Genomic DNA, 226,455 nt, shown 5'->3' on the forward strand with positions numbered 1-226,455 from the left:
GAGGACTACCTCAAGTTCATCGCTAACCGTCGCCTGTCGCAGATTGGCTTGAAGGAAGAGTATCCAGGGACCACGAATCCATTCCCATGGATGAGCGAGATCATGGACTTGAAGAAAGAGAAGAATTTCTTTGAGACTCGGGTTATTGAGTATCAGACAGGTGGTGCGCTTAGCTGGGATTGATTCCTAAGCCAATTAGCACTTGCCGGATTTGAGCTAATAGCTATCACGATCTAAAGAAGCCCTGACTAGCTCAGGGCTTTTTTGTATTCGCTGAACGCAAAAAATCCTACAAGGACGTAGGAAATTTCGTAGACGTGATAATGGCCGCTCAGTATCGTCCGAGGGTTTTCTACCCTCGGCGACTGTATGGATACGCAAAAAGGTAATGCAGGCTGGAGTGACGCGGAGCTTGAAGCTTCGGTCGATGCCTATTTGAAAATGTTGAAGCTTGAGCAGAGTGGCCAGGCGTTCAAAAAACCGGTGGAGAACCGTTTGTTACGCGAAGGGCCGTTGAGCCTGCGTAGCGCTTCGTCTATTGAGTACCGCATGCAGAATATTTCTGCGGTGATTCAGCTGTTGGGTTGGCAACCCATCAAAGGTTACGTGCCAGCTAAAAACGTTGGCGTCGGTGTGAGTGCTCGTATTCGCGCGGTGCTGGAAGCTAAAGCTGTTTTGGATGCAGAGACTTATGTCGCTACAGCCGATGAAGCGGAGCTTGAGGCGCGTGCCGCCACGTTGCAGAAACTGGCGATTACCGCAGAGCCACAAGGGATAGTGAACCCGCAGCAGGTCAGTACTACCAGCACTTCTTATGTGCGGGCCCCTCAGGTGCGAGCTTGGGTTCGACAAAAAGCAAAGGGCATTTGCGAAGGCTGTGGTGAACCGGCGCCGTTCACAGGACATGACGGCACGCCGTTTCTTGAAGTGCACCATGTTAAGTTTCTAGCTCAGGACGGTTCGGACCGGACCAGTAACGCAGTGGCACTGTGCCCGAACTGCCATCAACGTTGCCACCGGTCGAGTGATCGACACGTTTTTACAGCAGAGTTGTATTTGAAAATCGCGAGATTGCGGGAAGAGTAAACTCCGGCAGTTATAGAACATGTATTTCGAAAACCCGCTCCACAAAATCGAGACCATCCCGTGAACCCAGACATGCTCGAATCCGGTCCATTAGGCGCCAAGGTGCTGTCGGTCTTTGACTTCGACGGCACCCTGACCCACCACGACAGTTTTGTGCCCTTCCTGAAGTTTGCTTTTGGCAAGTGGGAGTTCAGCCGGAGAATGCTGAAACTGGCCGTGCCTGGTGTGCGGTTCCTGCTGCGCCAGATCAGTCGTGATGAGCTCAAGGCGCAACTGATCCGCACGTTTATGACCGGAGTGGAGAAAGCGTGGGTACAGCAGAAGGCCGAGGAGTACTGCCAGGCGAACTGGGCGCGATTGATGCGTCCGGCGGGCGTGCAATCGGTTGAGGATGAGATTGGGTCTGGGGCGGTGGTGACGTTGTGTTCCGCTTCGCCGGCGTTGGTGTTGCAGCCTTTTGCAGATCGGCTTGGGATCAAGTTGATTGGGACGGAGCTTGAAGTGGTGGATGGCGTGCTGACGGGGCGGCTCACGGGTAATAACTGTCGGTGTGAGAATAAGGTGCTTCGACTTGAGGCCGTTTATGGGGATCTGGGTGAGTATCGGCTCAGGGCTTGGGGCGATACTCGCGGGGATCGGGAGTTATTGGCGGCGGCGCAGGATGCGCATTTTCGGCACTTTCATTCGGCCAGGCGGCGGGGGCGGCAGCGCTGATGCCATCGCAGCCTCGCTAAAGCTCGACCCACATTGAATTTCCTTCGCGGCTGATATTTGGGCAATATCCCGCTATTAATAGCGAAATATCTCACGGACCCGAGCCCATGAAATTCGATACGGCCTACTGCCTGAGTCTCGACGAAAAGGTGTCGATCTACGACGTTCGGGATCTGAATTTCGATGAAACCGCCGCCTTTGATTCGGACAAGGACAGTTTCCTCTGCCCTAACGATGAATGCCGGGCGGCGTTTGCGGCGGGCAACGCGCTGGGCACATTCAACGCGAAGAACGTCAACTACCTGCGCACGCCCCACTTCAAAAACATCCCCAGCACCCGTCACATTGACGGCTGTCGCTACGCCAGTCACAGGGCAGCAACCGGCGAAGCCGAGGATGCACGCGAGGAAAACTTCCCGTCAGAGTTTGTCCTGGCCCGCCGTCAGTACGAGCGCAAAACGCCAGTGGTCGGAACCGAGGGCGCTGCTCTGCAGGCCCCAGTGGAAACACCCTTAAACCGCAACACCGAATCCCACAGTTCCAGCGACACCACGCCAGAAAAGACCAGCGTCTTCGCCCACCCGGTGGAATGCTACGTCTCCAACATCGACGACAAGGACAAGCTCAAGGGCATGCCGCTGAAGATCGGCGAGCACAGCGCGACTTACTGGACGTTTTTCAAGAAGATCGAATACCTGCAGGACAACAAGGGGCTGATCTACTGGGGACGAATCAAGGAGATCAAGGATTACCAACGCAGCTTTCGCATCGACTTCGAAAAGAAGGTCTGGCTCGACAAGAAGCCCTACTCAGTCAACGTCTACCTGAACAAGGCGCTCATCGAAAACTACCGCAAGCGCAAGGCGTTCCTGGAGCAGATCAAGGCGGCGGTGGACAGTGAGCGGGCGTTGTATTGCTTCTTCTATGGGGTTACGCCGGAGTTGAAACAGGTCCCGAGCAAGAAAGACCCCGAGCAGACGTTCGGGGTGTTCAGTGCCGATATTCAGAACCTGGATCACCTGATTATTCGGGAAGCGCTGGGACTGGAAGAAAAATAAAAAAATCGCACGCAGCTTTAGAACAGTTGAAGGCTAACATCGCAGTAGTCATGAAAAGGTTTGTATTGAAAACCTGGAAGTGGCGGAATAGAGCAGCGCAGACCCAGAGAAAAATCCAGTTGATGAGCGGTCAAAACAACTGTACAAAAACACAGTATAGTTTGTCCTCCCCCGTCGGACTCCTGGAGAAAGCCCATGTCCTCTCTGGCAATGAGCAGCACCGTAGATCAACAAATCGTCCTCCATCAATTCACCCCACGGCACAGCGTCCAGGCCCGCGCGATGCTGGGCTGGAGCCGGGAAGACTTCTCCCGTGAAGCCTTGGTGGAGGTAGACGCGATTCAACACTTTGAAAGCCATGGCGAGGTCGATGACAAGACCCGCCTCACCCTGGGGTTTCGCCTGGAGGCTGAGGGGCTCGTGTTTTTCCCGGGGTTCGCGCCGGGCTGGGGAATGAGTGTGCGGCGCCCCACTGCCGTGATGGCTACTGCCGAGACTGCCCCAAGAGGCATCATCTCGCGGATTCTGGGCTCAGCACCTGCATCAACTGCCCCAGCAACGCCTCAACCGAATGGTGCGTAGAGTCCAGTCGAATCAGCGGGCAACCGAGTTCCTTCATCCAGGCTCCATGCCGGCGCAGGCTGTGGAGGCTATAGCTATGATGGCCGTCGTCGTAACGGGCGGCCAAGGCCGGGAAGGCGGTGCTTTTTTCGTAACGACTCAAGCATCCGGAAGGGTACTTTGCCGTAACGCCTGCTGATAACCCCGTACCAGTGCCTACAAAAAGCCCTTTTGCCAAAGCGGCCCTCAAGCCAGCCCGCGCCTCAACCCAAGGCGTGTTCTTCAACCCCATCAGGCTCGACATCCAGCCACCAGGCTCGTCCCCGATCAGGTTGCGTCAGCATGAATGCCTGGCCCATGGGCGGCGTGGCAATCGACACATTACGCTCCCAGGCCAGCACCATGATGCGATCAAAGGGTTCGTGCCAAGCGTGAAATGCCAGGTCGAAGGTGCCGTTGTGGATCGGCAGCAACCAGCGACCCTTGAGGTCAATGTGAGCCTGCAAGGTTTGCTCTGGTTGCATATGAACATGGGGCCAGTCGACGTTGTAGGCACCGGTTTCCATCAGGGTCAGGTCAAACGGCCCGTACTGCTCGCCGATGTGCTTGAAACCGTCGAAATAGCCGGTATCGCCACTGAAGAAGATCCGCCGCGCATCATCGATGATCACCCACGAGGCCCACAGTGTTTGGTTGCCATCGAACAGGCTGCGGCCGGAAAAATGCTGGGCCGGGGTGGCGACAAAACGAATGCCGTCGACCTCGGTGCCTTGCCACCAATCCAGTTGCCGGACTTTACTGGCGTCCACGCCCCACTTGATCAGAGTGTCGCCAACACCCAGCGGCGCCAGAAAGTAGCGAGTCTTGTCCGCTAGTTGCACCACGGCCTGGCGGTCCAGATGGTCGTAATGATTGTGGGAAAGAATTACTGCTTCAATCGGCGGCAGCTCATCAAGGCTGATGGGCGGTTGGTGGAAACGCTTGGGGCCGGCCCAGCTGAAGGGCGAGGCGCGCTCGGCGAACACGGGGTCGGTAAGCCAGAACTTGCCGCGCATTTTCAACAGGACCGTGGAGTGACCCAGGCGAAACACGCTATGGTCGGGGGCGGCGAATAGCTGCTCGCGGGTCAGGCGTTGCACCGCAATCCCGCCCACAGGGCGGGTACTGCGGGGTTTGTGGAAGAGCATTTTCCAGAAAATCCGTAAAGTCTTGCCAAAACCCGCGTGCTGCACGCAAGCGTGATTGCTGAAGTGACCTTCCTGCTGTTTGGAAGATTTCAGCGTAGAAGATGAAATAAGACGGGGCGATATCGTGGCCATTACGAGGTGACTCCGAAGCGTGCCAGTAACTACACTGCACAGTGTAGTTTCAAGGTTGCTACAAAACCCGGAACAAGTAAACTACCGAGTGTAATTTTCTCCACAGAGCCGAAATCCCCTCATGACTGCACCCCAGCGCCTCACCGACCGTAAACGCGAAGCCATCGTGGCGGCTGCCATCGCCGAGTTTCGCGACAACGGTTTCGAGGTCACCAGCATGGACAAGATCGCCGCCACGGCCGGTGTGTCCAAGCGTACGGTGTACAACCATTTCCCCAGCAAGGAAGAATTGTTCACCGAGATCCTGCATCAACTGTGGGCCAGCAGCGTGGCGCAACTGGACGTCAGCTACAGCAGCGAACACCCCTTGCGCGACCAATTGCGGGTGTTGCTGCAAGCCAAGATGAAGATGATGTCGGACGCCAATTTCCTCGACCTGGCGCGGGTGGCAATTGCCGCCACTATCCACTCACCGGAGCGAGCCCAAGATATTGTCAACCGCCTGAGCGAGCGGGAAGAAGGTTTCACCCTGTGGGTCCGAGCCGCACAAGAGGATGGCCGGCTCAAGGCAGTCGACTCGTGCTTCGCCGCTCATCAGGTGCAAAGCCTGCTCAAGGCTTTCGCCTTCTGGCCGCAAATCACCCTCGGCCAGCCCACCCTGGATGCAGCCACTCAGGCCAGCGTCATCGAGTCGGCCATGGATCTGTTTCTGGCTGGCTACGAGATCACCGACCGCCGTTAAGCCGCTTCCTCGCAAACGGCCCCAGCCGATCCTGTCGCCTGCGCGACATCAGCAGGTCGTTTTTGCCTAACCCCCCCGGTTTGTGCGCAAATGGCCTAGAAGGACACTGATTATTCCTGCGCGAATCGCTGACAATATTCGCCTATCATCTGGCATATATGGCCTTTCGATAATGTGCGCCTTCGTGTTCGCCAAAAAAAAAGAAAACCCTGACGCAGGAATCTATGGAAAACCTACGAGGCAAAGGGCTGTCATTTGCCAGACGCATTTATCGGCCAAGGATTATCGGGCTGGGCATTGGCAGCATCTGTGTGCTTGCCGCCCTGTACCCGCTGCCGATGCCGAGTTGGGTCTGGGGCTTGTGGCTGTTCAACGCCTTTATCTGGCCGCACCTGGCGTATCAGCTGTCGAGCCATTCGCCGTTTCCCTACCAGGCAGAGCGGCGCAACCTGCTCTATGACTCGCTGTCGGGCGGATTTTGGGCGGCGGCAACCCAATTCACACCACTGACCGCGGTGACCATCCTCGCGATGATGACCATGCACAACGTCGCGGCGGGCGGCAAGCAACTGATGATTCGGGGTGCCCTCGCGCAATTGGTGGGTATCGCGCTGGCCTGGCTGGTGTTCGGGCCTTCGTTCAACCCCAATGTAAGCCTGATCCAGGTGTATGCCTGCCTGCCGATGTTGACCCTCTACCCGGTAGCCATCGGCATGGCCAGTTACCGTCTGGCCATCAAGCTGTCCGAACACAAGCGAGCCTTGAGCGCCCTCGGCCGTACCGACAGCCTGACCGGCCTGCTCAATCACGGCTCCTGGAAGGACCTGCTGCAACTGAAGTTTCACAAGTGTCAGCAGCAACAAACCCAAGCTACCATCGCCCTGATCGACATCGATCACTTCAAGAAAATTAACGACGCCTACGGCCACATCGTCGGCGACCGGGTGCTGCGGCAACTGAGTAAGGAACTGCGGCGCAGCGTGCGGGAAAACGACCTGACGGGGCGTTATGGAGGAGATGAGTTCTGTGTGATTCTTCCAGACGTGTCCCAGGAGCAGGCTAGCTATGTGATGGAGCGTTTGCGGGAAATGTTCAGCCGTTACCGCGACCCGCAAGCCCCTGAGCTACGGGTCAGCCTGAGCATCGGCCTGGCCTCCTACCAACCGCAATTCACCCAGGCCCACATGTGGCTCAATGCTGCTGACAAAGCGCTGTATGCCGCTAAAGGCACGGGGCGCAACCGCGTTGCTGTCGCAGAAAGCGTGATTGCCCGTTCTGCCTGAACATACGCTGATAACAGGTGCGAGCGGCGGGCCTGTAACACCCTTCGCCCCTGTCACGGCCTTCGAGGGCAACAGCGGGGATTTTCACGTGTTCGACAGGGTCATCGGTCTATAGTGGATCACTGTCTTATGCCGATGATCCGAGCCCGCCATGACCCCAGATAAACCTCAAGCCAAAGTCGATCACCTGCGTTTCCATCGCGCCCACGCTCACCTGGAGCCGACCTTTGGTAACGACACCTTCGCCCTGAAAGCCGAAGCCTTTGCGCGCTTCTTTGGCACGCCGACCTTCCTCGGTGCGCAAACGGCGATTGTGGTGCTGTGGGTGGTACTCAACGGGACAGGCGTCACCCACTTTGACGTCTACCCATTCATCCTTCTCAACCTAGCGTTCAGCCTGCAATCGGCCTATGCCGCTCCGCTGATTCTACTGGCCCAAACGCGCCAGGCCGCCCGGGACAAAGCCCAGTCCGACGCCGATGCGCAACACCGCGAAGCCCTGGCCGTAGCCAATACCGAGCGCCAAGCCCAGGCCGCCCAGAACACCGCGCAACTTCTGGAGTTGCTGGAGCAGAACACCCGGCTGACGGAGATGACCAAACAGCTGACCGAACGCATCGAAAGCCTGACCAGCGAGATGCATCAGCAGTTTGTGCGCAAACCTTAGCCCCCAGGCAACCGCACATGCTGGCCCAACTCATCGAATAAGGTCACCACTGAGCGCAGTGCTCGGCAGTCAGGCCGGGTCAGCAACCACAGGGCCGTGTCATGTCCGACGAGCGCCGGCCCCAGGGGTTGTAAGCCGTGATGCTCACCCAAGAGAAAATCCGGCAACGCCGCTACGCCCAACCCGGCGCGCACCAACTCAGTGACTGAAAGCATGCTGTTGCAGCGGTAGCTTGGCAGCACTCCCGGCAAGTGCTGGCGGCGCCAGGCCACCGTCGGGTGATCGGGCAAAAAGTCATCCGGCGCGATCCAGGCCAGGACCGCCAGGTCATGCCCGTCATGCTGCTGCCCGTAACTGGCGCTGGCACAGACCCGATAAGCGACCGTCCCCAGGCAACGGCCCACCAAATGCTCCGGTGGGGCCTTGGTCAACCGCAGGGCAATGTCAGCGTCGCGGCGGCTGAGGTTGGCGAAGTCATTGGATGTGCTCAACTCCAGGGTCAACGCCGGGTACCGGGGCATGAATTGCGCCAGGGCCGGCAGCAACAAGCCTTGCAACACCGAGTCGGTGCAGGTCAGGCGCACCGTACCGCTGATCACCTCACCGCCCTGCTCCACGCCGATGCGCGCGGCTTCCAGAGCCTGCTCCGCGCGTTCGGCCTGCTCGGCGAGAGCGGTGGCCAAGGTGGTGGGCAAGTAGCCAGCGCGGCTTTTTTCAAACAAGGCCTGGCCCAGCGCCGCTTCCAGGCGCCGCACCGCCCGGAACACCGTGGATACATCGACTCGCAGCAACGCCGCCGCCCGCGCCAGGGTGCCGCCGCGCACCAGGGCGAGAATCAACGAGAGGTCGGGGTAGTCGATTCGATAGTGCGCAGCTGCATTGAGCATGTGTAATAACGCCAATATTGATTGCGTGAACGCCAATCTATAGTGGCCACTAGGACTCAACAAGCCAAGGAATACAACCGATGACTAAAACCTCCGTGCACCTGGCCCTGATCGGTGACTACGACCCGCAGGTCACTGCGCACCAGGCCATCCCCGTGGCCCTGCAACTGGCTGGCGATGCTTTGGGGCTGACCGTGGATTTCGACTGGTTGGCTACCGACACCATCAACTCCATTGAACAGTTACAGCACTTCGACGGATTCTGGTGTGTCCCCGCCAGCCCCTATCGGGACTTGGATGGCGCGCTCCTGGCGATCCGTTATGCCCGCGAACAGCAGCGCCCCTTCCTCGGCACCTGCGGCGGTTTTCAACATGGCGTGCTGGAATACGCCCGCAATGTGTTGGGCTGGGCCGATGCCGAACATGGTGAACTAGCGCCGGATTCGCCTCGCGCGGTGCTATCGCCACTGAGTTGCACACTGGTGGAGACGACCGACAGCATCCATCTACTGGAAGGCTCGCGTACTGCCAACGCCTATGGCAGCCAAGACATCAGCGAAGGCTACCGCTGCCGCTACGGCGTCAATCCCGACTTCGCTAACGCCCTACTGAGCGGTGCCCTGCGTGCCACCGGCCATGACTCTACTGGCGATTTACGAGTGGTGGAACTCGATGATCATCCGTTTTATGTCGCGACGCTGTTCCAGCCGGAACGGGCTGCCTTGAAAGGCATCGTCCCACCGTTGGTCAAGGCATTGCTCAGGGCCTCGGCATGATCGCCCAAACACCGGCCCCGCCCTACTACGCGGTGATTTTCAGCTCACTGCGCACCGAGGTGGATCAAGGCTACAGTGAAGCCGCCGAGCGCATGCTGGAACTAGCCCACGAACAGCCAGGCTTTCTCGGCGTTGAGTCGGCCCGAGGTGAGGATGGCTTGGGGATTACCGTGTCCTACTGGAGCAGCGAGGCAGCAATCCTCGCCTGGAAGCAGCATGGCGAACACCGTGAAGTGCGTGAACAAGGCCGGTCCACCTGGTACTCGGCGTTTCATACGCGGGTATGCAAGGTGGAGCGCGCCTATGCGTTCGCTTAACTGACCAGACTGCGCACCGCACTGATCTGCGCGATTTCCACCCGGCGCATGTACACATGCAGCGGTTCGGTGATGTTGATGCGGTCGTCGATGTTCTGGTCCAGCAGCAACTGAATGTGCTCACGGGACAGGGTCATGGTCTGCTCATCAACAGGCAGCCAGACAAACTCACTGGTGGGGATGATGCCGTCGTCGGCGACGTCCATGCCGAAGGAATCTTCGCTGAAACGCACGATGTAATGGCCGGTCTTGCGGTTCAGGCCAACAAAGCCGTTGAGTTGGTCGGCTGCCTGGCAGATAAGCTCGGACGTGATGCGCATGGTAAACCTCACTGAAAAGTCCCACAGGGGAAGTGAACGATGGTTTACACACGAGGCAAGAAAAGAAGGCAATGCAGGTTTCCCTCTAGTGGGGAAACTCGGGCCAAGAGTACTGCAAAGCACGGCACAAAAGCGCAGAAAAATGGCCCATGCGCACGTTAATGTCGGTTTGGTGATAGCGCGTTTTGCATTCAATTGTTAAAAAGGAAGCCTTCTTGAAGCTACCTCCACGAAAGGACCTCGCATATGCCTGTCACGTTTACCAAGAGTGCCCTGCTGCTCGCTCTGATGCTGGGCCTTGGCCACGCACAGGCTGCCAGCCCGATCAGCTCGACTGAACTGGCAACCAAGGAAGGCATTCCCCATCCTGCGGTCATTGCTCATCGAGGCGCGTCCTTTGATGCTCCGGAGTCCACCGCCGCGGCCTATAAAGTGGCCCGTGACCTGGGTGCCGACTACCTGGAACTGGACCTGCAACGTAGCAAGGACGGCGTGCTGTTCGCCCTGCACGACAACAACCTGCAACGCACCACCGACGTCGCCACCCAATTCCCTGAGCGCAAGGACAGCCCGGCCAACGAGTTCACCATGGCCGAGCTGAAAACCCTGGACGCCGGCAGTTGGTTCAACACCGTTTACCCGGATCGCGCACGGCCAGGGTTCGTCGGGCTGAAAATTCTTACCCTTGATGAAATCATCAAAATTGCAGAAAGCAACCCGCAACATAAACCAGGCTTGTACATCGAAACCAAAGAGCCGAAGCAGTTTCCGGGGATCGAGGGTGACCTGAAAAACAAGCTATTGGACAAAGGTTGGCTGAGTTCTACCGGTTCCAACCAAGCCCAGAAGGTCATTGGGGTCGGCCAAGGCAAGGGCCGCGTGGTGCTGCAAACCTTCGAGAAGGACAGCCTCAAGGAGCTGCAGAAGGAAATGCCTAACACGCCAAAAATCCTTCTGCTGTGGGTGGGTGAAGGCAGCATTGAACCCAAGTCCAAAGTGACCTTCGCCGAATCCGGCGAGACCACTAAAGCCGCCTACTACGCCAAGCAGGAACCCAAGGACAACGCCGAGTTCGAAAAATGGATCGACGAGGCCAAGAGCCTTGGCGCCATCGGCACCGGCCCATCGGCCCTGCTGACCAACAGTGGTGACCAAAGCTATTCGGATCTGGTCCAGCCATGGATGAACCAGATGACCCACGACAAGGGCCTTCTGGTGCACGTCTACACTGTCGACGAGCCGGTGGACTTCAAGAAAGTGATGGACGCCGGTGTCGATGGCATCTTCACTAACCGCGCCGCCGAACTGCTCAAGTACTACAATCGCGCGCCAGCTTCGAGCGTGTCGAACCTGCTGGAGGACAATGGTTACTGAGTGGCCCGCCCCAAAAAAACGAGTGGTCAGGTCACCTGTGGCTGGGCCGTTTTAGGCCCAGAAGCTGCAGCAAGTCCTGACCACTGCCGAACCCTCCCTTGAAACCCTGGACAACGCGCGAGTCGAGCGCGCCCCACAGGATAAAGGGCGCCAACCCCGCCGTTGCCTCCAGCATCTGGTGCAACGGATGTAAGGGCCCCTCGCTTTTGCAAAATCGCTTCAAACAAGATGAAAAAAAGCGCGGTCGTAGGAGCTGAGCGCAACCAGGTTGTTGGCTTGAAGTGCGTGCATGGTGCCGCATAATTTGGCGCCTTTTGAGTAATCTCCTCATTTCAATTGGGCATTGAAGTCTGAGTGTTTACGGATCGCGTATTTAGTTAAACGGCAATGGCATCCGACTGTTATTGGCTGCGTCCCGACAGGTCAGCCCCCTTGGGTAGTAATGACTGATCAAACTGTTGATGTTTTCGTTACTGCCGCGCTGCGGGTTGTGCGGATCGCAGAAGTAGGTCGTTATGCCGGTTTTCTGGGTGATCTCGGCGTGTCGCGCCATCTCCCTACCCTGGTCGTAGGTCGCGCTCTTGCGCATTGCCAGCAGCATGCCGTTAAGCGCTGCACGGAAGCCCTCCGTCGACGAAGTTGCCGTCGCGTCAATCATTTTTACCAGCATAAGGTGGCCACTGGTCCGCCCAGTAACGTGCCTATAGAAGAGGCGTTGCCTTAATCAGGTCGCACACTCCCAGTGATCAGGCATCAGCCGGCCTTCGATCTCCGGTGGGCGCACGTGGGTGCTGACCATATCGGGGATACGGCGACGCCAATCCATGCCGCCAGAGCGCGGCTATCGCGTCGTCTTGCTTTGGCGGAGGCAGATAATCAGCACCTTACCCAGTTCGCCGACCGGCAAGGCGTGTCTGCCGGACTCTTACGCTTAACCAAAGTTAGATTTTTTATCCCGGATTTTTATTCGTAATTCAGAAACAACGAGCCCGCATCCTCATGAAAGTGAGGTGCGGGCTCTTCACTGGCCAGATCTGTAATCAGAAACGCATGCCTTGAAACGGATTCCAGCTTTGTTCGCCTTTCACTTCTTTTAGATAGTAGGAGTAATTGGCCGTGAGCGCATAAGTCAGGGAAACCGCGATATTCAGACCTGTGTTCAACGGCCGAGGAAAGTCCATACTAAAGATCGAAAAAATCACACTGAGCACGACGTTAATTGCAAGAATGATACCCAACATGGCAAGATTTTTCTTCCAGAGGCCCAAGACGAATAGGTAGATAGGGCCGAAGAAAAATGCAATCAAGTTGGCGTTAATACGCATTTTTTTCTTGACGCCAGACTGCATTTTGATTGCCTCCTTGTATCGTGGATCGCTCGGCGAACCATAACTGTCAAAAAAATTAAAGCGTTCCTACCATTTTGCGTTGTATTTACCGGTGCTTTGCACTTGTTCATTTGTATTCATTTTTGCGGCTCCTGATGATAATCAATTTTTTACAGGCCATCACTTAAATAGATATAGGAAATACTCTGAATAAATGATGAGACTTTCCCAAAGTTAAAAGCCTGGCGATGCTGACGCCTCATCAAACACCTTAACTTCGTCAAGTATTGATTTTCTTCGGCAACATTTAACTTTCAGCCTCTCCTCTGGGACTGCTAGCGATCAGACTGGCACCACAGGCGGTTTTCATTCCGTGCAGCGCCACGGGAATACCGCCAACATCCAGCAAGGTGCTGCCCTGCGAAATCGGAAACACGCCTTTGCATAAAGGGCATACAACCTTATGCCCTACACCCGCCATGGGCTTGCCGTTCAAGTCGGTTTGAGGAAATGCTTCAATCACTATTCCACCGTGGGTGGTGGAGTCGCCAAGCCGAATGATGTCCATGGCTGTGTCAGTCCTGTGTGTTCCAAAAGGTCGGACGCGTGCCGCCCGGGTGATGTCGGGTTTGGGCCGAGGTTTACAGATCATCCATCCAGTCGACCTTGGGTTTCAGGCTGGCGACGAACTCTTCGATGGCGTAATCGCCGTTTTCGAATTTCGCCAACGAAGGTGCTGGCCGCGGGCTTGTAGTTGCGGGCGCGGGGGGCACTTCATTGCTGCTGGCGGTTTGCGGCATCAGGCTAACGCCGAACTTATTACCTACAGGTTTCTTGCCTGGTGTGGGTGAGGTGATAGTGATGATCGTGGCCTGGTCCTGGCGGCGTAGAGGGATGACTACGCTAGTATCGGCGTTCTGGTAACTGGCCATGGTAGCCAGGGCAATGCCGACAAAGGGTGACGCGGCGCCGGTATCGCCCAGGCGCTGGGTCAGATCATAGCTTTCGCGGGAGTCGAGCAGGTCGAGTGAGCTGTGGGCTGCGGCGAGAGCCGGGACCAATTCGGCCAGTGGCGTGCTATTCAAGCCTGCGTCGTAGAACACGCGTGCCGGTGTGGGGGCAATTCCGTCAGTGGCTTTTTTCCAGCCGCTGGCCAGTTGTGCGCTCAGGGCGTCACGTTTTAGACGCTCGCCATTGTCTGGACGTTGCAGGGATACGGTGACGGGCCGATGGATCTTGGCCAGCACCGGTAGCGCATCCCATTGTTCAAACGCTCGTTGCGTCCAGGGCTGCGGGATGAACTCGGATGGCTGGAACTCCACGGGTGGTTTGCGCCAACCCCAGCCGGTAAATTCGGGGTCGATTTTGTTGTCGTTGACCTTGGCGTACTGTGCGTAATAACGCAGCCATTCGACACGTTCGGGGCGGGCGACGACTAGAGCGACCATGGTGTCGGTGAGTTTGTCGGGTTGGCGTGGGCCGGCGACAGCACCGAGTGACTTAAGAGAAGTATCTCTACTCGATAAAGCGCCTGCCATATTGATGCCTTCGACGTTGTAAATCAGGACGGCAGGCAGGTCTGGGTTGTGCTCGAACAGTTGGAAGATGTTTTCAATGAGGCCTTCGGGTGTGTCGTTACAAACAACACCATCTTTTACATTACTTATGCGATGCCAGTGAAGACCAGCATCAGTACGAAAGCTATTGACCATACTCGTCAACATTTCGCGTGTTTGTTCAGGCGCGAAACGCAAGTTCGGTGTATTGGCGTTCCAGTCACGGACCACGGTAATAGTGGGGATCGGCCACTTTTCTATGAAGTCTCGCAACCCTAATTCTAATGCGTCAGCTTTTCGCTTGGAATAAGCCATATTTTTGTCATCGGCGGTGATCGGATACTTCTTCGTATCCACGGGCAGGATGCTGCCCACATGTAGGGTCTCCAGTTGCTTAGCATTTTGTTCGTGCAGCGCTTGCCAAATTTGTCCCTGACGAAATACATCTAGGCTAACACCAATACTGAGCACGTCCAAAGTTTCCAGGTGAGGTGAAGAGGACGGTGCACGAAAACGAGTGTCAGCGGACATAATAGAGGCCTTTGGGGTCGAGGTGTAAGCAGTCACCGAAGTGGCTGGAGTGGCAAAGCAACGGGCGGATGCCAGAGAGGACTCTGCCGCCAGAACTAAGTGGCTGTTTAGCAGCAAGCCGGTAATAGACAAGTAAGGGAGTATGCAGCGCATTAGGCTTCCCCCCCGAAGCGCACGGGTTTACCGAGTTTCTGGCCTTCCAACGTCTGTGTTGCGACTAACAAGGGCATGGTGCTCTTTACGGTATCTGGCAGCGTCCCGGTTTGACGGTACCTCACTGTGGAGTCGATCAAAATCCTATGTTCATCTTGAAGGTAGAGCTGCTGAACCTCTTCCTCTGGGCGTTCGAAGTCATCTTCATTTTGACCGATTATGTCGCCGTCGGTCCTTTTCCAATCCAACCGCCAATCTGCCACCCGGCACAAATACGCATAAAAAGTCGTGTCATCCACACTCTCCCCAGCGCCAATAGCCAAGTCATACGCCAATACTCGCCGGCTATGTTCCGGGTTGTTCGGAATGGCTGAGTGAAAGGACAACGGTTCCCGATACTCTTCCTGCAAACGCAGCCGTGCCTCATATGGGGTCTCCGAACGCGTGATTAACACTTGACCATCACCTTTGGCACGGGCAGCGAAAACGGAAGTGGAGTGCGCCTTGTCTTTACCTTCATTGAGAGCTCTTTCTACGCTGAGCGGGTCGCGTCCATATTTAAATGCATCGGGTTCACTCATCAGTTCGCTTCTTGCGTGTCGAGTGTCTTCGGCCGTCCAGCCTTTGTTGCTCACCGCTATCGCCGCGTCTACAGGGTCAAGCGTATCGGTGGACTGGTAGATCCCGCTTTTGGAATCATCTCCAGGGGCTGTCACCGTTCCATCCGCCGAAAAGTCGGTGTAGACAGGCACCGGCAGCAATGGCGCGGTGAGCATGACCTGACTTCCAGGCTCAAGCTCGCCACGCACAAAGGAAAGCCTCTGTTTAAAAGGCAGCCCCGTGTCATCCCAAATACCTTCGCCCTTAATTCGCAGGGGATACACATAGGGCGGTGTGTGCAGGCCGATCAGCTCCTTTTCGCCGCCACGTTTTCGCAAGGTAAAAACGCGTTGGTGAAAGCGATTAGGCAACAGCGTACGTGCCGGTTTGCCATGCACCTCGTCACCCCCCCCTTGCCAACCAATACCCTTTACGTTAGCCAGCCCCACGGTCTGGTCATGGGGCGTGAAATACAGGTAGGTACAACCGCGGTTGTCCCGCTCATTGAACGGGACTTTTTCTCCATCGATGTTGGCTGCGCTTCCTGCACTACCCATCCAGTCCGGACCGCCAATGGCCCCATAGCCCTGGCAGTTTTTAAGGGCAATCTTCGATAGCGCCGGGGACTGATTAGGAGCGCCTGCAATGAACTGCAAGATGCCATTGAGGGTCGCCATACGCGCCTCGGCGGTTTGTTGGCTGCGGCCCGTCTGAAACTTTTCGGTAACGGGTTCAAACAGGCTATAGGGGGAGTTGATCATCACCACGCCGTCCGCAGGACGCACGCCCTCATCTTTGAGGAACGCATGTGCAACCAGATTGATCAGCGTCCCCTGGCTATGACCCACCACATTGACGGTGTCGTTGGGGTAACGCTTGCGGATGATCTTGATCAACATCGCCAAGCGCATAGCGGCCAGTATCATGTAGCGGCGCCCTGCGGCGGTGTACAACGGGTGGGTCAAATCGCCGCCAAGTGCATCCAGGGAAATGAAACCAAACAACTTGCCGTTAAACCCCTTACCCCACATATCCGGCAAGTTGGTGGTGGCATTGGCGAACTGGCCACCTTCCTTGGTACCTGCCTTGTCCAGACGGTTGTTATTACGGTCCAACCATTCACCGTGAGGTTCATTCTTTTTGATGAATTCCTCTTCTTCGCGAAAGCCCCAATAGAATGGGACGACGACGCTGCGATTCGTACCACCGTTGCTGGAAGCACCGAACTTACGTCGGTAATACATGGCATCGGGATTGGTCGCTTTGCCGTTGTCATCTTTAGGCTCGCTGTATCCGGCCGACGTCAGGTACCCGGGGTTGCTCGCGCCATTGGGCAGTGTCGGCGACAGGTCCAGGCGCTCATTGAGGCCTTTACACAAGCCGCGTTCGATACGCTCATAGCAACCGGCCAGATCATTGACACCATGCACGACAATGGTTACGCAGGGTTTTGGCGGCGGCGGGATCAGGTGTACGTCACCGCCACCCGGCATGGTGATCGATTGCGCAGAGCAGATTTTTTTCGTCTGGACAGCGTCATTCATCGTGCATCTGCTCCATGTGGTATTACTCCGTTTTCATCAACTGCCTGGATCATGTTCGACCTAAAACCAAACTTACGGCCGTTGATCGCCCCGTTGAGGTGGCCTCTGAAATTAACGTGCTGCGCCGATCGCTTTTACATTCTTCTTAGTAGCGAATCGACATCCGATTTACTCGCCGACGGATTTGATGAGCTTGTTCAAGGCCGCGTTTACGATGCTCACGGTGTCTTGTGAATAGCCACATTGACGATGTTCATCGCATCTTTTTGCAACAACTGCGTGGCGCCCTGTGCATCGGTAGTACCTGTGAGGATGTCCCCATTGCCCATGGTTATTTCGTACGGCATGTTGGGCATCGCTGAGTGCCCATCGATCTGCTTGAGCATGAAGCGTCGCTGGGTGTCACCAACCTTGAACTTCGGCAGCTCTGCCGCAAGACTGGCACCACCCAGCATGCTGTGTTTGGCTGCCTTGACCGTGAAGTTGCCCGGCATGCCCAGCTCAATATTGCCGCCCTTGAGGGTGAGGTAAGCACCGCCGCACATCAGAGTGATGTGCTCACTGGCTGAGATCAGCACGTGCTTGTTTGTCGCGCTGACTTCCACACTCTGATCCGCCTCCAGGCGGATATTGTTCTTCTGGGCCTGCAGCAGCATCAACCCTTGGTGGGTGATCTGGCGCATCTCGCCGCTGTGGGCAAATAACCCCAGATCCGTACCCGCATTGACTACGAACTTCTGTCCGGAGGTCAGATGCTGGTTCTCTTGGGCCACGCTGTCGATATGCTCGCCGGCCGCCAGCGTAAGACTGTTGGGAGACGTCACCGCCACACCCGCTTCGCCACTCAGGGCGATGGCGGGTTTGCCGCCGTTGCCTTTGTCAGGTTCATTGTTTGCACCGTAGCCCAGATCACGCACTGCCTCGCTGAGGTTTTTCTGATGGGTGGTGTCATGGCCAACGCCTTGGTTATCGGCAGCATAGTCACCCAAGCCCTTCGCCAGTTGCAGCGCGGCTTCCAGCACCTGCACCACCGTGCCACGGTCGAGATGTCCCCCTCCAGCATTGAGTTGTGCCTCTGTACTCAGTAGCAACCCTTTAGCAGCTCTCAACGCACCCTGTTCGTCTGTGCGTAGCTCAAAACCTTCGCCACGGGGCTCACCGCCACTCGGGCGAGGATGAGTCAGGTAGCCCAGGTGCAAGGCCGTGCTGCCGTGATCACTCATCAAGGCAGCACTGATCTGCTTGGTGGTGTCGTCAATGCGCAATTCGTTGGCCCGACCTCCCTTGTACTCTTTGCTTTTGATGGTGCTGAGCGTTTTGAGGTTCGGGAGTTGGTAAGACGGCATGCTGGTCGCACGATAAGTGCGGCCGGTGATTATTGGTTGGTCACAATCTCCGTCGAGGTAATCAACGATGACTTCCTGGCCAATACGGGGGATCGCTATGTGGCCCCAGTCAGCCCCGGCCCAGTTCTGCGACACCCGAATCCAGCAGGAACTGAAGTCATTGTTTTTGCCTTCTCGGTCCCATGAAAATTGAACCTTTACCCGGCCAAATTCATCGGTGTAGATCTCTTCTCCTTCGGGCCCCACCACACTGGCAATCTGCGGTCCGTCCATACGAGGTTTAGGCAGAGGGGCAGGACGCCATTCCATTTGCTCAGGAATGATCTCGGCAGTGAAGTCGTAACTTACGCCCATTTCGGAGTCGGCAGACTCTTCTTGTTGGCTGGTGTGCTGCACGCCTTTATGTGTGATTCGTACCGTTCGCCACCAGCGGTTGAAGTCTGCCCTAGGATGACCCGTGAGTTGAAAAGACAGACCCGGAATCAGCCGCGGGCGTCACCTTCCACGATGGCAACTTGAGCATCACGACGGTGGCCGCGCAGGCGATTTTGCGTAAAGGGTTTGCCAACCGTACTAACCTTATAGCGGCCCGGATAATCGTAGCGCTCATAGTGCGGGGCTTGGCGCTCCAGATCTTCGCCGACGGTATGCTGTTGCTGGTCGAAAGTGGGACGTTTGAAGGTGTAATCACGCTGGGTTTGCTCGACCGTTCTCACGTTCTCCGTATAACTGAACGCATAAAGCACCGGCTGCATAGCATCTGCGGCAGGCTGCGTGGTGTACAGCACCGGTCCACCCTGGATGCGCTCTTGAACATAGAGCTTGTCGCTCTGGATCAACGTATGGGTGGTTGCGTCATGTTTGAAGAAATAGAACAGACCTTCTTCGGTGGACAGCCGATCAAACAGGTAGAGATCAGTGTCCCCTGCTTGAGCGCAATATTCGCGGGGCAAGTGCTCGGTATTTATGCGTTGTTCGTAATCGAGTACGCCGTGCTCGGACAGCACCGATTTGAGTATGTCGGGCACGTTTTTCTGTTGGAAGATGCGCCAGTCGGAACTCAGCGAAAGGCGGGCCAAATGCGGTTCAACCAAGACACGGTAACGTGTACGCCGGAACCCTGTCTTGCCTTGGGTGAAGCTTGAGATCATCCCATGAACATGGCGAACAGCTGTGGCGCCTTGCCAGATTGTGAGCAGTGCTGGTTGATCGAGTACTTGGCTAAAATCGATATTGGCGTTGAAACTGGCCAGCTCTAGCGACAGCCGATATGGCTCGGAAATAGCTTCCTCCAACCGAAACTCAACGACCTCAAACTCTGTCCGACCGGACGGCACAGAAAAGGTGAACCTCAAATCCCTTTGACGCATATGACCGTTCCCTATTCCAAATAACGAGCGTTGAGCAAGGAGGAAAAAACCTTCGTATAAGGCGCTGATTCTTGAGCTGAAGAGATAAGCAAAACCCGATACTCAAACCACAGCCTGAGCACCGCACGCTAGCAAGACGGCAAAGGGATTGATGTAAGAAGAGTCCTAAAGTTCGCGCGAATTTTCGTTTTTTCAGAGCGCTATGATTCGTTCAACTAAACTTATGACTCCCCACCAAGTTCACGCCATGCTGCTCTTAAGTAGCGAACATCCAGGACCTGTCCTGTACATCAACCCGTTAAAACCGTAGAGCCGCTGCACACTGTGATGCACCGCGTGCAAACGCCGCGGGCAACGATCCCGTTGCGGCGCTGTCTACCAACCACAGCGCCCATCCGATAAACACCGCGCAGAATAAAGGCGCGCACACCCTGGCCATCAACTGTTTCATCTGTGTCTCCCATGATTGAGACAGCAGCATGAAATCGCGCTGCGGTAGCCGCTTGAACAAACGACGCAATCGACCGGCCAAATTAAGGATAAGTTAAGTTGCGCTGGTTAACCTGATCCCACTTAAACAGCTCACCCAGAAGGATCCACACCATGAAAAAGCTGACTGCTCTGTTCGCCGCTACCGCCCTGACCCTGACCGCAGGTCTTGCCCAGGCCGATGTCCGTCCTGATCAGATTCCAGGCCTGCTCAAGTCCGGCGCCGTCATGGATTTCGAGAAGCTCAACGCAGCAGCCCTGGCTAAACACCCTGGTGCGACCATTGTCGACACCGAACTGGAAGATAAAGCCGGCCGCCTGATCTATCAGACCGAACTGCGTGACACCAGCAACGTGAAATGGGACGTGGACCTGGACGCCAAAACCGGCGAAGTCCTGACCAACAAACAAGACACCTGAGTTAAACCCTGAAAACGCCGCGCCACCCTCGGGTCGCGCGGCGTTTTTTATGGGCGTTAATCCTACCTGTCACCCAATTCTAAAACCGTCACAAAACCGTCAAATCGACTTGCCATGATGCGCTCAAGCGAACCTGTGAAATCTCCTTCAGGCGCTTCCTCTGTGAGCCTCCATGAACCACAGCATCGACCACGGCCATCAGGATTCAGATCTATTTGGCCTGCTTTACGGTTTCCGTTTCAGGCCGGGTGAAAAAGCCGAGCAGATTGATTCGGCTGCTGCTCTGAAAGCCTTGCAGCAGCCCGCTGATCCCGACGAATTTCTTTGGCTGCACCTGAACCTGGCCCACGCGGCGTGCGAACGCTGGATGCAGGCGCATCTGGAATTGCCGGAAGAGTTTTTCGAGGCCTTGCACGAAGGCTCGCGCTCCACTCGCATTGAGCATGTGGACTCGGCCTTACTGGCGGTGGTCAACGATGTGGTGTTCAACTTCAGCAGCATGATGTCTTCGGACATCTCCACCCTGTGGGTCTGCGCCCGTAGCCGATTGCTGATCAGCGCTCGCCTGCAACCGCTGCACTCGGTGGACAAGCTGCGCTCCTCGGTCAAGGCCGGCGAACGCTTTCGCTCGCCCCTGGAATTGCTCGTGCATTTACTGCGGGACCAGGGCGAAGTGCTGACGCAGATCGTGCGCAAGACCAGTATCAGTGTCGACCAGATCGAGGATCAGTTGCTGTCCTCACGCCTGTCCACCAACCGCTCGGAACTGGGAGCCATGCGCCGAGTACTGGTGCGCCTGCAACGCCTGCTGGCGCTGGAGCCGGGTTCGTTGCTGCGCTTGCTCAACCGCCCGCCGCAATGGCTACAGAAAGAAGACGTGAAGGAGCTGCGCAAGTCCACCGAGGAATTTGCGCTGATCATCAACGACCTGATGGCCCTGGGGGAGCGGATCAAACTGTTGCAGGAAGAGATCGCCGCCAACCTCAACGAACAGAGCAACCGCACCCTGTTCACCCTGACCGTGGTCACGGTACTGGCGCTACCGATCAATATCATTGCCGGTTTTTTTGGCATGAACGTCGGTGGCGTACCGCTTTCCCAGGACCCCGAGGGCTTCTGGGTTCTGGTGGCGCTGGTGGCAACGTTTACCTTGATTGCCGGGCGCTGGGCGTTTCGCAAGCGCAAGGATTATTGAGCCCCTCTTGCCTTGAGAATAAGGGTGCAATGCTCCTCGTAGCAGTCGAGCCCCAGCGAGGCTCGACAATTGCTACGGCCGGTCATGCCAGAGACTGATTTATGGACCAGCGGCACACTCAATCCTCTAAACACTGACTTACCGCAGTATCCCTGTAATATTCTGCAATGATCATGGACGGCATCCTTCCTCACTGGATGCCCCTGCATGGCCACCTCTTCCCTGACCGCTTCCACACGGGCTCACGCAGCCGATTCAAAACCCCAGTTGGACCAGAAGCCCAGCCTGTTGACGGTGATCACTTTCTTCACCGTCCTCGCCATGGGCCTGCTGTTCACCGCCTACAGCCTAATGCGCGACATGCACGAACTGGGCACGGTGGTGACTACCTGGACGCCATTCCTGCTGCTGGGTGTGGCGCTGCTGATCGCCCTGGGCTTCGAGTTCGTCAATGGTTTCCATGACACCGCCAACGCCGTGGCGACGGTGATCTACACCAACTCGTTGCCGCCACATTTTGCCGTCGTGTGGTCTGGATTCTTCAATTTTCTCGGGGTGCTGATGTCCAGTGGCGCAGTGGCGTTCGCCATCATTGCCTTGCTGCCGGTGGAGTTGATTTTGCAGGTCGGTTCATCCGCCGGCTTCGCCATGATCTTCGCCCTGCTGATCGCGGCGATCCTGTGGAACCTCGGCACCTGGTGGCTGGGCCTGCCGGCGTCTTCGTCCCATACCTTGATCGGTTCGATTATCGGCGTCGGCGTGGCCAATGCCCTGATGCACGGGCGTGACGGCACCAGCGGCGTGGATTGGAGCCAGGCATTCAAGATCGGCTATGCGTTGCTGCTGTCACCGCTGATCGGCTTCGTCTTCGCGGCACTGCTATTGCTGGCACTGCGCGCGTTTGTGAAAAACCGCTCGCTGTACAAGGCACCCAAGGGCAACACCCCGCCGCCGTGGTGGATTCGCAGCATGCTGATCGCCACCTGCACCGGCGTCTCTTTCGCCCATGGCTCCAACGACGGACAGAAAGGCATGGGCCTGATCATGCTGATCCTGGTGGGTACGTTGCCGATGGCCTACGCGCTGAACCGCACCATGCCGGCCGACCAGTCGCTGCAATTTGCCGCAGTAGCCCAAGTCACCCAGCAAGCCTTGGTGAAAAGCGCACCGCAACCGGCCCCGGCCGACCCGCGTCCGACCCTGTCGACCTACGTACGCACCAAGGAAGCAACGCCGCAATTGATCCCCGCCCTCGCCGCCCTGACCGGGCATATCGGTGAAGAAGTGAAAGGCTATGGCTCGTTGGCCAAGGTGCCCGCCGAGGCCATGGGCAACGTGCGCAATGACATGTACCTGACCAGCGAAACCATTCGCCTGATAGACAAGGGCAAGGTCGGCAATTTCGACGCCGACACCCAAGGCAAGCTGCAACTGTTCAAGCAACAGATCGACAACGCCACCCGTTTTATTCCGCTGTGGGTGAAAATTTCCGTGGCCATCGCCCTAGGGCTTGGGACTATGGTCGGTTGGAGGCGCATCGTGGTAACGGTAGGAGAGAAGATCGGCAAGACCCACATGACGTACGCCCAGGGCGCTTCGGCGGAGATGGTAGCGATGCTGACCATTGGCGCGGCGGACATGTTTGGCTTGCCGGTGTCCACCACCCACGTGCTGTCCTCGGGCGTGGCCGGGACCATGGTCGCCAATGGCGGCGGCTTGCAGATGAAGACCATCCGCAACCTGCTGATGGCCTGGGTGCTGACCTTGCCAGCCGCGATTGTGTTGTCGGGGAGTTTGTACTGGTTATTCACCCAATTGTTCTGAGTTGTGGCGAGGGGGCTTGCCCTAATTGCTCGCTGACGGCAGCAACTGGATCACCGGCCAGCGGATCGAAGCTTCGGGCGGGATGTTCCTGTAATACCAGCGGTGCAAACGTCGGAGCCGTCTTACACCGTGAGCGCCCGACGTTGCATCAGTTTCTCGCGCAGTACGTCGTACCCCCAGTGGTACACGTAGGTGTACGGCAGGAAGAACAGCAGCACGCCGATGTCGAGGATAAACGCCTGCAACAGGCTGATATTCAGCCACCAGGCAATCAGCGGGACACAGCCAATCACCAGGCCGCCTTCAAACAGCAAGGCGTGCAGCACACGGGTCCAACCGCCGTTGGCCAGTTGCAGGCGCGCCTTGAGGCGGTCGAACAGGCTGTTGAAAATGATGTTCCAGCTCAGCGCCATCAGGCTGATCGCCAGGGTCACCATGCCCATTTCCAGGGCCGGTTTATCCATGATCCATGCCAGCAGCGGCGTGCAGATCGACAAGGCCATGACCTCGAAACCGATGGCCTGGAAAACGCGTTCAGTAATTGACTTGGTAGGGTTCATGACCCAGCTCCATGAGTGACGACGGTTGCCATAATTACCCCTCAGACCGATACTTCATAACTAATAACCATCGGCCAAGGCGATAGATCGTGGCCTCTCATGAAGTGTTGCAGGCGTTTGTCCAGGCGGCGACCCAAGGTTCGTTTTCAGCTGCGGCGCGCAAGCTTGGCAAGAGCCAGTCCACCGTCAGCGCGGCGGTGGCGAGCCTGGAAATTGACCTGAACGTGGTGCTGTTTGATCGCAGCAGCCGCAAACCCACCCTCACCCCGGCCGGCCATGTCTTGCTGCAACGGGCCGAACAGGTGCTGGAGGCCAGCAGCCGCCTGGAACTGGCGGCCAGTCAACTGTCCCAGGGGCTGGAGCCCAGGCTCAGTATCGCCATGTCCGATACTTACCAGTCGCAGCGCTTTGAAACCGCCATCATCGCTTTTGCAGAACGTTACCCCGACCTGGAGCTGGAATGGCTGATCGCCGAATGCGATGACCTGATCGATCTGGTGCAAAGCGGCCGGGCGCAGATTGCCTTTATCGAACAGCAGGAGGTTTATCCGCCGGACCTGACCAGTTCCCCGGTGGAAGAACGCACGGAAATCGCCTTGTTCGTTTCGCCCCAACATGTGCTGGCCAGCCTTGAGGTCGTCGATCAGCAGACCTTGCAGCAACACCGCGAGCTACGCCTGGCGAGCATCGTCAACCCTTATGACAACCGCGCCACAGGCCGGGTGTGGTCGGCGGCCAGTTACCTGATGCTGATGGAAATGGCACAGCTGGGTTTCGGCTGGGCGCCGCTGCCGCGCTGGCTGGTGGAGCGTTTCGGCAACGATAACCTGCAGGAACTCAACGTGCGCGGCTGGCCGCGTTCGGTGGCGGTGGATGCGCTGTGGTCACGCCAACGTCCGCCTGGGCCAGCCGGGAGTTGGATGTTGGGGAAGATACTGGAGTAATCCCGGATAGCGACGCGCCAGCCAGCGTGGAGCGCGCTGGCTCGTGTCTACAGGCGATCATCCATGTTCAGTTGCATCAGACGCCGCTCGATAAATCGCCGCTCCGGTGTTTGCTGGGTCAGTTCCAGAGCCCGCTCAAAGGCCACCCTTGCCTCCTCCACCCGCCCCAACTGCCGACAAAACTCCCCCCGTGCCGAATGCGCCAGGTGGTAGTCCAGCAATTTCCCACGCGCCAAAACCCCATCGACTTGCCGCAACCCCGCCAACGGCCCGTCGCGCATGGCCAGCGCCACCGCGCGGTTGAGTTCGATCACCGGCGACGGCATAGCCCTGAGCAGTACGTCGTAAAGCCCGACAATCTGCGGCCAATCGGTCACGGCGGCGCTCAAGGCTTCAGCGTGCACGGCGGCAATTGCCGCTTGCAGGCAGTAAGGCCCGAAACGCCGGGTGGTCAGCGCCTTCTCCACCAGGAGACAGCCTTCGGCAATCAAGGACGCGTCCCACAATGAACGGTCCTGTTCGTCCAGCAGCACCAACTCACCGCTTGCCGAGGTACGCGCCGGGCGCCGGGATTCGTGGAGCAACATCAGCGCCAGCAAGCCCATGACTTCCGGTTCCGGCAGCAACTCCATCAACAACCGCCCTAGGCGAATGGCTTCGCGGGTCAGGTCATCACGGGTCAAGTCCGCGCCCATGGATGCCGAATAACCTTCGTTGAACACCAGGTAAATCACCCGCAATACACTGTCCAGGCGTTCGGATAATTCGGTCAGGGACGGCACTTGATAGGGAATCCTGGCCTCACGAATCTTGCCCTTGGCCCGCACGATACGCTGGGCGATGGTGGCCGGCGAAACGAGAAAGGCTCGGGCGATTTCCTCGGTGGTGAGGTCGCAGATTTCACGCAAGGTCAGCGGCACCTGAGCATCCGCCGCCAGCGCCGGGTGGCAGCAGGTGAAGATCAGGCGCAGGCGATCGTCTTCCACGTCTTCAGCGCTCCAGTCGGCCTCTTCCAGCGCTTCGGCCTGGGCCAGCAGCAGCGTCTGGGACGCGGCTAACCGTGCCTGTCGACGCAAGCGGTCAATCGCCTTGAAGCGCCCGGTAGACACCAGCCAGGCGCGAGGATTTTCTGGTACGCCGTCCTGCTGCCAGCGCTCGACGGCGACGAAGAACGCCTCGTGCAAGGCTTCTTCGGCGAGGTCGAAATCGCCCAGCAAGCGAATCAGCGTGGCGAGGATGCGCCGCGACTCGCTGCGGTAAACCGCTTCAACCTGGGCCTGGACTGTCAATCGAGCATGCCTTCAGTGACCAATGTCACCAGCCGATCCAGGCTCTGGCCCCAGCCCTCATGAAAGCCCATGGCTTCGTGGGCCTGCTTGTCGGCCTCGGTCCAGTGCATGGCCCGAGCGGTGTAGAGGGTTTTACCGGCGACTTCTTCGAGGGTCACTTCGGCGGTCATGAACGGCTTGCCCGACGGAATCCAGCCTGGAGTGAAGGCGTCGGTGAACACCAGCCGCCGTGGCGCAACGATCTCCAGGAATACGCCCTGGGTCGGGTACTCGGTGCCATCCGGGGCGTGCATCAGGGTGCGAAACAGCCCACCGACCCACAGGTTCATTTCGCACTCGGGGGTGGTCATGCCATGGGGCCCCCACCATTCTTGCAACAACGCAGGTTCCGTCCAGGCGCGAAACACCCGGCGGCGTGGCGCGTCGATCAAGCGGCTGATGGATAACTCGAATTGGGCGGGCTGTACGCCCGTCTGGGGTTGAGTGCTCATGGGTAAACCTCCTGAGTTTTATGATTGTTTTGTTCAGAGATTCAATTCACGCACAGGGCGTACCTCCACGCTGCCGACACGCGCCGCCGGAATACCCCCGGCGAGCTGGATCGCTTCATTCAGGTCCCTGGCGTCGATAAGGTAAAAACCCGCCAGTTGCTCCTTGGTTTCGGCAAACGGCCCATCGGTGATCGACAACTTGCCGTTGCGCATACGCACGGTGGTGGCCGTCGTGACCGACTCCAGCGCCTCGGCGGCAAGCATCCGCCCACTGCCTTGCACCGATTCGGCATAGGCCTGGCATTCGGGATCATTCGGGCTTTCAGGCAAGCTGTGAAGCAACTGCTCGTCGCTGTAGACCAGGCATAGGTACTTCATAAGATTCTCCGTTTTCGGACTATCAACTATGGCTGCAGATGAGCGGGTCGGCTGAATTCCCGACGATCAGGGTTTGAGCTCAAACAAGCCCGCACCGGTTGCCATGTCAAAGGGTGTCGGCCAGTGTTCATGGCGATGCTCCTTTTATGGAAAAAATCACGGAAGACACCCTTAGTCGAGTGGGCATTCGGCAAATCGACAAGTCGGTGAAAAATAATTGCGCTCACGGCAAACCCGCTAGAATCCGCGCTTCTTTGTAGGATTTCGGATGCCCTGCCGATGGAAACCCGCCTTGTCGCCTATGAGACGCTGAACGCTGTGCAGCAACAGCAACTGAGCGCCCTTGAAGTCCATCCCGAGCAACTACCGTATTCCGGCGACATCTACTGCGCGCTGAACACGCTGCTGGTCAACCCCAGCCCCGGTATCAAAGGCTTCGCGCTGTTGGCCGACGAGATTCCCGTCGCCTTCCTGCTGCTCAAACGCCCGCCCTGCCTGCCCCATTGGGCCGACGAACACAGCGCCACCCTGCATGCCCTGCAAGTCGACCGCAGCCAGCAAGGCCAGGGGTTTGGCAAAGCCTGCCTGCAGGCGTTGCCCGCCGCAGCGCAATTGGCGTGGCCGCAGATCAAGGCCCTGGAGTTGTCGGTGGACAATGACAATGTGGTGGCGATGGGGCTGTATTTGCAGCAGGGTTGGGTAGATAGCGGTGAGGCTTACAAAGGACGAATTGGCTATGAGCGCCGGCTGGCGTGGGTGTTTGCTCAGGAGTAAAAGCCCGACTACTCCGACTCGGGCGCCCCCAAAGGCTTCAAGAAGTAAACCACTCGTTCGGTTTCAGCGAAGCCCAGAGATTGATGCATGGCGTGGCTCCCCTGGTTATCCAGCAGCGCATCCGAGGCCAGTTCCGTGCAGCCCATTTCCCTGGCCCACTGTTCGACAGCCGCCACCAATTGCCGGGCCACCCCGTTACCACGACTGGCTGGCACTACGTACAAACCTTCGAGAAAGGCCACCGGAGAGGTACTGGTACCGTTGACGTAATCACACCGGATCGACGCCTCGGCAAAACCGAGGGCGTTGCCGCTGTCATCGTTGAAAGTCAGCACAAGATAGCGGTCTGGAGCGCTCAACAGAGTGTGCATTTCATGCTCATTGCCCGGTTCCGAATCCGAACCCGGCCACAGGGCAACGCGCAGAGCCTGCCAGCCAGTGAGGTCGAGCAAAGTACAGTGCCTGATCATCAAAGGGTCACTCGAGAGAAAACGACCAAAGAGCATAAATCATCTTTGGCCACGGTTTCAGGCCTTTGCTTCAACCGGCAACCAAATCTCCACGGTGCCAGTGCCTTTATCTGCATTGAAGTCGGCGCTATAGCGCTCAAAATCAGGCCCTACGACCTTGTATCCAGAACTTGGCAGCCATTCATATATAACCCGCTCATAGGTCTGTTTAAGTGCCTGCACCGGGCCGTAGTGGGGGAAGACCGCATAGCGGTGGGCCGGGATTTCAATCGACTGGAAGTTGCTCGGCACATCGCTCTTGGCAGGCACTTCGACCCCAGCGATGTAATCAAACTCATCGTGCCTAGAGTTGTAGCAGACGCCGTAGCTCATGCCGCCAACGCGTTTACGAATACCCTTGATGCAGCTATCGAACAACTCCCACAACCTGGGAATATCCCCCATCGTGGCCTTGCCGTAACGGCCGCCAACACCCGCGATCACCAGGGCCTTGCCCTCTTCCATGCGCGGTTCCAGTGATAGCTTTGCCTGTTGATTCATCTGAACAGTCTCCATCAATGAGTGAATAAAGCCTTACCGAGTATAGGGTCATACAGGCGTTTCACTCAAAGCACAAAATATTCATCGCGCCATCTGGACAACTGGCCATCATCGCCCGTATCGTCTGCCCGCAGGCCACCGCAGTGGCCGACGTCGCTCGGACGGTTCCGGGCGCTTACGTACTTCGAGGCAACACATGGCAGACCAAGGTTCGCCGCGCCGCTTTGCGCGCATAGATCGACTCCCCCCTTACGTATTCAATATCACTGCCGAGCTGAAGATGGCCGCCCGTCGTCGTGGCGAAGACATCATCGACTTGAGCATGGGCAATCCCGACGGCCCCACTCCACCGCATATCGTGGAAAAAATGGTGACCGTCGCCCAGCGTGAAGACACCCACGGTTACTCCACTTCCAAAGGCATACCGCGTTTGCGCCGGGCGATTTCGCGCTGGTACAAGGACCGCTATGAAGTGGACATCGACCCGGAAACCGAGGCCATCGTCACCATCGGTTCCAAGGAAGGCCTGGCGCACTTGATGCTCGCCACCCTCGACCAGGGCGACACCGTATTGGTGCCCAACCCCAGCTACCCGATTCACATCTACGGTGCCGTGATTGCCGGTGCCCAGGTACGTTCGGTGCCGCTGATTCCCGGCGTGGATTTTTTCGCCGAGCTGGAACGGGCAATTCGCGGTTCGATCCCCAAGCCGAAGATGATGATCCTGGGCTTTCCGTCCAACCCCACCGCACAGTGCGTGGAGCTGGACTTCTTTGAACGGGTGATCGCCCTCGCCAAGCAGTACGACGTGCTGGTGGTGCATGACCTGGCCTACGCCGACATCGTCTACGATGGCTGGAAAGCCCCCTCGATCATGCAGGTGCCCGGCGCCAAGGACATCGCGGTGGAGTTTTTCACCCTGTCCAAGAGTTACAACATGGCCGGCTGGCGCATTGGTTTCATGGTCGGTAACCCGGAGCTGGTCAACGCCCTGGCACGGATCAAGAGTTACCACGACTACGGCACCTTTACCCCGCTGCAAGTAGCCGCGATTGCTGCATTGGAAGGCGATCAGCAGTGTGTGAAAGACATTGCCGATCAGTACCGCCAACGCCGCAACGTACTGGTCAAGGGCCTGCATGAGTTGGGCTGGATGGTGGAAAACCCCAAGGCATCGATGTACGTCTGGGCGAAGATTCCCGAAGCTTATGCGGTGATGGGTTCGCTGGAGTTTGCCAAGAAGTTACTGCTGGAAGCGAAGGTTTGCGTATCACCGGGGATCGGCTTTGGCGAGTATGGGGATGATCATGTGCGCTTTGCGCTGATCGAGAACCAGGACCGGATTCGCCAGGCGATACGAGGGATTCGCGGGATGTTCCGGGCGGATGGGCTCGTGCAAAAAACCGGCGCCTGACACACATGTAGGAGCGAGCTTGCTCGCTCCTACAGTGGTTCGCTGATGTGGCCTACACCACCAACGACAGCAACATGATGAACCCCAACGCCACGATGGACAGAATCGTCTCCATCGCCGTCCAGGTCTTGAAGGTCTCGGCCACGGTCATGTTGAAGTACTGCTTGACCAGCCAGAACCCAGCATCGTTGACGTGAGACAGAATCAACGACCCTGCACCCGTCGCCAGCACCAGCAACTCCAGGTTCACCCCCGGCACCATCCCCACCACCGGCACCACGATGCCTGCACCAGTAATGGTCGCCACCGTCGCCGAACCGGTCGCCACGCGAATCACCGCCGCCACCAGCCACGCCAGCAGAATCGGATTGATCTGCGCTGTCACCGCCATATGGCCAATTACGTCACCCACGCCACTGGTCACCAGCATCTGCTTGAAGCCGCCGCCTGCACCGATGATCAGGATGATGGCTGCGGTCGGCGCCAGGCTGGCGTCGAGCAACTTGAGAATCTGTTTGGAACCGATGCCCTGGCGATGGCCAAAGGTGTACAGCGACAGCAGCAACGCCAGGAGCAAGGCGCTGATGGGGTGGCCGATCATGTCCATCCAGTTGCGCACGATATGGCCGTCCGGCAGGGCGATGTCGGCGAAGGTTTTCAGCAGCATCAGGAAGACGGGCAGCAACACGGTGATCAGGGTCACGCTAAAGCTCGGCAGCGTTTTGGAGTCTGATTCGCGAGCCAGTTGATCCACCAGTTCCTGGGACGGGTTGCCGGGGATGTACTTGGCAATGAACGTGCCGTAGAGCGGGCCGGCAATGATCGCCGTAGGCAGCGCGACAATCAGGCCGTAGAGAATGGTCTTGCCGATATCGGCACCAAACACGCCAATGGCCAGCAGCGGGCCCGGGTGCGGTGGCACCAGCCCGTGGACCGCCGACAGGCCGGCCAGCAGCGGGATACCGATCTTGATCAGCGACACGCCGGTGCGGCGGGCGACGATAAACACCAGCGGGATCAACAGCACAAAGCCGATCTCGAAGAACAGCGGGATGCCCACTAGGAACGCCGCAAACATCATCGCCCACTGCACCCGCTCCTTACCGAAGGCGCGGATCAGGGTCTGGGCGATCTGATCAGCACCTCCCGATTCGGCCATCATCTTGCCAAGCATCGTACCCAGCGCCAGGATAATCCCGACAAAGCCAAGCACCCCGCCGAAGCCGTCCTGAAACGCCTTGATGATCTTGTCCACAGGCATGCCCGAGGTCAGACCAAGGAAGCCTGCCGCGATGATCAGCGCAATGAACGGATGGAACTTGAACCGAGTGATCAAGACGATCAACCCGATAATGGTGACCACTGCATCAAGCAGCAGGTAGGAATCGTGGGACATGCCAAACATGGGGGGTGTCTCCTGTTTGTTGTTGTTATTAAAGCGGGTATTGAATTTCCTGCGTCAGGACAGCGCTACCTTGTCCGGCAAAAAATTATTTGATTGGTTCAAAGCCGTGTTGGCGCCACCAGGCATCGGTTTGCTCGGCCAATTGCTCGACGCTGTCTTTGCTGGCATTCAGCGCCAGGGTCAACGGCTCGCCCACCGGGGATTCGAGGGTGGCAAACTGGCTGTCGATCAGGCTCGCTGGCATGAAATGGCCGGGGCGATGGGAGACGCGGTCGGCGGCGACCTCACGAGTCAGCTCCAGGAAGACAAAACCCAGGCCCGGCGCAGCCTCGCGCAGGTGGTCGCGGTATTTCTTCTTCAGGGCAGAACAGGTCAGCACCGGATGCTCGCCAGCTTTAAGCGAACGGCGCAGCTCCTCACAGAGGATGTCGAGCCAGCCGGCACGGTCGTCGTCGTTGAGGGGGTGACCAGCGCTCATTTTTTCGATGTTGGCGGCAGGATGAAAGCTATCGCCTTCGATGGCCGTGGCGCCGTTCAACAGGCACAAAGCCTCGCTGACGCTGGACTTGCCACAGCCAGAAACACCCATGATCACCAGGGCAGTAACAGGTTGACTCATGAAACACCTCAGGACGCAGACAGCGCTACCTTTGCCAGCCGTAAGACTAATGCAAAAATAGGCTTTCCCGCGCCTTCTTGTCATTTTTATGGAGTGACGCGTGCATCCTCGCCAGGGACTCAAACAGGATCAGGCAACCCGACGCTCAAGTATTTGCAGGCTTCTGGAGACAGCGCTACCTTAGTGCCTCGATTTTTGTTTGGCAAGCCGCCTGATGACCTCCAAGAACGATAAGAATACCCGCACGACGGGACGCCCCACCCTCAACGAAGTTGCACGCCTGGCCGGTGTCAGTCCGATTACCGCCTCCAGGGCCTTGCGCGGTATCAGCACCGTGGCCACCGAACTGGTGGAAAAAGTGCAGAAGGCCGCCGCCGAGCTGAGCTACGTGGTCAACCCCGCCGCCCGCGCCCTGGCTTCGGCCCAGAGCCAGTCGGTGGTGGTGCTGGTACCGTCGTTGTCCAACCTGTTGTTCATCGAAACCCTGGAAGCCATTCATCAGGTGCTGCGGCCCAAAGGCTTTGAGGTGCTGATTGGCAACACCCATTACTCCCGTGACGAAGAAGAAAACCTGCTGCGCAACTACATGGCCTATCAGCCGCGTGGCTTGCTGCTGACCGGATTTGATCGCACCGAAAGCTCCCGCCGCATGGTCGAGTCGAGCAATGTGCCATGTGTATACATGATGGATCTGGACCCTGGCGCTGGCTTGAACTGCGTTGGCTTCTCGCAAACCAGCGCCGGCGAAACCGCTGCCAAGCACCTGATCTCGCGGGGCCGCAAGCGCTTGGCCTACATCGGCGCGCAACTGGACCAGCGCACCCTGCTGCGAGGCGAAGGCTTTCGCCGGGCATTGCAACAGGCCAGGCTGTATGACCCAGACCTGGAGCTGCTGACACCGCGTCCGTCATCCGTTGGCCTGGGCGGTGAACTGTTCCTGCAAATGCTGGCCAGCCATCCCGATGTGGATGCGATCTTTTTCGGCAACGACGACCTGGCCCAAGGCGCCCTGCTGGAAGCCCTGCGCCACTCAATCAAGGTGCCGGAACAAGTGGCAGTATTGGGTTTCAACGACCTGCCCGCGTCCTCATTCATGGTGCCGCGCCTGAGCAGTATCAGTACGCCTCGGGAGGCCATTGGCCGACGGGCAGCTGAGCATTTATTGACGCTGTTGGCGGGTAACAAAATTGCCAAGCCGGTGGTGGATATGGGGTTTGAGTTGATGGTGCGCGAGAGTACCTAAACCGATCGCGCATGGCTCAACCCCTGCGCACTGGTGACGCAGAGCGTCACGAGAGGTATTCCCACGCAGAACGTGGGAACGACCTTAAACAACCTCGTCGCCACCCCACGTCCCTGCTAAATTGCCTGCTGCCAATTCACCATTGTCAGGGAAGCACCATGGGACACACGCTGAAAATCTTGGGTCGCACTTCGTCCATCAACGTACGAAAAGTCCTGTGGACCTGCCAGGAACTGGACATCGCCTACGAGCGTGAGGACTGGGGCATCGGTTTCTCCCCGACCCAGTCGCCCGAATTCCTGGCCCTGAACCCCAATGCCCAGGTCCCGGTGATCCTCGATGAAAACGGCGTGCTGTGGGAATCCAACACCATCTGCCGCTACCTGGTGGGCCTGCACCAACGCCATGACCTGCTGGCGACCGAACCTGCTGCGCGGGCACGCGTCGAGCAGTGGATGGACTGGCAAGCCACCGAACTCAACCCCTCCTGGGGCTATGCCTTCCACGCCCTGGCGCGCAACAACCCCGACTTCCAGGACCCGCAACGCATCACCGCCGGCGTACGTGGCTGGAACGACAAGATGGGCTTGTTGGAACAACAGCTGATTCGAACCGGGGCTTACGTGGCCGGTGAAGATTTCACCCTCGCTGACATCCTGATCGGACTATCAGTGCATCGCTGGCGGATGACGCTCATGGCGCGTCCGTCCTACCCTGCTGTCAGCGCTTACTACGAAAAGCTCAGCCAACGCCCTGGCTTCAAGACCTTCGCCCTCGACGGTCACAACTAAGCACAAGGACTACACGATGAAAGGACTCAACGCCTTGTGCATCGACGCCAAGCGCCTTGCCTGTCACCGGCAATGTTTGACCGTCTACAGGACAAACGTTGCCTCAACCACCGCACCGCACCCCGTAAAACCGGGCATTTGCCCCTCGGCACGCTAATTGCTCCACCTGACGCACCGCCCACATTCACAGGTGCCCGATCATGTTGGTCAATACCCAAGCTGCTTCAGTGATTCAGCAATCCAAGCGTTCCGACATGGACCCCGCCAACGCCGCCGCCAGCGCGCTGTACAGCGGCGTCATGCAAAACGTGCAGAACGCCGTCACCGCCACACAGGTACAGGCTACGCAAAAGGCCAAGGACACCACCGCCGACAACGTCGAGGCAGCCTTTGCCAAGACCCGCGTACAACTGCAAACCACGCCAGAGACCACCGCCACGCCAAAAACCGAGGCCAGCACCCAGGCTCGGGCGGACTTCAACGAGTACATGACCAAAACCCCGGCCGAGCGTATTCGCGATCAGATCCTCAAGGAAAAGGGCCTGACCGAAGAGGATGTTAAATCCATGCCGATTGAGCAACAGACCTCGATTGCCAATGAAGTGGCCGACCGCTTGAAGGCACAGACTGCGGAACAGATCGCGGCTAAAACCGCCGACCCGCAAGTGCAGGCAGTGAAAGAGACCCTGGCGGCGATTTGATCGCAGCTGAACATGCGCTGTCTCCCGTAGAGACTCTGTCGAGCCCCAGCGAGGCTGCGTTGGGGGCAACTTGGTGCTGGGGGCTGATCTGATAGCCTCGCTTGGGCTCGACAACTGCAGGGGGTTATTGCAACTGCAACGTCGAGTTGAACTGACTGATAGCATCCACCACATGCCGTGAGCCTTCCTGAATTTCCAGAATCACTTGCCCCGCCTCATTGGCCAATTCCACGCCAAGCCCGGTGCGACTCAAGCTCGACTGCATGCTCGACACCGCGCTCAACGACAGGTCGTGGTTCTTGCGCACCACATCGACAATCTCCAGGGTCGCCTGACTGGTGCGAGCCGCCAGGCTGCGCACTTCATCGGCCACCACCGCAAAGCCTCTGCCATGCTCGCCGGCGCGAGCTGCTTCAATGGCGGCATTGAGTGCCAGCAAGTTGGTTTGATCGGCAATGCCGCGAATGGTCTGGACGATGCTGCCAATGATGTCCGACTGCTTACTCACCGCATCGATGCTCAGCGCCGCCTCGTTGAGGTCGCGGGAAATTTCTTCGATGATCTGCACCGTTTGCTGGACCACTTCCGAGCCTTTTCGGGCGCAGACGTCGTTTTGTACCGAGGTGCTGTGGGCCGACTCGGCGGCGGTGCGCAGGGTGGTGACTTGATCGGTAATATCACTGGCGAACTTCACCACTTTGTACAGCCGCCCGCTAGCATCGAAGATCGGGTTATAAGAGGCTTCCAGGAATAACGTCTGCCCGTATTTGTCCTTACGTTCAAACCGATGAGAGTGGTATTCGCCGCGATTGAGAGAGGCCCAAAACGCCTTGTATGCCGGCGAATCGGTTTCGTTGCGATGACAGAATATGCTGTGGTGCTGACCTACGATTTCGTTGAGGGAGTACTTCACCGTCTTCAGAAAATTTTCGTTGGCATTGATGATCTGGCCCTGCGGGGTGAACTCGATCACCGCCATGGAGCGACCGATGGCGTCCATCAGGCTTTGGTTCTCATGTTCGTGATGGACCCGTGCCGAGATGTCCGACGCCACCTTGATTACGCTCTGCACCTTGTTGTCGGCGCCGATCACCGGCATATAACTGGCTTCCAGCCACACTTCCTGACCGCTTTTATTCAAGCGCATAAAGGTGCCACTGATCGGTTCGCCTCGGGCGAGGTCTCGCCACAACTTGGCGTAGGCGTCGCTGCGGTAGAACGACTCTTCACAAAAAATCCGGTGATGCTTGCCACGGAGTTCTTCAGTGCTGTAGCCCATGGCCTTGCAGAAATTCTCATTGGCATCAAGCACCATGCCGTTGCAATCGAACTCGATCATCGCCATGGATCGGCTAATGGCCGCCAGCTTGGCTTTGGCCTCGGTCAGCGCGCAGGAAAAACGCTCGATTTCCAGCAGGGCGGATTTGTGTTGGCGGTTAAACATGATCGGATCACCTTCAGCGCTGTCTTTGATTGACGGTTAGTTTTTGTATTTGACCCACTACCACTTTCCACAAAACAGGCAAACGCAGTCGTCCAGAGACAGGACAAGTGTCAGGCGATCGATAAGTGATGGTTAATCGGAGAGTCCATGAGGCAACACTCTTATCAAGTCATCCTTTTCTTGATGGCCCCGTCTGGGGCCTGCTTCAACCGACACACGCAAATCCATTTAAACCACCACTCCCTTTTTCCCGGCGCCTTGGCATGCGCACTCGTTTCATTCATATTTTCAATAGTGATAGTTGATCACTATTGAAATCCACTCAAAACGCTTGATATGGCAAGCGACATAAATGGTTATGGGTGAGCATAGACAGGGCTTGGCGCTATGCAAGGCCATTAATCGGCCAGCATCTGTAATAACGCATTGATAGTTGTTGACCAGGACGACGTCGCGGGGGGATTGGCCAAGGCATGACCTGAAATGCCATTACCAGAGGAGTGCGCCGCTGCCTATAAACGCAGCCAAGGCCAGCACATCCACTGATCCCGAGCGATCCTGATCCAGGTGGGCCACCTGACTGCGAACGGCCCGATGGATATGCTCGGCGCCCTCCCCTAATCGAACCGTGCCACGCAGGTCCACCGCCTGCGCCGCCACGATCAATTCGATACTGGCCAGCCACAACACACGCTGAGTAAGCTGGCGCGTCTTCTCAATAACCGCCAAGGCCTGCCCGGCATAATCCTCAACGCGATCCGCCACCGGCACGCTCACCGCCGGCAGCGGGTTGGCCAAGTGCCCTATCTCGGCCAGCAACGCTGCGCTGGTACGTTGCAACGCCGCCATGCCGACATGGCCGGGTTGGCTGACCAGAAAGCGTGGTAACTCACTGGAGGTCGGTGACAACAACTTGGCAACCCGTTCAGCCGAACAAGCCGCCACGCGACTCAGCGCCAACCCCAATCCCTCTCCCGCCAACGCCAGATGGGTGCTGTCGAAATTAGCCGTCGCCAGCACTTGCTGTTCTTCGCTGATCAACGCCGGGTTGTCAGCACCGCTGGCCAGTTCCAGCTCAATCTGTTCACGCAACTGCTGCAACGTTTGCTGCGCCGCGCCTTGAACCACCATGGCACAACGAAAGCTCAACGGGTCTTGCAGACGACGCGGGTTGGCGGCCAACTCACCACCCTCCAGCAGCCGCAACAACGCCGCCGACTGCTCGGTTTGCCCGGCCGCCGGACGCAACCGCGAGGCCCAGGGCTGGAACGGACTGAGGTTGGCGCGATAGCCCTCACAGGACAGTGCGATGCCTGCCAACAACGCCTGCAACGCCCGATCGGTCTCGGCAACAAGTAACGCGCCAAGGCCGACACTGGCCGAATTCGCCGACACCAGCGCCAGGCCATCCTTGCCTATCAGTCGCGCCGGTTGCAGCCCATAGCGTTGCAGCGCCTGGTCGGCAGGCATTCGCTCCCCATCACATCGCACCCAACCCTCGCCCAACAGCGCCAGACTCAAGTGCGCCAGCGGTGCCAGATCGCTCTCACCGAGGGAACCCAGCAACGGCACCTCAGGCTCGATCCCGGCATTGAGCAAAGCCAGCAGACTGTCAGCCGCTGCCGGGGAAATCCCCGAACGGCCCTGAGCCAGCCCCGCCAAGCGTGCGGTGATGATTGCCCGCAACTCCTGACGATTGGCCAAACGCCCAACGCCCACGGCACGTCCCAACGGGATGCGCGCTTGCAACAGCGGATCGTCCAGAGGCACCTGCACATCCACCGCCGCGCCGAGGCCGGTGGTCACGCCGTAGATCGGCTGGCCCTCGGCAGCAAGTTTGAGCAGCAGTTGGTGCCCGGCATCGATACGCTGGCGGGCTTCATGGCTGAGGGCTGCCGGCGTATCCCGCAAGGCGATATCGAGCAGATCCGCCAGCGCCAGCCCACTTGGATCAACGTGAATCATGCAAACCGCAACCGCTGGCCGATGCCCAGACGCTTGGCCTTTTCCAGCAGCGCATGGCCGAGGGCGATGTCGCTGAGGCTCAAACCTCGATGCCAGAACAGGATGGTTTCTTCGGCGTTTTCCCGGCCGTTTTTCAAGCCAGCGACAATCTGCCCCAACTCGGCGTGCAAGGTCTCGGCGCTGAGTTTCCCGGCATCAACATGCGCCCGCAACGAACCGAACAAACCGCCCTTGCACTGGCCCCAATCGTCCACCACCTGCTTGCTCATGATGTCGGTCAGCGACAACTCCACCGCGCTCATGGTGCCGTAGGGCACCACAAAAGCGCCAGGTTTGATCCACTCGGTGCGCAACAATGGTTCGGGCTGTTCGAGGCGCGAAGCCTCGACCACGATGTCGGCGCCACGCACCGTTGACTCCCAATCGTCGGTGACAATTACCGGCTTGCCAAGGTCGCGGCGCAGGCGTTCGGCGAAGGCTTCGCGGCTCTCGCTGCGCCGCGAATGCACGCGGATCTCCTCGAAATCGAACAGGTGATCCAGCAGCCGCACGTTCCAGTACGCCGTGCCTCGCGCGCCGATATGGGCGAGGACTTTGCTGTCCGGCCGGGCCAGGTATTTGGCGCCGATGGCGGTGACTGCGCCGGTGCGCATGTCGGTAATGGCCGAGGCGTCGAGAATTGCTTTGGGCACGCCAGTAGCCGGGTCCAGCAGGTTGAGAATCGCCAGCTCCGACGGCAGGCCCTTGCGGTAGTTGTCGACAAAATCCCCCACCACTTTGACGCCGGCATAGCCGATATCACCGCCCAATACGCCGCGCAGCACATTGAAGTGACCGTTAACCTCGCCACCGGGAATCAGGTGCGTGCGCGGTTCGATCACCGCCTCGCCACGGCCCTGGATCGCCAGGCTGGTTTCAATGGCGGTGAGAATTTCGTCGTTGCTCAGTTCCAGGGCATCAATGTCCAGGCCGTTGAGAAAATCGATGTAGATCGGTTGCATGGTCTGCTCACAGATAAGTTACGGGGCCTTGAAGACGATCTGTTGCACGTCGACCTTTTTCGGGATCAGGCCATTGGCGAAAAACAGGTCGGCGGTGCGCTGCTGGTTGGCGATATCAGTCGGCCCCAGCGAATGGATCGGCTGGCTGGCGCGGTGATTGAAGTAGCTTTCCACCACCGCCCGTTGCAGGCCGAGGACCTGGGTCATGCGGTCGATGCTGTCGTCACGCTGGGTCAGCGACAGTTGCTGGGCCTGGCCGAACACCTTGAGAATCGGCGCGATGGCCGTCGGGTGCTGTTTGGCGAACTTGCCGTTGGCGATGAAGAACGTACCGCTGGGATTCAAGTCCTGGCCGTCACTGAGCAACCGCGCCGAACCGTCCAGCAACACCGCCGAGTAGTACGGGTCCCAGATCACCCAAGCGTCGACCTTGCCCTGTTCAAAGGCGGCACGACCGTCAGCTGCCGACAGGTAGACGAGGTTCACCTCCGTCAGTTTCAGCCCGGCCTTTACCAGGCTTTTGAGGAACAGGTTATGAGCGCTGGACCCCTTGAGCAGGGCCACGCGTTTGCCCTTGAGGTCGGCCAGGGACTGCACGGTGCTGGCCTTGGGCACGATGATCGCCTCGGTCTTGCCGTAGCTGGGCTCGACGCCGATGTACTGCACATCAATACCGGCGACCTGGGCGAAGATCGGCGGGATGTCACCGATGTTGCCGATGTCCAGGCTGCCGCCGTTCAAGGCCTCGATCAGTTGCGGGCCGCCGGGAAATTCGATCCATTGCACCTGGGTGCCGGGCAGCGCCTGTTCCAGCAACTTGTGCTCGCGGGCGAGGACCATGCTGACGGAGCTTTTCTGGTAGCCGATGCGCAGTTGAGCGGGTTCGGCGGCCAGCAGTTGGCCGGCGAACAATGACAACAGGGTTGCAGCAAAAACCTTCAACATCAGAGACTCCCTTTAACCTTCGTCGCCACATCCGCTGGCACCCACTGCTGCCACACCTGTGGTTGCTCCTTCAAAAATGCCAGAGCCACTTGCCGGGGCTGCTGACGTTTTTCGCTCATCTGCCCAAGGATGCCGTTGAGTAGGTCAATCGGCAGGTCGACTTTTTCAAAGAACGTCACCAGTTCCGGGTACTTGGCCTTGAACGGCGCCGAGACACCAATCGCCAAACGCGCCGGCATTGAGCGGGTGCCTTGTGGGTTAGGGTTGTTGGCGTCGGCCAGAGTTTTCCAGGCTTGGGCGTTGAACTCAGGCTCTTCGAGCTTGATCAACTTGAAACGCCCCAGCAGCGGCGTCGGCGACCAGTAGTAGAACAGCACCGGTTTGCCACGGCGGATCGACGAGGCGACCTCGGCATCCAACGCCGCGCCAGAGCCGGTGCGAAAGTTGACGAAGCTGTCAGTCAGGCCGTAAGCCTTGAGTTTCTGACTGTTGACGATCTCCGAGGTCCAGCCAGTGGGGCTGTTGAGGAAGCGCCCGCGCGTCGGGTCTTCGGGGTCGCGGAACACGTCTTTGTAGCGTGCCAGGTCGGCGACGGATTTCAGCTCGGGCGCCAAGGGCTTGATGCCGCGCTCGGCGTCGCCCTTGATCACGTATTCCGGCACCCACCAGCCTTCGGTGGCGCCCTTGACCGTGTCGCCGAGGCCAAACACCTTGCCTTCGCTTTCGGCCTTGACCCAAGCCGGACTGCGCCCGGCCCACTCTTCGCCGATCACCTGAATATCGTCCTTGGCTAGGGCGGCTTCCAGGCTCACGGTGCTGCCAGGCAAGGTATCGGTGGGATAGCCGTAGCCTTTTTCGACGATCAGCCGCAGGACTTCGGTGATCAGGCTGCCACTTTCCCAAGTGATGTCGCCGAAGTGGATGGGGTTGGCAGGCTCGGCGGCGGGGGTTTGTTGGGACAGCAGGCTCAAGGCCAGGAGGCTGCCGCTCAGGAGCTTTTTCAGGTGGGTCATCGTCAACCTCGTCGTTGTTCGGTGATTTACAGACGCCTTGTGGCGAGGGGCAAGCCCGCTCGCCACAAGTGCTCTATGGGTTAAAAGTCATAACTGAGCCGCGAGTAGTAAAACGCCCCTTCCGGCGCCGACGGCGACAGGTAGCTGTACTGCTGGCCCGGGGTCTGGCGCAGGCGGGTATTGAAGTCGTCGGGTTTGCTGTCGAACAGGTTGTTGGCGCCCACCGACAGACGCAGTTGCTTGGTGAAGGCGTAGTTCACGTCCAGGTCGGTGTTCCATTGCGCGCCAAAGGTCTGGTCGTACTGGGCGTTGGCTTCGGAGGCGGCGTATTTGCGGTATTTGCCGTAGCGGGTTTCGCTGAGGGCGATGGTCCACTGGCCGATCTTGTGGGTCGCGCCAAGTACCAGTTTGTCTTCGGGGTAACCGTGTTCCAGGAAGCCGCGGGCCTCGCGGGTAAGCACGTCAAAACCGTTGGGGTTCTCGTGGACCTTCTCGATAGTCGTCTTGGCCCTGGTGTAACCCGCCGACAGGCTAAGGCCGCCGTACTGCGCCAGATCGAGGTTGTATTTGCCGACGATATCGACGCCACGGGTGCGAGTGTTGGCCGCGTTGGTCATGAACTGCGCCCAGGTGTACTGGCCAAAACCTGCGTCCTTGAGGATCTGTTCGGCACGCGGTCCGGAAATACCACCGCTGTAGAGCAGGCGATCACGAATGGCGATCTGGTAGGCGTCGATGGTCAGCGAGGTTTGTTCGGTGGGGCGCAGCACCAGGCCCAACGAGTAGTTGGTGGACTTCTCGGGCTTGAGCGGTTGCGCACCAAGGGCTCGGGCGGCCGGGTTGTCGGCCGGTAGCATGCGGGTCAGCACCGGGTTGCCGTTGATATCGACGTTGGTGGTGGTGGTCCACGACGTGCCGATCTGGCCCAGTGTCGGTGCGCGGAAGGAATTGTTCACCGTGGCCCGCAGGCCAACTTGCGGGGTGAAGTCATACCGCGCCGAGAGTTTGCCGGTGGTGGCCGAGCCAAAGTCCGAGTAGTGCTCGGTACGGCCGGCAATACCCACCTGAAACTTGTCGGTGATCTGGTTTTCCAGGCCAAAGTACACGCCGCCCACATCACGGGTGTAGGTCCCGGCATCGTCCGGGGTCAGGCCGGACGCCTGCACCGCACCGACTTGCACGCCATCGATACCGCCGTAGGAGTATGAATCGTAGTCGCCCGCCTCCAGCCGATACTTTTCATTGCGGTAGGCAATGCCCGCCGAAACGGTCAGTGGGTGGCTGGACCAGTTGACGTCCAGGTCCTTGGCGTAATCCAGGCCGATGTTGGTCTGTTCGTTGATCAGCGTGGCGACGTCAAATTTGGTCGGACTGTTCAGGCCATAGCTGGGGTTGACGGTGTTGAAGGCCAGTTCATCGTGTTTGTCGCGGCCATAGGTGGCGCTCAGGTCGAAGCGGCCCAGGCTGTCGTCTTCGTAGCGGCTGCCGATGGTGAAGGCGCCGTCTTCATAGCGGTAACGGTATTTGGGGATGGTGCCGTTGGGGTAGATCCCCGGCACGTTGTTCGGGTTACTGGCCAGCAGCGGTGGCGTGTTGTTCACCGATTTGTCCTGGCCGAAGGTGGCAAAGCTGTAGAGCCGCCACTGGTCGCTCAGGCCAATCTCGGCGTTGGCTGCCAGGTTGTATTTGTCGCGCCCGGCGCCGCCCCAGCGCGGGTCCTGCAACTGGCCGTCGGCGACGTATTTATCACCGATATCGGTGGGTTTGTTGTTGAGGCTGTTGAAGCTCAGGGTCAGGAAACCGTCACCCGGCAGGCCCAAGCCGTACCAGCCATCGGTGGTCTTGCTGAAGCCGTCGCCCTGGGCGTATTGGCCCAGCTGGGTATTGAGCTGGCCGCCGCTGTCTCGCTCCTTGAGAACGATGTTGACCACACCCGCTACCGCATCGGAACCGTACTGGGCCGAGGCGCCGTCACGCAGCACTTCGACGTGGTCGATGGCGCTGATGGGGATCATGTCCAGGTCCACCGGCTGCGCGCCAATGAACGGCACGCCACCGGAGATATTGACCACCGCCGAGGCGTGGCGACGCTTACCGTTGATCAGCACCAGGGTCTGGTCCGGCGACAGGCCGCGCAGGGAGGCACCCTTGGGATTCTGGCCACGGGTGGCGCTCTGGTTCTGTGGAAAGTTGAACGAGGGCAGCAGTTGGAACAGCGCCTGGTTGAGGCTGGTGGCACCGGTTTGCTTGAGTTCTTCGGCATTGATCACGTCCACCGGCGCGCTGCTGGTCAGAGCCGTGGCATCGCTGCGACGGGTGCCGATGGCGACCACGCGGTCCAGGGTTGGCGCCTGTGCAGCAGTGGTTTGTGCCTGGACATTGCTGGTGGCTTGGACGCTTTTCGCGGCGCCTTCCTTGATGATGAAAGCGCCGTCCGGGCTGACTTGAACTTGCAGGCCGGTGCCCTTCAAGGCCGCGTCCACCGCTTGTTGCGCAGACAACGAACCGTCGACGCTGGCCGAGGAATAGCTGCCCAGTTGCGGGGTGAAGGAAATCACCTGGCCACTTTGCCGGCTGATATTGAGCAGCACTTCATCCAGCGGGCCGGGCGCGATGTGATAGACCTGACGCGCATCTTCGGCGCTGGCGGCAAAGGATAAAAACAGACTGGCCAACGGCACCAGGGCAAAGGTTCGAAGCGGCACACGGATAAACTGGCTCACATTGGCTCCCCCCAAGGAAACTCCATAACGCTGCTCCCCGCAGCGCTTATGGGAGTGATGTGGGATGGCGCGGGAAAAACTTGCAGATCGTTTGGTTATGTTCTTAGAACTGACCTTTGGACCCGACACATTCCAATGCGAGAGCCCCATTTTCTGTAGGCGCTCGTGCTCATTGGGTTTGTAGTGGTCTTCAGGTCGCACCGACAGTCACCCACAACCCCGTCCGGCGGGTAATGTGAATCGGTAAAGTGCGCGCCAGGGTGTCGAGAATTTGCTGGGGATTGTCCAGCCGGTACAGGCCGCTGACCCGCAACCCGGCCACAGCGGGATCGAGGCGCAGCACGCCGTTGTGATAGGGGCGCAAGGCGTCGATGACCTCAGCCAGCGGCCGGTCGCGCACTTGCAGGAAGCCGTCGATCCAGGCCGTTGCGCCCTTCGAACTGGGCTGCACCTGACCAAACCCATAACGGTCGTAACTGACCTCGTGCCCGGCCATCAACTGCAGGCGTTCGCCATTCTGGCCGTAGATTTCCAGGGAGCCATTGAGCGCCACGACATGGCCCTGCCCTTCCCGCTCACGCAGCAACAGGCGATTACCATAGGCCCGCAGTCGCGCTTGATCGGTCTGGATCAAAAACGGCCTGCTCGTGTCATTGGCGATTTTCACCAGCAACTCCCCGTCTCGCAGACGCACCAACCGGCGTTGCGGGTCGAACTGGATGTCTGCCGCGCTGCGGGCATTGAGCAACAACTCGCTGCCGTCGGCCAACGCCACCGTGCGCCGTTCGCCGGTGCCAGTGCGCACATCGGCCGTCAACTCTGTAAGGGGCACGCCCAAGGGCTTTGCCAGCAGGCTGGCGCCTAGCACCACGCCAGCACCGATCAAGGCGCCGCGTAACAACGTGCGTCGGCTGGCGGGTGCGTCCAGCGCCCGCTGCAACACCTTGCCGCTGACGCCCTGGGCCAGCGGTATCTGAAATACGTCGAGGCGAGTTTCGAGCTGTTGGCACAGGATTTCATGACGGGGATCTTCAGCACGCCATTGGTGATAGCGCTGCCAGTCGGCGGCACTGGCCTGACCCGAGCGCAGCAGGACGATCCAGCGGGTAGCGCTGTCGATCAGTTCGTCATTCATTCCAGGCACAGCCGCAGGCAACGATTGACGGCGCGGGTCATGTAGTCGCTGACCGAGCGCTGGGAAATCCCCAGTTCTGCGGCAATTTGCGGGTAGGTCAGGCCATTGAGTTGCGACAGCAGAAAGGTTGCCTTGACCTTGGCCGGCAGGCCGTCGAGCAACTGATCGATGGCCTGCAAGGCTTCGAGCATTTGCGCCAGGTCTTCGGGCGAAGGCGCCGACGATTGTTCGTCGTGCTCCAGGGCGTCGAGATAGGCGCGTTCCAGGTCGCGGCGGCGCCAAAGCTGATACATCAAGCGTTGGGCAATGGTGGTCAGCAAGGCGCGGGGCTGGCGGATCGGCACCACGCCGGGGGAACTCAGGAGTTGGACAAAGGTGTCGGCGGCAATGTCTTCGGCGTGGGCGCGGGAATCCAGGTGCCGATGCAAACGGCTGCACAGCCAATCGTAATGACTGCGGAACAATCCGCCCACGTAGTCGCTGTGAGAAGTGTCGGCGCCGGACATAGTGGCTCCATTTGAGAAGGTTGCACGGTATGTCCGGTGTTCCGGTGAAGCGATCCTAGCAAGGCTGCTTATTCTTTAATAATATTTAAAAGGTATTTTTATATAACTTTATTGAAGTTTCGCAAAACCCGCCGACCGGGCCTGCTGCTGGTAATCCAATAGAGTCTGGTAATCCGCTTCGCTGGCAGGAAGCACTTCCTGCACACCAAGGACTTCAACCATTTGGGGCAAGTCCTGCAACGCCAGGTTCATCGCCTGACGAACCCTTGCGACTTGCTCATCATTCAAGCCCAACGCGCCGATGTAGGGCAGCGTCGGACTGATCGCGCTGCGAGTGACGATGCGCAGCCCGGCGACTTCCTCTGGAGCAAACCGCGCCAGGTAGGCGAAGGTCACGCTGTCGATGGCAGCCAGGTCCGCACGGTCCTCGCGCAACCAGCGCAGGCTGTCGCGATGCCCGCCGCTGATGGCGACGCTGGCGAAGAACCGACCCTGGCGATGCAGGGGCGCCAGGCGCTCGCGCAACAGGTTCATGCCGCTGTTGGAGTCTTCGCCATTGATCACGCCGCGACTGGCGTAGAAGTCCGCCAAGGTTATCCGGGGATTGTCGTTGCGAGTCAGCAGCAAGCTGCAATGATTGCCCGCGCTGCTGTCGGGCAGTTCATAGCGGGGCCGACCGATAACGCGCACTTGGCCGCGCAACTGGGTCATCAGCGGATAGCCGCAGGTTTGCGTCAACAGCAGCTTGGGAGCACACCACAGGCTTAACAAGTCAAGGTGGCCGGCATTCAGGCGCGTCGCGCCCACGTGTTGAAGGATGCGCGTCAGCCATTGCTCGTTGGCCTGCACGACCTGTTGCGGCGCCGTGTACATCAGCAACTCAGCGTAGTGTTCGCTCATGCCTACCTCTTCAAACAAAGGGATGCCGTGGGCTGTCGATGGCCTTGAGTCCGTGGCGGCCGATCAACCGACCATAACCCTGCACCACAAAACCGTCACTGCGAGCCTGCCATTGTTCGCGGCGCGCACGGTAGACCCTCGGCAGGAAATACCACGGCAGTTTCGGCACGTCGTGGTGTACCAGATGCAGATTGAGGTTGAGGAACAACCAGGTCCAGGGCCACCCGGCTTCGTTGATCACCGTGCGCTGTTCGGGTTGCGGGTGCGGGCGGTGTTCGTAGTAGGAACGGATCATCGCCACCGACAAGGCCGGCACGCTGACCAGCGCCAGGTAATGCCATACCGGCAGCGCGCTGTAGCGGGCGATGAAGGCCAGCATCAGCAGGGTCAGAGTGCCGTGGGTCAGCCACATCAACCAGGCCTGGCGCTGGCCTTGACGCAAGCGCTGCAACGCTTCCCACCCCAACGCCCACAAGGCCAGGGGCGCGCCCAGCAGGAAACGTCCGACGATGGTTTTGTTAAGCCAATGCAGCCCGCGTTCGAAACGGGAACTGCCTGCCCATTGTTGCTGGTTGAGGTAGCGGCTTTCCGGGTCGAGGCCGGGAATGGTCAAGTCTTCGTCGCGGTGGTGCAACAGGTGGCTGTCGCGGTACAGGGTGTAGGGATACCAGACCGCCAGGGGCGCGTAGCCGAGAACTTTGTTCAGGGTATTGAAGCGGGTGGGATGGCCATGCAGCAGTTCGTGTTGCAGGGACAGCCAGAGCACCACAATCGGGATCAACAAGGCGGTGCTCAACCACAAGCCGAGCCAGGAGCTGGCGAGAATCACCACGATCCAGCTGGCATAGACGCCGATCAGTAACAGCCAGGTAGGCCATTCCGTGCGGGCGGTGAAGCTTTGCTCCAGGGCTTCGATTTCCTGGCGTTGGGTTTCATCGAGGTAATTGGACATCGGCGGGCTCAGGGCAGGCTGGGCCGACGAAAAAGTCGGCTTCATCCTGCTCTGTGCAATGAGACGGGGAAATCTTGCAGATCGTTTGGTGCTTAGCTTAGAAGCAGATGTTGCGGTGACTACCGAGAATCAATGCCCAAACAAACCCGCTTCGGATTTTTTGGTTTTCTTGTCGGCGCGTTTTTCATCGGCGGTCTTTGCCGGTTTTTTCTTCGCGGCTTTCTTTGAATCCATGCCTTTGGCCATGATGCGTGCTCCACTTACAGGGGATGTAACAAGGGGTATAACACCTATTGCCCGACAGAAGGTGCTTTGCCCGACTTATAATCCCCGGCCCACGATCACGGCTGTCAAAAAACCATGCCTGAGTTGCATATTGATCTGCTGGCAGAGCCTTTATGGCCGCTGCTGAACAAGTTTTACCGCAGCCACAATTCGCCGATGAAAGCCGTCAAGGGCGGGCAATTGTGGGTGGCTCGGCACAGCGAGATTGTCGCCGGATTGTGCTTGAGCCCTGTGGTCGGCGGGCAATGGCTGACCGGGCTGTTTGTCGAGCCGTTGTGCCGTAGGCAGGGGCTCGCGGCGCGACTAATTCGTGAGGCCGTTGCGCCGGTCGAAGGCACCGTTTGGCTATTCTGCCATCCGGAGCTTAAAGGGTTTTATCAGGGGATCGGGTTTACTCAGGAAACAGTGCTGCCGCAGTCTCTGGCGGAACGACTGGCGCGCTACAAACGCAACAAGCCAATGATCGCCATGGGCTTGGAACCGTTGGAGAGGTCGACCGACGATAATGTGTGATCGGCGGTTGTGAGCTGCTGCGACCGATGCGCATAGATATCTACACATCTTGAAGACAGCAACTGACGCAGTTGTCGAGCCCCAGCGAGGCTACGTTGGCCGCACCGTGTGAGCCGGATCACTCATCGGCAGTAGGATCCATATCCGGAAACATCACATCAATAAATCCAAACTTGCTGAAGTCGGTGATCCGCGACGGGTACAACCGACCGATCAGGTGATCGCACTCATGCTGCACCACCCGCGCATGAAAGCCGTCGGCAATGCGCACAATCGGCTCGCCCTTGGGATCAAAGCCTTCGTAGCGAATCTGTTGATAGCGGTCCACCGCGCCGCGCAAGCCAGGCACCGACAGGCAACCTTCATAACCCTCTTCCAGCACCGGGCTTAGCGGCGTGATCAGCGGGTTGATCAGAATGGTCTGAGGCACCGCCGGGGCATCCGGGTAGCGCTCGCTGCTCTCGAAACCAAAGATTACCAGTTGCAGGTCGACGCCAATCTGCGGTGCGGCCAGGCCCACGCCGCCAACGTGCTCCATGGTCTGGAACATGTCGTCGATCAACTGCCACAACTCAGGGCTGTCGAACATTTCCAGCGGGACCGGTGGCGCGATACGCAGCAGGCGCTCGTCGCCCATTTTCAGGATTTCACGAATCATGTTCAGGCTTCGTTGGTAGTGGGTGCGAATGGTCCCGGCCAAGGCCCGAGACGTGCTGTTTTTCATCGTGTTCGCCGAAGTCCTTTTCACCAGGAGCCTTGCCTTCGGTGGACATGTGCTCGATCACCGCATTCATCTCTGCGCCGAGCAACAGCACGGCCGCTGAAATGTAGAAGTACAGGAGCAAGACGATGATCGCGCCGATACTGCCATACATGGCGTTGTAGTCGGCAAAGGTTTTGACGTAATAGCCAAAGCCCAGGGACGCGATGATCCACACCACCACCGCCAGCACGGAACCTGGGGTGATAAAGCGGAATTTCTGTTTCACGTCGGGCATCACGTAGTACATCAACGCCACAGCGAACATCAGCAAGATTACGATCAATGGCCAGCGCAGGATGGTCCACAAGGTGACCACGAATTCCTGCATGCCGATCTGCATCGCCAGCCATTCCATCACTTGCGGCCCGAGGACCATCAGCGCGGCTGCGGCCAGCAACATGCCGGCGATGCCCACGGTGTAGAAAATCGACAGGGGGAAACGCTTCCAGATCGGCCGGCCTTCGACCACGTCGTAGGCGGCGTTCATTGCACTCATCATCAGGCGCACGCCCGCAGAGGCCGTCCACAGCGCAATGACGATACCCACCGACAGCAAGCCGCCCTTGGATTGCTGCAACTGGTCAATCACCGGGTTGACCTGCTCCAGGGCCTGGGGCGGCAATACCAACTCCGACTGCAGGCGCAGCCAGGTAAAAAAGTCCGGCAGGTGCAGGAAACCGATCAGCGCAATGAGGAACAGCAAGAAAGGAAACAGCGAGAACAGCATCTGGTAGGCCAGTGCCGAGGCGTAGGTAGGCATCTCGTCATCGACGAACTCGGTGATGGTGCGCATCAGCACGCGATGCAGCGGCAGATCTTTTAATACTGGAAAAATCATAGCGTCTCCTTTCGCCGCAAAAGGTTGAGTTCGTGGGCGACTCAGGGGCCGTTTTCTACATCAAAGTAGCCTATTTGGCGACATTGAAACAATTTCGAAACTTTAATCACTGCGTGTGACACAAAAACGGCCATCCGTAGATGGCCGCCTCGCTGCTCAAGTGCAGTCAACCGGGTCAGGCTTTATCGATGGTTTTCTTTACCGCATCCTTGGCCTTGCCGACGGCTTGCTGAGCTTCGCCTTTCTTTTCCTGAACCTTGCCTTCGACCTGCAACTTATCGTTGTCAGTAGCGTTACCGACACCTTGCTTAATGTTGCCGATGGCTTCGTTCGCCAAACCTTTTGCCTTATCCGCTGTGCTGCCCATGGTATTACTCCTGTGAACATTCAAGGGTTTTGGTCATTACGCAAGGGTTGACCCTGGGCCTTTGTGCAGAGTTTCAATTATTTTTACCCAGGCATTTCATCGCACTGCACAGGTTTGGCTTTATGTTTTGCGGCCAACCCACGAGAATGCCCGGCACATTCAGGCTCAAACGCTGAATAATAGATCCCGTAGGAAGGTTATGAAACTCAATAAAACACAGGCCATCGCCCGCAGAAACCTGGAACTGGGCGGTGCCGTGCTCGGCGTCAACAACTGCCACTTCACCGACCTGGACCGCAAACGCAACATCTGGTGGTTCGACCTGCCGGTGGGCCGTATTGCCGTGGGCCAGTACGAGTGGATTCATTTGTTGATGCACAACGCAGACAGCGACCAGTTGCTGCACTTGAAAGTGCCGACGGCGTTCCTGCGTGAAAAGCTTGAAGGGTTGGTGGTGCGCAATGCTGGCAAGCGCAAGCCGGAGATTACCCTGGAGCTGAGCGCCGACAAGGATTCGTTCCTGAAAGATGTACGCCCGGCAGGTGCCGGTGTGAGCTTTACGCAATTCATGTTCTGACACTGATCGTCCCCACGCAGACCAGAGCGCAGGAACGATCACTCAACAAAAAGCCCCGCAAATGCGGGGCTTTTTGTTGGATGGCGTGTTACTTCTTCATACCCAGTTTCTTCAGTTCTTCATCGCGCAACTCTCGTCGCAGGATCTTGCCAACGTTGGTGGTCGGCAATGCATCGCGGAACTCCACGGCCTTGGGCACCTTGTAGCCGGTGACGTTGGCGCGCATGTGCTCCATCACCTGTTCTTTGGTCAGGGTGGCGCCCGGCTTGACCACGATGAAGATCTTGATGATCTCTCCGGACTTCTCGTCCGGCACACCGATGGCCGCGCATTGCAGCACGCCCGGCAGGCCGGCCAGTACGTCTTCCAGTTCGTTGGGGTAGACGTTGAAACCAGAGACCAGAATCATGTCCTTCTTGCGGTCGACGATGCGCATGTAGCCGTCTGGCTGGATAATCGCGATGTCACCGGTCTTCAACCAGCCTTCGCTGTCAAGGACTTCGGCGGTGGCGTCCGGGCGCTGCCAGTAGCCTTTCATCACTTGCGGGCCCTTGACGCACAGCTCGCCGATTTCCCCCAGGGCCAACTCCACGCCGTCATCGGTGATGATCTTGCACAAGGTCGATGGCACCGGAATACCGATGGTGCCAATCTGGATGTGCTGGATCGGATTGACGGTGGCCACCGGGCTGGTTTCGGTCATGCCGTAGCCTTCGCAGATGGAGCAGCCGGTGACCGCTTTCCAACGCTCGGCCGCCGCCAGTTGCAGGGCCATGCCTCCGGACAGGGTGACTTTCAGCGCAGAGAAGTCCAGCTTGCGGAAACCTTCGTTGTTGCACAAGGCAACAAACAGTGTGTTCAGGCCGACAAAGCCACTGAACTTCCACTTAGACAACTCCTTGACCATCGCCGGCAGGTCTCGCGGGTTGCTGATCAGGATGTTGTGGTTGCCGATCAGCATCATTGCCATACAATGAAAGGTGAAGGCATAGATGTGGTACAGCGGCAGCGGCGTGATCAGTATCTCGCAACCTTCGTTGAGGTTGGAACCCATCAGCGCCTTGCACTGCAGCATGTTGGACACCAGGTTGCGGTGCGTCAGCATCGCGCCCTTGGCCACGCCGGTGGTGCCGCCGGTGTATTGCAGCACCGCCACGTCGTCGCTGGTGGGGCTGACTTCGGTGACCGGCTGGCCGTACCCCTTGGCCAGCACGTCGTTGAACTTGATCGCCTTGGGCAAGTGATAAGCCGGGACCATTTTCTTCACATACTTGATGACGCTGTTGATCAGCAGCCGCTTGAGCGGCGGCAACAGGTCAGCCACTTCGGTAACGATCACATGCTTGACGGAAGTTTTGGGCACCACGTTTTCTGCCAAGTGCGCCATATTGGCCAGGCAGACCAGGGCCTTGGCCCCGGAGTCGTTGAACTGGTGTTCCATTTCCCGCGCGGTGTACAGCGGGTTGGTATTGACCACGATCAGGCCGGCACGGATAGCACCAAATACGGCGACCGGGTATTGCAAAACGTTAGGCAGTTGCACAGCGATTCGATCACCGGGCTGCAAGTCGGTATGCTGTTGCAGGTACGCGGCAAACGCTCCGGACAGCTCGTACAACTCACCGTAGGTGATTGTCTTGCCCAGGTTGCTGAAAGCCGGTTTGTTGGCGAAGCGCTGGCAGGACTGTTTCAGTACCGCCTGAATATTTGGATACTCGTCTGGATTGATCTCTGTAGCAATCCCGGCGGGGTACTTATCCTTCCAAAAGTCTTCGTTCATGGAAGCCCACTCCTCAGCGACGCGAATTCATCATCGCATTTGATGCGATTATTATTTGTTTGTATTTTTTAGGGTGAGTCTGGCTGTTTCAAGCAGGCCGAGAGGTCACAAAGCGCGCCGAGAGTAGCAGCTTTGCCAAGGGCCGCCTAGAGCCAAAAGTAGGCCCTACAGTCATAACCATGACTCAAGAATATCTAATGGTCACTTTTAGAGCAAAGATTCTATAACCCGAGAAAAGGCTCTGGAATGGGGCTTTCCCAGCCTCAAGAGCTGACGCGGAGCGTCCAAAGCGGCATTCCCACGCAGAGCGTGGGAATGATCTGACTTCTATCTAGGCGATATCGCGAAGCTCTCTGCGCAAGATCTTACCTACTGGTGTCATCGGCAACGACTCACGCAATACAATCTGTTTGGGCACCTTGTAGCCAGTGAAGTTGGCCTTGCAGTAGCTCTTCAGCTCTTCAAGGCTGACGCCTTGGGCGCGAGCCACCACAAACAGCTTCACCGCCTCCCCGGTGCGCTCGTCTGGCACCCCGATCACCGCACAACTGGCGACGTTTGGATGGGCCATGACCACGTCTTCGATTTCATTGGGGTAGACGTTAAAGCCCGAAACAATGATCAGGTCCTTCTTGCGATCGACGATGCGCACAAAGCCGTCGGGGTCGATCACTGCAATGTCGCCGGTCTTGAGCCAGCCTTCGGCGTCCAGGGTCTCGGCGGTGGCGGCTGGCTGCTGCCAGTAGCCCTTCATCACTTGCGGACCTTTCACACAGAGTTCTCCGCGCTCTCCTAATGGCAACTCCACGCCTTCATCATCAATGACTTTCATCGCCGTGCCCGGCACGGGAATGCCGACCGTACCCAGCCGTGACTTGTTGCCATAGGGGTTGGTACTGGCCACCGGCGAGGTCTCTGTCAGCCCATAACCCTCGCCAATAGCGCAGCCGGTGAGTTGCTGCCAACGTTCGGCGGTGGCCTTGACCAATGCGGTGCCGCCGGAGTTGGTGAGCTTGAGATGGGAAAAGTCCACGTTCTTGAAATCAGGGTGATCCATCAGCGCCACAAACAACGTGTTGAGCCCCAGCAGCCCGGAAAAGCGCCACTTTTTCAGCTCCTTGATAAAGCCGCCAATGTCTCGGGGGTTGGTGATCAGTACGTTGTGGTTGCCGGAAACCATCATGCACATGCAGTTCGCGGTGAAGGCATAGATATGGTACAGCGGCAGCGGCGCGATCATCACCTCCTGCCCCTCCTTGATCAGCGGATGGCCGTCGTCACCGATTTGCGACATGCAGGCGCGCACCTGCTGCATGTTCGCCACCAGGTTGCCGTGGGTAAGCATCGCGCCCTTGGCCAGGCCGGTGGTACCGCCGGTGTATTGCAGCACGGCGATGTCGTCGAGGGTCACCGGGTGAAGGGTGATCGACAGGCCAGCGCCCATGCGCAGCGCGCGCTTGAACGAGACGGCCTGGGGCAGGCTGTAGGCCGGGACCATTTTCTTCACTTTGTCGACCACGGTGTTGATCAGCCAGCCCTTGACGGCGGGCATCAGGTCGCCCATTTTCGCTTCGATCAGGTATTCGATCTCGGTATCGGCGGCGACTTCCTGGACCCGCGAGCCGAACAGATTGAGGTAAACCAGGGCGCGAATGCCGGCATCCTTGAACTGATGACGCATTTCCCGTGGCGTGTACAACGGGTTGGTATTGACCACGATCAGGCCGGCACGCAAGGCGCCGAACACGGCAATCGGGTATTGCAGGACGTTGGGCATCTGCACCGCAATGCGATCGCCCGGCTTGAGGTCGGTGTGCTGTTGCAGGTAACCGGCGAACGCCGCACTCTGGCGCTCAAGCTCGGCGTAAGTCAGGGTGATACCCATGTTGCTGAACGCCGGACGATCGGCAAAGGTCTTGCAGGAACGCTCGAAAACTTCGATCACCGACTTGTAGACGCTAAGGTCGATGTCGGTGGGAACGCCCGCCGGGCGTTTGTCATTCCAGAAATCAGGTTGCATTATTCTTGTCCTTTTACCTGAGTGTGCCCGACCGCTTACTGCTGATTATGGAAAGCGGAGCTTTGGGGACGTTAGCAGCTATGGCCAAACAGGCAAATACACAAAGTCATGTCATTGATTGTATGAATCTTGTCCCTGAGGCCTGGGCTGATCAGACGCCTGCCCACGGATGAGCTATACACTGCAACGACACCGAGCAAAGGAAGCGCCATGAACCACACCACTTTCTGGCTGACCGCGAATGACCGCAGCCGCCTGTACGTCAACCAGTGGCTCCCGGACGGGCCGCCCAAGGCGTTGATCATGTTGGCCCACGGCATGGCCGAGCACGGTGGTCGCTACACCCGCCTGGCCCAGGAACTGTGTGACGCCGGTTATGGGTTGTACGCCCCCGACCAGCGTGGTCATGGCCGGACCGCCGACGAAGGCACCCTCGGGCTGTTTGCCGAGAAGGATGGCTGGAACAAAGTGGTGGGCGACCTGGCCAGCCTCAACCAGCACATCGGCCAGCAAGCGCCTGGGGTGCCAATCATTCTGCTGGGCCACAGCATGGGCAGCTATATCGCCCAAGCCTATCTTTTGCACCACAGCGCCAGCCTGCATGGAGCGATTCTCAGTGGCTCGAATTTCCAGCCAGTGTCGCTATACCGCGCCGCGCGTGTGATCGCCCGCGCCGAACGCCTGCGCCAAGGCCTGAGGGGCCGTAGCGCACTGATCGAGTTTCTGTCGTTCGGCTCTTTCAACAAGGCTTTCAAGCCCAATCGCACCGCGTTCGACTGGCTCAGCCGCGCCCCGGACGAAGTCGACAAGTACGTCAACGACCCGCTTTGCGGCTTCCGATGCACCAACCAGCTATGGATCGACCTGCTGGGCGGCTTGCAGCAAATCAGCAAAGCGTCCAATCTCGCTCAAATCGATCCGGGCCTGCCGATCTTGGTGATGGGCGGTGAATGTGATCCAGTCAGTGAAGGCAAGCGTCTCAAGAACCTGGCCCACGCCCTGCGTGAAGCCGGCTGCCAGAACCTGCAGCTGAATATTTACCCGCAGGCGCGCCACGAATTATTCAACGAAACCAACCGTGACGCAGTCACAGCCGATGTTCTGGTGTGGCTGACCCAGGCCGTGAACCATCGTCGGCCTGCGCGATGCGAATAACTATTTCGTTTAAAATCAACGCATTAAGATTACTGATTAGCCACAGGATGCACCAATAGATGACCCAGGTTACCAACACTCCGTACGAAGCTCTCGAAGTCGGCCAGACCGCCAGCTACAGCAAAACCGTTGAAGAGCGCGATATCCAGCTGTTCGCGGCGATGTCTGGCGACCACAACCCGGTGCACCTGGACGCCGAATTTGCCAAGGCAACCATATTCAAGGAGCGTATCGCCCACGGCATGTTCAGCGGTGCTCTGATCAGCGCGGCGGTGGCATGTGAGTTGCCTGGTCCCGGCACTATCTATATCGGGCAGCAAATGACCTTCCAGAAGCCGGTGAAAATCGGCGATACCCTGACCGTGCGTCTGGAAATTCTCGAAAAGCTGCCCAAGTTCCGGGTGCGCATTGCAACCCAAGTGTTTAACCAAAGGGATGAGTTGGTAGTGGATGGCGAAGCGGAGATTCTCGCGCCGCGCAAGCAGCAGACGGTGACATTGACTCAGTTGCCGGCAATCAGCATCGGCTGATTATCGCCCACCCATGAAAAACCCCGCATTTGCGGGGTTTTTTTATCACTCAAACACGACTCAAGACTGAGCGCGCGCCTGGTTACGCAGGACTTTTACCTGATCGTGATTGCGTTGCACGCCATGGAACTGCCGTTCAACCAGATCACGAATGCCCAGCAAGTTATGTTTGTTGATTTTCTCGATGGCCTCTTTATAGGCCTTCAGTGCATGGTCTTCACCGCGCTCGGCTTCGTTCAACACGGCCTCTTCATCCTTGCCGGTCACCAGAGACTTCACGTCGACCCAGCCGCGATGCAAGGCGCCGCTGACGCTACCGGAGTCTTGCGGATCACCACCCAAGGCACGCACGGCGCTCTGCAATTCAGTAGCAGCGGTGGCGCAATCGGCAGAGCGCTTTTGAAACAGCGCTTTGAGTTCTGGATGCTTGATGTCTTCGACGCAGGTCTTGAAGCCTTCCTGGCCGTCTTTGCTGGTTTCGATCAGGTCATTGAGAACGGAGATCGATTCTTTGTTGATGTCAGTCATTTTTCAATTCCTTCCCGGGTTAAGACGCTTGCCTTAGTGACTGCAGTGCCCGTGCCAGCTTTTAAAAACTAAATAATCTTTACTTTTCATATATTTACAGATTATCAAAAAACTGTATCCGCTTTATTTGCATGATCTGTCATTTGGCCTTCATGCAGAATGCCTGTATTTTCCAAGGTATCGACCTGATTGCCTGAAGCCCCATGAATCCTGAAAAACTCGAACTGCTGATTACCCGCCAAATGCCCTTCGGCAAGTACAAGGGCCGAATCATCGCCGACTTGCCTGGCCAATACCTGAACTGGTTCGCCCGTGAAGGTTTCCCTCACGGCGAGCTCGGAGGTTTGCTGGCGCTGATGCAGGAAATCGACCACAACGGCCTGTCCGAATTGCTGGAGCCGCTACGCGCCAAACACGGCAAGCCCGCCCCTCGTCATTAAAGGAGCCCGACCATGCAACGGAACGCAGACAGCACCCGCGACGAACTTCACTGGCAGGCCATCGCTCAGCGCTATGACCTGGAGCCCGGCCCCATCAACCTGGAAAACGGTTACTTCGGGCGCATGAGCAGTGCGGTACTTGACCAGTATCAGAACAATGTTGCCTTCATCAATCGCAGCAATTCGATCTATGTGCGCCAACATTACGAGCAGGGCGAAAACGTCGAGGTTCGTGACCAGTTGGCGCACTTGTTGGACGCCGATCCCGAAGCCATCGCCCTCACCCGTTGCGCCTCCGATGCGTTGCAATCGCTGATCCGCAATTACAACCGCTTGCAGCCGGGCGACCAGGTGCTGATCAGCGACCTGGAATACGACACCGTCAAAGGCGCCATGCGCTGGCTGGCGCGCCATCGTGGGGTGGAAGTGGTCGAGATTGCCCATGCGCATCCGGCCAGCGTCGATAGCCTGGTGCAGACCTACCGCGATGCCTTTGCACGTTACCCACGCCTAAAATTGCTGGCCCTGACCTATGTCACCCACCGCACCGGGCTGGTGATGCCGGTCGAAGCGATTGCCACAGCAGCCAGGGAACACGGCGTTGATGTCATCCTCGACGGCGCCCACGCCCTGGGCCAGATCGAATTCAACCTGGCACAGCTGGGCATCGCCTTTGCAGGCTTCAACCTGCACAAATGGATCGGCGCGCCGTTGACCCTGGGTTTTATCTATATCGACCCGCGGCGGTTGGCGGACATTGATCCAGACATGGGCGAGTTTCACTACCCGACCACCGATGTACGCGCCCGCACGCCCTACAGCACGCCGAATATTCCAGCGCTGATGACCTTGCCACTGGTATTCGAAGAGCATCGAGCATTGGGTGGCGCCAAGGCCAAGGGTGCCCGCCTCAACTACCTGCGGGATTTGTGGGTGCGTGAGGTGCGGCCATTGCCGGGGGTTGAGGTGCTGACGCCGGATGATCCACGGCTGTATTGCGGCATCACGGCGTTCAAGTTCACCGGGCAGGTGGATCAGCAGGTGATGGTGGATCGGCTCTTGAATGAGTACAACCTGTTCACCACAACCCGCACCGGGGCGGCATTTGGCAGTTGTATTCGGGTGACGCCGGGGTTTGTGACTTCAGCAACGGACATCGGTGTTCTGGTTAAGGCGATTACCGAGTTGAGCCGTTGCTCGTGACTTTCACCAGACAAAAAAAAACGGTGCACCGACCAAGGGCACCGCAAAAAACCGTAGAACACAGCAACAACGATTCGGTAAATCCAATCAGTCCAGCAGCGCCAAGGCCTCGGCGGTGCATTCCTGAATGCGAGCCCAGTCGCCGTTCTTGATCCACTCGGGGTCAAGCATCCAGCTACCGCCCACGCACATCACGTTTTTCAACGCCATGTAGCTCTTGATATTGGCCGGGCCTACGCCGCCAGTCGGGCAGAATTTCACTTCGCCGAACGGACCGCCAAGGGCCTTGATGGCGGCGACGCCACCGCTCACTTCCGCCGGGAACAGCTTGAAGCGGCGATAACCCAGGCCGTAGCCTTCCATGATGCCGGAGGCGTTACTGATGCCTGGCAACAGCGGAATCGGGCTGTCGACTGAAGCCTCCAGAAGGTCACGGGTAATGCCGGGGGTGACGATAAACTGCGAACCGGCAGCTTCAGCCGCCGCCAGCATGGAGCGATCCAGCACAGTGCCGGCGCCGGTCATTAGCTCCGGGCGCTGCTCGCGCAGCAGCTGGATGGCCTTGAGGCCAAACTGCGAACGCAGGGTCACTTCCAATGCGGTCAAGCCCCCAGCCGCCAGGGCATCGGCCAACGGCAGGATGTCCTGTTCGCGGGCAATGGTGATCACCGGCAAGATCCGCGCCTTGGCGCAGAGGCTGTCGATCAGGGCAACTTTGTCCGCCATGGAAACGGTGGGTTGAGGGCTTTTCATCGCGGCTGATCCTTGGCTTATGGGCACCAGTAAATCTCTAAAGTAGGTTGCAAAAACGCGCGAACCGGCATGGCAGCGACATCGTCACTGGCCAGCGCTTCGCTCAGGGTGGTCAATTTCGAATTGCCGGAAATCGACAACACGGTGTACTTGGCGGTGGCCAGCAATGCGCGACTCATGGTCAGGCGTTGGTGAGGCACGGTAGGCGCCAGCATCGGCCAGCAACGGCGCGTGCCGTCCACTTTCAATGCTTCGGTCAGGTTCGGGCTGTTGGGGAACAGCGACGCGGTGTGACCGTCATCGCCCATGCCCAACACCAGCACATCAATCCCAGGCAGCTCTGCCAACTGGCGATCAGCCTGCTCGGCGGCGGCCTCCAGGTTAGCCGCGACACTGTACAGGCTCAGAAACTTGGCCTGGGCCGCCGGGCCTTGCAGCAAATACGTCTTCAACAGGCCGGCGTTGCTGTCGGCGTGTTCCACCGGCACCCAGCGCTCGTCGGCCAGGGTAATAACCACCTTGGACCAGTCGAGGCCTTGCTTGGCCAGGTTCTGGAAAAACGCCACCGGGCTGCGGCCACCGGAAACCACCAGGGTCGCCTCGCCACGGGCACTGATGGCCGCGCGCAGTTGCTCGGCCACGTCATTGGCCAAGCCCTCGGCAAGCAGCACCGGGCTGCGGTACTCATGGGCGCTAACGCCCTGAGGCAGTTTCAATTCAGATATCGCCATACCACGACCTCCCATCCCGCGTAATCAGTGCAATGGAGCTCATCGGCCCCCAGGAACCCGCCGCATACGGCTTGGGCGCGTCACCGGACTTTTTCCAGCCGGCGATCAACTGGTCACACCACTTCCACGCAGCTTCGATTTCATCTTTACGGACAAACAGGTTCTGATTGCCGCGCATCACTTCCAGCAACAACCGCTCGTAGGCATCGGGAATCCGCGCGCTACGATAGGTGTCGGAAAAATTCAGTTGCAGCGGCCCGCTGCGCAGTTGCATGCCCTTGTCCAGGCCCTGCTCTTTAGTCATCACGCGTAAGGAAATCCCTTCGTCCGGTTGCAGGCGGATGATCAACTTGTTGCTGATCTGCAGGCGCTGCTCGGGGGCGAAGATGTAGTGGGACGGTTCCTTGAAGTGGATAACGATCTGCGACAGCTTCTGCGGCATGCGCTTGCCGGTACGCAAGTAGAACGGCACCCCGGCCCAACGCCAGTTACGGATATCGGCACGCAGAGCGACGAAGGTTTCGGTGTCGCTCTGGGTGTTGGAGTTCTCTTCTTCCAGATAACCCGGCACCGGCTTGCCGGCGCTGTAGCCGGCGATGTACTGGCCACGCACCACCTGGGTGGTCAGACCCTCTGGGCTGATAGGCGCCAGAGCCTTGAGCACTTTGACTTTCTCGTCACGGATGCTGTCGGCGGACAGGTCGGCCGGCGGGTCCATGGCAATCAGGCAGAGCAGTTGCAGCAGGTGGTTCTGGATCATGTCTCGCAGTTGCCCGGCCTTGTCGAAATAACCCCAGCGACCTTCGATACCGACCTTCTCGGCCACGGTGATCTCCACGTGGGAGATGTAGTTCTGGTTCCACTGGGTTTCGAACAGGCTGTTGGCAAAGCGCAGGGCAATGAGGTTTTGGACTGTCTCTTTACCCAGATAATGGTCAATACGGTAGGTGCGATTTTCCGGAAAAAACTGCGCGACGGCGTCGTTAACCTTGCGGGACGAATCCAGGTCCGAGCCGATGGGTTTTTCCATCACCACACGGGTGTTTTCCGAAAGGCCGACCTTGGACAGGTTCTCGCAGATCGCGCCGTACACTGCTGCTGGGGTAGCGAAGTAGGCAATCAGACGCTGCTCGTGACCGGCTTTTTCGGCCAGGGCGACGTAGTCGTCAACCTTCATGAAGTCGACGTGCAGGTAAGTCAGGCGTGCCAGGAAGCGTTGGACGATGCTTTCGTCCAGTTCCTGACCCACATATTTACGTAATTCTTTCTCGATGTAGGCCAGGTGCTGTTGCTCGGAACCGGCTTCACGGGCCAAGGCCAGGATGCGAGTATCGTCGTGCAAGAGCCCGGCACCATCAAGTTGATAGAGGGCAGGAAACAACTTGCGCAGCGCCAGATCACCCAAGGCGCCAAACAGGGCAAAGGTGCAGGGTTCTACGGTTATCGAAGGCATGATGTTTGTTCTTTTATCAAGTTAAGCTACAAATACCTTTTTTTAAGGCATCACTCAAGGAAAAATGTAGTAATAATCACAACATTTTCCCGAATTACTGATTGCAAGTGGTGGTGTTCAACTACCCTCAGTAGGATAGGCCACCGCAAAGGGCCGCTCGTCGATTGGTTGACGACCCTTATTTGCATCGTCGCCCTAAGGAAACACTGAATGGACCGCGTGCGAAATCTCCTGGAACAGATCCAGAAACGCCTCGAAGAATTGAACAAGGCTGAACGTAAAGTCGCCGAGGTCATCCTGCTCAACCCGCAGCAGGCGACCCGCTTCTCTATCGCCGCCCTCGCCCAGGCTGCTTCGGTCAGCGAACCGACGGTCAACCGCTTTTGCCGATCGTTCGGCGTCAGTGGTTACCCTGAACTTAAATTGCAGCTGGCACAAAGTTTGGCCAGTGGCGCCGCGTATGTCAGCCGCGCCGTGGAGCCCGATGACAACCCCGAGGCCTACACCCAGAAGATCTTTGGCAGCGCCATCGCGTCCCTGGACAGCGCCTGCCAGGCCCTGGACCCGAACCTGATCAGCAAAGCTGTAGACCTGCTGATCCAGGCCCGGCAGATTCACTTCTTCGGCCTCGGTGCTTCAGCACCCGTGGCCATGGATGCCCTGCACAAGTTTTTCCGCTTCAACCTGGCGGTGACGGCCCATGCCGATGTGCTGATGCAACGGATGCTCGCCTCGGTGGCCCACACCGGGGAGTTGTTCGTGATCATTTCCTACACCGGCCGCACCCGTGAACTGGTGGAAGTGGCACGCATTGCCCGGGAAAACGGCGCTTCGGTGCTGGGCCTGACTGCCGAGAACTCACCACTGGCGAAGGCCAGCACCCTGAGCCTGAACATTCCGCTGCCGGAAGACACCGACATCTATATGCCGATGACTTCGCGGATCATCCAATTGACGGTACTGGATGTGCTGGCCACCGGCATGACCTTGCGCCGTGGCGTGGATTTCCAGCCGCATTTGCGCAAGATCAAAGAGAGTTTGAATGCCAGCCGGTATCCGGTTGGGGATGAGTTCAACTAGGCCACATCTTTATCGACAGTACTGGCCTCATCGCGGGCAAGCCCGCGATGACAGCATCAGCAACACTGCAGATTCTGGACTAGACTCCCGCCCGCGCCTGCAAACTCAAATGCGCCCTCTCCCCCGGCGCCAGGCTGGTACCGGCCATCGCCGACTCAACGCAGACAAACCCCGCCGCCTCGTTAAAACTCACCCCCAGCAACGGCCGACTGCCCGGATGCCACACCACCGTGTCGGTGCTGTCGCCGGTATCGATGCACAGTTCCCGCTGCCAGGCATGGTCCTTTAGATGCAATTCGCCGTCATGTTGGAACACCCGCTGGCAGCCGCCATCGACCCGCAGTTCACCTTCCTGCTGGCACGTCTGGCGACTTAGTTGATCATAACCCTGCGCGCCATCAAGCCCAGACAGCGCTACCTCGCCGACGTTGCCAATCCGCCAATAAGCGTGCAAAGCGTGGCTCAATTGGCAGGGTAGTTCGTCCTGATGCTCGGTACTCAGGCGTAATTCCAGGCTCTCCCCAAGGTGCGCATGCAGGTCGACCTGCCAATCGCACAACTGCAATTGCCAGTGCAAACGCACGCCATCGTCGTCGGTGCTGCTGCTGTCCAGTAGTTTCCAGTCGATTAATCGTGCCCAGCCATGGGACGGCCAAGCGTTTTCGCTGGGGTGACGGCCATACCACGGCCAACACACCGGCACGCCACCACGGATCGCGCCCACTTGCGGCCACTTGGCCGCGCACCACAGCCAGGGTTTCTGGCCCTTGGGCTGAAAGTGCAGCAATTGTGCGCCCTGGCGACTGAACACCGCCTGGCACAGCGGGTGGTCGATCACCAGCACCTCGCGCATCTGAAAGCGCTCCCACGCAAACACCGGACGTTCGCGCAAGGATGTGAAAAAGCGTTGCAGCGGATGCTCATGCATGTGCCACGGTCCTGAAAATCATCACAACACGTCCCAAAAAAAACGGATAGCCAAAGCTATCCGCAAAATGCGCACAGAGAGAAGGAGCTTATCGCAACAGCGTTAGAACACCGACTGAATTTTCAGGCCAGCGACCAAGGCGTTGTCGACTTTATCCACGCCACCTGGATGCACAACGTATTGCAGGTTGGGACGCACGGTCAGCCAGTTGGTGACGTGGAAGCCGTAGTTGATTTCAGCGTTGTATTCAGTGCTGAGAATCGGCCGGTAGCCCATGTTGTCGTAGTCATCGATACCGTTGACAGCGTTAGCCAACTTGGCGTTCTTCGCAACATCGTCGTTCACGTGGATACGCGCAATACCAATACCCATATCATCCTTCGGACGGGAATCGAACGCGCCTTTGTACACCAGCATCACCGACTGGTAGTTGTCGACAGTGTTGGTGTCCTTGTCATGGAACGTAGCGTTGGCTGCGATGTTCAGGCCGCGCGACGCGTCACCGTTGTGGGTGGTGAGTTGCTGTTGGGCCACGAACCAGTAGCCGTGCTTACTGCTGTGGGTCGCGTAATCCTTGTTGTTCGGGCTTTGCGGAGCACCATTGGCGCCTTCATAGACGTCATTGGCCTCGGCGGTACTCTTGTAGTAACCGACACGGTATTCGCCCGGCAGGTTGTTCACCTTAGGTGACCAAACCAGTTCAACTGGCAAGATGGTGCCTTTGGTACCACTGCCGCTGAGCTTGAAGCCGTTGCCGCTTTCCAGTTGCGACGGGTTCTGGTTGTACGCACCTATCTGTGCGTAGAACTCAGGCGTGATGTTGTACTTCACGCGGATCGCCGCCTGGCTGACCGGCCAGTTGTACCAGATGCTGCCGACCCAGTTACCTACCTGGGAACCGCAGAACGCCAGGTTCTGGAATTCGCACGGGAAGGTGTTGAAGTCTTCGCCTTCGCCGAAGTAACCGGCCTTGACGTCCAGTTTACCGTCGAGGAACTGGTGTTGGACCCACAACTGGGTCAGACGGGTCATCTGCCCACGACCCCAGACTTCCTGGGAAGAACTGAAGGTGCCGGCACGCGGGTCGCCGATACGGTCGTTGGAAATGTTTCGACCATTACGGTGAGTGACCTGGATCTTGGCCTGGGTGTTATCCCAGCCGATCAGTTTTTCCAGGTCCAACGCCACGCCCAGGCCGTACTGGTCAGAATAACGTGCAGTCTTGTCGTCGTTGTAGCCGCCCTTGAGGTTGGCACCTACTTCACCGACGTAGTCCATCTTGATGTCGATACCTTGCTCGATCAGCTTGGTCCGCTCACCACCCCAATCGCCCGTCATCCACTTGGAATCAGCGCTAAACGCATCGTCCGCCATCGCATTAGCAGACAAGACCAGTGCTGCCACACCCGACAATTGGCAGATCAGCCGGGTATTGATGTGTTTCTGTTTCATCCGTACATCCTCGTCTTTATTGTTATTAAACTGTTTTTATCTAACGCGGTTTACATTTTTTATCTAAAACAATGAGTTATCTGCCCTTGCGGTGCTCTTAACGTCCCTTGAACTGGGCGACGTTGTCGGCACGATCCTGTGCGGGCAACGACGCGACAGTACCCAGGCGCTCGCCAGTCTTCGCGTCGAACAGCAACACCTTGGCCGGGTCGAACTGCAGGGTCAGGGTCTCGCCCACCTGTGGCGCCACATCGGGCGCCAGGCGGCAGCAGACCTTACTGTCATTGAGCGTGACAAAGACCAGAGTGTCCGGCCCGGTCGGCTCGGTCACTTGTACCTCGGCACGAATGGTCGGCATGCCCGCCGACTCGCCGGACGCCAGCACGATCTGCTCCGGACGAAGGCCCAGAATGACCTCACGGTCTTCAAGGCCGATGTCGCTCATGCTCATCGGCAATTCACAACGCGCCTGGCCGCTGTCCAGCAGCGCCACCAGGCGGCCATCCTTGCGTTGCAAACGCAGTGGAATGAAGTTCATTGGCGGTGAACCGATAAAGCTGGCGACGAACAGGTTGGCCGGATCGTTGTAGATCTGTTTCGGCGTGCCGAACTGCTGAATGATGCCGTCCTTCATCACCGCCACTTTGTCGCCCAGGGTCATCGCCTCGATCTGATCGTGGGTGACGTAGACGGTGGTAGTTTTCAGACGCTGGTGCATCAGTTTCATTTCGGTGCGCATCTCGACCCGCAGCTTGGCGTCGAGGTTGGACAGCGGTTCGTCAAACAGGTAGATCTTCGGCCGACGGGCCAGCGCGCGGCCCATGGCCACACGCTGTTGCTGACCACCGGACAACTGGCCCGGCTTGCGATTGAGCAAGTGCTCGATCTGCAGCAGCTTGGCGACCCGCGCGACTTCCTCGTCGATGGCCGACTGCGGCATCTTGCGAATTTTCAGACCGAATTCGATGTTCTCGCGCACGCTCATAGTCGGGTACAGCGCGTAGGACTGGAACACCATGGCGATGTCGCGATCCTTGGGGCTCATGCCGCTGACGTCCTGGTCACCAATCATGATCGCGCCGCCGGTGATGTTTTCCAGGCCGGCGATGCAGTTCATCAGCGTCGACTTGCCGCAACCCGAAGGTCCAACAAGAATCAGGAACTCACCTTCCTTGATCGACAGTTCGATGTTCTTCAGGGTGTCGGGCAGGCCGGCGCCGTAAGTCTTGTTTACATTGCGAAGTTCGAGCGTTGCCATGATTACCCCTTGACTGCGCCGGCCGTCAGCCCGCGCACGAAATACTTGCCTGCGATCACATAGACCAACAGGGTCGGCAGCCCGGCGATCATCGCCGCTGCCATATCAACGTTGTATTCCTTGGCCCCAGTACTGGTGTTGACCAGGTTATTGAGCGCCACCGTGATGGGCTGCGAGTCGCCACTGGAGAACACCACGCCGAAGAGAAAGTCGTTCCAGATCTGAGTGAACTGCCAGATCAGGCAGACCATGATGATCGGAGTCGACATCGGCAAAATGATCAGGCGGAAGATCGTGAAAAATCCTGCGCCATCCAAACGTGCAGCCTTCACCAGCACATCGGGAATGCTGACGTAGTAGTTACGGAAGAACAGCGTGGTGAACGCCAGGCCGTAAACCACGTGCACGAACACCAGGCCGGCGGTGGTGTTGGCCAGGCCCATTTTGCCCAGGGTGAACGAGGCCGGCAGCAGTACGGTCTGGAACGGCAGGAAGCAACCGAACAGCAACAGGCCGAAGAACAACTGCGAACCACGAAAACGCCACATCGACAGCACATAGCCGTTCAGTGCACCGATGGCAGTGGAGATCAGTACCGCCGGGACGGTGATCTTGATCGAGTTCCAGAAGTAGCCATCGACCGTAGCCCAGGCCTTGACCCAGCCGATGCCGCTGACCACCGTCGGCCAGCTCAGCAGGTTGCCGGTGCTGATGTCTTCCGGCGTCTTGAAGCTGGTCAACAGCATGACCACCAGCGGCACCAGATACAGCAGCACGGCGAGGATCAGCACCGCGTAGATCGCGATGCGACTCAGGCTGATGGAGGATTTGTGGGCGAGACTAGTCATTGCGCTTGGTCCTCAGCTCGGAGTACAGGTAAGGCACGATGATTGCGAGAATCGCACCGAGCATCAGAATCGCACTGGCCGAACCCATGCCCATCTGACCGCGACTGAAGGTGAAGGAATACATGAACATGGCGGGCAGGTCGGACGAGTAGCCCGGACCACCGGCAGTCATCGCCGCCACCAGGTCAAAACTCTTGATGGCGATGTGCGCCAGAATCATCACTGCGCTGAAGAACACCGGACGCAGGCTGGGCAGCACCACTTTCCAGTAGATGCGCGGCATGCTCGCGCCATCGATCTGGGCGGCACGAATGATCGATTGATCGACACCGCGCAGGCCAGCCAGGAACATCGCCATGATAAAGCCCGAGGCTTGCCACACTGCGGCAATCACCAGGCAATACACCACACGATCAGGGTCGATCAGCCAGTCCAGGCGAAAGCCTTCCCAGCCCCAGTCACGCAACAGTTTGTCCAGGCCCATGCCTGGGTTGAGCAGCCATTTCCAGGCGGTACCGGTGACGATCATCGAGAGCGCCATCGGGTACAGGTAAATGGTGCGGATAAAACCTTCGCGGCGGATGCGCTGGTCGAGGAACACCGCCAGCAGCACGCCGATTACCAGGGTGATGCCGATGAACATCCCGCCGAAAACCGCGAGGTTCTTGCTCGCCACCCACCAGCGGTCGTTGTCGAACAACCGTGCGTATTGCGCCAGGCCTACCCATTTGTAGGACGGCAGGAAAGTCGAGTTAGTGAATGACAGAAGGAACGTCCACAGGATATAGCCATAAAAGCCCACCAGAACGATGAACATGCTGGGCGCCAGCACCAGTTTGGGTAGCCAGCGCTGCAGTGCATCGAACGGCGAGGCTTTGCTGAACACAGCAACAGAACTCATGGGGAAAATCCGCGCAAGGGAAAAATTACAAAGGCATTCCTTGTGGGAGCGGCGGTGCGCCGCTCCCACAAGGGTTTACTTGGCAGACTTGATCGCTGAGCCCAGTTGCTTGGCGGTTTGCGCAGGGTCGGCCTTCGGGTCGTTGATGAAGTTGGTCACCACGTCAAAGAACGCACCCTGTACGGCCAGCGTGGTCGCCATGTTGTGCGCCATGCTCGGTTGCAGGCCGCCGGACTTGGCATCCACCAGGAAATCCTTGGCCGCGGTCTGGGCGCAGGAGTCAAAACCGTACTTGCCCATGTCGCTCAGCATGTCGTTACGAACCGGGATCGAGCCCTTGTTGATGCTGAAGACTTTCTGGAAGTTCTCACCCAGGACGACCTTGGCGATGTCCTGCTGACCCGCCGCAGTACCCTTGTCTTTCTGCTTGAACACCGCCAGGGAGTCGATGTTGTAGGTGAAGGCTTTTTCGGTGCCAGGGAAGGCTACGCATTCGTAGTCCTTGCCGGCGACTTTCTTGGCCGCTGTCCACTCGCTCTTGGCCCAGTCACCCATGATCTGCATACCGGCCTTGCCGTTGATGACCTTGGCCGCTTCCAGGTTCCAGTCCTGGCCCTTGCCGTCGGCGTCCATGTAGGTCGCGACTTTCTTCAGTTCTGTCAGCGCCTTGACCATTTCAGGACCGGTCAGGGTGGCGTTATCCAGATCGACCAGGGCTTTCTTGTAGCCGTCTACACCCATGACCGAGAGCACTACGGCTTCGAAAACGGTGCTGTCCTGCCAAGGCTGGCCGCCGTGAGCGAGCGCGATGAAGCCCGCCGCCTTGAGCTTGTCGCCGGCCGCGTAGAATTCCTGGAGGGTGGTAGGATTTTTTTCGATACCGGCTTTTTTGAAGACTTCAGGGTTGATCCACAGCCAGTTGACGCGGTGAATGTTCACCGGCACGGCGACGTATTCACCTTCGTACTTCACGGTATCGGAGACTTTCTTGTCGAGCAGGCTGTCCCACTTCTCTTCCTTGGCAACGTCCTTCAGGACATCGGTGTCGAGCAGCCCGGTAGACGCCCATTCCTGGATGTCCGGGCCTTTGATCTGGGCAACACCTGGCGGGTTACCAGCGACCGCACGGCTTTTCAGCACGGTCATGGCTGTGGCACCACCGCCACCTGCGACGGCGCCGTCTTTCCAGGTGAAGCCGTCTTTCTCGACTTGGGCCTTCAGGACATCTACCGCCGCTTTCTCTCCGCCGGAGGTCCACCAATGCACAACTTCAACCGTCCCTTTCGAGTCGGCGGCAAGAGCAGTGAGGGGAAACAACGAGGCAATGGAAATAGCGACGGCGAGGCGATTAATCGCGTTCATCTGAGTACCTTTTCTTGTTGTTATGCATGCAAGTCTGGTGCTTGCGCTGCATGGGATTCTAAACAGGGATTTTTGACTTGCAGGTAACAAAGGGACGCTCCTATGTCACCAGCTGGTTACATAGGCGCCCGTGCCCAGAGCGCTGGCCATGCTCGGAGATAAGGGGAGGCCGGGCAGCAGCACCGCTTGCCAGGCATGGTACAGGTCCGGCTTGCCACCCCAAACCTTGCTGCTCGGCAGGTTTTTCGGGCTCAGTTCATGGTGCCAACTGCCATGGATGCGGTCGATAAAGTGGATTTCACAGAACTCCCAGAACCGCCGATACCAGGTTTCGTAATGCAGCTCGCCGGTGCGTTTGAGCAAGGCCTGTGCAGCGGCGCTGGCTTCGGCGTGGGTCCAGTGCAAACGCTCGCGCACCACCGGACGTTGCTCCCAGTCGAGGGTGTAGACGATGCCGGGCGCGCCATCCACGGCCCAGCCGTATTCGCAGGCGCTGGCGAATAAACTCTTGGCGTCGGCCAGCAGCCAGTTGGGTGTAAGCAGCCCGGTTTGCTCGCGCGCGGCTTCCAGATGCAACACCAGGCGCGCCCATTCGAAACCGTGGCCGGGGGTGATGCCGTAGGGACGAAAGCCGTCGGCCGGGTTATCTTCGTTGTAACCACGCAACGGTTGCCAGTGGCGGTCGAAGTGTTCGATCACCATGAATTGATTGGTGCCAGCGTGGTTGTGGATGACACGCTCGACGATGCGCAGCGCCCGGTCCAGCCAACGTTTGTCACCCGTGACATCGGCCAGGGCAAGGAAGGCCTCGGTGGCGTGCATGTTGCTGTTGGCGCCGCGATAGGCTTCTACGCCGCCCCAGTCCTGCGCGAAGGATTCGAGCATCGCGCTCTCCTCCTCGCTCCAGAAGTACTGGTCGATGATGTGGATGGCGTCGTTGAGCAAGGTTTGCGCACCGGGGGCTCCGGCTACCACGGCAGAGCTGGCCGCCAGGGCGACAAAGGCATGCAGGTAGGCAGCCTTGCCGGTGTTGCCGTCGCTGGCGCCTGGGGTCGCGAACCAGCCGCCATATTCAGCATCCCGCAGCGGGCCACTGAGGCTTGCGACGCCGTGTTCCACCAGGTCGGCGTAGCCCGGCAGCCCCATGGCATGGGCCATGGCGAAGCTGTGGGTCATGCGGGCGGTGTTCATGGTTTCGGTGCGGGCATTGGTGGGCAAGCGACCTTGGTCGTCGAGGTTGCCGAAACCGTCAGGGAGTTTGGAGGCCTTGGCGAACGACAGCAGGCGCTGGCCTTCAGCGGCGAGCCAGGCGTGATGGGCGGGTGCGTTCAGCCAACTGCTGGAAGGCAGCGGTTGCATGGTCATGATTGGCCCTTTTTGTTTTTGTGGGGTGGCAGGAGTCTAAACAAAGGGAGGGCGGGGGCAAGTAACCAAGAGGGCTGGAAATGTCACTGACTGGTGACATGAGTCGAACAGATCACTTGTGATGAGGGCTTTCTGTGGCAAGCCCCCTCGCCACAACAAGCCCACTCATTCAGGAGGTCATTGCCCGAGCGGCGTGACCTTGGCTGGCGCGTTGAGTTGCTGCTGCAGGTTCTGCACCTGGCTCTGCAAGGTAGTGATATTGCGGGTGGTCTGGATGCGGAACACATCGAATTCTTTGTTGGTAGGACCCTCGGAAGCAGCCGGACGGTTGTCCTGCTCGCTCTTGAGTACCAGTAGATCCTGCTCCAGGCGGGCGATGGCCACCGTTGGATTGCCCTGCTTCTTCAAGGACGCCACATCGGTGCTCAGCTCCTTGACCTCGGCATTCACCTTACCCGCTTCAACTTGAGCGGCTTTAAACGTCGCCAGTTCAGCCGCCAGGGCTTTGGCCTGGGCTTGCAATTGCACATTGGCAGTCGCCAGCTCAGTGGTGCTGGCAGTCATCTGCGCCAGGCGCTTGTCCAGGTCGGTAGCCTGGCCAGCCACGCCTTGTTGCTGCTTGCCCTGCTCCAGCAATTGGCTTTCAAGCTGCTTGATCTGCATCTTCAGCGCTTCGCTGCCGTTATTGACGTTGGCCTCACTGGCCACCACCTTGCCGGAAATGTCCTGCAGGCGCCCTGCCGCTTCTTCGCTAATGCGCGCGAAGCTTTCCTGGGTCGCCACCAACTGCTGCCCCATCAGGGAAATCTGCTGGAAGCTCCACCAGGCAAGACCGGCGAAGGCGAACAACAGCGCGCCAACCAATGCCCACAGCGGGCCGGTGCTCGCACTCTTGACCTTGACCACCGGTGCGGGTCGGGAGCGTACGGAAGTGGCCGGGGTCGGCACAAAATCATCGTCGTCCGCACTGTCGGCGCGAAGGCTCGGCACATTGTCGAAGTCGTCGTTAGCATCGTTACGCATGAATCAACCTTAAACCCTTGAGGTAGCCACATGGAAAGCCCAGCGGCGGGAGTATAAACCCCTTGCACGTTGCGTTGATCGGCCATGAACCCGAAATTCGGTTCCCGGTGTATTGCCGGTTATTTGAAGGCCGCATCCTGAGCCTTCCACCAACTGCAAAACTCATCGAGAGCGGTCCACAGGCTGACCTTGGGCTGGTAGTCGAGGTAATGCTGGGCGCGGCTGATGTCAAGGGTGAAATCCTTGTTCATCACCTGCATCCCCAACCGTGACAGGGCAGGCTCCGGGCGCCCCGGCCACATCGCGCAAAACGCCTCGTTGAGCGCCGCAACGCTGTAGGACAAACCGTAGGAGCGGTAACGGGTGACCTGAGGCAGTTCCATTTGCCGCATCACGTAGTTGACCACATCCCACACCGGCACCGGCGCGCCGTTACTGATGTTGTAAACCTTGCCCAACGCAGAGCCCGTGGCGAGCAAACTGCTGAGCAGCGCTTCGTTGAGGTTGTGCACACTGGTGAAGTCGACCTTGTTCAGGCCATCACCGACGATCGCCAGACGATTTTTGCGCTGCATTTTCAACAGGCGCGGGAAGATGCTCATATCGCCGGCGCCCGTGACAAAGCGCGGGCGCAGGGCCAGTACTTCGAGGCCGAATTCCTGGGCGCCGAATACCTTTTGCTCAGCCAGGTACTTGGTGGCTGCATAAGGATGCTTGAAGCGTTTGGGCACTTGTTCTTCGGTCAACCCCAGGTGATCGCGGCCATCAAAATAGATCGACGGCGACGACAAATGCACCAAGCGCCCTACCCGCTGTTTGAGGCAGGCTTCTACGACGTTTTCGGTGACCAGCACGTTGCCCTGGTGAAAGTCCTGGTAACGCCCCCAAAGCCCTACGGCGCCGGCGCAATGGACCACGGCTTCGACATCGTGGCACAGGTCGCGCACCAGGTCCGGATCATTCAAGTCACCCTGGATAAACTCGGCGCCACGCCTTACCAGGTGCTCGACACCTTCGGCCCGGCGCCCGTTGACCCGCACGTCCAGGCCCTGCTCCAGGGCGAAACGCGCAAAGCGCCCGCCGATGAAGCCGCTTGCGCCGGTGACCAGAATTTTCATGTATTACTCCGCATTCTTTGGTTTTTCCTACCTGTTGCCTTGACGCTGACTGTCACTCCAAGGGCACCAGCAATTGGCCGCTGGCCCGTGCCAGATGCTCGGTCAACAAACCGAGCAATTGCCCGCCACTGCGCCAATGATGCCAGTACAGCGGCACATCAATGGGCTTATCTGGCAATAACTCCACCAGGAGACCGCGCTCAAGCTGGTCGCGCACCTGCAACTCGGGCACCAGGCCCCACCCTAAACCGGCTTCCGTCAGGCGGATAAAACCTTCGGACGATGGGCATAAATGGTGTTCGAAACCACCGTCGACGCCCAAGGACGCCAGGTAGCGATGCTGCAGAAAATCGTCAGGGCCAAACACCAATGCGGGGGTACGCGCCAGTTGATCGGCACGCACGCCATCGGGAAAGTGCCGGGCGATAAATGCTGGGCTGGCCAGTGCCCGGTAACGCATCGCCCCCAGCAACAAACTGCGGGCACCGGCGACCGGCCGTTCACTGGCGCAAACACAGGCGGCCACTTCACCGGCACGCATGCGTTTGAGGCCAACGGTCTGGTCTTCCACCACAAGGTCCAGCAGCAGGTGCTGTTCGGCGCAGAAATCACCCACCGCTTGCGCCCACCAGGTCGCCAGGCTGTCGGCGTTCAAGGCGATGCGCAGGCGTTCAGGCATGCCCTCTTCGTCCAGCGCCGGGACCTGGCTTTGCAGGTCGCGCTCCAACAGCCGTACTTGCTGCACGTGGTTGAGCAACCTCCGTCCGATTTCCGTAGGCACAGGCGGCGTGGCTCGCACCAGCACAGGCTGGCCGATTCGCGCTTCCAACAGTTTGATGCGCTGGGAGATCGCCGATTGCGAGATGCCCAGCACCTGGGCACCGCGCTCAAAACCGGCTTGTTCCACCACCGCCGCCAGGGCGGAAAGCAATTTATAGTCGAACATCAGTTTCCCTAATGAGCGATCAGTAATATTGGTTTTTCTTATACAGCGTTGGGCCGGAGAATAGCCAGCATCGCTTCTTATCTTCAAGGATCATCCACATGGCTGGCGAAACCGCCCTGGCAACCCTGTTGCGTAGCATGAGCCCGCACCTCAATGACGGTGACTACGTGTTCTGCACCCTGGCCGACAACCGTATCCCGGAAGGTTGCGAGGTGATCGGCAGCTTCCGCGAGCAGGAAGGTTTGACGGTGATCGTCGAGCGCCAGCAGGCCGAACAGGCCGGGTTGCCGTTCGAATATGTGGCAGCGTGGATCACCTTGAATGTGCATTCGGCCCTGGAAGCCGTTGGCCTGACCGCGGCATTCGCCAGCGCCTTGGGCAAGGCTGGCATCAGTTGCAACGTGATCACCGGTTACTACCACGATCACTTGTTTGTCGGCCGCGACGATGCTGAACAGGCAATGACGGTGTTGCGGCAATTGGCGGCGCACGCGGAGTAAACCTTATGTGGCAAAGCTATGTGAACGGACTGCTGGTGGCCCTGGGGTTGATTATGGCCATCGGTACACAAAACGCCTTTGTCCTGGCGCAAAGCCTGCGCCGTGAGCATCACCTGCCGGTGGCGGCACTGTGTGTGGTCTGCGATGCGCTGCTGGTGGCCGCTGGGGTGTTTGGGCTGGCGACGGTACTGGCGAGCAATCCATTGCTGCTGGCCATTGCGCGCTGGGGTGGCGCGGCGTTCCTGCTGTGGTACGGCGCCCTCGCCTTGCGTCGGGCCTGTTCGCAGCAGAGCCTGGGCCAAGGGGCAAACCAAAAAGTTCGCTCGCTGCGTGCGGTGATGCTCAGCGCTTTGGCCGTGACGCTGCTCAATCCTCACGTGTATCTCGACACCGTATTGTTGATTGGGTCGTTGGGCGCCCAGCAAACCGAACCCGGTGCCTATGTAGCAGGCGCCGCCAGTGCGTCATTCCTGTGGTTTTCCTCCCTGGCCCTGGGTGCGGCGTGGCTGGCACCCTGGCTGGCGCGCCCTGCGACGTGGCGCCTACTGGACCTGTTGGTGGCAGTAATGATGTTCAGCGTCGCCTATCAATTAATAAGCGCCGTCTGATCTTAATTGAAGAGCATCCAAAAGACTTTGGAACCTCTATCCCACACAGTTGTTGCGTGGTTATGCCGCACCCCCGGTGCTATGATCCTGTCCCTGCGCCGCAAAGAGTACAAACTCCCCGGCGCTTGTTTGGCCGCCCGTGATCGGCCTTGCGCTCACCGCAACTGACCTGATTAGGAGAATCATCATGGCTTTCGAATTGCCGCCGCTGCCCTACGCACACGATGCCCTGCAGCCGCACATCTCCAAGGAAACCTTGGAATTTCACCACGACAAGCACCACAACACCTATGTCGTGAACCTGAACAACCTGGTGCCTGGCACCGAGTTCGAAGGCAAGACCCTGGAAGAGATCGTCAAATCCTCTTCGGGCGGCATCTTCAACAACGCCGCTCAGGTCTGGAACCACACCTTCTACTGGAACTGCCTGGCGCCAAACGCTGGCGGTCAACCTACCGGCGCGCTGGCTGAAGCCATCAACGCTGCTTTCGGTTCGTTCGACAAGTTCAAGGAAGAATTCACCAAAACGTCCGTCGGCACCTTCGGTTCCGGTTGGGGTTGGCTGGTGAAAAAAGCTGACGGTTCCCTGGCCTTGGCCAGCACCATCGGCGCCGGCAACCCGCTGACCAGCGGCGATACCCCGCTGCTGACCTGCGATGTCTGGGAACACGCCTACTACATCGACTACCGCAACGTGCGTCCAAAGTATGTGGAAGCGTTCTGGAACCTGGTCAACTGGAAGTTCGTCGCTGAGCAATTCGAAGGCAAGACCTTCACTGCTTAAGCAACCCTTGCAGTAGAAAAAGCCCGGCAATTGCCGGGCTTTTTTATGCGTTTTATGCGGTCAACGTGGAACCCGATGAGTAGCTGCTGCCACCTAGTCGATGAGGAATAACCCTCTCATCCCTATCGGAGATTTCACGATGTCTATGTCAGCATTAGCAGCACTCCCCGTGATTGGCGAACTGGCCAAAGCGGCTGCCGATATAACCAAGTCGATTGCGCCCCTGATCCAACCCTTCGCCGACGTGATAGCGAAAACATTGGGCGACACACTGAAAAACACAACCGCGGAGCAAAACAAGTCCGTAAATTTCGACGCCACGATAAAAGCGCAGAACAAGACCATCATGTTCAGCTGAGGTTCGAACCTCAAAATCCACCGTTCCAAACCTGCCCATAAGTTACCCGTTTCCAGCCCCCGCTACCGCGCAGGCGGATGTAAATCCGCCGCGCTCCATCGCCCAGAAACGAGCCAGCGCGGTGTCAAACCTGCAACTACTTCAATGTACCTTTGACTGCCATCACGGGATTGCCAATACTCATGGCATATTGAGGCTACCCGTATGGAACAAGGAATGACCCTTTGAAGCTGGAACTCAAAAACAGCTTGTCGGTGAAGTTGCTACGGGTGGTGCTGCTTTCGGCATTGATAGTGGGCGTGGCACTGAGCGTGGCGCAGATCGTCTTCGATGCCTACAAGACGCGCCAGGCCGTGGCCGGCGATGCCCAGCGCATCCTCGACATGTTTCGCGACCCCTCGACCCAGGCCGTCTATAGCCTGGATCGCGAAATGGGCATGCAGGTCCTCGAAGGCCTGTTTCAGGATGACGCTGTACGCATGGCCTCCATCGGTCACCCCAACGAAGCCATGCTCGCGAAAAAAAGCCGCGACTTGCAGCAATCGCCCAGCCGCTGGCTCACTGACCTGATTCTCGGCCAGGAGCGCACCTTCACCACACCGCTGGTAGGGCGCGGGCCCTACAGCGAGTATTACGGCGACCTGAGCATCACCCTCGACACCGCCACCTACGGCAAAGGCTTTATTGTCAATTCGGTGATCATCTTTATCTCCGGGGTGCTGCGAGCCCTGGCCATGGGCCTGGTGCTGTACCTGGTCTATCACTGGCTACTGACCAAGCCGCTGTCGCGGATCATCGAGCACCTGAGTTCGATCAACCCGGACCGCCCCAGCGAGCACAAGATCCCACAGCTCAAGGGCCACGAAAAAAACGAGCTGGGCCTGTGGATCAACACCGCCAACCAGTTGCTCGAATCCATCGAACGCAACACCCATCTGCGCCACGAGGCGGAAAACAGTCTGCTGCGCATGGCCCAGTACGACTTCCTCACCGGCCTGCCCAATCGTCAGAAACTGCAGGAGCAACTGGACAAGATCCTGATCGACTCCGGCCGCCGGCAGCGGCGAGTGGCAGTGCTGTGTGTCGGGTTGGATGACTTCAAAAGCGTCAACGAGCAGTTCACCTACCAGGTCGGCGACCAATTGTTGCTGGCCCTGGCCGACCGTCTGCGCGCCCACAGCGGCCGCCTCGGCGCCCTCGCCCGCTTGGGGGGCGACCAGTTCGCCCTGGTCCAGGCCGATATCGAGCAACCCTATGAAGCCGCCGAACTGGCGCAAAGCATCCTCGATGACCTGGAAGCCGAATTTGCCCTCGATCACGAGCAAATCCGTCTACGGGCCACCATCGGCATCACCCTGTTCCCGGAAGACGGCGACAGCACCGAGAAACTGCTGCAAAAAGCCGAACAGACCATGACGTTGGCCAAAAGCCGCTCACGCAATCGCTATCAGTTCTATATCGCCAGCGTCGACAGCGAGATGCGCCGCCGCCGTGAACTGGAGAAAGACCTGCGCGAGGCCTTGGGCCGCGGTCAGTTTTACTTGGTGTATCAGCCGCAAATCAGCTACCGCGATCACCGTGTGGTCGGCGTCGAAGCCTTGATTCGCTGGCAACACCCGGAACATGGCCTGGTACCACCCGATCTGTTCATCCCCCTGGCGGAGCAGAACGGCACGATTATTTCTATCGGCGAATGGGTGCTGGACCAGGCTTGTCGGCAACTGCGGGAATGGCATGACCAGGGCTTCACCGAACTGCGCATGGCCGTCAACCTGTCCACGGTGCAATTGCACCACGCCGAGTTGCCGCGAGTGGTCAATAACCTGCTGCAGATCTACCGCCTGCCGCCCCGCAGCCTGGAGCTGGAAGTCACCGAAACCGGCCTGATGGAAGACATCAGCACCGCGGCCCAGCACCTGCTGAGCCTGCGCCGCTCCGGGGCATTGATCGCCATTGATGACTTCGGCACGGGTTACTCATCCCTCAGTTACCTGAAAAGCCTGCCCCTGGACAAGATCAAGATCGATAAAAGCTTCGTCCAGGACCTGCTGGATGACGACGACGATGCCACCATCGTGCGCGCGATCATTCAATTGGGCAAAAGCCTCGGCATGCAGGTCATCGCCGAAGGAGTGGAGACCGCCGAGCAGGAGGCCTACATCATCTCCGAAGGCTGCCACGAAGGTCAGGGCTATCACTACAGCAAACCGTTGCCGGCGCGGGAGTTGGTGGCATACCTGAAGCAAGCCGAGCGCAATAACTCCGTGACTCTGTGATGGATTTCAGCTCACTACACGGCGTAGCCGCTGTTGAGTAGAACGAAGAAGCGGCTACGCCGATGATGGCACTCCGGGGCGCGGTGCTGGGCCAGTGGCAAATCGATATTAACTATTTACAGCGTTAACCCTTTACAGAAAATGCAAATCTTTCGCATTATGTCGTAGTTTTGCGCGCAGCCATGCGCCCCGATAATCTACCGAAGCAGGATGTTCGCCATGATTCGTATGCCCCTGGCCACCGCCAGTCTGCTGGCCATCGCCATTTCTCTCGCCGGTTGCGGTGAGGGCAAAGACAAGGCTGCTGCTCCTCAAGCACCTGCTGCAGCCGCCAGCACTACCGCACCAACTGCCGGCACGGCAGGCCAGGTCGACGAGGCCGCCGCCAAGGCAGTGGTCGCGCATTACGCTGACATCGTGTTCGCGGTCTACAGCGATTCCGAGTCCACGGCGAAAACCCTGCAAGCCGCCATCGACGCCTTCCTTGCCAAGCCGAACGACGAAACCCTGAAAGCGGCCCGTACCGCCTGGGTCGCCGCACGTGTGCCGTACCTGCAGAGTGAAGTGTTCCGCTTCGGCAACACCATCATTGACGATTGGGAAGGTCAGGTGAACGCCTGGCCATTGGACGAAGGCCTGATCGACTACGTCGACAAAACCTACGAACACGCCCTCGGCAACCCGGGCGCCACCGCCAATATCATCGCCAACACCGAGATCCAGGTCGGCGAAGACAAGATCGACGTCAAGGACATCACTGCAGAAAAACTCGCCAGCCTCAATGAGCTGGGCGGTTCCGAAGCCAACGTTGCCACCGGCTACCACGCCATCGAATTCCTGCTCTGGGGCCAGGACCTGAACGGTACCGGCCCTGGCGCCGGCAACCGTCCGGCCTCGGACTACCTGCAAGGTGAAGGCGCCACTGGCGGCCACAACGAGCGTCGCCGTGCTTACCTGAGCGCTGTGACCCAGCTGCTGGTCAGCGACCTAGAAGAAATGGTCGGCAACTGGAAGCCCAACGTCGAAGACAACTACCGCGCCACCCTGGAAGCGGAACCTGGCACCGACGGCCTGCGCAAAATGTTGTTCGGCATGGGCAGCCTGTCCCTGGGTGAACTGGCAGGCGAGCGCATGAAGGTGTCCCTGGAAGCCAACTCGCCGGAAGACGAGCATGACTGCTTCAGCGATAACACCCACAACTCACAGTTCTACGACGCCAAAGGCATCCGTAACGTCTACCTGGGCGAATACACCCGTGTCGACGGCACCAAGCTGACCGGCGCCAGCCTGTCCTCCCTGGTGGCCAAGGCTGACCCAGCCGCCGACGCAGCCCTCAAGGCTGACCTGGCTGCCACCGAAGCGAAAATCCAGGTCATGGTTGACCACGCCAACAAGGGTGAGCACTACGACCAGTTGATCGCGGCAGGCAACGAAGCTGGCAACCAGATCGTGCGCGATGCCATCGCCTCCCTGGTCAAGCAAACTGGCTCCATCGAGCAGGCGGCCGGCAAGCTGGGCATCGGCGACCTGAACCCGGACAGTGCCGATCACGCGTTTTGATCGCCAAGGGTTGAGTGAGTGAATGAGGCGGCCTTCGGGTCGCCTTTTTTATGCCCGGTTTACATGGTCTGCACCACAGGTAGAATGGCGGCCTTTCCTGTCACCCGAGTGGACCTCATGGCGTTGCCGACCTTACGGATCATCGGTTTCATTATCGGCATCTTCCTGATCACCCTCGCGATCGCCATGGTGGTGCCAATGGCGACCCTGGTGATTTTCGAACGCACCAGCGACCTGCCGTCCTTTCTCTGGGCCAGCCTGATCACCTTTATCGCAGGGTTGGCCTTGGTCATCCCCGGTCGCCCGGAACACGTGCACCTGCGTCCTCGGGACATGTACCTGCTGACGGTCTCCAGTTGGGTGGCCGTCTGCATGTTCGCCGCGCTGCCATTCCTGCTGACCCAACGCATCAGTTACACCGACTCCTTCTTCGAAAGCATGTCCGGCATCACCGCCACCGGTTCCACGGTGCTCAGCGGCCTGGACAACATGTCGCCGGGCATCCTGATGTGGCGCTCGCTACTGCACTGGCTCGGCGGTATCGGCTTTATCGGCATGGCGGTGGCGATCCTGCCACTGCTGCGTATCGGCGGCATGCGGCTGTTCCAGACCGAGTCCTCGGACCGTTCTGAGAAGCTCATGCCCCGCTCGCACATGGTGGCGCGGCTGATTGTGGCGGCCTATGTTGGTATCACCATCCTCGGCAGCCTGGCGTTCTGGTGGGCCGGGATGAGCCTGTTCGATGCGATCAACCACGCCATGTCGGCAATTTCCACCGGCGGCTTCTCCACCTCCGATGAATCCCTGGCCCACTGGAAACAGCCAGCGGTGCACTGGGTAGCAATAGTGGTGATGATTATGGGCAGCTTGCCGTTCACCCTGTACGTCGCCACCTTGCGCGGCAACCGGCGGGCGCTGCTCAAGGATCAGCAGGTGCAAGGCCTGCTCGGATTGCTGCTGGTGACCTGGCTGGTACTGGGCTCCTGGTACTGGTGGACTACCGATCTGCACTGGCTGGATGCGTTGCGCCACGTGGCACTGAACGTTACCTCCGTGGTGACTACCACCGGTTTCGCCCTTGGGGACTACAGCCTGTGGGGCAACTTCTCACTGATGTTGTTCTTCTACCTGGGTTTTATCGGTGGCTGCTCAGGCTCCACGGCTGGCGGGATCAAGATCTTCCGCTTCCAGGTGGCCTACATCCTGCTCAAGGCTAACTTGAACCAGCTGATTCACCCGCGTGCAGTGATCAAGCAGCAGTACAACGGCCACCGTCTGGACGAGGAGATCGTACGTTCGATCCTGACCTTCTCGTTCTTCTTCGCCATCACTATCTGCGTGATCGCCCTGGCCCTGTCACTGCTGGGCCTGGACTGGATGACCGCGTTGACCGGCGCCGCCAGTACCGTATCCGGCGTAGGCCCTGGGCTGGGGGCAACCATCGGCCCGGCCGGCAACTTCTCCAGCCTGCCGGATGCCGCCAAGTGGATACTGTCCCTAGGCATGCTGCTGGGACGGCTGGAGATCATTACAGTGTTTGTGCTGTGCATTCCGGCGTTCTGGCGTCACTGACGGTCGCGGCACCCTCCAACAACCGCGCCCGGTACTCGCCGGGCGTGGCATCGAACCAACGCCGGAATGCCCGGAAGAAGTTGCTCGGATCGGCAAACCCCAACAAGTAGGCAATTTCCAGCAGGGTCATCGACGGCTGCGCCAGATATTGCTCCGCCAATTCGCGACGGGTTTCGTCCAGCAGGGTCTGGAAACTGGTGCCCTCCTCCTGTAAACGCCGCTGCAGGGTGCGCTGGGACAGGTGCAGCGTCTGGGCCACCACCTCGCGCTTGGGTTCGCCTTGGGGCAGCAGCCGGCACAGCATTTGCCGCGCCTTGTGGGTCACCCGGCTTTCCGAAAAGCGCGCCAGATACTCGCCGGCGAAGCGATCATGCAGCAACGCCATCGCCTCGTTCGCCGTGGGCAGTGGCGCTTCCATATCCGATCGCTCGAAGATCAGCGCGTCATAAGGGGCGTTGAACACCAGGGGCGCATGGAATGCCTGTTTATAGGGTTCCAGATTCGCCGGCTGATCGCCCTGCACCAGCACCTTGCGCGGTTGCAGGGTTCGTCCGGTCAGCCAACCGCATAATGCCAAGGCACAAGCCAGTGACGCCTCGGCACTTTGCCGGGTGGGTGGTAGATGGTCGCCGTGTACCGTAAGAATTAGCGCATAGCCTTCGGGTAAAAGTCGGAAACTCAGGTCGGCGCTTTCGGCAATGATCCGCTGATAACGCACCAGGCGCATAAAACCTTCAGCCAGGGTGCGGCTGGACATCAAGGCATAGCCAGCCACATGAAACGACGCCGGGCGCACTACCTTGCCCATGTTCAGGCCAATCGCCGGGTTGCCCGACAACTCCACCGCCCGCTGCCAGAGCCGGGTCATGGAGTCCTGCGGGAAGCGTGCATCAGGATCATCCAGAGCGGCGTAGTCCAGGCCAAGCTGCTTGAACAAGGCGCGGCAATCCAGGCCGTCCATCTCCAGTGCCTTGACTATCCCCATCGCCCAGCTTGCAGAAGTCGTTCGTTCGCTCATGGCGTTTTTTAACACGCTTTCCAATAAAGGTAGGCTGAAACCACAGCCAAGAACCCAAGGATACTAAAGTGGCATCTATTGTCACTGGCCGTTACCACTGATGACTCTAGACTCAAATAAGCTCCCCGCCGAACATCTGTCGAGCAGAACAATAAACAAAGGGCCGTCCACCGTGGAAAACGTCAGACAATTCAAAAGCTTCGCTGAGTTTTATCCCTATTACCTAAGTGAACACGGCAACAGCACCTGCCGCCGCCTGCATTTTATTGGCACCAGCCTGGTGATTTTTATTCTGGCGTTTGCCGTGGGCAAAGGCGCCTGGTGGCTGCTGCTCGCGTTGCCGGTGGCCGGCTACAGCTTTGCCTGGATCGGCCACTTTTTCTTCGAAAAGAATCGTCCGGCGACCTTCCAGCATCCGCTTTACAGCTTGTTGGGAGATTTTGTGATGTACCGCGACATGGTTCTGGGCAAGGTACCGTTTTAGTCCACACCTTAAAAACAATAAGAGAACCGCCGATGAACCAGCAGGCCCGCTTCACCCATATGCAGGACGGCACCCAGGAAGACTGGGCGATCATCGCCAGGGATTTCAGCGCCTATGCCCGGCAATTGCCGACACGGATTGTCGCGCACCTGCGGTTGTTGGAAGGCGACTTCGGCGGTTTTCCGGTGGACCGCCTGACCCACTCGCTGCAAACAGCCAGCCGCGCCTGGCACGATGGCCGTGACGAAGAGTACGTGGTGTGCGCACTGCTCCATGACATCGGCGATACCCTGGGTTCCTATAATCACCCGGACATCGCCGCCGCTATCCTCAAGCCCTTCGTCAGCCCCGAGAATCTGTGGATGGTGGAAAAGCACGGGGTTTTCCAGGGCTACTACTTTTTCCACCACCTGGGGATGGACCGCCACTTGCGCGAGCAATTTGGCGACCACCCGCAGTACCAGCAAACCATCGAGTTCTGCGCGCAGTACGACGCGGCAGCATTCGACCCGGCCTACGACACCCTGGCGTTGAGCTTTTTCGAACCGATGCTGGCCCGGGTCTTTGCCCAGCCGAAGAACTCGATCTACAAGGCGGCGATGGAGCGCCAGAGCCAAGTGTGACCTCTTGTCACTTGCATCTTTGCGATGAAGGTTCGTACATCCGCCGATATAAAAGTCTTTTTGTCATTTACAGTGCTGTATCCTGCCGAGGCTTTCTAAAAGCGCGGAATCACCTGCAATTGAAAAACAGACCTTGCGAGGAGCGACGACGATGCACGAAATACCTAATCTCCCCTTCCCAAGCCTGCGCGAAACTGAGCAGCCAACCCCGCAACAGGCCGGCAGCGAACAGCCCCAGCCAAAAGAGGCAAAGCCAGTCGACAGCGAAAGCCAGGACTGAGTGCCGTACCCAGACCGTGTGGAAAGCGTGACATTGAGCGCTTTCCACACCGCCTGAACACCGTGAGACTCCCGCCATGACCAACACCGCCAACACCCCGCCCGACAGCGCCTTGCTCGATACTGCCTTGCAGATGGTCGATGTCTGGAACCGCCTCAGCACGCAAAAACAGGCCCTACTGCTCAAGCGCTTCGGCACCCAGGAAAACGCTCTTGCCGCCCTGGTAACCACGCAATTGCTCAAGCCTGCCGAGCACTGACTGGCGGCTGCGTCCTGGCCCCTCCCACAACACGCTAATCATCGCCCTTCACGACGAAAAGATGCACGCGATCCAGGCCGTGCGCATCGTCATCCGTCTGGTGGAACACCTGAACAGCCGCCCCCGGTAGCTGGCATCCCAGGCCTTTGAGCCGGACTTTTTCGTTTTGCCACCCTGCATCGACCAATGCATCGGTATCATAAGCTGCCTATCTTTTCCTGCTGCGACAGTGGACCTCTCCCCATGCCAGATACCCAGCGCCCCATGGCGGTCACGCTGCAAGTTGTTTCCATCGTGCTCTTCACCTTCATCGGCTACCTGAATATCGGCATCCCCCTGGCCGTGCTGCCCGGCTATGTGCACAGCGACCTGGGCTTCGGCGCCGTCATCGCCGGCCTGGTAATCAGCGTGCAATACCTGGCCACCCTGCTGAGCCGGCCGTATGCCGGGCGCATCATTGATAACCTGGGCAGCAAGCGCGCGGTGATGTACGGCCTGGCAGGTTGCGGCCTGAGCGGCGTGTTCATGTTGCTCTCGGCCTGGCTTTCGGACCTGCCAGCGCTGAGCCTGACCAGCCTGTTGATCGGCCGCCTGGTGCTCGGCAGCGCCGAAAGCCTGGTGGGCTCGGGCTCCATCGGCTGGGGCATTGGCCGGGTCGGCGCGGCGAACACCGCCAAGGTCATCTCCTGGAACGGCATCGCCAGCTACGGCGCCCTGGCGGTCGGCGCGCCGCTGGGGGTGCTGCTGGTCCGTCACTTCGGGCTATGGAGCATGGGCGTCAGCATCATCTTGCTCGCGGTGGTGGGCTTGCTGCTGGCTTGGCCGAAAGTGGCGGCGCCCATCGTGGTGGGCGAGCGCTTGCCATTCATGCATGTGCTGGGCCGCGTACTGCCCCACGGCTGTGGCCTGGCGTTAGGCTCCATTGGTTTTGGCACCATCGCCACCTTCATCACCCTGTATTACACCACCCAACAATGGGACAACGCGGTGCTGTGCCTGAGCTTGTTCGGCGCCAGCTTTATCGGCGCGCGGCTGTTGTTCGGCAACCTGATCAACCGTATTGGCGGCTTTCGCGTGGCGATTGTCTGCCTGTCGGTGGAAACCCTGGGCCTCTTGTTACTGTGGCTGGCACCGGACGCCCACCTGGCATTGGCCGGGGCGGCGTTGAGCGGGTTTGGCTTTTCCCTGGTGTTTCCGGCGCTGGGTGTGGAGGCGGTCAATCTGGTGCCAGCCTCCAGCCGGGGTGCGGCGGTGGGGGCGTATTCGCTGTTTATCGACCTGTCGTTGGGCATCACCGGGCCACTGGCCGGGGCGATTGCGGCGGGGTTCGGCTTTGCGTCAATCTTCCTGTTTGCAGCCATTGCGGCGTTTTTTGGATTGCTGCTGAGCCTGTACTTGTACCGGCAGGCGCCGAAGCACCGTGAAGAACGGCAAGCGACCTAGAAGTCGATTTTGCCGCGCCCGGCCTTGATACTGCCTCGTTTGGTCTTGGATTCCAGGCGGCGCTTTTTTGAGCCCATGGTGGGTTTGGTGGGGCGGCGTTTCTTTTCGACCTTGGTGGCGCTGAGGATCAGTTCCACCAGGCGTTCCAGGGCATCGGCGCGGTTTTGTTCCTGCGTTCGGTATTGTTGGGCCTTGAGGATCAGTACGCCTTCAGTGGTGATGCGACTGTCGCGCAGGGCCAGCAGGCGTTCCTTGTAGAACTCAGGCAGAGACGAGGCCGGGATGTCGAAACGCAGGTGTACGGCACTGGAGACCTTGTTGACGTTTTGGCCACCGGCGCCTTGGGCCCGGATCGCGGTCAACTCGATCTCGGCATCTGGCAGGTGCACGTTGTTGGAAATCAGCAGCATTGGAGGGAGTTGGGTCCTTGGGTTTGGTGGGGTTAAGGATACGCGAATCTGGCGGGGTTACAGCCGGCTGGGGGTGGCTCGTGCGTATTCCAGGCACAAGCCAGTAGACACCCCTACTAAACAATAGAATCGATGTCTAGCGTATGAGGCGCACCGATGCGAGAGGCAAACATCAAATCGCCATCGTCCTGCTGAGGAATCATTGCAATCTGCACTTGCAGCTTGTTCTCCCGCTGGCCCTTCCAGCGATGCAGAGCAGCTTCCAAGTTGGGAGATTGCGCAGCGCTGCCGTAGACATCGACAAGTGCCAGATGGCGTTCGTTTTGTTTTTTAAGCCGTTGTAGCGAGTCGAGAAGATTTTGCGACTCTTTGTTCAAGTCAGTCACTGTTTGTATGTACTCAGGATCATTGTTGCTATAGCGCTGAGTGTTCCTTGTTTGCTTACCTTGATCCTGTACTTTGGTGCGCATCGTCTCCAATGCCGCCGCCACCAGTTCGTATTCCCGCCCAGTGACTACCGTCCCGTTCGTTTCCTGAGTTTGCTGCCAACGTCGAAAGGTCGCCCAAGAGAACGGGATATAAGACCCCGGTATACTGTGATCACCTAAACTCATGGCTTGATCGATAAAACCACCACGAAATGGCAGGTCGCCATCTTTGGCGAGAGCCCGAGTGCAAGCGGCCTCTTCTATGGAGGCACAACCCGGATTCCAGAGAATCGACGACTTTTCCTTCCTGGTAAAATCCACGGGCATAAAGTGATGCAACGTGCCGTGGTGCTGATAAGGATCGCCACCAACACGAACAAGACCTGCGACGAAGATCAATATGCCTAAAACAGGGTTGGTAATAAAAAGTGTCGCTAGCCCAGGAATCCAGATGGATCGTCGTGCGTTCATCCAGGGTGCGGGGACACCGGGAATCATATCGTTGTTGTTCACCATCCGGTGGTGCGTCAGCGGCTCGGCAGCCGCGATGAACGTGGCATCACCCACGCGTGGCGATCCATAGGTGTAAAGGAGAATGTCGTATTTCTGAGTTTCATCACATCGCAATGCTTCCGCCAGCAGCAATGCAATCGCACCACCCAGACTATGGCCACTGATTATGATTTTTTGACCGACATAAAATCGGAATAAATAGTCCTGAATAAACTTCTTCAACGCCTGATAGGCATCGTAAAAGCCATGATGGACCTTCCCTTTACCCTCTTTGAAGGGAACTTGTGCCGCATCCGCGTCACGCCACCAATCTGACAATTCCAGTGTTCCACGGATAGCGATCAGTATGATTTCATCATGATGCGTGATGAACGCCTGCGTGCTCTTTCCGCTAAGCCGATTCTTGCTGGCGTCATCAAAAAAATGCAGATTGGCAGGGTGCTCCTGAGTGTCGCTCGGCTTGTTTTGCTCATACTGCATTGGGTCGAACGGCAAAATCTCAAAGCGCTTCGAGTAAGGAACTTCTTCATACAGAGGGAAGTACCGGTGAACTGGCGACTGTGAACTGTCTACCTTCCAACTTTCTCGATAGTTTGAAAGTGCATCACCAAAAAAGTTACCGACGCTGGGATCCAGTGGGAAACTCACAGAGTCTACAGGCTTCTCGGCGGGGTTCTGGCCGAAGTCGGAATAGCTCAAATTCGCCATGATTGCAAGCTGATACAGGTTGAGTGCGCTGAAGGCGTCGTCGGTTGAGAGCATGGGTCTAAACGCACGCAGTGGGCGCACCTGTAGTAGCGTGTGTCGGTTCGACAGCAGCCCAACACCAACCGGAGATAAAGGCTCTGGACCAAACGTCAGCTCATCAAGCGCCCTTACCAGGATGTCATCCGGCGGGTATTTACGGTCAATCACGGGGGGAGGTAAGTGTGCGCTGCGTTTGACAAGATCCCGCACCTCTACCTGAATGAATTTATCTCCCGCTTTTAGCGCAGGGTTGTTGTCGACAGGGAAACCGTCTTGGTGAAAGAAGCGGGTTTGTTCGGCGCGAACTTGGAGTTCGGTAATCGGAAGTGGATATGACTTACGGATCATCAAGTCGTTATAAACAACCTCGCCGCCTGCATATGCGCGATCTAACGTTAATACGACAGGCCCACGATAGCAGTCTTCAATTTTGGCAAACCCTTTGGCGTCCAGCACCCCCGCGTACTGTTGCTTCGCGCTGTCCTGAAGGGTATAGGCAAGGCCAGCATACGGTTTGCCATCACCGAACTCGTCTACCAACTGAAAACTAACCCAGTGCCCTTTGTTTGGGCAGGCAAACATCTTGCCGCTGAAAGCCGGCTTATCCCCATCTTCCATGGGTTTATACGAACTCATCCTTTGATGTCCTTATTCGGTGCAGTTGGGGTAGACGGTGCAGTCACGTCCATCAGGCATTTTGAAGGGTTTGAATTGAGGGGGAGTTACACAGAGTTCCTCGATGTCGCGCCCCCAGTTCCCCTTGCACGGTTTCCATCCACTAGTTGTTTTAATCCAATAGCGATCAAAGTAAGGCAGCTCCTCTTTCGCCACCGCCAGCATCAACTTCACGGTCTTGCCCGCTAACTGATCGCGTTGCAACGCTGCGCCCGCCAGGCTTTTCTGCACAACGCCATTCGCGTCGAGCGCCCGACACTCCAGGATTTTGACGATGTAACGATACGGACCCATCGTGCGAAACAACCACTGGCACTGGCCCTGAAAGACCAGAGGTCCCGAAGTGGGGAAAGGGCGAACCGTTTCTGATGGCTCATCATGAATCGATAAACCGGCAGTCTGTAGACTCATGTCCAGCTCACGCTTGCCCCACTGTCCTTCGATATGCAGCACCACCTTTGTCAAAACCATTGAACACCCCTTCGCTGTGTCCGTCAGTGGCAGCTTGAACTCAACCGGACGCACTCCTTTGGGCTGCTCGCTTTGGATAAGGTTATGCCCGGAACACGCCTCGCCTGAGGCTGAGTCGTAATACGCCATCGGACTAATGGTGAAGTTTTCCGGCATATCGGCCTGGAAGGTAAAGCTTTCTGTTTGCGCCATTGAGCAGCCCGAAGCGACCAAGGCCATTGCGCTGATAAACAAGGCTCGTAGGAGCTGGGGAGTAAAGCGTCGTACGTGCATCATGCTGATTGCTCTCCTGACCAGAATTTCGCTTCATCAAAAAGTCGCTCGAAGTGCACCTGCGGCGCTTCGCCGGCATGAGGCAACCAGTTTTTCATGATGGGTAGTTCAGTTTCATTGAGTTTGTTGATGATCAAAAAATGCACTTGCTCAGGGGCAGACCATCCCCATTGCTGAGCCTGCGAGAGTTGTTCTGCGAGCCAAGTGCTTGGGTCTTGGCGCTGGCTGAGTCGCACCAGATCGTCGCTGTGTTCTGCCCACAAATACCGGTAGATATTGGACTGAAGTATCTCCATCGACTGACTTGCCGGTAAGGGGATGTTCAGCCACATCGGATCAGCAGGAAGCGGGTGTTCGCCGGGAACAGGGTTGTGGGTGACTTCCCAGCGTGCACCTTCCCAGTAACACACACTGATCGCGGGCCCCAGGTACTCAGGGCGAGCCTCTTCAGGGATATGTCCCAAGGCACGGGTGAGGACACGATTATCGTGAAAACGGTACAGCGCCTGATTAGGCCGAGTGCCTATAATTATGCGTTCACGCCAGTGTTGGGTCAGCGCGGGCAGGTCATCTTTGCGAATACTCGCAAGCCAGCCCCAATTGCGCTCGGGCACCTTGAGTAGTTCTTTGATGCGCCCATCGTCAGGATTGTCGATGAGGAATATGAAAGGCCCCGCATCAGCCAAAGCGGAGACCTGAGTCTCGCTGTACACACTGCGGTGCTGATCAGGTTGGCAGGTATTCAACAAGGCTTGGCGGGCGTCGAACTCACCTTCCGAGTCCAGAATCAGGCACAGGGCATGGTCGAGTTTTAGCTGATCGATCATCCATTGCCGAGGGCAGGCAGCCATCATGATGTCATTCCTTTGGGCAGGCAAATACCGTTTTTACAGGCCTCGCAAAGCGGGCAGATGTCAGTGCCTTTAACTTTACTTGCCGCCATCAGCGCATTTTGTGTCGGGGCCATCATAGACAGTGCGGGAGGGGTCGCCAGGGCCGCTAATACACCTGGCAACAACGGATTGGCAGCCGTTCCTCCAGCAGGCGCACCACCGATTTGAATCTCGGTACTGCTGAAAATACCGCCAGGGCCAATCACGATATGTTGACCACCGCCTTTCAAGGTGATGCTGGCTCCAGCGTCCAGGATCAGATGGGCACCGGCCTTGAGGTGGACCTGTTGACCAGCCTCGATTACCACCGTTTGCCCTACACGGGTGTGGCTACTACTGGCGACCTGCAAATAGTCATTGGCTTTGAGCTGGACTTTGCGGTCAGCGGTGACGGTGCGTTGCTCTTCAGCTTCCAACACGGCGATGCTGTTGCCCTTGATGATTTCCTTACGCTCGTTACCGACTTCCAATCGACTGTCATTTTCGACCTTCTGCTCCATGTCACGCTGAGCCCGTAGGTAGATCAGTTCCTGGCCACTGCGGTCTTCAATCGACAGCTCGTTGTAGCCGCCACTGGCGGGCGAGCTTTGGCTACGCAGGACCGTTTTGGTTTTGTTCGCGGGCAACGGGTACGGCACAGGCGTGACCTTGTTAGGCACGCAACCGGTAATCAACGGATTGTCGGGATTACCTTCCAGGTAGGTCACCACTACTTCCATGCCGATGCGCGGAATGGTCACTGCACCGAAACCGTCCCCCGCCCAGTTGGATGACACCCGTAGCCAGCAACTGCTCTTGTCACTGCCCAGTTCGGCGCGGTCCCAATGGAACTCGACCTTAACCCGCCCATGTTCATCACAGAATATTTCTTCGCCCACAGGCCCGGTGACACGGGCAGTCTGACTGACCAATACCGATTTACGCGTGACCAGCGGTGGACGGTAGAACACGTCCCAGGGGATCGCGCTGAAGGTATTGCGGTAACCTTGAGTGAAGCCGTCTTCAGGTTTAACGTCGCTGGTTATTGCTTCCTCCAGTGACTGAGGTTGCTTGCCTGAGTGCGCCACACTGAGCAACAGCCACAACGAGTTGCATTGCTGACGCGGATGTTCGGTCAGGTTGAAAAAGTGGCCGCTGCGCAGGATCGGCTGGTCGCTTTTACCCTCGGCCAACTGGTAGTCGGTACGGTGCCGCTCCAGGGCCTGCCGGGCAAGCTGTTTGCCGACCTTTTCATTTTTGATCAGCACCGGGTAGCGGTAGTCTTCAAGCGCAGGACTGAACTCGGCAGTGAATTGGCTTTCCAGCAACAGGCTTGGGCGCTTCAAATCATAGCCCCGGCGCGTGATTGTGCTGGTGCGGGTGCTGAACCGCATGGAGAACTGGCTGACGACAGGATGATCCGCTGTCAGGCCGGAGCCTTGCTGATACGGTGTGTCGCCCAGCATGGGAAAACAGGTCTGATCAGCCGCGAACACCAACTGATGGCCATCCTGATTGTGTTGGTGGTGCCACGAAATCCCGTCCTCGCTGCATAACCTCTGTATCAGTTCGAAATCGCTTTCCCCGTACTGAGTGCAGTATTCGCGCTCAGGGCTGGTGCTGACATTCAAGGTATACGCATCCCCCTGAATACCGTGGCCGTTGAGTACCTGGGCGATGATTTGTGGCACTGTCAGGTGCTGGAAAATTCGCTGGTTGTGGCTGAACTGCAAATAGTGCAGAGCGGGCACCAAGGTCAGGTGATAACGGGTTAGGCGCTTACCGGCCTCACCCACGTACACATCTTCGATGCGCCCATGAATACCTTCGTCATTCAGGCCAAACTGGAGAAAAGCCGGCTGACTGAGCAGGCTTTCCAGATCGAAATCAGGGGACTCGCTGACGAGTTCAACCTGGATCGCGTACAAGCTGCTGATAGCTTCAGTGCCGTGAAAGGCCAGTACCTTGAAGTCGTTGCGAACAGTAGGGATCAGTAGCGCGAAGTGCGCAGCATTAGCCGGCGCGAACATACGCTTATCCTTAAGCTGAGAGAGGAGGAAAAACGCGCTGCCCAAGCCATACCTAGCCTGAACAAGCTTAAATTTCCGAGCACGCTAACAAAGCGGCAAAAGAATTGATGTAGGAAACGTCCTAAATTGAGTCAGGGTTTTCAATTATTCAGAATAGTTTCTTCGGCGAACGACAGAGCCAGCGGAAATGATGCTGAGTTCATTTCCGCACCTGTCTAGGTACCATCCTTGAGATAACCTGTCTGCGGAGAGCTACTTGATAAACACAAAACCATTCCAGATCTGTCGCAACCAAAGCCCTCTGTGAGCGATGTCGGATGCATATTATTGAATATTGGTAGGGCCATCCTACCAAGGCCGTCATCGAATCGACTGCACTTGCCCTCTAGGATTGCTGATATTGGAAAGCAGTTCGCGGTTCACCGCTGGAAATTCCCCGCGCCCGTCAGGGCATGTTCGAGCCACCGCTGATCTCCAAGCATCAGTTCCCGACTGACGACGCAGTTATGAAGCTCTTTTATCTTGCATTGAACAACATCAGCAAGAAGTGGACGATGCCGATCAGAGACTGGGTAGAGGGTGTACATACCCCCCAACGCCGCTTACTCAACCTCGGCCCTCAATCTTACCGAGCCCTGCGCTTATTCTTGACCCCGTAGCAAACCCACATAAACGCCACCCAAATCGGAATCGCATACACCGACACCTGAATCCCTGGAATCAGCAGCATGATGCCCAGGATAAACACCACAAACGCCAAGCAGATGTAGTTGCCATACGGATACCAGAGCGCCTTGAATAACGGCACCTGCCCCGTCCGATTCATATGCTGGCGAAACTTGAAATGCGAAAAACTGATCATCGCCCAGTTGATCACCAGCGTCGCAACCACCAGGGACATCAACAGTTCCAGCGCATGTTGCGGGATCAGGTAGTTCATCAGCACCGCGACAAACGTAATCGCCGCCGACGCCAGGATCGAACGCACCGGCACGCCGCGCTTGTCGATCTTCGCCAGAACCCTGGGCGCGTCGCCCTGCTCGGCCATGCCCAGCAGCATACGGCTATTACAGTAGGTGCCGCTGTTGTACACCGACAGCGCTGCCGTCAGCACGACGAAGTTGAGGATGTGCGCGGCGGTGTTGCTGCCCAGCATCGAAAACACTTGGACGAACGGGCTGCTGCTATAGGCATCGCCGGAGGCGTTGAGGGTCACCAGCAAGCTGTCCCACGGCGTAAGTGACAACAGCACGACGAGGGCGCCGATGTAGAAAATCAGAATCCGGTAGATCACCTGGTTGATGGCCTTGGGAATCACGGTTCGTGGCTGGTCCGCTTCAGCAGCGGTGAAGCCGAGCATTTCCAGGCCGCCGAAGGAAAACATGATGATCGCCATGGCCATCACCAAACCACCGACGCCGTGGGGAAAGAAGCCGCCGTGTTCCCACAGGTTGGTCACCGAGGCTTGTGGCCCGCCATTGCCGCTGACCAGCAGGTAGCTGCCCAGGGCTATCATGCCGATGATGGCGATCACCTTGATGATTGCAAACCAGAATTCTGCCTCGCCAAAGACTTTGACGTTGGCCAGGTTGATCGCGTTGATCATCACGAAAAATACGGTCGCCGAGGCCCAGGTCGGGACATCTGGCCACCAGTAATGCACGTATTTGCCGACAGCCGTAAGCTCCGACATGCCCACCAGGATGTAGAGAATCCAGCAGTTCCAGCCCGACAGGAAGCCGGCGAATCCGCCCCAATACTTGTGGGCAAAGTGACTGAAGGAACCGGCTACCGGCTCTTCGACGATCATTTCGCCGAGCTGGCGCATGATCATGAAGGCGATAAAGCCGCAGATGGCGTAGCCGAGGATCATCGACGGCCCGGCGGACTTCAGCACGCCGGCCGACCCCAGGAACAGACCCGTACCAATCGCGCCACCGAGGGCGATCAGTTGAATATGACGATTTTTCAGGCCGCGCTTCAGTTCACCTGAATGCGAGTTGGGTTCACTCATGAAAAAGGCCTCACGCCAATGTTTGATGATGTTCGTTGCACGTTGCTACCCCGGTAACGTAATCGGGAAGCGCCGATCAAACCCCAACACAGTAAAAAATCCGCGCATTGTACACCGCAAAACCCACTCGGACCGAACTCCGAGTTTCACCGAGCAGTTGTCTGCAGGTGTCTGTTCAGCACTCGCTGAGGCAAATTCGTGCGACAACAGGAAATTGGCGAAGGATCTTTCCTGCTGACAACTCCCAGCTAGACCACTGTTTTCAATTGATAAAAACAAGCACGAAAAAACAGAAAAATTTATCCAAATGGAACCGTGTCAATATATTTTTTGCATTATGAAACGCTCTCGCCTAGGTTCTTTCCACTTGCTCAACGAAGCCCGTTGGCATGTCCGCCCTCAAACAACGTCCTCTAGGAGATTCACCATGCAAGCACTGGAAACCGACCTGGAAACCGAACTGCAACTCGACGATTGGTTTGAAGCGCCGACCTATGAGGCCGCCGTTGAAATGATGCAAGCCGATGCCGTTGTGCCATTTGGCACGGCGATGTGGCCTTTCTGACCTGATCAGCCATCCGGGCAGATGCGGTGCGCCACATCTGCCACTCCTACCGAAGGCTTTGAAGGAAGGACGTCATGGACAAGGCCCGCGCCGTTGAACATTTTCTCTACTACCTCGCCCATCACCCGGCCCTGACCGGCGTTCACCACCCCACCGTGCTCGTGGGCTACACCGAGCGCTATGAAGCCATCACTCAAGCGATCACCCAAGGCAGTGCCGCCCGATTCAACTTCCAGCTGCAGCGCCTGGAGCTTGCGCCCAATGAAGCTCTGGCCAAGTCCATCGAAGACTGCGACCTGTACATGTTTCTCTACGATTCCTCGACCTTGCCCAACCCGCGCGCCGAAGGTCCAGACTTTATTCGTGCCCTGCAAGACGTGATGGCCGAGCACTGGAAAAAGTCCCTGCTGCTCAAGGACTATGGCGACTATTTCTACGACACCTTCAGCGTCGCCCCACAGCGCATTGCCGACCTCAACGCCACACTCATCCGGCGCATGTCCCAGGCCAGCGTGTTGAGCTTTACCGACGAACATGGCTCGCGCCTTGAGGCGCCCATGAGCAGCATCAAGAAGTGGACCAATATCAACGGCGTCGGCAACCACGACCTGGCCCCCGGTGAGATCGCGACCCACAGCGAAGCCATCAACGGCCAAGTCAAGTTTGTTGGCACCTTCCTCAGCACCATTCCCTTCGCCCGCAAATACGGCGTGCTGCAATCACCGCTAGAATTGTGGATTGAGAACTCGACCATCTGCACCGTCGCCACTGATGTGCCGGGGCTGGCGGATGATTTCAACAAATACCTGAATGCCAACCCTTCCAACCGTCGGGTGGAGGAGCTGGGTATTGGTACAAATGAAGGGGTCAAGGATCTGTATGCGCGTAATGCTGGCTTTGAGGAGCGCCACTGCGGGCTGCATTTGGGTCTGGGCGGCGGCCAGAAAGGCAGCCATCACTTGGATTTAATCTTTGCCAGTGGCGTGTTGGCGCTGGATGACAAGCCGGTGTTTGACGGGGCCTTTGTGTTTTAGGACCAGCCTCAAGCAAAAAAAAGCGCCAACTCAAGAGTTGGCGCTTTTTTCTTACAGCTTGAAGCTTAACGCTTGCAGCTGCCCTTAAGGCTTCTTGCGACCAAAACCTGGACGTTGGCCGGAACCGGCCGGTGCACCACGACGCTTGCCCGATGGCGCATCATCCACCAACTTCAGCCCCGGACGCTTTTTCGGCGCGGGCTTGGCTGGCCGCTTGGTGCTGGCGCTGTCGGACGAACGATCCGCCGCAGGCGCACCACGACCAGGCTCGCCACGATTGCCGCGACCGCCCGTTGGCGCCTCACCACGGCCGGCCGGACGCGACGGGCGTGGAGCACGTTCGCCGTCCTGACGAGCAGGAGCCGAAGGACGACGCTCGCCTTCAATGTGCGGCTCACGGGAGATACGACCGCCAGTCGCCGGTGCATCCAATGCCGGGCGCAAGGCACGAGGGGCAACGCGCTCGGTACGCGCCACAGGACGCGACGACTTGCGCTGCATGCGCTCAAGCTTATCTTTGCTCTTGGCGTTCATCTGCGGCATGGACACAGGCGTCAGGCCCACTTCGGCACTGAGGATGTCGACTTCGTACTGGCTCATTTCGCGCCAGCGGCCCATCGGCAGGTCGGAGTTGAGGAACACCGGACCGAAACGCACGCGCTTCAGGCGGCTGACCACCAGGCCCTGGGATTCCCACAGACGACGTACTTCACGGTTACGACCTTCCATCACCACGCAGTGGTACCAATGGTTGAAACCTTCGCCGCCTGGAGCCTGCTTGATGTCGGTGAACTTGGCCGGGCCATCTTCCAGCACCACGCCAGCTTTCAGGCGCGCGATCATGTCGTCATCGACTTCGCCACGAACACGTACCGCGTATTCACGGTCCATTTCGTAGGACGGGTGCATCAGGCGGTTGGCCAGTTCACCGTCAGTGGTGAACATCAACAGACCCGTGGTGTTGATGTCGAGACGGCCGATGTTGATCCAGCGACCTTCTTTAGGGCGCGGCATCTTGTCGAATACGGTTGGGCGGCCTTCCGGGTCGTCACGGGTGCAGATTTCGCCATCGGGCTTGTTGTACATGATGACGCGGCGCACCGATTCGGCGGCCTCTTCACGCTTGATGACCTTGCCATCGATGCTGATGGCGTCGTGCAGGTCGACCCGCTGACCGAGGGTGGCGTCAACGCCATTGACCTTGATCCGCTTCTGGGTGATCCAGGCTTCAACGTCGCGGCGTGAGCCGACGCCGATACGGGCGAGGACTTTCTGCAGCTTTTCGCCTGCGGGGCCGATTTCCTGGCTGTCTTTCTGGTCTTGGTCACTCATCTTAAGCACCTCCCGGTGTGTCGATTCAGGCTTGGCCTGAAGATAGTAAAAGCTGGGCTTCTGGCGAACGCATCGCCAAAGGGTCGCGAATCATACGCGTAAGGCGCACGTTGCGCATCAGAGACTAGCCGATAAGGACGCTGTCATTTGCTTTTCCGCCGACCGGTGGCGTCCAGGGCGATCAGGCGCAGCTGGGCTTCGGCCAACACCGTGCGCTTGTCGACCTTGTCGAGTTTCTTCCAGGTGCGGATCTCGCGTTTGCTGCGGCCACAGCCGACGCAGATATCGTCGCTGAACTTGCAGATGCTGATGCAGGGGTCTTTGGTGGAGCTCATATGAGTTCTCCTGTAGGCGACGATTCAAGTGTGGGAGCGGGCTTGCTCGCGAATGCGGCGGGTCAGCCATGCATCCGGCGACTGACACACTGCATTCGCGAGCAAGCCCGCTCCCACATTTTGTTCTGCGTCAGTCTTCGAATTCGCGTCGCTCGTTTTCGATGGCTTCGGCCAGGGCCCGGGCTTCGTCTTCTTCGTCGCTCAGCGGCGGTTGTTCGAGGGCGGCAACAGCAGCCAGGAGTTTTGCACGGGCTTGGGCGACGCCGAGGATGTCTTCTTCGGGCTCGGGCTCGGCTTCAACGTCGACGGGCGGCTCAACCTCAACGTTCAGTTGCAGCTCAGGCCCAGGCTCACCGTCACTCACCACGCCATCACGCAACAAATCATCGAAGTCAGTCTTGATCCCCTGCTCCATGTCGTCCAGTTCCAGCAACAACGTATGGAAACTGGTTTCGTCCTTCGCCTCCTCCGGCTCGGCGCTGGCGTCGGCCAATTCCTGCAATGCAGCCGGGACTGGGGCATCGTCAAAGTCCAGCACTGGATCAGGTTCCAGCTCCCGCAGTTCGGCCAACGGCGGCAAATCGTCGAGATTTTTCAGGTTGAAGTGATCAAGAAACACTTTGGTGGTGGCAAACATCGCCGGCTTGCCGGGCACATCGCGGTAGCCGACGACCCTGATCCACTCGCGCTCCAGCAACGTCTTGACAATATGGCTGTTGACCGCCACGCCACGCACATCTTCGATCTCGCCCCGGGTGATCGGCTGGCGGTAAGCAATCAGCGCCATGGTCTCCAGCATCGCCCGTGAATAGCGCTGCGGGCGTTCTTCCCACAGGCGGCCAACCCACGGCGAAAACTTCTCGCGAATTTGCAGGCGATAACCCGACGCCACTTCCCGCAACTCAAAGGCCCTTCCGTCGCAGGACTTGCGCAAGATTTCCAGGGCCTTCTTGAACACCGGCGGTTCCGGACGCTCGGCCTCTTCAAACAGTTCGAACAAGCGCTCCAGCGATTGCGGCTTGCCCGAGGCCAAGAGAAAGGCTTCCAGCAGCGGGGCCAGTTCGCGGGGTTCTGTCAGATTCATCGATTCAGCTCTTTATTCGGCTCGCGCCCGCACGTGGATAGCCGCAAAAGGCTCATTCTGGACCAGCTCAACCAAGGATTCCTTGACCAGTTCGAGGATCGCCATAAAGGTCACTACCACTCCCAGGCGCCCCTCTTCCTTGGTAAACAGCTCGACAAACGGTACAAAACCGCCGCCCTTGAGACGCTCCAGCACATCACTCATGCGCTCGCGGGTGGATAAGGCTTCGCGGCTGACCTGGTGGCTTTCAAACATGTCGCCCCGGCGCAGCACCTCGGCCATGGACATCAGCAATTCTTCCAGGCTCACGTCCGGCAACAGCTTGCGCGCACGGGCCTCTGGGGCATCAAGTTTGGGCACCACCACGTCGCGGCCAACGCGGCTCAAGCCGTCGATGCCTTCGGCGGCGGCCTTGAAGCGCTCGTATTCCTGCAGACGACGGATCAGTTCGGCGCGGGGGTCATCTTCTTCCGCCTCGATGGTTTCCGAACGAGGCAGCAACATGCGCGACTTGATCTCCGCCAGCATGGCCGCCATCACCAGGTACTCGGCGGCTAATTCCAGGCGTACCGTCTGCATCAACTCGACATAGCCCATGTACTGGCGGGTAATTTCCGCCACCGGGATGTCGAGGATGTTGATGTTCTGCTTGCGGATCAAGTACAGCAGCAAGTCCAGCGGGCCTTCAAAGGCTTCAAGGAAGACTTCCAGGGCGTCCGGCGGGATGTACAGGTCCAGCGGCATTTCCATGACCGCCTGGCCGTAGACCATGGCGAATGGCAGCTCCTGCTGGGCTCCGGCCTGGCTGTCGACGGCTTCCACAGCCGGCATTCAGGCCTCAACCATGAACGGCGTTGGATCGCCACAACCGACGCGGACCACTTCAGGCTCGCCATCGGCCAGGTTGATCACGGTAGACGCCTTGTTGCCGCCATAGCCGCCGTCGATGATCAGGTCGACGTGCTTTTCCAACAACCGGCGCATTTCGTAGGGGTCGTACAACGGCTCGGTTTCGCCGGGCAGGATCAGCGACACGCTCATCAGCGGCTCGCCCAACTCCGCCAGCAGCGCCAGGGCAATCGGATGTTCCGGCACCCTTAGGCCGATGGTGCGCTTCTTGGGATGCAGCAACAGGCGCGGCACTTCCCGCGTGGCGTTAAGAATAAACGTGTAAGGGCCCGGCGTGTGGGCCTTGAGCAGGCGGAAGGTGCCGGTGTCGACCTTGGCGAACAGCCCCAACTGCGACAAGTCACTGCAAATCAGCGCAAAATTGTGGTTTTTGTCCAGGTCACGCAAGCGTCTTACTCGCTCAACCGCGCTTTTATCGCCGATCTGGCAGCCGATGGCGTAGGACGAGTCGGTGGGGTAGATCACCACACCACCGGCACGGATGATCTCCACGGCCTGTTTGATCAGGCGCGCTTGCGGGTTTTCCGGATGAATCTGGAAAAATTGACTCACGTTCTCTACCTGTTCAGACGGTGGCAATAATGGGGTCATGTTTGAAGCGACACCAAAGGGGCGGCAAATCTTCCGGGAGTGGGCGGTATTCGCCAATCTCGGACCAGCCGCCAGGGCCATGGAAATCACTGCCGGCGCTGACCAGCAGACCAAATTCGCGGGCAAGAATCGCCAGGCTGCCGACCTGTTCGGCAGGTTGATGCCCGTTGACCACTTCAATGGCGTGGCCGCCCGCTTGAATATAGTCGCCAATCAGCTTGCGGCGCTTGCTGCGGGTGAAATCGTAATGCCAGGGATGTGCCAGGCTGACCCAGGCTCCGGCGGCACGCAGGGTGGCGACGGTGTCTTCGAGGGTCGGCCAGTGTTGCTTGACGTCCCCCAGTTTGCCCGCGCCCAGCCATTTGCGAAACGCCTCGGCGCGATCCTTTACAAAACCTTCACGTACCATCCAGTCGGCAAAGTGCGGACGGGCCGGGGCGTTGCCACTGTCGCCCAGTTCCTGCTGGATGGCGCGGGCGCCTTCGAGGCCGTTGGGCATACCCTTGAGGGCCAGTTTGCGGCTTATTTCTTCGGACCGCAGCCAGCGGCCATCGTGCAGTTTGGCGATGGCCTCCACCAAAGGCGGCGCATTTACGTCAAAACCGTAGCCCAATACATGAATGGTTGCGCCGCCCCAGGTGCAGGACAATTCAACACCGTTGACCAGCTGCATCCCCAGGGCATTTGCCGCTGTACGGGCCTCTTCCAGGCCTTCAAGGGTGTCGTGGTCGGTCAATGACAAGACTCGCACGCCTTTTTCAAATGCACGTGCAACCAGTACCGCGGGGGCCAGGGCGCCGTCGGAAGCCGTGCTGTGGCAGTGCAAATCAACATTCACGGGAGTGTGTAACCTCAAGTCAGCTGGCGCTTTCGCTACCAAGGATGTTTGTTATTATGCCGCCACATCCAGCTTCTGGCTCTTACTGTGAAACAATTCATCGACTTCATCCCGCTGTTGCTGTTTTTCATCGTTTACAAACTCGACCCTCGGGCCATCGATATCGGCGGCCATGAGCTGTCGTTTGGTGGCATCTACAGCGCCACGGCGATGCTGATCATCAGTTCCCTGGTGGTCTACGGTGCGATCTTCATCTCTCAGCGCAAGCTGGAAAAAAGCCAGTGGCTGACCCTGATCGCCTGCCTGGTCTTCGGCAGCCTGACCCTGGCCTTCCACAGCGAAACCTTCCTTAAGTGGAAAGCCCCGGTGGTCAACTGGCTGTTCGCCCTGGCCTTTATTGGCAGCCACTTCATAGGCGATCGCCTGCTGATCAAGCGGATCATGGGCCACGCGCTGAGCTTGCCAGAGCCTATCTGGGTCCGCCTGAACATCGCCTGGGTCGTCTTTTTCCTGTTCTGCGGTGCGGCCAACCTGTTTGTCGCCTTTACCTTCCAGAACTACTGGGTCGACTTCAAGGTGTTCGGCAGCCTGGGCATGACCGTGCTGTTCCTGGTCGCCCAAGGCATCTACCTGTCCCGTCACCTGCATGACACCGACCCTACCACGCCAAAAACCGAGGACTGACATGCTCTACGCCATTATTGCCACCGACGTTGCCAACTCGCTGGAGAAACGCCTGGCCACTCGCCCAGCCCACGTCGAGCGCCTCAAACAGCTGCAAGCCGAAGGGCGCGTGGTGCTTGCCGGTCCTCATCCGGCCGTCGACAGCAATGATCCGGGAGATGCCGGATTCAGCGGCAGCCTGATCGTGGCCGAGTTCCCATCCCAGGCAGATGCACAAGCCTGGGCCGAGGCTGACCCGTATGTGGCGGCGGGCGTGTATGCCAATGTAGTGGTCAAACCGTTCAAGCAAGTCCTGCCTTGATTGCGTTGCGCTGAACCTATTGGGTTCGGCGCACTCCTAATCGCTCATTATTCTCGGTAACCTGCCGACAACGTTCTGAATATTCGTGTGGAATCAGGAGTTCCGATGCGCTTACGTCAGTTGTGTCTGTTGGCAGTGTTAATGATCGGGGCTACGGCCCACGCTGAAGAAACCTCGAACACCGGCAGCTCTACGCCCCTGTCCTTGAGTGCCGGCAGCCAGATCACCGAGTTGCAGCAACGCTTGAAAGAAAGCGAACGTCTGCGTGCAGAACTAAGCAAGCAATTGCAAGGCACTGAATTGAAAGGCACCGACGCGGCACGGGAAAGTGCCCAGTTGAGTCGGCTGCGCCAGGACAACCAGCGCCTGGCCCAACAGCTCAAGGAAGCACAGACCGGCGCTCTGCCGCGCTGGCTCACCGAGCAGCAGCAATGGTTCGTTACAGGTGCAGGAGTAGCGCTGATCGCCCTGCTGTGCGGTATCTTCGCCAGTGGCGGGCATCGGCGTCGTCGACAATGGCTAAATTGAGTGAGTCATGAGCGAGCTGTTACTGATAGATGATGACCAGGAGCTCTGTGAGCTGCTGACCAGTTGGTTGAGCCAGGAAGGTTTCCAGGTGCGCGCCTGCCATGACGGCTTGAGCGCACGCAAGGCCTTGGCCGAAGCAGCTCCCGCTGCTGTAGTGCTCGATGTGATGCTGCCAGACGGCAGTGGCCTGGAATTGCTCAAGCAATTGCGCAGTGACCACCCGGAGCTGCCGGTTCTGATGCTGTCGGCCCGTGGCGAACCCCTGGACCGGATTCTCGGCCTGGAACTGGGCGCCGATGATTACCTGGCCAAGCCCTGCGACCCGCGCGAGCTGACCGCGCGCCTGCGCGCCGTGTTGCGCCGCAGCCACCCGACAGCCGTGTCGACGCAGCTGGAATTGGGCGACCTGTGTTTCAGCCCGGTGCGTGGTGTGGTCACCATCGACGAACAGGAATTCACCCTCACCGTCTCCGAAAGCCGCCTGCTGGAAGCCTTGATGCGCCAGCCCGGCGCCCCCCTGGACAAGCAGGAACTGGCGCAAATCGCCCTGGGTCGCAAGCTGACCCTGTACGACCGCAGCCTGGACATGCACGTCAGCAACCTGCGCAAGAAGATCGGCCCGCACCCTGACGGCCGGCCACGGATCGTGGCGCTGCGCAGCCGCGGGTACTACTACAGCCTCTGAGCCTGTGGCAGCCTCTGCGCAGAGTTTTGTCAGCTTCCACCAAAATCGTCTTTACTCAAGCTTTACCCTCCCCTGACCGCCGCTGACCTTGATCTCCTTAATCTACTCACATCCGGACTCACCGGAATCGAGACAAGGAGAAACACCATGCGCAAGACCCTTATCGCTCTGATGTTCGCTGCAGCCCTGCCTACCGTTGCCCTGGCAGCCATGCCAGAAGGTCCACGCTCGATGGGTGGTCCTGAAGGCCACATGATGGGCGGCCCGGGCCACGGCGGCGAACACCGCATGCGCGGCAAAGGCGGTCCCTTCAGCCAGTTGGACCTGAGCCGTGAACAGCGCCAGCAGATCGGCAAATTGATGGGCGAACAGCGTGAAGGTCGCCAGCAACTGGTCAAGAAGTACCTGGACAAACTCCCGGCCGCTGACCAGAAAGCCATGAAAGACGAAATGGCTGCCGCCAAGCAGAAAACCCAGACCGACATCCGCGCCGTGCTCAAACCCGATCAACAGAAGAAATTCGACGAGATCGTCAAGAAGCAAACCGAGCGCCGCGCCGAGTGGAAGGAATTCCAGGCCTGGAAAGCACAACAACCGCAAAAAGCGCAATAATGCGTTAGCTCCACCTCCCAGCTCAGTGGCCCGTGCCGCTGGGCTTTTCCTGTTTGAGGGTTCCCTGTGCGTTCATTGTTCTGGCGCATCCTTGCCAGCTTCTGGCTGGCCATCGCCCTGGTTGCCGGGTTGTCGATCCTGCTTGGGCACATGCTCAACCAGGACGCCTGGATTCTCAGCCGTCACCCCGGCCTCAATAATCTGGCCGAAGAGTGGACCCAGCTCTACGAATCCCAGGGCGAGAACGCCGCCCAGGACATGCTGCAACAGCGCAAGCGCCAGTACCACATTGACGTGCAAGTGCTTAACGAGAGCGGCGAACCGGTGGTACGCGGCACCTTCCCACGCCGGGCCGCCGCCTTTGAAGCACGACAGAGTGACAGACAGGACGGTCACCTGCCCTGGCGCCGCCTGACGGCGGAGTACACCAGTGCGAAAACCGGCGACACCTACCTGCTGATCTACCGCATCCCCAACCCGGAACTCGACGCCTGGCACCGCAGCAGCCTGCTCTGGCCCCTGAGCGCACTAGCGATTGCCTTGGTGGTGTTGACCCTATTCAGCCTGCTGGTGACGCTGTCCATCACCCGCCCGCTGAGCCGTCTGCGAGGTGCGGTCCACGACTTGGGCCAGGCCACCTACCAGCAAAACAGCCTGGCGAAATTGGCTAACCGTCGAGATGAATTCGGTGTTCTAGCCACCGATTTCAACCGCATGGGCGCCCGCCTGCAAAGCCTGATCGGCAGCCAACGCCAGTTGCTTCGGGACGTGTCCCATGAACTTCGTTCACCCCTGGCGCGCCTGCGTATCGCCCTGGCCTTGGCCGAGCGGGCCACTCCCGAAGCGCGGGAGAAACTCTGGCCGCGACTGACCCGCGAGTGCGACCGTCTCGAAGCCTTGATCAGCGAGATCCTGGTACTGGCCCGGGTCGATGCCGACAACGCCAGCGCAGAAGACATCGACCTCAACCTGCTGCTCAAGACCCTGCAAAAAGACGCCCAACTGGGAGCTCCCGATCAGCAGATACAGCTCGACGTTGAAGCAAACCTGCAACTCAAGGGCTGGCCAACCATGATCGAACGGGCGCTGGACAACCTGCTGCGCAATGCCCAGCGCTTCAACCCGGCCGGCCGGCCGATTGAAATGCAGGCCCAACGCCAGGGCGAGCGCATTGTGATCAGCGTGCGCGACCATGGGCCGGGGGTTGAGGCCAAATACCTGAGCCAGTTGGGCGAACCGTTCTATCGTGCGCCGGGGCAAACCGCCCAGGGCCACGGCCTGGGACTTGCCATCGCCCGCCGCGCTGCCGAACGCCACGGTGGCAACCTGATCCTGGCCAATCATCCCGAGGGCGGTTTTATCGCCAACCTGGATTTACCGCTGGTGCCGGGGGTTGCCGTACAGCCCTAGGAGTCTTCTATGATGGCCCTTCGCATAAGGAGGGCCTTTGATGACTGATCTGCTCACATCCATCCAAGCCGCACTCGATCTGCCACTCACCCCGCTGACCTTCACCGAGGCCGGCGCCCTGCCCTCGACCTTTGCCGTCACCCAACTTGCCAGCGCATGTGTGGGCGCAACGGGCCAGGCCATTGCCCAGCTTCTGCTGCAACAAACCGGTCGCTTGCCCACGGTCTCAGTGGACCGGCGCCTCACTTCATTCTGGTTTTCCAGCTCCCTGCGCCCCGACGGTTGGAAAGTGCCACCGCTGTGGGACCCGATTGCCGGCGACTACGCCAGCGCCGATGGCTGGATTCGCCTGCACACCAACGCGCCGCACCATCGTGCTGCGGCCGAACGGGTGCTGGGGCAAGTGACGGATCGTGCGGCGATGGCGCTCAAGGTTGTGCAATGGAACGCTGCCGAACTGGAACAAGCGATTGTCGATGCTGGTGGCTGCGCGGCGCAGATGCGCTCCTCGCAGGCCTGGCAGGCTCACCCCCAGGGCCTGGCGGTCAATCAGGAACCGTTGATCCGGCGCCAGGTCTTTGATCGCGTCAGCGAAGAAACCTGGCTCGGCTCCGTGGCACGGCCACTGACGGGGATCAAGGTCCTGGACCTGACCCGTGTGCTGGCCGGCCCCACTGCCAGTCGCTTTCTCGCAGGCCTGGGTGCCGACGTGCTGCGCATCGACTCGCCCGACTGGAATGAGCCGGGGGTGGTACCGGAAATGACCCTGGGCAAGCGCTGCGCTCGCCTGAACCTGAAGCAAAGCGACGACCGTGCTGTTTTTGAAGACTTGCTCAAGCAGGCCGACATTCTGGTGCATGGATACCGTGCCGATGCTCTGGAACAATTGGGTTACACCTGTGTCGAGCTGCAACGAATCGCCCCCGGCCTGATCGACGTCAGCCTTAACGCCTACGGCTGGACCGGCCCGTGGCGCAATCGCCGGGGCTTTGACAGCCTGGTGCAGATGAGCAGCGGCATCGCCGAGGCTGGGATGCAGTGGCAACAGACGGACAAACCGGTGCCGCTGCCCTTGCAGGCGCTGGACCATGCCACCGGTTATTTGATGGCGGCCGCGGCGATACAGGCGCTGGCCGAGCGCTTGAAATCAGGGCGTAGCGGTTCGGCGCGATTGTCACTGGCGCGCACGGCGAAGCTGTTGGTGGACGCGGGACAAGTCTCTGAGCAACCACCGCTGAGACCCGAAGAACCGGCAGACCAGGGCTTGGTGGTGGAACAAACAGCCTGGGGCCCCGCCCATCGGTTACTGGCGCCGGTGAATATCAATGGGACACCGTTGCAGTGGGATTTGCCGGCTGGGGAATTGGGGGCACATCGGCCTCAGTGGTGATCTTCAGATCGCTATCGCATCAGGCGTACGTCGGCCGATATGCCAACTTGCACCTTCACAACGACAACACCCCGCTGTACAGCCCATACGCGGCCAGGCTCGCCCCGGCAATCACACAGACGAAAATGCCTTTTTCCACATGGGTAAACAAGGGCTCACCCTGCTCTCGCTTGGCCTGGGCGAACAAAATCACCCCCGGCGCATACAGCAGCGCCGACAACAGCAAGTACTTCAAGCCGCCGGCGTAGAGCAGCCACACCGCATAGCCCAAGGCGATCATGCCGATCAGCAGGTCCTTGACTCGCTCGCCCTGGGCACCTTCGTAGGTTTCGCCACGAGTACTGAGCAGCACCGAATAGGCTGCCGACCACAAATACGGTACCAGGATCATCGACGAAGCCAGGTAAATCAGGGTGGTGTAGGTGCTTTCGGAAAACAGGGTGATCACCAGGAATATCTGGATCATCAAGTTAGTCAGCCACAGTGCATTGACCGGCACATGGTTGGCGTTTTCCTTTTTCAGGAACGCCGGCATCGTCTTGTCATGGGCGGTGGCATAGAGGATTTCCGCGCAGAGCAAGGCCCAGGAAAGCAACGCTCCAAGCAGGGAAACCGCCAGGCCGATGCTGATCAACAGCGCACCCCACGGGCCGACGATATGCTCCAGCACACCGGCCAGGGACGGGTTCTGCAAACTGGCCAGCTCCGGCTGGTTCATGATCCCCAGGGACAACAGGTTGACCAGCACCAGCAGCACCAACACCCCGAAAAATCCGATCACCGTGGCCCGACCGACGTCCGAGCGTTTCTCGGCCCGCGCCGAGTAGACACTGGCGCCCTCGATACCGATAAACACAAACACGGTGACCAGCATCATGTTGCGCACTTGGTCGACGACACTGCCAAGACTCGGGTTGCTCAGGCCCCAGATGTCGCGGGTGAAGATCTCGGCCTTGAACCCCACGGCGGCGATGACGATAAACATCAGCAGCGGCACGATCTTCGCCACGGTGGTCACCAGGTTGATGAACGCGGCTTCCTTAATGCCACGCAGTACCAGGAAATGCACGGCCCACAGCAACAGCGAGGCGCAGCCGATGGCCACTGGCGTATTGCCCTGGCCGAACACCGGAAAAAAGTAGCCCAGGGTGCTGAACAGCAGCACGAAGTAACCAACGTTGCCCATCCACGCACTGATCCAGTAACCCCAGGCAGACGAGAAACCTATGTAATCGCCAAAGCCGGCCTTGGCGTAGGCATAGACCCCGGAATCCAGATGGGGCTGACGGTTGGCGAGGGTCTGGAAGACAAAGGCCAGGGTCAACATGCCCACGGCGGTGATTGCCCAGCCGATCAGTACCGCACCGACTTCCGCCCGCGCCGCCATGTTCTGCGGCAAGGAGAAAATCCCGCCGCCGATCATCGAACCCACCACTAGAGCGATCAATGCGCCTAGTCGTAGTTTTTGTGCCGGTTGCGACATGGATGCTCCTGAGGAAAAAGTAATGATTGAGCCAACAACTGTGCACTCAGTAAATTTATTGAGCGAGATCAACGTTTATTAGATATAGCTAATAAAGCCGAACGCTTAATAACTTAAATGCATGTCAATAAATAGTGTTTAGGCAAATTTAGATTTTCAATAAAGGTTGAACTTTTTCGACTGAAGGCTATTTGGCAAACCTTACTGAAATAGTTTGCACATCTTGAAAAAAGGGCTAGTTTCAAACCTCCACACTCTTGGTAATCCGCTCCTTGCAGCGGAGAAAGGCTCTGAAGAACACCTCCCCGAGACACTCTAGCGCCCGTACTATTTTTCATCATAAGTCATTAATTCACAATGGAATGTGTCAATTAAGTGATCTGAGTCAGCTGCTTGCCTAGCGCACGGACTTATTCTGTGGTCTCTCTTCTCCTGCATTGGAGTTATGCAATGTCTGAATCTCCCGGAAAACTACGATTAGGTGCACTGGTTGCTCTTGTCGTGGGTTCAATGATTGGTGGCGGGATCTTCTCACTACCGCAAAATATGGCCGCCAGTGCCGATGTTGGCGCAGTATTGATTGGCTGGCTTATTACCGCCATCGGAATGCTTACCTTGGCCTTCGTTTTTCAAACGTTGGCCAATCGCAAGCCGGACTTGGACGGCGGCGTCTACGCCTACGCCAAGGCTGGTTTTGGCGACTACCTGGGTTTCTCGTCCGCCTGGGGTTACTGGATCAGCGCCTGGCTGGGTAACGTCGGCTACTTCGTACTGCTGTTCAGCACCCTCGGTTACTTCTTTCCCATCTTCGGTGAAGGCAATACCCCGGCGGCGGTGATCGGTGCTTCGGTGCTGCTGTGGGCCGTACATTTCCTGGTACTGCGTGGCATCAAAGAAGCGGCGTTCATCAACCTGGTGACCACCGTTGCCAAGATCGTGCCGCTGGTACTGTTCGTACTGATCGCGATATTTGCCTTCAAACTGGACATCTTCACCGCCGACATATGGGGCATCAAGAACCCGGACTTGGGCAGTGTGATGAACCAAGTGCGCAACATGATGCTGGTCACCGTCTGGGTATTTATCGGCATCGAAGGCGCGAGCATCTTCTCGTCCCGTGCCGAGAAACGCTCCGATGTGGGCAAGGCTACTGTAATCGGCTTTATCACCGTGCTGCTGTTCCTGATGCTGGTGAACGTGCTGTCTCTGGGGATCATGACCCAACCGGAACTGGCCAAGCTGCAAAACCCATCGATGGCTGCCGTGCTGGAGCACGTGGTCGGGCATTGGGGTGCGATTCTGATCAGCGTCGGCTTGATCATCTCTCTGTTGGGAGCGTTGCTGTCGTGGGTACTGCTGTGCGCGGAGATCATGTTCGCCGCCGCCAAGGACCACACCATGCCGGAGTTCCTGCGTAAGGAAAACGCCAACCATGTGCCGGTCAACGCCCTTTGGCTGACCAACGCCATGGTGCAGATTTTCCTGATAATCACGCTGTTCTCCGCCAGCACTTACCTGTCGCTGATCTACCTCGCCACCTCGATGATCCTGGTGCCTTACCTGTGGTCGGCGGCCTATGCGCTGCTGCTGGCGGTACGCGGCGAGACCTACGAGAACGCCTTGGCCCAACGCAAGAAAGACCTGTTTATCGGCGCTGTCGCACTGATCTACGCGGTCTGGCTGCTGTACGCCGGCGGCACCAAGTACCTGCTGCTGTCCGCCCTACTCTACGCCCCTGGCGCGATCCTGTTTGCCAAGGCCAAGCGTGAACTGGGCAAACAAGTTTTCACCAATATTGAAAAGTTGATTTTCGTCATAGTAGTCATCGGCGCCCTGGTGGCAGCTTATGGGCTCTACGACGGCTTCCTGACTCTGTAACCCAAGTTAGATTTCTTTTACTGGAGGATCTGTAATGACCACTGAAAAAGTTAAGTTCGGCGTACATTCCGAAGCCGGCAAACTGCGCAAAGTCATGGTGTGTTCCCCAGGTTTGGCCCACCAGCGGCTAACCCCAAATAACTGCGATGATCTGTTGTTCGATGACGTGCTCTGGGTTGCCCAGGCCAAGCGTGACCATTTCGATTTCGTCAACAAGATGCGCGAACGGGATGTACATGTGCTGGAAATGCACAACATGCTGACCGACATCGTCGCCATTCCCGAAGCCCTGGACTGGATTCTGGAACGCAAGGTCACCTCCGATATGGTCGGCGTCGGCCTGGTTAATGAAGTCAGTTCGTGGCTGCGTAGCCTGGAGCCGCGCAAGATCGCCGAGTTCCTCATCGGTGGCGTATCGGCCGATGATCTGCCCGACACTTTCGGTGGCAAAACCATCGAGATGTTCCGCAACTTCCTCGGCCACTCGAGCTTCATCCTGCCGCCGCTGCCAAACACCCAGTTCACTCGCGACAATACCTGCTGGATCTACGGCGGCGTGACGCTCAACCCAATGTACTGGCCGGCGCGACGCCAAGAAACCTTGCTGACCAGCGCTATCTACAAATTCCACCCTGAGTTCACCAACGCCGACTTCCAGATCTGGTACGGCGACCCGGACCTGGAACACGGCAACGCAACGCTTGAAGGCGGCGACGTGATGCCAATCGGCAACGGTGTGGTGCTGATCGGCATGGGCGAACGTACGTCCCGCCAGGCCATCGGCCAACTGGCGCTGAACCTGTTCAAGAACAATGTAGTGGAACGCGTGATTGTCGCCGGTCTGCCAAAATCTCGCGCCGCCATGCACTTGGACACCGTGTTCAGCTTCTGCGACCGCGACTTGGTCACCATCTTCCCTGAAGTGGTCAGCCAGATCGTCGCCTTCACCCTGCGCCCTGATGAAAGCAAGCAAGGTGGCATCGACATTCGCCGTGAAGACGCAAGCTTCCTAGACACCGTGGCCGACGCGCTGAACCTGAAAACCCTGCGCGTCGTCGAGACTGGCGGCAACAGCTTCGCAGCCGAACGTGAGCAGTGGGATGACGGCAACAACGTGGTCGCCCTGGAGGCAGGCGTGGTGATCGGTTACGACCGCAACACCTACACCAACACCCTGCTGCGCAAGGCTGGCGTGGAAGTCATCACCATCAGCGCCGGCGAACTGGGCCGGGGTCGCGGCGGCGGCCACTGCATGACCTGCCCGATCATTCGTGACCCTCTCGACTACTAACTTTCAGGCCTTGGCCGCCGCTCACAAGGCGCCGGCCAAGGGGATAACCTAAACCGAAGGAGATCCACCATGGCTTTTAACATGCGCAACCGCAGCCTGCTCTCGCTGATGCACCACACCACTCGCGAGCTGAACTACCTGCTAGACCTGTCCCGTGACCTCAAACGCGCCAAGTACACCGGCACTGAGCGTCCACACCTGCAAGGCAAAAACATCGCACTGATCTTCGAAAAAACCTCGACTCGCACCCGCTGCGCCTTCGAAGTTGCAGCCCACGACCAGGGTGCTCACGTCACCTACATCGACCCGATGTCGTCGCAGATCGGCCACAAAGAAAGCATGAAAGACACCGCCCGCGTACTCGGCCGCATGTTCGACGCCATCGAGTACCGTGGCTTTGAGCAGGAAATCGTCGAAGAGCTGGCCAAGTTCGCTGGCGTACCGGTGTTCAACGGCCTGACCGCTGAATTCCACCCTACGCAAATGATCGCCGATACCCTGACCATGCGCGAGCACAGCGACAAGCCGCTGCATGAAATCAGCTACGCCTACCTGGGCGACGCACGCTACAACATGGGCAACTCGTTGCTGATGATCGGCGCCAAACTGGGCATGGACGTGCGCATCGGCGCGCCAAAAGCGCTGTGGCCGACCCAAGAGTTTATCGACCAGTGCAAAGCGTTCGCTGAAGAAAGCGGCGCCCGCATCACCATCACTGAAGACCCTGTCGAAGCCGTCAAAGGCGTGGACTTCATCCACACCGATATCTGGGTGTCCATGGGCGAACCAGTGGAAGCGTGGGACGAGCGCATCGAGCAACTGCTGCCGTACCAGGTCAACGCCAAGATGATGAAAGCCTCGGGCAACCCACGCGTGAAGTTCATGCACTGCCTGCCAGCCTTCCACAACAACGAAACCAAGGTAGGCAAGGACATCGCCGCCCGTTATCCGAACCTGGCCGGTGGCGTGGAAGTGACCGAAGAAGTGTTTGAGTCGCCCGCCAACATCGCCTTTGAGCAAGCGGAAAACCGCATGCATACCATCAAGGCGATTCTGGTGTCCGCGTTGGCGGATATCTAAACCCCGATACGGCTCTTACTGACTGATCGTTCCCACGCAGAGCGTGGGAATACCGCTCCGCACGCTCCGCGTCCAACTGACCACGCCGGGCTCAAGCCTTGCGCGATGGTGACGCGGAGCGGCACAGGATGCACTCCTACGCAGAGCGTGGGAACGATCAAATACCCCACTGAATTTTAGAAGGACAGCCTCTATGCGCATCGTCGTTGCACTGGGCGGTAACGCCCTCCTGCGTCGTGGCGAACCCATGACAGCAGACAATCAACGCGCCAATATCCGCATCGCCACCGAACAGATCGCCCGCATCGCGCCGGGCAACGAACTGGTGGTGGCCCACGGCAATGGCCCACAAGTCGGCCTGTTGTCGCTGCAAGCGGCAGCCTATACCTCCGTCAGCCCTTACCCGCTGGATGTGCTTGGTGCCGAAACTGAAGGCATGATCGGTTACATGATCGAACAGGAACTGGGCAACTTGCTGCATGCCGACATACCCTTCGCCACCCTGCTCACCCAGGTCGAAGTCGATCCCAAAGACCCTGCGTTCCAGAACCCTACCAAGCCTATCGGCCCGGTCTATTCCAAGGCCGAAGCGGAAAAACTCGCAGCTGAAAAGGGCTGGGCTATTGCTCCAGATGGCGACAAGTTCCGCCGTGTGGTGGCCAGTCCAAAACCAAAGCGTATCTTTGAGATCCGTCCGATTAAGTGGCTGCTGGAAAAAGGCAGCATCGTGATTTGCGCTGGCGGTGGCGGGATTCCGACCATGTACGACGAAGACGGCAAGCTCAAGGGTGTGGAAGCGGTGATCGACAAGGACCTGTGTTCCTCCTTGCTGGCCGAGCAACTGAACGCCGACTTGCTGGTGATCGCCACCGACGTCAGTGCAACATTTATCGACTTCGGCAAACCGACTCAGAAAGCCATTGGTCAGGTCCATCCCGACGAATTGGAAAAACTCGGCTTCGCCTCCGGCTCCATGGGCCCCAAGGTTCAGGCTGCCTGCGAGTTCGCCCGCAACACTGGCAAAACCGCAGTGATCGGCTCACTCTCGGACATCGAATCCATCGTCCAGGGCACCGCCGGCACCCGTATCAGCACGGCAAAACCTGGCATCACTTACTTATAAATGCACCTAGGGCGGGTTTCAAACCCGCCCTTCTCCAATGCCTTGTAAAGGAGAGACGCCTCATGGCCACGTTTGAACCCGGTCACTTGCATATCGAACGCCACGCGCTGAACAAGGACGACTACAGCTACAACCTGCGCATCGACTATGAAGTCAGCCAGGACCCCAAGGAAGGCAAGGGGATGTTGTTCAAGATGCATGGTTCGGTGCAAGGCAAGGACCTCAAGGAGGAATTCTTCCTGCCCAAGGACCAGGCCTTCGACTTTGCCCGGCAGGCGATGAATATTACGCAGAAGTACGGCATGCCGAAGATTGCAGTGTTGAACGGCACCATGCACAAGCAGTACGACCTGATGTTTGAAGACGTACGCCACCAACTGGATGTGAAACCGGGAGATCCGGTGAAACTCGAACACCTCGAATAACTCACCGAGCACCTGACCTGGTTGATCGTCCCCACGTTCATTTCGCGTGGGAACGCATCCTGTGACACTGCGCTTCACCAGTGCGCAAGACTGAACCCTGCATCGAGCCCAGGACGCAGAGCGTCCAAAGCGGCATTCCCACGCAGAGCGTAGGAACCATCAGCCCCCTCGCCACAGACGGCAGATTTCACCTCGGCCCCGCGCCAAGGCATACTGGCCATCCTCCGCATTCCAGAACCGTTAGCCCCCATGCGTATCCACGTCAGCTTCATCGACCGCGTCGGCATTACCCAGGAAGTCCTGGCCTTGCTCGGTGGGCGCAATCTCAACCTGGACGCAGTGGAAATGGTTCCGCCCAACGTCTATATCGACGCCCCGACCCTGAGCGCCGAGGTATTGGAAGAGTTGCGTGATGCCTTGTTCAGCGTCCACGGCGTGCAAGCCGTCACCGTGGTGGACATCCTCCCTGGCCAACGCCGGCACCTGCAACTCGACGCCTTGCTGGCGGCCATGACCGATCCGGTGCTGGCCCTGGACAGCGCCGGCAAGGTGTTGCTGGCCAACCCGGCGCTGATCGCCCTCTACGGCCGCGAGCCCGCCGGGGAAAGCATCGCCGAGCTGTTTGACGACACGGCGCTGCTGGACACCCTGCTGGAGCAGGGCTTTCGCCTGCCCCTGCGGGAAATCAGCGTCAACGGCCAGACTCTGTTGCTGGACGCCACGCCAATCACCGACGCCGGTGCCCTACTGACCCTGTACCAACCCAACCGCATCGGCGAACGCTTGTCGGCGCTGCATCACGATCACGCCGAAGGCTTCGATGCGCTGCTGGGCGAATCCCCGGCGATCCGCACCCTCAAGGCGCGGGCACAGCGGGTAGCGGCACTGGATGCACCGTTGTTGATCCAGGGTGAAACCGGCACCGGCAAGGAGTTGGTAGCCCGAGCCTGTCACGCGATCAGCGCCCGTCACAGCGCGCCGTTCCTGGCGCTGAACTGCGCGGCGCTGCCGGAAAACCTGGCCGAGAGCGAATTGTTCGGCTACGCCCCCGGCGCCTTTACCGGCGCCCAGCGCGGCGGCAAGCCGGGGCTGATGGAGTTGGCCAACCAGGGCACGGTATTTCTCGATGAGATCGGCGAGATGTCGCCGTATTTGCAGGCCAAGCTGCTGCGTTTTCTCAATGACGGCAGCTTTCGCCGGGTGGGTGGCGACCGTGAGGTAAAGGTCAATGTGCGTATCCTCAGCGCCACCCACCGCGACCTGGAAAAGATGGTCAGCGAGGGGACTTTCCGTGAGGACTTGTTCTACCGGCTGAATGTGCTCAACGTCGAAGTGCCGCCCCTGCGCGAACGTGGCCAGGATATTTTGCTGTTGGCACGCTATTTCATGCAGCAGGCCTGTGCGCAGATCCAGCGTCCGGTCTGTCGCCTGGCGCCGGGCACTTATCCGGCGTTGCTGGGGAATCGTTGGCCTGGGAATGTGCGGCAACTACAGAATGTGATTTTTCGGGCGGCGGCTATTTGTGAAAGCAGCTTGGTGGATATTGGTGATCTGGATATCGCCGGGACTTCGGTGGCGCGTCAGAGTGATGGTGAAGTCGACAGCCTGGAGCAGGCGGTGGAGGACTTTGAGCGTTCGCTGCTGGAGAAGCTGTATGCCAGTTATCCGTCGACGCGGCAGTTGGCGAGTCGGTTGCAGACTTCGCATACGGCCATCGCTCATCGCTTGCGCAAGTACGGGATTCCTACGAAGGTCTGAAAGTTGGGTGCATATCCGTTGTGGCGGTAAGGGCGGCTTGGGGTTACGCCCTTACGGCGTGTCACTTTGAAAAGCCCAAAGTAACCAAAGGCTCTTGCCCCACCACTTGGTGCCTCGCTGTGGCTCGGCATGCCTTCACTCCGGCATTGCTCCGTGGGCCGCCGCGATGGGCCATCCTTGGCCCAGCGCGGCTAAACCGGCGTCCTGCCGGTTTACCCACGGACCAATGCCTGCGTTCAGCCATCGTGGTTAACGGGGCGCCTTAGATCAAGATCAAAAGCAAAAGCAAAAGCACGGCGGCCTGGTAGCCGACCTGAGTGGTGAAAAGCAAAAGCGGGCTCCCGCGTTAACCACCTCACACCCAGCCAAGTACCTAAAACCGACCCTTTTCCGTACTGAAAACGCTACAGCGTAACGATATCACTACACGCATCCTCAGCCGTCCCCATGCAAGGCTTTGATCCTCATAGCCTTTTTTTCACCCTCTCAACCGTAGCGATATCGCTACACCCACAAATCAACCATTCCCACAGAAATAAAATAACCAATTGATTTATAACAACTAAAAAACATTGGCCGCGATTTTGCTAAGTAATTCTTCATTATTACAATCCCGTCCACCAGACGAATCTGGCCCTGAGGAGTTTCCATGAGCGAGTTGCGCTTTACTGAAGATCACGAATGGCTGCGCGCCGAAGCCGACGGCAGCGTTACCGTAGGTATTACCGCTTTCGCGCAGAACGCGCTGGGTGATGTGGTTTTCGTGCAACTGCCTGAATTGCAGGCCTACGACAAAGGTGCAGAAGCCTCCACCGTGGAATCGGTCAAGGCGGCCAGCGGTGTGTACATGCCCCTGGACGGAGAAGTCCTCGAAGTGAACGACAAGCTGGACGCCAGCCCCGAGTTGGTCAACGAAGACCCGATGGGCGAAGGCTGGTTCTTCCGCTTTAAACCGGCCGATGCCGATGCGGTGGCTAAACTGTTGGATCAGGATACATACGACCGCCTGATCAAAGCCAACGCCGAAGCCTGAGGAGCGTGTCATGACAATTCAATTGAGCACCGCCAACGAATTCATCGCGCGCCACATCGGCCCGCGCCAGGAAGACGAGCAACAGATGCTCGCCAGCCTGGGCTTTGACTCCCTGGAAGCCCTGAGCGCCAGTGTGATCCCGCAAAGCATCAAGGGCACCAGCGTGCTGGGCCTGGAAGACGGCCTGAGCGAAGCCGATGCCCTGGCGTCGATCAAGGCCATCGCCGGCAAAAACCAACTGTTCAAGACTTACATCGGCCAGGGCTACTACAACTGCCACACGCCGTCGCCGATCCTGCGCAACCTGCTGGAAAACCCGGCCTGGTACACCGCCTATACCCCGTACCAGCCGGAGATTTCCCAGGGCCGCCTGGAAGCGCTGCTGAATTTCCAGACCCTGATCAGCGACCTCACCGGCCTGCCGATCGCCAACGCCTCCCTGCTCGATGAAGCCACCGCCGCTGCCGAAGCCATGACCTTCTGCAAGCGCCTGAGCAAGAACAAGGGCAGCCACGCCTTTTTTGCGTCCATCCATAGCCACCCGCAAACCCTCGACGTATTGCGCACCCGTGCCGAGCCGTTAGGCATTGACGTGGTGGTGGGCGACGAGCGCGCACTGACCGACGTCAGCGCCTTCTTCGGCGCGCTGCTGCAATACCCAGCCAGCAACGGTGACGTGTTCGACTACCGCGAACTGACCGAACGCTTCCACGCCGCCAATGCGCTGGTGGCCGTAGCCGCTGACCTGCTGGCCCTGACCCTGCTGACCCCGCCGGGCGAGTTCGATGCCGACGTGGCCATCGGCAGCGCGCAACGTTTCGGCGTACCGCTGGGCTTTGGTGGCCCGCACGCGGCGTATTTCTCTACCAAGGATGCGTTCAAACGCGACATGCCCGGCCGCCTGGTGGGCGTCTCCGTCGACCGTTTCGGCAAGCCGGCCCTGCGCCTGGCCATGCAGACCCGCGAGCAACATATCCGTCGCGAGAAAGCCACCAGCAACATCTGCACCGCCCAGGTGCTGTTGGCCAACATCGCCAGCATGTACGCGGTGTATCACGGCCCTAAAGGCCTGACCCAAATCGCCAACCGCATTCATCACCTGACCGCGATCCTCGCCAAAGGCTTGACCGCGCTGGGCCTCAAGGTTGAGCAAGCCAACTTCTTCGACACCCTGACCCTGGCCACCGGCGCCAACACCGCCGCCCTGCACGATAAGGCCCGTGCCCAGCGCATCAACCTGCGCGTGGTCGATGGCGAACGCCTGGGCCTGTCGGTGGACGAAACCACCCATCAGGCTGATATCGAAACCCTGTGGAGTGTGTTCGCAAACGGTAAAACACTGCCGGACTTCGCCGCATTGGCCGCCAGCGTTGACAGCACCCTGCCGGCCGCGCTGCTGCGCCAGTCGCCAATCCTCAGCCACCCGGTGTTCAACCGCTATCACTCGGAAACCGAGCTGATGCGCTACCTGCGCAAGCTCGCCGACAAGGACCTGGCACTGGATCGCACCATGATCCCGCTGGGCTCCTGCACCATGAAACTCAACGCCGCCAGCGAAATGATACCGGTGACCTGGGCCGAATTCGGTGCCCTGCATCCGTTCGCCCCGGCCTCGCAAAGCGCCGGCTACCAACAGCTGACTGACGAACTGGAAACCATGCTTTGCGCGGCCACCGGTTACGACGCCATCTCCCTGCAACCGAACGCCGGTTCCCAGGGCGAGTACGCAGGCCTGCTGGCCATTCGTGCCTATCACCAGAGCCGTGGCGAAGAACGCCGCGACATCTGCCTGATCCCTTCGTCGGCCCACGGCACCAACCCGGCCACCGCCAACATGGCGGGCATGCGTGTTGTGGTCACCGCTTGCGATGCACGCGGTAACGTCGACATCGAAGACCTGCGGGCCAAGGCCATCGAGCACCGCGAACACCTCGCTGCGCTGATGATCACCTACCCGTCGACCCACGGCGTGTTCGAAGAAGGCATCCGCGAAATCTGCGAGATCATTCATGACAACGGCGGCCAGGTGTACATCGATGGCGCCAATATGAACGCCATGGTCGGCCTCTGCGCACCAGGCAAGTTCGGCGGCGACGTGTCCCACCTGAACCTGCACAAGACCTTCTGCATCCCTCACGGCGGTGGCGGCCCAGGCGTTGGCCCGATTGGCGTGAAGTCGCATCTGACGCCGTTTCTGCCGGGTCACGGCGCCCTGGAACGCAAGGAAGGCGCGGTCTGCGCGGCACCGTTCGGCAGCGCAAGCATCCTGCCGATCACCTGGATGTACATCAGCATGATGGGCGGCGCCGGCCTTAAGCGCGCGTCGCAGTTGGCGATCCTCAATGCCAACTACATTTCCCGTCGCCTGGAAGAGCACTATCCCGTGCTCTACACCGGCAGCAACGGCCTGGTGGCCCACGAATGCATCCTGGATCTGCGCCCGTTGAAAGACAGCAGCGGCATCAGCGTCGATGACGTGGCCAAGCGTTTGATCGACTTTGGTTTCCATGCACCAACCATGTCGTTCCCGGTGGCCGGCACCTTGATGATCGAGCCGACCGAAAGTGAATCCAAGGAAGAACTGGACCGCTTCTGCGACGCCATGATCCGCATCCGCGAAGAAATCCGCGCAGTGGAAAATGGCTCGCTGGACAAAGACGACAACCCGCTGAAAAACGCCCCGCACACCGCAGCCGAACTGGTGGGTGAGTGGACGCATCCGTACAGCCGCGAACAAGCGGTGTACCCGGTAGCGTCGTTGATCGAAGGCAAATACTGGCCGCCGGTTGGCCGGGTCGACAACGTGTTTGGCGATCGCAACTTGGTGTGTGCGTGCCCGTCGATCGAAAGCTACGCCTGACCGTGAACCTGTAGGAGCGAGCTTGCTCGCGAAAAACCTGAGAGCGCCGCGATCATCCTGAATGAACGCGGTGCCTATCAGTTCTTCGCGAGCAAGCTCGCTCCTACAGAAAAGCGGTACCCAATAACAAGAAACCGGAGAACAACCATGTCTTTAAGCGTGTTCGACCTGTTCAAGATTGGCATCGGCCCCTCCAGCTCCCATACCGTCGGCCCCATGCGTGCTGCAGCGCGCTTCGTCGAGGGCTTGCGACGTGACAACCTGTTGAGTGCGACCACCCGCATCAAGGTCGAACTCTACGGCTCGCTCGGCGCCACCGGTAAAGGCCACGGCAGCGACAAGGCCGTGTTGCTGGGCCTGGAAGGCGAACACCCGGACACCGTGGACACTGAAACCGTTGCTGCACGCTTGCAGGAAATCCGCAGCAACGGGCGCTTGAACCTGCTCGGCGAACACAGCATTGCGTTCAACGAGAAAGAACACCTGGCGATGATTCGCAAACCCCTGGCCTATCACCCCAACGGCATGATCTTTCGTGCCTTCGATGAGGCGGGCCTGCAAGTTCGCAGCCGCGAGTACTACTCGGTCGGCGGCGGGTTTGTGGTGGATGAAGACGCGGCCGGCGCCGACCGGATTGTCGAGGACGCCACACCCCTGACCTTTCCCTTCAAAAGTGCCAAGGACTTGCTTGGCCATTGCGCCACCTATGGGCTGTCCATCAGCCAGGTGATGCTGACCAACGAAAGTGCCTGGCGCCCGGAAGCGGAGACCCGCAGCGGCTTGCTGAATATCTGGCAGGTGATGCAGGACTGTGTGGACGCGGGCTGTCGCAACGAAGGGATTCTGCCCGGAGGCCTCAAGGTCAAGCGGCGGGCGGCGGCGCTGCATCGCCAGTTGTGCAAGCACCCGGAGTCGGCGCTGCGTGATCCGCTGTCGGTGCTGGACTGGGTCAACCTCTACGCCCTGGCGGTCAACGAAGAAAACGCAAACGGCGGGCGCGTAGTGACCGCGCCCACTAACGGTGCGGCCGGGATTGTGCCGGCGGTGTTGCACTACTACATGCGTTTTATCCCCGGTGCTAGCGAAGACGGCGTGGTGCGCTTTCTACTCACCGCAGCCGCCATTGGCATCCTCTATAAAGAAAATGCCTCGATCTCCGGCGCTGAAGTCGGTTGCCAGGGTGAAGTCGGCGTCGCCTGTTCCATGGCCGCCGGCGCCTTGTGCGAGGTGTTGGGCGGTACGGTTTCCCAGGTGGAAAACGCTGCCGAAATCGGCATGGAACACAACCTCGGCCTGACCTGCGACCCCATCGGCGGGCTGGTGCAGGTGCCCTGCATCGAACGCAATGCCATGGGCTCGGTCAAGGCGATCAATGCGGTGCGCATGGCCCTGCGCGGCGACGGGCAACACTTCGTCTCGCTGGACAAGGTCATCCGCACCATGCGCCAGACCGGCGCCGACATGAAAAGCAAATACAAGGAAACCGCCCGTGGCGGTTTGGCAGTCAACATTATCGAGTGCTGACGTTCTCAAGCACGTCCGTACGTTTTTCAGGAGCTGAATATGTCCACCGAAACCCTGTTGAAAACCCCGCTGCACGCCCTGCACATCGAACTGGGTGCGCGCATGGTGCCGTTCGCCGGCTACGACATGCCGGTGCAATACCCGCTGGGCGTGATGAAGGAACACCTGCACACCCGTGAACAGGCCGGGTTGTTCGATGTATCGCACATGGGCCAGATTCGCCTGACCGGCGCCAACGCCGCCAAGGCCCTGGAAACCCTGGTGCCGGTGGACATCATCGACCTACCGGTGGGCATGCAGCGCTACGCCATGTTCACCAACGAGCAGGGCGGCATCCTCGACGACCTGATGGTCGCCAACCTGGGTAACGACGAACTGTTCCTGGTGGTCAACGCCGCCTGTAAGGATCAGGACCTGGCTCACTTGCGCCAGCATATCGGTGACCAGTGCACCATTGAGCCGCTGTTCGAAGAGCGCGCCCTGCTCGCCCTGCAAGGTCCGGCGGCGGTCAGCGTATTGGCGCGACTGGCGCCTGAGATCAAGCACATGACCTTTATGCAATTCGCTCCTACGCGCCTGCTGGGCGTGGACTGCTACGTCAGCCGCTCCGGCTATACCGGCGAAGACGGTTTCGAAATCTCCGTGCCTGCCGCCAGTGCCGAAGCCCTGGCCCGCAGCCTGCTGGCAGAAACCGAAGTACAGGCCATTGGCCTTGGCGCCCGCGACTCCCTGCGCCTGGAAGCCGGCCTGTGCCTCTACGGCCATGACATGAACACCCAAACCACACCGATTGAAGCCAGCCTGTTGTGGGCCATCTCCAAGGCCCGCCGCGCCGATGGTGCACGCGCTGGTGGCTTTCCGGGTGCCGACAAGATCTTCACCCAACAACAAACCGGTGTCAGCCGCAAGCGCGCTGGCCTACTGCCGCAGGAGCGTACCCCGGTCCGCGAAGGTGCAGAAATCGTCGATGAGCACGGCACAGTGATCGGTAGCGTGTGCAGCGGCGGTTTTGGTCCGAGCCTTGGCGGCCCGCTGGCCATGGGATACCTCGACAGTGCGTTCGTTGCTCTGGGTACCGAGGTCTGGGCGCTGGTGCGTGGGAAAAAGGTGCCACTTCATGTAAGTAAAATGCCATTCGTTCCACAACGTTACTACCGTGGTTGATTGGCTGTTCCTATAAGTAACGCAAATGCGGTTGTGTGCACTAATCTGTAACGCAACCGCCACAAAAAAGTGCACTGACGATAGTCAGCGTTATGTGCCTTAACCTATAACAAGTGATCAAGCCTATCGAATAATCCTTATGCCAAACGTTGACCGAAGTGTCATAAAACTGAGGAAAACCGTGGCTTGCAGAGGGCTTGTTTTTTTCGCCTTAGTTGGCGTAGAGTTTGCCCACTGTGTTTGCATGGGTCGCTTTGAACCTGGACCTGGGCAGTAGCCAAAGCTTGCTACAACCCGTTCGATGTCTCTTACTTTCCTGCAATCCAGCCCAGTACTCTTTCATGTGAAAGGGGCTGTCATTAACTTTTTGCGTCAAGGAAATAAGAAAATGGCTGATCGTCAGAGCGGTACCGTCAAGTGGTTCAACGACGAGAAAGGGTTTGGTTTTATCACTCCGGAAAGCGGTGCAGATCTGTTCGTGCATTTCCGCGCGATTCAGGGCAACGGCTTCAAGAGCCTTAAAGAAGGCCAGAAAGTGACCTTCATTGCCGTGCAAGGCCAGAAAGGCATGCAGGCTGACGAAGTACAAGCAGCAGAAGACTGATCCTTGCTGCGACAAAAAGCCTCTGATGGTGACATCAGAGGCTTTTTTATATGTTTTATCCGTAAAATGGCTTTTTTCCTTCCGAGAGCCCTGCCATGTCGAAACACCTGCTAAGCCCTCAAGGCGATTTTCCCGCCGTTGGCCTGGGCCGTCGTCTAGCAGCGATGTTCTATGACTTCCTGTTGTGCACCGCCCTGCTGATCGTCACGGCCCTCCTCTACAAGCTGGTGTGGATGGCCTTTGTCGGTGAAAGCAAAATGCGTGCGCTCTCTGAATCTGGTGCCCTGGACGGTGATCCATTGCTGTCGACGATTTTGTTTTTTGTATTGTTTGGTTTCTTCGCCAAATTCTGGACCCATTCCGGGCAGACGCTCGGCATGCAGGTATGGGGCGTGCGGGTGCAGAACGCGGATGGCTCGCGGATCAGCCTGTGGCAGGCGCTGCTGCGCTTTGTGGTGTCGATTGCGTCGTGGTTGTGCGCTGGGCTGGGCTTTATCTGGTCGCTGGTCGACAAGAAGAAGCGCAGCTGGCATGACATCTATTCCGACAGCCAGCTGGTTCGTATTCCAAAGAAGAAAAAATAAGCGCTTATCAGGCGTTGCCCGCCAGTTTCAGACGCGCGGCCTGGGTAAAGTCCAGCATACGCTTGAGCGGGCGCACCGCGTGGGGGATCACCGACGGTTCGACGAAGATCTCGTTACTGCCCTCGCGCAAACACTGCAGAGTCCGCTCCAGCGTATTCATCGCCATCCACGGGCAGTGCGCACAACTGCGGCACGCCGCGCCGTTCCCAGCGGTCGGCGCTTCGACAAACACCTTGTCCGGGCACAGCTGCTGCATCTTGTAGAAGATACCGCGGTCGGTGGCGACGATAAAAGTCTTGTTCGGCAGGCGCTGCGCTGCGGCGATCAACTGACTGGTAGAGCCCACGGCATCCGCCAGTTCGATCACCGAAGTCGGTGATTCCGGATGCACCAGAATCGCCGCGTCCGGGTACAGCGCCTTCATGTCTTCCAGTTGCTTGGACTTGAACTCTTCGTGGACGATGCAGGCACCGTCCCACAGCAACATGTCGGCACCGGTCTGACGCTGGATATAAGTGCCCAGGTGTTTGTCCGGGCCCCAGATGATGGTCTCGCCGTTGTCCATCAGGCTTTCGACGATCTCCAGGGCACAACTGGAGGTCACCACCCAATCGGCACGGGCTTTGACCGCCGCCGAAGTATTGGCATAAACCACCACGGTGCGCTCGGGATGCTGATCGCAGAACGCGGAAAACTCATCCACCGGGCAACCCAGGTCCAGGGAGCAGGTAGCTTCCAGGGTGGGCATCAGGATGCGTTTTTCGGGGGTGAGGATTTTGGCTGTCTCGCCCATAAAGCGCACACCGGCGACCAGTACGGTCTTGGCCGGGTGAGCGGCGCCAAAACGGGCCATCTCCAGGGAGTCGGAGACACAGCCGCCGGTTTCTTCGGCCAGGGCCTGGATTACCGGGTCGCAGTAAAAGTGAGCCACCAGCACCGCGTCCTGAGCCTTCAGCTCGGCGGCGATAGCGGCACGTAAAACCGCCTCCTCGGCAGCACTAAGTACCTTGGGCTGTTTGGCATCAAGGTGGGCTTGAACCAGAAGACGTTCGGAAATTTGCGTCATGTTCGCAAGACCTGCAGGCGCAGTTGCGCGAAAGTCGAGTGTACCACCGGCTCTGGGCCCCTTGCGGGTACCGCCGGACGAAGTGATTGTGTTCATCAGCACGGACAACGGTGAAGCTGCGCAAGGCTACAGAATATCGATTGGATTCAAAAGCCTAATCTGGGGTGCTGGCGCTTTGTCCGTTGTAGCCGGTGGTGCTTACCACCGGCTACAACTACAAATACGCTCGCATCGCCCAGGAAGAAGCCAAGCCGTCAGGCTTCGCTGATTTTGTTGACACTGGTGATCTCACCGTTCCAGATCATCTCGTAATGCGCCGTTTGAACGATGGATGAGACAGGCATGGGCGTCATCAACGCCCAACAGTGATTCTCTTGGGAGCGCACGGACCTGTACCGAAGGCCGGGAAAGCCTGCTTCCTTGATAGCCCTCCCCAAACGATGGGAGTGCGTGTAATCGTCGGGATCGTAAATAGGATCAGTCATAGGAATGGATGTCGCATCCTTCATCGAATTATCAACGAAAGAACAGGACAGCCCCCGGAACATAAAGCGTTCGTAGTTGAGGCCGTGAACGTTCGACCAGTACTGACTCTGATGATGACGCACCTCTGCCAGTGCAGTCTCCATCGTGGCGGCCAGGTACAGCACACCGAAGCTGCCATCGCTGAAACGCGACCCAGCAGGGTTTACATGAGTGAACGGTGCCGTTGCATATGAACACCCAGGAATGCCAAAGGGGATTTCCTTGCGAGGTATCAACTCAATGAGACCGACCTCGTTATGCAGCCTGGGATTGGTCAGGGCCTGAATCTGATAGAGCGCATCAAATTCGTCTGCGCTCGCCACGTCGTCAAACAGGGCAATGGGCGGAAACTTTGAGTTGACCAGTCGATAGGCCTGCAATTGCTCTGCGACCATGTCTGACAACCGACTCAACATCACCATTGCGCTCCACGTAGAACATCAATCCGGCGAAACGTCTCGTACAGGGAAATCATATCGCCCTGGGCCATGATTTCGAGGGGCGTACGACCGTTGAAAAAGCTGTTGTCATTCGTCATCGCCGGGAAGCCATATACGTTCTCGGGATTATCAAAGACCAGGCGAAGAGCTGCGTGGATGTTCAGTACAAAGCTGATTCGCTGCATCTGGTCAGAATCCAGACCCACCGACCAATCGACATCACGCTGCTTGGCACGCGTAAAGGTGCTGCGGGAAATACGCAAGATACGGCAAGCCTGGTCACTGGTTGCCTGCCATTTTTCGAGAATGCCTACGGCAGCGCGCAGGCCGGTCACGCATTGGTCCTTGGAAAATGCTTGCGCTTGGAGGGGTAGTGTCATGTTCACAACCTCATAATTGATCTACAGACTCAAATATATGAATTTTTAATCTATAGATCAACCCAAAGCAACTGCCCTACCTTTTTCCACGCAAAAAAAAACCCGGAAATCCTCACTTTCGTGGGCCTTCCGGATTTTCTAAACTGCAATATATGGTGGGTCGTGTGGGATTCGAACCTACGACCAATTGGTTAAAAGCCAACTGCTCTACCAACTGAGCTAACGACCCGCTTCGTGGTGGTGCGTATAATACTGATTTCTAACGGAAATTCAACACCTAATACGAAATAAATCAGAAATAACGTGTTGGGTCACTGATTCCGGCTGCCGAGAAGCCTTCTGCACGCAGGCGACAGCTGTCGCACTTGCCACAGGCACGGCCCTGATCGTCTGCCTGATAGCAGGAAACGGTGAGTGCGTAATCAACCCCAAGACGCACGCCTGCCTTAACGATATCGGCCTTGCTCAGGTTCTGCAGGGGTGCCTGAATGCGGAAGCCCTGCCCCTCTACACCGGCCTTGGTAGCCAGGTTGGCCATGCGTTCGAAAGACTCGATGAACTCGGGACGGCAGTCTGGGTAGCCTGAATAATCCACGGCATTGACGCCGATAAAGATGTCTCGCGCATTGAGCACTTCAGCCCAGCCCAGGGCCAGGGACAGGAACACGGTGTTGCGCGCCGGTACGTAGGTTACTGGAATGCCTTCGCTGGGCGCTTCGGGGACGTCAATGGAGCTGTCGGTCAGGGCCGAGCCGCCGATGCCGTTGAGGTTCAGGCTGATCACCTTGTGTTCAACCACACCCAGGTCGCGAGCAACGCGGGCGGCAGCATCCAGTTCGGCGCGGTGACGCTGGCCGTAGTCAAAGCTCATGGTGTAGCAGCTGTAGCCGTCAGCACGAGCCATGGCCACTACGGTGGCGGAATCGAGGCCGCCGGACAGCAGGATCACAGCACGTTTTTGATCTAGCGTTTGTTCAGTCATTTCAGCGCCCCGGCTCGTCATTCCAAAGATATTTATGCAGTTGCAGTTGCAGGCGTACCGGTAAATTGTCCGCGACCACCCAGTCGGCCAGTTCGCGAGCGTTCAAGTCGTGGTGGCTTGGAGAAAACAGCACCTCGCCTGCGCGCCGGTCGAGACCATACTGGATCAGCTTGGAGCTGGCCCAGTCGTAGTCGTCACGGGAACAGATGACGAACTTGACCTGATCGTTGGCCGTCAGCAGCTCGATGTTCTCGTAGCGGTTGCGATTCACTTCCTTGGAGCCAGGCGTCTTGAGGTCGACCACTCGGCTTACCCGAGGGTCGACCGCGGAAATATCCAAGGCACCACTGGTTTCCAGGGACACCTCGTAACCGGCATCACACAGTTGTTTGAGCAAAGGAATGGCATTGGGCTGGGCCAACGGCTCGCCGCCCGTCACACAGACGTAGCGGGGCCGGTAGCTGGCAACCTGCTGGAGGATGTCTTCGAGGGTACGCACGGTACCGCCACTGAAGGCGTAGGCGCTGTCACAGTATTGGCAGCGTAGCGGGCAGCCGGTGAGGCGCACAAATACTGTGGGCAAGCCGGCGGTGCGCGTTTCACCCTGTAACGAGTAAAAAACTTCGGTAATACGTAATGTATCTTGCATAGTCGCCACGGGCGTAACAGCTAAACAGGCTGTCCGCCTCCGTCAGGCACTTCAAGGAGCTCCGCTAACGCGCAAACCCCAAAAAGCGTGTTTCATAAAAGGGCGTGGATTCTAACGAAAAAACCCGCGACAAGCGCGGGTTTCTTCCAAGCAGAGTAGCACCGCTTACATACGCTGCAGATCACGCTGGGCCAACTGAGCGGCGGATGTACCCGGATATTGGGCCACCACCTGCTGCAGAATGCCTTTGACTTTGTCGGCATGACCCAGGCGGCGCTCTACGTCAGCAAGCTTGTACAGCGAGTCAGGCACCTTGGCGTGCTTTGGGTAGAGCTGGCTGACCTTGGCAAAAGCCTGGCCTGCACCTTGCAGATCACCCTTGGCCAAGTTCACCTCACCCAACCAGTATTGGGCATTGCCCGCATACTGACTGTTCGGGTATTTGCGCAGGAAGGCGGCGAAAGCCAGGCTGGCCTTGTCGAAATCCTTTGCTTTGATCAGGTCGAAGGCTGCGTCGTAGTACAGCTTTTCCTTCGCTGGATCACCCGGCTCACTGCTGGCGGCAGGGGCCTGGCTGGCAGCCCCAGCCCCCGCAGCGGCACCACCGGCGGCGCTTGCGGCGCCACCGGCAGAAGAATTATCAGGAGTGGCGGCTGGTGTAACGCCGGTTCCTATGCGCTTATCAAGATCCTGGTATCGCTCCAGGCCTTCTTGTTTCAGGCGATTTACTTCATTTTGCAGAACTTCAATGGTGCCTTGTTGCTGCGCCAATTGATCCTGCATACGTTGCAGCTGGTTGAACAGCTCGCCCTGTGCCGAAGGAGGGGCCGTAACCCCACCTCCGGCATAGGCGCCGTTCGTGCCATAACCTGCTGGCGGATAGCTGCTCCCGCTATTGTTATAGCCAGAGTTGCTATCTTCCACAGGAACCGCAGCCCACACCGCAAGCGGTGCGAGACTGAGAGCCAATACAGTTACAACACGACGGCACGTTCGCATGACGAATTACTTACGCAGTTCGACGCGACGGTTTTGAGCCCAGGATTGCTCGTCGTTGCCGGTAGCAACTGGACGCTCTTCACCGTAGGAAACCAGTTCCAGCTGAGCTGGGGAAACGCCTTGCAGTACCATGTAGCGCTGAACGGCTTTAGCACGACGCTCGCCCAGTGCCATGTTGTACTCACGAGTACCACGTTCGTCGGTGTTACCTTCCAGAACAACGCGAGCGCCGTTAGCTTTCAGGTCTTTGGCGTGAACGTCCAGAGCGCGCATAGCTTCTGGCTTCAGGTCCGAACTGTCGTATTCGAAGTAGAAAGTAGTGATAGCGCGCAGAGCAGCTTCTTCGCTCAGGGAGCCGTCAACTGCACCAGTGTTAGCGCCGTAACCAGCGTTTGGATCAACAGCTGCGCCTTCACCGGCATTGTCGCCGCCTTTAGACGAGCAACCAACGGCTACGGACAAAGCCAGAGCCAGAGCAGCAAACTTACCAAACTTCAGCATTTCCATCGTGAAACTCCTAATGAACCCCAGTGTGTTAAGCAAATCTTGTAGCGCCGCGTCAGTTCAGGTAAGGGGACCAGGACGGTTCTCTGACTTCGCCTTGTGCGGTAGGAAGCGGGAGCCTTACGCGTCCATTAATGGACACGAGCATCAAGACTCCCCGGCCCTGCTGGCGGGTGGCGTAGATTACCATGGTGCCGTTGGGCGCAACAGTAGGCGACTCATCAAGAGTGCTCTCTGTAAGGATTTTTACGCTTCCGCGCTGCAAATCCTGGGCCGCAACCTTGAAATTAGTGAAGCCTTCCTGACGATGGATCATCACCAGAGTCTTTTCATCGGCCGAAAGCTTCGGATTGGCGTTGTAGTTACCAATAAAAGTCACACGTTCGGCACCACCACCGCTGACGCTGCTTTTATAGATTTGTGGCTTGCCGCCACGGTCGGAGGTGAAGTAGATGGTTGAACCATCCTTGCCCCAGAACGGTTCGGTGTTAATGCCAGGACCATTGGTGACACGGCTGATCTGGCGCGAACCGAGGTTCATCACGTAGATATCCGGGTTACCGTCCTTGGACAGTACGAATGCCAGGCGATTGCCATCCGGCGACCACGCAGGCGCGCCGTTCAGGCCTTCAAAGTTGGTGATTTGCTCGCGGCGACCGGTGTCGATGTGCTGAACGAAGATGCGCGGACGCTTCTGTTCAAACGACACGTAGGCAATACGCTTGCCATCCGGCGCGAAACGCGGCGACAGGATTGGCTCACGGGACTGCAACAGGGTCACCGCACGGGCACCGTCGTAGTCCGAACGCTGCAGGGTGTAGCGAGTGTTGTTCACCGAAAAGCGCTCGGCTGTCACGTACAGTATGCGAGTGGAGAACGCACCTTTGATACCGACCAGCTTTTCAAACGACTGGTCGGCAATGTAGTGCGCCATGTCCCGCAGTTGATCGACACTTCCCGAAACGCTACCGGTCAGCACTTGTTGCTCGGTGGCAACGTTGAACAGGGCGTATTGCACCTGCAGGCGACCACCGGCCGGAACGATGCTACCCACCATCAAGTACTGGGCACCCAAGGCCTTCCAGTCACGGTAGATGACTTCGCTGGCCTGGGTCGGCTGGCTGATCATGTTCTGTTTTGGAATTGGCGAGTAGTAACCCGAGTTGCGCAGGTCATTACCAATGATTTCCGCCATGTCGTCCGGCAGTACGCTGCCGCCCTGCCAGCCAAACGGTACAACAGCAATCGGAGTGGCCCGATCGCTACCGCTGGTGACCAGGATGTTCTTTTCATCCGCCGCCGCTATCCCTGCCATGCAGCAAATAACGACAAGCATTCCTCGAAGAAGGTTTCTCACAAGGCTAGATCCTCAGGTGTGAATGTCATCTTGAATGAACGATAGGGAGCGAAGTCGCTTGGTTTCATTCCCTGCATCTCGGTCAACCGGCCAATATTCTTGACCGCTGCAACCGCGGAACTGTCGAACGAACCATCACCACTGGACTTGGCCACACTGACCGAAGTCACCGTACCGTCCGGCAACATGCCGATCTGCAGCACTACTGTCATGCCTTTGCGCGCCGAAGGTGGGCGTGCCCAACCTTCCGCTGCCCGTGCTCGAATCAGATCGTCGAAACTGCCCGCGACTTCATCACCACGTTCATCGGCCAAGGCCTGCTGACGCTGAGGCGTGTCGGAAAGCAAATCGGCCAAGGCCTGGGCCTTTTTGTCTTCGGTCGATTTACGCGCTGCGTCCTGCGCCTTTTTCTTGGCCGCATCAGCAGAGGCTTTCTTCTTCGCATCGTCGGCGACTTTTTTCTTCGCCTCGTCTGCTTCAGATTTCTTCTTGGCGTCGTCCGCGGCTTTTTTCTTCGCGTCTTCGACTATCTTTTTCTTAGCCTCTTCAGCGGCCTTTTTCTTGGCCTCTTCTTCGGCAGCTTTCTTGGCTTCTTCTTCAGATTTTTTCTTGGCTACATCAGCCAACTGTTTCTCTTCAGCCTTTTTAGCTTCGGCAGCTTTATCGGCTTTTTTGGCTTCATCAGCCTTTTTAGCCTCGTCGGCTTTCTTCGCTTCGTCAGACTTTTTAGCTTCCTCGGCCTTTTGAGCAGACTCTTCTTTCTTTTGTTCCGCAGCCTTCACCGCTTCCTGCTCGACCTTCTTCTGTTCCATCTGTTCGACTTCAGTCTGGCGCGCAGCCGACTTCTGGGCCTCACCCGCAATCTTCTGATTGGTCTGGGTGGTGGCCTGACTTTTCGATTTCAGTTGATACAGGGTCGCCTGCACGATCGGCTTGGCTGGCGGCAGGTCCGGCGTCATGGCAAAGCTGACGAACAGCATGCCAAACGCCAGGACGTGCAGGGCAATTGCCCAGACGCTAGGCCAAAAGAAGCTTTCCGAAGCGGACGGCTCTCGCTGTTGGTGCATCAGGGCGCCTCGGTAATCAAGCCAACATTACCGACCCCAGCCTTCTGCAGGCCGCCCATGGCACCCATGACGGACCCGTAGTCGACGACCTTGTCGCCACGGATGAACACCTGGGTGTGCTTGCCGCCTTCGTTGCCGGCGCGAATGATCTTGGTCACTGCCTCGGTCATCTGCGGCAAGGTCATGGCCTTGTCTTGCTGTTTCTGGGTATCGACTTCGCTGCCAAGGTTCCAGTAATAGGTCTTGTCAGCCTTGATCGAAATGGTCAGGACCTGGGTGTTGTTGTCTTGCGGCAAGGCTTCACTGGAAACCTTGGGCAGATCAACCTTCACGCCCTGATTGAGCATCGGCGCGGTCACCATGAAGATAACCAGCAGCACCAGCATCACGTCGATGTAAGGCACTACGTTCATCTCGGCGACCGGCTTGCGCTTTTTCCGAGCTCGAGCGATTAAAGCCATTGGGAATTACCTGCTTATTCTTCGCTGGTGTGCACTTTACGGTGCAGGATCGCCTGGAACTCATCGGCGAAGGTGTAGTAACGGCTGATCAAGGTTTCGCCGCGAGCAGCAAAACGGTTGTAGGCGATTACTGCGGGAATGGCAGCGAATAGACCGATGGCCGTGGCGATCAGGGCTTCGGCGATACCGGGGGCCACAGTGGCCAGAGTCGCTTGCTGGGCCGTGGCCAAGCCGCGGAAGGAGTTCATGATCCCCCACACGGTACCAAACAGACCGATGTACGGGCTGACGGAACCGACGGTGGCGAGAAATGGCAGGCTCTGCTCCAGCTTCTCTTCTTCACGGGAAATGGCGACGCGCATGGCACGGGCCACGCCTTCCATGACCGCTTCCGGATCAACACCCGACTGCTGACGCAGACGGGAGAACTCCTTGAAGCCGGCGCGGAAGATTTGCTCCACGCCCGAATCCGGGTCCGGATTGCTGCCAGCCTGGCGGTACAGTTTGGATAGGTCGATACCCGACCAGAAGCGCTCCTCGAAGCTCTCCAGGGCACGTCGAGCGGCGCGCATCAGGTTGCTGCGCTGAAAAATCATGACCCATGAGGTAACCGATGCGGCTACCAGGATCAGCATCACCAGTTGAACCACGACACTGGCATTGCTGACCAAGCTCCACATGGAGGAATGGTCGACGACGTTAGCTTCCACGCTTTATCTCCTGCTCTGAATGTTTACCCGCGCCGCTCACGGCGGCAAAGGCCGCACGTAGAGCTTCGGGAATGGCCCGGGGTTTCAAACTATTGGTGCGCACACAGGCCACCAGGAACTGCCCCTCACAGAGCAGCGTTGCATCCGTAGCCCGCCTGACCTGCTGTTTAAAGCGCAGGCTGGCACGGTTCAATTCGGTTATTTGCGCACTGACCAACAGTTCATCGTCCAGTCGCGCCGGCGCGTAGTAACGAGCCTCGCTGGAATGCACGACGAACAACAGGTCCTCCCCTGCAAGCGTGGATTGGGCAAAGCCCATCTCCCGTAGCCGCTCGGTTCGAGCCCGCTCCATGAACTTGAGGTAATTGACGTAATACACGATGCCGCCAGCATCGGTGTCCTCGTAATAAACGCGACAACGATGTGTGAACGACTGATCCCCGTTTTGCGCGCGCATACTCTAGTGCTTACTCCTCAGGTTGCCAATCCGGCCAGGCAACTGTTTTTGCATTCTCGTACACATTTCTAACGAAAGAATGACGACACCAGCCACTAGGACAGCACAAACGTTGAATAAATCGACTCGCCACGCCTTTTTAATCGTCTACCGCATCAAGGAATTCGTCTACCACGGGCATCTCGCCCAATCGTGACGGAATGTTTAACCCGAAGTGCAAGTACGCATGCCGAGTCACTACGCGGCCCCTCGGCGTACGCATGATATAGCCCTGCTGGATCAGGTAAGGCTCCAGCACGTCCTCGATGGTATGTCGCTCTTCACTGATGGCCGCCGCGAGGCTGTCCACACCCACCGGGCCACCGTCGAACTTCTCGATCATGGTCAACAGCAAGCGCCGGTCTTGATGGTCGAAGCCATGCTCATCGATATCCAGCAGGTTGAGCGCTCGGTCGGCGACGGCCTTGGTGATATGGCCATTGGCGCGCACTTCAGCAAAGTCCCTTACCCGACGCAACAAACGGTTGGCAATACGCGGCGTCCCACGGGCGCGACGGGCGATTTCGTAGCCGCCATCAGGGTCCAGCGGCAAACCGAGAATCCCCGCAGAACGACCGACAATAGTCGCCAGGTCGGCAGTGCTATAGAACTCTAGACGTTGAACAATGCCGAAACGGTCTCGCAGCGGATTGGTCAGCATCCCGGCACGAGTGGTCGCGCCCACCAGGGTAAAGGGAGGTAAGTCGAGTTTGATCGAGCGCGCCGCCGGCCCTTCGCCGATCATGATGTCCAGCTGGAAGTCTTCCATGGCCGGGTACAGCACTTCTTCGACGATAGGTGAGAGCCGGTGGATTTCGTCGATAAACAGCACATCATGAGGCTCAAGGTTGGTCAGCAGCGCCGCCAAGTCGCCCGGACGCTCCAGTACCGGCCCCGAGGTGCTCTTGATCGACACACCCATTTCCTGGGCAATGATGTGGGCCAGGGTTGTCTTGCCCAGGCCCGGCGGGCCGAAGATCAACGTGTGGTCCAGGGACTCGTTACGCCCGCGCGCCGCCTGGATGAATAGCTCCATCTGCTCGCGCACGGTGGGCTGGCCAATGTATTCGGCAAGGCTTAGGGGGCGAATGGCCCGATCCTGTACTTCTTCACGGTCGCGAGGGCCGGTGGCCGCAATCAGACGATCAGCTTCAATCACTTAAATCATTCCCTTCAGGGCGCGGCGGATCATGTCTTCACTGCTCAGGTTCTTGTCCTTGATCGCCGACACAGCCTTACTGGCTTCCTGAGGCTTGTAACCCAGGGAAATCAGCGCGCTGACTGCATCACTCTCGGCGCTGGCCACCGGCACACCCGGAGCATCCGGTTGATTGGGTACCAGGGCAAACATGCTCGGCACCACCTCCCAACCCTTGAAGCGGTCCTTGAGTTCCACCAGCAGTCGCTCGGCGGTTTTCTTGCCGACACCCGGCACCTTGGTCAACGCCGACGTGTCCTGGGCCGAGACGCAGCGCACCAGCTCATCGACTTCCAGGCTCGACATCAAGGCCAGGGCCAGTTTTGGCCCGACGCCGTTGAGACGAATCAGCTCGCGGAAAAAATCACGATCGCGCTTGCCAATAAAACCATAGAGCAATTGCGCGTCTTCGCGCACCACCAGGTGCGTGTGCAAGGTCAGCGGCTCGCCGACCGACGGTAGGCGATAGAGGGTGGTCATGGGCACTTCCAGCTCATACCCCAGCCCGTTTACATCCAGAATCAGGTGCGGCGGCTGTTTCTCAGCCAAGGTGCCGCGCAAGCGTCCAATCACGTTTCAGATCCTTAAAGCTTCAGTCAGATCAGGGCCTGACCTGGAATAACGTAGCCATGTCGGCCGACAACACAGGCCGTCTCATGCGCCACATGCAAAATGATTGCGCTGATGCTATCAGAGACGCAGCCGCCCGCCACGACTGCGTGCCGCGCCCAATCCATGAGGCAGCAGGCTGGAGCGGGTATGGGCGTGACAAATGGCAATGGCCAGGGCATCGGAGGCGTCGATCTGCGGTTTGGCAGTGAGCTTAAGCATGTGCATGACCATCATCTGCACCTGATCTTTATTGGCGGCCCCAGTGCCGACGACTGCTTGCTTGACCTGGGTCGCAGTGTATTCGGCGATCTCCATGCCTTCCTCGGCACCGGCAACAATGGCGGCGCCACGGGCCTGGCCCAACTTCAAGGCAGAATCGGCGTTTTTAGCCATAAAGACCTTTTCAATGCCCATGGTCACCGGGCCGTAGGTCTGGATCACTTCACGTACGCCGCGATAGACAATTTGCAAACGCTCGGCCAACTCGCCAGAGCCCGTGCGGATGCAACCGGAGGCGACGTAGACACAGCCTCGCGGGGTATCTTGGACCACGCCAAAGCCGGTGATTCGCGAACCGGGGTCGATACCTAAGATAAGAGTCATAACGCCTATTGCCGAACAGTTAAGGAATGAAACGCGGAACCCAAAACCTGAGGCCAGACACTCATTGTGGCGAGGGATCTTGCTCCCTCACCACAGAGGTGATGTATCCAGACACAAAGCCAATCAGCCGAGCTGTTCGGCCACGGACTCCGCAATATCGGCGTTGGAGTAGACGTTCTGCACGTCATCCAGGTCTTCCAGCATATCGAGCAACTTCAGCACCTTCTCGGCGCCGTCCAGATCCAGCTCCGCGCTGGTGGTCGGCAGCATGACGATTTCCGCATCGGTACCCTTGAAGCCGGCGGCTTCCAGGGCATTGCGCACGGAATAGAAGCCGGCGAACGAGGTGAACACGTCGATGGAACCGTCTTCGTTGGTCACCACGTCGTCGGCGTCGGCCTCCATGGCCGCTTCCATCAGCGCATCTTCGTCAACGCCTGGCGCAAAGGAAATCTGCCCCTTGCGCTCGAACAAATAAGCCACCGAACCATCAGTGCCCAGGTTGCCGCCGCACTTGCTGAACGCATGGCGCACTGCCGCCGCAGTACGGTTGCGGTTATCGGTCATGCACTCGACCATCACCGCCACGCCACCGGGGCCATAGCCTTCGTAGCTCAGTTCGACCATATCGTCGGTTTCGGCCGCACCGGCACCACGGGCCACGGCGCGATCAATAATATCGCGGCTCATGTTGGCGCCCAGGGCCTTATCCAGCGCCAGGCGCAGACGCGGATTGGAGCCCGGATCAGCGCCACCCTGGCGGGCAGCGACGGTCAGCTCGCGAATCCACTTGGTAAAGATCTTGCCCTTCTTGGCATCCTGACGCTCTTTGCGGTGCTTGATGTTCGCCCACTTGGAATGGCCAGCCATAACACAACTCCGAAATTCTCTAGAAACCTTAACGATCCCGCCCCAGGCAGGACTTCTTTCTTTAACGCAAAGACCTTGTAACGCAAAGGCGCATCCGAAGATGCGCCTTTTTGACTGCGTAAACCTTATCGCGCTTTCACGCAGCAGCCTTACTCAGCCTTCGGCACTTCACGCAGACGGATGTGCAGCTCGCGCAGAGCCTTGGCATCCACCACACTCGGTGCTTGCGTCATCACGCAGGCAGCACTCTGGGTTTTCGGGAAGGCGATCACTTCACGGATCGACTGCGCACCGGTCATCAGCATCACCAGACGGTCAAGGCCGAAGGCCAGGCCGCCGTGGGGTGGCGCGCCGTATTTCAGGGCGTCGAGCAGGAAGCCGAATTTCTCTTCCTGTTCCGCTTCGCTGATACCCAGCAGGCGGAAGACCGATTGCTGCATATCCTTGCGGTGGATACGAATAGAACCGCCACCCAGCTCAGTACCGTTCAGCACCATGTCGTAGGCACGGGACAGGGCGGTGGCCGGGCTGGCCTCCAACTCTTGTGGGGTGCACTTGGGCGCAGTGAACGGGTGGTGCAAGGCGCTGAAGCTACCGTCGTCGTTCTCTTCGAACATCGGGAAGTCGACGACCCACATTGGCGCCCATTCGCTGGTCAGCAGGTTCAGGTCGTTGCCGACCTTGATCCGCAGTGCGCCCAGGGCTTCGCTGACGATCTTCGACTTGTCGGCGCCGAAGAATACGATGTCGCCGTCGACCGCGCCAACGCGATCAAGGATCACGTTGAGGTTGGCTTCAGGGATATTTTTGACGATTGGCGATTGCAACCCCTCGACACCCTTCGCGCGCTCGTTGACCTTGATGTACGCCAGGCCCCTGGCACCGTAGATGCCGACGAACTTGGTGTAGTCGTCGATCTGCTTGCGCGCAATGCTCGCCCCGCCAGGAACGCGCAAGGCAGCGATGCGGCATTTCGGGTCGTTGGCCGGGCCGCTGAACACCTTGAAGTCGACGTCTTTGAGTTGATCGGCAACGTCCACCAGTTCCAGCGGGTTACGCAGGTCTGGTTTGTCGGAACCGTAACGGCGCATGGCCTCGTCCCAGGTCATGTGCGGGAACTCACCGAATTCCAGACCCAGCACTTCCTTGAACAGGTTGCGGATCATGCCTTCGGTCAGGCCCATGATGTCTTTTTCATCGAGGAAGCTGGTCTCGATGTCGATCTGGGTGAATTCCGGCTGGCGGTCGGCTCGCAGGTCTTCGTCACGAAAGCACTTGGCGATCTGGTAGTAACGGTCGAAACCGGCAACCATCAGCAGTTGCTTGAACAGTTGCGGCGATTGCGGCAAGGCGAAGAAGGAACCGGCGTGGGTACGGCTCGGCACCAGGTAGTCACGAGCGCCTTCCGGAGTCGCACGGGTCAGGATCGGCGTCTCGACGTCGAGGAAGCCGTTCTCGTCCAGATAGCGACGGATGCTGGTGGTCATGCGCGAACGCAGTCGCAGCTTCTCCAGCATTTCCGGACGACGCAGGTCGATAAAACGATAGCGCAAGCGGGTTTCTTCGCCAACGTCGGAGAACTCGTTGAGCGGGAACGGCGGGGTTTCCGCTTCGTTCAGCACTTCCAGCTCGTAACCCAAAACCTCGATCATGCCCGACGCCATGTTGACGTTGCCGGCACCGGCTGGACGCAGGCGTACCTTGCCGGTGATCTTGACCACGTACTCGCTGCGCACGCGGTCGGCGGCGGCGAAGGTTTCAGCGCGGTCCGGGTCGAACACCACTTGGGCCAGACCGTCACGATCACGGATATCGAGGAAGATCACCCCGCCGTGGTCGCGGCGACGGTGAACCCATCCGCACAGGGTGATTTCCTGACCTTCCAGGGTCTCGTTCAGTTGGCCGCAATAGTGGCTGCGCATCATGATAGTGGTTTCACTTCTCGTAATTCGAAATTCGGTGGAGGTCTTGCTTAACTCAGCACCTTAAGTCAGGCACCGGATAATGCAAGCGCTCGCGCGTAGAGTTCAACTCAGTCTGCTTTGTCGCCGCCGGCCAAATTCTTCTTCGAGCCGGTCTTGAAGTCGGTCTCGTACCAGCCAGAACCGCTCAAGCGAAAGCCCGGCATGGACAACATCTTTTTAAGCTCTGGCGCCTGACAAGCAGGGCAATCGACCAACGGCGCGGCGCTGATCTTTTGAATGGCTTCCAACTGATGACCACAGGAAGCGCATTGATAGTCGTACATGGGCATGGAGATGTCTCGGCGATCAGGTCACTGCTGCGCTGCGCTCTGACCCGGACCTTGGAAAAAAGCCCGGCATGCGCAGCAAAGGGCGGGATTATATCTGGTAAATCGAGGCTGTGCAGCCGTAGTGGTGCGCAGCTCTTTATAGAGAACCTGTCAGCCCGGTTTCTGCCCGATACCCAACCCTGCTGTCAGCAGGAAGCCTGCGGGCAGGAAAGGTAGACAGGCGAGTGACGCCAAAAAACGCCACTCACCAGCGTGGCTTACTGACTATCGAGCAGCGAACGCAACATCCATGCAGTTTTCTCGTGAACCTGCATGCGCTGGGTCAACAAATCCGCAGTGGGCTCGTCACTGACTTTATCGAGCAGCGGGAAGATCCCGCGCGCGGTCCGGGTAACAGCTTCCTGACCCTGGACAAGTTGCTTGATCATGTCTTCAGCACTGGGCACACCCTCTTCTTCCTTGATGGAAGAAAGACGGGCATAGACAGAGTACGCGCCAGGCGCTGGAAAACCCAAGGCACGAATACGTTCGGCAATTGAATCAACTGCCAGCGCCAGCTCGTTATATTGCTCTTCAAACATCAAGTGCAGCGTACGAAACATCGGGCCAGTCACGTTCCAATGGAAGTTATGGGTCTTCAGGTAAAGTACATAGGTATCTGAAAGCAGCCGTGAAAGTCCGTCAACAATGGATTTACGATCTTCTTCATTGATACCAATATCGATTGCCATGTTTATCCCCTTCAATTAATGGAAATTCATTGATCAGGTGCAGGACCACTCTAGCAAGAGTATCGGCCTTGTGCAGCCCGGCACCTCTGCGCGACGTGCGGCAAATCGCCTTTTGCAGCGCGCAACAGCAGCAGGCAAGGCTTTTCCCATTGCAAAAAAAACGTACTGTGGGCAAAAAAAGCACTGCACCTGTCTAGGACGGGCGTTTGCAGGAGAAATTCCGTGGCCGTCGTAATGGCCTGAAACGCTTGATTTGAGAAGGCACAGGCTTTGCTGTTAAATAGGCGGCGTGTCGCTGCCGCTATTTTCCCGCGTTCAGCGCATAGGCTGATACCCGCGCACGTGCCCAACGCCTCCCATTGTTCAGAAGCGAACCGTGCCAGTCAGCTCTTCCTTGTGATCCGTCTTAACGTGAGTTAATCAAAATGTTGAAAATCGTCCACCTGCTAACGGGCGCTGCAGCTTTGCTGCTGTCCTTTACCCCTAGTCTGCGAACCGAAACCCTACCCTACCTGCAACAACCCGATGCTCTATACCTGGCCTTTTTCGGCCTTATTAACCTGACACTGGCTCCAGTCATTCCTTACTGGAACAAAGGCCCGCGTCATCAACTGCAAAATCTGGTCAGCGCCCTGCTGGTGCTGGCTGTCGTCGTGCAAACCCTTACCCTGCTGGCGCCAATGCCTGAAGTCGGCGGTCATCCGGCTGTCCTGCTCAGCCTGGCGATCTCACTGATTGCTATCATTCTTCATCTGGCCATCAGCTTCTACCGTTCGTCCCCGGCCGCCGCATCGCAAAGCTACGACATGACCAACCGGGATACCGGGACCGTCAAGTGGTTCAACACCTCCAAAGGCTTCGGCTTTATTTCCCGGGATTCGGGCGACGATATCTTCGTCCACTTCCGGGCCATCCGTGGCGAAGGCCATCGCGTCCTCGTCGAAGGCCAGCGCGTGGAGTTCTCCGTGATGAACCGTGACAAGGGCCTGCAAGCTGAAGACGTGATCGCCGCCTTGCCGCGTCGCTGATTTCAGTCTGCAAAAAAAGAAACCGCGATACAGCCAACGCTGGATCGCGGTTTTTTATTGTCTGGGGTTTAGCCCAGCCAATCAGTAATGGGGCGGCGGCGCCTCTTCTTCCGAGGACTCGAATTGGCCGCCCATCTCTTCCTGGCGCTTGAGCAACGCGGACATCTGCAACTGCAGGCGTTCGACCGCCCGCTGCTGGGTGACCAGAATATCGTTCAAGGTCTCAATGGTGTCGTCCTGAAAAGCCAGTCGGCTCTCAAGCTCCGTCACGCGATCTTGCAGTTCCATGGTTCAGTCCTGCGCAAAAATAAAATCGGGAGGCAGTAGCTCGCGCAAACGCGCACGAATCACCGCTACCTGTTCTTCGGTATAAGGCTGCGCCGGATGCTTACCCCAGACGGGAGCAGGCCAGGCGGCATCATCACGCTTGCGCACGATCACGTGCACATGCAGTTGGCTGACAACATTGCCCAAGGCACCGATGTTCATTTTGTCGGCAGCAAATCCGTCATTAAGCAATTGCGCCAAGGCAGTGCTTTCCTGCCACACCTGTTGCTGGTCAGCAACATCCAACTCAAACACTTCGCGGATACCGTTGATGCGTGGCACCAAGATGAGCCAAAGGTAATTCGAGTCATTGGACAGCAGCAGGCGGCACAGGGGGAAATCCCCGATGGGCAGCGTGTCATTTTGCAGACGTGGATCTAAGGCGAACACCGCAGTCACTCCGTTCGGCTGGTCAGGTTTCAGGTGCCCAGCATACCTGCGAATGGGCCGTGCTTCACCGCCAATACTGCGGTAACTATCGAGTCGACTAGACGGCCGAGCACCTCGCACCAAAATGAGTCGTTTATGCCCCGCATCGTGCAAGGTTCATCCGCCGATTACTCACCGCACGGGGTGGATGGGTAACGTTTTTCGTTGGCGCCTGATTTATGCCCCTGCAAAAAGGAGCAACACCCGACCGTCAAGGCCAAACCAAACGGCGCAAAAAGCCCGTGCTTATGCGGTTTTTACAGTGCCACGGAGCTTTTCACGAAAAAATGACATTCAGTTACCGGTTTGTGCACGCTTGTTGCATTCCCACCCATATCGTCGGCAACGGCACCCTGCAGGAAGCAGGTGTTTCACGGTAGAAAACAACAGTGAGTCAATGCGCACCAAGGAAGTTTTGTAACTTTGAACGCGGTATTTTTTTACCGATGTTCAGGATATTAAAAACTGCATTGAAGTTGTCAGTCTGGTTACACACAGACTGTAAATTTGCGACATGGACCTAGCAATTTACGACAGCCTCGTAAAGAAGCTGCAAGGATAGATCGGCAAGTATCGCCAATATTGTCAGCGTGCTATAAGTTTGCGCTGATACAAAAAAGAAAGAGCCGCCCAGACAAAAATATAGGTGGGACGGCAGTACTCTTCCTAAAAACCAAAGGAGCAAATCACAATGCGCGTGATGAAGTGGAGCATGATCGCCCTGGCTGTTTCAGCAGGTACCTCGCAGTTCGCAATGGCGTCCTCCCAGGACGACTCCAAAGGCTTTGTTGAAGACAGTACGTTCGGTATCAACACCCGCGCTCTGTACTTTAGCCGCGATTTCCGTAACAACCCGTCGGGCCCAGGCTCGCAAAGCCGCGCCGAAGAATCTGGTCTTGGCTTCAACGCCCTTTACCAGTCGGGCTTTACCCAAGGCACCATCGGTGTCGGTGTTGACGCCATTGGCCTGCTGGGCATCAAGCTCGACAGTGGCAAGGGTCGTGCTGGCACTGGTCTGTTCCCTACCGGTTCCGACGGTCGTTCGCAAGATGACTACTCGAGTGGCGGCGCAGCGATCAAGTTCCGCATCTCCGATACCGTGCTGAAAATCGGTGACCAGTACACCACCGCGCCGGTATTCGCTTCCGATGACAGCCGTCTGCTGCCAGAGGTACCGGAAGGCATCTCTATCACCAGCAACGAAATCAAAGGCCTGAAGCTGGAAGCCGGTCACTTTACCGGTATCAAGGCACAATCACAGACCTTCAGTGACAGCCTGCACCTGACCCAAGCCGACTTCGTCGGTGCGGTGTACTCCTTCACTCCAGAGCTGACCGGTAGCCTGTACTACTCGAAAGTGGAAGACTACTTCCGCAAAATCTATAGCAACGTTAACTACACCCACGCGCTGAGCGACGACCAGTCCTTCGCCATCGACTTCAACATCTACGACACCAAGAGCGACGGCCAAGGCCGGCAACGTGCCTACAAGGACGGTACAACCAAGCTCGACAACCGTGCGTTCAGCTTGCAGGGCGCCTACACCATCGGTGCTCACACCTTCACCCTGGCAGCTCAAAAGGTTAGCGGTGACGGTGACTACGGCTACGGCGTAGACGGCGGCGGCTCAGTGTTCCTGGCCAACTCCATTGCACGTTCCGACTTCAACGCCGAAGGCGAGAAGTCCTACCAAGCTCGTTACGACATCAACATGGCCACCTTTGGTGTACCAGGTCTGAGCTTCATGACTCGTTACGTAACAGGTAGCGGCGCGAACACCGCCACGACCTCGAACGGCAAAGAGTGGGAACGCGACATCGAAGCCAAGTACGTGATTCAGGAAGGCCCGGCTAAAGACCTGAGCCTGCGCATCCGGCAAGCGACATATCGTTCGTCTGATGGCGTTTACTACGGTTCGTCGTCGATCGACGAACTGCGTCTGATCGCGCAATACCCGCTGAACATCTTGTAATTAGTCGCTTAATTACAACGATAACTCAGGGCCTCGGCCCTAAATAAAAAGCCGCCCACTTATTACAAGTGAGCGGCTTTTTTATTGCAGTTATATTTCTATGCACCAATAACTAGCAAGCTAGCTATCGAGTTTGCGCATTCAGATCAAACCTGACCATTCGGCCAAGTTCAATCCACAAACCTGTTATTACTTGGCAGGCGCTTCCTGCATAACGCGAATAACTCGCTGCGGAAACGGAATATCAATCCCAGCCGCTTTCAAACGATCACGGGCCAGTTCGTTGAACTGGAACATCACATCCCAGTAATCCGCAGTCTTGGTCCAAACCCGCAGGGAAACGGTAATTGAACTGTCACCCAAGGTCGATACCACCGCTACCGGCTCAGGATCAGCCAATACTCGTGGGTCCTTGGCCAGTTCCAGCAACACTTCCCGGGCTTTCTGCAGGTCGGCTTCATAGTCGACACCCACGTCAAACACCACTTTGCGGGTAGGTTGGCGGTTAGTGTTAGTGATGATGCCGTTGGACAGAATGCCGTTGGGCACGATGACCGTCTTGTTGTCGCCCGTACGGATCACGGTATGGAAGATCTGGATGCTGTCGACAGTACCCGCGGTGCCTTGGGCTTCGATCCAGTCGCCGATGCGGAACGGGCGAAACAGCAGAATCAGCACGCCACCGGCGAAGTTCGCCAGGCTGCCTTGCAATGCCAGGCCAATGGCTAGGGTCGCCGCACCGATCGCCGCGACGAACGAAGTGGTTTCCACACCAATCATCGAGGCCACGCTGACGATCAGCATCACCTTGAGGACGATGTTCGCCAGACTGGTGACGAAGCCCTGCAGCGCCATGTCGGCATTGCGCATGGCCAGCAAACGACCCATCTTGTGGGTCAGCTTGTTGATCAACCACCAGCCAACGGCCAGGGTGATGACGGCCAGCAATACCCGACTGCCGTATTCCATGATCATCGGGATCCAGGCCTGGGAAGCCTTGATCAATTGGTCCACTTCAGCGTTTAAATCCATCTACTTTCTCCTGTTGAGCGGGTGTGCTGCTTTTATGGTGCCCACAGCAATCGAGCCCCGAAGGGCTCAATCGTTTCTGCAGGTTCTGGGGCGTGGGACGTCGAAAACGCCCGCAGGTTCCCCAATGCGCTATCAGTCGCGGAAATTATTGAACTGCAGCGGCATGTCGAAAGTCTTGGCACGCAAGGCGGCAATCGCGTCTTGCAGGTCGTCACGCTTCTTGCCGGTGATACGCACCTGTTCGCCCTGGATGGCGGCCTGGACCTTGAGCTTGGCGTCCTTGACGTGGGCGACGATTTTTTTCGCCATCTCCTTGTCGATACCTTCCTTGAGTACGGCTTCCTGCTTCATCAGCTTGCCGGAGGCGTAGGCGTCCTTGACTTCAAGGCACTGCACGTCGATCTTGCGCTTGACCAGCGCCAGCTTGAGGATCTCGATCATCGCTTCCAGCTGGAAATCAGCTTCAGCGGTCAGGTTGACAGTCAGGTCCTTTTCCTTGAACTCAAAGCTGCCCTTGCCTTTCAAGTCATAGCGACGGTCCAGTTCCTTGACGGCGTTCTCGACGGCGTTGGTGACTTCGTGTTTGTCCAGTTCGGATACCACGTCGAACGACGGCATGTAGTTTCTCCAATAAAAAAGGGGCGCGGCTCAGTAGAGATGGAGCAGGCCTGGCTTGCGGGTAAAATGCGCGGCCATTATAACGGTTCTTTACCCTCCTTCACTGTGAGCTTTTGCGGAGCAAAAACTGATGTCGACCACCTGGCATGTCCTTGGCGCTGGCAGTCTCGGGACTTTGTGGGCCGCGCGCCTGGCGCGTGCGGGCCTTCCTGTCAGGTTGATCCTGCGTGACAAGGCCCGCCTGGCGAGCTATCAGGCAGTCTCGGGGCTGACCCTGGTTGAGCAGGGCCAAGCCCGTACCTACCCTGTCACCGGCGAAACCGTCGACAGCCCGGAACCCATTCATCGGCTACTGGTAGCGTGCAAAGCCTATGACGCCCCAGGCGCCGTCGCACAGCTTGAACATCGCCTGGCGCCCGACGCCGAGTTGATTCTCCTGCAAAACGGCCTCGGCAGCCAGGATGCGGTCGCCGCTCAACTGCCCCTGGCACGCTGCATTTTCGCCTCCAGCACCGAAGGTGCCTTTCGCGAAAGTGACTGGTGTGTGGTCTTTGCTGGCCATGGCTACACCTGGTTGGGTGACGCCAGCCACCCCACTGCACCGCTTTGGCTGGACGATCTGCGCGGCGCAGGTATTCCCCATGAATGGAACACCGACATCCTTACTCGCCTGTGGCGAAAACTGGCGCTCAATTGCGCGATCAATCCGCTGACGGTGCTGCACCAATGCCGCAACGGCGGCCTGCAAGACCATCAGTGTGAAGTAGCGACGTTATGTGCCGAGCTGGCCGAACTGCTGGAATGCTGCGGCCAGCCTGCGGCAGCGCAGGACCTGCAGGCAGAAGTGGAAAGGGTGATCCAGGCCACGGCGGCCAATTATTCCTCGATGTATCAGGACGTCGCCAATGGACGGCGCACCGAAATCAGCTATTTGCTGGGCTATGCTTGCCAGGCAGCCACGCGCCATCAGTTGAGCTTGCCACACCTGCAACAACTGCAGGTGCGGCTGGTAAACCACCTGAGCGCACACGGATTGCCCAGCGACTGAAGCACGCGCTACCCTGCCTCCTTGTTCCTTGCCTGCGAAAACCCTGATGCCACTGCGCCAGCGCCTCGAAAATCTACCGGTTGGGCAGAAACTGCTGGCGGCCCTGCTGGTGCTGCTGACCACCGTGCTGCTGGTGGCCAACCTGACCTTTATCAGCGCCGCCTACTGGATCTCCCAGGAAAGCATGGCACCCCAGGCCTTGCAGGCCATCGGCCGGCTGGTCTCCAACCCGGCGCTCGCCACCGAAGCCCTGGACTCACCCGTCAAGGCGCAAACCCTGCTCAACGAGCTGACCAGCTATTCGCCGCTGCGGGCCGCTGCGCTGTACGACGGCGAAGGCAATCGCCTGGCGCAATTGCAACACGGTGATCGTCTGCACCTGCCGGACAACTACCGGCACATCGAAGCCTGGCGTATCACCGAATTTCGCAACAACCAGGTGATCACCCTGCCCAGCCCCGGCAAACCTTCGGGGCATTTGTTGTTGGTGGCCACCAGCGAACTACCGGTAGCCTTCTATACCGGCACCTTGACCGCCAGCCTGGGCATCTTGATTTTCAGTGTACTGTTGTGGATGGTGATTGCCCGGCAGATCAAGCGCCTGATTACCCGACCGATCCATGAACTGGAAGAGCTGTCACGCCAGGTCACGCGGGAAGAGAACTACGCCTTGCGCGCCAGTCGCGGCAACCATGACGAAATCGGCAGCCTGGCCGAAGCCTTCAATACCATGCTTTCGCGCATTGAAGCCCGTGAGCAGCAGCTCAAGCGCGCTCGCGACGACTCCCAGGCCGCCTATGACCAGGCTCAGGCCCTGGCCGAGGAAACCCGCCACACCAACCGCAAGCTGGAGCTGGAAGTCCAGGTACGCAGCAAGATCGAGAAAAAACTCACGGGCTTTCAGAATTACCTGAACAGCATCATCGACTCGATGCCGTCGGCGCTGATCGCCCTGGACGAACAACTCTACGTCACCCAATGGAACCAGGAGGCCAGCGCACTTTCCGGCACCCATCTGAACGAGGCGTTAAACCAGCCAATCTTCCTCGCCTTCGAACCGCTCAAGCCGTACCTGCCGCAACTCAAGGCAACGGTGGAACAACACACCGTGGAGCGAATCGAGCGCGTTACCTGGATCAAGGACGACGAGCCCAAGCATTACGCCCTGACCTTCTACCCACTGATGGGCGGTGCCGGACGCGGGGTGGTGATCCGTATCGATGACATCACCCAGCGCCTGTCCCTGGAAGAAATGATGGTGCAGTCGGAGAAGATGTTGTCCGTCGGTGGCCTCGCCGCTGGCATGGCCCACGAAATCAATAACCCGCTGGGGGCAATCCTGCATAACGTGCAGAACATCCGCCGCCGCTTGTCAGCGGAACTGCCGAAAAACCTTGAACACGCCAAACAGGTGGGCGTCGAACTGGACACGGTCAACCGCTACCTGCAAAGCCGTGAAGTCCCGCAACTGCTCGACGGTATCCAGCAGGCCGGTGCCCGCGCGGCAAAAATCGTCACCCATATGCTCAGTTTCAGCCGTCTCAGCAACCGCCAGATGGCCCCCTGCGACTTACCGGCGTTGATCGATCAGGCGGTGGATATTGCCGGCAACGACTTCGACCTGACCATAGGCTTCGACTTCAAGGGGCAGGCGATCATTCGCCAGTTCGACCCGCTGCTTGGCCCAGTACCCGGTACCGCCAACGAACTGGAGCAAGTGCTGCTCAACCTGTTGAAAAACGCGGCACAGGCCATCCACTTGCGGGGCGAAGACAGCGAGCCTGGGCGTATCATCCTGCGCACACGGCTCAACCCGCCGTGGGCAGAGATCCAGGTGGAAGACAATGGCATCGGCATGAGCAAAAACGTGCGCAAACGCACCTTCGAACCGTTCTTCACCACCAAGGAAATTGGCCAAGGCACCGGGCTTGGGCTATCGGTCTCGTATTTCATCATCACCAACAATCACAAGGGCCAGATGGAAGTCCATTCGACTCAGGGCCAAGGCACGTGCTTCACCTTGCGCCTGCCCTTGACGGGCAGCCAGCTCGCCCCTCACGAACTCACTCAACTGGAGCGCTAACCATGGGCTTTCGCCTGTCGAAAATTTACACACGTACCGGCGACAAGGGCGAAACGGGCCTGGGCGACGGCCGCCGTGTGCCCAAGGATCACCCACGGGTGGAGGCCATTGGCGAAGTCGATGCGCTGAACAGCCAGTTGGGTTTGCTGCTGGCCGGGCTTGAGGAACAGAGTGGTCAGCATCCGGCCTTGAAGGATGTGATCGAAGTGCTGACACCTTGCCAACACCGCTTGTTCGACCTGGGCGGTGAGTTGGCGATGCCGGTGTACAAGGCGCTCAATGCCGCCGAAGTTGACCGGCTAGAGGCCGCGATTGACCGCTGGAACGAAGAGGTTGGCTCGCTGGAAAACTTCATCCTGCCCGGCGGCTCGGCATTGATTGCCCAGGCCCATGTGTGCCGGAGCCTGGCACGCAGTGCCGAGCGCCGCTGCCAGCATCTAAACGCAGTAGAGCCGCTGGAAGGCGTAGGCCTGGCTTATATCAACCGGCTATCAGACTTGCTGTTTGTGGCAGCGCGGGTGATTGCCAAGCGCCAGGGAGTGGCCGAGATTTTATGGCAGGCGGCGGCGAAGCCTCATTGATGATCAGTTGATTCTGAGGACGGCGGTGTGGCCGACGTAGCCTCGCTGGGGCTCGACAACTGCGTCCACACCTGGCGCCTCAAACTTCAGGCCAGAACGCCCGAATGCCTGCCACACCTTGAGCGCCGGTTTCCCAGGCTTTTTCCAGCTCGGCGGGCCCAACGCCACCTAACAGAAACACCGGTTTGCTGAACCCGCTGATCAACTGCGCCGCCTGCTCCCAACCCAACGGCTGTGCATCGGGGTGAGTCTGGGTCGGTTGCACGGGCGACAGCGTGACAAAATCCACATCCATCAACTCGGCCAGCGCCAGCTCTTCGGCATCGTGGCAGGACGCCGCCAGCCAACGGTCCTTAGGCAGCGGCCGGCCCTTGCTGGCGTACTTGCGCAGTTGCGCCGAGGTCATGTGCCAGCCAGCCGAGGGAAAGTCTCCCAGCCACTCAAACGGCCCCTTGAGCATCAGTTGCGCCTTACCCGCACACAGGCCCACAGCGTCCACCGCCAAGTCGCGGTATTTTGGGTCATAACCATTGGGCGCACGTAACTGAACCAGCTTGATGCCGCCGGCAATGGCTTTCTGGATACCGCGCAGCAGGGTCGGGGTTTCCAGTTCACCGGGAGTGATCAGGTATTGGGCAGGCAACCGCGCCGCTGCGACGATCGGCGCATTGGCCGCCGGGAACTCATAGTTCACCAGGTCCCGGGGAGCAACCCATTCAAGTGGCTGCCCTTCGGCGCCATGGGGCTCGCCGGTAAAGGCCGAGACTTCCCAGACATCCAGCAACACCTGCTTGTCCGGGTAATCATGTTGCACCTTGATCAACGGCCGGGCCGCGGTGACCAGAATGCCCAGCTCTTCCTGCAGCTCTCGGCTCAGCGCCGTGGCAACCGATTCACCGGCCTCCACCTTACCGCCGGGAAACTCCCAGAGACCGCCCTGATGCTGGATGTCGGCACGACGTGCCAGCAGAATTCTGCCGTCTACGCCCCGGATGACCGCTGCTGCTACATGAACTCGTTTCACCGTACTACTTCCTCTAAACCGGCCTTATGCCAGGCCTTGAAGGCTGGCCATTGGTAAATCGTCTCGACGTAGGCCGCGTCCACTGCCGACAGCTCTACCTGATAGGTACGCAGGCGTACGGCAATTGGTGCGAAATACGCATCCACCAGGCAGGCACCGCCAAACAGGAATGGGCCAGTCTCAGTGGCAACGGCGCGGCACTCGGCCCACAAGGCGGTCATGCGCTGGACTTCCACCTGCACATCAGCCAGCACCGGTGACAGCGGCGCGTTGCGGCTCAGGTCAAACGACATATTGCCGCGAATCGCGAAGAAACCACTGTGCATCTGCGCGCAGGCCGAGCGGGCCTGAGCACGGGCGGCAATGTCTTTAGGCCACAATTGGGCGCCCGGAAACTGTTCATTCAGGTATTCGGCAATTGCCAGGGAGTCGCCAATCACGCCGTGCTCGGTTTTCAACAGCGGTACTTTGCCGGTGGGCGAGTATTTGAGAACGCGTTCGCGGGTGTCCGATTGATTGAGCTTGATCAGTTCTTCGCTGTAGTCAACGCCAGTCAGCTCAAGGGCCAAGGCTGCACGCAAGGACCAGGAAGAATAGAGTTTGTCGCCGATGATCAGGTGCATGGGACGTCCTTTTTCATGAGGTACGAACGTTACTCTGTGGAGCAAGATTACTCGCGAAAAACTCGAAGACGCCACGTTCTGCCAGGCAGCCAGCGATATCGTTAACGACCTTCGCGAGCAAGCTCGCTCCTACAGGAGAAAATGTAGCTTCGTGAGTATCAGGTGCGGTATTCCGCGTTGATCTTCACATACTCGTGGGACAGGTCAGTGGTCCAGATGGTTTCGCTGCACTCACCACGACCCAGCTCGATGCGGATGGTGATTTCTTCACGCTGCATCACAGCCGAACCCTGGGCTTCGGTGTAGGTCGCAGCACGGGCGCCACGGCTGGCGATGCACACTTCGCCGAGGAACACGTCAATCTTGCTCACGTCCAGATTGGGTACGCCGGCACGGCCGACAGCAGCCAGGATGCGGCCCCAGTTCGGGTCCGAGGCAAACAGCGCGGTTTTGATCAGCGGCGAATGGGCCACGGTGTAGCCCACATCCAGGCATTCCTGGTGATTGCCGCCGCCGTTGACTTCAACGGTGACGAACTTGGTTGCACCTTCGCCGTCGCGCACGATGGCCTGGGCCACGTCCATGCACACTTCGAACACCGCCTGCTTCAACGCCGCGAACAACGGGCCGGCGGAAGAGGTGATTTCCGGAAGGTTGGCCTTGCCAGTGGCGATCAACATGCAGCAATCGTTGGTCGAGGTGTCGCCGTCGATGGTGATGCGGTTGAACGACTTGTTGGCGCCGTCCAGCAGCAGGTTTTGCAACACGTCACGGGAGACTTTGGCGTCGGTGGCGATATAGCCGAGCATGGTCGCCATGTTCGGGCGGATCATGCCGGCGCCTTTGCTGATACCGGTGACAGTGATGGTCACGCCTTCGTGCTCAAACTGGCGGCTCGCGCCTTTGGGCAGGGTATCGGTGGTCATGATCCCGGTGGCAGCAGCCGCCCAGTTGTCCACGGACAGGTCATCGAGTGCAGCTTGCAAGGCACCTTCGATTTTCTCTACAGGCAGCGGCTCACCAATCACGCCGGTGGAGTACGGCAGCACTAGATTGGCATCGACGCCAGTCAGTTCAGCCAGCTTAGCGCAGGTACGCGCGGCAGCGGCCAGGCCTGGCTCGCCGGTACCGGCGTTGGCATTGCCGGTGTTGGTCAACAGGTAGCGCACCGGGCCTTCGACCCGTTGTTTGGCCAGGATCACCGGAGCTGCGCAAAACGCGTTCAGGGTGAATACGCCGGCGACGGTCGAGCCTTCGGCACAGCGCATCACCACTACATCCTTGCGCCCCGGGCGCTTGATGCCGGCCGAAGCGATACCGAGTTCAAAACCGGCAACCGGGTGCAACGTGGGCAAAGGACCAAGACCAACAGCCATGAATGCGCTCCTTAAAATGTTTGATGTCTGCGCCGTCGTCATCGACGGTGATTAAATGGCAAAACGCCGCGACGGCTGATGCCGGTCGCGGCGCGGGGTGTTTCTTGTCAGCGGAAAATCTTAGTCGATTTTACCGTGGCAATGTTTGTACTTTTTGCCCGAACCGCAGAAGCACAGTTCGTTGCGGCCCAGCTTCTGCTCGTTGCGCACCGGAGCTTGAGCCAAGGCCACATCGACCTCCTCGCCCAAGGCTTCCGAGTGCTCCAGACCAGGCGCTTCGTCGTGCTGGAACTGCATACGGGAGGCCAGTGCTTCGGCTTCCTGACGCAGGCGAGCTTCTTCTTCGATCGGGTCTTCGCGACGCACCTGAACGTGGGACAAGACACGAATCGAATCGCGTTTGATCGAATCCAGCAGCTCGGAGAACAGCGTGAACGACTCGCGCTTGTACTCCTGCTTCGGGTTCTTCTGGGCGTAGCCGCGCAAGTGAATACCGTGACGCAAGTGATCCATGGTCGCCAGGTGGTCTTTCCACAGGTCGTCTAGTACGCGCAGAACGATTTGCTTCTCGAACGTGCGCAGTGCTTCTGCACTCGCCTGCTCTTCTTTCTCGTTGTACGCGGCCAGCAATTCGGCCATCAGTTTTTCGCGCAGGGTTTCTTCGTACAGGTGATCGTCTTCGTCAAGCCATTGCTGGACCGGCAAGTCCACACCGAAATCGCTCTTCAACGCCGCTTCCAGGCCAGCAACATCCCACTGTTCAGGCAGGGACTGTGGAGGAATGTGGGCGCTGACGGTGGCGCTCAGGACGTCCTGGCGGAAGTCGGCGATGGTTTCGCCAATGTTAGTGGCGGCCAACAAACTGTTACGCATGTGATAGATCACTTTACGTTGTTCGTTGTTGACGTCATCGAATTCGAGCAGTTGCTTACGAATGTCGAAGTTGCGACCTTCCACCTTGCGTTGGGCCTTCTCGATGGCGTTGGTCACCATGCGGTGCTCAATCGCTTCCCCGGACTGCATGCCCAGGGCTTTCATGAAGTTCTTCACCCGATCCGAGGCGAAGATACGCATCAGGCTGTCTTCCAGAGACAGGTAGAAGCGGCTGGAACCGGCATCACCCTGGCGACCGGCACGACCACGCAACTGGTTGTCGATACGGCGCGATTCGTGACGCTCGGACGCAATCACCTGCAAGCCACCGGACTCCAGCACTTGCTGGTGACGCTTCTGCCAGTCAGCCTTGATCTGGGCGATCTGCTCAGGGGTCGGGTTGTCCAGGGAAGCCACTTCCACTTCCCAGTTGCCGCCCAACAGGATGTCGGTACCACGACCGGCCATGTTGGTGGCGATGGTCAGTGCACCTGGGCGACCGGCCTGGGCAATGATCTCGGCTTCCTTCTCGTGGAACTTGGCGTTGAGAACCTTGTGCTCAATGCCTTCCTTTTCGAGCAGGCTGGACATGTGCTCGGATGTTTCGATGGTTGCAGTACCCACCAGCACCGGACGGCCCTGGGTCATGCATTCCTTGATATCGGCAACGATGGCGGCGTACTTCTCGTCAGCCGTCAGGAACACCAGGTCGTTGAAGTCTTTACGCGCCAGCGGTTTGTTCGGCGGGATGACCATCACCGACAGACCGTAGATTTGGTGGAATTCGAACGCTTCGGTGTCGGCTGTACCGGTCATGCCGGACAGTTTGTTGTACAGACGGAAGTAGTTCTGGAAGGTGGTCGAGGCCAACGTCTGGCTTTCGGCCTGGATGTTGAGCACTTCCTTCGCTTCGATGGCCTGGTGCAGGCCTTCCGACAAACGACGACCGTGCATGGTACGGCCGGTGTGTTCGTCGACCAGTACGACCTGGCCGTCCTGGACGATGTATTCGATGTTGCGATGGAACAGCTTGTGGGCGCGCAGGCCGGCATACACGTGGGTCAACAGGCCCAGGTTATGCGACGAGTACAGGCTTTCGCCTTCAGCCAGCAGGCCGACGCGGGTCAGCATCTCTTCGATGAACTGGTGACCGGCTTCGTTGAGTTCGACCTGGCGGGTCTTCTCGTCGACGGTGTAGTGGCCAGCCTTGGTCACTTCGCCTTCGACTTCTTCAACGTGCAGTTCCAGCTGCGGGATCAACTTATTGATCTCGGTGTAGAGCTTGGAGCTGTCCTCGGCCTGCCCTGAAATGATCAGTGGGGTACGGGCTTCGTCGATGAGGATGGAGTCGACTTCGTCGATCACGGCAAAGTTGAGTTCACGCTGGAATTTTTCTTCCATGCTGAACGCCATGTTGTCGCGCAGGTAGTCGAAACCGAATTCGTTGTTGGTGCCGTAGGTGATGTCGGCAGCGTAGGCCAGGCGTTTCTCTTCCGGCGGCTGGAACGGCGTTACGACGCCGACGGTCAGGCCGAGGAATTCATACAGCGGGCGCATCCAGTTGGCGTCCCGGCGAGCCAGGTAGTCGTTCACCGTCACAACGTGCACGCCCTTGCCGGACAATGCGTTGAGGTAAACGCCCAGGGTTGCCACCAGGGTCTTGCCTTCACCGGTACGCATTTCGGCAATCATGCCTTCATGCAAGGTCATGCCGCCGATCAACTGGACGTCGAAGTGGCGCATGCCCATGACACGCTTACCGGCTTCACGGGCGACCGCAAAGGCTTCGGGAAGTAGCTTGTCGAGGGTTTCACCTTTGGCTATGCGGGCCTTGAACTCTTCGGTCTTGGCGCGCAATTGCTCGTCCGAAAGGGCAACCATCTGCTCTTCGAAGGCATTGACCAGCTGCACCGTCTTGAGCATGCGTTTGACTTCGCGCTCATTCTTGCTTCCAAAAAGTTTCTTTAACAAAGGCGCAAACATATCGGCAGGTTCTTCCACACATAGGGATGGAGGGCGCCCCGTGAGTCGCCCGAGCAGCCCTCATGGCCGCACGCGAACGAGCATTCTACCCGGAAACGTGGGTGAGGAAAGTGGCGTTATTCCACGATGCTGGCACGGCGCTCTAAGAGGGCTTGTTTAAAATAAGGGCTTTTTGCTGAACTTCAACCCATTGGGGTAAGAAGTTACTCATTGATTTAATGGATAAACTGCCTGTAAAGCAATGGCCGCAGCGGCGCAGACGCTTTCTGCTACCATGGCAGCTCTGTTACTCAAGGTGTCTGATCATGGCATTTCGCCCTCTTACGGCCCGTGCTCCCGCCGTGTTGCTTCGCGAAGCCAAGCCTTTAAAAGCCATCTTCGGCCATGCGCAACGCCTGGGCCATCTGCAACGCCTCGTGGACAGCCAACTGCAACCCGCCGCCCGCGAACACTGTCATGTGGCGTCGTGGCGCGAAGGCAACTTGCTGCTGATCGTCACCGACGGACATTGGGCGACCCGCTTGCGCTATCAGCAAAAACGCTTGCAGCGCCAGTTACAGGCTTTTGCAGAGTTCGCCAGCCTCACGCGCATCCAGTTCAAGGTACAGCCGCCTACCGTGCAGCAAGGCGCGGTGGGGCATACGATGGATTTGTCGGTGAATGCCGCTGAAACCATTCAGGCTACGGCGGACGGGATTACTGATCCAAACCTGCGCGCGGCGCTGGAGCGGTTGGCCAGTCACGCCAAGCCCAAGGCCTGAGGCTCACACAAGACAATGTGGGAGCTGCTTGCCTCCCACAATTGCCCGAGTCGGTCCGACTATTTATTTACGCTTGCTACCGCCGAGCAAAGACCCCAACAAACCCCGCACCAACTGTCGACCCATCTGATTGGCCGCCTGCTGCATTGCCGACTTCAACGCCTTGCCTGCCGTGGAGCCAAGAAAGGCTCCGGCCTTGTCGGTGAAGCTGGGTTCTTCAGTCGCAGGCTTGGCCTCATCGGTCGGCCCCAGTTCTTTGCGGGACATTAATATTTCATAGGCCGATTCCCGATCAATCGGCTTGTCATAGCGCCCCAACAGCGGTGAAGCGGCTATCAGTGCGGCGCGCTCAGCTTCGGTCAACGGCCCGATCCGCGATTGCGGTGGCGCTACCAACACCCGCTGGACAACCTCCGGTGTGCCTTTTTCCTGCAGCGTACCCACCAGAGCCTCACCAGTACCCAACTCGGTCAGCACCGCCAGGGCATCGAAGGCCGGGTTCGGCCGAAAGCCGTCAGCCACTGCCCGCAAGGATTTCTGTTCCTTGGTGGTGAACGCCCGCAGGCCATGCTGGACTCGCAAGCCCAGTTGCGCCAGCACAGTGTCCGGCAGATCTCCCGGCGACTGGGTGACGAAATAAACGCCCACGCCTTTGGAGCGAATCAGCCGCACCACTTGTTCCAGGCGATCCTGCAGAGCCTTGGGCGTATCGGCAAATAACAAATGCGCCTCGTCGAAGAACAACGCCAATAGAGGCTTGTCGGTATCACCGCGCTCCGGCAACTGCTCGAACAACTCCGCCAACAGCCACAACAAGAACGTGGCATAGACCTTGGGAGACTCATGCACCAGTCGGCTGGCGTCCAGCAGATGAATGCGCCCGCGACCATCGCTGGTCGGTTGCAAGATATCTTCCAGTTGCAGGGCCGGCTCACCAAACAAAGCCTCGGCACCCTGCTGCTCAAGCACCGCCAGACGCCGCAACAGGGCCTGGCTGGAGCCGGTGGTCATCAGCGCCGCGTCTTCGCCCAGCAGTTGCGGGTTGTACTTGAGGTGATTGAGCAGTGCCTTGAGGTCCTTCAGATCCAGCAGCAATAGGCCTTCGCGGTCAGCGACTTTAAAGGCGGCATACAGGGTCGACTGCTGACTGTCGGTCAGTTCCAGCAAGCTGCCGAGCAACAGCGGGCCCATTTCGCTCAAGGTTGTACGAAGTGGATGACCGGACTGACCGTGGATATCCCACAACGTCACTGGATACGCCTTGGGGGTGTAATTAAGGAACGGCATACCGGCGATGCGCTCAGCGACCTTGCCCTGGGGATTTCCCGCAGCGCCCAGGCCACACAAATCACCCTTGATATCGGCGGCAAACACCGCGACGCCGGCATCACTGAATGCTTCTGCCAGACGCTGCAAGGTCACGGTCTTGCCGGTCCCCGTGGCGCCGGCGATCAGGCCGTGGCGGTTGGCCAGGCGCATGGCCTGGGAAATCGGTTGACCTTCCAGGTCTGCGCCAATAAGGAGTTGCGATGAGTCAGGCATTTTGTCACCCATGATTAATCTTTAGCACCGCACGGTCGATACACATATAGCGAGAGACCCAACAAGTCTAAAAAAACAGCTTGGATAGATCCTGCAGGAGCAGATGGAAATACCACACTTTTTTTGACGCTGCTATTTCGCGCGTTTCCAAAAGGACGCGCCTCGGACATTAAGACCTTAGCGGACCCTACAAGCCATGAATAAAAATCTGCGCTTCAGTCACAAAATCCTGCTTGCAGCCGCCCTTATCGTCATCGCAGCATTTGCGTTGTTTACCCTGTACAACGACTACCTGCAACGTAATGCGATACGCGACGACCTGAACAGTTACCTGCATGAAATGGGCGACGTCACCGCCAGCAATATCCAAACCTGGCTGGCCGGACGCATTGTCCTGGTAGAAAGCGTCGCACAAAACATCGCCATCAACCCGGAGCCGGCCACCATTGCCGGCTTGCTGGAACAGAAGGCCCTGACGTCGTCGTTCATGGCCACCTACCTGGGTGACAGCAAAGGCGTCTTTACCATTCGCCCCAACAGCAAGATGCCCGACGGCTTCGACCCCCGTGTTCGTCCCTGGTACAAAGGTGCACAGGCCAGCAACGGCTCAACGCTGACCGAACCCTATATCGATGCCGCTACCGGCCAATTGATCATTTCCATCGCCACCCCCAGCAGCAAGGCCGGACAAAGTGTCGGCGTGGTGGGCGGCGACCTGAGCCTGCAAACCCTGGTGGACAACATCGGCGCCTTGAACTTCGGCGGCATGGGCTATGCGTTTCTGGTCAGCGCCGACGGCAAAGTCCTGGTGCACCCGGATAAAAGCCTGGTGATGAAATCCTTGAGCGACGTCTACCCGACCCATACCCCAAAAATCAGCAGCGATTTCAGCGAAGTCGAGGTCGACGGCAAAACCAGTATCGTCACCTTTACCCCGATCAAGGGCTTGCCGTCGGTGAACTGGTACCTCGGTCTGTCGGTGGATAAAGACAAATCCTTCGCCATGCTCAGCGGATTCCGCACATCCGCGATTATTGCCACCATCATTGCGGTGGCTATCATCATCGCCTTGCTGGGCATGTTGATCCGTGTGCTGATGCAGCCGTTGCATGTCATGACCCGAGCCATGGAAGACATCGCCGATGGCGAAGGCGACCTGACGCGGCGCCTGACCATTCAGAACCACGATGAATTCGGCATCCTCGGCACGGCGTTCAACCGCTTTGTGGAACGGATTCACACCTCTATCCGCGAAGTATCCTCGGCCACCGAGCAGGTCAATGAAGTAGCCCTGCGCGTGGTCAGCGCCTCAAATTCGTCAATGGTCAATTCCGACGAGCAGGCCAACCGCACCAACAGCGTCGCCGCCGCCATCAACGAACTGGGCGCCGCCGCCCAGGAAATCGCCCGCAATGCAGCGCAAGCCTCTCATCAGGCCAGCGATGCCCGGCATTTGGCCGAAGACGGTCAACAAGTGGTCGAACGCAATATCAAGGCGATGAACCAGCTGTCCGAGATGATCAGCGCTTCCAGCAGCAATATCGAGGCGCTCAACAGCAAGACGGTGAACATCGGGCAGATTCTCGAAGTGATCACCAGCATCTCCCAGCAAACCAACCTGCTGGCGCTCAACGCAGCCATTGAAGCTGCACGGGCCGGTGAAGCCGGGCGCGGGTTTGCGGTGGTGGCCGACGAGGTGCGCAACCTGGCGCACCGGACCCAGGAGTCGGCGCAGCAAGTGCAGAAGATGATCGAGGAGCTGCAAGTCGGCGCCCGGGAGTCGGTCAGCACCATGAGCGAAAGCCAGCGCCACAGCCACGACAGCGTGGAAATCGCCAACCTGGCGGGAGAACGCCTCAACAGCGTGACCCAGCGCATCGGCGAGATCGACGGTATGAACCAATCGGTGGCCACCGCCACCGAGGAACAGACATCCGTGGTGGAGTCGATCAACATGGATATCACCGAAATCAACACACTCAACCAGGAAGGTGTGGAAAACCTGCAGTCGACCTTGCGCGCCTGTTCCGATCTGGAACAGCAAGCGGCTCGGTTGAAACAATTGGTGGGCAGTTTCCGCATCTGACCCGTTGCCGAAGCGGCAATCTGCCGCTTCGGCCGTCCAGCCAAATCCCAACCGAACATCTATCCTTGACTAAGGTCCACGGTAAGGAGAGCAATGGATCGGAGGGATGTTTATCGTGCATATCGCTGACATAACCATGTTCTACGCCCCAGCCAGCGGCGGCGTGCGCACCTATCTGGATGCCAAGCACCGACGCTTTGCGCTCAAGCCCCGTATTCGCCACAGCCTGTTGATCCCCGGCGCCCACTTGAGCGAACAGGACGGTGTGTTCAAAGTCCCTGCCCCCGCCCTGCCCTTCGGCAAAGGCTACCACTTCCCTCTACGCCTAGCCCCTTGGCGTAATGTCCTACACGACCTACAGCCCGATCTGATTGAAGTTGGCAACCCTTACCTGACCGCGTGGGCTGCGCTGGATGTGCGGCGCCAGCTGGATGTACCGGTGATCGGTTTCTACCACTCGAACCTGCCGCTGCTGGTGAGCAATCGCATGAGCAACTGGTTCACGCCTAACGTCGAAGCGTATGTCAGCAAACTTTATGGCAATTTTGACCGGGTCCTGGCGCCGAGCCAGGTGATGGCCGACAAGCTGACCGGGCTGGGGGTCGACAGTCTGCTGGGGCATTACCAGGCGGTGCTGGGCACACACCATCCGATGCTGGCCCATGGCTGAACCCGACAACGCGCCAGCGGTATTGCTGGTGCTGCACGATGTCGCTCCGCAGACCTGGGCCGATTACCGGCCATTCGTCGAGGTCGTGGATGCCCTGGGCAACGTGCCAATCACCTGGCTGATGAGCGAAGGCACTCGCCAGGCCTTGCGCCAGTTACCGCTGAGCTACACCAGTGATGCACAGTATTTGTATCGCCTCCCCGACTTCACTCCGGTAGCCGCTCCCGGCCTGGTATGGAGCGCACGAAGCGCGTGGCGCCGAGGGCTGTCAAAATGCTCAGTGACCGTCGCGAACAGCGCTGGCAATACGAGCCGGTTATTCGCCTGGGCTTGCACCCGATGGACATGCGTCATGACTTCTCCCGCCGTTACTGGCTCGATACCCTGCGGCGGATGTTGAACGAAGGCCGACGACCATTGACCAAAGCCGCCTGGTTGGCGACACAGCCTTGATACGGCTTACCTGGCGAGTGGCGCACTATCAGACGCGGGAACCTCGATTGCTTCCTGCAATTGCTCCCACAATTGGGCTGCGCCAGGAAAGTCGGTTCCATCTTCCCCATCGAGAGCATCCGGGTCATAGCGACTCAAACAACCCTCGCCCAACGTAGCGGGCGCTCTGGAAGTGGCTTTATCGAAGGGGTCACTCATCGTCCAATCCTCAAATCAAAAAAAAGGGCCTGCAGCGATTTAACGCCCAGGCCCTTTACTCTTCAACCAAAACACGTCTAATCAGAACACTACTGTCTTGTTGCCACTCACCAACACCCGATCTTCCAGGTGATAACGCAAGCCACGGGCCAGGACCATCTTCTCGACATCACGGCCGAAACGCACCATGTCTTCGATGCTGTCGCTGTGGCTGACACGCACTACGTCCTGCTCGATGATGGGACCGGCGTCCAGCTCTTCGGTGACATAGTGGCAGGTTGCACCGATCAGCTTCACGCCCCGCAGGGAAGCCTGGTGATACGGCTTGGCACCAACAAACGAAGGCAGGAAACTGTGGTGAATGTTGATCACCTTGCCAGCGTATTCGCGGCACAGTTGCGGCGGCAGGATCTGCATGTAGCGCGCCAGTACCACCACGTCGGCCTCGTGCTGCTTGACCAGGCGCGAGACCTCGGCGAAAGCCGGCTCCTTGTTCTGCGGGTCGACTGGGACGTGGTAATACGGAATGCCGTGCCACTCGACCATGCTGCGCAGGTCGTCATGGTTGGAAATCACGCAGGAGATTTCACAGTCCAGTTCATCGCTGTGCCAGCGGTGCAGCAAGTCCGCCAAGCAGTGGGATTCGCGGCTGGCCATCAACACCACGCGCTTTTTCTGCTCCGTGTCGGTGATGCGCCAGGTCATCGAAAACTCTTCGGCGATGGGTGCAAATGCCTCGCGAAAAGCCTCAAGGCCAAAGGGCAGCGTATCGGCACGTATTTCGTGACGCATGAAAAACCAACCGCTGAGATTGTCCGAGTGATGGCTCGCTTCAGTGATCCAGCCGTTGTGGGAGGCCAGAAAGTTACTGACTTTAGCAACGATGCCAACCCGGTCCGGGCAAGCGATCACCAGCCGAAAAGTGCGCATTAGGGGGAAACTCCAGAACTTCGCAAAGGCCGCCATTCTAGCGATTGCGCAGAAAAACTGCAGTATTCCTCAACGCTTATTCTGCGCTGATAGCCTGGCCCGCCCCTTAGTAACGTAAGGCTTTTTACCTCGCTATATGTGAACACAAGCAGCTATTACCACAGTTAAGCGGGATTTAATGAGAATATCTTTAGCGGCTTGGACGTACTAATTAACTCAACCCCATGCTTTTCTCGCAAACATTCAAAGTAAATTACATAAAACCGACCTTAAATGTTTACTTGGGGAAACTGTCTGACTATTATTAGACCATTGTCCCTGTCACCCAGCGCCCTACATAAGGTAGTCCACATGTCCTTGATCAACGAATATCGTGCCACCGAAGAAGCTATCAAAGAGCTGCAAGCCCGTTTGAAGAATCTGTCCCAAGACGACAAACTGCAAACCGAGCTGGAATTCGAAGGCAAATTGCGCACCCTGATGGGCGAATACTCCAAATCCCTGCGTGACATCATCGCGCTGCTGGATCCGGATTCGAAAGTTAAAGCACCCCGTGGCGCCGTAAAAACTACCGGCACCAAGCGCGCGCGCAAGGTTAAACAATACAAAAACCCGCACAACGGCGAAGTGATTGAAACCAAAGGTGGCAACCACAAGACTCTGAAAGAGTGGAAAGCCAAGTGGGGCGGCGACGTCGTTGAAGGCTGGGCTACCCTGCTGGGCTAAGCCTCGCAAGGTCGCGACCTGATTCGCGAGACAATAAAAAACGCCAGCTTGCTGGCGTTTTTTATTGTCCGGATTTTCTTAAAACGGATTACAGACTCAAGCGCACACGCAAAGAATCGGCATATTCCTGCCATTCATCAAGCACCTGACGCTGAGCCGATGTAGCACTAACAGCCAACTCAAGCCTGGCCTGTTTGAAACTCTCAAGGGTATTGGGCGCCCCGTAGTCCGCGTCTGACAAACGTTGCTGACAGAAAAGCGTCCAGCGTTGTTGCTCTTCGCTATTCAAGGTCTCAGCAAAGTTGCGAGCGCGGTAACGAAATAATAATTCCGGTAACCGATGATCATCGAAAGGCCACTGCTGGCGTGCTAGTTGTACAGGTTCACAAGCTCTCACTTGTTCACATAAACGCCGATCACGATCACCGATAAAACCATCATAAAGCTGCTGTTCAGGGTCGGCACTCGACGCAAAATCTTCTTCGGCGTAAATCGCTGCCAATTTATCGCGCCAAAGTTCCTGTGCGTCAGTTAGCCGCAGCGCCCGAGCCTGATATTCATCCATATCCAGGTTCAAGCGTTGGCGATCCTCTGCCCGCAGCACATTCAAGGGCGCAACCACCGGGCAACGATTGATGTGCACCAACTTGAGTGGCACCGGCAACTCACCGTCGGCGAGGTCATCACGGCGGGTATACAGGCGTTGACGCAAGGTATCTGCGTCCAGGTCCAGCAACCCCTGGGGATCGAGCCCCAGATCACAAACGATCAAGGCGTTGCGATTGCGCGGATGCCAGGCCAGCGGCAGGACTACGCCGAGATAATGCCGCTCGGCAGAAAAGCGCCCGCAGATGTGCACCATTGGCTGTAACAACCTGACCTGGTCCATGACCCGCTGTTTGCTGCGTTGCTGAAACAGCCAGTCGTAGAGCTTGGGTTGTTTGTCACGAATCAATCGGGCCAGTGCAATGGTGGCACGCACATCGGACAAGGCATCGTGAGCCTGCCCATGGTCGATACCATTGGCCGCCGTCAGCCGCTCAAGCTTGAGGGTGACGCGGCCGTCCTGCTGTGGCCAGACGATTCCTTCCGGGCGCAGCGCATAAGCGGTGCGCACTACATCGATCAGGTCCCAGCGGCTATTGCCGCCCTGCCACTCCCGGGCGTAGGGGTCGAAAAAGTTGCGGTACAAACTGTAGCGCGTCATTTCATCATCGAAACGCAAGGTGTTGTAGCCGGCCCCACACGTACCGGGCGCAGCGAGTTCGGCATGCACCCGAGTCATGAAATCGGCCTCGGCCAAGCCTTTTTCCGCCAGTTGGCCGGGAGTGATGCCAGTGATCATGCACGCTGCCGGGTGCGGCAAAATATCATCGCTGGGTTGGCAATAGAGGTTGACCGGCGGCCCAACCTCATTGAGCTCAAGGTCAGTACGAATGCCGGCTACCTGCAGCGGGCGGTCGTTACGCGGGTTGATGCCAGTGGTTTCATAGTCGTACCAGAAGATAGTGGTCACGGGCTATTCCTGTGCTGAAGACCGACAAAGTCTAGGCGTTGAAAGGCGCCGGGGGCCAGCGCCATATGCACTGGATAAACATTCAGTGAAATGTTGGCGCAGTTTGAGGTGTTGCTTGTGCCGACGACACTGCTAGCATCCGTCTCTCTATTCGCCGGCTGCCCGCCAAGGTCGCCCATGCTCAACCGCTCCGCACTGCCAGGGAATGCGATGCCACCAGCACCACTGGACACCCGCTACCAGATCGAAACCCCGGAAGGTATCGACCTGCCGCTGCGCCCGGCCGGCCTGCTGCCCCGTGCGCTGGCGTTCGGTTTTGACCTGGGCTTGCGCGGCGTGATCCTTGGCATCCTGTTCACCGCCTTGGCCTTTCTCGGCAACCTGGGCATGGGCCTGGGTTCGATCCTGCTGTTCCTCGTCAGTTGGTGGTACATGGTGCTGTTCGAAGTCCTCAACCAGGGCTGCTCGCCGGGCAAGCAAATCATGGGCCTGCGGGTGGTGCAGGACGACGGAACGCCCATTGGCTGGGCCTCCTCGCTGATCCGCAACCTGCTGCGTTTCGTCGACATGCTGCCATTCGCCTACTTCCTCGGCGCAATCAGTTGCCTGCAACACCCCAACTTCAAGCGCCTGGGAGATCTGGCGGCAGGGACCCTGGTGATCTACCGCGAGCAGCCCCTGTCACGACCGCAACTACCAGAAGCACCGGCGTTGCGCCTGCCGTTTGCCCTTGACCTGAACGAGCAGCGGGCGATTCTCGCTTTCGCCGAGCGCCAGGGCGAGTTGTCCGCAGAAAGGGTCAATGAACTGGCCGCTATTCTCGCCACACCCCTGAACGTCTCCCCCGCTCGGGCAGTGGCGCAGCTCAATGGCGTGGCGCGTGGTTTGTTGGGGCCGGCATGAAGCAAAGTCTTTTCGAAACCCGTCACCAGCCCCATTGGCAGGCGTTTGCCGCCCAACTGACGGCGCTTGAACAAGGCAAGGCCAAGCATCAGGACCTGACGGGCTTCCCCCATGATTACCGACGTTTATGCCAACACCTGGCGCTGGCACAAGAGCGCGGCTACAGCAGCTACCTGGTGGACCCGCTGCAACAACTCGCCCTGCGTGGCCATCAGCAGCTGTACCGCCATCGCAGCCAGCTGGGCGCCAGCGTATTGAGTTTTGTGCTGGCCGGCTTTCCCCGGCTGGTCCGCGAACAGTGGCGCTTTGTGCTGGGGGCCAGCCTGCTGTTCTTTGGCAGCCTAATCGGCATTACCTTGCTGGTGTACCTGTTTCCCGACCTGATCTACAGCATCGTCAGCCCGCAACAAGTGGCCGAGATGCAGACCATGTACGACCCCGACGCCAGCCGCCTGGGGCGCGCCGCCGAGCGGGCATCAAGCGAGGACTGGATGATGTTCGGCTATTACGTCATGCATAACATCGGTATCGCCTTCCAGACCTTTGCGGCAGGCTTGCTGTTTGGCCTGGGCAGTGTGTTTTTCCTGTTCTTCAATGGGCTGATGATCGGCGCTATCGCCGGTCACCTGACGGAAATCGGCTACGGGCAAACCTTCTGGTCGTTTGTCATTGGTCATGGTGCTTTCGAATTAAGCGCCATCGCCCTGGCCGGGGCGGCGGGCCTGCAACTGGGCTGGGCGTTGATCGCCCCTGGCTCCCTGACCCGTGGCGAAGCCCTGCGTTTAGCTGCGCACAAAAGCGTACAGATGATCTGCGGCGTCATGCTGTTTCTGCTGATAGCAGCATTTATCGAGGCCTATTGGTCCTCCGCCACCAGCGTTGCGCCATGGATCAAGTACCTGGCGGGTGCCGCGCTATGGATACTGGTGGCCGCCTACCTGCTGCTCGCCGGTCGGAGTCGCCATGCGCCTGAGTGATGCCAGCGTGGTGATCCGCCCCCGAAGCTCTTGGGAAGCCATGGACCTGGGCGTGTTATTGGCCCGCGAGCACCGCATGCTGTTAATGAGTAGCTGGACACTGGTAAGCCTGCCTGTTTTCGCCCTGCTCAGCCTCCTGCTGTGGGACTACCCAACCATCGCACTGTTGCTGTTCTGGTGGCTGAAACCTGCTTTCGACCGCCTGCCGCTGTATATCCTGTCCAAAGCCTTGTTCGGCGAAACACCCACACTCAAGCAGGCCTTGCGCCAATGGCCACGTCTGCTCAAGGGCCAACTGTTTGCCAGTTTGAGCTGGCGGCGCTTGAGCCTCAGTCGCAGCTTCGTAATGCCCGTAGTGCAACTTGAAGGCCTGGAGGGCCAGGCCCGACAACGGCGCCTGGGCATCCTGCAACAACGCAATGCCGGCGCCGCCCGCTGGCTGACGCTGATCGGCGTGCACCTGGAAATGGCGCTATGGATCGGCTTGATGGTGCTGTTCTATCTATTCCTGCCGCAACAGATCGAACTGGACTGGGACTGGCAGCAGCTCGCGCTCACTACCGGGGGTGACTGGCTCTGGCTGGAGCACCTGACCAATGCCTTCTACGCACTGATCCTGGTGTTCTGGGAACCGATCTACGTTGCCTGCGGTTTCAGCCTCTACCTGAACCGGCGCACGGTACTGGAAGCCTGGGACCTGGAGCTGATATTCCGCCGCCTGCGCCAACGCCTGGGTTCGGTAGCCACGGCTTTGTTGTTGGCGACAGGACTGCTATTGGTTCCGCCAACTCCCCGTGCGATGGCTGAACAGCCCGTGGACTCAAAAACCGTGAGCACTCAAGCCGCCAGCCAGTCGATCAAGGCGTTGCTGGAACAGCCCCCTTTCAAAAATCCGGAAACGCTCACCCGCTATCGCTTCGGCGACGACAAAACCACCGATAAAAACAAACCCGAGGGCGACGCCAAGCTGCCGGCCTGGTTGCAAGCGCTGCTGGATAACCTCAACAGCAACTCCTTCAAGCATCTTGCCCTGGGCCTGGAAGTACTGCTTTGGGGCTTGCTGTTGGGGGCCATAGCCCTGGTGATCTGGCGCTATCGCGACTGGTTGCGCACCTTTGTCAGCCAGCGTAGCGCGCACAAGCCCAAGGCCATCAAACCCGCTCCCGCTCAACTGTTCGGCCTGGAACTGGGCACCGAAACCCTACCCGACGACATCGCCAGCACTGCCGAACAGCTCTGGCCCACGCAGCCCCGGGAAGCACTCGGTTTGCTCTATCGCGGCTTGCTCAGCCGGCTGCTGCATGACTTCAACCTGCCGCTGAAAAGCGCCGACACCGAAGGCCAAGTCCTGGAGCGCATCCGCCAGTTGCAACAACCGCAGTTGCTGGCCTTCAGCGATGACCTGACCCAGCATTGGCAAAACCTCGCCTATGGCCATCGCCTGCCCCCCGCGCTGGTGCAACAGCAGCTGTGCAGCCACTGGCGCGCCTTGTTCGGTTCCGGAGCCGTGCAATGAACCGGCTACTGCTCTGGGTAGGCTTGCTGCTTGGTTGCCTGTTGGCGGCCGGTGGTTTCTACGCCTGGCACAAGGCGATTCCCTACGAGGAAGTGGTGGATCGCGGCCCATCGCCTGAAGCCCAGGCCAATTCCTACCTGGCGGCGGAACACTTTCTGCGCCAGCAGGGCCTGACGGTCGAACACGCCAACAGCCTTGAGCGCCTGGCCAGCCTGCCGCCCAAAGGCAACAGCCTGTTATTGCTGGGTGAGCGCAGCAGTATGACGCCGCGCCAAGTCGATCAGTTGCTACAGTGGACCAAGGCCGGCGGCCATTTGTTGCTGGTGGCCGAAGCCATGTGGGATGAAGAAACCGAGACCAGCGGCGATCTGCTGCTGGATCGCTTGCAGTTGCGACAGACCTTCAGCGATGGCTTCGACGAGCCGGCGCTCGCCAGCAAGCACAAGGCCCCCGACCTGACACGGCTCTATGTCGACAACGAAACCGCCCCGGCTTTTTTCAGTTTCGACACCGACTTCAACCTCACCGACCCCAAGCACCTGGCACAGTTCTCGGCCAACAGCGCCAAGTCCAGCCACCTAATGCAACTGGACCTCGGCCACGGCAGCGTCACCGTAATCACCGACAGCGAACTGTGGAAACCCCCGGACATTGGCCTTCACGACAACGCCTGGCTGCTGTGGTACCTGAACCAGGGCCGTGACGTCACACTGCTGTTCAACAGCGATGTCGATGACCTGTTCAGCCTGTTGTTGCGCTACTTCCCCCAGGCGCTGGTGGCGCTCGGCGCGTTGATTGCACTGGGAGTGTGGCAATCGGGCATGCGCCAGGGGCCGATCCAGGCACCCGCGCCCAAGGCTCGCCGGCAGTTGCAGGAACACTTGAACGCCAGCGCCGATTTCCTGCTGCGCCGCAGCGGGCAGAACAGCCTGTTGCACGCCCTGCAACGCGACATCTTGCGCACCGCCCGGCGCCGCCACCCTGGATTCGAACACCTCGACACCGCCGAACAGTGGCAGGCCCTTGAACGCCTGACCCGTCAACCCACTCTCATCATCAGCCAGGCCATGGGTCCACTCCCGGCAAAGCGGCTCTCCAGCGCCGACTTCAGCCGCCATGTGGCCTGCCTGCAAACTCTCAGGAATGCCCTATGAGCGATTTTCCAGCGGACCCATCCCTGACGGCCGATGCCGAGCCATCCCGCCAGCGCGCCAGCCAACTGGCCCAGGCACTGCGCATCGAGTTGCGCAAAGCGGTCATCGGCCAGGACGCAGTAATTGATGATGTCCTCACCGCGCTGATCGCCGGCGGCCACGTGTTGCTCGAAGGGGTTCCGGGCCTGGGCAAGACTTTGCTGGTGCGCGCCCTGGCCCGCTGCTTTGGCGGCGAATTCGCACGTATCCAGTTCACCCCGGACCTGATGCCCAGCGATGTCACCGGGCATGCCGTGTACGACCTGCACACCGAACAGTTCAAGTTGCGCAAGGGGCCGTTGTTCACCAATTTGCTGCTGGCCGACGAAATCAACCGCGCCCCGGCGAAAACCCAGGCGGCGTTGCTTGAAGCGATGCAGGAGCGCCAGGTGACCCTTGAGGGCGAAGCCCTGCCCATCGGGCAACCGTTCATGGTGCTGGCCACCCAGAACCCGATTGAGCAGGAAGGTACCTACCCTTTGCCTGAGGCCGAACTGGATCGCTTCATGCTCAAGGTCCGCATGGACTACCCCCAAGCGCAGCAGGAACTGGATATGGTTCGCGAGGTAACTCGCTCACCCCGGGCCGACATGCTCGACGTACAGCCACTTCGTACCGTGCTGCACGCCGAAGACGTGCTGCTGTTGCAACAGGTCGCCAGTGAGCTGGCACTGGATGAGCAGGTACTCGACTACGCCGTGCGCCTGGCCCGCACCACCCGCAGTTGGCCCGGCCTGACCATCGGCGCCGGCCCACGGGCATCCATCGCCCTGGTGCGCGGCGCAAGGGCCAGAGCCTTGCTGCGTGGCGGCGAGTTCGTGACCCCGGATGACGTCAAGGGCTGCGCCCTGGCGGTGTTGCGCCATCGGGTGCGCATTGCCCCGGAGCTGGACATAGACGGGCTGGAGGTGGACCAAGTGCTCAAGCAACTGCTGGACCAAGTGCCGGCGCCACGGCAATGATCCGCCCATGAAGCCCACTCGCCTGCTGCTGATCTGGCTCGGTGTGCTGCTGGGGTTGAGCATCGTGCTCGGCACCTTCGCGGCCCTGCAAGTCGACGTGCCGGACACGCTGCACTCAATGGTCTGGGGCCTGCTCCTGGCCCTGTTGCTGCTGGCCCTGCTGGACGCCAGCCGCCTGAAGCGCCGCCCCTCCCCGCGAGTACAACGGCAAATGCCGGGTAGCCTGGCCCTGGGTCGTTGGGGCGATGTGCGGATCACCCTGGAACACGACTACCCAGAGCCACTGACCCTGACGGTGTTCGATCACGTGCCCGAAGGCTTGAGTGTGGAGAATCTGCCCCAGTCCATTGCCCTGCGGCCCGGTGAACACAGTGAATTGAGCTACCGCCTGCGCCCATTGAGGCGCGGGCACTTCAGCTTTGAGCGCTGCGAAGTCCATCTCCCCAGCCCCCTAGGCTTGTGGTCGGCACGACGCCATGTACAGGTCAAGGATATGACACGGGTCTACCCGGATTTCGCCCGTCTGTACGGCGCGCAGTTACTGGCCGTAGACAACTGGCTCAGCCAACTCGGCGTGCGCCAGCATCAACGTCGTGGGCTAGGCCTGGAGTTTCACCAGTTACGGGAATTTCGCGAGGGCGACAGCCTGCGCCAGATCGACTGGAAAGCCACTGCCCGGCAACGCACGCCGATTGCCCGGGAGTATCAGGATGAGCGTGATCAACAGATCGTATTCATGCTCGATTGCGGCCGGCGCATGCGCAGCCAGGACGTCGAACTGTCCCATTTCGATCATGCCCTCAACGCCTGCCTGCTGCTCAGCTACGTCGCCTTGCGCCAAGGCGATGCCGTGGGCCTTTGCACGTTCGCCTGCGACCAACCGCGTTACCTGGCGCCGGTCAAGGGTAGTGGCCAGCTCAACCTGCTGCTCAACGCCGTGTATGACCTGGACACCACCCGGCGTACCGCCGATTACCAGGCGGCCGCCAGCCAACTGCTGGCCCGGCAAAAACGTCGGGCGCTGGTGATCGTGGTGACCAATTTGCGGGATGAGGACGATGAGGAGTTGCTGACGGCAGTCAAACGCATCAGCCGCCAACACCGGGTGTTGGTGGCCAGCCTGCGGGAAGAAGTCCTCGACCAACTGCGCCAGGCACCGGTACAGACCCTGCCCGAAGCCCTGGCCTATTGCGGCACCGTCGATTACCTCAATGCGCGGGAAGAACTCCATGACCGCTTGAAAGCCCAGGGCCTGGCCGTGTTGGATACTCGCCCTTCAGAACTGGGAGCTGCCCTGGTGACGCGCTACCTGGGCTGGAAAAAAGCCGGCGCGCTATGAACCCGGCGCACGGCCCAGGCTTTCGGTACAAACACCGAAACTCGGCTGACAACGCGCACGGTTCCTAGGCTGAAGCCTGCAAGGGATCAAAGCTGAAGTACTGCAACAGCGCGTTGATCAGTTGCCCATACTCAACAGGCGCCTGCAACACACTGAACCCCGAGTCGTATTGCTGGGGGTTGATATCTTCATGGCTCCACAGGCAGGTCGCCGTGAGGTCAATGGCATGCATATCGCCCTCGGGCCCGGGGATCTTCAAGCGCAGCTCGAAATCCACGTCGACCATCATGGGCAATTGGCTGATTAACATCAGCCCCTCCTCGGAGACGTCGCCCAAGTAGCCAATAGGCTTGTCCGTGAGGCGGTTGAACACTCGCAGAAAGCAGGTTAATTGATGCCGTTTGATCCGTCGGTTAGTAAACATGGTGAGTTTGCCATCCAATGACCATGACTCTGGCCGCTCCAGTGATTCGGAACGGGTCGGTGATGCCAACAACCCGCTCTCCCTGGATCTCGGTGCGACAACAGCAAGGTACTTTGTCACTTTACAGCTGCCGAATCCGGATCCTGCATCCATTTGAATAGAAAGTTGTACAAACAGACTTTCAAAGATTAGTTCAAGTCTGGTAAGGGACCAGCTATAAAATGGCAAATATCATCACAATGCTGCTGGCCTAGGCTGCGCGGCACTTGCACCGGGGTAATGCCCCAGTTGCTGCAGGGTATCCAGTCGCGCACGAGCGCGGAACGCGTATTCGCTGGTCGGGTACTGGCTGATGATGAATTGGTAAGTTTGCACCGCATCAACAAACAGTTTTTGCCGTTCCAGGCACTGGCCGCGCAGCATCGAGACCTCCGGTTGCACGTAGCGACGGGAACGACTCTCACGGTCGACCTGGGACAACTCAAGGGTGACCCGCGCACAGTCGCCGACGCCATAGGCACGATAGGCGTTGTTCAAATGATGGTCCATCGACCAGCGGGTGCAGCCGACAACACTGACGGCAAGGGCAGCAATGATCACAATTCGCATGGGGGTTCTCCTGTCTTGTGCAATGTATCGACCCGTGCGCAAAAATCTTCAAGATTGATCGTTTATACAAATAGCTGGAAACAAGTGAATCGCCGATAAGTAGTGCAAACGAACAATGACTACAACCAAAGAGCATAGTAGCCTTCCTCAGTCCTTGAACTCAGGAGTCCGTGCATGTCCGTCCGTCGTACCAAAATCGTCGCCACCCTTGGCCCGGCCAGTAACTCGCCGGAAGTCCTCGAACAGCTGATTCTGGCTGGCCTGGACGTTGCCCGTCTGAACTTCTCCCACGGCACCCCGGACGAGCACAAGGCTCGCGCCAAGCTGGTACGTGACCTGGCCGCCAAGCATGGCCGCTTCGTCGCACTGCTGGGTGACCTGCAAGGCCCGAAAATTCGTATCGCCAAATTCGCCAACAAGCGAATCGAGCTGAAAGTCGGTGACAAGTTCACCTTCTCCACCAGCCACCCGCTGACCGAAGGCACCCAGGACATCGTCGGCATCGACTACCCGGATCTGGTCAAGGATTGCGGTGTCGCTGACGAACTGCTGCTCGATGACGGCCGTGTGGTCATGCGCGTCGATACTGCGACCGCTACCGAACTGAACTGCACCGTGCTGATTGGCGGCCCGCTGTCGGATCACAAAGGTATCAACCGTCGCGGTGGTGGCCTGACCGCGCCAGCGCTGACCGAGAAAGACAAGGCCGACATCAAGCTCGCCGCCGAAATGGAAGTGGACTACCTTGCGGTATCCTTCCCGCGCGACGCTGCCGACATGGAATATGCCCGTCAACTGCGCGACGAAGCCGGCAGTACTGCCTGGCTGGTGGCGAAGATCGAACGCGCCGAAGCCGTGGCCGACGACGAAACCCTCGACGGCCTGATCAAGGCTTCCGACGCCGTAATGGTTGCCCGTGGCGACCTGGGCGTAGAGATCGGTGATGCCGAGCTGGTGGGCATCCAGAAGAAGATCATCCTGCACGCACGCCGTCACAACAAAGCGGTGATCGTCGCGACCCAGATGATGGAGTCGATGATCCAGAACCCGATGCCGACCCGTGCCGAAGTGTCCGACGTGGCCAACGCCGTGCTCGACTACACCGACGCCGTGATGCTCTCGGCTGAAAGTGCCGCCGGTGCCTATCCGCTCGAAGCAGTCCAGGCGATGGCGCGCATCTGCGTCGGCGCTGAAAAGCACCCAACCAGCAAAACCTCCAGCCACCGCATCGGCAAGGTGTTCGAAAGCTGCGACCAGAGCATCGCCCTGGCAGCCATGTACACCGCCAACCACTTCCCCGGTGTGAAGGCGATCATCGCCTTGACCGAAAGTGGCTACACGCCGTTGATCATGTCGCGCATCCGTTCCTCGGTGCCGATCTACGCGTTTTCCCCGCACCGCGAAACCCAGGCCCGCGCGGCCATGTTCCGTGGTGTCTACACCGTACCGTTCGACCCGGCTTCGTTGCCGCCTGAGCAAGTCAGCCAGGCAGCGATCGACGAGTTGCTCAAGCTCGGTGTCGTGGAGAAAGGCGACTGGGTCATCCTGACCAAGGGCGACAGCTACCACACCATCGGCGGCACCAACGGCATGAAGATCCTGCACGTTGGCGACCCAATGGTCTGAGTGACACGCTGAAAAACAAAAGCCCCGCCATGTGAATGGCGGGGCTTTTTGCTTTTCTGCCTCCGGACAACCTGTGGCGAGGGGGCTTGCCCCTCGCCATAGAAACACCACTTGTCACAAGATGTGCTCACCGTCAGCGCTTGCTGATAAACCCCGACAACGCCGCAATCGCCTCAGGCGATTTCAGCCGCTGGGTAAACAACGCACCCTCCTCTTCAATCACCTTGCGCAACTGTTCGCGATCCACGCTTTTCATCAGTTGTTTGCTGACCTGCACGGCACCGGGAGCCAAGGCTTCGAAACGTTCGGCCACCTCCCTCGCCTTGGTCAAGGCAGCTTCACCACTGCCCAACGCTTCAGTGGCGATGCCCCAGGCGGCAGCCTGCTCACCGGTGAACCCTTCACCCAACAGCAACAACTCAGCAGCTTTCGCATGCCCCAACAGCCGCGGCAGGATCAGGCTGGAACCAAACTCCGGACACAGCCCCAGGTTGACGAACGGCATGCGCAAGCGGGCGTCGCGGCTGACGTACACCAGATCACAATGCAGCAGCATGGTCGTCCCAATGCCTACCGCCGCGCCAGCCACCGCAGCAATCACCGGCTTACGGCAGTTGAGCAAGCTCTTCATAAAGTGAAACGGCGGGCTGTCGAGGTCGGTGGGCGGTTGTTCGAGGAAGTCGGCGATGTCGTTGCCGGCGGTGAAGCACTCGCTGCTGCCCTGGATAAGCACCGCATTGATGGTGACATCGGCATCGGCCTGTTCCAACGCGTCAGCCAGTTGGCTGTACATGGCGCGGGTCAGGGCGTTTTTCTTGTCCGGGCGGTTGAACTGCAGAATCAGCAGCCCGCGTTCGCGTTGCAGCAGGATGGCGTCGGTCATGGCAAGTCTCGCAGATAAAAATCAGCGTTCAACCACGGGGCAGGAACACGTCGGCCAGCAGTTGATTGCGCGGCAACCCCGCCAGGAACAAGCGTTTGGAAAAAGCCTCGACGCTGGAAGGGTGCCCGCAGAGTAAAGCCAGGGTTTGCCGGGAAACAAGCCGCAGTTGCGCCAAAGCCTGCGTCAACTCAGCCGCCGTCCATAGCTCGATCGTCAGGTTGGGGTGGGCGGCGGCCAGCGACGCCAGGGGCTCGGCCAAATAATGGCCCTCGGCATCATGGGCCAGGTGAATCACCCGGATGACGCCCTGATGATCCTGGCGCAACGCCTCGCGAAGCACACCCCATAACGGTCCCAAACCGGTACCTGAGGCCAGCAGCCAGAGTGGTCGCGCTTGCCAGTCTGGATCGTATTGCAACGCACCACCACGCAGTTCGCCCAGGCGCAAACTGTCGCCGACTTTGAGTTGCCGGGCGGCATCGCTGAACTCGCCGGGCAGGCGACAATCGAGGTGAAACTCCAGGAACGGGTCTTCCAGGGGCAGGCTGGCCAGGGAATAGGGCCGGGCGATCGCACCGGCCCACAACACCAGGTGCTGCCCGGCCCGGTAACGCAGGCTGCGCCCAGGTTGCAGGCGCAAGCGCAGTACCGCCGGGCTCAGCCAATCAACGCTCAGTACCTCAGCCGGCAGACCGTCACGCAGCGGATCAAAGGTTTCGATCTGCACGTCGCCCATGACCTGACACTGGCAGGCCAAGCGCCAACCGTCCTGGCGTTGCGCAGGGCTCAGCGCACCAGGCTGATTGTCCTGAACCTCGCCCAGGCAACGCACCAGGCAGGCATGGCAACTTCCGGCGCGGCAACTGTAGGGGACGGCGACACCGGCCTGGTTCAGGGCATCCAGCAGGTTGCTGCCGGCGGGGACCGACCAGTGGCGTTCGCCGGCGTGCAGTTCAGACATGAAACGTTCTCAAATGTAGGAGCAAGCTTGCTCGCGATGGTTGCTAACGATAACGCGGGGTGCCTGACGAAACCCACCAGATTCACGCTTTTCGCGAGCGAGCTCGCTCCTACCGTTAATCGGGCCCGGCATCCATGACCATAGTCGGGTGTATCAGCCACCGCGCCGGGTTATACTGCCGCGCCTTTTTAGCGTCGCGTCAGCACTACCCCAGCACTACCTGCCGACGTGCCTTGGAAAGGTGTCTTCAGACGACCGATGCACCCCACTGAAGCCACCTTTATTGAATGTTCCCGTCTTATAGAGGAGCGCGACTCATGACCGTGATCAAGCAAGACGACCTGATTCAGAGCGTTGCCGACGCCCTGCAATTCATTTCCTACTACCACCCCGTTGATTTCATTCAGGCCATGCACGAAGCCTACCTGCGCGAAGAATCGCCAGCAGCCCGTGACTCCATGGCACAGATCCTGATCAACTCGCGTATGTGTGCCACTGGCCACCGCCCGATCTGCCAGGACACCGGCATCGTCACCGTGTTTGTACGCGTGGGCATGGATGTGCGCTGGGATGGCGCCACCATGGGCCTGGACGACATGATCAACGAAGGCGTACGTCGCGCCTACAACCTGCCAGAAAACGTCCTGCGGGCCTCAATCCTCGCCGACCCGGCAGGCGCGCGCAAAAATACCAAGGACAACACCCCTGCGGTGATTCACTACTCCATCGTCCCGGGTAACACCGTGGAAGTGGACGTGGCGGCCAAGGGCGGCGGTTCCGAAAACAAGTCGAAGATGGCCATGCTCAACCCGTCCGACTCCATCGTCGACTGGGTTCTGAAGACCGTTCCGACCATGGGCGCCGGCTGGTGCCCACCGGGCATGCTGGGTATCGGCATCGGCGGCACCGCCGAGAAAGCCGCGGTGATGGCCAAGGAAGTGTTGATGCAATCCATCGACATTCACGAGCTGAAAAAGCGCGGCCCATCCAGCCGTATCGAAGAGATGCGCCTGGAGCTGTTCGAGAAGGTCAACCAACTGGGCATCGGCGCCCAGGGCCTGGGTGGCCTGACCACCGTGCTCGACGTGAAGATCATGGACTACCCGACCCATGCGGCCTCGCTGCCGGTGTGCATGATCCCCAACTGCGCCGCCACCCGTCACGCCCACTTCGTGCTTGACGGTTCCGGCCCGGCTTCGCTGGAAGCGCCACCGCTGGATGCCTACCCGCAAATCGTCTGGGAAGCCGGCCCGTCGGCCCGTCGCGTCAACCTCGACACCCTGACCCCGCAAGACGTACAGAGCTGGAAACCGGGCGAAACCGTGCTGCTCAACGGCAAGATGCTCACCGGTCGCGACGCCGCGCACAAGCGCATGGTCGAGATGCTGAACAAGGGTGAAACCCTGCCGGTGGACCTCAAGGGTCGCTTTATCTACTACGTCGGCCCGGTTGATCCGGTACGCGATGAAGTGGTTGGGCCTGCCGGTCCGACCACGGCAACGCGGATGGACAAGTTCACTCGCCAGATCCTCGAACAAACCGGCTTGCTGGGCATGATCGGCAAATCCGAGCGCGGCCCGACCGCTATCGAAGCGATCAAGGACCACAAGGCCGTGTACCTGATGGCTGTGGGCGGCGCAGCTTATCTGGTGGCGCAAGCCATCAAGAAATCCCGCGTCGTGGCTTTCGCCGAACTGGGCATGGAAGCGATCTACGAGTTCGACGTCAAGGACATGCCGGTCACCGTTGCAGTGGACAGCAAGGGTGAATCGGTACACATCACCGGTCCTGCCATCTGGCAAAAAAGGATCAGTGAAAGCCTGGCGGTAGAAGTGCAGTAAGCATTTCACGGCAAGGATAAAGGCGACCGGGGCAGCATGGCCCGGTCGCCTTTTTTATGTCTCACACACGCCTCCGTGGTGAGGGGGCTCGCCACAAGTACAGACATTAGGGCTCGCCACAACAGCTTTGCTGCGCATGCTATGGTGCTCGCCCTTATTGCGCATGCTCATCTTCGTATGACCACGATCACCCGCCCATTGCGCTTGACCTTCTACTCCCTGCTGATCATCGCTGGCGCCGTGCTGGCTGCCGCCCTGGCCATACGCCACGCCGAACGCCAGGCCCTGGTGGATGACGCTGCCCGTGCCAATCAACAGCTGGCGTTGTATGCCAACTCCCTGCACACCCTGATCGAACGTTACCGCGCCCTGCCCGCCGTGCTGGCCCTGGACTCGGAAATGATCAGCGCCTTGAAAGGCCCGCTCGACGCCGCTACCCAAGACTTGCTCAACCGCAAGCTGGAACGCATCAACGGCGCCGCACAATCATCCACCCTGGAATTGATGGACCGCAACGGCCTGGCCGTGGCCGCCAGCAACTGGAACCTGCCCAGCAGTTATGTCGGGCACAACTACGCGTTTCGGCCATATTTCAGCCAGACCTTGAGCCAGGGCACCGGACGTTTTTATGCGGTAGGGGTCACCACCGGTATTCCGGGGTACTTCCTCTCCAGTGCGGTGCTGGATGAGAAAGAGCAGTTTCTCGGCGCCATGGTGGTGAAGCTGGAATTTCCGGAACTGGAACGCGAGTGGGCCCAAGGTAACGATCTGCTGCTGGTCAGCGATGCACGGGGCATTGTGTTTATCGCCAATCAACCAGGCTGGCGGTATCGCGCCTTGCGCCCGCTATCGGACAGCGACCACGCGGAACTCAAGGCCACTCGGCAATACGACAAAAAACAGCTGCTGCCCCTGGAGTATCAGGCGTTGCAGCGCTTCGACGACAACAGCCACCTGATGCGCATCGACGGCCCCGAGGGCAGTGCCAACTACCTGTGGGAATCCCTGCCGTTGAAGGCCGAAGGCTGGACCTTGCATCTGCTGCGCAAACCCCAGGTTGCCGCCGAGGACCAACGCAACGCCGGCCTTGCCGCCGCAGGTCTGTGGCTGGCGCTGGTGTTCCTGCTGCTGTTCCTGACTCAACGCTGGCGCCTGGCTCGCCTGCGCCAACGCAGCCGCGAAGAGCTTGAACAGTTGGTGCAAGAACGCACCCGCGACTTGCGCACTGCCCAGGATGGGCTGGTGCAGTCGGCCAAGCTGGCAGCTCTGGGGCAGATGTCCGCGGCCCTGGCCCATGAGATCAACCAGCCCTTGACGGCGCAGCGCATGCAACTGGCTACCTTGCGCCTCTTGCTGGATCACGGTCGCGTCGATGACGCTTACAAGGCACTGACCCCGCTGGACGACATGCTCACCCGCATGGCCGCGCTGACCGGCCATCTCAAGACCTTCGCCCGTAAAAGCCCTAGCGGTTTGCGCGAACGCCTGGACTTGGCGACTGTGGTGGATCAGTCCCTGCACTTGCTGGACACCCGTCTGCGGGACGAAGCCATCGGCACAGTGCTGGACCTGACCCGCCCGGCGTGGGTGCGCGGCGATGCAATTCGCCTGGAACAGGTGCTGATCAACCTGCTGCGCAACGCCCTCGATGCCATGGCCGACAAACCGCGCAAGCGTCTGGAAATCCGCCTGCACGCCGATCAACAATTGTGGCACCTGACTGTCACCGACAGCGGCGGCGGGATTGCCGAAGAAAACCTCAACAGCGTATTCGACCCCTTTTTCACCACCAAACCCGTGGGTGACGGGCTCGGCCTCGGGCTGGCGGTGTCGTACGCTATCGTCCACGAACTCGGTGGCCGCCTGAGCGCCGCCAACCAGGGCGACGGCGCGGTATTTACCCTGACCCTGCCCATCGCCCTGGAGACCCCGGACCTATGCTGAACGCAGTGATTGTGGTGGATGACGAGGCCAGTATCCGCACGGCCGTGGAACAGTGGCTGAGCCTGTCGGGGTTCGAGGTGCAATTGTTCAGCCGTGCCGATGACTGCCTGGCACAATTGCCCAGGGATTTCCCTGGGGTGATCCTCAGCGATGTGCGCATGCCTGGGCTCAGCGGCCTGGAGTTGCTGGCCGAGGTGCAACGCCGTGATGCCGACCTGCCGGTGATCCTGCTCACCGGCCACGGTGATGTGCCGATGGCCGTGGAAGCCATGCGCGACGGCGCCTACGATTTCCTGGAGAAACCCTTCAGCCCCGAGGCGCTGCTCAGCAGCCTGCGCCGAGCCCTGGACAAGCGCGGATTGGTCCTGGAAAACCGGCGCCTGCATCAACAGGCCGATCACCGCGCCAAGTTGGAATCGAGCCTGTTGGGCGTGTCCCGAGGCTTACAGAATCTACGTCGACAAGTGCTGGACCTGGCAACCTTGCCGGTCAATGTGCTGATCCGTGGCGAGACCGGCAGTGGCAAGGAACTGGTCGCCCGTTGCCTGCATGATTTCGGGCCACGGGCGAAGAAGCCATTTGTGGCACTGAACTGTGCGGCGATTCCCGAGCAACTGTTCGAGGCCGAGTTGTTTGGCCACGAGAGTGGCGCCTTTACCGGCGCCCAGGGCAAGCGCATCGGCAAGCTAGAATTCGCCAACGGCGGCACCCTGTTTCTCGATGAGATCGAAAGCATGCCCCTGGCCCAGCAAGTAAAACTGCTGCGGGTGTTACAGGAGCAGAAGCTGGAACGCCTGGGCTCCAACCAGAGTATCAAGGTGGACCTGCGCATCATTGCCGCCACCAAGCCGGACCTGCTGGACGAAGCCCGCGCCGGGCGCTTTCGCGAGGATTTGGCTTATCGGCTGAACGTCGCGCAGTTGCGCCTGCCGCCGTTGCGTGAGCGCCGGGAAGATATCCCGCTGCTGTTCGAACACTTCGCCCAGAACGCCGCCGAACGCCTGGGCCGCAGCTTTGCACCACTGAGCGGGCCGCAACTGGGCCATCTGCTCAGCCATGACTGGCCGGGCAATGTGCGGGAGCTGGCCAACGTCGCCGAGCGCCGGGTGCTAGGGCTGGGTGAACCGGAGCCGGAAGGCATCGAGGCCGGGCAATCGTTGGCGGCGCAGCAAGAGGCGTTTGAAGCCCATTGCCTGAAAGCCGCGCTGACTCGGCACAAAGGCGATATCAAAGCCGTGCTGGCAGAACTCCAACTGCCACGGCGCACGCTGAATGAAAAGATGCAGCGGCATGGGTTGGCGCGGGAGAGGTTCTTGAAAGATGAGTGAGCGGATTTTCGCTCATAGCCAGTTATTCATAAGCGACTTTCCGCTCAATAAAATCCTGCAACCCTTCTAGGTCGGGCCTTCAGCTGTTTGGCACAACTCCTGCTATAGCCCCGACCAGGCGGCGCTTGTGCGCGCTCCACAAAAACAATTAGATGAAGGATCCTTCAATGGATAACTCCAACTCCCTGCCTCTGGGGTCGGCGGCTGCGCCGGCAAAAGAACGCACCACTTCCAGCCGGATCAAATCGATCTTCAGCGGCTCGGTCGGCAACATGGTCGAGTGGTACGACTGGTACGTCTACGCCGCCTTCTCTCTGTACTTCGCCAAAGCCTTCTTCCCCAAAGGCGACACCACCGCCCAACTGCTCAACACCGCCGCGATCTTCGCCGTGGGCTTCCTGATGCGCCCGATCGGTGGTTGGCTGATGGGCCTGTACGCCGACCGCAAGGGCCGCAAAGCTGCGCTGATGGCCTCGGTACTGCTGATGTGCTTCGGCTCGCTGATCATCGCCCTGACTCCCGGTTATGAAACCATTGGTGTCGGCGCACCGATCCTGCTGGTCTTCGCCCGCCTGCTTCAAGGCTTGTCGGTCGGTGGCGAATACGGCACCTCGGCCACTTACCTGAGTGAGATGGCAACCAAGGAACGTCGCGGCTTCTTCTCCAGCTTCCAGTACGTGACCCTGATCTCCGGCCAGCTCATCGCCCTCGGCGTGCTGATCGTGCTGCAACAGACCCTGACCACCGAACAACTGTACGACTGGGGCTGGCGTATCCCGTTCGTCATCGGCGCCCTGTGCGCAGTGGTCGCGCTGTACCTGCGTCGCGGCATGGAAGAAACCGAGTCGTTCACCAAGAAAGAGAAGTCCAAGGAAAGCGCCATGCGCACCTTGATGCGCCACCCCAAGGAACTGATGACCGTGGTCGGTCTGACCATGGGCGGCACTCTGGCGTTCTACACCTACACCACCTACATGCAGAAATACCTGGTGAACACCGTCGGCATGAGCATCTCCGACTCCACCACCATCTCGGCGGCGACGCTGTTTCTGTTCATGTGCCTGCAACCCATCGTCGGCGGGCTGTCGGACAAGGTCGGGCGGCGGCCGATCCTGATTGCCTTTGGTATCCTCGGTACATTGTTCACCGTGCCGATCCTCACCACCCTGCACACCGTCCAGAGCTGGTGGGGTGCGTTCTTCCTGATCATGGCGGCGCTGATCATCGTCAGCGGCTACACCTCGATCAACGCGGTGGTCAAAGCCGAGCTGTTCCCTACCGAAATCCGCGCCCTGGGCGTTGGCCTGCCGTACGCGCTGACCGTGTCGATCTTCGGCGGTACCGCTGAGTACATCGCGCTGTGGTTCAAGAGCATCGGCATGGAAACCGGTTACTACTGGTACGTGACCGCGTGTATTGCGGTGTCGCTGATCGTCTATGTGACCATGAAGGACACTCGCAAGCATTCGCGAATTACCACCGACTAAGGGTTCGCTCGCTGTAAAAAAAGGGGTCGTGTCAGTGGATGACACGGCCCCTTTTTCATACCCTCAGGACAACCCTGCAACCTCTTGCCGCCCATATCGACGCTGCGCATACGAAGCCCCGACAATCATCACCACCAGCACCGCCGCCAACACCGCCGACGAGCCGATGGTGCCAAAGTCCAGGCCGCCCTTTTCAAGGGGTTTGGTCAGGAAGTCGCCCAGGGTCGCGCCGAATGGTCGGGTCAGCACAAACGCCACCCAGAACAACAGCACCGACGATATTTTTGTGAAGTACTTGAGCAGCACCACTACCGCGATCGTCGAACCAATCAGCAAGGCACCACCGGCAAACCCAAGCCCCGAGTCGTCCGCCAGGAAATCACCCAACGCCGTACCCAAGGTGTTGGAAAACAGAATCGCCATCCAGTAGAACAGTTCGCCGCGAGAGGTCTGGACCTTGTTCACGTTCAGCGAATCACCGCTCAAATGCCACAGGGCGAAGATAATCATCAACAAGACAATCAGGATCATTGAGCCGGATGCATAGCCCAGCCCCAGCGTGCGGTCCATAAAATCGGACATGGTGGTGCCGGCCGTGCTGGTAGACAGAATCACGATCCAGTACAGCACCGGGTTATAGGTTTTCGACCAAAGTTGCGTCACCAGGGTGACCAGGAACACGCTAATCAGGATCATCGAACTGATGGCGTAGCCGACATTCAAGGTCATCGACAGCAAGTCCCCGGCGGTTTCGCCCAGGGTCGTGGCGCAGATTTTCATGACCCAGAACGCCAGGGTGATCTGAGGAAGTTTGTTCATTGTATGGAAGGCTCCGAGGCTCAGTCTTTCAAGTGGCCAACTTATAAGGGGTGTCGACCTGGAGCGCAGACTGAACGGGGAGCTGTGAAAAATAGGTGGGCTACGAATGAAAATTCCATACACCGACAACCTCGACTGTGGAAATCCGTCGCGTCGGGTTGCACTATGATGCCCTTCCCAGAACCACCCAGCAGGAACCCCGGCCATGCCTGACGACATCCATTTCTACGAACCCGCCAACGGCCACGGCCTGCCTCATGACCCGTTCAATGCCATCGTCGGCCCACGACCGATTGGCTGGATTTCGTCCCAAGACAGCGAAGGTCGCCTGAACCTGGCGCCCTATAGTTTCTTCAACGCCTTCAACTACATTCCGCCGATCATTGGTTTTTCCAGTGTCGGGCGCAAAGACAGCCTGAACAACATCGAGCAGACCGGCGAATTCGTGTGGAACCTGGCCACGCGGCCGCTGGCCGAGCAGATGAACCAGAGTTGCGCGGCTGTTTCACCCGAGGTCAACGAGTTTGAATTGGCCGGGCTGACGCCGGTAGCCTCGAAAGTGATCGCCGTGCCCCGCGTGGGTGAGAGCCCGGTGTCCTTTGAATGCAAGGTGACGCAGATCATTCAGCTGCAACGAGCGGATAAGGGCCTGGTGCCAAGCTGGCTAGTGCTCGGCGAAGTGGTCGCGGTGCATATCGCCAAGTGGCTGCTCAAGGATGGGGTGTACGACACCGCCGCCGCCGAGCCTATTCTGCGCGGCGGCGGGCCGGCGGATTACTTTCAGTTGGGGCCTGAGGCCTTGTTCAAAATGTACCGACCCAAGGTTTAGGAAGCTGTTGCCCAGGTCAACTGACCTTCTTCGTCGACGTCGATCAACCGCTCCAGTTGCTGGGCGGCAGCGTCGTCGGCGTCATCGGCGGTCTTGAACTTCTGCCCTTCGAGGATAGTGTGAAAGCGCGGCGCGCCCATGCCATCCAGGGCCTTGACGGCGACGGCAGCGCTGTAGCCACCCTCTCCCGGTACTACGGCGGAAACGGCTTCGTGGTGGGCAAACTCTTTACGTGCCATGTTGCAGGTCCTGGCCAATGGAAAGTCGGCCATTCTAGACGTTCAGCCAGCCAGTTGCAGATATTCGCCGTAGGCGCTGGCGGTGCAGGTGTCGATGAAGGTCTGGAAGTCCATGCTGCGAACCACCCCGTCATTCAATAACTCGGTGAAGATCATCAGCGCTGGTGAGTTGAAGTAGGCGCTCATCGCCTGCTCGCTGCTCCAGAAGCCAGAGATCAACCACACATCTGGCTCCGACAGGGAATGCTGCAACGAGAATTGCAGGCAACCCTGAGCCTGGCGGCCTGGTTCGATCAAACTGTTCAAGCGTGCACCCAGTTCGGTGCTGCACCCGGTGCGGGCGCGGATAAAGGCCATATGGCTCGCGGGAATGGGGGTGGACATGTTCAACTCTCCCGTTGAGAAGTGATGCTCGGCAAGCACTGTGAGGGCGTGTTGCCACAGGATCAAAGATAACGGCGCTGTCCTACAGGCGGTTAGTCGATTCCTGCTGGCTTATTGCACAATCCTGCGAGATGCGGAGAGGTAACGATCAGGCCACGGATTTTATGCCCGGCATGAGCACCTTGTTTCACGTGAACTACGCAATGGTTAAGGCCGCCCAACTTGCCTGATTCACAATTTATCGCAGGATCAGGCAAGGATTGTGCAGAATCGGCGTAACACTGCTTTGAAAGCGCCTTTAAGCTGTGCCCATCGTCAAAGCGCCAAGAGGTTGCCCCATGTCGTCGTCAGAACACCGTCCTGCCCCCCTCGATCCCGACATGGAAAAGCAGCGCGCGGAACTGGCCGATATCGTTCTGCGCCACACCTGCGAAGACGGCTCCTACGCCACCGCTATCCACTCATTCGTGCTCAATCGGCACAACTCGCCCCGCGACTTCATGCCGGTGCTGGCCCAACCAGCGCTGTGTATCCTGGCCCACGGCAGCAAGGAAGTGCGCCTGGCGGATGAGACCTTCACTTATGACCCGCTCAATTACCTGGTGTTTTCGGTGTCGATGCCGGTGTCCGGGCGCATCATTGACGCCTCGCCGGAAAACCCCAACCTGTCCCTTCGACTGGACATCGACCCGGCGCAAATCACCGCCTTGATCGCCGAAGCCGGCCCGATGGGCGTACCCTCTCGCCCCGCTGCCCGCGGCATGTATGTCGACCGTCTCGACAGCCAACTGCTGGATGCTGTACTGCGCTTGACCCGTTTGCTCGACTCACCGAAAGACATCGCCATGCTGGCGCCGCTGATCAACCGCGAGATTCTCTATCGCCTGCTGCGTAGCCCGCACGGCTATCGGCTGTATGAAATTGCCGTGGCCAACAGTCAGAGCCATCGGGTCAGCCAAGCTATCCAATGGCTGAACGGCAACTACGAACAACCGCTGCGTATCGATGACCTGGCCAGGGAAGTGAACCTCAGCGTCTCGACCTTGCACCACCGCTTCAAGGCGATGACGGCCATGAGCCCGCTGCAATATCAGAAGCAACTGCGTTTGCAGGAAGCCCGGCGTTTGATGATTGCCGAGGGCCTGGAAGCCTCGGCAGCGGGCTATCGAGTGGGCTATGAAAGCCCGTCGCAATTCAGCCGCGAGTACAGCCGCCTGTTTGGCGCGCCGCCGTTGCGGGATCTGGCGCGGTTGCGCTTGAGCGTCTGACCCTGCCCTGCAACAAGATATCAGTCCAGGCTACGGGGCAACTGCAAGGTCACGCGCAAGCCACCTTCGCGCAGGTTCTGCAAACTTACTTCGCCGCCATGGCTGTGAGCGATATTGCGGGCGATGCCCAGCCCCAAACCATAGCCCTGCTGCTGCCCGGCGAGGCGAAAGTGCGGTTCGAAGACTTGCTCCAGGCGCTGTTCGGGCACGCCGGGGCCTTCGTCATCGACATGCAGAATGAACTCCGCGCCATCGTCCTCGATGTACAGGTGGGCGTTCTGCCCGTACTTCAAGGCGTTGTCGATCAGGTTACCGATGCAGCGCTTGAGCGCCAGCGGCTTGCCCGGATAGGCCGCCAGCGCCCGGCCATGCTGGGTCACCCGACCGTTGCCGTTGGGCGCCAGGTAAGGTTCCACCAGGCAGTCGAGCACATGATTGAGGTCCACCGGCTCGATGTTTTCGTGGATGTCGGTGTCCTTGACGCATTGCAGCGCGCCCTTGACCAGTAACTCCAGTTCATCCAGGTCGCGACCGAACTTGGCTTGCAGCTTTTCGTCTTCCAGCAGCTCCACCCGCAAGCGCAGGCGGGTGATGGGCGTGCGCAAGTCGTGGGAAATGGCGCTGAACAACTGGCTGCGCTCGGTGAGGTAGCGGCTGATGCGTTCACGCATGGCGTTGAAGGCGCGCCCCACTTCCACCACTTCGCTGCCGCCACCTTCGGCCACAGGTTCCACATCGGCGCCCAGGGACATGTCCCGCGCCGCCCGCGCCAGGCGCTTGAGCGGCCGGCTTTGCCAATGCACCAGTAAACCGATGAACAGCAACAGGAAACTACTGGTCAGTACGATAAACCACACTTGCTGGGACGGCAGGCCTTGCTCTTCGAGGCTGGTGTAGGGCTCGGGTAACAGCGAGGCGATGTACAACCATTCACCTTGGGCCAGTTGGATCTGGGTCACCAGCACCGGCGGGTTGACCGGTTCCAGCGTCAGCGCGTAATGGGCCCAGGAGCGTGGCAATTCATCCAGTTTCAAACCGGCGTTGAAGATGCGCAGGTCCTCGGCGCTGACAAATTCCACCGAGATATGCACGTCGCTGCCCAGGGTCTGGCGCAGCACTTCTTGCACGGCACCCAACACCGCCAGTTTGCGCGGGGTTTGCGGCAGCAGCGCCATGTCCAGGGGCTTGTCATTGAGGGTCACCACAAAACGGGTGCCGCCCATGCTGCGCAACTGGTCCAGCACCAACGGACGGTAAGCCACCGGCAGGGAACGGAAATAGCTGACGCTGGCGGTCATCGAATGGGCCAGGCTGCGGGCGCTAGTAACCAGGCCTTCGAGCTGGGTGGCGCGCAGTTGCGAGACCCAGATCACGCTCGACAGCGCCTGGGCAAACAGCACCGCCAGCAAGGTCAGCAGCAGCATGCGACCCAAAAGCGAACGCGGTACCGGAATGCGCCGACGCAGGTCGGTCAGTCGCTCAATGGGCATTGCCGGCAACCACACACGCCGCCAGTTGGTAACCGCTACCGCGTACGGTGCGGATCAGCCGTGGAGGTTTTTCAGTGTCTCGTAGCCGTTGGCGCAGGCGGCTGACGGCCATGTCGACAATCCGGTCCAAAGGCATCAGGTCGCGCCCACGGGTTGCGTTGCCGATGGTGTCGCGATCAAGGATTTGCTGGGGATGATCGAGAAATAGTTTGAGCAGGGCAAAATCGGCGCCGGAGAGGATCACCTCTTCGCCATCCAGGTGAAATAGCCGGTGGCTAATCATGTCCAGCCGCCATTCATCGAACACCCGCACGTCGCCGCCGCGTTCTTGGCCAAACTGACAACGGCGCAACAGGGCTTTGATACGCGCCTGCAACTCACGAGGGCTGAAAGGCTTGCCGATGTAATCGTCGGCGCCCAGCTCCAGGCCGATCACCCGGTCAGCTTCGTCAGAGCTGGCAGTGAGCATGATGATGGGCACCTGCGCCTGGCGCGGGTGCTGGCGAATCCAGCGGCAGAGGCTGAAGCCATCTTCGTCCGGCAGCATCACGTCGAGAATCACTAGATCGCACGGGGCCTCGTTCATCGCCTGACGAAACCCTGCGCCATCGGGCACGCCTCGCACCTGGAAACCGGCGCGACTGAGGTAGGTTTGCAGCAACTCGCGAATTTCCTCGTCGTCGTCGACGAGGAGAATGGATTTACTGATTACGCTCATGGGGTCGTCCTTATTGTTTTGGATGGGACGGGTTTGATAATTCGTTGTTCTTGCGGGCCTCATCGCGGGCTATGTAAATGCCTGCTCCAACGCAACTCCAGCACCGGTCAACCCGGAATACGGCGCGGTCACCAGCCATACCGGAATGCCTTTGAAGTAGTCGCTCATACAGCCTTTGTCGCCAAAACTCTTGGCGAAACCACTGTTGATAAAGAAGTCGGCAAACCGCGGGATCACTCCACCGACGATGTACACCCCGCCACGTCCACCGGTGGTCAGCACGTTATTACCGGCCACACGCCCCAGCCAGATACTGAACTGGTCCAGCACTTCCAGGGCAATCGGATCACCCGCAAGGCCAGCGGCAGTAATGGCCTCGGGAGTTTCCAGGACAGCCTCGTGACCATCCACCGCACAGATCGCCCGGTACAAACGCGGCAACCCGCCACCGCTCAATACGGTTTCAGCGCTGACATGGCCGATCTCGCTGTAGATGTGTTGCCACAGCTGGGTTTCCCGTGGGCTGCTCAAAGGCAGGTCAACATGACCGCCCTCCCCCGGCAACGCCGCCCAACGGCCGGCACCCAAGTCCAGCAAAGTGCCAACACCCAGCCCAGTACCCGGCCCGATCACCACCGCCGGGCGCAATGGCTCGGGCGTGCCTTCGCAGACCACACGAAATTCATTGGGCTGCAAACGGGTCATGCCCAAAGCCATGGCCGAGAAATCATTGACCAGCAGCAGTTCGTCCACCTGCAAGGTTTTGCAGAAGGCTGTTTTGCTCAGGCGCCAATGATTGTTGGTAAATTTAAATTCATCACCGCTCACCGGCCCCGCCACCGACAGGCAGACCGCGCCGATGGAGCCAAGCTCCAGGCCTTCCTCCTTGAGGTAAACCTTGATGGCTTCCTCGGGACTGGCGTGATCCGCCGTGGCATGCACACGGATCGAACGCAGTTCCTGATCTCGCCACAACGCAAAACGGGCGTTGGTACCACCGATATCACCGACCAGGGCCAGTTTCACTTGAGTGTCTCCAGGGCAGAAGTAAAGGCGCTGGCGCCCTGCTCTGCGGAGCTTGCGGCCAGGCGCATAAATGCAAACAGCTCGCGGCCTGCGCCCACGTTGTTACCCAAGAGGCCCGTGGCAGGCGCGCGCGCTGCAAATTCTTCGGCGTCCACCTTAAGTTCCAGGGTGCCTTTGACGCCATCGACGCGAATAATATCGCCATCTTTTACCCGCGCCAGCGCACCACCACGCTGAGCCTCAGGGCTGACATGAATCGCGGCAGGGATCTTACCCGAGGCGCCGGACATCCGCCCATCGGTGACCAACGCCACCTTGAAGCCGCGATCCTGCAGCACGCCGAGGAACGGCGTCATCTTGTGCAACTCCGGCATGCCATTGGAGCGCGGGCCCTGGAAGCGCATCACCGCAACAAAGTCCTTCTCCAACTGACCGGCCTTGAACGCATCGGCCAAGTCCTGTTGATCCTGGAACACCACGGCCGGCGCTTCGACGATTTGATGTTCGAGGGCCACGGCGGAGACTTTCATCACGCCACGGCCGAGGTTGCCTTCCATCACCCGCAAGCCGCCTTCCGGAGAGAATGCACGGGCCACGGGGCGCAGGATGGTTTCGTCGAGGCTTTCGATGGGCCCCTCGCGCCAGACCAGTTCGCCGTCCACCAGGAACGGTTCCTGGGTGTAACGGCTCAGGCCAAAACCTGCGACGGTGTTGACGTCTTCGTGGAGCAGACCAGCTTCCAGCAGCTCGCGGATCAGGAACGACATGCCACCCGCCGCCTGGAAGTGGTTGATGTCAGCTTTGCCGTTCGGATAAACGTGGGACAGGGTCGGCACCACTTCGGAGAGGTCGGCCATGTCCTGCCAAGTCAACAGAATGCCCGCCGACATGGCGATAGCCGGCATGTGCAGAGTGTGGTTGGTGGAGCCGCCAGTGGCGTTGAGGGCGACGATGGAGTTAACCAGGGATTTTTCGTCGACGATTTCGCCAATCGGCATGAACGCGCCGTTTTGCTTGGTCAGGCGTGTGACCTGGTGCGCGGCTTCGCGGGTCAGGGCGTCACGCAGCGGCGTGTACGGGTTGACGAAGGACGCGCCCGGCAAGTGCAGGCCCATGACTTCCATCAGCAATTGGTTGGTGTTGGCGGTGCCGTAGAAAGTGCAGGTGCCGGGGCTGTGGTAGGACTTCATCTCCGATTCCAGCAGCTCTTCGCGGGAGGCCTTGCCTTCGGCGTAGCGCTGGCGCACGTCGGCCTTCTGTTTGTTGGAAATCCCCGATGGCATCGGCCCGCCCGGGACGAAGATCATCGGCAGGTGGCCGTAGCGCAGGGCGCCCATCATCAGGCCGGGAACGATCTTGTCGCAGATCCCCAGCATCAGCGCAGCGTCGAACATATTGTGGGACAGCGCTACCGCCGTGGACATGGCAATCACTTCGCGGCTCAGCAGGCTCAGCTCCATGCCGGGCTCGCCCTGGGTCACGCCGTCGCACATGGCGGGCGTGCCGCCAGCGAACTGACCGACGGAACCGATCTCGCGAAGGGCCTTCTTGATTTGCTCGGGGAAGTGTTCGTACGGCTGGTGGGCCGAGAGCATGTCGTTATATGACGAAACTATTGCCACGTTGGCGGCGTTCATCATCCGCAGGTTGTTCTTGTCTTCGGTACCGCAACCGGCCACGCCGTGGGCAAAGTTGGCGCATTGCAGCTTGCCACGCATCGGACCGTCGCTGGCAGCGCCGCGAATGAGCGCAAGGTAAGCCTCACGGGTTGCACGGCTACGGGCGATAAGCCGTTCGGTGACCTCAAGTACGCGGGGATGCATGTGTAGAACTCCAGGCTAACGGATGTGGCGACCTGAGTGCCTATGCTGGTCAAAAGCCCGCCGCGAAGAGCTTGGCAGGGTGTTACTTGACCAATCGGACCAGTTGATTCAGGTCACTCGTTGTTGAATGAACAAAATATTGCCACTAAAAAGGCTTGTTTTCTATTTTTATGCGAATAATCTTGTAATTCTTACAACAAATCGACGACAGGCGCTTTTCAAATGACTCTTAGAATCGCAATCAATGGTTTTGGCCGTATCGGCCGTAACGTCCTGCGCGCACTTTATACCCAAGGCTATCGTCAGGATTTGCAGATCGTCGCCATCAACGATCTGGGTGACAGCTCAATCAATGCTCACCTGCTTAAGTACGACACCGTCCACGGCACTTTCGATGCAGAGGTCTCTCACGATCAGGAAAGCCTGACCGTCAATGGCGACCGGATTGCCGTCAGTGCCATTCGCAACCCGGCCGACCTGCCGTGGGCCGCCGAGAAAGTCGACGTAGTATTCGAATGCACCGGTATGTTCACCGACCGCGCCAAGGCCGCCGCCCATATTACCGCTGGCGCGCGCAAGGTGATCATCTCGTCCCCGGCCAAGGGCGCTGATGCCACCGTAGTCTACGGTGTGAACCACGATATCCTGCGTCAATCCCACCAGATCATCTCCAACGCGTCCTGCACCACCAACTGCCTGGCACCGGTGGCCCAGGTGCTGCACCGTGAGCTGGGCATCGAAAGCGGCTTGATGACCACCATCCACGCCTACACCAACGACCAGAACCTGACCGACGTCTACCACACCGACCCGTACCGCGCCCGTTCGGCCACGCAGAACATGATCCCGAGCAAGACCGGTGCGGCCGAAGCCGTGGGCCTGGTGCTGCCGGAACTGGCGGGCAAGCTGACTGGCATGGCCGTGCGAGTGCCGGTAATCAACGTGTCGCTGGTGGACCTGACCGTGCAGCTCAAGCGCGAAGCGTCGGCAGATGAGGTCAACGCCCTGCTCAAGGAAGCCAGCCAGCATTCGAAAGTCCTCGGTTACAACACCCTGCCGCTGGTTTCCAGTGACTTCAACCATAACCCGTTATCGTCGATCTTCGACGCCAACCACACCAAATCCAGCGGAAAGTTGCTTAAAGTGCTGGCCTGGTACGACAACGAATGGGGCTTCTCCAATCGCATGTTGGATAACTGCCTGGCGCTCTGCAACGCCGAATAACCCGCAATCTGTTAGAGGGGCTGTTGTGGCGAGGGGGTTTGCTCCCTCGCCACAATGATCTGCGACACACTCTGCTACTTGCCATTTTCGTTGATGATAAGCATTATCATTCGCCGAAAATCGGTCTGGTATCACTGTGAGTCAATCTCGCTTCAATCAAGTCTTCCTCAGCCAGCGGGTGATTCTGCTGCGCACCTTGCAGCGGATGGTGAATAACCACAGCACCGCCGAGGACCTGCTGCAGGAAACCTACCTGCGCGTCACTCGGGCTCTTAGCGAGAGACCGATCGATCACCTCGAACCGTTCGTCTTCCAGACTGCGCGCAACCTGGCGCTGGATCACCTGCGCTCACGTCGGGTCCAGGCCCGAACGCTGCAGGAAGGTGTCTCGATGAAGATCCTGCAAAGCGTCGCCTCCCCTCTCAGCACACCTGAAGATGCAACCCACGCCGAACAATTGCTGGAGCACCTGAGCGTCAGCCTCGGCCAGTTGAGCGCCCGCCAGCAGCAGATTTTCATCCTCAGTCGCCTGCACGGTTGCAGCTATCAGGAGATCGCCGACCAGCTCGAAGTGTCCTTGAGCACCGTGCAAAAGGAACTGAAATTGATCATGGCGATCTGTGTGGGTGTGGCTGAACGGCTCGATCGCCCTTAAGCTTTGTCAGGACAAGCCGACAGACTTGTCGCTCTACTATGTAAGACATTGAATAAAACGTGGCGAAGACCCGAGGAACACCGTGACGGACCCGAAAAAACTGCGTCCCCATGAGCTGGCTCATGAGGTGTTGCAAGATACGGCCATGGACCAAGCCCTCGACTGGCTGATTGCGTTGCAGTGCCCACAGCCTGGCCAGCAGGCCGAGTTCCAGACGTGGCTGGCCGCCGACCCGGCCCACATTGCGGCCTTCGCCAAAGCACAGGCGGCCTGGGGTGGTGCGCCGGTGCACAGCGCCGCCGTGGCCCTTAATTCGCCACGTAAGCCCAGCGCCTGGCGCCGCATAAAACCTCACTGGAAACCCTTGGCCACCGCCGCCGTATTGCTGTTGGGGCTGTTCAACTTCAGCAATCTGCCGGTGCGCCTGCAAGCGGACCACCTGACCGTGGTCGGCGAGCGCCAGCGCCTGCAACTCCATGACGGTTCCAAGGTGTTGCTCAATACCAACTCGGCCTTCTCCAGCACCATCAATGACCATCAGCGCATTGCCCGCCTGTATCAAGGCGAAGCGTTTTTCGAAGTAGTTGCCAGCCGTGGCGCGCCCCTGGAAATAGACGCCGGCCCGGTGCGCGCCAGCGTGAACGACACCGCGTTCGCCGTGCGTTACCTGAACGGCGAGGCCCAGATCCAGGTCCAGCGTGGGGATGTCGACCTGAGTAGCACGTCTGGCAACGCCCGGGTCCGCCTGAGCGCCGGTGAAAGCATCCGCATCGGCCCCAAGGGCTTCGGTCAACCGGCCAGGCTCGATGCCGATAAGGAACTGGCCTGGGTCCAGGGCCGGCTGATCTTCGAAAACTGCCCGATGAGCGAGGTTCTAGCGGAGCTGCGACGCTATTACCCCGGCTTGATCATCAACAACAATGACAAACTCGCCAGCGTCGCTGTCACCGGCAACTACCGCCTGGACCAGCCACTGGACGTAGTACGCTCCCTGGCCCATATCACTTCGGCCAAGCTCTCGGAATTCCCGGCGTTGGTCATTCTCAACTGAGGCCAATTATTTTTACTCGATAGTCATCCGTGGTACGTCTCGTCATAGTCAATGCAACTGATTCGCATTTGTGTCAGTTCGCAACTATAAGATTCGTCTCTTGCGGAGCGCTTTCGATGTCTTCTCGTTTCAACCGGTCCTCTTCTCCCGCCCGTCGCCACGGCCTGTCCTTGCTGACCGCTGCCATCCTGCTGGCAGGCAGCCAGGTTGCCCCGGTCATGGCCGCCACCAGCGACGAGCCTGCCAGGCACAGCAACGCCAACTACAGCTTCAGCATCGAGCAGCAATCCCTGGTGTCGGCGCTAAACGCCTTTACCTCCGTGACCGGCTGGCAAATCGGCCTGCCCGCCGAATTGGGCGCGGGGGTTTCCTCCCCAGGCGCACGCGGGGCGTTGACGCCGGAAAAAGCCCTGGACCGGCTGTTGGTGGGGACCAACCTGAGCTACCGAAAACTGGGCAATAACAACATCGTCCTGGAAAAGCGCGCGGCGGGTAGCGCAATCACCCTGCAACAAATGACCATCAGCGCCACCCGCCAGGAACAGGAAGTGAGCACCGTTCCCAGCACCGTCAGCGTGCACAATCGCCAGGAACTGGACCGCCAGAACGTCAATAACATCCGCGACCTGGTGCGTTACGAGCCAGGCGTTTCGGTCGGCGGCGCCGGTACCCGCTCCGGCAACGCTGGCTACAACATTCGCGGCATTGACGGCGACCGCATCCTGACCCAGGTCGACGGTGTTGAAGTCCCGGACAACTTCTTCAACGGCCCGTACGCCAAGACCCGCCGCAACTACGTCGACCCGGAAATCGTCAAACGCGTGGAAATCCTTCGCGGCCCGGCATCGGTGCTGTACGGCAGCAGCGCCATCGGCGGCGCGGTGAGCTATTTCACCCTCGACCCCGACGACATCATCAAGCCCGGCCAGGATTTCGGCGCTCGCCTGAAGACCGGCTACAGCTCCGCCGACGAAAGCTGGCTGACTTCCGGCACCATTGCCGGCCGCGTCCAGGACTTCGACGGTTTGCTGCATTTGAGCCAGCGCAACGGCCACGAAACCGAATCCTACGATGGCAACAACGCCACTGGCCTGGAGCGCACCGGTGCCAACCCGGAAGATGCCCGCACCACCAACGTGCTGGCCAAACTGGGCTGGAACTATGCCGAAGATTCCCGCCTGGGGCTGACCTACGAGAAGTACAAGGACGATCGAGACATCAATCAGAAAAGTGTGGTGGGCGGACCATTCAACACGGGGCGCCCAACCAACTACTACCGCGCCCGCTCAGGCAACGACACCATCACCCGTGAGCGTTTCGGCCTGGAAAACAGCTTTGCCCTCGACTCGCCGATTGCCGATCATGTGAAGACAAGCCTCAATTACCAGATCGCCAAGACGGATCAGACCACCGCAGAAATCTACCAGACGTCCCGTCGCGTGTTGCGCACTCGCGAGACGCTCTACGAAGAAAAACAGTGGGTGTTCGACGCTCAGTTGGACAAGGCGTTCAACATCGGCGAAACCAACCACCTGCTGACCTACGGCACTACACTCAAGCAGCAAAAAGTTACCGGCTCGCGGGCCGGCGAAGCTAGCTGCCTGGCGGTCGGCGGTGGCTGCACGGCCATCGGTGCACCGAGCCCGATACCCGCCGACAGCGTGGTCAAGGCCAGCGATTTCCCCGACCCAACCATCAACAGCTACAGCGTGTTCGCCCAGGACCAGGTCAGTTGGAACGACTGGACCTTCCTGCCTGGCGTGCGCTACGACTATGTACAACTCAAGCCCAAGCTGACCGAGGAGTTTCTCAACACCGTCGACCCACAAAGGATCGACGAGCACAGCGACAAGGCAAAAACCTGGCATCGCGTCTCGCCCAAGTTCGGCCTGACCTATGCCCTGACCGAGCAATACACCTGGTTCGGCCAGTACGCCGAAGGTTTTCGCACTCCGTCGGCCAAGGCCTTGTACGGACGTTTTGAAAACCTCGCTGAAAATTACATCGTCGAACCCAATTCGGGCCTCAAGCCGGAAACCAGCAAAAGCTATGAAACCGGGATTCGCGGCAACTTTGAGTCCGGGAATTTCGACGTGGCAGTGTTCTACAACAAGTACCGCGACTTCATCAACGAAGACGCCTCTGTTGCAGGCAGCACGATCGAAGCGTTCCAGGCCAACAACATCAAGCACGCCACCATCAAGGGCGTGGAAGTCAAAGGTCGCCTGAGCCTCGATGCGTTTGGCGCGCCGCAAGGCTTGTACACCAAGGGCTCGATTGCCTACGCCCACGGCCGCAACAACGACACCGGCGAGCCGCTCAACAGCGTCAACCCGCTCAAGGGCGTGTTTGGCCTGGGTTACGACCAGGACACCTACGGTGCGCTGGTCAGTTGGACCCTGGTGAAAAAGCAGGATCGCGTCGACAGCAAAACCTTCTTCTCCCCCGACGGCAACAAGGCCAACGGCCCGTTCAAGACTCCAGGCTTCGGCATCGTGGACCTGACTGGTTTCTACAAAGTCACCGATGAGGTGACCATCAACGGCGGCCTGTACAACCTGACCGACAAGAAATACTGGAACTGGGATGACGTGCGCAGCTACGACAGCGTCGGCGAAGCCGGCGTGACCTCCCCTGCCAGCCTGGACCGCCTGACTCAACCAGGCCGCCACTTTGCGATCAACTTGATCTGGGATATCTGATACGTGGCGCCTCACCCCTGCAGTTTTATCACTGCCAGGGTGAGGATTTTTTACTGTAACGCGTCTTCTTGTTCGTCTAGTTCATAACAGCCTGGCATTTTCTATTGCGCAGCAAGGCGCTTCCTCCCCTCAAGGACACCCCATGACCGCTTCCCCTACCACCGAACGCCCAAGCCTGCGCTCCCAACGCCTGAACCAGATCACCCACTCGCCGCATACCAAGCTCGACGCCCTGGTCAAGGCCCATGCGCCATTTGAAACCCAGGCCAACTTCGCCCGTTTCGTGGTCGCGCAGTATCTGTTCCAGTCGGAACTGGTGGCGCTGTATAACGACGCAGAGTTGATCAAAATCGTCCCGGACCTGGCCGAACGCTGCCGCGCCGACGCCGCCAAGCTGGACCTGGCCGACCTGGAAACCGAAGTCCCGGCCCCGGTGGCTGGCGCTGTAAAAAACCCGAGCAAGGCACAAGCCCTGGGTTGGCTGTTCGTCTCCGAAGGCTCCAAGCTGGGCGCGGCGTTCCTGATCAAGCGTGCCGTCGGCCTGGGCCTGAGCGAAACCTTTGGTGCCCGTCACTTGGGCGAACCGGCCGGTGGTCGTGCCGAAGGCTGGAAGAGCTTCACCCGCACCCTCGACGCACTGGAGTTCACCCCCGAAGAGGAAGCCGACGTGGAAAAAGGCGCGATTGACGCGTTTGTGCGCTTCACCGTGCTGCTGGAGCAGGCATACGCTACCACCGCAGAATTAGTCTGATTCCCTTGTAGGGGCAGCCGGTCGACGCTCGATTGCTCGCTCCTACATAACGAACCTTTCCTCCATACAAACCCCACCCAAATGACCGGCAAAACCCAATCCTCCTCAAAAATCGCCCGTGTGCTGTTCGGCCTGCTGGCCTACGTCAGCCTGGGGATAGGCCTGATCGCCATCGTCGTGCCAGGGCTGCCCACCACCGAATTCATCCTGCTGGCCGCCTGGGCCGCCACCAAAAGCTCGCCGCGCCTGAGCGCCTGGCTGGAAAACCACCGATTGTTCGGGCCGATTCTGTTCAACTGGCGCAACGGCAAGATCATCGCCCGCCGGGCCAAGGTCAGCGCCACCGTAAGCATGTTGCTGTGCGCAGGCTTGATGCTGGTGATGCTCGACCACGGCTGGCCGATCTACCTGGCGATTGCCGGGATGAGCCTGGGCAATCTGTGGATCTGGTCGCGGCCGGAACGCCTGCTGCAAACCTCCTAACAAATCATCTACCACTCATCGCCTCCCCCTCATGAATTATCCACCTGCGCCGATGTTCCGGGCATAGCGCCGAATGGACTTGGCACCTTGAGTCAGCCACAGACTCTGCTTGCATTCCAATAAGTCCATACGCGAGTAATCCTATGTTCGACACGCTCTCCATCCGCTTGAAAATCGTGCTGTTGTCTGGTCTCTGTCTGCTGGGAGTGATCGCACTGATCGTCGGTATGAACATTTACCAAACCAACCAGAACGATGAGTTGACCAGTGCGTCCAGTTCGCGAATGCTCACCGCCAGCGTGGAAAACCTGCTGCAGGCCAAGGCCGCCGAACAAGCGGCGCAAGTGCAAAAAACCTTTGGCGAAAACCTGCTGGTGGTCACCGCCCTCGCCGATCAGGTCAAGGACTTGCGCAACATGGCAGTCAAGCGCGCCCTGGAGCCTTCGATCCTGCGTGAAGAACTCAACCAGAGCCTGAAGACTGCCTTCGAACGCAACACCAAAGTGCTGGGTATCTGGCTGTCCTTCGAACCCAATGCTCTGGATGGCAAGGACAGTGAATTCATCAATGACGCCGTCCGTGCCTCCAACGAAGCCGGGCGTTTCTCCAGCTACTGGAGCCGCGCCGGCGGTGAAAGCGAAAACACGGTAATGGTCGAGGAAGACCTGACCAAGACCACCCTCAACCTCAGCGGTACGCCCTACAACATCTGGTACACCTGCCCACGGGATAACAAGCGCACTTGCCTGTTGGACCCGTATGAAGACACCGTGGCCGGCAAGTCAATGCTGATGACCACCATCTCCCTGCCCCTGTTGGTGGACGGCAAGGTAATCGGCGTGATCGGTATCGACATCGCCCTCAATGCCCTGCAATCCGCAGCCGACGCATCGCAACGCGAGTTGTTCGACGGTGCCGGGCACATGCAGATTGTTTCCGGCAACGGCCTGTTGGCCGGCTACAGCGGCCAGGCGGACAAGGTCGGCAAGAATATCGGCGATCTCCTCGGTACCGAGGGCAAGGACATCGTGCAATTGCTGGCCAATGACAACCGCAAGATCCTTGAACAAGGCGAATTGATCCGCTCGGTTTACCCGGTCAAACCGATTGCCAACGCCAAATCCTGGGGCGTGATCATCGATCTGCCCAAGCAGGTGCTGCTGGCCGACTCGGTAAAACTGCAAGCGGTACTCGACGAGGCCCAGGCCAGCGGCACCCTCAAAGCCTTGTTGGTAGGCGCCGCTGCTGGCCTGCTCGGCTTGTTGCTGATCTGGCTGACCGCTACCGGCGTAACGCGGCCGATCAACAGCGTCGCGGTCATGCTTAAGGAAATTGCCAGCGGCGACGGCGACCTCACCCAGCGCCTGGCTTATGCCAAGAAAGATGAACTGGGGGAATTGGTCAGCTGGTTCAACCGTTTCCTCGACAAGCTGCAACCGACCATCGCCCAGATCAAGCAGAGCATCACCGAAGCCCGCGGCACCGCCGACCAGTCTTCGGAAATTGCCCGCCAGACCAGCGAAGGCATGCAGGTGCAGTTCCGCGAAATCGACCAGGTGGCCACCGCTTCCAACGAGATGAGCGCCACCGCCCACGACGTTGCTAACAGCGCGTCCAGTGCCGCCAATGCCGCACGCGGTGCCGACCAGTCGGCGCGCGAAGGCATGCAGATCATCGAACGCAGCACCCGCGACATCACCACCCTGGCCGAGGAAGTCAGCAAGGCCGTGACCGAAGTCGAAGCCCTGGCGGTCAACAGTGAGCAGATCGGTTCAGTGCTGGAAGTGATCCGCAGCATCGCCGAACAAACCAACCTGCTGGCCTTGAACGCAGCGATTGAAGCGGCGCGAGCCGGGGAAAGCGGTCGTGGCTTTGCGGTGGTGGCCGATGAAGTACGCAACCTGGCCAAGCGCACCCAGGACTCAGTGGAGGAAATTCGCCTGGTGATCGAGCGTATCCAGAGTGGCACCCGTGGCGTGGTAGCAACCATGCATTCGAGCCAGAGCCAGGCGCAGAACAACGCCGGGCAGATCCATCAAGCGGTGCAGGCCCTGGGCAAGATCAGCGATGCCGTGACGGTGATCAGCGACATGAACCTGCAAATCGCCAGCGCCGCCGAGCAGCAGAGCGCCGTGGCCGAAGAGGTCAATCGCAACGTCTCGGCGATCCGCACCGTAACCGAAACCCTCACCGGCCAGGCCACGGAGTCGGCGGCCATCAGCAGCCAACTCAATGCCCTGGCCAATCAGCAAATGAAGCTGATGGACCAGTTTCGGGTTTAAGCCCCGGTCCAGGCGCTGACAAACTGCGCAAGGTCTTCTTTTGGCGCCGTGCGCGGCGGGTTTTGCGAGGTGCCCAGGTAGAGGAAGCCGATGACTTCCTCGCCTTCGCCCAATCCCAAACCTTTAGCCACGTGGGCCGAGTAGGACAGCTCACCGGTGCGCCACACCGCGCCAATCCCCTGGGCATAGGCCGCCAGCAGAATCCCATGGGCAGCACAGGCCGCAGCCAAACGTTGCTCGGACTTGGGCACATTGAAGTGCTCCTGCAAGCGAGCAATCACCACCACTACCAGCGGCGCACGCAGCGGGCCGGCCTGGGCCTTGTCGACAAAGGCCTGGGGCGCTTCGGGGTCTTGCAGGCGCGCGGCTTGAGCCAGCAGCGTGCCCATTTGCTCACGGGCCGGGCCTTCCACGGTCAGAAATCGCCAAGGCCGCAGTTGGCCGTGATCCGGCGCACGCATGGCCGCCGCGAACAGTACTTCGCGCTGCTCGGCGGTGGGGGCCGGTTCCAGCAGTCGCGGCACGGAAACACGGTTGAGCAAAGCGTCGAGAGCCTGCATTGGCCACCTCCAGAGAAAAATGTGCGGTCATTCTAGCGGGAATGAATCGGATACCACCAAACGATAATTGCTCTTATTCAATCCGCCCTGCCCTGTTAGACTTTGCGCCCTTGTTTTGACTGAACATCCAGGAAACCTGATGCCCCGTTCGCTTCTTCGCCTGTCTGCACTATTGATGGCCCTGGGCCTGAGTGCCTGCGATGACGCCCCGCCCCCAGCTTTTATAGAGTTCACTCAGGCCGAGCCGGGGGAAGCGCGGGCCGGTGGCAGCACCACGGTGAGGAAGTCCGATCAGAACGCGTTCTCCCTGCCGTCGGCCAACCTGTCGCCTACCCGGCGCCTGGACTTCAGTGTCGGTAACAGTTTCTTTCGCAGCCCCTGGGTGATTGCACCGTCCACCACCACAGCACGGGATGGCCTGGGGCCGCTGTTCAATACCAATGCCTGCCAGAACTGCCATATCAAGGATGGCCGTGGCCACCCGCCGCCGACCGATGCGGTCAATGCCGTGTCGATGCTGGTGCGCCTGTCGATCCCCAACTCGCCACCGTACGCCAAGGTCATCGAGCAACTGGGGATTGTTCCCGAACCTATCTACGGCGGGCAGCTGCAAGACATGGCCGTGCCCGGTGTCACACCAGAGGGCAAGGTGCGGGTCGACTACACACCGATAAATGTCAGTTTCAAGGACGGCACCGTGGTCGAACTGCGCAAGCCCATTCTGCAGATCACCCAACTGGGCTACGGACCGATGCACCCGGACACGCGGTTTTCCGCGAGGGTTGCACCGCCAATGATTGGCCTGGGGTTGCTGGAAGCCATCTCCGACGCCGACATCCTGCAAAACGCTGGGGAACAGGCGGATAAAAACGGCGTGATAGGCCGGCCAAACTGGGTCTGGGACGACGCCCTGCAAAAAACCGTCCTCGGCCGATTTGGCTGGAAAGCCGGACAACCCAACCTCAATCAACAAAATGTTCACGCGTTCTCTGGTGATATGGGCCTGACCACCCGCCTGAGACCGTTCGATGACTGCACCGAGGCGCAGACCGCCTGCAAACAGGCGCCCAACGGCAACGGCACGCAGGACGAGCCGGAAGTCAGTGATAACATCCTGCGCCTGGTCTTGTTCTACACCCGCAACCTGGCTGTGCCGGCCCGCCGTGACGTTGAGTCGGCGCAGGTGCTGGCCGGGAAAAACCTGTTTTATCAGGCCGGTTGCCAGTCGTGCCACACGCCCAAGTTCACCACGACGAGCAATGCCGCTGAACCTGAACTGGCCAATCAAGTGATTCGCCCCTACAGCGATTTGCTGCTGCACGACATGGGCGACGGCCTCGCCGACAACCGTACCGAATTTCGGGCCAGTGGCCGCGACTGGCGCACGCCGCCGTTGTGGGGCATCGGCCTGACGCAAACCGTCAGTGGTCATACCCAGTTCTTGCATGACGGCCGCGCCCGCAACCTGCTTGAAGCCGTGCTGTGGCACGGCGGTGAAGCACAGGCGGCGCAGCAGCATGTGCTGTCTTTTAACGCCGAACAGCGCGCCGCGTTGCTCACGTTCCTGAATTCTCTATAAGCTTTGCCCCACTTACAGAAGGGAGCTCGACATGTTCCGTCCCAAGTTGTTGTTCACCAGCCTTGCCGCCCTTGCCCTCGGCGCCTGTTCGCCCCAGGACCCGCAAGCGGTGACCTCGGCGGCCATCGCCAAGCAAGTGATCCTGCCGACTTACAGCCGCTGGGTCGATGCTGACCGGCAACTGGCCGTCAGCGCCCTGGCTTACTGTCAGGGTAAAGAGTCCCTGGAGACCGCTCGTGCCGACTTCCTCCACGCGCAAAAAGCCTGGGCCCAGTTGCAACCGCTGCTGATCGGTCCATTGGCCGAAGGCAATCGCGCGTGGCAGGTGCAGTTCTGGCCAGACAAGAAAAACCTGGTAGGCCGTCAGGTGGAACAACTGGTCACCGCCCAGCCGCAAATTGATGCTGGCGCCCTGGCCAAGTCCAGCGTGGTGGTGCAAGGCCTCTCGGCCTACGAATACATCCTCTACGACGCCAAGATCGATCTGGCCGATGACGCGCAGAAAGCCCGTTATTGCCCCTTGCTGACCGCCATCGGCGAACGGCAGAAACTCCTCGCCGAAGAGATCCTGTCGAGCTGGAACAGCACCGATGGGATGCTGGCGCAGATGACCAAGTTTCCTAACCAGCGCTACGCCGATTCCCACGAAGCCATCGCTGCCCTGTTGCAGGTGCAAGTGACCGCCCTGGACACCCTGAAGAAAAAACTCGGCACGCCCATGGGCCGCCAGACCAAGGGTATCCCACAGCCGTTCCAGGCCGATGCCTGGCGCAGCCAGTCGTCCCTGCAGAGCCTGGAGGCCAGCCTCGCAGCGGCCCAGACTGTGTGGGTTGGCGTCGACAACAAAGGCCTGCGCGGCCTGTTGCCGGCCGATCAGAAGCCTTTGGCCGACAAGATCGACGCCGCCTATGCCGCGTCCTTGAAACTGTTCGCCAGCAACCAGCGCTCGCTGAATGAATTGCTGGCCGATGACGCCGGGCGCCAGCAACTCAACAACATCTATGACAGCCTCAACGTCGTCCACCGCCTGCACGAAGGCGAACTGGCCAAGGCGCTGGGCATCCAACTGGGCTTTAACGCCAACGACGGTGACTGATGATGCTCAGGCGACAGGTTTTGGCCATCGGCAGCGTGCTGCTCAGTGCAATTACCCTGGGTGGCTGGACGCTGTTCAAGCAAAAGGGTAAAGGCCCGCTGCTGCTGTCGGCGCGCGATGACAATGATGGCAAGCACTACGCCGTCGGCTATCGCCTGGACGGTAAACAGGTGTTTGCCACCCAAGTGGGCCAGCGCTGCCACGACATCATCAATCACCCGACGCTGCCCATTGCGCTGTTTGTCGCCCGTCGCCCGGGTACCGAAAGCTACCTGATCGACTTGCGTGACGGCGCGCTCCTGCAAACCATCACCTCCAACGCCAATCGCCACTTCTATGGCCACGCGGTCATTCACAAGAGCGGCGACTGGCTGTACGCCACGGAAAACGACACCTCAGATCCCGGTCGCGGCCTGCTCGGCGTGTACAAGTTCGAAGGCGAGCGGTTGGTACACAGCGGCGAGATTTCCACCCATGGCATCGGCCCGCACCAGGTGTCGTGGATGCCCGACGGCGAAACCCTGGTGGTGGCCAACGGTGGTATTCGCACCGAGGCCGAAAGCCGGGTCGAAATGAACCTCAATGCCATGGAGCCGAGCCTGGTACTGATGCAGCGCGACGGCACCCTGCTGAGCAAGGAAACCCTGCCCCAGCAGATGAACAGCGTGCGGCATATGGGGATCGCCAGCGATGGCACCATCCTCGCCGGGCAGCAGTTCATGGGGCCGTCCCATGAGCGTTCCGAGCTGTTGGCAATCAAGCGGCCGGGGCAGCCTTTTGTGGCGTTCCCGGTGGCCGACGAGCAGTTGCAGGCCATGGGGCATTACACCGCCAGCGTCGCCGTGCACAGCGAGCTACGCCTGGTAGCGCTGACGGCTCCACGGGGCAACCGCTTTTTTATCTGGGACATGGACACCGCACAATTGCGCCTGGACGGGCCGTTGCCGGACTGTGCCGGCGTCGGTGCGGTGGCGGACGGGTTTGTTGTGACATCCGGCCAGGGCCGCTGCCGTTTCTACAATTGCCGGCAAGAACAGTTGCTGGCAAAGCCGCTGGAATTGCCGGCAGGGCTCTGGGACAACCATCTGCATTTGATCTGACATCAATACAGGGTCTGTAGGACGTTCTCCACCCCGTGATGGGAACGTTCCTGCCACCTATCTCTGTCAAAATTACCAGTTGGAATCCCCCAAAAAGTCGGTGTAATGTGCCGACTTGTCTGTCTTCGTCTGTCCCAGTTTTTCCAAGGAATCGGAATATGCTGCGCCGTCGCATGCTGATCATGTTGGGTGTCGTCCTGTTAATCGTCCTGCTGCTGGCGGGCTATAAAGCCTTCTCCATTTATCAGCAGGTCCAGGTCTTTTCCGCGCCAAAACCGCCCGTCAACGTGGCGGTGGCGACGGCTGTCGAACAACCATGGCAACAACGCCTGCCGGCAGTGGGCACGCTCAAGGCCTTGCAAGGGGTCAATCTGAGCCTGGAAATTGCTGGCACCGTCAAGGCCGTGCAGTTCGAGTCTGGGCAGAAGGTCAAGGCCGGCCAGCCTCTGGTGCAACTGGACAGTGCGGTGGAAAGCGCCCTCCTGGAAACCGCCCAGGCTGACCTGGGCCTGGCGCAACTGGACTTCGGCCGTGGCAGCCAACTGGTGGGCAGCCAGGCGATCTCCAAGGGCGAATTCGACCGGCTCTCGGCGCAACTGCAAAAAAACAAGGCCACGGTCAACCAGCTCAAGGCGTCACTGGCCAAGAAGCACATCGTCGCGCCGTTCAGCGCCACCATCGGCATTCGTCAGGTGGACGTTGGCGACTACCTGGCCAGCGGTACGGTGATCGCCACATTGCAGGACATCAGCAGCCTGTACGTCGACTTCTACATCCCCGAACAATCGGTACCCAAGGTCGCAGTCGGTCAAAGCGTCCAGGTGGAAGTTTCGGCCTGGCCAATCCCGATAGCAAATTGCTGCCGGGCATGTTCACCAGCCTGCAGGTACTGCTGCAGGACCCCGCGCCGCAGATCGTGGTGCCGGAGAGTGCGATTACCTACACCCTTTACGGCAACTCGGTGTACGTCGTAGCCCAGAAAAAGGCCGAAGACGGCACGCTGGAGAAGGATGCCAATGGCCAGCCAGTGCTGATCGCCGAGCGGCGGTTTGTCGAGACCGGTGAGCGTCGCGGTGGCCTGGCCCTGGTGGCCAAGGGGCTCAAGGATGGCGAGCAAGTGGTCAGCGCCGGCCAGATCAAACTGGACGCCGGCACCCACATAGCCATCAGCCCGGACAAAAACCTGCCGGCCGATCCTGGCCAGTCTCCACGCGCCGACGGTGCAAGGAACTGAGCCATGAAGTTCACCGACACGTTCATCCGTCGCCCCGTGTTGGCCATGGTGGTCAGCCTGCTGATTGTACTGCTGGGTTTCCAGGCCTACAGCAAGCTGCCGCTGCGCCAGTACCCGTCCATGGAAAACGCCCTGATCACCGTGACCACGGCGTATCCCGGCGCCAATGCCGAAACCATCCAGGGCTATATCACGCAACCGTTGCAGCAAAGCCTGGCGAGCGCCGAAGGCATTGACTACATGACGTCGGTCAGTCGCCAGAACTTCTCGGTGATCTCCATTTATGCCCGCATCGGCTCCAACAGCGACCGGCTGTTCACCGAGTTGCTGGCCAAGGCCAATGAGGTCAAGAATAAACTACCCCAGGACGCCGAAGACCCGGTGCTGAGCAAGGAAGCCGCCGACGCTTCGGCGCTGATGTACATCAGCTTCTCCAGCCAGGAACTGAGCAACCCGCAGATTACCGATTACCTGTCGCGGGTGATCCAGCCCAAACTCGCCACCCTGCCCGGCATGGCCGAAGCCGAGATCCTCGGCAACCAGGTGTTCGCCATGCGCCTGTGGCTAGACCCAGTCAAGCTCGCAGGCTTCGGCTTGAGCGCCAGCGACGTCACCGATGCGGTGCGCCGCTACAACTTCCTCTCCGCTGCCGGCGAGGTGAAGGGCGAGTATGTGGTCACCAGCATCAACGCCAACACCGACCTCAAGTCCGCCGAAGCCTTCGCCGCCATCACCCTGAAAACCGACGGTGACAGCCGCGTGCTGCTCAGCGACGTGGCGCGGGTGGAGATGGGCGCGGAGAACTACAACGCCATCAGTTCCTTTGGCGGCACCCCGTCGGTGTACATCGGCATCAAGGCCACCCCCAGTGCCAACCCGCTGGACGTGATCAAGGAAGTGCGCAAGATCATGCCGGAGCTGGAGTCTCAGCTACCGCCCAACCTCAAGGCGGAAATCGCCTACGACGCCACGCTGTTTATTCAGGCGTCGATCAATGAGGTGGTGAAAACCCTGTTCGAAGCAGTGCTTATCGTAATCGTCGTGGTTTTCCTGTTCCTCGGCGCGCTGCGTTCGGTGGTGATTCCGGTGATCACCATTCCGTTGTCGATGATTGGCGTACTGTTTTTCATGCAACTGATGGGCTACTCGATCAACCTGCTGACGCTGCTGGCAATGGTATTGGCCATCGGCCTGGTGGTGGACGATGCGATCGTGGTGGTGGAGAACATCCATCGGCATATAGAAGAAGGCAAGACACCGCTGGATGCTGCACTAGAGGGCGCCCGGGAAATTGCCCTGCCGGTGGTGTCGATGACCATCACTCTGGCGGCGGTCTATGCGCCGATTGGCTTTCTGGAGGGGCTGACCGGAGCGCTGTTCAAGGAGTTCGCCCTGACCCTGGCCGGTGCGGTGGTGATTTCCGGCATTGTTGCACTGACCCTGTCGCCGATGATGTGCGCGCTGCTGTTGCGCCATGATGAAAACCCCACGGGACTGGCCCATCGCTTGGACCGCACCTTCGAAAGCCTCAAACGGCGCTACCAGAGTGCCCTGCACGGCACCTTGAACACCCGGCCAGTGGTGGTAGTGTTCGCGCTGATCGTGCTCTGCCTGATTCCGGTGTTCCTCAAGTTCACCCAGTCGCAACTGGCCCCCGACGAGGACCAGGGCATCATTTTCATGATAGCCAGCGCCCCGCAGCCGACCAACCTCGATTACCTCAACACTTACACCGATGAGTTCATCAAGATCTTCAAGGAATTCCCGGAGTACTACTCCTCGTTCCAGATCAACGGCTTCAACGGCGTGCAATCAGGCATCGGCGGCTTCCTGCTCAAACCGTGGAACGAGCGCAGCCGCACCCAAATGCAAATCCTGCCCGAAGTGCAGAAACGCCTGGCAGACATTCCCGGCCTACAAGTATTCGGCTTCAACCTGCCCTCCCTCCCCGGCACCGGCGAAGGCTTGCCCTTCGGTTTCATCATCAACACGCCCAACGACTATGAATCCCTGCTGCAAGTGGCCGACAGGGTGAAAAAACGCGCCATGGAGTCGGGCAAGTTTGCCTTTGTCGACATCGACCTGGCCTTCGACAAACCGGAAGTGGTGGTGGATATCGACCGCGCCAAGGCGGCGCAAATGGGTGTATCGATGCAGGACCTGGGCGGCACCCTGGCGACATTGCTGGCAGAGGCGGAAATCAACCGTTTCACCATCGACGGCCGTAGTTACAAGGTGATTGCTCAGGTAGAGCGGGCTTATCGGGACAACCCGCAGTGGCTGAGCAACTACTACGTAAAAAACACCCAAGGCGAACTGTTGCCACTGTCGACCCTGATTACCATCACGGACCGGGCGCGACCGCGCCAACTGAACCAGTTCCAGCAGCTCAACTCGGCACTGATCTCCGGTTTCCCCATTGTCAGCATGGGTGAGGCCATTGAGACCGTACGCCAGATTGCCATTGAAGAAACCCCGCCCGGATACGCCTTCGACTACAGCGGTGCCTCACGCCAGTTCATCCAGGAAGGCAGCGCCCTTTGGGTCACCTTCGCCCTAGCGCTGGCGATCATCTTCCTGGTGCTGGCGGCGCAGTTCGAGAGCTTCCGCGATCCTCTGGTGATTCTGGTGACGGTGCCGCTGTCGATTTGTGGGGCATTGATTCCGCTGTTCCTTGGCTGGTCGAGCATGAATATCTATACCCAGGTGGGGTTGGTGACCTTGATCGGGTTGATCAGCAAGCACGGGATTTTGATCGTCGAATTCGCCAACCAGTTACGCAAGGACAAGGGGCTTACAGCACGGGAAGCGGTGGAAGAAGCCGCGGCGATTCGCTTGCGGCCGGTATTGATGACTACGGCGGCGATGGTGTTTGGCATGGTGCCGCTGATCTTCGCCACCGGGGCGGGGGCGGTAAGCCGGTATGACATCGGGATGGTAATTGCGACGGGGATGTCGATTGGGACGTTGTTTACGTTGTTTGTGTTGCCGTGTGTTTATACGTTGCTGGCTAAGGCGGATGAGGTCTGAGACGCCGCCCTTTTTGGGGGCCAATCCGCTTTCTGTAGGCTTGCCTGCGATGGGTTTACAGGCACCACGTTCATCCAGAAAACCCGCGTCATCGTTAACGGCCATCGCAGGCAAGCCAGCACCTACAGGGATCCGCGTTTGCTTTTCACCACTCAGGTCGGCTACCAGGCCGCCGTGCTTTTGCTTTTGATCTTGATCTAAGGCGCCCCGTTAACCACGATGGCTGAACGCAGGCATTGATCCGTGGGTAAACCGGCAGGACGCCAGTTTAGCCGCGCTAGGCCAAGGATGGCCCATCGCGGCGGCCCACGGAGCAATGCCGGAGTGAAGGCATGCCGAGCCACAGCGAGGCACCAAGTGGTGGGGCAAGAGCCTTTGGTTACTTTGGGCTTTTCAAAGTGACACGCCGTAAGGGCGTAACCCTAAGCCGCCGTCACCCAAAAAATGGATATATACCCCAAACCCCAACCGCAACCCGAAAAAAAAGGCCTCGCAAAACGAGACCTTTCATATGGGTTTCAATGAATTCAACGCTATGGCCTCATCCCTTGTGAAAGCCCGAACATAAACAGCAACAACTGATGATCAGGCTGAACCACGGCATTCACCTTGGCGATCCGCGGCAACGGGCACTGCCCGCCACCCTGCACCGCACTGAGGATCTCTGTACGCGGCATCTCCCAGGAAGCCAGGGCCAGGGATGCAATCCCCAACGCCCCCAACAGAAATAAACCTCGTGCTATTTCTAGCTTCATTACGTTAAACCTTTGATAGCGCTGCCAAACGCCGTCTCGTAAAAGTAGCTGAGTTTTTGCCAGTCGGAAGCGTTCCACGACGAATGGCGACGTAATTGCAGCATGTCATGGGAGGCCGCCTGCCGAGCGGTCATACGCTGGCGGCATTTCTCGAAATCCAGCAACGCCACTTCGACATTGGCCGCGTCGCCCTCACCCGTGACCTTGACAAAAATGTGCTTGATGTAGAGGCACCCATGCTGCCAGCGGCCTTTGTGCATACGTACCAAGGTGCCAGCGAGCTCCTGAAGCAGGCGCTCATGCACCAACTCGCCGTACTGTTCGCGGCCACCAGCGGCGTACCAGTTTTCGATTTCGTCGAAACCCTCCAGGGCTGCCGTCACCAACAAGGCCTTCCATTGATGCTTTGGATCACGGCGTGCTTCGCAGAACACCAGCTCCGGCACCCGCACATCCAGCAAACGCAGACCCTTGAGGGCATCACGCTCGCGTAACACGGTAGGGCGTCCAAAAGGATGCAGCCAGCTGCGGTAGATATGACCGGTCTGGCGCTTGCTATACAGCAAACGGCCATTGGTCCCAACCACGCGTTGCACGCCACTTTCACCGCCACGGCGACGATTGGGTTCCTCGACCCATTCACCCTTCTGGCGCCAGAAATAATCAAATCGCTCCTCGGGAGCTACTTCACTACCTGCTACACACTCAACTGCCATCCTGTTACCTCTTACGCAATACATACACTCGCCACATGGCGTAGAGCGGAATGAAGTCCAAATGTTCCTGAACCCGGAAACCGGCTTGTTCGAACTCAGCCTCAACAGTAGCAGCCGGTAACACAAACCGATTTTGGTAACCTTCCTGCTCACCCTTATTGCGACGCCGTACCTCGGAACGCTTGCGCTTCCAGGCCTTGAAGTTGCCATCCACCCACAGCGAAATAATCACGCTGTCACGGGTAACACGCTGAAACTCCCGCAATATCGCCATCCGGTGCTCGGGATCACCAATGTGGTGCATCAGGCGCATGCAAAAAATGCTGTCGACGGCGTTGTCTGGCAAATCAATATCAAAGGCAGATGTCTGCAAGGGCCGTACCCGTTTCACCACCTCGGCCGGTTGGGCCACTGCGGCAATCTTCAACATCGCTTCAGAATTGTCGGCACCGATAATCACGCGATTGGGTTTTTCCGCCAACAATGGCCAGAAACGCCCGGCGCCACACGGCAGGTCCAGCACCAGGCCAGGCTCGCCCGCCATGGCCAGCGCACCGCGTGCCAATTGCTCATCGCGTTTGTGGGACAGTCGACGAGCCAGATTGTCCTGATGCTTGAGCAAATAATTCTGCGCATGCTGCTCATCGTACTTTTCGGAAAATTCAAGCTTGATTGGGGTAACCATCAACGGGTCTCCTGTACTGATGCCTACGACCTTAAGCGGCGGCGTGTCATCCTCAGGTCAACCCTTTGTGAAAAAAACGTTCCGTCTAACGGTAAAACATTACAAAGTTTTACAGGTAAAAGCCATGGCATGGGGCCATCTTCGCCGAACAGGCTGAAATCTGCCCCTGAGAATAGGGGCAGGAAAGGGATCAGGATTTGACCGAACTCAACTCAACGTGGAACCGGCAGCCATTGGGTTCCATGGTGCTGAGGCTGACGGTCCAACCCTGGTTTTCGCAGATCCGCTGAACCAGCGACAAGCCCAGCCCGAGGCCTTCGCCGCGCTTCTCGTTACCGCGCACAAAGGGCTCAAACATCGCTTCGCGCTTGTCTTCAGGAATACCCACGCCAGTGTCTTCCACTACGAACCCTGTGGGTTCCAGGGTCAGGCGGATAAAACCCTGTTCGGTGTAATGCAGGGCATTGCGCAGTAGGTTGCCCATGACCGCATGCAGGAACGTGGCGTTGTAGCGAGTACTTAGGGGATTGCCCGGCAGGTAGAACAATTCAATGCCTTTGCCCTCGATGGGATCGCGCCAGATTCCCAACAGATCCTCGGCCACCTGCGTGAGGCCGACTTGGGGCGACATGCTGGCGTCTTCCCGTTGGGCACGGGCCAGCATCAGGAACGTCTGCACCAGTTCGCTCATATCTTCACAGGCACGGGCAATACGCTCGACCTGATTGCGAGCGCGGGAATCAATGGCCGGGTTCTCCAATAGCAACTCACAGGAACTGGCCAGCACCATCAATGGCGTGCGCAATTCGTGGCTGACATCGCTGGTAAACATCCGCTCCCGGGTGAGCGCCTGCCGCAGGCGGCCGAGGGTGGCGTCAAACGCCACTGCCAACTCCCCCACTTCATCAGCGGCATAATCCGGGGCCAATGGCGGCGCCAAGCCAAGCAATTGGTCACGATGACGAACCTGGCGAGCCAGGCGCACCACCGGTGCCATCACCTTGCGTGCCAGGACCCAGCCAAGAAACACGGCCAGCGCCAGGCTGAGAACAAAGCCTACCAGCACCACGGCAAACAGCACGCGCTCACGCTCTTCGAAGTCGCTCTGGTCTTGCAGCAGGACATAACGGCGGCCGTCAACGATCTCGACCATGGCGTGATACGACAGCTGTTCGCGAAACACCTCATGAAAACCCGAGTCCAGGTGACGCAAATCCTTGGGCAGTTCAAAATCCCCGTGCCCACCGCTGAAATAGAACAACTGGTCCGGCTCGGGCCGATGCCGCCAATCTTCAAGGCTGTCCATCAGCAGCAGCCGTTGCAGATCGCCACCCAACCCCGCTGAAATCAGCTTTTCTTCCACCAGGTGCACGGTGGCGATGATGCCCATGGCGAAGGCCCCTGCCACCAGCGCGCTCATCAGCGCAAAGGCAATGATGATCCGCTGAGAAAGGCTTTGCTTAAACTCCATCTCGGCCCTCAACCAGGCGATAACCCACACCGTGCACCGTTTGCAGCAGCGGTTTGGCGAACGGTTTGTCGATAACCTGACGCAATTGGTGAACATGGCTGCGCAAGCTGTCGCTGTCTGGGCAATCGTCGCCCCACAAGGCTTCTTCGAGAATTTCTCGACGCAACACATGAGGGCTTTTCTGCATCAACACCGCCAGTAACTTCAGGCCCACCGGGTTGAGCTTGAGCAGTCGCCCTTCGCGGGTTACCTCCAGTGTGTCGAGGTCGTAGGCCAGGTCGCCCACTTGCAGGGCGCGACGACCGCCACCTTGGGCTCGGCGTAGCACCGCCTCGATACGTGCCGCCAGCTCCGACAGGGCGAACGGTTTGAGCAGGTAGTCATCGGCACCAGACTTGAAGCCTTGAAGCCGGTCATCCAACTGGTCGCGGGCCGTCAACATGATCACCGGCGTGTCGCGACGGGCGTCTTCGCGCAGGCGTTTGCACAGGGTGTAGCCATCAATGCCTGGCAGCATGATGTCGAGGACGATCAAGTCGTAATGCTCGGTAGCGGCCAGGTGCAGGCCCGACAAACCGTCCTGCGCACAGTCTACGGTGTAGCCCTTTAGCCCCAGGTAATCGGCCAGGTTGGCCAGAATATCGCGGTTGTCTTCAACCAATAAAATTCGCATGGGCAGTGTCTCCGTACGCGGTAACGGCCGTGTTGGCTCGCGCAGCTTAAGGCCAAGTATGGCCCACGGCTAGACCTGAACGAGCAACTGATTAAGGGTTTCAACCAATTGAATGGATTAACGAGTTTTTCACTATAGGTTCACAAACCGACCACAGTATCAGGCGGAAGATCGCGGCCCATCGATATAAGGAACATGGACATGGGCTTTCCAAAGACAGCGCCAATGCGCTATTTGTTATTGGTGACCGGCGCCTGGCTGGTCATTTTTCTACTGACGCGCGGCGTGCTTCTCATCAGCCACCCGGATGAAGTCGGCGGCAACCTGCTGCCGGTGTTTGGCGTGGGCCTGCTTTACGACCTGGGCTTTCTGGCCTACGCCGCCCTGCCTCTGGGGCTGTATCTGCTGCTGTGCCCACCGGCGTTATGGCGCCGCCGCGGCCATCGCTGGTTTCTGCAAGGCGTGCTGACGGTCAGTTTGTTCGCCATGCTGTTCACGTCGGTGGCGGAATGGCTGTTCTGGGACGAGTTCGGTGTTCGCTTCAACTTTATCGCCGTCGACTACCTGGTGTACTCCAATGAGGTACTGAACAACCTGCTGGAGTCGTACCCGATCGGCAAACTGCTGAGCCTTCTGGCGATGCTGGCAATTGTGTTGAGCCTGGCGTTACGAAAACCGTTCAATACAGCACTCGACTCTCCCCTTCCTGCGATGCGTGGCCGCTTGCTCAATGCGCTGGGTTTACTGGTTATCGCCGGCCTGAGCCTGCAACTGATCAGCCAAGACAACCCGCGTGCACAGGGTGGCAACGCTTACAATAACGAACTGGCAAGCAACGGCCCGTATCAGTTTTTCGCCGCGTTCCGTAACAACGAGCTCGATTACACGCAGTTCTATAAGAGCCTGCCGTCCGATGTCGTCGCCAAGCAATTGCGCGCAGAACTCAGCGAACCCAATGCACGCTTTATCGGCAGCGATCCACTGGATATCCGCCGCGCCATCGACAACCCTGGCACATTGCGCAAACCCAATATCGTACTGGTGACCATCGAAAGCTTCAGTGCCAAATACATGGGCAGCAACGGCGACGGGCGCAACCTGACGCCTAACCTGGACACCCTGCGCCAGCAAAGCCTGTATTTCAACAATTTCTACGCCACCGGCACACGTACCGATCGCGGCCTCGAGGCCATTACCTTGGCCATTCCACCTACGCCAGGGCGCTCGATCGTCAAGCGCATCGGCCGGGAGAGCGGCTTTGCCAGCCTTGGCCAGCAACTCAACGCCATTGGTTACGACAGCGTGTTTGTTTACGGCGGGCGCGGCTACTTCGACAACATGAACGCGTTTTTCAGCGGTAATGGTTATCGGGTGGTAGACCAGAGCAGCGTCGACGAAGCGCAAATCTCCTTCAAGAATGCCTGGGGCATGGCCGACGAAGACCTCTATAAACAGACGTTGAAACTGGCAGACGCCAATTACGCCAAGCAGCAACCATTTCTGCTGCAACTGATGACCACTTCCAACCACCGTCCTTATACCTACCCGGACGGGCGCATCGACATCAAATCGGGCAACGGTCGCGACGGAGCAGTGAAGTACACCGACTACGCCATCGGCCAGTTCCTGGAGGCCGCACGCCAGAAACCGTGGTTCGACAACACGATCTTTATCTTTGTCGCTGACCACACCGCCGGCAGCGCGGGCAAGGAAGACTTGCCTATCAGCAACTACCAGATACCGCTGTTCATCTATGCACCGAAACTGATCGAGGCCCGTGAAAGTGCGCAACTGGCCAGCCAGATCGACATCGCACCGACATTGCTGGGCCTGCTTAACCTGAGTTACGAGTCGACATTCTTTGGCCGCAACCTGCTGCAAAACAACCCGCTGCCGCCCCGCGTGGTGGTGGGCAACTATCAGCACCTGGGCTTGTTTGACGGCAAGGACCTGGCGATTCTCAGCCCCCGCCAAGGCCTGCGTCGCCATGACCAGGCCCTGGGTGAGAGCCAAGAATCACGCGTGGGCAGCGATGACCCGCTGATTCAGCGGGCCATCACCTACTACCAGGCCGCCAGTTATGACTTCAAACATCAATTACTAAGCTGGAAGGGCCCCAAGGACGCGGACCCCCAGTTAAGCACACGCTAACCAAAATGCTCCGGGCAGGTCAGCCCGGAGCTTTCAATACCAGGGTTTGCTATGTCTTCAACCGTTTTGCGCCCAGCTTCCAAGCCTCTCAATTTTTGGCTGTACCTGGGAGTGCCCGCCGCTGCGGCGGTGATTTTGCTGCTGCTGGAACTGACGTCACTGGACATGAGCCTGGCCAAACTGTTTTACAGCGCAGCAGACGGCGGTTTTATTGGCCGGTACAGTTTTTTCCTTGAAGACATCCTCCACGACCGCGCCAAACAACTGGTCATCCTGTTCTCGGTGCTGGCCATTCTGGGCTTTGTTGGCGCGCTCATTCTTGAGCGACTAAAACCCTACCGACGCGAACTAGGCTGCCTGGTACTGTCTCTGGGCCTGTCCACCTCATTCGTTTCCCCGCTGAAAGTGGTCACCGCAGTGCAGTGCCCCTGGAGCCTCCAGGAGTTTGGCGGCAAGGAAACCTACAGCGCACTGCTGAGCGCCCGACCGCAAACCGACAAGCCCGGGCGCTGCTGGCCTGGAGGTCACGCGGCCACGGGGTTTACCTTGTTTGCCCTGTTCTTTGTGTTACGCGATCGCCGACCACGCCTGGCACGCAAGGCGCTTATCCTGGCATTCGGGTTGGGGGCAGTGCTCTCCATCAGTCGAATGATGCAAGGGGCGCACTTCTTTTCCCATAACGTCTGGACAGCGATCTTTTGCTGGCTGATCTGCTTGGGGACGTATTACTTCTTGCTGTATCAGCGTGGAGAAAAGGCCGAGCAAGTGATTCAGGGAAAGGTCGTGAGAACGACTTGAGGCCAACAGATCGTCGATATGTCGTCCTGCTGACGTCCACATAACGGGCCATTAAACCCTCAGCCATAAAAAAGCCCCGCCTGCATCACTGCAGGCGGGGCTTTTCAGTATCGGGGTAAGGCTGGCTTACATCATGCCGCCCATGCCACCCATACCGCCCATGTCTGGCATACCGCCGCCAGCTGGTTGGTCATTCGGAGCTTCAGCAATCATGGCTTCGGTGGTCAGCATCAAGCCGCCAATGGACGCCGCAGCCTGCAGAGCAGAGCGAGTCACTTTGGTAGGGTCAAGGATGCCCATCTCGATCATGTCGCCGTATTCACCGGTCGCAGCGTTGTAACCGAAGTTACCCGAACCCTGCTTGACCTTGTCCACTACTACGCTTGGCTCGTCACCGGAGTTGGCAACGATCTGACGCAGTGGAGATTCGATTGCGCGACGCAGTACAGCAATACCTACGTCCTGATCAGCGTTCTCGCCTTTCAGATCGCTGATAGCTTGCAGAGCGCGAATCAGCGCTACGCCACCGCCAGGTACCACGCCTTCTTCAACGGCTGCACGGGTAGCGTGCAGGGCGTCTTCAACGCGGGCTTTCTTCTCTTTCATTTCGACTTCGGAACCAGCGCCAACCTTGATCACTGCAACGCCGCCGGACAGTTTGGCCAGACGTTCTTGCAGTTTTTCACGGTCGTAGTCGGAAGTGGTATCAGCCACTTGCGAACGGATCTGGGTCACACGGGCCTGGATGTCAGCTTCAACACCAGCGCCGTCGATGATGGTGGTGTTTTCCTTGGACAGGATCACACGCTTGGCATTACCCAGGTGTTCCAGGGTAGTGCTTTCCAGGCTCAGGCCGATCTCTTCGGAGATAACGGTACCGCCAGTCAGGACAGCGATGTCCTGCAGCATGGCCTTGCGACGGTCGCCAAAGCCTGGGGCTTTGACGGCAGCAACTTTAACGATGCCGCGCATGTTGTTCACAACCAGAGTCGCCAGGGCTTCGCCTTCAACGTCTTCGGCCACGATCAGCAGTGGACGGCCGGCTTTGGCAACGGCTTCCAGCACTGGCAGCATTTCGCGGATGTTCGAGATCTTTTTGTCGACCAGCAGGATCAGCGGACCGTCGAGCTCGGCAACCATGGTGTCCGGCTTGTTGATGAAGTACGGGGACAGGTAGCCACGGTCGAACTGCATGCCTTCAACAACCGACAGTTCGTTTTCCAGGCCCGAGCCTTCTTCAACGGTGATCACGCCTTCTTTACCGACTTTTTCCATGGCTTCGGCAATGATGTCGCCGATGGAGCTGTCGGAGTTGGCCGAGATGGTGCCGACCTGAGCGATAGCCTTGGTGTCAGCGCATGGCTTGGACAGGGACTTCAGCTCTTTGACAATGGCGATGGTCGCCTTGTCGATGCCGCGCTTGAGGTCCATCGGGTTCATGCCGGCAGCGACGGCTTTCAGGCCTTCGTTGACGATCGATTGAGCCAGGACAGTAGCGGTGGTGGTGCCGTCGCCTGCGTCATCGTTGGCACGGGAGGCAACGTCTTTGACCAGTTGAGCTCCCATGTTTTCGAAGCGATCTTTCAGCTCGATTTCCTTGGCAACGGAAACGCCGTCCTTGGTGATGGTCGGAGCGCCGAAGCTCTTCTCGATGATCACGTTACGGCCTTTAGGGCCCAGGGTCGCTTTTACTGCGTCAGCCAGGACGTTGACACCGGCGAGCATTTTCTTACGGGCGGAATCGCCGAATTTAACTTCTTTAGCAGCCATGATCGATATTCCTTAAATACTTTGTAGTAACGGGAAAATGAGCGGGGAATCAGTCTTCCAGAACAGCGAGAATCTCGTTCTCAGCCATTACCAGCAGGTCTTCGCCGTCGATTTTCACAGTGTTGCTGCCGGAGTAAGGGCCGAATACAACCTTGTCACCCACTTTCACGGCCAGCGCACGTACTTCACCGTTTTCCAGCTGCTTGCCTGGACCAGCAGCGAGAATCACACCGTGGTTGGCTTTTTCAGCAGCCGAACCTGGCAGAACGATGCCGCCAGCGGTTTTCTTTTCTTCTTCACTGCGACGGATGACGACGCGGTCATGCAGAGGACGAAGCTTGCTCATTGTCGATCTCTCCTAATTGTGTTTTTCATCGGCCGGTGTCAATACCGGCAGGTTAAATTCCGGCGGTGCCGGTCGCGGCTCGCTGGGCGAATCGCGGAAGTCTGTCTGGTGTCGCCACCAGAAACCTTGCGGTGACCGTTACATAAGGGCGCATAAGCTTATTACAAGGCTTGGCGACGAAAATTTTCGTGATTGCCATGCACTTAAAAACAACACGGCCCCCGAAGGCGCCGTGCCAATCACGCAGTTACTTGGAGTCGCGGTGTTCGAACTCGCCTTCGATCACATCACCCTCGCGCCCCAGCGGCTGGCGCGGCACCGGGCCGCCACGGGATTGCAGGTCATCAGCAAAGGCGCGCTGGCGGATTGCAGCTTCTTCGGCACGCTGGCGCATCTTGCCTGCCAGCAGTCGACGGGTGATCGGCAACAGCATGATCAGGCCAACCACGTCGCTGACAAAACCTGGCAGGATCAGCAGGCCGCCACCCAAGGCCATCATCAGGCCTTCGAGCATGGTCTGGGCTGGCAGTTCGCCGCGATTCAAGCTTTCACGGGCACGCAGTGCGGTGGCCAGCCCGGCGATGCGCAGCACAAGTACGCCAAGCATCGAGCCGAGAATAATCAGCAGCAGGGCCGGGAAAAACCCGATAGCCCCGCTGACCTTGACGAAGACGAACAGCTCCAACACCGGGAACAGCAGAAAGAGCAATAAAAAAGGGCGCATCAAATGGTTCCTCAACGCAAGAATGCCTTGCTACTCCACCTTAGATGACGTCGTCGTTTCGTGAATTCAAGCGTCGGCGGCCGTTTTTTTCGGCCATTCTTCGGCGTGAGCCAGGAAAACCAAGGCCTCGCGCACTTGTATCGGCGTGTTGCACATCTCGGCAAACGGTAGCCAGTAGACGCCCTGACCAATGCGCAAGTGCATGCCCTCGCTGTCGATACCGGCCAGTTGCGCAGGCTCCGATGTCGGCAAACCGGCCAGCTCGACATAGTGGGCAATGGCTTTGGTGTGATCGCTGTTCATGTGTTCAATCATGCTCAGCTCGGCTTTGCCGGCAAACGGGTTGGCTAGGGTCAGTTGATCCACCCAGTGGATCGCGCCGAAACCGCCGATATAACGGTGACGCACCGGTTTGAGTACCCAAAAATCAAAATCATGGGCCTTGTGGTAGTTAGCCGAGTCGGGGAAATAGCGGTAATAACGCTCGGCCGCCGCCGCAATGGATGCTTCATCCTCAAGTTTCTCGGCCTCGGCCAGGTACGTCAGGCGGCCAACAGCCTGGACATCCTCGGCCTCGCGCTCACCCACGAGCAGCGAACACTTGGGATCTTTTTGCAGGTTATGGGTGTGCTGGGCGATCCGGCTGATCAAGATCAGCGGCCGGCCCTCTTCGTCCAGGCAATAAGGCACCACCGAACCAAAAGGGAAGCCCGGCATGGCTTTGGATAGGGTGGCGAGTGCTCCTCGGTATTCCTTGAGCAGTAGTTCTCGGGCATTCTTGGCAACGTGCGCGCTCAACTTATGACTCCCTCGGTAAATTTCGTCAAAACCAGACTTGGGCAACCGCTTAATTCTGCTCACAGGACTTGCGAATGCATCTCAACGACAAAGTAATCATTATCACCGGCGGTTGCCAGGGTTTGGGCCGTTCCATGGCCGAGTATTTTGCGAGCAAAGGTGCCCACCTGGCGCTGGTGGACCTTAACCCGGAAAAACTCGATGCGGCGGTCACTGCCTGCGAGGCTCATGGCGTCAAGGCGCGTGCCTATCTGTGCAACGTGGCCGATGAAGAGCAGGTCACCCACACGGTGGCAAAAATCGCTGACGATTTTGGCGCGATCCACGGTTTGATCAACAACGCAGGGATCCTGCGCGATGGGCTGCTGCTAAAGGTCAAGGACCGCGAGATGATCAAGATGAGCCTGGCCCAGTGGCAGGCGGTCATTGATGTCAACCTGACCGGTGTATTCCTGTGTACCCGCGAGGTGGCGGCGAAGATGGTCGAGTTGAAGAACCAGGGCGCCATCATCAACATTTCGTCGATTTCACGCGCCGGCAACGTTGGCCAGACCAACTACTCCGCCGCCAAGGCCGGTGTCGCTGCAGCCACCGTGACCTGGGCCAGGGAACTGGCGCGCTACGGCATCCGCGTGGCGGGGATTGCACCGGGCTTTATCGAAACCGAGATGACCCTGGGCATGAAGCCCGAGGCGCTGGAGAAGATGACCTCAGGTATTCCCCTCAAGCGTATGGGTCAGCCTGAGGAGATTGCCCATTCGGCAGCGTATATCTTCGAAAATGACTATTACACCGGACGGATTCTGGAATTGGATGGTGGGTTGCGGTTGTAAGGCCGCTTCCACATTTACCAGGTCACGCCAAAGCCTGCGGTATAGCGAGTCTTGCTCAAGTCGCTGTCCGAACCGCCACTGATAATGTCGCGCTCAGCCTTGAGGTTAAGCGAAGCCCATTCGGTGACTCTGTAGCGCAGGCCCATTTCTGCATCGAGAGAGTAATCGGCAGGTCCTGCCAGGGGCTTGCCCAGTTCGCCGCTGGTGAAAAACTCGACCGTCTTGCCTACCAGGTAGCGGTTGTAGTCCCACTTCATGGCCAAGGAATAGAAGTTGTCCTTGCCGCCATCCTGGTATTCATAGTCGGTGCGGTTAAGCAGCGAGCCAAGAGAGAAGGCGCCCAGTTCGTCATCCCAGAACTGATAGCCGGGACCGGTACCGACGGTGCGCTGACGAGTGAGGTCTTCGACCTTGTCGCGTTTGTAGGTCAGGCGACCCTGCCAGAACCACTGGTCGGTGATAAAACGGTCCAGGGCGTACTCGGCGCTCCAGTTATCGGTGGTGACCACGTCATTCTGGAACACGCGGTTGTACTCGCCTTCGGCAATATGCCGCCATTTGCCATGGCGGGCTGTGGTCTTGAAGCCCACGTCATAGTCATCGGTGTCTTTTTCCGCGCGCTGGTAGTCCAGCGCCACATCGACGTTGCCTTTCCACACTAGATCTTCGATCACAGGCTTGGGCTTGATGATTTGCTGAATACTCGCCAACTCGACGGTTTTCGGCACCTCGCCATTGGCCAGGATGACCTTGCCATCGTCGGCCGCGTGTAGGGACTTGGCTTTCTCGCCGGTGTAGGCGTCCTGCTTGACCAGCAACTCCTGGTCGCTTTCCAGGGTTTTCACCTGTTTCCAGTCCACCGGGATGGCGCCGGCGTATTCGGTCTGGATCAGGAGCTTGCCACCGTCGAAAACCTTGATTTTGCCGGTCAGGCGATCACCATTTTTCAACCAGACGGTATCGGCGAGCAAGGGCGTGGAGGCGCTGAAAACAGCGAGGCAAAGCAGGGTTCTGGACAACATAAGCGGATGCTGGGCTCAAATTTGGCGAAAAAAGGGCAATATCGTGTTAGATAAAGTCTTAGCAAGGACAGACTCAGGTATCTGTATTGAGTTCAATTCTCAACGCCATCTTTACAGACGTTTCTTACAAAGAGACTGATAATTTCAACCGGATACGCCCAACGTGAACGAACCCGCCGAAACCCCGCAGAGATTCGCCGCATTGCGCTTTACCTAACCCTTGCACAGGTGCCCAAAGGTTGCGTGGTCAGTTACGGTGAGTTGGCGCACCTGGCCGGGCTGGGCCGTGCGGCGCGCTGGGTTGGCCGCACCCTCAGCCAACTGCCCGACGACACCAAGTTACCCTGGCACCGGGTCGTCGCTGCCGGCGGTCGGATAAGTCTCCCGGTGGGCAGCGCATCAGGAGACGAGCAACGTGTGCGATTACGCAGCGAAGGGGTCAGTATCCTGAACAATCGCGTTGATATTCAGCGTCATGGCTGGCGCCCGGTAGAGCACAGCGGTTAGAGTGCGCGCTTTGTTTCCGTAATTTGAGGCAGACTCCAGCCCATGCCCCGTAAAACCTGGCGCGCCGCGCTCGCCGCCTATGCCAGCCCCTCGACGTTAGTGCTGTTACTGCTCGGCTTTGCCGCCGGTCTGCCTTACATGTTGGTGTTCTCGACGCTCTCGGTCTGGTTGCGTGAGGCCGGTGTGGCCCGTGAAACCATCGGCTATGCGAGCCTGATCGGCCTGGCGTATGCCTTCAAGTGGGTCTGGTCGCCGCTGCTCGACCAATGGCGCCTGCCACTGCTGGGCAAACTCGGACGTCGTCGTTCCTGGTTGGTACTGTCCCAAGCGCTGGTGATCCTCGGATTAATCGGCATGGGTTTCTGCGACCCGCAGAAACACCTGTCCTGGCTGATAGCCATTGCCGTTATTGTCGCCTTCGCCTCGGCCACCCAGGACATCGCGGTGGATGCCTATCGCCTGGAAATCGCCGACGACAGCCGCCAAGCCGCGCTGGCCGCCTGCTATATGTCCGGTTACCGCATCGCCGCACTGCTAGCCACCGCCGGTGCGCTGTTTTTTGCCGAGGGCTTCGGCTCCACTGGCTTCAACTATAAGCATTCGGCTTGGACCGGCACCTATGTGCTATTCGGCATATTAATGGTCCCTGCCCTGCTGACCACGTTTTTTATACGCGAGCCGGACGTGCCATTGCGCACCCAGTTGCAGGCCGGGCGCTATAGTTTTGCCCACCAACTGATGTCTGTGTTCGTGTTGATCGTGTTGCTGGTGTCCGTGCCGGCCATGTTCACCCAGTTGTACAACACCGACTTCGCCAGCGTGCTGTTCGACGGCGTCAGCCTGCTTGACCTGCTGCTGGAGGACCGCGCATTTCTGCGGGCCATCCTCTATGTCTCCCTGACCGCACTGTGCCTCTCGGCGATGGGCCGCCGCGGCCTCGCGCCGGTGCTGACTCCGGTCAACGACTTTATCCTGCGTTATCGCTGGCAAGCCCTGCTGCTGCTGGGGCTGATTGCCACCTATCGCATGTCGGACACCGTGATGGGCGTGATGGCCAACGTGTTTTATATCGACCAAGGCTTTACCAAGGATCAGATTGCCAGCGTCAGCAAGATCTTCGGCCTGATCATGACCCTGCTGGGTGCTGGCATGGGCGGCCTGTTGATCGTGCGTTTCGGCATCCTGCCGATCCTGTTTATCGGCGGTATCACCTCAGCCGGCACTAACCTGTTGTTCCTGATGCTGGCGGACATGGGCGCCGATCTGCAGATGCTGATCTTCACCATTTCCCTGGATAACTTCAGCTCGGGCCTGGCGACGTCGGCGTTTGTGGCCTATCTGTCGAGCCTGACCAACCTGAAGTTCTCGGCGACGCAATATGCGCTGCTCAGCTCGATCATGTTGCTGCTGCCGCGATTGATCGGCGGTTACTCGGGGGTGATGGTGGAGAAGTTCGGCTATCACAACTTCTTCCTGATCACCTGCTTGCTGGGTGTGCCGACGCTGATCCTGATTGCCTTGCACTGGTTCCAGGAAAGCCGGCGAATTCGGTTGAACCCTCCAAAAGAAGAGTGACGCAACGCGGTCAATATGGGAACTGGCTTGCCTGCGATGGCATCACCGCGGGGTAACTGACACACCGCGCCGCCTGTATCGCAGGCAAGCCAGCTCTCACACAAGCCCGGCTCCAACAACCAGATGCCTGTACGTCGGCCGCAAGCGCCCGTACAATCCCAAGTCATTTCAAGTCCAAGCAACCGACAACGGCCTACCATGCGCACCAGTCAATATTTGCTCGCCACACAGAAAGAAACGCCTTCCGACGCGGTCGTGATCAGCCACCAGCTGATGCTGCGCGCCGGCATGATCCGCAAACTGGCCTCGGGCCTGTACACCTGGCTGCCCATGGGCTTGAAGGTGATGCGCAAGGTCGAAGCGATCGTTCGTGAAGAAATGAACGCCGCCGGCTCTCTAGAAGTGTTGATGCCGAGCACCCAACCGGCTGAGCTGTGGCAGGAATCCGGGCGTTGGGAAGAGTACGGCCCTGAATTGCTGCGCTTCAAGGACCGTCATGGCCGCGATTTCTGCGCCGGCCCGACCCATGAAGAAGTGATCACCGACCTGATGCGCAACGAGTTGAGCAGCTACAAACAGCTGCCCCTCAACCTGTACCAGATCCAGACCAAATTCCGTGACGAAATCCGCCCGCGCTTCGGTTTGATGCGCGGCCGTGAATTCATCATGAAGGACGCCTATTCGTTCCACGCTGACCTGCCATCCCTGCAGGTCACCTATGACCGCATGCACCAGGCCTACTGCAACGTATTCACTCGCCTGGGCCTGAAATTCCGCCCGGTTGAAGCGGACAACGGCTCCATCGGCGGCGCTGGCTCCCACGAATTCCACGTACTGGCCGATTCCGGCGAAGACGATATCGCCTTCAGCAACGGTTCCGACTACGCGGCGAACATCGAGAAAGCCGAAGCCGTGCCACGGGAAACCTCCCGTCCTGCGCCAAGCGAAGAGCTGCGCCTGGTGGATACTCCCGAGACCAAAACCATCGCGGCCCTGGTGGAAAAATTCAATCTGCCGATTGAAAAGACCATCAAGACCCTGATCGTGCATGCCGAAGAAGAAGGCAAGCTGATCGCCCTGGTGATTCGTGGTGACCACGAACTCAACGAAATCAAAGCCTCCCAGCAGCCAGGCGTTGCCAGCCCGCTGGTCATGGCCAGCGATGCCGAACTGCGTGACGCCATTGGCGCCGGCGCCGGCTCCCTGGGCCCGCTGAACCTGCCGCTGCCAATCATCATCGACCGTTCGGTTGAGCTGATGAGCGACTTCGGTATCGGCGCGAACATCGATGACAAGCACTACTTTGGCGTCAACTGGGAGCGTGACCTGCCGGTTCCGACCGTGGCCGACCTGCGCAACGTGGTGGCCGGCGACCCGAGCCCGGATGGCAAGGGCACCCTGGAAATCAAGCGTGGCATCGAAGTCGGACACATCTTCCAGCTGGGCAACAAGTACAGCAAGGCGATGAAGTGCGAAGTGCTGGGTGAAAACGGCAAGCCTATCACCCTGGAAATGGGCTGCTACGGCATCGGCGTTTCCCGCGTGGTTGCCGCCGCCATCGAGCAGAACAACGACGAAAAAGGCATCATCTGGAGCGACGCCCTGGCACCGTTCCAGATCGCCCTGGTACCGCTGCGCTACGAAACCGAGCAAGTACGCGAAGCCACCGACAAACTGTATGCCGAACTGACGGCCGCCGGTTTTGAAGTGCTGCTGGATGATCGCGACAAGAAAACCAGCCCAGGTATCAAGTTCGCCGACATGGAACTGATTGGTATCCCGCACCGGATCGTGGTCAGTGACCGTGGTCTGGCCGATGGCAATCTGGAATACAAGAGCCGGACCGAAGCCCAAGCCCAGCCGTTGCCAGTGGCTGACGTACTGTCTTTCCTTCAGGCGCGTATTCGTCGCTGAAAACCAGATCAAGAGAAGTCATGCTCAAGCGAAACACCTTAGCCCTCGGGGGCGCCACTTTATGTGGCGCCCTACTGGTCAGCGGCTGCGCCAATCAAATGTCGCAACGCAGCGAGCACGAGGAACGCATCGAGCGCAAATTGCTCGACCATAGCCTACAGATCGATGTTGGCGAGCCCAAGGTGCTTGAGCTGCCGCAACGTCGGGTGCGCATTCATGAACAGAGGACCTTCGAGGTCACTGAATTTGAAGTCACCCGTCATTATGATCGCTACACGCCGTACCAGCCTTGGCGGGAACTCTATGAGATCCCCCTTGGCGCGGTGGCGGTGGTGGCAGGCGTCGGCGCCAATGTGGTCAATGTCTTCGCCCTAGGCAACCTGCCGGACAGCGTGACCCGCGACTGGATCAGCTATGGAGTGGCCGGGCTCAACCCGTTCATGAACGTACAGTCCCACGGCCGCGCGCAACAGAACCTGGCGGGCATTAATGAAATCCAGCGCGACAGGCGCCTGGAATACACCAGCCTGCCGTGGAGCGAACGCCCGGTCCAGGTGAAAGCCGGCAAGCAAACCTTTGATCTGACCACCGACCGCAACGGCGTACTGCGCCTGAACCTGTTGGATAGCCCGTTTGCCGAGCAGGACCTGAACCACGTCAGCACGTTGCAGATCAGCATTGAAGATGCCCAGGATGACGTGCATTCGGACTCATCGCTGGCCATCAGCAGCACCTTGCGGGGAAAACTGCTCGAAGCCCATGGTTTGATCTACGACGACCTAGAAGATGACGAAGTCAGCCAATGGGTACACCGAGTCAAGCGCTTGTCGGAGCTTGGCCTGGAAGAAGAAGCCAGCGAACTGGAACAAAGCCTGATCGAACTGACCCGCAATGATCCTCAATTGCAGCAGGAATTCCTCAAGGCCTTGACCCAGGATGGCGGACGGTTGGTGGCGGACCCTGGGGCGAACTGACATTGTTTTTCTGTAGGAGCGAGCAAGCTCGCTCCTACCACGGCAATTCCAACTGCTCATTCCCATTGTTCAAATCCAGCAAGCGCACACCAATTCCCAGCAACCGCACCGGTTTCCCACCGCGCTTGAACGCCTGGGCCAGCAACTGCTGATAACTCTCAAGATCCCGCCCTGCCCCTGCCTGTTCCAAAGTAGTCTGAGTGAAGTCATGGAATTTCACTTTGACGAAAGGTTTGCCCGGTCGATAGCTACTGTCGATACGAGCCATGCGCCCAGCCAGGGTGTCGATCAACTCGGGGAGTTTTTCCAGGCAACTGGACAGGTCCGGCAAATCGACGTCGTAGGTGTTTTCCACACTGATTGATTGCCGACGACTGTCGTTCTGCACAATGCGCTCATCAATCCCACGGGCCAGGCTCCACAGCCGCTCGCCGAAACTGCCAAATTCGCGCACCAGCGCCAGCTTGTTCCAGTCCCGCAGTTGCAGACAGTCTTCAATCCCCAGCCGCGCCAGCTTGTCCGCCGTGACCTTGCCCACGCCATGCAGCTTATTAACCGGCAACACAGAAACAAAATCCTCGACTTGATCCGGCGTTATCACAAACAACCCATTGGGCTTTTTCCAGTCGCTGGCGATTTTGGCGAGGAATTTGTTCGGTGCCACACCAGCAGAGACGGTGATATGCAGTTGATTGGAGACCCGGCGCCGGATGTCCTGGGCGATGCGCGTGGCACTGCCGCCAAAGAGCGGGCTGTCGGAGACATCCAGGTAGGCCTCATCCAGCGACAGTGGCTCAATCAGGTCGGTGTAATCACGAAAGATCGTCTGGATTTCCTTCGACGCTTCTTTATAGGCATCCATGCGCGGCTTGACGATGGTCAGGTCCGGGCAGAGCTTCAGCGCGTGGCGGGACGACATAGCCGAGCGCACACCGTAGGCCCGCGCCTCATAGTTGCAGGTAGCGATCACGCCGCGGCGGTCCGCCGAACCGCCGACGGCCAGCGGCTTTTGCGCCAGGGTCGGGTCGTCACGCATCTCGATGGCGGCGTAGAAACAGTCACAGTCGACGTGGATGATTTTGCGCTGCGTCATATATAAGGAGGGAATGGTCAACGGATCGCCAGTATCTCACTCACACCTGTATATAGCACCAGTACTGTGAATCTTCTGACTAGCCGGCAGGAAAAAAGCCTCATGCATTTATTTTCTCAATCGAAACAGACACCCCAATAGAGCTAAAAGCCTCGGCCATACTGGGCCAGAGCCCTTTCATGTGTTGCCTTGGAGAGCTAAGCGATTGAACCACAAGCGCTTTTCTTTGAATTAGCGGTTGACACACCTGCGTATCGCTGTAGAATGCCGACACACAGACGCGGGATGGAGCAGTCTGGTAGCTCGTCGGGCTCATAACCCGAAGGTCGTCGGTTCAAATCCGGCTCC

The 226,455-nt window shown here is 58.8% G+C and carries 209 protein-coding genes, 1 tRNA gene and 9 pseudogenes; 103 read left to right on the top strand and 116 right to left on the bottom strand.

The genetic code is table 11. From position 1 onward, the window contains the following. The 5 genes and pseudogenes from AAEZ06_RS17295 to AAEZ06_RS17315 form a co-directional block, all read left to right on the top strand. Nucleotides 1–183, top strand: a pseudogene (locus tag AAEZ06_RS17295) (ribonucleotide-diphosphate reductase subunit beta); the annotation flags it as partial. A 186-nt stretch (nucleotides 184–369) separates the two neighbouring features. Continuing rightward, entirely contained in the window at nucleotides 370–1,086 is a 717-nt protein-coding gene (locus AAEZ06_RS17300; RefSeq protein WP_350615342.1) for an HNH endonuclease, read from the top strand. Nucleotides 1,087–1,158: 72 nt separating this feature from the next. After that, a complete protein-coding gene (locus AAEZ06_RS17305) occupies nucleotides 1,159–1,800 on the top strand; it encodes an HAD-IB family hydrolase (RefSeq protein WP_149413838.1) in 642 nt (213 codons plus the stop codon). Between the two features lie 107 nt (nucleotides 1,801–1,907). After that, nucleotides 1,908–2,858: a hypothetical protein gene (locus AAEZ06_RS17310; protein ID WP_149413837.1), complete on the top strand. Its 951-nt coding sequence runs from the start codon at nucleotides 1,908–1,910 to the stop codon at nucleotides 2,856–2,858. A gap of 195 nt (nucleotides 2,859–3,053) precedes the next feature. Then, nucleotides 3,054–3,440, top strand: coding sequence for an XRE family transcriptional regulator (locus AAEZ06_RS17315; RefSeq protein WP_149413836.1), 387 nt, complete (start codon nucleotides 3,054–3,056; stop codon nucleotides 3,438–3,440). A gap of 242 nt (nucleotides 3,441–3,682) precedes the next feature. On the opposite strand, the gene AAEZ06_RS17320 is transcribed toward AAEZ06_RS17315, so the two are convergent. Continuing rightward, on the bottom strand, nucleotides 3,683–4,738 hold the full coding sequence (locus AAEZ06_RS17320; RefSeq protein ID WP_350615344.1) for an MBL fold metallo-hydrolase: 1,056 nt from the start codon (nucleotides 4,736–4,738) through the stop codon (nucleotides 3,683–3,685). Nucleotides 4,739–4,859: 121 nt separating this feature from the next. Between AAEZ06_RS17320 and AAEZ06_RS17325 the strand changes: the two genes are divergently transcribed. The 3 genes from AAEZ06_RS17325 to AAEZ06_RS17335 all read left to right on the top strand — a co-directional run bounded on the left by AAEZ06_RS17325 (nucleotide 4,860) and on the right by AAEZ06_RS17335 (nucleotide 7,430). After that, nucleotides 4,860–5,480, top strand: coding sequence for a TetR/AcrR family transcriptional regulator (locus AAEZ06_RS17325; RefSeq protein ID WP_149413834.1), 621 nt, complete (start codon nucleotides 4,860–4,862; stop codon nucleotides 5,478–5,480). Between the two features lie 224 nt (nucleotides 5,481–5,704). Continuing rightward, nucleotides 5,705–6,763, top strand: coding sequence for a diguanylate cyclase (locus AAEZ06_RS17330; RefSeq protein WP_149413833.1), 1,059 nt, complete (start codon nucleotides 5,705–5,707; stop codon nucleotides 6,761–6,763). Between the two features lie 151 nt (nucleotides 6,764–6,914). Then, complete coding sequence (locus AAEZ06_RS17335) at nucleotides 6,915–7,430, top strand: DUF1003 domain-containing protein (protein WP_149413832.1); 516 nt, start codon at nucleotides 6,915–6,917, stop codon at nucleotides 7,428–7,430. On the opposite strand, the gene AAEZ06_RS17340 is transcribed toward AAEZ06_RS17335, so the two are convergent. Beyond that, a complete protein-coding gene (locus AAEZ06_RS17340; protein ID WP_350615347.1) occupies nucleotides 7,427–8,317 on the bottom strand; it encodes a LysR family transcriptional regulator in 891 nt (296 codons plus the stop codon). The genes AAEZ06_RS17335 and AAEZ06_RS17340 overlap by 4 nt on opposite strands. Nucleotides 8,318–8,397: 80 nt before the next feature. Between AAEZ06_RS17340 and AAEZ06_RS17345 the strand changes: the two genes are divergently transcribed. Then, a complete protein-coding gene (locus AAEZ06_RS17345; RefSeq protein WP_350615349.1) occupies nucleotides 8,398–9,093 on the top strand; it encodes a CTP synthase C-terminal region-related (seleno)protein in 696 nt (231 codons plus the stop codon). Then, nucleotides 9,090–9,410, top strand: coding sequence for an antibiotic biosynthesis monooxygenase family protein (locus AAEZ06_RS17350; RefSeq protein WP_149413829.1), 321 nt, complete (start codon nucleotides 9,090–9,092; stop codon nucleotides 9,408–9,410). Before AAEZ06_RS17345 ends, AAEZ06_RS17350 begins: the two co-directional genes overlap by 4 nt. Here the strand turns inward: AAEZ06_RS17350 and AAEZ06_RS17355 are convergent. Then, nucleotides 9,407–9,730, bottom strand: a complete 324-nt coding sequence (locus AAEZ06_RS17355) for a DUF2025 family protein (protein WP_149413828.1) — start codon at nucleotides 9,728–9,730, stop codon at nucleotides 9,407–9,409. The two genes, AAEZ06_RS17350 and AAEZ06_RS17355, sit on opposite strands and share 4 nt — an antisense overlap. Nucleotides 9,731–9,976: 246 nt before the next feature. Between AAEZ06_RS17355 and AAEZ06_RS17360 the strand changes: the two genes are divergently transcribed. Then, complete coding sequence (locus AAEZ06_RS17360) at nucleotides 9,977–11,104, top strand: glycerophosphodiester phosphodiesterase (protein WP_149413827.1); 1,128 nt, start codon at nucleotides 9,977–9,979, stop codon at nucleotides 11,102–11,104. A gap of 271 nt (nucleotides 11,105–11,375) precedes the next feature. Here AAEZ06_RS17360 and AAEZ06_RS17365 read toward each other — a convergent pair. The 6 genes and pseudogenes from AAEZ06_RS17365 to AAEZ06_RS17390 all read right to left on the bottom strand — a co-directional run. After that, a pseudogene (locus AAEZ06_RS17365) lies at nucleotides 11,376–12,017 on the bottom strand (IS30 family transposase); the annotation flags it as partial. A 127-nt stretch (nucleotides 12,018–12,144) separates the two neighbouring features. Beyond that, a pseudogene (locus tag AAEZ06_RS17370) lies at nucleotides 12,145–12,573 on the bottom strand (DUF2628 domain-containing protein). A gap of 166 nt (nucleotides 12,574–12,739) precedes the next feature. After that, entirely contained in the window at nucleotides 12,740–13,000 is a 261-nt protein-coding gene (locus tag AAEZ06_RS17375) for a PAAR domain-containing protein (protein ID WP_350615352.1), read from the bottom strand. A 73-nt stretch (nucleotides 13,001–13,073) separates the two neighbouring features. Then, nucleotides 13,074–14,672, bottom strand: a complete 1,599-nt coding sequence (locus AAEZ06_RS17380; RefSeq protein ID WP_350615354.1) for a type VI lipase adapter Tla3 domain-containing protein — start codon at nucleotides 14,670–14,672, stop codon at nucleotides 13,074–13,076. Then, the gene (locus AAEZ06_RS17385) at nucleotides 14,672–16,816 is read right to left on the bottom strand and encodes a T6SS effector phospholipase Tle3 domain-containing protein (protein ID WP_350615356.1); all 2,145 of its coding nucleotides are present in this window, start codon (nucleotides 16,814–16,816) and stop codon (nucleotides 14,672–14,674) included. Before AAEZ06_RS17385 ends, AAEZ06_RS17380 begins: the two co-directional genes overlap by 1 nt. Nucleotides 16,817–17,034: 218 nt before the next feature. Then, nucleotides 17,035–19,532: pseudogene (locus AAEZ06_RS17390) on the bottom strand (type VI secretion system Vgr family protein). Nucleotides 19,533–20,135: 603 nt separating this feature from the next. On the opposite strand from AAEZ06_RS17390, the gene AAEZ06_RS17395 reads away from it, so the two are divergent. From AAEZ06_RS17395 to AAEZ06_RS17405, 3 genes are all read left to right on the top strand, one after another. Further along, complete coding sequence (locus tag AAEZ06_RS17395) at nucleotides 20,136–20,441, top strand: PepSY domain-containing protein (RefSeq protein ID WP_133099475.1); 306 nt, start codon at nucleotides 20,136–20,138, stop codon at nucleotides 20,439–20,441. A gap of 172 nt (nucleotides 20,442–20,613) precedes the next feature. Next, nucleotides 20,614–21,636, top strand: coding sequence for a transporter (locus AAEZ06_RS17400; RefSeq protein ID WP_350615358.1), 1,023 nt, complete (start codon nucleotides 20,614–20,616; stop codon nucleotides 21,634–21,636). Nucleotides 21,637–21,843: 207 nt separating this feature from the next. Then, nucleotides 21,844–23,460, top strand: a complete 1,617-nt coding sequence (locus AAEZ06_RS17405) for an inorganic phosphate transporter (protein WP_149413822.1) — start codon at nucleotides 21,844–21,846, stop codon at nucleotides 23,458–23,460. A gap of 122 nt (nucleotides 23,461–23,582) precedes the next feature. Here AAEZ06_RS17405 and AAEZ06_RS17410 read toward each other — a convergent pair whose 3' ends face one another. Then, on the bottom strand, nucleotides 23,583–24,020 hold the full coding sequence (locus AAEZ06_RS17410) for a multidrug/biocide efflux PACE transporter (RefSeq protein WP_149413821.1): 438 nt from the start codon (nucleotides 24,018–24,020) through the stop codon (nucleotides 23,583–23,585). 89 nt (nucleotides 24,021–24,109) lie between these two features. Between AAEZ06_RS17410 and AAEZ06_RS17415 the strand changes: the two genes are divergently transcribed. Further along, nucleotides 24,110–24,964, top strand: a complete 855-nt coding sequence (locus AAEZ06_RS17415; protein WP_149413820.1) for a LysR family transcriptional regulator — start codon at nucleotides 24,110–24,112, stop codon at nucleotides 24,962–24,964. A gap of 47 nt (nucleotides 24,965–25,011) precedes the next feature. Here the strand turns inward: AAEZ06_RS17415 and AAEZ06_RS17420 are convergent, their stop codons facing one another. The 3 genes from AAEZ06_RS17420 to AAEZ06_RS17430 are packed head-to-tail and all read right to left on the bottom strand — an operon-like array spanning nucleotide 25,012 to nucleotide 27,122. Next, nucleotides 25,012–26,253 carry an RNA polymerase sigma factor gene (locus tag AAEZ06_RS17420; protein WP_149413819.1) on the bottom strand — a complete coding sequence of 414 codons (1,242 nt, stop codon included), beginning with the start codon at nucleotides 26,251–26,253 and terminating at the stop codon, nucleotides 25,012–25,014. Continuing rightward, complete coding sequence (locus AAEZ06_RS17425) at nucleotides 26,250–26,744, bottom strand: SRPBCC family protein (protein WP_350615361.1); 495 nt, start codon at nucleotides 26,742–26,744, stop codon at nucleotides 26,250–26,252. The genes AAEZ06_RS17420 and AAEZ06_RS17425 overlap by 4 nt, the downstream gene beginning before the upstream one ends. Nucleotides 26,745–26,777: 33 nt before the next feature. Next, a complete protein-coding gene (locus tag AAEZ06_RS17430; RefSeq protein ID WP_350615363.1) occupies nucleotides 26,778–27,122 on the bottom strand; it encodes a YciI family protein in 345 nt (114 codons plus the stop codon). 279 nt (nucleotides 27,123–27,401) lie between these two features. Between AAEZ06_RS17430 and AAEZ06_RS17435 the strand changes: the two genes are divergently transcribed. Next, on the top strand, nucleotides 27,402–27,896 hold the full coding sequence (locus tag AAEZ06_RS17435) for a GNAT family N-acetyltransferase (RefSeq protein ID WP_350615365.1): 495 nt from the start codon (nucleotides 27,402–27,404) through the stop codon (nucleotides 27,894–27,896). A gap of 8 nt (nucleotides 27,897–27,904) precedes the next feature. Here the strand turns inward: AAEZ06_RS17435 and aac(6') are convergent, their stop codons facing one another. Together aac(6') and AAEZ06_RS17445 are read right to left on the bottom strand one after the other, a co-directional pair. Then, on the bottom strand, nucleotides 27,905–28,366 hold the full coding sequence (gene aac(6') / locus AAEZ06_RS17440; RefSeq protein WP_149413815.1) for an aminoglycoside 6'-N-acetyltransferase: 462 nt from the start codon (nucleotides 28,364–28,366) through the stop codon (nucleotides 27,905–27,907). A 57-nt stretch (nucleotides 28,367–28,423) separates the two neighbouring features. Further along, nucleotides 28,424–28,906, bottom strand: a complete 483-nt coding sequence (locus AAEZ06_RS17445) for a GyrI-like domain-containing protein (RefSeq protein WP_149413814.1) — start codon at nucleotides 28,904–28,906, stop codon at nucleotides 28,424–28,426. Nucleotides 28,907–29,102: 196 nt separating this feature from the next. On the opposite strand from AAEZ06_RS17445, the gene alaC reads away from it, so the two are divergent. After that, entirely contained in the window at nucleotides 29,103–30,320 is a 1,218-nt protein-coding gene (alaC, locus tag AAEZ06_RS17450) for an alanine transaminase (RefSeq protein ID WP_149413813.1), read from the top strand. Nucleotides 30,321–30,372: 52 nt separating this feature from the next. On the opposite strand, the gene AAEZ06_RS17455 is transcribed toward alaC, so the two are convergent. Both AAEZ06_RS17455 and AAEZ06_RS17460 read right to left on the bottom strand, forming a co-directional pair. After that, a complete protein-coding gene (locus AAEZ06_RS17455) occupies nucleotides 30,373–31,725 on the bottom strand; it encodes a GntP family permease (RefSeq protein WP_149413812.1) in 1,353 nt (450 codons plus the stop codon). An 85-nt stretch (nucleotides 31,726–31,810) separates the two neighbouring features. After that, nucleotides 31,811–32,344 carry a gluconokinase gene (locus tag AAEZ06_RS17460; protein ID WP_149413811.1) on the bottom strand — a complete coding sequence of 178 codons (534 nt, stop codon included), beginning with the start codon at nucleotides 32,342–32,344 and terminating at the stop codon, nucleotides 31,811–31,813. A 211-nt stretch (nucleotides 32,345–32,555) separates the two neighbouring features. Between AAEZ06_RS17460 and gntR the strand changes: the two genes are divergently transcribed. The 3 genes from gntR (at nucleotide 32,556) to AAEZ06_RS17475 (ending at nucleotide 35,079) form a co-directional block, all read left to right on the top strand. After that, the gene (gene gntR, locus AAEZ06_RS17465) at nucleotides 32,556–33,587 is read left to right on the top strand and encodes an HTH-type transcriptional regulator GntR (RefSeq protein ID WP_178114509.1); all 1,032 of its coding nucleotides are present in this window, start codon (nucleotides 32,556–32,558) and stop codon (nucleotides 33,585–33,587) included. A gap of 158 nt (nucleotides 33,588–33,745) precedes the next feature. After that, complete coding sequence (locus tag AAEZ06_RS17470; RefSeq protein WP_350615368.1) at nucleotides 33,746–34,378, top strand: glutathione S-transferase family protein; 633 nt, start codon at nucleotides 33,746–33,748, stop codon at nucleotides 34,376–34,378. Nucleotides 34,379–34,578: 200 nt separating this feature from the next. After that, nucleotides 34,579–35,079, top strand: coding sequence for a hypothetical protein (locus tag AAEZ06_RS17475; RefSeq protein ID WP_149413808.1), 501 nt, complete (start codon nucleotides 34,579–34,581; stop codon nucleotides 35,077–35,079). Nucleotides 35,080–35,203: 124 nt separating this feature from the next. Here the strand turns inward: AAEZ06_RS17475 and AAEZ06_RS28595 are convergent, their stop codons facing one another. The 11 genes and pseudogenes from AAEZ06_RS28595 to AAEZ06_RS17525 all read right to left on the bottom strand — a co-directional run bounded on the left by AAEZ06_RS28595 (nucleotide 35,204) and on the right by AAEZ06_RS17525 (nucleotide 47,663). After that, nucleotides 35,204–35,773: a methyl-accepting chemotaxis protein gene (locus AAEZ06_RS28595; protein WP_256666318.1), complete on the bottom strand. Its 570-nt coding sequence runs from the start codon at nucleotides 35,771–35,773 to the stop codon at nucleotides 35,204–35,206. After that, nucleotides 35,747–36,523, bottom strand: a pseudogene (locus AAEZ06_RS28600) (PAS domain-containing protein); the annotation flags it as partial. The pseudogene AAEZ06_RS28600 and the gene AAEZ06_RS28595, both read right to left, overlap by 27 nt. Nucleotides 36,524–37,012: 489 nt before the next feature. Further along, entirely contained in the window at nucleotides 37,013–38,488 is a 1,476-nt protein-coding gene (locus tag AAEZ06_RS17485) for an HAL/PAL/TAL family ammonia-lyase (RefSeq protein ID WP_149413806.1), read from the bottom strand. After that, entirely contained in the window at nucleotides 38,485–39,489 is a 1,005-nt protein-coding gene (locus AAEZ06_RS17490) for an ornithine cyclodeaminase family protein (protein WP_350615371.1), read from the bottom strand. The genes AAEZ06_RS17485 and AAEZ06_RS17490 overlap by 4 nt, the downstream gene beginning before the upstream one ends. A gap of 18 nt (nucleotides 39,490–39,507) precedes the next feature. Next, complete coding sequence (locus tag AAEZ06_RS17495) at nucleotides 39,508–40,434, bottom strand: aliphatic sulfonate ABC transporter substrate-binding protein (protein WP_350615373.1); 927 nt, start codon at nucleotides 40,432–40,434, stop codon at nucleotides 39,508–39,510. After that, nucleotides 40,434–41,447, bottom strand: a complete 1,014-nt coding sequence (locus tag AAEZ06_RS17500) for an ABC transporter substrate-binding protein (RefSeq protein WP_149413803.1) — start codon at nucleotides 41,445–41,447, stop codon at nucleotides 40,434–40,436. The genes AAEZ06_RS17495 and AAEZ06_RS17500 overlap by 1 nt, the downstream gene beginning before the upstream one ends. Nucleotides 41,448–41,527: 80 nt before the next feature. Continuing rightward, nucleotides 41,528–44,170, bottom strand: a complete 2,643-nt coding sequence (locus AAEZ06_RS17505) for a TonB-dependent receptor (protein WP_149413802.1) — start codon at nucleotides 44,168–44,170, stop codon at nucleotides 41,528–41,530. 190 nt (nucleotides 44,171–44,360) lie between these two features. Further along, nucleotides 44,361–45,305, bottom strand: a complete 945-nt coding sequence (locus AAEZ06_RS17510; protein ID WP_350615375.1) for a FecR domain-containing protein — start codon at nucleotides 45,303–45,305, stop codon at nucleotides 44,361–44,363. Next, nucleotides 45,302–45,811, bottom strand: coding sequence for a sigma-70 family RNA polymerase sigma factor (locus AAEZ06_RS17515; RefSeq protein ID WP_149413800.1), 510 nt, complete (start codon nucleotides 45,809–45,811; stop codon nucleotides 45,302–45,304). Before AAEZ06_RS17515 ends, AAEZ06_RS17510 begins: the two co-directional genes overlap by 4 nt. 108 nt (nucleotides 45,812–45,919) lie before the next feature. Continuing rightward, nucleotides 45,920–46,711: a phosphate/phosphite/phosphonate ABC transporter substrate-binding protein gene (locus AAEZ06_RS17520; RefSeq protein WP_350615377.1), complete on the bottom strand. Its 792-nt coding sequence runs from the start codon at nucleotides 46,709–46,711 to the stop codon at nucleotides 45,920–45,922. Nucleotides 46,712–46,721: 10 nt separating this feature from the next. After that, nucleotides 46,722–47,663 (bottom strand): fatty acid desaturase, encoded by a 942-nt coding sequence (locus AAEZ06_RS17525; RefSeq protein WP_350615486.1) that lies wholly within the window; start codon nucleotides 47,661–47,663, stop codon nucleotides 46,722–46,724. 360 nt (nucleotides 47,664–48,023) lie between these two features. On the opposite strand from AAEZ06_RS17525, the gene AAEZ06_RS17530 reads away from it, so the two are divergent. Continuing rightward, a complete protein-coding gene (locus AAEZ06_RS17530) occupies nucleotides 48,024–48,461 on the top strand; it encodes a GNAT family N-acetyltransferase (RefSeq protein ID WP_350615379.1) in 438 nt (145 codons plus the stop codon). Nucleotides 48,462–48,579: 118 nt separating this feature from the next. Here AAEZ06_RS17530 and def read toward each other — a convergent pair whose 3' ends face one another. The 3 genes from def to AAEZ06_RS17545 form a co-directional block, all read right to left on the bottom strand. Next, nucleotides 48,580–49,119, bottom strand: coding sequence for a peptide deformylase (gene def / locus AAEZ06_RS17535; protein ID WP_350615381.1), 540 nt, complete (start codon nucleotides 49,117–49,119; stop codon nucleotides 48,580–48,582). After that, nucleotides 49,109–50,062: a YihY/virulence factor BrkB family protein gene (locus tag AAEZ06_RS17540; RefSeq protein ID WP_149413796.1), complete on the bottom strand. Its 954-nt coding sequence runs from the start codon at nucleotides 50,060–50,062 to the stop codon at nucleotides 49,109–49,111. The genes def and AAEZ06_RS17540 overlap by 11 nt, the downstream gene beginning before the upstream one ends. A gap of 175 nt (nucleotides 50,063–50,237) precedes the next feature. Then, complete coding sequence (locus tag AAEZ06_RS17545; RefSeq protein ID WP_149413795.1) at nucleotides 50,238–50,429, bottom strand: CsbD family protein; 192 nt, start codon at nucleotides 50,427–50,429, stop codon at nucleotides 50,238–50,240. A 199-nt stretch (nucleotides 50,430–50,628) separates the two neighbouring features. On the opposite strand from AAEZ06_RS17545, the gene AAEZ06_RS17550 reads away from it, so the two are divergent. Continuing rightward, entirely contained in the window at nucleotides 50,629–51,006 is a 378-nt protein-coding gene (locus AAEZ06_RS17550; protein WP_149413794.1) for a hypothetical protein, read from the top strand. 88 nt (nucleotides 51,007–51,094) lie between these two features. Here AAEZ06_RS17550 and fadD1 read toward each other — a convergent pair whose 3' ends face one another. Beyond that, the gene (gene fadD1 / locus AAEZ06_RS17555) at nucleotides 51,095–52,786 is read right to left on the bottom strand and encodes a long-chain-fatty-acid--CoA ligase FadD1 (protein ID WP_149413793.1); all 1,692 of its coding nucleotides are present in this window, start codon (nucleotides 52,784–52,786) and stop codon (nucleotides 51,095–51,097) included. A gap of 331 nt (nucleotides 52,787–53,117) precedes the next feature. Further along, a complete protein-coding gene (gene fadD2, locus AAEZ06_RS17560; protein WP_350615385.1) occupies nucleotides 53,118–54,806 on the bottom strand; it encodes a long-chain-fatty-acid--CoA ligase FadD2 in 1,689 nt (562 codons plus the stop codon). Nucleotides 54,807–55,016: 210 nt separating this feature from the next. Between fadD2 and AAEZ06_RS17565 the strand changes: the two genes are divergently transcribed. Together AAEZ06_RS17565 and AAEZ06_RS17570 are read left to right on the top strand one after the other, a co-directional pair. Continuing rightward, nucleotides 55,017–55,961, top strand: coding sequence for an alpha/beta hydrolase (locus AAEZ06_RS17565; RefSeq protein ID WP_149413791.1), 945 nt, complete (start codon nucleotides 55,017–55,019; stop codon nucleotides 55,959–55,961). 59 nt (nucleotides 55,962–56,020) lie between these two features. After that, entirely contained in the window at nucleotides 56,021–56,491 is a 471-nt protein-coding gene (locus tag AAEZ06_RS17570) for a MaoC family dehydratase (protein WP_149413790.1), read from the top strand. A 60-nt stretch (nucleotides 56,492–56,551) separates the two neighbouring features. On the opposite strand, the gene AAEZ06_RS17575 is transcribed toward AAEZ06_RS17570, so the two are convergent. Beyond that, nucleotides 56,552–57,019 (bottom strand): ferritin-like domain-containing protein, encoded by a 468-nt coding sequence (locus AAEZ06_RS17575; RefSeq protein WP_350615388.1) that lies wholly within the window; start codon nucleotides 57,017–57,019, stop codon nucleotides 56,552–56,554. A 203-nt stretch (nucleotides 57,020–57,222) separates the two neighbouring features. On the opposite strand from AAEZ06_RS17575, the gene AAEZ06_RS17580 reads away from it, so the two are divergent. Then, entirely contained in the window at nucleotides 57,223–57,459 is a 237-nt protein-coding gene (locus AAEZ06_RS17580) for a DUF3820 family protein (RefSeq protein ID WP_017340422.1), read from the top strand. Between the two features lie 12 nt (nucleotides 57,460–57,471). Continuing rightward, nucleotides 57,472–58,662 (top strand): aminotransferase class V-fold PLP-dependent enzyme, encoded by a 1,191-nt coding sequence (locus tag AAEZ06_RS17585; protein ID WP_350615390.1) that lies wholly within the window; start codon nucleotides 57,472–57,474, stop codon nucleotides 58,660–58,662. Between the two features lie 87 nt (nucleotides 58,663–58,749). On the opposite strand, the gene AAEZ06_RS17590 is transcribed toward AAEZ06_RS17585, so the two are convergent. The 3 genes from AAEZ06_RS17590 to zwf are packed head-to-tail and all read right to left on the bottom strand — an operon-like array spanning nucleotide 58,750 to nucleotide 61,599. After that, nucleotides 58,750–59,415: a bifunctional 4-hydroxy-2-oxoglutarate aldolase/2-dehydro-3-deoxy-phosphogluconate aldolase gene (locus AAEZ06_RS17590; protein ID WP_350615392.1), complete on the bottom strand. Its 666-nt coding sequence runs from the start codon at nucleotides 59,413–59,415 to the stop codon at nucleotides 58,750–58,752. A 17-nt stretch (nucleotides 59,416–59,432) separates the two neighbouring features. Continuing rightward, nucleotides 59,433–60,146 carry a 6-phosphogluconolactonase gene (pgl, locus tag AAEZ06_RS17595; RefSeq protein WP_149413787.1) on the bottom strand — a complete coding sequence of 238 codons (714 nt, stop codon included), beginning with the start codon at nucleotides 60,144–60,146 and terminating at the stop codon, nucleotides 59,433–59,435. After that, a complete protein-coding gene (gene zwf / locus AAEZ06_RS17600; protein WP_149413786.1) occupies nucleotides 60,133–61,599 on the bottom strand; it encodes a glucose-6-phosphate dehydrogenase in 1,467 nt (488 codons plus the stop codon). Before zwf ends, pgl begins: the two co-directional genes overlap by 14 nt. Nucleotides 61,600–61,818: 219 nt before the next feature. On the opposite strand from zwf, the gene AAEZ06_RS17605 reads away from it, so the two are divergent. Then, nucleotides 61,819–62,679 carry a MurR/RpiR family transcriptional regulator gene (locus tag AAEZ06_RS17605; RefSeq protein ID WP_178114508.1) on the top strand — a complete coding sequence of 287 codons (861 nt, stop codon included), beginning with the start codon at nucleotides 61,819–61,821 and terminating at the stop codon, nucleotides 62,677–62,679. 79 nt (nucleotides 62,680–62,758) lie between these two features. Here AAEZ06_RS17605 and AAEZ06_RS17610 read toward each other — a convergent pair whose 3' ends face one another. From AAEZ06_RS17610 to AAEZ06_RS17655, 10 genes are all read right to left on the bottom strand, one after another. After that, nucleotides 62,759–63,607 (bottom strand): D-hexose-6-phosphate mutarotase, encoded by an 849-nt coding sequence (locus AAEZ06_RS17610; protein WP_350615395.1) that lies wholly within the window; start codon nucleotides 63,605–63,607, stop codon nucleotides 62,759–62,761. A gap of 102 nt (nucleotides 63,608–63,709) precedes the next feature. Further along, nucleotides 63,710–65,059, bottom strand: a complete 1,350-nt coding sequence (locus AAEZ06_RS17615; RefSeq protein ID WP_149413784.1) for a carbohydrate porin — start codon at nucleotides 65,057–65,059, stop codon at nucleotides 63,710–63,712. Nucleotides 65,060–65,156: 97 nt separating this feature from the next. Continuing rightward, nucleotides 65,157–66,317, bottom strand: a complete 1,161-nt coding sequence (locus AAEZ06_RS17620; protein WP_149413783.1) for an ABC transporter ATP-binding protein — start codon at nucleotides 66,315–66,317, stop codon at nucleotides 65,157–65,159. A 2-nt stretch (nucleotides 66,318–66,319) separates the two neighbouring features. Beyond that, nucleotides 66,320–67,165, bottom strand: a complete 846-nt coding sequence (locus AAEZ06_RS17625) for a carbohydrate ABC transporter permease (RefSeq protein WP_133099513.1) — start codon at nucleotides 67,163–67,165, stop codon at nucleotides 66,320–66,322. Beyond that, on the bottom strand, nucleotides 67,158–68,066 hold the full coding sequence (locus tag AAEZ06_RS17630; RefSeq protein WP_133099514.1) for a carbohydrate ABC transporter permease: 909 nt from the start codon (nucleotides 68,064–68,066) through the stop codon (nucleotides 67,158–67,160). The genes AAEZ06_RS17625 and AAEZ06_RS17630 overlap by 8 nt, the downstream gene beginning before the upstream one ends. Nucleotides 68,067–68,141: 75 nt before the next feature. Then, nucleotides 68,142–69,428, bottom strand: coding sequence for an ABC transporter substrate-binding protein (locus AAEZ06_RS17635; protein WP_149413781.1), 1,287 nt, complete (start codon nucleotides 69,426–69,428; stop codon nucleotides 68,142–68,144). A gap of 105 nt (nucleotides 69,429–69,533) precedes the next feature. Further along, entirely contained in the window at nucleotides 69,534–70,793 is a 1,260-nt protein-coding gene (locus AAEZ06_RS17640) for a D-mannose isomerase (RefSeq protein ID WP_149413780.1), read from the bottom strand. A gap of 177 nt (nucleotides 70,794–70,970) precedes the next feature. Beyond that, a complete protein-coding gene (locus AAEZ06_RS17645) occupies nucleotides 70,971–71,816 on the bottom strand; it encodes an ATPase (RefSeq protein ID WP_149413779.1) in 846 nt (281 codons plus the stop codon). A 119-nt stretch (nucleotides 71,817–71,935) separates the two neighbouring features. Next, nucleotides 71,936–72,934, bottom strand: coding sequence for an NAD-dependent epimerase/dehydratase family protein (locus AAEZ06_RS17650; protein ID WP_149413778.1), 999 nt, complete (start codon nucleotides 72,932–72,934; stop codon nucleotides 71,936–71,938). Between the two features lie 52 nt (nucleotides 72,935–72,986). Continuing rightward, entirely contained in the window at nucleotides 72,987–73,880 is an 894-nt protein-coding gene (locus AAEZ06_RS17655; RefSeq protein ID WP_350615399.1) for a LysR family transcriptional regulator ArgP, read from the bottom strand. A 98-nt stretch (nucleotides 73,881–73,978) separates the two neighbouring features. Between AAEZ06_RS17655 and AAEZ06_RS17660 the strand changes: the two genes are divergently transcribed. From AAEZ06_RS17660 to AAEZ06_RS17690, 7 genes are all read left to right on the top strand, one after another. After that, nucleotides 73,979–74,380, top strand: coding sequence for an ACT domain-containing protein (locus tag AAEZ06_RS17660; RefSeq protein ID WP_149413776.1), 402 nt, complete (start codon nucleotides 73,979–73,981; stop codon nucleotides 74,378–74,380). Nucleotides 74,381–74,385: 5 nt separating this feature from the next. Beyond that, the gene (locus tag AAEZ06_RS17665) at nucleotides 74,386–74,988 is read left to right on the top strand and encodes a LysE/ArgO family amino acid transporter (RefSeq protein ID WP_149413775.1); all 603 of its coding nucleotides are present in this window, start codon (nucleotides 74,386–74,388) and stop codon (nucleotides 74,986–74,988) included. Nucleotides 74,989–75,175: 187 nt separating this feature from the next. After that, nucleotides 75,176–75,772, top strand: a complete 597-nt coding sequence (locus AAEZ06_RS17670) for a superoxide dismutase (protein ID WP_017125974.1) — start codon at nucleotides 75,176–75,178, stop codon at nucleotides 75,770–75,772. Nucleotides 75,773–75,911: 139 nt separating this feature from the next. Further along, entirely contained in the window at nucleotides 75,912–76,130 is a 219-nt protein-coding gene (locus AAEZ06_RS17675) for a hypothetical protein (RefSeq protein ID WP_149413774.1), read from the top strand. A 224-nt stretch (nucleotides 76,131–76,354) separates the two neighbouring features. Next, nucleotides 76,355–78,406 carry a putative bifunctional diguanylate cyclase/phosphodiesterase gene (locus AAEZ06_RS17680; protein WP_149413773.1) on the top strand — a complete coding sequence of 684 codons (2,052 nt, stop codon included), beginning with the start codon at nucleotides 76,355–76,357 and terminating at the stop codon, nucleotides 78,404–78,406. A gap of 219 nt (nucleotides 78,407–78,625) precedes the next feature. Continuing rightward, complete coding sequence (locus AAEZ06_RS17685; RefSeq protein ID WP_149413772.1) at nucleotides 78,626–79,966, top strand: imelysin family protein; 1,341 nt, start codon at nucleotides 78,626–78,628, stop codon at nucleotides 79,964–79,966. A 117-nt stretch (nucleotides 79,967–80,083) separates the two neighbouring features. After that, nucleotides 80,084–81,538, top strand: a complete 1,455-nt coding sequence (locus AAEZ06_RS17690) for a TrkH family potassium uptake protein (protein ID WP_149413771.1) — start codon at nucleotides 80,084–80,086, stop codon at nucleotides 81,536–81,538. Here the strand turns inward: AAEZ06_RS17690 and AAEZ06_RS17695 are convergent. Next, on the bottom strand, nucleotides 81,495–82,556 hold the full coding sequence (locus tag AAEZ06_RS17695; RefSeq protein WP_149413770.1) for an AraC family transcriptional regulator: 1,062 nt from the start codon (nucleotides 82,554–82,556) through the stop codon (nucleotides 81,495–81,497). The two genes, AAEZ06_RS17690 and AAEZ06_RS17695, sit on opposite strands and share 44 nt — an antisense overlap. Before the next feature lie 172 nt (nucleotides 82,557–82,728). On the opposite strand from AAEZ06_RS17695, the gene AAEZ06_RS17700 reads away from it, so the two are divergent. The 5 genes from AAEZ06_RS17700 (at nucleotide 82,729) to AAEZ06_RS17720 (ending at nucleotide 85,645) form a co-directional block, all read left to right on the top strand. Then, the gene (locus AAEZ06_RS17700; RefSeq protein WP_149413769.1) at nucleotides 82,729–83,040 is read left to right on the top strand and encodes an Mpo1-like protein; all 312 of its coding nucleotides are present in this window, start codon (nucleotides 82,729–82,731) and stop codon (nucleotides 83,038–83,040) included. Nucleotides 83,041–83,072: 32 nt separating this feature from the next. Next, complete coding sequence (locus AAEZ06_RS17705) at nucleotides 83,073–83,663, top strand: HD domain-containing protein (RefSeq protein WP_350615404.1); 591 nt, start codon at nucleotides 83,073–83,075, stop codon at nucleotides 83,661–83,663. Between the two features lie 151 nt (nucleotides 83,664–83,814). Further along, nucleotides 83,815–83,943: a hypothetical protein gene (locus AAEZ06_RS17710; protein ID WP_256666316.1), complete on the top strand. Its 129-nt coding sequence runs from the start codon at nucleotides 83,815–83,817 to the stop codon at nucleotides 83,941–83,943. 76 nt (nucleotides 83,944–84,019) lie between these two features. Then, on the top strand, nucleotides 84,020–84,202 hold the full coding sequence (locus tag AAEZ06_RS17715; RefSeq protein ID WP_350615406.1) for a hypothetical protein: 183 nt from the start codon (nucleotides 84,020–84,022) through the stop codon (nucleotides 84,200–84,202). Between the two features lie 243 nt (nucleotides 84,203–84,445). Beyond that, nucleotides 84,446–85,645 (top strand): MFS transporter, encoded by a 1,200-nt coding sequence (locus AAEZ06_RS17720; RefSeq protein ID WP_350615408.1) that lies wholly within the window; start codon nucleotides 84,446–84,448, stop codon nucleotides 85,643–85,645. On the opposite strand, the gene arfB is transcribed toward AAEZ06_RS17720, so the two are convergent. The 6 genes from arfB to AAEZ06_RS17755 all read right to left on the bottom strand — a co-directional run bounded on the left by arfB (nucleotide 85,642) and on the right by AAEZ06_RS17755 (nucleotide 94,078). Then, on the bottom strand, nucleotides 85,642–86,055 hold the full coding sequence (gene arfB, locus AAEZ06_RS17725; RefSeq protein ID WP_149413766.1) for an alternative ribosome rescue aminoacyl-tRNA hydrolase ArfB: 414 nt from the start codon (nucleotides 86,053–86,055) through the stop codon (nucleotides 85,642–85,644). The two genes, AAEZ06_RS17720 and arfB, sit on opposite strands and share 4 nt — an antisense overlap. A 116-nt stretch (nucleotides 86,056–86,171) precedes the next feature. Continuing rightward, nucleotides 86,172–88,379 carry a lipase family protein gene (locus tag AAEZ06_RS17730; RefSeq protein ID WP_256666315.1) on the bottom strand — a complete coding sequence of 736 codons (2,208 nt, stop codon included), beginning with the start codon at nucleotides 88,377–88,379 and terminating at the stop codon, nucleotides 86,172–86,174. A 12-nt stretch (nucleotides 88,380–88,391) separates the two neighbouring features. After that, nucleotides 88,392–89,165 carry a hypothetical protein gene (locus AAEZ06_RS17735; protein ID WP_256666314.1) on the bottom strand — a complete coding sequence of 258 codons (774 nt, stop codon included), beginning with the start codon at nucleotides 89,163–89,165 and terminating at the stop codon, nucleotides 88,392–88,394. Further along, the gene (locus AAEZ06_RS17740) at nucleotides 89,162–90,016 is read right to left on the bottom strand and encodes a DUF4123 domain-containing protein (protein WP_149413765.1); all 855 of its coding nucleotides are present in this window, start codon (nucleotides 90,014–90,016) and stop codon (nucleotides 89,162–89,164) included. Before AAEZ06_RS17740 ends, AAEZ06_RS17735 begins: the two co-directional genes overlap by 4 nt. Further along, nucleotides 90,013–92,064, bottom strand: coding sequence for a type VI secretion system Vgr family protein (locus AAEZ06_RS17745; RefSeq protein WP_350615412.1), 2,052 nt, complete (start codon nucleotides 92,062–92,064; stop codon nucleotides 90,013–90,015). Before AAEZ06_RS17745 ends, AAEZ06_RS17740 begins: the two co-directional genes overlap by 4 nt. Before the next feature lie 625 nt (nucleotides 92,065–92,689). Then, a complete protein-coding gene (locus AAEZ06_RS17755) occupies nucleotides 92,690–94,078 on the bottom strand; it encodes an amino acid permease (RefSeq protein WP_350615414.1) in 1,389 nt (462 codons plus the stop codon). A gap of 427 nt (nucleotides 94,079–94,505) precedes the next feature. Between AAEZ06_RS17755 and AAEZ06_RS17760 the strand changes: the two genes are divergently transcribed. After that, a complete protein-coding gene (locus tag AAEZ06_RS17760) occupies nucleotides 94,506–94,643 on the top strand; it encodes a hypothetical protein (RefSeq protein WP_350615416.1) in 138 nt (45 codons plus the stop codon). A 74-nt stretch (nucleotides 94,644–94,717) separates the two neighbouring features. Further along, a complete protein-coding gene (locus AAEZ06_RS17765) occupies nucleotides 94,718–95,677 on the top strand; it encodes a CgnE/CgnB domain-containing protein (protein WP_149412009.1) in 960 nt (319 codons plus the stop codon). An 84-nt stretch (nucleotides 95,678–95,761) separates the two neighbouring features. Here the strand turns inward: AAEZ06_RS17765 and rluB are convergent, their stop codons facing one another. The 6 genes from rluB to AAEZ06_RS17795 form a co-directional block, all read right to left on the bottom strand. After that, nucleotides 95,762–97,009 carry a 23S rRNA pseudouridine(2605) synthase RluB gene (gene rluB / locus AAEZ06_RS17770; RefSeq protein ID WP_149412008.1) on the bottom strand — a complete coding sequence of 416 codons (1,248 nt, stop codon included), beginning with the start codon at nucleotides 97,007–97,009 and terminating at the stop codon, nucleotides 95,762–95,764. Nucleotides 97,010–97,152: 143 nt separating this feature from the next. After that, nucleotides 97,153–97,344: a DUF1289 domain-containing protein gene (locus tag AAEZ06_RS17775; protein WP_149412007.1), complete on the bottom strand. Its 192-nt coding sequence runs from the start codon at nucleotides 97,342–97,344 to the stop codon at nucleotides 97,153–97,155. 130 nt (nucleotides 97,345–97,474) lie between these two features. Beyond that, nucleotides 97,475–98,428, bottom strand: a complete 954-nt coding sequence (scpB, locus tag AAEZ06_RS17780) for an SMC-Scp complex subunit ScpB (protein ID WP_149412006.1) — start codon at nucleotides 98,426–98,428, stop codon at nucleotides 97,475–97,477. Between the two features lie 12 nt (nucleotides 98,429–98,440). Then, nucleotides 98,441–99,259, bottom strand: coding sequence for a segregation and condensation protein A (locus AAEZ06_RS17785; RefSeq protein ID WP_502948039.1), 819 nt, complete (start codon nucleotides 99,257–99,259; stop codon nucleotides 98,441–98,443). Continuing rightward, a complete protein-coding gene (locus tag AAEZ06_RS17790; protein WP_053257721.1) occupies nucleotides 99,260–99,889 on the bottom strand; it encodes an L-threonylcarbamoyladenylate synthase in 630 nt (209 codons plus the stop codon). A 13-nt stretch (nucleotides 99,890–99,902) separates the two neighbouring features. Beyond that, nucleotides 99,903–100,766: a PHP domain-containing protein gene (locus AAEZ06_RS17795; protein ID WP_149412004.1), complete on the bottom strand. Its 864-nt coding sequence runs from the start codon at nucleotides 100,764–100,766 to the stop codon at nucleotides 99,903–99,905. Between the two features lie 87 nt (nucleotides 100,767–100,853). Here AAEZ06_RS17795 and AAEZ06_RS17800 point away from each other — a divergent pair, with 87 nt between their 5' ends. The 7 genes from AAEZ06_RS17800 (at nucleotide 100,854) to AAEZ06_RS17830 (ending at nucleotide 106,376) form a co-directional block, all read left to right on the top strand. Then, on the top strand, nucleotides 100,854–101,450 hold the full coding sequence (locus AAEZ06_RS17800) for a septation protein A (RefSeq protein ID WP_149412003.1): 597 nt from the start codon (nucleotides 100,854–100,856) through the stop codon (nucleotides 101,448–101,450). 1 nt (nucleotide 101,451) lies between these two features. Then, a complete protein-coding gene (locus tag AAEZ06_RS17805; protein ID WP_133099539.1) occupies nucleotides 101,452–101,751 on the top strand; it encodes a YciI family protein in 300 nt (99 codons plus the stop codon). Between the two features lie 105 nt (nucleotides 101,752–101,856). Next, the gene (locus tag AAEZ06_RS17810) at nucleotides 101,857–102,279 is read left to right on the top strand and encodes an SH3 domain-containing protein (RefSeq protein WP_149412002.1); all 423 of its coding nucleotides are present in this window, start codon (nucleotides 101,857–101,859) and stop codon (nucleotides 102,277–102,279) included. A gap of 7 nt (nucleotides 102,280–102,286) precedes the next feature. Beyond that, nucleotides 102,287–102,964 (top strand): response regulator transcription factor, encoded by a 678-nt coding sequence (locus AAEZ06_RS17815; RefSeq protein ID WP_149412001.1) that lies wholly within the window; start codon nucleotides 102,287–102,289, stop codon nucleotides 102,962–102,964. A gap of 147 nt (nucleotides 102,965–103,111) precedes the next feature. Beyond that, complete coding sequence (locus AAEZ06_RS17820; protein ID WP_149412000.1) at nucleotides 103,112–103,576, top strand: LTXXQ domain protein; 465 nt, start codon at nucleotides 103,112–103,114, stop codon at nucleotides 103,574–103,576. A 66-nt stretch (nucleotides 103,577–103,642) separates the two neighbouring features. Beyond that, complete coding sequence (locus tag AAEZ06_RS17825) at nucleotides 103,643–104,986, top strand: sensor histidine kinase (RefSeq protein WP_350615422.1); 1,344 nt, start codon at nucleotides 103,643–103,645, stop codon at nucleotides 104,984–104,986. 40 nt (nucleotides 104,987–105,026) lie between these two features. Continuing rightward, nucleotides 105,027–106,376, top strand: coding sequence for a CoA transferase (locus AAEZ06_RS17830; RefSeq protein WP_149411998.1), 1,350 nt, complete (start codon nucleotides 105,027–105,029; stop codon nucleotides 106,374–106,376). A gap of 55 nt (nucleotides 106,377–106,431) precedes the next feature. On the opposite strand, the gene arcD (AAEZ06_RS17835) is transcribed toward AAEZ06_RS17830, so the two are convergent. Next, nucleotides 106,432–107,859: an arginine-ornithine antiporter gene (arcD, locus tag AAEZ06_RS17835; RefSeq protein WP_149411997.1), complete on the bottom strand. Its 1,428-nt coding sequence runs from the start codon at nucleotides 107,857–107,859 to the stop codon at nucleotides 106,432–106,434. A 450-nt stretch (nucleotides 107,860–108,309) separates the two neighbouring features. Here arcD (AAEZ06_RS17835) and arcD (AAEZ06_RS17840) point away from each other — a divergent pair, with 450 nt between their 5' ends. From arcD (AAEZ06_RS17840) to AAEZ06_RS17895, 12 genes are all read left to right on the top strand, one after another. Next, nucleotides 108,310–109,737, top strand: coding sequence for an arginine-ornithine antiporter (arcD, locus tag AAEZ06_RS17840; protein WP_133099546.1), 1,428 nt, complete (start codon nucleotides 108,310–108,312; stop codon nucleotides 109,735–109,737). Nucleotides 109,738–109,771: 34 nt separating this feature from the next. Then, nucleotides 109,772–111,028, top strand: coding sequence for an arginine deiminase (gene arcA / locus AAEZ06_RS17845; protein ID WP_149411996.1), 1,257 nt, complete (start codon nucleotides 109,772–109,774; stop codon nucleotides 111,026–111,028). 69 nt (nucleotides 111,029–111,097) lie between these two features. Further along, nucleotides 111,098–112,108 (top strand): ornithine carbamoyltransferase, encoded by a 1,011-nt coding sequence (locus tag AAEZ06_RS17850; protein WP_149411995.1) that lies wholly within the window; start codon nucleotides 111,098–111,100, stop codon nucleotides 112,106–112,108. A gap of 193 nt (nucleotides 112,109–112,301) precedes the next feature. Beyond that, entirely contained in the window at nucleotides 112,302–113,231 is a 930-nt protein-coding gene (gene arcC / locus AAEZ06_RS17855; RefSeq protein ID WP_149411994.1) for a carbamate kinase, read from the top strand. A 62-nt stretch (nucleotides 113,232–113,293) separates the two neighbouring features. Then, nucleotides 113,294–113,656 carry a DUF5064 family protein gene (locus AAEZ06_RS17860; RefSeq protein WP_149411993.1) on the top strand — a complete coding sequence of 121 codons (363 nt, stop codon included), beginning with the start codon at nucleotides 113,294–113,296 and terminating at the stop codon, nucleotides 113,654–113,656. 249 nt (nucleotides 113,657–113,905) lie between these two features. Continuing rightward, the gene (gcsR, locus tag AAEZ06_RS17865) at nucleotides 113,906–115,414 is read left to right on the top strand and encodes a transcriptional regulator GcsR (protein WP_133099551.1); all 1,509 of its coding nucleotides are present in this window, start codon (nucleotides 113,906–113,908) and stop codon (nucleotides 115,412–115,414) included. Nucleotides 115,415–116,063: 649 nt separating this feature from the next. Beyond that, nucleotides 116,064–116,447, top strand: a complete 384-nt coding sequence (gene gcvH / locus AAEZ06_RS17870; RefSeq protein ID WP_149411992.1) for a glycine cleavage system protein GcvH — start codon at nucleotides 116,064–116,066, stop codon at nucleotides 116,445–116,447. Between the two features lie 10 nt (nucleotides 116,448–116,457). Then, nucleotides 116,458–119,307 carry an aminomethyl-transferring glycine dehydrogenase gene (gene gcvP / locus AAEZ06_RS17875; RefSeq protein ID WP_149411991.1) on the top strand — a complete coding sequence of 950 codons (2,850 nt, stop codon included), beginning with the start codon at nucleotides 116,458–116,460 and terminating at the stop codon, nucleotides 119,305–119,307. Between the two features lie 147 nt (nucleotides 119,308–119,454). Next, nucleotides 119,455–120,831: an L-serine ammonia-lyase gene (locus AAEZ06_RS17880; RefSeq protein WP_350615427.1), complete on the top strand. Its 1,377-nt coding sequence runs from the start codon at nucleotides 119,455–119,457 to the stop codon at nucleotides 120,829–120,831. A 39-nt stretch (nucleotides 120,832–120,870) separates the two neighbouring features. After that, on the top strand, nucleotides 120,871–121,995 hold the full coding sequence (gene gcvT / locus AAEZ06_RS17885) for a glycine cleavage system aminomethyltransferase GcvT (protein WP_149411989.1): 1,125 nt from the start codon (nucleotides 120,871–120,873) through the stop codon (nucleotides 121,993–121,995). 388 nt (nucleotides 121,996–122,383) lie between these two features. Further along, on the top strand, nucleotides 122,384–122,599 hold the full coding sequence (locus AAEZ06_RS17890) for a cold-shock protein (RefSeq protein ID WP_133099556.1): 216 nt from the start codon (nucleotides 122,384–122,386) through the stop codon (nucleotides 122,597–122,599). A gap of 95 nt (nucleotides 122,600–122,694) precedes the next feature. Beyond that, nucleotides 122,695–123,183 carry an RDD family protein gene (locus tag AAEZ06_RS17895; protein ID WP_149411988.1) on the top strand — a complete coding sequence of 163 codons (489 nt, stop codon included), beginning with the start codon at nucleotides 122,695–122,697 and terminating at the stop codon, nucleotides 123,181–123,183. Nucleotides 123,184–123,190: 7 nt separating this feature from the next. On the opposite strand, the gene nadA is transcribed toward AAEZ06_RS17895, so the two are convergent. From nadA to AAEZ06_RS17995, 20 genes are all read right to left on the bottom strand, one after another. Further along, a complete protein-coding gene (gene nadA, locus AAEZ06_RS17900; protein WP_149411987.1) occupies nucleotides 123,191–124,249 on the bottom strand; it encodes a quinolinate synthase NadA in 1,059 nt (352 codons plus the stop codon). Between the two features lie 254 nt (nucleotides 124,250–124,503). Beyond that, nucleotides 124,504–125,196 (bottom strand): RES family NAD+ phosphorylase, encoded by a 693-nt coding sequence (locus AAEZ06_RS17905; RefSeq protein WP_350615430.1) that lies wholly within the window; start codon nucleotides 125,194–125,196, stop codon nucleotides 124,504–124,506. Beyond that, the gene (locus AAEZ06_RS17910; protein WP_350615432.1) at nucleotides 125,190–125,594 is read right to left on the bottom strand and encodes an antitoxin Xre-like helix-turn-helix domain-containing protein; all 405 of its coding nucleotides are present in this window, start codon (nucleotides 125,592–125,594) and stop codon (nucleotides 125,190–125,192) included. Before AAEZ06_RS17910 ends, AAEZ06_RS17905 begins: the two co-directional genes overlap by 7 nt. A gap of 153 nt (nucleotides 125,595–125,747) precedes the next feature. Further along, nucleotides 125,748–125,823 (bottom strand) — tRNA-Lys (locus tag AAEZ06_RS17915). Between the two features lie 63 nt (nucleotides 125,824–125,886). Next, a complete protein-coding gene (gene queC / locus AAEZ06_RS17920) occupies nucleotides 125,887–126,576 on the bottom strand; it encodes a 7-cyano-7-deazaguanine synthase QueC (RefSeq protein ID WP_149411984.1) in 690 nt (229 codons plus the stop codon). Nucleotide 126,577: 1 nt separating this feature from the next. Further along, entirely contained in the window at nucleotides 126,578–127,225 is a 648-nt protein-coding gene (gene queE, locus AAEZ06_RS17925; protein ID WP_149411983.1) for a 7-carboxy-7-deazaguanine synthase QueE, read from the bottom strand. A gap of 165 nt (nucleotides 127,226–127,390) precedes the next feature. Beyond that, a complete protein-coding gene (gene ybgF, locus AAEZ06_RS17930; RefSeq protein WP_350615435.1) occupies nucleotides 127,391–128,224 on the bottom strand; it encodes a tol-pal system protein YbgF in 834 nt (277 codons plus the stop codon). A 6-nt stretch (nucleotides 128,225–128,230) separates the two neighbouring features. After that, complete coding sequence (pal, locus tag AAEZ06_RS17935; protein ID WP_133099567.1) at nucleotides 128,231–128,731, bottom strand: peptidoglycan-associated lipoprotein Pal; 501 nt, start codon at nucleotides 128,729–128,731, stop codon at nucleotides 128,231–128,233. A gap of 52 nt (nucleotides 128,732–128,783) precedes the next feature. After that, nucleotides 128,784–130,064 (bottom strand): Tol-Pal system beta propeller repeat protein TolB, encoded by a 1,281-nt coding sequence (gene tolB / locus AAEZ06_RS17940; protein ID WP_178114441.1) that lies wholly within the window; start codon nucleotides 130,062–130,064, stop codon nucleotides 128,784–128,786. Between the two features lie 17 nt (nucleotides 130,065–130,081). Next, entirely contained in the window at nucleotides 130,082–131,152 is a 1,071-nt protein-coding gene (gene tolA / locus AAEZ06_RS17945; RefSeq protein WP_149411981.1) for a cell envelope integrity protein TolA, read from the bottom strand. After that, nucleotides 131,152–131,604: a protein TolR gene (tolR, locus tag AAEZ06_RS17950; RefSeq protein WP_178114448.1), complete on the bottom strand. Its 453-nt coding sequence runs from the start codon at nucleotides 131,602–131,604 to the stop codon at nucleotides 131,152–131,154. Before tolR ends, tolA begins: the two co-directional genes overlap by 1 nt. A gap of 23 nt (nucleotides 131,605–131,627) precedes the next feature. Further along, on the bottom strand, nucleotides 131,628–132,323 hold the full coding sequence (gene tolQ, locus AAEZ06_RS17955; RefSeq protein ID WP_149411980.1) for a protein TolQ: 696 nt from the start codon (nucleotides 132,321–132,323) through the stop codon (nucleotides 131,628–131,630). Further along, the gene (gene ybgC, locus AAEZ06_RS17960; RefSeq protein ID WP_149411979.1) at nucleotides 132,313–132,780 is read right to left on the bottom strand and encodes a tol-pal system-associated acyl-CoA thioesterase; all 468 of its coding nucleotides are present in this window, start codon (nucleotides 132,778–132,780) and stop codon (nucleotides 132,313–132,315) included. The genes tolQ and ybgC overlap by 11 nt, the downstream gene beginning before the upstream one ends. A 139-nt stretch (nucleotides 132,781–132,919) precedes the next feature. Beyond that, nucleotides 132,920–133,978: a Holliday junction branch migration DNA helicase RuvB gene (ruvB, locus tag AAEZ06_RS17965; RefSeq protein WP_149411978.1), complete on the bottom strand. Its 1,059-nt coding sequence runs from the start codon at nucleotides 133,976–133,978 to the stop codon at nucleotides 132,920–132,922. Continuing rightward, on the bottom strand, nucleotides 133,979–134,590 hold the full coding sequence (gene ruvA, locus AAEZ06_RS17970; protein ID WP_149411977.1) for a Holliday junction branch migration protein RuvA: 612 nt from the start codon (nucleotides 134,588–134,590) through the stop codon (nucleotides 133,979–133,981). Nucleotides 134,591–134,707: 117 nt separating this feature from the next. Continuing rightward, entirely contained in the window at nucleotides 134,708–135,232 is a 525-nt protein-coding gene (ruvC, locus tag AAEZ06_RS17975) for a crossover junction endodeoxyribonuclease RuvC (RefSeq protein WP_133099575.1), read from the bottom strand. A 123-nt stretch (nucleotides 135,233–135,355) separates the two neighbouring features. After that, a complete protein-coding gene (locus AAEZ06_RS17980; RefSeq protein WP_149411976.1) occupies nucleotides 135,356–136,102 on the bottom strand; it encodes a YebC/PmpR family DNA-binding transcriptional regulator in 747 nt (248 codons plus the stop codon). Nucleotides 136,103–136,251: 149 nt separating this feature from the next. Further along, nucleotides 136,252–138,027: an aspartate--tRNA ligase gene (aspS, locus tag AAEZ06_RS17985; RefSeq protein ID WP_149411975.1), complete on the bottom strand. Its 1,776-nt coding sequence runs from the start codon at nucleotides 138,025–138,027 to the stop codon at nucleotides 136,252–136,254. A gap of 107 nt (nucleotides 138,028–138,134) precedes the next feature. Next, entirely contained in the window at nucleotides 138,135–138,356 is a 222-nt protein-coding gene (locus AAEZ06_RS17990) for an FmdB family zinc ribbon protein (RefSeq protein ID WP_010208103.1), read from the bottom strand. 257 nt (nucleotides 138,357–138,613) lie between these two features. Continuing rightward, nucleotides 138,614–139,087, bottom strand: a complete 474-nt coding sequence (locus AAEZ06_RS17995) for a Dps family protein (protein ID WP_350615440.1) — start codon at nucleotides 139,085–139,087, stop codon at nucleotides 138,614–138,616. Between the two features lie 425 nt (nucleotides 139,088–139,512). On the opposite strand from AAEZ06_RS17995, the gene AAEZ06_RS18000 reads away from it, so the two are divergent. Beyond that, nucleotides 139,513–140,115 carry a cold-shock protein gene (locus AAEZ06_RS18000; RefSeq protein WP_350615442.1) on the top strand — a complete coding sequence of 201 codons (603 nt, stop codon included), beginning with the start codon at nucleotides 139,513–139,515 and terminating at the stop codon, nucleotides 140,113–140,115. An 81-nt stretch (nucleotides 140,116–140,196) separates the two neighbouring features. Here the strand turns inward: AAEZ06_RS18000 and AAEZ06_RS18005 are convergent, their stop codons facing one another. Further along, nucleotides 140,197–140,403: a SlyX family protein gene (locus AAEZ06_RS18005; RefSeq protein WP_133099580.1), complete on the bottom strand. Its 207-nt coding sequence runs from the start codon at nucleotides 140,401–140,403 to the stop codon at nucleotides 140,197–140,199. 3 nt (nucleotides 140,404–140,406) lie between these two features. Next, entirely contained in the window at nucleotides 140,407–140,832 is a 426-nt protein-coding gene (locus AAEZ06_RS18010; RefSeq protein ID WP_350615444.1) for an HIT domain-containing protein, read from the bottom strand. A gap of 730 nt (nucleotides 140,833–141,562) precedes the next feature. Between AAEZ06_RS18010 and AAEZ06_RS18015 the strand changes: the two genes are divergently transcribed. Next, nucleotides 141,563–142,843, top strand: a complete 1,281-nt coding sequence (locus AAEZ06_RS18015; protein WP_350615446.1) for an OprD family porin — start codon at nucleotides 141,563–141,565, stop codon at nucleotides 142,841–142,843. A gap of 189 nt (nucleotides 142,844–143,032) precedes the next feature. On the opposite strand, the gene AAEZ06_RS18020 is transcribed toward AAEZ06_RS18015, so the two are convergent. Both AAEZ06_RS18020 and AAEZ06_RS18025 read right to left on the bottom strand, forming a co-directional pair. Then, nucleotides 143,033–143,875 (bottom strand): mechanosensitive ion channel family protein, encoded by an 843-nt coding sequence (locus AAEZ06_RS18020; protein ID WP_149411971.1) that lies wholly within the window; start codon nucleotides 143,873–143,875, stop codon nucleotides 143,033–143,035. A gap of 132 nt (nucleotides 143,876–144,007) precedes the next feature. Further along, complete coding sequence (locus AAEZ06_RS18025; protein ID WP_133099584.1) at nucleotides 144,008–144,493, bottom strand: YajQ family cyclic di-GMP-binding protein; 486 nt, start codon at nucleotides 144,491–144,493, stop codon at nucleotides 144,008–144,010. A gap of 130 nt (nucleotides 144,494–144,623) precedes the next feature. On the opposite strand from AAEZ06_RS18025, the gene AAEZ06_RS18030 reads away from it, so the two are divergent. The 3 genes from AAEZ06_RS18030 to AAEZ06_RS18040 are packed head-to-tail and all read left to right on the top strand — an operon-like array spanning nucleotide 144,624 to nucleotide 148,205. Beyond that, nucleotides 144,624–145,541, top strand: a complete 918-nt coding sequence (locus tag AAEZ06_RS18030) for a putative 2-dehydropantoate 2-reductase (protein WP_149411970.1) — start codon at nucleotides 144,624–144,626, stop codon at nucleotides 145,539–145,541. A 46-nt stretch (nucleotides 145,542–145,587) separates the two neighbouring features. Then, a complete protein-coding gene (locus tag AAEZ06_RS18035; RefSeq protein WP_350615449.1) occupies nucleotides 145,588–147,624 on the top strand; it encodes a sensor histidine kinase in 2,037 nt (678 codons plus the stop codon). Between the two features lie 2 nt (nucleotides 147,625–147,626). Continuing rightward, entirely contained in the window at nucleotides 147,627–148,205 is a 579-nt protein-coding gene (locus tag AAEZ06_RS18040; protein ID WP_149411968.1) for a cob(I)yrinic acid a,c-diamide adenosyltransferase, read from the top strand. A 79-nt stretch (nucleotides 148,206–148,284) separates the two neighbouring features. Here the strand turns inward: AAEZ06_RS18040 and AAEZ06_RS18045 are convergent, their stop codons facing one another. The 4 genes from AAEZ06_RS18045 to secA all read right to left on the bottom strand — a co-directional run bounded on the left by AAEZ06_RS18045 (nucleotide 148,285) and on the right by secA (nucleotide 154,084). Then, on the bottom strand, nucleotides 148,285–149,229 hold the full coding sequence (locus tag AAEZ06_RS18045; protein ID WP_133099588.1) for a Nudix family hydrolase: 945 nt from the start codon (nucleotides 149,227–149,229) through the stop codon (nucleotides 148,285–148,287). Then, the gene (locus tag AAEZ06_RS18050; protein ID WP_350615451.1) at nucleotides 149,226–149,852 is read right to left on the bottom strand and encodes a glutathione S-transferase family protein; all 627 of its coding nucleotides are present in this window, start codon (nucleotides 149,850–149,852) and stop codon (nucleotides 149,226–149,228) included. Before AAEZ06_RS18050 ends, AAEZ06_RS18045 begins: the two co-directional genes overlap by 4 nt. A 158-nt stretch (nucleotides 149,853–150,010) precedes the next feature. Then, entirely contained in the window at nucleotides 150,011–151,228 is a 1,218-nt protein-coding gene (gene argJ, locus AAEZ06_RS18055) for a bifunctional glutamate N-acetyltransferase/amino-acid acetyltransferase ArgJ (protein WP_149411966.1), read from the bottom strand. 120 nt (nucleotides 151,229–151,348) lie between these two features. After that, nucleotides 151,349–154,084 carry a preprotein translocase subunit SecA gene (secA, locus tag AAEZ06_RS18060; RefSeq protein ID WP_149411965.1) on the bottom strand — a complete coding sequence of 912 codons (2,736 nt, stop codon included), beginning with the start codon at nucleotides 154,082–154,084 and terminating at the stop codon, nucleotides 151,349–151,351. Between the two features lie 305 nt (nucleotides 154,085–154,389). Here secA and AAEZ06_RS18065 point away from each other — a divergent pair, with 305 nt between their 5' ends. Further along, nucleotides 154,390–154,845: a DUF721 domain-containing protein gene (locus AAEZ06_RS18065; protein ID WP_133099592.1), complete on the top strand. Its 456-nt coding sequence runs from the start codon at nucleotides 154,390–154,392 to the stop codon at nucleotides 154,843–154,845. Between the two features lie 63 nt (nucleotides 154,846–154,908). On the opposite strand, the gene AAEZ06_RS18070 is transcribed toward AAEZ06_RS18065, so the two are convergent. Continuing rightward, on the bottom strand, nucleotides 154,909–156,387 hold the full coding sequence (locus AAEZ06_RS18070; protein WP_350615454.1) for a helicase HerA-like domain-containing protein: 1,479 nt from the start codon (nucleotides 156,385–156,387) through the stop codon (nucleotides 154,909–154,911). Between the two features lie 196 nt (nucleotides 156,388–156,583). Here AAEZ06_RS18070 and AAEZ06_RS28605 point away from each other — a divergent pair. From AAEZ06_RS28605 to AAEZ06_RS18085, 4 genes and pseudogenes are all read left to right on the top strand, one after another. Continuing rightward, a pseudogene (locus AAEZ06_RS28605) lies at nucleotides 156,584–157,615 on the top strand (HAMP domain-containing protein); the annotation flags it as partial. 93 nt (nucleotides 157,616–157,708) lie between these two features. Further along, nucleotides 157,709–158,473, top strand: a complete 765-nt coding sequence (locus tag AAEZ06_RS28610; protein ID WP_371923881.1) for a methyl-accepting chemotaxis protein — start codon at nucleotides 157,709–157,711, stop codon at nucleotides 158,471–158,473. Between the two features lie 106 nt (nucleotides 158,474–158,579). Then, nucleotides 158,580–159,086: pseudogene (locus tag AAEZ06_RS18080) on the top strand (glycosyltransferase); the annotation flags it as partial. Nucleotides 159,087–159,135: 49 nt separating this feature from the next. Next, nucleotides 159,136–159,596, top strand: a pseudogene (locus tag AAEZ06_RS18085) (hypothetical protein). Between the two features lie 6 nt (nucleotides 159,597–159,602). Here the strand turns inward: AAEZ06_RS18085 and AAEZ06_RS18090 are convergent. Together AAEZ06_RS18090 and purU are read right to left on the bottom strand one after the other, a co-directional pair. Then, a complete protein-coding gene (locus AAEZ06_RS18090) occupies nucleotides 159,603–159,794 on the bottom strand; it encodes a hypothetical protein (RefSeq protein ID WP_350615456.1) in 192 nt (63 codons plus the stop codon). An 81-nt stretch (nucleotides 159,795–159,875) separates the two neighbouring features. Further along, the gene (gene purU, locus AAEZ06_RS18095) at nucleotides 159,876–160,724 is read right to left on the bottom strand and encodes a formyltetrahydrofolate deformylase (RefSeq protein ID WP_149411960.1); all 849 of its coding nucleotides are present in this window, start codon (nucleotides 160,722–160,724) and stop codon (nucleotides 159,876–159,878) included. A 351-nt stretch (nucleotides 160,725–161,075) separates the two neighbouring features. On the opposite strand from purU, the gene mvaT reads away from it, so the two are divergent. Next, nucleotides 161,076–161,450, top strand: a complete 375-nt coding sequence (gene mvaT, locus AAEZ06_RS18100; RefSeq protein ID WP_008432352.1) for a histone-like nucleoid-structuring protein MvaT — start codon at nucleotides 161,076–161,078, stop codon at nucleotides 161,448–161,450. An 88-nt stretch (nucleotides 161,451–161,538) separates the two neighbouring features. Here mvaT and sbcB read toward each other — a convergent pair whose 3' ends face one another. Beyond that, nucleotides 161,539–162,966: an exodeoxyribonuclease I gene (sbcB, locus tag AAEZ06_RS18105; RefSeq protein WP_149411959.1), complete on the bottom strand. Its 1,428-nt coding sequence runs from the start codon at nucleotides 162,964–162,966 to the stop codon at nucleotides 161,539–161,541. Between the two features lie 210 nt (nucleotides 162,967–163,176). Between sbcB and AAEZ06_RS18110 the strand changes: the two genes are divergently transcribed. From AAEZ06_RS18110 to AAEZ06_RS18135, 6 genes are read left to right on the top strand one after another with little or no spacing between them, the layout of a single operon-like run. Continuing rightward, nucleotides 163,177–163,869 (top strand): RDD family protein, encoded by a 693-nt coding sequence (locus AAEZ06_RS18110; protein WP_149412016.1) that lies wholly within the window; start codon nucleotides 163,177–163,179, stop codon nucleotides 163,867–163,869. Then, the gene (locus tag AAEZ06_RS18115) at nucleotides 163,866–164,846 is read left to right on the top strand and encodes a stage II sporulation protein M (protein WP_350615459.1); all 981 of its coding nucleotides are present in this window, start codon (nucleotides 163,866–163,868) and stop codon (nucleotides 164,844–164,846) included. Before AAEZ06_RS18110 ends, AAEZ06_RS18115 begins: the two co-directional genes overlap by 4 nt. Next, the gene (locus AAEZ06_RS18120) at nucleotides 164,833–166,362 is read left to right on the top strand and encodes a DUF4129 domain-containing protein (protein WP_350615461.1); all 1,530 of its coding nucleotides are present in this window, start codon (nucleotides 164,833–164,835) and stop codon (nucleotides 166,360–166,362) included. The genes AAEZ06_RS18115 and AAEZ06_RS18120 overlap by 14 nt, the downstream gene beginning before the upstream one ends. Further along, nucleotides 166,359–167,516 (top strand): DUF4350 domain-containing protein, encoded by a 1,158-nt coding sequence (locus AAEZ06_RS18125; RefSeq protein WP_149411956.1) that lies wholly within the window; start codon nucleotides 166,359–166,361, stop codon nucleotides 167,514–167,516. The genes AAEZ06_RS18120 and AAEZ06_RS18125 overlap by 4 nt, the downstream gene beginning before the upstream one ends. Beyond that, entirely contained in the window at nucleotides 167,513–168,517 is a 1,005-nt protein-coding gene (locus tag AAEZ06_RS18130) for an AAA family ATPase (RefSeq protein WP_149411955.1), read from the top strand. The genes AAEZ06_RS18125 and AAEZ06_RS18130 overlap by 4 nt, the downstream gene beginning before the upstream one ends. 7 nt (nucleotides 168,518–168,524) lie before the next feature. After that, nucleotides 168,525–169,856 carry a DUF58 domain-containing protein gene (locus tag AAEZ06_RS18135; protein WP_350615464.1) on the top strand — a complete coding sequence of 444 codons (1,332 nt, stop codon included), beginning with the start codon at nucleotides 168,525–168,527 and terminating at the stop codon, nucleotides 169,854–169,856. A 64-nt stretch (nucleotides 169,857–169,920) separates the two neighbouring features. Here AAEZ06_RS18135 and AAEZ06_RS18140 read toward each other — a convergent pair whose 3' ends face one another. After that, the gene (locus tag AAEZ06_RS18140) at nucleotides 169,921–170,280 is read right to left on the bottom strand and encodes a PilZ domain-containing protein (RefSeq protein ID WP_149411953.1); all 360 of its coding nucleotides are present in this window, start codon (nucleotides 170,278–170,280) and stop codon (nucleotides 169,921–169,923) included. Nucleotides 170,281–170,514: 234 nt separating this feature from the next. Further along, the gene (locus AAEZ06_RS18145; RefSeq protein ID WP_149411952.1) at nucleotides 170,515–170,889 is read right to left on the bottom strand and encodes a tetratricopeptide repeat protein; all 375 of its coding nucleotides are present in this window, start codon (nucleotides 170,887–170,889) and stop codon (nucleotides 170,515–170,517) included. A 174-nt stretch (nucleotides 170,890–171,063) separates the two neighbouring features. On the opposite strand from AAEZ06_RS18145, the gene pyk reads away from it, so the two are divergent. Then, entirely contained in the window at nucleotides 171,064–172,515 is a 1,452-nt protein-coding gene (gene pyk / locus AAEZ06_RS18150) for a pyruvate kinase (protein ID WP_149411951.1), read from the top strand. Nucleotides 172,516–172,648: 133 nt separating this feature from the next. Here pyk and AAEZ06_RS18155 read toward each other — a convergent pair whose 3' ends face one another. Then, nucleotides 172,649–173,398 (bottom strand): enoyl-CoA hydratase-related protein, encoded by a 750-nt coding sequence (locus AAEZ06_RS18155; RefSeq protein WP_149411950.1) that lies wholly within the window; start codon nucleotides 173,396–173,398, stop codon nucleotides 172,649–172,651. A 28-nt stretch (nucleotides 173,399–173,426) separates the two neighbouring features. After that, nucleotides 173,427–174,359, bottom strand: a complete 933-nt coding sequence (locus tag AAEZ06_RS18160) for an iron-sulfur-binding ferredoxin reductase (protein ID WP_149411949.1) — start codon at nucleotides 174,357–174,359, stop codon at nucleotides 173,427–173,429. A gap of 317 nt (nucleotides 174,360–174,676) precedes the next feature. Here AAEZ06_RS18160 and AAEZ06_RS18165 point away from each other — a divergent pair, with 317 nt between their 5' ends. The 4 genes from AAEZ06_RS18165 to AAEZ06_RS18180 all read left to right on the top strand — a co-directional run bounded on the left by AAEZ06_RS18165 (nucleotide 174,677) and on the right by AAEZ06_RS18180 (nucleotide 180,959). Continuing rightward, a complete protein-coding gene (locus AAEZ06_RS18165; protein ID WP_149411948.1) occupies nucleotides 174,677–176,200 on the top strand; it encodes a fumarate hydratase in 1,524 nt (507 codons plus the stop codon). Nucleotides 176,201–176,377: 177 nt separating this feature from the next. After that, nucleotides 176,378–178,144: a sensor histidine kinase gene (locus AAEZ06_RS18170; protein WP_149411947.1), complete on the top strand. Its 1,767-nt coding sequence runs from the start codon at nucleotides 176,378–176,380 to the stop codon at nucleotides 178,142–178,144. Continuing rightward, the gene (gene mifR / locus AAEZ06_RS18175) at nucleotides 178,138–179,472 is read left to right on the top strand and encodes a two-component system response regulator MifR (RefSeq protein WP_149411946.1); all 1,335 of its coding nucleotides are present in this window, start codon (nucleotides 178,138–178,140) and stop codon (nucleotides 179,470–179,472) included. Before AAEZ06_RS18170 ends, mifR begins: the two co-directional genes overlap by 7 nt. Before the next feature lie 167 nt (nucleotides 179,473–179,639). Continuing rightward, the gene (locus AAEZ06_RS18180) at nucleotides 179,640–180,959 is read left to right on the top strand and encodes an MFS transporter (RefSeq protein ID WP_149411945.1); all 1,320 of its coding nucleotides are present in this window, start codon (nucleotides 179,640–179,642) and stop codon (nucleotides 180,957–180,959) included. A gap of 63 nt (nucleotides 180,960–181,022) precedes the next feature. Here the strand turns inward: AAEZ06_RS18180 and AAEZ06_RS18185 are convergent, their stop codons facing one another. Next, the gene (locus AAEZ06_RS18185) at nucleotides 181,023–181,778 is read right to left on the bottom strand and encodes a COG4705 family protein (protein ID WP_149411944.1); all 756 of its coding nucleotides are present in this window, start codon (nucleotides 181,776–181,778) and stop codon (nucleotides 181,023–181,025) included. 205 nt (nucleotides 181,779–181,983) lie between these two features. On the opposite strand from AAEZ06_RS18185, the gene AAEZ06_RS18190 reads away from it, so the two are divergent. Beyond that, on the top strand, nucleotides 181,984–182,607 hold the full coding sequence (locus AAEZ06_RS18190; RefSeq protein WP_149411943.1) for a flavin reductase family protein: 624 nt from the start codon (nucleotides 181,984–181,986) through the stop codon (nucleotides 182,605–182,607). On the opposite strand, the gene AAEZ06_RS18195 is transcribed toward AAEZ06_RS18190, so the two are convergent. Together AAEZ06_RS18195 and AAEZ06_RS18200 are read right to left on the bottom strand one after the other, a co-directional pair. Next, on the bottom strand, nucleotides 182,604–182,879 hold the full coding sequence (locus tag AAEZ06_RS18195; RefSeq protein ID WP_149411942.1) for a hypothetical protein: 276 nt from the start codon (nucleotides 182,877–182,879) through the stop codon (nucleotides 182,604–182,606). The genes AAEZ06_RS18190 and AAEZ06_RS18195 overlap by 4 nt on opposite strands. Nucleotides 182,880–182,888: 9 nt before the next feature. Further along, nucleotides 182,889–183,230, bottom strand: a complete 342-nt coding sequence (locus tag AAEZ06_RS18200; RefSeq protein WP_149411941.1) for an antibiotic biosynthesis monooxygenase family protein — start codon at nucleotides 183,228–183,230, stop codon at nucleotides 182,889–182,891. 338 nt (nucleotides 183,231–183,568) lie between these two features. Between AAEZ06_RS18200 and AAEZ06_RS18205 the strand changes: the two genes are divergently transcribed. Then, a complete protein-coding gene (locus tag AAEZ06_RS18205; RefSeq protein ID WP_149411940.1) occupies nucleotides 183,569–184,498 on the top strand; it encodes an AraC family transcriptional regulator in 930 nt (309 codons plus the stop codon). A gap of 20 nt (nucleotides 184,499–184,518) precedes the next feature. Here the strand turns inward: AAEZ06_RS18205 and AAEZ06_RS18210 are convergent, their stop codons facing one another. From AAEZ06_RS18210 to edd, 4 genes are all read right to left on the bottom strand, one after another. After that, the gene (locus AAEZ06_RS18210) at nucleotides 184,519–185,988 is read right to left on the bottom strand and encodes an ATP-binding protein (RefSeq protein WP_149411939.1); all 1,470 of its coding nucleotides are present in this window, start codon (nucleotides 185,986–185,988) and stop codon (nucleotides 184,519–184,521) included. Continuing rightward, nucleotides 185,978–186,706: a response regulator gene (locus AAEZ06_RS18215; protein ID WP_149411938.1), complete on the bottom strand. Its 729-nt coding sequence runs from the start codon at nucleotides 186,704–186,706 to the stop codon at nucleotides 185,978–185,980. Before AAEZ06_RS18215 ends, AAEZ06_RS18210 begins: the two co-directional genes overlap by 11 nt. Nucleotides 186,707–186,775: 69 nt before the next feature. Further along, the gene (locus AAEZ06_RS18220) at nucleotides 186,776–187,732 is read right to left on the bottom strand and encodes a glucokinase (RefSeq protein WP_149411937.1); all 957 of its coding nucleotides are present in this window, start codon (nucleotides 187,730–187,732) and stop codon (nucleotides 186,776–186,778) included. Continuing rightward, nucleotides 187,729–189,555 (bottom strand): phosphogluconate dehydratase, encoded by a 1,827-nt coding sequence (edd, locus tag AAEZ06_RS18225; protein WP_149411936.1) that lies wholly within the window; start codon nucleotides 189,553–189,555, stop codon nucleotides 187,729–187,731. Before edd ends, AAEZ06_RS18220 begins: the two co-directional genes overlap by 4 nt. Nucleotides 189,556–189,777: 222 nt before the next feature. Between edd and gap the strand changes: the two genes are divergently transcribed. The 7 genes from gap (at nucleotide 189,778) to AAEZ06_RS18260 (ending at nucleotide 198,703) form a co-directional block, all read left to right on the top strand. Further along, nucleotides 189,778–190,779, top strand: a complete 1,002-nt coding sequence (gene gap / locus AAEZ06_RS18230; RefSeq protein ID WP_149411935.1) for a type I glyceraldehyde-3-phosphate dehydrogenase — start codon at nucleotides 189,778–189,780, stop codon at nucleotides 190,777–190,779. 136 nt (nucleotides 190,780–190,915) lie between these two features. Continuing rightward, nucleotides 190,916–191,434 (top strand): RNA polymerase sigma factor, encoded by a 519-nt coding sequence (locus AAEZ06_RS18235; RefSeq protein WP_149411934.1) that lies wholly within the window; start codon nucleotides 190,916–190,918, stop codon nucleotides 191,432–191,434. Nucleotides 191,435–191,516: 82 nt separating this feature from the next. Further along, complete coding sequence (locus tag AAEZ06_RS18240) at nucleotides 191,517–192,485, top strand: FecR family protein (protein WP_149411933.1); 969 nt, start codon at nucleotides 191,517–191,519, stop codon at nucleotides 192,483–192,485. Between the two features lie 116 nt (nucleotides 192,486–192,601). Beyond that, a complete protein-coding gene (locus AAEZ06_RS18245) occupies nucleotides 192,602–195,187 on the top strand; it encodes a TonB-dependent receptor (RefSeq protein WP_149411932.1) in 2,586 nt (861 codons plus the stop codon). A 142-nt stretch (nucleotides 195,188–195,329) separates the two neighbouring features. Then, nucleotides 195,330–195,938 (top strand): biliverdin-producing heme oxygenase, encoded by a 609-nt coding sequence (locus AAEZ06_RS18250; protein ID WP_149411931.1) that lies wholly within the window; start codon nucleotides 195,330–195,332, stop codon nucleotides 195,936–195,938. Between the two features lie 81 nt (nucleotides 195,939–196,019). Further along, on the top strand, nucleotides 196,020–196,421 hold the full coding sequence (locus AAEZ06_RS18255; RefSeq protein WP_149411930.1) for a YbaN family protein: 402 nt from the start codon (nucleotides 196,020–196,022) through the stop codon (nucleotides 196,419–196,421). Nucleotides 196,422–196,564: 143 nt separating this feature from the next. After that, entirely contained in the window at nucleotides 196,565–198,703 is a 2,139-nt protein-coding gene (locus tag AAEZ06_RS18260; RefSeq protein ID WP_149411929.1) for a methyl-accepting chemotaxis protein, read from the top strand. Here the strand turns inward: AAEZ06_RS18260 and AAEZ06_RS18265 are convergent. Further along, nucleotides 198,700–199,263 (bottom strand): nitroreductase family protein, encoded by a 564-nt coding sequence (locus tag AAEZ06_RS18265; RefSeq protein WP_149411928.1) that lies wholly within the window; start codon nucleotides 199,261–199,263, stop codon nucleotides 198,700–198,702. The genes AAEZ06_RS18260 and AAEZ06_RS18265 overlap by 4 nt on opposite strands. A 139-nt stretch (nucleotides 199,264–199,402) precedes the next feature. Here AAEZ06_RS18265 and AAEZ06_RS18270 point away from each other — a divergent pair, with 139 nt between their 5' ends. From AAEZ06_RS18270 to AAEZ06_RS18290, 5 genes and pseudogenes are all read left to right on the top strand, one after another. Next, nucleotides 199,403–200,842, top strand: coding sequence for a di-heme oxidoreductase family protein (locus AAEZ06_RS18270; RefSeq protein ID WP_350615475.1), 1,440 nt, complete (start codon nucleotides 199,403–199,405; stop codon nucleotides 200,840–200,842). A gap of 31 nt (nucleotides 200,843–200,873) precedes the next feature. After that, nucleotides 200,874–201,938 (top strand): imelysin family protein, encoded by a 1,065-nt coding sequence (locus AAEZ06_RS18275; protein ID WP_149411926.1) that lies wholly within the window; start codon nucleotides 200,874–200,876, stop codon nucleotides 201,936–201,938. Between the two features lie 2 nt (nucleotides 201,939–201,940). After that, nucleotides 201,941–203,038, top strand: coding sequence for a DUF1513 domain-containing protein (locus AAEZ06_RS18280; protein ID WP_350615489.1), 1,098 nt, complete (start codon nucleotides 201,941–201,943; stop codon nucleotides 203,036–203,038). Between the two features lie 158 nt (nucleotides 203,039–203,196). Beyond that, nucleotides 203,197–204,272 (top strand): annotated as a pseudogene (locus AAEZ06_RS18285) (efflux RND transporter periplasmic adaptor subunit). A gap of 3 nt (nucleotides 204,273–204,275) precedes the next feature. After that, nucleotides 204,276–207,302, top strand: a complete 3,027-nt coding sequence (locus AAEZ06_RS18290) for a multidrug efflux RND transporter permease subunit (RefSeq protein WP_149411924.1) — start codon at nucleotides 204,276–204,278, stop codon at nucleotides 207,300–207,302. A 533-nt stretch (nucleotides 207,303–207,835) separates the two neighbouring features. Here the strand turns inward: AAEZ06_RS18290 and AAEZ06_RS18295 are convergent. The 5 genes from AAEZ06_RS18295 to colR all read right to left on the bottom strand — a co-directional run bounded on the left by AAEZ06_RS18295 (nucleotide 207,836) and on the right by colR (nucleotide 211,602). Next, complete coding sequence (locus AAEZ06_RS18295; protein ID WP_149411923.1) at nucleotides 207,836–208,057, bottom strand: hypothetical protein; 222 nt, start codon at nucleotides 208,055–208,057, stop codon at nucleotides 207,836–207,838. Next, on the bottom strand, nucleotides 208,057–208,773 hold the full coding sequence (locus AAEZ06_RS18300) for a lipopolysaccharide kinase InaA family protein (protein ID WP_350615476.1): 717 nt from the start codon (nucleotides 208,771–208,773) through the stop codon (nucleotides 208,057–208,059). Before AAEZ06_RS18300 ends, AAEZ06_RS18295 begins: the two co-directional genes overlap by 1 nt. Nucleotides 208,774–208,777: 4 nt before the next feature. Beyond that, on the bottom strand, nucleotides 208,778–209,458 hold the full coding sequence (locus AAEZ06_RS18305; protein WP_149411921.1) for a class I SAM-dependent methyltransferase: 681 nt from the start codon (nucleotides 209,456–209,458) through the stop codon (nucleotides 208,778–208,780). 190 nt (nucleotides 209,459–209,648) lie between these two features. Beyond that, nucleotides 209,649–210,929, bottom strand: a complete 1,281-nt coding sequence (locus AAEZ06_RS18310) for a sensor histidine kinase (protein ID WP_149411920.1) — start codon at nucleotides 210,927–210,929, stop codon at nucleotides 209,649–209,651. Next, nucleotides 210,919–211,602 carry a two-component system response regulator ColR gene (gene colR, locus AAEZ06_RS18315; RefSeq protein ID WP_133099640.1) on the bottom strand — a complete coding sequence of 228 codons (684 nt, stop codon included), beginning with the start codon at nucleotides 211,600–211,602 and terminating at the stop codon, nucleotides 210,919–210,921. Before colR ends, AAEZ06_RS18310 begins: the two co-directional genes overlap by 11 nt. 201 nt (nucleotides 211,603–211,803) lie before the next feature. On the opposite strand from colR, the gene AAEZ06_RS18320 reads away from it, so the two are divergent. Both AAEZ06_RS18320 and AAEZ06_RS18325 read left to right on the top strand, forming a co-directional pair. Beyond that, the gene (locus AAEZ06_RS18320; RefSeq protein ID WP_350615477.1) at nucleotides 211,804–213,753 is read left to right on the top strand and encodes an LTA synthase family protein; all 1,950 of its coding nucleotides are present in this window, start codon (nucleotides 211,804–211,806) and stop codon (nucleotides 213,751–213,753) included. 51 nt (nucleotides 213,754–213,804) lie between these two features. Beyond that, the gene (locus AAEZ06_RS18325; protein ID WP_149411918.1) at nucleotides 213,805–214,551 is read left to right on the top strand and encodes a phosphatase PAP2 family protein; all 747 of its coding nucleotides are present in this window, start codon (nucleotides 213,805–213,807) and stop codon (nucleotides 214,549–214,551) included. Between the two features lie 126 nt (nucleotides 214,552–214,677). Here the strand turns inward: AAEZ06_RS18325 and groL are convergent, their stop codons facing one another. The 4 genes from groL to AAEZ06_RS18345 all read right to left on the bottom strand — a co-directional run bounded on the left by groL (nucleotide 214,678) and on the right by AAEZ06_RS18345 (nucleotide 218,189). Continuing rightward, nucleotides 214,678–216,321, bottom strand: coding sequence for a chaperonin GroEL (gene groL, locus AAEZ06_RS18330; RefSeq protein ID WP_133099644.1), 1,644 nt, complete (start codon nucleotides 216,319–216,321; stop codon nucleotides 214,678–214,680). Nucleotides 216,322–216,370: 49 nt separating this feature from the next. After that, nucleotides 216,371–216,667, bottom strand: coding sequence for a co-chaperone GroES (locus tag AAEZ06_RS18335; protein ID WP_133099645.1), 297 nt, complete (start codon nucleotides 216,665–216,667; stop codon nucleotides 216,371–216,373). Between the two features lie 247 nt (nucleotides 216,668–216,914). Further along, nucleotides 216,915–217,391, bottom strand: a complete 477-nt coding sequence (locus AAEZ06_RS18340) for an FxsA family protein (RefSeq protein WP_149411917.1) — start codon at nucleotides 217,389–217,391, stop codon at nucleotides 216,915–216,917. Nucleotides 217,392–217,457: 66 nt separating this feature from the next. After that, nucleotides 217,458–218,189 (bottom strand): HugZ family pyridoxamine 5'-phosphate oxidase, encoded by a 732-nt coding sequence (locus AAEZ06_RS18345; protein ID WP_350615481.1) that lies wholly within the window; start codon nucleotides 218,187–218,189, stop codon nucleotides 217,458–217,460. Nucleotides 218,190–218,263: 74 nt separating this feature from the next. Here AAEZ06_RS18345 and AAEZ06_RS18350 point away from each other — a divergent pair, with 74 nt between their 5' ends. After that, nucleotides 218,264–219,022: an SDR family oxidoreductase gene (locus AAEZ06_RS18350; RefSeq protein WP_350615483.1), complete on the top strand. Its 759-nt coding sequence runs from the start codon at nucleotides 218,264–218,266 to the stop codon at nucleotides 219,020–219,022. 14 nt (nucleotides 219,023–219,036) lie between these two features. Here the strand turns inward: AAEZ06_RS18350 and AAEZ06_RS18355 are convergent, their stop codons facing one another. Then, nucleotides 219,037–220,044 (bottom strand): DUF481 domain-containing protein, encoded by a 1,008-nt coding sequence (locus AAEZ06_RS18355; protein ID WP_149411914.1) that lies wholly within the window; start codon nucleotides 220,042–220,044, stop codon nucleotides 219,037–219,039. Between the two features lie 135 nt (nucleotides 220,045–220,179). Here AAEZ06_RS18355 and AAEZ06_RS18360 point away from each other — a divergent pair, with 135 nt between their 5' ends. From AAEZ06_RS18360 to AAEZ06_RS18375, 4 genes are all read left to right on the top strand, one after another. Next, a complete protein-coding gene (locus AAEZ06_RS18360; protein ID WP_502948040.1) occupies nucleotides 220,180–220,551 on the top strand; it encodes an MGMT family protein in 372 nt (123 codons plus the stop codon). Nucleotides 220,552–220,593: 42 nt separating this feature from the next. Then, the gene (locus AAEZ06_RS18365) at nucleotides 220,594–222,126 is read left to right on the top strand and encodes an AmpG family muropeptide MFS transporter (protein ID WP_149411912.1); all 1,533 of its coding nucleotides are present in this window, start codon (nucleotides 220,594–220,596) and stop codon (nucleotides 222,124–222,126) included. 198 nt (nucleotides 222,127–222,324) lie between these two features. Further along, entirely contained in the window at nucleotides 222,325–224,040 is a 1,716-nt protein-coding gene (locus AAEZ06_RS18370; RefSeq protein WP_133099651.1) for a proline--tRNA ligase, read from the top strand. Between the two features lie 20 nt (nucleotides 224,041–224,060). Beyond that, nucleotides 224,061–225,014 carry a hypothetical protein gene (locus AAEZ06_RS18375; RefSeq protein WP_149411911.1) on the top strand — a complete coding sequence of 318 codons (954 nt, stop codon included), beginning with the start codon at nucleotides 224,061–224,063 and terminating at the stop codon, nucleotides 225,012–225,014. Nucleotides 225,015–225,048: 34 nt separating this feature from the next. Here AAEZ06_RS18375 and dinB read toward each other — a convergent pair whose 3' ends face one another. Further along, entirely contained in the window at nucleotides 225,049–226,107 is a 1,059-nt protein-coding gene (gene dinB, locus AAEZ06_RS18380) for a DNA polymerase IV (RefSeq protein WP_149412014.1), read from the bottom strand. Nucleotides 226,108–226,455 lie beyond the last annotated feature (348 nt).

This window comes from Pseudomonas sp. HY7a-MNA-CIBAN-0227 (genome assembly GCF_040310325.1).
Taxonomy (GTDB): domain Bacteria; phylum Pseudomonadota; class Gammaproteobacteria; order Pseudomonadales; family Pseudomonadaceae; genus Aquipseudomonas.

Coding starts and splice junctions, on each gene's coding strand:
- AAEZ06_RS17300 (WP_350615342.1), top strand. CDS start 370: ATGGATACGCAAAAAGGTAATGCAGGCTGGAGTGACGCGGAGCTTGAA.
- AAEZ06_RS17305 (WP_149413838.1), top strand. CDS start 1,159: ATGCTCGAATCCGGTCCATTAGGCGCCAAGGTGCTGTCGGTCTTTGAC.
- AAEZ06_RS17310 (WP_149413837.1), top strand. CDS start 1,908: ATGAAATTCGATACGGCCTACTGCCTGAGTCTCGACGAAAAGGTGTCG.
- AAEZ06_RS17315 (WP_149413836.1), top strand. CDS start 3,054: ATGTCCTCTCTGGCAATGAGCAGCACCGTAGATCAACAAATCGTCCTC.
- AAEZ06_RS17320 (WP_350615344.1), bottom strand. CDS start 4,738: ATGGCCACGATATCGCCCCGTCTTATTTCATCTTCTACGCTGAAATCT.
- AAEZ06_RS17325 (WP_149413834.1), top strand. CDS start 4,860: ATGACTGCACCCCAGCGCCTCACCGACCGTAAACGCGAAGCCATCGTG.
- AAEZ06_RS17330 (WP_149413833.1), top strand. CDS start 5,705: ATGGAAAACCTACGAGGCAAAGGGCTGTCATTTGCCAGACGCATTTAT.
- AAEZ06_RS17335 (WP_149413832.1), top strand. CDS start 6,915: ATGACCCCAGATAAACCTCAAGCCAAAGTCGATCACCTGCGTTTCCAT.
- AAEZ06_RS17340 (WP_350615347.1), bottom strand. CDS start 8,317: ATGCTCAATGCAGCTGCGCACTATCGAATCGACTACCCCGACCTCTCG.
- AAEZ06_RS17345 (WP_350615349.1), top strand. CDS start 8,398: ATGACTAAAACCTCCGTGCACCTGGCCCTGATCGGTGACTACGACCCG.
- AAEZ06_RS17350 (WP_149413829.1), top strand. CDS start 9,090: ATGATCGCCCAAACACCGGCCCCGCCCTACTACGCGGTGATTTTCAGC.
- AAEZ06_RS17355 (WP_149413828.1), bottom strand. CDS start 9,730: ATGCGCATCACGTCCGAGCTTATCTGCCAGGCAGCCGACCAACTCAAC.
- AAEZ06_RS17360 (WP_149413827.1), top strand. CDS start 9,977: ATGCCTGTCACGTTTACCAAGAGTGCCCTGCTGCTCGCTCTGATGCTG.
- AAEZ06_RS17375 (WP_350615352.1), bottom strand. CDS start 13,000: ATGGACATCATTCGGCTTGGCGACTCCACCACCCACGGTGGAATAGTG.
- AAEZ06_RS17380 (WP_350615354.1), bottom strand. CDS start 14,672: ATGCGCTGCATACTCCCTTACTTGTCTATTACCGGCTTGCTGCTAAAC.
- AAEZ06_RS17385 (WP_350615356.1), bottom strand. CDS start 16,816: ATGAATGACGCTGTCCAGACGAAAAAAATCTGCTCTGCGCAATCGATC.
- AAEZ06_RS17395 (WP_133099475.1), top strand. CDS start 20,136: ATGAAAAAGCTGACTGCTCTGTTCGCCGCTACCGCCCTGACCCTGACC.
- AAEZ06_RS17400 (WP_350615358.1), top strand. CDS start 20,614: ATGAACCACAGCATCGACCACGGCCATCAGGATTCAGATCTATTTGGC.
- AAEZ06_RS17405 (WP_149413822.1), top strand. CDS start 21,844: ATGGCCACCTCTTCCCTGACCGCTTCCACACGGGCTCACGCAGCCGAT.
- AAEZ06_RS17410 (WP_149413821.1), bottom strand. CDS start 24,020: ATGAACCCTACCAAGTCAATTACTGAACGCGTTTTCCAGGCCATCGGT.
- AAEZ06_RS17425 (WP_350615361.1), bottom strand. CDS start 26,744: ATGAGCACTCAACCCCAGACGGGCGTACAGCCCGCCCAATTCGAGTTA.
- AAEZ06_RS17430 (WP_350615363.1), bottom strand. CDS start 27,122: ATGAAGTACCTATGCCTGGTCTACAGCGACGAGCAGTTGCTTCACAGC.
- AAEZ06_RS17435 (WP_350615365.1), top strand. CDS start 27,402: ATGGAAACCCGCCTTGTCGCCTATGAGACGCTGAACGCTGTGCAGCAA.
- AAEZ06_RS17445 (WP_149413814.1), bottom strand. CDS start 28,906: ATGAATCAACAGGCAAAGCTATCACTGGAACCGCGCATGGAAGAGGGC.
- alaC (WP_149413813.1), top strand. CDS start 29,103: ATGGCAGACCAAGGTTCGCCGCGCCGCTTTGCGCGCATAGATCGACTC.
- AAEZ06_RS17455 (WP_149413812.1), bottom strand. CDS start 31,725: ATGTTTGGCATGTCCCACGATTCCTACCTGCTGCTTGATGCAGTGGTC.
- AAEZ06_RS17460 (WP_149413811.1), bottom strand. CDS start 32,344: ATGAGTCAACCTGTTACTGCCCTGGTGATCATGGGTGTTTCTGGCTGT.
- AAEZ06_RS17470 (WP_350615368.1), top strand. CDS start 33,746: ATGGGACACACGCTGAAAATCTTGGGTCGCACTTCGTCCATCAACGTA.
- AAEZ06_RS17475 (WP_149413808.1), top strand. CDS start 34,579: ATGTTGGTCAATACCCAAGCTGCTTCAGTGATTCAGCAATCCAAGCGT.
- AAEZ06_RS17485 (WP_149413806.1), bottom strand. CDS start 38,488: ATGATTCACGTTGATCCAAGTGGGCTGGCGCTGGCGGATCTGCTCGAT.
- AAEZ06_RS17490 (WP_350615371.1), bottom strand. CDS start 39,489: ATGCAACCGATCTACATCGATTTTCTCAACGGCCTGGACATTGATGCC.
- AAEZ06_RS17495 (WP_350615373.1), bottom strand. CDS start 40,434: ATGTTGAAGGTTTTTGCTGCAACCCTGTTGTCATTGTTCGCCGGCCAA.
- AAEZ06_RS17500 (WP_149413803.1), bottom strand. CDS start 41,447: ATGACCCACCTGAAAAAGCTCCTGAGCGGCAGCCTCCTGGCCTTGAGC.
- AAEZ06_RS17510 (WP_350615375.1), bottom strand. CDS start 45,305: ATGAATGACGAACTGATCGACAGCGCTACCCGCTGGATCGTCCTGCTG.
- AAEZ06_RS17515 (WP_149413800.1), bottom strand. CDS start 45,811: ATGTCCGGCGCCGACACTTCTCACAGCGACTACGTGGGCGGATTGTTC.
- AAEZ06_RS17520 (WP_350615377.1), bottom strand. CDS start 46,711: ATGAGCGAACACTACGCTGAGTTGCTGATGTACACGGCGCCGCAACAG.
- AAEZ06_RS17525 (WP_350615486.1), bottom strand. CDS start 47,663: ATGTCCAATTACCTCGATGAAACCCAACGCCAGGAAATCGAAGCCCTG.
- AAEZ06_RS17530 (WP_350615379.1), top strand. CDS start 48,024: ATGCCTGAGTTGCATATTGATCTGCTGGCAGAGCCTTTATGGCCGCTG.
- def (WP_350615381.1), bottom strand. CDS start 49,119: ATGATTCGTGAAATCCTGAAAATGGGCGACGAGCGCCTGCTGCGTATC.
- AAEZ06_RS17540 (WP_149413796.1), bottom strand. CDS start 50,062: ATGATTTTTCCAGTATTAAAAGATCTGCCGCTGCATCGCGTGCTGATG.
- AAEZ06_RS17545 (WP_149413795.1), bottom strand. CDS start 50,429: ATGGGCAGCACAGCGGATAAGGCAAAAGGTTTGGCGAACGAAGCCATC.
- AAEZ06_RS17550 (WP_149413794.1), top strand. CDS start 50,629: ATGAAACTCAATAAAACACAGGCCATCGCCCGCAGAAACCTGGAACTG.
- fadD1 (WP_149413793.1), bottom strand. CDS start 52,786: ATGAACGAAGACTTTTGGAAGGATAAGTACCCCGCCGGGATTGCTACA.
- fadD2 (WP_350615385.1), bottom strand. CDS start 54,806: ATGCAACCTGATTTCTGGAATGACAAACGCCCGGCGGGCGTTCCCACC.
- AAEZ06_RS17565 (WP_149413791.1), top strand. CDS start 55,017: ATGAACCACACCACTTTCTGGCTGACCGCGAATGACCGCAGCCGCCTG.
- AAEZ06_RS17570 (WP_149413790.1), top strand. CDS start 56,021: ATGACCCAGGTTACCAACACTCCGTACGAAGCTCTCGAAGTCGGCCAG.
- AAEZ06_RS17575 (WP_350615388.1), bottom strand. CDS start 57,019: ATGACTGACATCAACAAAGAATCGATCTCCGTTCTCAATGACCTGATC.
- AAEZ06_RS17580 (WP_017340422.1), top strand. CDS start 57,223: ATGAATCCTGAAAAACTCGAACTGCTGATTACCCGCCAAATGCCCTTC.
- AAEZ06_RS17585 (WP_350615390.1), top strand. CDS start 57,472: ATGCAACGGAACGCAGACAGCACCCGCGACGAACTTCACTGGCAGGCC.
- AAEZ06_RS17590 (WP_350615392.1), bottom strand. CDS start 59,415: ATGAAAAGCCCTCAACCCACCGTTTCCATGGCGGACAAAGTTGCCCTG.
- pgl (WP_149413787.1), bottom strand. CDS start 60,146: ATGGCGATATCTGAATTGAAACTGCCTCAGGGCGTTAGCGCCCATGAG.
- zwf (WP_149413786.1), bottom strand. CDS start 61,599: ATGCCTTCGATAACCGTAGAACCCTGCACCTTTGCCCTGTTTGGCGCC.
- AAEZ06_RS17610 (WP_350615395.1), bottom strand. CDS start 63,607: ATGCATGAGCATCCGCTGCAACGCTTTTTCACATCCTTGCGCGAACGT.
- AAEZ06_RS17615 (WP_149413784.1), bottom strand. CDS start 65,059: ATGAAACAGAAACACATCAATACCCGGCTGATCTGCCAATTGTCGGGT.
- AAEZ06_RS17620 (WP_149413783.1), bottom strand. CDS start 66,317: ATGGCAACGCTCGAACTTCGCAATGTAAACAAGACTTACGGCGCCGGC.
- AAEZ06_RS17625 (WP_133099513.1), bottom strand. CDS start 67,165: ATGACTAGTCTCGCCCACAAATCCTCCATCAGCCTGAGTCGCATCGCG.
- AAEZ06_RS17630 (WP_133099514.1), bottom strand. CDS start 68,066: ATGAGTTCTGTTGCTGTGTTCAGCAAAGCCTCGCCGTTCGATGCACTG.
- AAEZ06_RS17635 (WP_149413781.1), bottom strand. CDS start 69,428: ATGAACGCGATTAATCGCCTCGCCGTCGCTATTTCCATTGCCTCGTTG.
- AAEZ06_RS17640 (WP_149413780.1), bottom strand. CDS start 70,793: ATGACCATGCAACCGCTGCCTTCCAGCAGTTGGCTGAACGCACCCGCC.
- AAEZ06_RS17645 (WP_149413779.1), bottom strand. CDS start 71,816: ATGCGTAACGATGCTAACGACGACTTCGACAATGTGCCGAGCCTTCGC.
- AAEZ06_RS17650 (WP_149413778.1), bottom strand. CDS start 72,934: ATGAAAATTCTGGTCACCGGCGCAAGCGGCTTCATCGGCGGGCGCTTT.
- AAEZ06_RS17655 (WP_350615399.1), bottom strand. CDS start 73,880: ATGTTCGACTATAAATTGCTTTCCGCCCTGGCGGCGGTGGTGGAACAA.
- AAEZ06_RS17660 (WP_149413776.1), top strand. CDS start 73,979: ATGGCTGGCGAAACCGCCCTGGCAACCCTGTTGCGTAGCATGAGCCCG.
- AAEZ06_RS17665 (WP_149413775.1), top strand. CDS start 74,386: ATGTGGCAAAGCTATGTGAACGGACTGCTGGTGGCCCTGGGGTTGATT.
- AAEZ06_RS17670 (WP_017125974.1), top strand. CDS start 75,176: ATGGCTTTCGAATTGCCGCCGCTGCCCTACGCACACGATGCCCTGCAG.
- AAEZ06_RS17675 (WP_149413774.1), top strand. CDS start 75,912: ATGTCTATGTCAGCATTAGCAGCACTCCCCGTGATTGGCGAACTGGCC.
- AAEZ06_RS17685 (WP_149413772.1), top strand. CDS start 78,626: ATGATTCGTATGCCCCTGGCCACCGCCAGTCTGCTGGCCATCGCCATT.
- AAEZ06_RS17690 (WP_149413771.1), top strand. CDS start 80,084: ATGGCGTTGCCGACCTTACGGATCATCGGTTTCATTATCGGCATCTTC.
- AAEZ06_RS17695 (WP_149413770.1), bottom strand. CDS start 82,556: ATGAGCGAACGAACGACTTCTGCAAGCTGGGCGATGGGGATAGTCAAG.
- AAEZ06_RS17705 (WP_350615404.1), top strand. CDS start 83,073: ATGAACCAGCAGGCCCGCTTCACCCATATGCAGGACGGCACCCAGGAA.
- AAEZ06_RS17710 (WP_256666316.1), top strand. CDS start 83,815: ATGCACGAAATACCTAATCTCCCCTTCCCAAGCCTGCGCGAAACTGAG.
- AAEZ06_RS17715 (WP_350615406.1), top strand. CDS start 84,020: ATGACCAACACCGCCAACACCCCGCCCGACAGCGCCTTGCTCGATACT.
- AAEZ06_RS17720 (WP_350615408.1), top strand. CDS start 84,446: ATGCCAGATACCCAGCGCCCCATGGCGGTCACGCTGCAAGTTGTTTCC.
- arfB (WP_149413766.1), bottom strand. CDS start 86,055: ATGCTGCTGATTTCCAACAACGTGCACCTGCCAGATGCCGAGATCGAG.
- AAEZ06_RS17730 (WP_256666315.1), bottom strand. CDS start 88,379: ATGAGTTCGTATAAACCCATGGAAGATGGGGATAAGCCGGCTTTCAGC.
- AAEZ06_RS17735 (WP_256666314.1), bottom strand. CDS start 89,165: ATGATGCACGTACGACGCTTTACTCCCCAGCTCCTACGAGCCTTGTTT.
- AAEZ06_RS17740 (WP_149413765.1), bottom strand. CDS start 90,016: ATGATGGCTGCCTGCCCTCGGCAATGGATGATCGATCAGCTAAAACTC.
- AAEZ06_RS17745 (WP_350615412.1), bottom strand. CDS start 92,064: ATGTTCGCGCCGGCTAATGCTGCGCACTTCGCGCTACTGATCCCTACT.
- AAEZ06_RS17755 (WP_350615414.1), bottom strand. CDS start 94,078: ATGAGTGAACCCAACTCGCATTCAGGTGAACTGAAGCGCGGCCTGAAA.
- AAEZ06_RS17760 (WP_350615416.1), top strand. CDS start 94,506: ATGCAAGCACTGGAAACCGACCTGGAAACCGAACTGCAACTCGACGAT.
- AAEZ06_RS17765 (WP_149412009.1), top strand. CDS start 94,718: ATGGACAAGGCCCGCGCCGTTGAACATTTTCTCTACTACCTCGCCCAT.
- rluB (WP_149412008.1), bottom strand. CDS start 97,009: ATGAGTGACCAAGACCAGAAAGACAGCCAGGAAATCGGCCCCGCAGGC.
- AAEZ06_RS17775 (WP_149412007.1), bottom strand. CDS start 97,344: ATGAGCTCCACCAAAGACCCCTGCATCAGCATCTGCAAGTTCAGCGAC.
- scpB (WP_149412006.1), bottom strand. CDS start 98,428: ATGAATCTGACAGAACCCCGCGAACTGGCCCCGCTGCTGGAAGCCTTT.
- AAEZ06_RS17785 (WP_502948039.1), bottom strand. CDS start 99,259: ATGCCGGCTGTGGAAGCCGTCGACAGCCAGGCCGGAGCCCAGCAGGAG.
- AAEZ06_RS17805 (WP_133099539.1), top strand. CDS start 101,452: ATGCTCTACGCCATTATTGCCACCGACGTTGCCAACTCGCTGGAGAAA.
- AAEZ06_RS17810 (WP_149412002.1), top strand. CDS start 101,857: ATGCGCTTACGTCAGTTGTGTCTGTTGGCAGTGTTAATGATCGGGGCT.
- AAEZ06_RS17815 (WP_149412001.1), top strand. CDS start 102,287: ATGAGCGAGCTGTTACTGATAGATGATGACCAGGAGCTCTGTGAGCTG.
- AAEZ06_RS17820 (WP_149412000.1), top strand. CDS start 103,112: ATGCGCAAGACCCTTATCGCTCTGATGTTCGCTGCAGCCCTGCCTACC.
- AAEZ06_RS17830 (WP_149411998.1), top strand. CDS start 105,027: ATGACTGATCTGCTCACATCCATCCAAGCCGCACTCGATCTGCCACTC.
- arcD (WP_149411997.1), bottom strand. CDS start 107,859: ATGTCGCAACCGGCACAAAAACTACGACTAGGCGCATTGATCGCTCTA.
- arcD (WP_133099546.1), top strand. CDS start 108,310: ATGTCTGAATCTCCCGGAAAACTACGATTAGGTGCACTGGTTGCTCTT.
- arcA (WP_149411996.1), top strand. CDS start 109,772: ATGACCACTGAAAAAGTTAAGTTCGGCGTACATTCCGAAGCCGGCAAA.
- AAEZ06_RS17850 (WP_149411995.1), top strand. CDS start 111,098: ATGGCTTTTAACATGCGCAACCGCAGCCTGCTCTCGCTGATGCACCAC.
- arcC (WP_149411994.1), top strand. CDS start 112,302: ATGCGCATCGTCGTTGCACTGGGCGGTAACGCCCTCCTGCGTCGTGGC.
- AAEZ06_RS17860 (WP_149411993.1), top strand. CDS start 113,294: ATGGCCACGTTTGAACCCGGTCACTTGCATATCGAACGCCACGCGCTG.
- gcsR (WP_133099551.1), top strand. CDS start 113,906: ATGCGTATCCACGTCAGCTTCATCGACCGCGTCGGCATTACCCAGGAA.
- gcvH (WP_149411992.1), top strand. CDS start 116,064: ATGAGCGAGTTGCGCTTTACTGAAGATCACGAATGGCTGCGCGCCGAA.
- gcvP (WP_149411991.1), top strand. CDS start 116,458: ATGACAATTCAATTGAGCACCGCCAACGAATTCATCGCGCGCCACATC.
- AAEZ06_RS17880 (WP_350615427.1), top strand. CDS start 119,455: ATGTCTTTAAGCGTGTTCGACCTGTTCAAGATTGGCATCGGCCCCTCC.
- gcvT (WP_149411989.1), top strand. CDS start 120,871: ATGTCCACCGAAACCCTGTTGAAAACCCCGCTGCACGCCCTGCACATC.
- AAEZ06_RS17890 (WP_133099556.1), top strand. CDS start 122,384: ATGGCTGATCGTCAGAGCGGTACCGTCAAGTGGTTCAACGACGAGAAA.
- AAEZ06_RS17895 (WP_149411988.1), top strand. CDS start 122,695: ATGTCGAAACACCTGCTAAGCCCTCAAGGCGATTTTCCCGCCGTTGGC.
- nadA (WP_149411987.1), bottom strand. CDS start 124,249: ATGACGCAAATTTCCGAACGTCTTCTGGTTCAAGCCCACCTTGATGCC.
- AAEZ06_RS17905 (WP_350615430.1), bottom strand. CDS start 125,196: ATGGTGATGTTGAGTCGGTTGTCAGACATGGTCGCAGAGCAATTGCAG.
- AAEZ06_RS17910 (WP_350615432.1), bottom strand. CDS start 125,594: ATGACACTACCCCTCCAAGCGCAAGCATTTTCCAAGGACCAATGCGTG.
- queC (WP_149411984.1), bottom strand. CDS start 126,576: ATGACTGAACAAACGCTAGATCAAAAACGTGCTGTGATCCTGCTGTCC.
- queE (WP_149411983.1), bottom strand. CDS start 127,225: ATGCAAGATACATTACGTATTACCGAAGTTTTTTACTCGTTACAGGGT.
- ybgF (WP_350615435.1), bottom strand. CDS start 128,224: ATGCGAACGTGCCGTCGTGTTGTAACTGTATTGGCTCTCAGTCTCGCA.
- pal (WP_133099567.1), bottom strand. CDS start 128,731: ATGGAAATGCTGAAGTTTGGTAAGTTTGCTGCTCTGGCTCTGGCTTTG.
- tolB (WP_178114441.1), bottom strand. CDS start 130,064: ATGCTTGTCGTTATTTGCTGCATGGCAGGGATAGCGGCGGCGGATGAA.
- tolA (WP_149411981.1), bottom strand. CDS start 131,152: ATGCACCAACAGCGAGAGCCGTCCGCTTCGGAAAGCTTCTTTTGGCCT.
- ybgC (WP_149411979.1), bottom strand. CDS start 132,780: ATGCGCGCGCAAAACGGGGATCAGTCGTTCACACATCGTTGTCGCGTT.
- ruvC (WP_133099575.1), bottom strand. CDS start 135,232: ATGACTCTTATCTTAGGTATCGACCCCGGTTCGCGAATCACCGGCTTT.
- AAEZ06_RS17980 (WP_149411976.1), bottom strand. CDS start 136,102: ATGGCTGGCCATTCCAAGTGGGCGAACATCAAGCACCGCAAAGAGCGT.
- aspS (WP_149411975.1), bottom strand. CDS start 138,027: ATGATGCGCAGCCACTATTGCGGCCAACTGAACGAGACCCTGGAAGGT.
- AAEZ06_RS17990 (WP_010208103.1), bottom strand. CDS start 138,356: ATGCCCATGTACGACTATCAATGCGCTTCCTGTGGTCATCAGTTGGAA.
- AAEZ06_RS17995 (WP_350615440.1), bottom strand. CDS start 139,087: ATGGCAATCGATATTGGTATCAATGAAGAAGATCGTAAATCCATTGTT.
- AAEZ06_RS18000 (WP_350615442.1), top strand. CDS start 139,513: ATGTTGAAAATCGTCCACCTGCTAACGGGCGCTGCAGCTTTGCTGCTG.
- AAEZ06_RS18005 (WP_133099580.1), bottom strand. CDS start 140,403: ATGGAACTGCAAGATCGCGTGACGGAGCTTGAGAGCCGACTGGCTTTT.
- AAEZ06_RS18015 (WP_350615446.1), top strand. CDS start 141,563: ATGCGCGTGATGAAGTGGAGCATGATCGCCCTGGCTGTTTCAGCAGGT.
- AAEZ06_RS18020 (WP_149411971.1), bottom strand. CDS start 143,875: ATGGATTTAAACGCTGAAGTGGACCAATTGATCAAGGCTTCCCAGGCC.
- AAEZ06_RS18025 (WP_133099584.1), bottom strand. CDS start 144,493: ATGCCGTCGTTCGACGTGGTATCCGAACTGGACAAACACGAAGTCACC.
- AAEZ06_RS18030 (WP_149411970.1), top strand. CDS start 144,624: ATGTCGACCACCTGGCATGTCCTTGGCGCTGGCAGTCTCGGGACTTTG.
- AAEZ06_RS18035 (WP_350615449.1), top strand. CDS start 145,588: ATGCCACTGCGCCAGCGCCTCGAAAATCTACCGGTTGGGCAGAAACTG.
- AAEZ06_RS18040 (WP_149411968.1), top strand. CDS start 147,627: ATGGGCTTTCGCCTGTCGAAAATTTACACACGTACCGGCGACAAGGGC.
- AAEZ06_RS18050 (WP_350615451.1), bottom strand. CDS start 149,852: ATGCACCTGATCATCGGCGACAAACTCTATTCTTCCTGGTCCTTGCGT.
- argJ (WP_149411966.1), bottom strand. CDS start 151,228: ATGGCTGTTGGTCTTGGTCCTTTGCCCACGTTGCACCCGGTTGCCGGT.
- secA (WP_149411965.1), bottom strand. CDS start 154,084: ATGTTTGCGCCTTTGTTAAAGAAACTTTTTGGAAGCAAGAATGAGCGC.
- AAEZ06_RS18065 (WP_133099592.1), top strand. CDS start 154,390: ATGGCATTTCGCCCTCTTACGGCCCGTGCTCCCGCCGTGTTGCTTCGC.
- AAEZ06_RS18070 (WP_350615454.1), bottom strand. CDS start 156,387: ATGCCTGACTCATCGCAACTCCTTATTGGCGCAGACCTGGAAGGTCAA.
- AAEZ06_RS28610 (WP_371923881.1), top strand. CDS start 157,709: ATGGTCAATTCCGACGAGCAGGCCAACCGCACCAACAGCGTCGCCGCC.
- AAEZ06_RS18090 (WP_350615456.1), bottom strand. CDS start 159,794: ATGAGTGACCCCTTCGATAAAGCCACTTCCAGAGCGCCCGCTACGTTG.
- purU (WP_149411960.1), bottom strand. CDS start 160,724: ATGCGCACTTTTCGGCTGGTGATCGCTTGCCCGGACCGGGTTGGCATC.
- mvaT (WP_008432352.1), top strand. CDS start 161,076: ATGTCCTTGATCAACGAATATCGTGCCACCGAAGAAGCTATCAAAGAG.
- AAEZ06_RS18110 (WP_149412016.1), top strand. CDS start 163,177: ATGCCACCAGCACCACTGGACACCCGCTACCAGATCGAAACCCCGGAA.
- AAEZ06_RS18115 (WP_350615459.1), top strand. CDS start 163,866: ATGAAGCAAAGTCTTTTCGAAACCCGTCACCAGCCCCATTGGCAGGCG.
- AAEZ06_RS18120 (WP_350615461.1), top strand. CDS start 164,833: ATGCGCCTGAGTGATGCCAGCGTGGTGATCCGCCCCCGAAGCTCTTGG.
- AAEZ06_RS18125 (WP_149411956.1), top strand. CDS start 166,359: ATGAACCGGCTACTGCTCTGGGTAGGCTTGCTGCTTGGTTGCCTGTTG.
- AAEZ06_RS18130 (WP_149411955.1), top strand. CDS start 167,513: ATGAGCGATTTTCCAGCGGACCCATCCCTGACGGCCGATGCCGAGCCA.
- AAEZ06_RS18135 (WP_350615464.1), top strand. CDS start 168,525: ATGAAGCCCACTCGCCTGCTGCTGATCTGGCTCGGTGTGCTGCTGGGG.
- AAEZ06_RS18140 (WP_149411953.1), bottom strand. CDS start 170,280: ATGTTTACTAACCGACGGATCAAACGGCATCAATTAACCTGCTTTCTG.
- AAEZ06_RS18145 (WP_149411952.1), bottom strand. CDS start 170,889: ATGCGAATTGTGATCATTGCTGCCCTTGCCGTCAGTGTTGTCGGCTGC.
- pyk (WP_149411951.1), top strand. CDS start 171,064: ATGTCCGTCCGTCGTACCAAAATCGTCGCCACCCTTGGCCCGGCCAGT.
- AAEZ06_RS18155 (WP_149411950.1), bottom strand. CDS start 173,398: ATGACCGACGCCATCCTGCTGCAACGCGAACGCGGGCTGCTGATTCTG.
- AAEZ06_RS18160 (WP_149411949.1), bottom strand. CDS start 174,359: ATGTCTGAACTGCACGCCGGCGAACGCCACTGGTCGGTCCCCGCCGGC.
- AAEZ06_RS18165 (WP_149411948.1), top strand. CDS start 174,677: ATGACCGTGATCAAGCAAGACGACCTGATTCAGAGCGTTGCCGACGCC.
- AAEZ06_RS18170 (WP_149411947.1), top strand. CDS start 176,378: ATGACCACGATCACCCGCCCATTGCGCTTGACCTTCTACTCCCTGCTG.
- mifR (WP_149411946.1), top strand. CDS start 178,138: ATGCTGAACGCAGTGATTGTGGTGGATGACGAGGCCAGTATCCGCACG.
- AAEZ06_RS18180 (WP_149411945.1), top strand. CDS start 179,640: ATGGATAACTCCAACTCCCTGCCTCTGGGGTCGGCGGCTGCGCCGGCA.
- AAEZ06_RS18185 (WP_149411944.1), bottom strand. CDS start 181,778: ATGAACAAACTTCCTCAGATCACCCTGGCGTTCTGGGTCATGAAAATC.
- AAEZ06_RS18190 (WP_149411943.1), top strand. CDS start 181,984: ATGCCTGACGACATCCATTTCTACGAACCCGCCAACGGCCACGGCCTG.
- AAEZ06_RS18195 (WP_149411942.1), bottom strand. CDS start 182,879: ATGGCCGACTTTCCATTGGCCAGGACCTGCAACATGGCACGTAAAGAG.
- AAEZ06_RS18200 (WP_149411941.1), bottom strand. CDS start 183,230: ATGTCCACCCCCATTCCCGCGAGCCATATGGCCTTTATCCGCGCCCGC.
- AAEZ06_RS18205 (WP_149411940.1), top strand. CDS start 183,569: ATGTCGTCGTCAGAACACCGTCCTGCCCCCCTCGATCCCGACATGGAA.
- AAEZ06_RS18210 (WP_149411939.1), bottom strand. CDS start 185,988: ATGCCCATTGAGCGACTGACCGACCTGCGTCGGCGCATTCCGGTACCG.
- AAEZ06_RS18215 (WP_149411938.1), bottom strand. CDS start 186,706: ATGAGCGTAATCAGTAAATCCATTCTCCTCGTCGACGACGACGAGGAA.
- edd (WP_149411936.1), bottom strand. CDS start 189,555: ATGCATCCCCGCGTACTTGAGGTCACCGAACGGCTTATCGCCCGTAGC.
- gap (WP_149411935.1), top strand. CDS start 189,778: ATGACTCTTAGAATCGCAATCAATGGTTTTGGCCGTATCGGCCGTAAC.
- AAEZ06_RS18245 (WP_149411932.1), top strand. CDS start 192,602: ATGTCTTCTCGTTTCAACCGGTCCTCTTCTCCCGCCCGTCGCCACGGC.
- AAEZ06_RS18250 (WP_149411931.1), top strand. CDS start 195,330: ATGACCGCTTCCCCTACCACCGAACGCCCAAGCCTGCGCTCCCAACGC.
- AAEZ06_RS18255 (WP_149411930.1), top strand. CDS start 196,020: ATGACCGGCAAAACCCAATCCTCCTCAAAAATCGCCCGTGTGCTGTTC.
- AAEZ06_RS18260 (WP_149411929.1), top strand. CDS start 196,565: ATGTTCGACACGCTCTCCATCCGCTTGAAAATCGTGCTGTTGTCTGGT.
- AAEZ06_RS18265 (WP_149411928.1), bottom strand. CDS start 199,263: ATGCAGGCTCTCGACGCTTTGCTCAACCGTGTTTCCGTGCCGCGACTG.
- AAEZ06_RS18270 (WP_350615475.1), top strand. CDS start 199,403: ATGCCCCGTTCGCTTCTTCGCCTGTCTGCACTATTGATGGCCCTGGGC.
- AAEZ06_RS18275 (WP_149411926.1), top strand. CDS start 200,874: ATGTTCCGTCCCAAGTTGTTGTTCACCAGCCTTGCCGCCCTTGCCCTC.
- AAEZ06_RS18280 (WP_350615489.1), top strand. CDS start 201,941: ATGCTCAGGCGACAGGTTTTGGCCATCGGCAGCGTGCTGCTCAGTGCA.
- AAEZ06_RS18290 (WP_149411924.1), top strand. CDS start 204,276: ATGAAGTTCACCGACACGTTCATCCGTCGCCCCGTGTTGGCCATGGTG.
- AAEZ06_RS18295 (WP_149411923.1), bottom strand. CDS start 208,057: ATGAAGCTAGAAATAGCACGAGGTTTATTTCTGTTGGGGGCGTTGGGG.
- AAEZ06_RS18300 (WP_350615476.1), bottom strand. CDS start 208,773: ATGGCAGTTGAGTGTGTAGCAGGTAGTGAAGTAGCTCCCGAGGAGCGA.
- AAEZ06_RS18305 (WP_149411921.1), bottom strand. CDS start 209,458: ATGGTTACCCCAATCAAGCTTGAATTTTCCGAAAAGTACGATGAGCAG.
- AAEZ06_RS18310 (WP_149411920.1), bottom strand. CDS start 210,929: ATGGAGTTTAAGCAAAGCCTTTCTCAGCGGATCATCATTGCCTTTGCG.
- colR (WP_133099640.1), bottom strand. CDS start 211,602: ATGCGAATTTTATTGGTTGAAGACAACCGCGATATTCTGGCCAACCTG.
- AAEZ06_RS18320 (WP_350615477.1), top strand. CDS start 211,804: ATGGGCTTTCCAAAGACAGCGCCAATGCGCTATTTGTTATTGGTGACC.
- AAEZ06_RS18325 (WP_149411918.1), top strand. CDS start 213,805: ATGTCTTCAACCGTTTTGCGCCCAGCTTCCAAGCCTCTCAATTTTTGG.
- groL (WP_133099644.1), bottom strand. CDS start 216,321: ATGGCTGCTAAAGAAGTTAAATTCGGCGATTCCGCCCGTAAGAAAATG.
- AAEZ06_RS18335 (WP_133099645.1), bottom strand. CDS start 216,667: ATGAGCAAGCTTCGTCCTCTGCATGACCGCGTCGTCATCCGTCGCAGT.
- AAEZ06_RS18340 (WP_149411917.1), bottom strand. CDS start 217,391: ATGCGCCCTTTTTTATTGCTCTTTCTGCTGTTCCCGGTGTTGGAGCTG.
- AAEZ06_RS18350 (WP_350615483.1), top strand. CDS start 218,264: ATGCATCTCAACGACAAAGTAATCATTATCACCGGCGGTTGCCAGGGT.
- AAEZ06_RS18355 (WP_149411914.1), bottom strand. CDS start 220,044: ATGTTGTCCAGAACCCTGCTTTGCCTCGCTGTTTTCAGCGCCTCCACG.
- AAEZ06_RS18365 (WP_149411912.1), top strand. CDS start 220,594: ATGCCCCGTAAAACCTGGCGCGCCGCGCTCGCCGCCTATGCCAGCCCC.
- AAEZ06_RS18370 (WP_133099651.1), top strand. CDS start 222,325: ATGCGCACCAGTCAATATTTGCTCGCCACACAGAAAGAAACGCCTTCC.
- AAEZ06_RS18375 (WP_149411911.1), top strand. CDS start 224,061: ATGCTCAAGCGAAACACCTTAGCCCTCGGGGGCGCCACTTTATGTGGC.
- dinB (WP_149412014.1), bottom strand. CDS start 226,107: ATGACGCAGCGCAAAATCATCCACGTCGACTGTGACTGTTTCTACGCC.